Genomic DNA, 223694 nt, shown 5'->3' on the forward strand with positions numbered 1-223694 from the left:
ACGTGAACATCCAGCTACTTCCCGCGAGTAGCGCATCCGTGAGTGGCTCCTTCGCGCTTCTCACCCTGCCGCAGGGAGAGCGAGGGGCGTACACCGAGGGGTTCGTCACGGGTAACTACACGGAGGAGCCTACGGACGTCATGCGATTCCAGCGGGTTCACGACCTCCTGCTGCAGGTGGCACTGGGGATCCGGGCGTCACGCGAACTGATGCATGCCATCGCGAAGGAACACGCAGCCTGACACCTCCCCGAACTGGCACAAGAGCAGGTACAGCGGCAACGACAACGACGCCTGCATCGAAGTGGCCGACAACCTCCCCCGTATCCACGTCCGGGACACGAAGGACCACTCCCAGGGCGAGCTCACGGCCACGCCGACCGCCTGGGCCGCGTTCACCGCGTTCGCGCGCGCCGACGCGCACTGACCCGCCCCCCCCCCGGCGAACCTCCGGCCCCTGCCCTACGGCGGGGGCCGCCGTCATACCGGATTCGCGTCATCCGGTTCCATGGCGACAACTCGCCCTGAAATTCGGCTCTTTGGCTGAAGGGTGACACTAGGGTTGGATCATGATCACATCCAAGTGGGACCTCCTCGATCAGGCGCATGCCGCACTCCGCTCCGTCGTCGACGGCATTCCGGCCGACGGCGGGGACCGGCCGACGCCCTGCGACCAGTGGAACGTCAGCCAGGTGCTCCAGCACGCGGCAGGTGACCAGCTGGCCTACGCGTCGCGCCTCACCGGCGGGCCCGGCCCTGCGGAGGACCCCTTCGCTCCCACCGGCACGGTGAACGGCACCTTCGCGGAGCTGCTGGAGCCGGCCCTCGACGCCGCCGCCGAGGCCTTCGTCGGGGTCGCTCCCGGGACTGCGGAGGTGGCCGTCCCGCTGCCGCCGTTCAGCGTCACCGCCGAGATCGCCGTCGGCGCCGCCGCCCTCGACGCGGCCGTCCACGCCTGGGACATCGCGGTCGCCACCGGCCAGGCCTCCCCGCTGACGCCCGACCTCGCCGCGGCGCTGCGCCCCGCCGCGGACGCCCTGGCCGAGCCTCTCCGCGGCTTCGCCTTCGCGGCGGCCCTCACTCCGGCCCCGGACCCGGCCACCGACCCGGCGGCCTCGCTCCTCGCGTACCTGGGCCGCGACGCCGACTGGACCCCGCCCACTGCGTGAGGGCGGCACCCGAGCGGTTCGGCTCGCCCGCCCGAAGGGCCTCGGTCCAGCGGATTCGCGGGCGTGCGCGCAGGAGACCGATTGACATCGAGAGTGTGTCAATCTTAGTGATCTCGGTGTTGGCCCTCGCGCGCCGGGCGATGCAAAGCTGAAGCCCCGCCCCACCCAACCCCCCCTCCTCGCCCAGGCGCTCCGGCATCACGAGAGGCAGCCCTCATCTCCATGGACACCTTCAAGACGAAGAACGGTTCGGTCCGTGGGTTTCGGCCCTCTGCCGATGTCGTCGCCGTCCTCGGCATCCCCTATGCCGCTCCGCCGTTCGGTGCCAACCGGTTCCGCGAACCCCTCCCGGCACCCGCGTGGTCCGGCGTGCGCGACTGTACGGAGTTCGGCCCGATCGCCCCGCAGTCGGCGCAGCTGCCCGGCGCACCCGTGTGGTCCCCCGGCGACGAGGACATCCTCAGCGTCAACGTATGGACCCCGGCCGGCGACGGTGGCGGCCTGCCCGTTCTGGTCTGGATCCACGGCGGCGCCTACACCCTCGGATCCTCGGCCCAGCCCGACTTCGACGGCACAGCGCTCGCCCGCGCCGGTCTTGTCGTCGTCACCCTCAACTACCGCATCGGCTTCGAGGGCTTCGGGCACGTCCCGGGCGGCGACGTCACCGGTCACCCCGACAATCGGGGCCTGCTCGACCAGGTCGCGGCCCTGCGCTGGGTAAGGGACAACATCGCCGCCTTCGGTGGCGATCCGGGCAACGTCACCGTCGCCGGCCAGTCCTCCGGCGCCGCCTCGGTCGCCTGCCTGATGGTGATGGACCGCGCCCGCGGCCTGTTCCACCGGGCCATCGCCCACAGCGCCGCCAGCCCGTACTACACGCGCGACATCGCCGCGGCGACCACCGGCGAGATCGCCGCAGCGGCGGGCTGCCCCACCACCCCCGAGGGTCTGGCCTCCATGACTCCGCAGGCCCTGGTCACCGCCTCCGACCAGGTCGTCGACGACTACCGGCGCGACCCCGCCTCCGGATCCCGCCACTACGACCCCTCGCTCTACGCCCCGGTCCTCGACGGCGACGTCCTGCCCGCCGACCCCCTCACGGGGATGGCCGCCGGCGCGACGCGCGGGGTGGACCTGCTGGTCTGCCACACCACGGAGGAGTACTGGCTGCTCGACGCCGTCGACAGCTGCGCGAAGATCACCACCGACGAGCAACTCGGCCTCTTCGCCATGGACTTCGGTCTCCCCGGTGGCCTGGTGGACGGCTATCGCGCCGCGATGCCCGATGCCCCGGTGCTCGACGTCTACCTCGCGGTCTTCGGCGACCTGCTGTTCGGCGAGTACAGCAACCGGCTCGCCGAGGTTCACGCCCGAGCCGGCGGCCGGGCGTTCCTGTCCCGCTTCGACCGTCGGCGCACCGGGCCGGGCGGGGTCGTACGGGCCTGGCACTGCGCGGACATCCCCTTCGCCTTCGGCAACGAGGGCGACGACTCCATGGCCTTCCTCATCGGCGGTACGCCCACCCCCGCCGACCACGAACTGGGCCGCCGCATGGTGCGCGCCTGGGTCGACTTCGCCACCACCGGGAACCCTGGCTGGATGCCGGTCGACAACTCCGGCAGCCAGGCCGCCGCCGTATGGAGCACGGACGACAGCTGCGTCGAGGACGGGTCGAGCACCCTCGGCGGGCTCCCTGCCCTCCCTGCCCTCCGTGCGCTCCCTGCCCTCCGTGCTCTGTGGGCCGAGGTCGGGTTTCCGGTCCTGCGTCCATGAACTGGGGGATCACCCCCAGTTCATGATCAGGGGTCGGGGCAGGGGCCGGTAAGGGTCCGATCAGGGTGATCACCGATGGGCTACGGCCGCTGTACGGAGCAGAGTTGAGGGTGTCAGCAGGCCCCGTCAGCACCGCTCCGGAGGAAACTCGATGCGCACGCGTCTCGCCGCCACCAGCCTCGCCCTGGCCGCCGCTCTCACCGCCGGCGTGGCGGTGCCCGCAGCCTTCGCGGCGACGGGGGCCGGCACCGCCCCGGCCGAGACCCCGGTGGCCACGAGCACCACCGTCAAGGACATCCTCGGCCGCCTGCCCGATGGCGTCATCGCGGGTGCGGTCATCAGACACGACGGGAAGGGGGCGGCCGCCGGACCGGTCACCGCCGACGCTCATTTCCGGATCGGCAGTGTCACCAAGACGTTCACCAACACCGTCGTCCTCCAACTCGTCGCCGAGCACCGGATAGCACTCGACGCCCCCGCGCGCAGATACCTCCCCGAGCTGCTCCCCGAGGCGTACGACGGGGTCACCGTGCGCCAGCTCCTCGACCACACCAGCGGGTTTCCCAGGCCGGCCCGGACCCCGGGCCCGTACGACGGGCCCGGGTGGCAGTTCAAGTCCGTGAAGCCCGAGGACTCCCTGCGGGAGTCGTTCGCCGCGGCCGCCGCGGCGAACGTGCCGCCGCCCGCTCCCGGCTCGGAGCAGCAGTACAACGGGCTCAACTCCCTCGCCCTCGGGCTGCTCGTCGAGAAGGTCACCGGCCGTTCCTTCGCCGGCGAGCTGGAGCGGAGGATCATCCGGCCGCTGCACCTCCGCCGCACCAGCCTGCCCGCCGCCGACGACCTGAGAATTCCCTCGCCCCACGCGACGGTGTACGCCGCCGGGCAGGACGTCACGGAGCAGAGCCCCTACCCGTGGGCGGAGGGCGGCATGATCTCCACCGCCGCCGACCTGGACCGGTTCTTCACCGCGTTGTTCCGGGGACGTCTGCTCCCGCCCGCCCAGCAGAAGCTGGTCTTCGACGTGCCGAACGTGAAGAGCTCCGCCGACAACAGGAACTGCCTCGGCGGGCCCGCCTGCTTCAGCGTCGGCGGACTCATGCGCTACAAGCTCAACGAGAAGGAGTCCGCCTGGGGCAAGACGGGGTCCCGCCCCGGCTGGGACAACGGCTTCTTCGCCACGAAGGACCTCCGGCACCGTGTCGTGTACTCGCTGAACACGACGGGGAGCGGTGACGTCCTCAAGCGCATCCAGGACATAGTCGGCGCCGCACTCACCGACTGACCTCGCATCCCGCACTCCGCGCCCCGCAACCGGGCGTCTCAGGCGAACGGGCCGTCCAGGGCCGCCCATTGCAGGAGCAGGATGGTCTTGCCGTCGGTGATGCGGCCGTCGCGGGTCATGGCGAGGGCCTCGGTGAAGGGCAGTTCGAGGACCTCGATGTCCTCGCCGTCCTCTTCGAGTCCGCCGCCGGTCCCGGTGCGGTCGGCCGGAGTGTAGGGGGCGGCGAAGAAGTGGAGGCGCTCGGTGACGGAGCCGGGGCTCATGTAGGCGTCGAGGACATGGGTGAGGGGGCCGAGGGTGACGCCGAGTTCCTCGGCGCTCTCGCGGCGGACCGCGGTGAGCGGGTCGTCGGCGTCGAGCAGCCCGGCCGCCGCTTCGACGAGCATGCCGTCGGGGTGGTCGTTCACGTAGGCCGGGTAGCGGAACTGGCGGGTGAGCAGCACGGTGCGGCGTGCGGTGTCGTACGGCAGGACGACGGCGCCGTTGCCCCGGTCGTAGGTCTCGCGCTGCTCCATGACCCAACGTCCGTCGCGGCGGCGGTAGTCGAAGGTGGTCCGCCGCAGGACGTGCCAGCCCTGGGAGGTCAGCTCGACGTCACGGATCACGACGCCGGGGTTCCGGTCGAGGGCACGCCCGGCCTGGTCGAGTCCGGTCCGGCCGCGGTGGTCGGGGACGCCGACGCCGGGTCGGTCGCGAGGGTCGGGGACTTCGGCGCCGGGTCGGTCGCGGTGGTCGGGGGCGTCGGCGCCGGGTCGGTCGCTCGGGTGTCCCTTCGCGGGGGTGGTGCTCAGGCCGCCCCTCGTGCGGTCGGCGTTCATGCCTTCGTCTCCCTCTCCCCGTGCGGCGTGCGGCGGGGGATCTCCGCCACGTCGCTGTAGACCGGCAGGCCGCGTCGGCGGGCGGTGGCGACGTCCTGGTCGGCGCCGGTGGAGTCGCCGGGCAGGCGCAGTACGGCGTCGCAGTGGGCGAGCAGGCGGTCGGCGGCCGGGTAGAGCACCTGGTCGGCGAGGGGGTCGGTGGGGCCCGCGCCGGCCGAGTGCAGGACGGGCAGGGCGATCCATTCGCCGATCACCGGGAGGTGACCCGCGGCGAAGATCGGCCAGGCCGCTGCTTCGAGGCGGGCGAGGTTGGCGGCCATGGCCTGCGGGTCGCCGTCGGTGCCGGAGCGGTAGGGACCGGCGATGAGGATGAGCATCGGCTTGTCACGCGTCGGGATCTCGGTCATGGCGCGCTACGATACATGCAGAAACGTGCAAGAACAGGAGAGAACGCGAATGCTGGCTGCCGAACGGCGCGACCACCTGCTGGAACTGCTCGCCCGTGAGGGCAAGATCGTCGCCAAGGATGTCGCCGCCGAGCTGGGGATCTCCGAGGACAGCGTGCGGCGTGACCTGCGCGACCTCGCGAGCGAGGGACTGTGCCAGCGGGTGTACGGCGGGGCGTTGCCCGTTTCGCCGGCCGTGGCGGACTACCGGTCCCGGCAGTCCGTCGCCCCGGACGGCAAGCGGAAGGTGGCCGAGGTGGCCGCCGGTCTGGTGCGGCCGGGCGGTGCGCTGATCCTCGACGGCGGCACCACCGCCCTGGCCGTCGTCCACGCGCTCCCGCAGGATCTGGCCTGCACGGTGATCACGCACAGTCCGACGATCGCCGCCGCCCTGATCGACCATCCACAGGTGGAGGTCTTCCTCATCGGCGGCCGCATCTACAAGCACTCGGCGGTCGCCTGCGGCGCGGCCGCCGTCGAGGCCGCGCAGAACGTCTCCGCCGACCTCTGCTTCCTCGGTGTCACCGGGGTTCACCCCGACGCGGGACTGACCACCGGCGACGCCGAGGAGGCCGCGATGAAGCGGGCCCTGGCGGCCCGGGCGGCGGACACCTACGTCCTCGCCTCCTCCGAGAAGATCGGCACCGCTTCGCGGTTCCGCGTCCTGCCCTGGGAAGAGATCAGCGGACTGATCACCGACGCCGACCCGCGGGACTCGGTGGTCGAGCAGCTCACAGCGCGGGGTGTGGAGGTCCTCCCCGCGGGCTGACGACCGCGTAGCTCGTTCGGGGCGTGTTGCGGTGCGGGGTGCCCTGCTCGCTGGTGTGCTGGTCGGGATCCCCCCCGACCCTCATCCCCATCCCCGTACAGGAGCAGCGACATGGCTGTCATCGTCACCGTCGAGATCCCCGGCGGCACCCAGGAGCAGTACGAGGAGACCACGCGGCTCCTGAAGGCCGCCGAGTGGTTTCCGCCGGCCGGGTTCATCGCGCACGCCGCCGGGCCCGACGGGAGCGGGGGATGGCGGATCGTGGACTTCTGGGACTCCGAGGACGCGTTCCTCGCCTTCGTGGAGAAGGCCAAGCCGATCTTCGACCAGGGTGGTCTCCGCACGATCCTGCCCACCGTGCAGGAGGCCGTGAGCGTCATCCTCAAGTGAGGGGACGAATCCTCTGATCGCCCCCCGAACGTCCGCCGGGGCCGACGGGAGTGAAAACCCTTTGCGGGGTGGGGTCGGTGGCCGTCAGGCTTCTCCGCCATGACCAGTCATCCTTCCCGACCCGTCGCGGACCTGTTCTCCGCCGACGGGCGCCTCAAGGCGATCCCGCGTAGGCCCGCCCGCCGCGAGGCCCTCCTCGCCCACCTCGCCGAGACCCTCTTCGAGGCCGGTCGGGACTACCGCGAGCCCGAGGTCAACCAGGCCCTGCTCACCGTCCACGAGGACTTCTCCGCCCTGCGGCGCTATCTCGTGATCGGCGGCTTCCTCGCCCGGACCAAGGACGGCTCGGCCTACCGCCGACAGCAGCAGCCCGGCTCCCCCGAAGGCGCGATCCCCGCCGTCGCGTGACCGCCGCAGTGGTGGCCGGCCTGCTCGCCGGCTACGGAATCGCGATCCCGGTCGGCGCGGTCGGCGCCTACCTCGTGGCCGTCACGGCCCGTACCGGCTGGCGTACGGGCGGGGGCGCGGCTCTGGGCGTCGCCACGGCGGACGGGGTGTACGCACTCCTCGCGGTGGCGGGCGGCTCCGCGCTGGTGCCGCTGCTGACCCCGGTGATGACCCCGCTCCGGTGGGCCTCGGCCGTGGTGCTCGTGGTGCTCGCCGTACGGGCGGCGCACGTGGCTCTCGCCGCGTACCGGACGGGCGGGCTCGCCTCCCGCGACGACGGGACGGAACTCACCCCGGCCCGCGCGTATCTCACCTTCCTGGGGATCACGATCCTCAACCCCATGACGGTGATCTACTTCGCCGCGCTCATCCTCGCGACGGGCCCCTCGGCGCCCGCCACCCTCCCCGACCGCATCGCGTTCGTCGTCGCGGCCGCCGTCGCCTCCGCGAGTTGGCAGCTCCTCCTCGCCCTGGGCGGGACGCTGCTCGGCCGGACCCTGACGGGGAGCCGGGGCCGGCTGGCCACGGTGCTCGCGTCGAGCACGCTGATCGTGGTCCTCGCGGTACGGCTCGTGGCCCGCTCCTGATTCCTCCACGTCCACGGCTTGACTCTCGGGTTACCGGAGACGGCACAGTCTCCTCTCGTGGACAGGACGAATCTGCTGCCGATCGGGCAGTTCGCGCAGGCCAGTGGCCTTTCGGTCACCGCGCTGCGGCACTACGACGCAAGCGGTGTCCTGACACCGGCCTTCGTCGATCCGGACACCGGCTACCGCTACTTCCGGCGTGACCAGCTCCGCGGCGCACAGCTCGTCCGTGCGCTGCGGCAGCTGGACATGCCGGTCGAGCGGGTGCGCGCCCTGCTCGCGGGCGGCGACGGCGGCGGCGATGCCGCCGACCTCGAACGGGCTCTCCGAGCACACCTCGGGGCCGCCGAGCGTCGGCTCGACGTCCAGCGCTCCGTCGTCCACAGCCTGTTGACGAGACTGGCCGGACCGAGCGGACCGAGCGGACCGAGTGGTCCGACCGGATCGACCGGACCGACCGGACCGACCGAAGGAGCCGAGATGAACCACCGTGTCACCCTCCGCCAGAGCACCCCCGAGCGCGTTCTCGTGGTCGGCGCGACGGTGAACCACCACGGCCTGGACCCGTTCCTCCGTACCGCCTACGAGGAGCTCTACGCGGTCGCGGGCCGGGGGCCGCTCACGTTCACCGGGCCCGCGTTCGTCCGGTACCACGGGATCTGCGACGAGGAGAACGAAACCCTGGTCGAGGCGTGCCTGCCGTTCTGGGAGTCGGGCGCGCAGCCGGGGGAGTTGGGCGAGGGGATGTCCGTACGGGACGACCCGGAGTGCACGTACGCCTGCACCATGGTGGAGGGCGCGGCGACGGCCTTCCCCGAGATCCTCACCGCGTACGACGCCGTCGCGAACTGGATCGCCGAGCACGGCTTCGCCTTCGCGGGCCCGGTCCGCTCGACCTTCCTCCGCTGGACCGGTACTCCGAACGACCCGGACAACCGGATGGAAATAGCGTGGCCGGTGGCCGAGCCGGGCGCCGCCTGACTCGGAGGTTTCCGATGCCGCGCGTGAGCAACCACCCCCCCGCCCGAGGTGCAACCGTACAGTTGCGGCTGGGAGGTGCATGTGCAACTCTGGGGTTGCAGTCACTTTCAGGTGGCGCTTCCTACGCGAAGAAGGAGTCCCCCATGAGCGAGGACCGGATCGAGCGCGAAACCCTCATCGACGCACCTCTGGAGCGCGTCTGGACCCTGGTCGCCCAGCCCGGTTTCTGGGTGGCCGACGAAGGGAGCCTGGCCGGGACCACGGCCCGCGAGGGGGAGTCGATGGTCGCGAAGAACTCCGCGCACGGCACCTTCCCCGTACGCGTCGAGAAGGTCGAGCCGCCGACCTACGTCGCGTACCGCTGGGCCAGTGCCTTCTCCGGGAAGGAGCTGACCGACGACAACACCACCCTCGTCGAGTTCACCCTCACCGAGGAGGACGGCGGCACCCGGCTCCGCGTCGTCGAGAGCGGCTTCGCCGCGCTCCCGGGCTCGGAGGAGCTGCGCACCCAGGCCGTACGGAACAACACCGATGGCTGGCCCCAGGTGCTCGACGCGTTCAAGAAGCGTGCCGAGCAGGCCCCGTCGTCGTGACGCGGGAACTCCCCGAAGGGCCGGGGGCGGCCGAGTCCTCCACCGACAGTGTGCTCGGCGCCCTCGCCGACCCCACCCGGCGTCGGCTGCTCGACCTCCTCGCCGAGCAGGGGGAGGCCACCGCGACCGCTCTCGCCGCCCGTCTGCCTGTCTCGCGCCAGGCGATCGTCAAGCACCTGACCGTGCTCGACACCGCCGGGCTCGTCTCCTCCGCCCGCGTCGGCCGGGAGGTCCGCTACGCGGTCCGCCCGGCCGCGCTCGACGCGACGGCCCGCTGGATGGCCGCCCTCGCCGCCGACTGGGACCGACGCCTCGCGGACATCAAGCGGATCGCGGAAGACGGCTGACGACGACTCACGGCGACGACTCACGGCGACGACTCGCGGCGGCCGGCGACGGTTCCGAGGGGCGTCCCGGGACGTCTCGGCGTCTCATGTCCTGAACCGGCTTGCTCTCCGGGGCGATGATCAGCCAAGCTCCTCCGCTGGTCGTCTGTAATTCGGGGGGAATCATGACAGGGCGGGTACTCGGCGCCGGTCTGCGGCAACGGCATCTGGCCATGATCGCGCTGGGCGGCGCGATCGGCGCCGGGCTCTTCGTCGGTTCGGGGTTCGGGATCGCTGCCGCCGGGCCCGGCATCCTCGTCTCGTACGTGCTCGCCGGCGCCCTGACCGTCCTGGTGATGCGGATGCTCGGCGAGATGTCGGTGGCCGACCCGGTCACCGGCTCGTTCGCCGAGCACGCACGCCGGGCGTTCGGGCCGTGGGCGGGACTGCTCGCCGGGTGGATGTACTGGGCGCTGCTCGTCGTGAGCGTCGCCGCCGAGGCCGTCGGGGCCGCGCACATCGTCGGCGGCTGGGTGCCGGCCGTGCCCGGCTGGGCGTGGGTGGCCGTCTTCATGAGCGTGTTCACCGTGAGCAACCTGGCGGGCGTACGGCACTTCGGCGAGCTGGAGTTCTGGTTCGCCGGCCTCAAGATCGCCGCGATCTTCGGCTTCCTCGTGCTCGGTGCCGTCGTCCTCGCCGGCCTGCTGCCCGGCCACCCGTCCCCCGGAACCGCCCATCTCCTCGGCGACGGCGGCTTCCTGCCGCACGGCTGGCACGGCGTCGCCGTCGGCATGGTGGCGGCCGTCTTCGCGTTCGGCGGCCTGGAGACCGTGACCATCGCCGCGGCCGAGTGCGACGACCCGGTCCGGGCGGTGCGCACGGGCGTACGGGCCGTCATGTGGCGGGTCGCGGTCTGTTATCTCGGCTCGATGGCCGTCATCGTCACCCTGGTCCCGTGGAACGCCCCGGGCGTCGCCGAAGGCCCGTACGCCGCCGTGGTCGCGAGCATCGGCGTCCCCGGCGCGGCCGACCTGATGAAGGCGGTCGTCCTCGTCGCGCTCCTGTCGGCGATGAACGCCAACATCTACGGCTCCTCGCGCATGCTGTACGCCCTGGTCGGACGCGGCGACGCACCCCGCTCCCTCGGCAAGGTGCGCACCGGGGCCGGCGTCCCGTACACAGCCGTTCTCGCCTCCGCCGCGTTCGGCTTCGTCTCGGTCGTCCTCAGCCTGCTCTGGCCGCGTACGGTCTTCCCGTTCCTGCTCAACTCCATCGGCGCCGCGATCCTCCTCGTCTGGGCGCTGATCGCCGCCTCCCACCTGCGCCTGCACGGTCCTTCCGTACGCGCGGTGCTCGCGCTCGCGGGGATCGGCGGGGTGCTGCTCTTCATGCTGGGCGACGCGGCGAGCCGCACCCAGCTCCTCACGACGGGGGCGTGGGCGGCGGCCCTGCTCGTATGGGCGTGGGGGAGGAAGATGAGGAACGTCAGGGACGGGCGGCGTACCGAGCCAGGAACAGATCCACTCCCGAGCTGATCACGCGCGTCAGCTCGGCGTCGTCGATCTCGGCGTCGGGCGAGAAGGTACGGACGAGCTGCGGCACCCCCACGGTGGCGGCGACCAACTGCTGCACGGCGAGCGCCGGATCGGGCGCGTCCAGGGCGCCGCGCGCGTTCAGCTCGGTGAAGGCCTCGACGAGCGGGCCGTTGTTCATGTCGTAGCTGACCCGGTACCAGAGCTGGCCCAGCTGCGGGAAACGGTCTATCTCGCCGATCACCAGGCGCCGCAGCGACATGATGTCCGGGCGCAGCAGGATGCGGGCCCAGTCGGTGGTGAGCCGGACGAGGGCGGCGCGCAGGTCGGGGGCGTCGGCGAGGGTGGAGTTGGAGGGCTCCAGGTCCGCGTACGTCTTCGGGAGCACGCCGCCGATGACGGCGAGGAACAGGCGTTCCTTGCTGCCGAAGTGCTTGTAGATCGTCGCCTTGGAGACGCCCGAGCCGCGGGTGATGGCGTCCATCGAGGCCGCCGAGTAGCCCTCGGCGAGGAACTCGGCGAGGGCGGCGTCGATGATCGCCTGGCGCTTGCGCGAGGCGGCGTCGGCGGGGTCCGGGATGATCGGGATGCCGTACTCGTCGGTCGCGTCGGTCGAGTCGGACTGGCGTTCGGCTCCGGCGCCCATGGGGTGTTCCTTAGGTGTGGTGGCGGGACCGCCAGTATATGAACTGAACGGTTTGGTCTGCAAAGCTGTAGAGGTGCCTACAGGGACGCCGCCAGGGCCGGGCCGGCCGCGACGCCGATCAGGAAGGCCAGGTTGAACAGGCCGATGGCGAGGCCGTGCCGGGCCGCCGGAAGCCCCTCCGCCGCGGCGCCCGTGAGCAGCCCCTGACCTCCGGCCGTGGCCAGCGCGCTCGTCCCCGAGGCGAGGAGTACGGCCACCGGCCAGGGTGCGCTCACCGCGAGGACGGCGGCGCCGAGCGAGCCGAGGGCGAGGACGAGACGGACGCGGCGGGGCCCGAGTGTCGGCGCCGCGCGGACGAGGAGCCAGGACAGCAGGGCGCCGGCGAGCGCGGCCAGCGAGGCGACGGCACCGGTCTCCACGGAGCTCCAGCCGGTGAGCGCGGCGACGCGGCGCGGAGCTGCGTACAGCAGGCCGAAGTTGACGGTGGAGACGGCCAGCATGAGCCCGGCGGCGGTGCGGAATCCCCGGTCGCGGAGGATGTCGAGGGGGAGAACGGACCGGCGTCCGGTGGTACGGGTCTCGTCGGCACCCTCGTCCCCGACCGTCTCCGGCCCGCTGCCCGCCGACCTCCGCGCCTGCAGCACGACGAGCAGGCTCAGTAGCGGCAGGACCAGGGCCGCGCGCCAGCCGGCCGCCCCCGCCACCGCGGCCCCGGCGAACAGGCCCGCCGTGCCGCCGGCCGCGCTGCCGATCGCGACCAGGCCGGGGGTGCGGCCCGAGCGGTCGCGGCCGGCCATCTGGAAGGCCGCGACGTTGAGGCCGGCCGCTCCCGCCGCCTCCAGGGCACGCCCGGCGACCGCCAGGGGCAGGCCGGGGGCGAGGAGGACGAGGGCCGCGCCGAGGGTGACGAGGACGGCGCCCGCCCCGATGACCCCGGCGGGGCCGTGCCGCCGCCCCGCCGTGGCGGTGAGCAGCGGGGTGCCGACCGCCATGCCGACCCCGAAGGCGGTCATCAGCCAGGCCGCGGAGGCGGGGGAGACGGTCAGCTCGCGGGCGGCATCCGGCAGGGCGAGGCTCGCCCCGGACACCCCCATCGCGGCGGGCGCGGCGAGTGCGGCGAGCAGCAGACCGGTCCGGGTCGGTGTCGGGGTCGGGCCCCGGGTCGGCCTCCGGGTCGGGGTCCCGGCCCCGTTCGCCGCCGTGGGATCGCGCCTGAAGTCCTCTTCGGAGCTGGTGGTGGCCATGGGTCGAATGAACTACACCATTCAGTTCACTGTCAAGACTGAACTGTTTGGTTGACAGACTGAACCGATCGGTTTAGCTTTCTGGTCGTCGGAGCCCGGAACTCGCCGGCTCCACCCGATCAGCCAGGGGGCATCCCATGACCGCGTCCAAGATCCTCGCCATCTCCGGCTCGCTCCGCGCCGACTCGCACAACACGCAACTGCTGCGCGCCGCCCAGAAGTTCAACCCCGGTGGCCTGGAGATCGAGATCTACGAGGGGCTGCGCGAGATCCCGCCGTACGACCTCGACCTCGACACCCCCGAGCGGCGCTCCGACGCCGTGAACGAGCTCCGCCGCCGCGTCACGGAGGCGGACGGAGTGCTCATCGCCACCCCGGAGTTCAACTACTCCATCCCGGGCGTCCTCAAGAACGCGATCGACTGGCTCAGCACCGACTGGACCCGTTCCGAGGGCGTGCCCCTGCGCCGCAAGCCCACCGCGATCCTCGGCGCCGGACCCGGTGCCTTCGGCACGGTCCGTGCGCAGCTCGCGCTCCGTCAGATCTTCGTCTGCGTCGACGCCGACGTCGTCGTGAAGCCCGAGGTGCACGTCTTCAACTCGTACGAGCGCTTCGACGCCGCCGGCAACCTCGTCGACGAGGCCACCATCGAACTCCTCCAGGGCCTCCTGGGCGCCCTCAAGGTCAAGATCGACGCGGTGTGACCGAACCCGCGGCCGTCACCGCTCCCGCCACCGTCAGGGTCACCGCTCCCGCGACGGCGAGCACCGCTCCCGCCGCGAGGACGCCCCTGCGTGAGCGCCAGGAGAGGACGGACCAGCACGACTGGGCGGAGAGCAGGGAACCCACGCTCGCCCAGGAACCCACCGAGCCGGCCGACAGCGCGGAACCGACCGAGCCGACGGACAGGAACGAGCCGACCGAGCCGATCGAGAGCGTCGACCCGACCGAGCCGATGGACAGGAACGAGTCCCGCGACCAGAGCGACAGCGACGAACCGCAGCGAGCAGTCATACCTCGATCCTAGGCGTGTCGTGGATCCTGGGCGTGTCGTGCCGAACGGGCGGGCTCGTGACGCCTGCCGCCGTCGGTCCCGGGCGTCTCAGCCTCCGCAGGCCGGCAGGAACTCCAGGCCCTCCGGGGAGCCGAAGCGCACCACCGCGAGATACGCCTCCGGGTAGTCGCAGCCCACCTCCGTCCACTGGAGCGCGAAGACGGTCCAGACGACGAAGACGGCCAGGAAGAACCAACGCCAGCTCGTTGACATGCACGCCAGGTACCCGCCGGACCGCGGAGGAACCGCTTCCTTTCCGCCCGTCGTAAGGAATGCCGCCCCATGAGCACACAGCACCCCACCCCCACGCCCACCCCTTTCCTCTTCCCCACCGTCGCGGTCATCGGCGCGTACGGGCACACCGCCGCCTTCGTCCTCGGCGAGCTGAGCCGACGCGGCGGCTTCGGCCTCCTCCTCGTCGGCCGCGACCCCATCAGGCTCGACGCCGTGGCCCGGGCCCATCCCGGGGCCGAGGCGCGGGTCGCGGACCTGGCCGACCCCGCGGCCCTGGACCGCGCACTCGCGGGCGCCGCCGTGGTCGTCAACTGCGCGGGTCCCTTCGCCGCCACCGCGCCCCTCGTGATCGACGCGGCCCTGCGCGCCGGCATCCCCTACCTGGACGTCGCCGCCGAACAGTCCGCCGTCCTGGCCACGTTCGAGCGGTACGCCGACCGGGCCCGTGAGGCGGGAGTGGCGGTCGTGCCGGCGATGGCGTTCTACGGCGGGCTCGGCGACCTGCTCGTCGGCGCGGCGAAGGGGGACTGGGAGGAGGCCGACGAGATCACGATCGCGATCGCCCTCGACAGCTGGCTGCCGACCGAGGGGACCCGCAGAACGGGACGGAGCAACGCCGGTGGGCACGCGGTCTACAAGGGTGGCCGCTTCGTCCCGCCGGCCGCCGAACCGGCTTCGTTCGTATGGGAGTTCCCGGGCGCCTTCGGCGAGCAGAAGGTCGTCGAGTACACGACCGCCGACCAGGTCACCGTCTCCCGCCACGTGCGCGTCCCGGACATTCGCGTCCTCATCAACGAGACGCCCCTGCGCGACCTGCGCGACCCCGGGACGCCGCCGCCGACGGCGGTCGACGCCCACGGGCGCTCGGCGCAGACCTTCGTCGTCGACGTGGTCGTCCGCAGGGGCGGCGAGGAGCGCCGCGCGAGCGCGTCCGGGCAGGACATCTACGCGGTGACCGCACCCCTGGTGGTGGAGGCGGCCACCCGCATCCTCGACGGCCGAGCGACCGGGCCCGGTGCGCTGGCCCCCGCGAGCCTCTTCGACGCGACGGACTTCCTGCACGCGCTGGACCCGGCGCACCTGACGTTCCGCCCGCACGTCCCGTCGTAGGCGTCGTCGGCGTGGCTCACTGGACCAATCCGTCCGCTCGCGCGCATCGGTCCAGTACGCGCGCACCTTCACTGGATGCGCCACGCAACGACCACGCAAATTGGTCTAGTCCATGTTTTGTTCAAGCGTCGCCCAAGTCATTGACGTGGCTGGGGCGGCGGGGTTTCCGTAGGTCAAAAGCCGTGCGCCCCAACGGTGTTGGCGCACACCCCCGCCCCCCACAGTCATTGGATTGCCATGATGAGACGCGTACGGTCCCTCCGCTCCGCCCTCACGGCCGCGGCGACCGCCGTGGCCGCCCTGGGCCTCGCGGCGACCGCCACCGCCCCCGCCCAGGCGGCGACGCCGCTTCCCGAGCACGTCTTCGCCCCGTACTTCGAGGCCTGGACCGGGGAGAGCCCGGCCGCCCTCAGCGCCCAGTCGGGGGCCAAGCACCTGACGATGGCGTTCCTCCAGACGGCGGCGAAGGGCTCGTGCACCGCGTACTGGAACGGCGACACCGGGACACCGATCGCCCCGGCCTCGTTCGGCGCCGACATCAAGACCATCCAGTCCCGCGGCGGCGACGTCATCCCCTCCTTCGGCGGGTACGCGGCCGACACCACCGGCACCGAGATCGCCGACAGCTGCACCGACGTCAGCCAGATCGCGGCCGTCTACGAGAAGGTCATCACGACCTACGACGTCACCCGGCTCGACATGGACATCGAGGTCGACGCGCTCGACAACACCGCCGGCATCGACCGCCGCAACAAGGCCATCAAGCTCGTCCAGGACTGGGCCGCCGCCAACGGACGCCAGATCCAGATCTCGTACACCCTCCCGACGACCACCCACGGCCTCGCCGCCAGCGGGCTCGCCGTGCTCAAGAACGCCGTGACCAACGGCGCGCGGGTCGACGTCGTCAACCTCATGACCTTCGACTACTACGACAACGCCGCCCACGACATGGCCGCGGACACCAAGACCGCCGCCCAGGGCCTCTACGGCCAGCTCGCCAAGCTCTACCCCACCAAGACCCCCGCCCAGCTCTGGGGCATGATCGGCATCACCGAGATGGTCGGCGTCGACGACTTCGGTCCCGCCGAGACCTTCACCCTCGCCAACGCCCGTACGGTCTACGACTGGGCGGTCTCCAAGGGCATCAACATGCTCTCCTTCTGGGCGCTCCAGCGGGACAACGGAAGCTGCCCCGGCGGGGCCGCCGCGGACAACTGCTCCGGCATCCAGCAGAACACCTGGGACTTCTCGCACGCCTTCGCGCCGTTCACCAGCGGCACCACCGCTCCGGCCGACGACTTCTCGGTGACCGCATCGCCGGCCTCCGCCACCGTCACGGCGGGCTCCTCCACCACGGCCACGGTGAAGACCGCGGTCACCGCCGGTTCGGCCCAGACGGTGAACCTCACGGTCAGCGGACTGCCCGCCGGCGTCACCGCCTCGCTCAGCCCCACCTCGGTGACGACCGGAGGCTCCTCGACCCTCACGGTGAACACCACGACCGCCGCGGTCTCCGGCACGTACCAGATCGTCGTCAACGGAGCGAGCCCCTCGGCGGGCCACGCGGCGGTGCTCACGCTGACCGTCACCGGCGGCACCACTGCGTGCACGGCGGCCCCGTGGGTCACCTCGACCGTCTACACCGGCGGCCAGCAGGTCTCGCACAAGGGCCACACCTGGAAGGCCAAGTGGTGGACGACGGGCGAGGAGCCCGGCACCACCGGCCAGTGGGGCGTCTGGCAGGACCTCGGCGCCTGCTGACCACCGCGTCATGGTGGGCGTCTCCTGACCGCAGCGCCCGCCGAGCCCGGTGTCCGTCGCCCCAGCGGCGCGGCGCCGGGCCGCCCGGCCGGGTTCCGCCGACACGGCGGAACCCGGCCGGTGCCGTTCCTGCCCCGCCGGCTCCCTCCGCTCAGTCGATGTGCACGATCTGGAACGCCTCCGCCATCCGGCCCGGCGGCAGTCCGCCCGCCGTGGCGTGCTCGCCCAGCCAGGTGCGCAGGAGGCCGGCGAGGTCGTCGAAGTGAGCCGTCTGGGAGGTGTGGATGCGCAGGGCCTCGACCTTGCGGTCGAAGACGGAGGTGACGTCCACGTACTGGTTCGGGGTGGGCCCGGTCATCAGCCACAGTTCGTGGACGGTCCACGGCTCCAGGCCCTCCTCCTTCAGCAGGGAGGCGTGGGCGAAGGGGTTGCGGGCCTCGGGGTAGACCGCGCGCAGACAGGCGTCGCCGACCGCGCGGTGGTCGGGGTGGAGGTCGGCGACCCGCGCCCAGTTGATCTCGGGGGAGGGGATGATCGCGCGCTGCGGGCGTACTTCGCGGATGACCCGGCACAGGTCGCGGCGGAGTTCCACGGAGGCTTCCACGAAGCTGTCGGGGTAGCCGAGGAAGCGGACGTCGGCGACGCCGCTGAGCTTGGCGGAGTGGACCTGTTCGGCGCGGCGCAGATCCGCCATCGCCTGGCGGGGGAGCTGTTCGTCGTAACCACCGGCGCCGCCGTCCGTGACGATGCAGTACGTGACACGGGTGCCGCGCTCGATCCATTGCATGACGGTGCCGCTCACGCAGAACTCGATGTCATCGGGGTGCGCGGCCACGACGAGCAGTGACGCCGGGGCGGTGCGGTCGGTGCGGTCGGTGTCGTCGAAGTCCTCCATGTGGTCAGCCTGTTGGGGTGGCAGGGGCGTCGCAAGGCCACGCCGTGGCGTGAACTGGACATGGCACTTACGCGCCATTCAAAAACTTGGTAGATTCAAATCATTGGATGTGACGGGTAACGCGCTTGGAGGGTGACCGGCATGTGCAGGATTCTCGGCTCCTTCGCCGCCGGGGCGGACCGCCCCGAGCCGGCCCAGCTCGCGGCGGTGTCCGCCCGCCAGCGCCACGGCGGACCCGACGAACACCACGTGCTCAGCGGGCCCGGCTGGTCCCTCGGCTGCGACCGACTCGCCGTCACCGACCCCTGCGGCGGCCAACAGCCCTACCGGCTGCCCCACCTCCCCGGCATCCTCGCCGTCCTCAACGGCGAGATCTACAACCACGCCGAGCTCCGCCGGACCCTCGCCGCCCGCGGCCACCGCTTCCCCGACCGCTGCGACGGCACCCTGCTGCCCGCGCTGTACGCCGAGTACGGCCCCGGCTTCGCCGAGCACCTCGACGGCATGTTCGCCGTCGCGATCCTCGACCTGCGCCCCGGCAGGTCCCAACTCCTGCTCGCAGTCGACGACATGGGCATGAAGCCGATCCACCTGCACCACGACCCGTACGACGGCTCCACCCGCTTCGCCTCCGAGATCCCCGCCCTCCTCGCCTTCGAAGGAGTACGGATCTCCCCGCGCGACGACTCCCTCGACACCGTCCTCGCCACCCGTACCTCCTTCTCCACGCACACCGCGCTCGAAGGCGTCAGCGTCCTGCCGCCCGGCGCCACCGCCCTCGTACGACCCGGCACCGCACCCGTCGTACGCCGCCGCGGCCCCCACCGGACCACCCCCGTCGGCGACACCCAGGACGTCCTGCGCCACGAGGTGCGCCGGCTCGCCCAGGCCGAGGTGCCCGTCTGCGCCATCACCAGCGGCGGCCTCGACTCCGGACTCGTCACCGCGCTCGCCGCCGAACACGCCCGCGAGACCGACGCACCGCCGCTGCACACCTTCCACCTCACCTACCGGGGCCGGTGGCCCGACTCCGAGGCCGCGTACGCCCGTTCCGTCGCCCGCCGGACCCGGACCGTGCACCACGAGGTCACCGTCGACCCCGACGAACTCGGCTCCCTCCTCACCCGCACCGTCCGCCACCTCGGTCAGCCCAACGCCGACCCCATCACGCTCTCCACCTACGCACTCTTCCGCGCCGTCCGCGAGAAGGGCTTCACCGTCGCCCTCACCGGCGACGGCGCCGACGAACTCTTCGGCGGGTACGACCGCATGCGCGCCGCGCTCACCGCCCCGGCGGGCACGGACTGGGCCGGGAGCGACTGGGCGGGCGCCTACGCCGACGCCCTCTCCGCCGCGCCCCGACTCCTCCGCGAATACCTCTACACCGCCAACTACCGCGCCCACATCGCCGATCAGGGCTCGGCGGCCGACCGCATCGAACAGGAGCTGCGCTCGGCGGAGGCGGTCGGCGCGGACCGGCTCACCGCGATGACCGCGTTCGAGACGCGCTGGCGGCTGCCCGCGTACCACCTGCGGCGCGTCGACCACCTCTCGATGGCGTGGGCGGTCGAAGCGCGGATGCCGTTCTGCCAGCCGTCGGTCGTGACACACGCCCGCTCGCTGCCGACGGCGGCGCGGACGGGGAAGCGGGCGCTGTACGAGGCGGGCGCGGAGCTGCTCCCCGCGGCGGTCCTGCGCCGCCCGAAGCAGCCCTTCACCCTGCCGGTCGCGGCGATGCTCGCGCCGGGCAGCCCGCTCCTGGACACCGTCCGGGAACTCCTCTCCCCAGCCCGCCTGGTCCTCGGCGGAAAGGTCCGAGCGGACCGCGTCCAGAAACTCCTGGCCCGCCACCTGCAACGCCCCTCCCGGCACGACGCCCAGGCCCTCTGGGCCCTGGCGGTCCACGAGTTGTGGACGGAGGTGGTCCAGGGCATGAGAATCCCGCTCGGCTGTGCGGCCTGACCCCTCGGGACCTCACCGTCCCGAACCCGCGTCCGCCACCGCCGCGCACCCCGTTGCGGGCCGTCCCTTCGCCCCTGTGCCCACCCTCCCCCCGGCTTCGTCCGGGGGCACCCCCACCGCCCCTGCGGAACCTGTGCCCACAACGGGAGCCACCGTGGTGCGGGCACATGACGCCCCCGGACCCACCCTCGTCCTCCGGCTCGATCAGTTGCCCCTCGGGGCCCTCGCGCTCGGCGGGGAGCTGGCGCGGCTGCGCCACGCGCTTGCCGGCACGCCCTACGCCGGGCTGAACAAGATCGCCCTGTACGGGAGGTCGGCCCACCCCGGGGCCGACCTCGACCACCGCTTCGTCCAGGCCCTCCCCGGCGGCGGTTTCGACTTCCGAACCGGCTGCGGCCACTCCCTCCTCGCCTGCGTCGTCGCCGACGGACGCCCTGGGACCGGGCCCGTCACCGTCCGGGCCGTGACCACCGGCGACACCGTGCTGTGCGAACCCCACGCGGACGGGGACGCGTACACACTCAGCTTCCTCAAGGCTCCGGACGCCCCCGGCACCCTCCTCACCGGCCGCCCCCTCGACCTCCTCGACGGCATCCCCGTCTCCCTTGTCCGGTACGGCAACCCGTACGTCTTCGTCGACGCCCGGCACCTGCCCGGCGAGGCGCTCCAGGACCGGCTCCTCTCCCTCCGGGCCCGCGCCGCACGGCTGCTCGGGTATCCGCCCCACTCCGCCCTCCCCAAGATCGCCGCCTTCACCACCCGTCCCGACGGCCGTCTCTCCGTCCGTGCCCTCACCGTCGGCGGCTGGCACCCCCGGCTCGCCCTCACCGGCGCCGCCGCCCTCGCCGCCGCCGGGGCGCTCGACGGCACCGTCGTCCCGCCCGTGGACGGCGAGGTCCGGACGCCCGGCGGTACCGTCACCGTCTCCACCGCGCCCGACCGCGTCCGCGTCCACCACAAGCGCGCCGAGGTGCTGGAAAGGCTCGTACTGCCGTGGCGTATCCACGCAACGGCGTGAACGCGCACCCTTCTCACCAGGCCCGGAGTCCCTTTCCTCTGCCACGCTGAAATGGACCGGCAATCGGTATCCGTGGGGAGAGCAGACACACATGAAATTCGAGAATCTGCGTGTCGTCGTGACCGGAGCGTCCCGCTATTTCGGTCGCGCGCTCGCCGTCGGATTCGCCCATCTCGGCGCCGAGGTCTATGTCTCGGCGCGGACCGTCGAGGCCGCCGAACGCACCCGTACCGAAGTCATGGGATCGGCCCGTGACCGTATCCACGCGTTCGGCTGCGACCTCAGCAGGCCGGCCGAGATCCGGGAGTTCGCCGCCCGGGTCGGCGAACACACCGACCGGGTCGACCTGTTGGTGAACAACGGCGCCCGCTGGCTCGACGGCATGGACCTGGAGGCGGCCAGCGACGCCGAGATCGTGGAGACGATCGAGTCGACAGCCGGCGGCACGGTCCTCATGGTGAAGCACTTCCTGCCGCTGCTGCGCGGCTCGCTGCGGCCCGACATCGTCAACATGGTCGCCGTCCGCGACGCCGAGGGCGCCTCCGCCGCGACCGCCGGCGTCGCCCACGAGGCCTTCTGGGCGGCGAAGAGCGCCCAGGCCGGATTCGCCGACATCCTCTCGCGCCGGCTGCGGCCCTCCGGGGTCCGCGTCTTCTCCCTCTTCCCGCCCGACTTCTCGACCTCCGATCCGCGTTTCGCGGAATGGGACGGATCGAATCCGGACGGAATAGCACCCGACGAGAAGCTGACCACCCAGGCGCTTTTCGAATGCATCGTCTACGCCGTCGAGCAGCCGCGCGACTGCTTCATCCGTTCCTTCCACTTCGAGCCCCGCTGACCGCCCTGCGTCGACAGCGCTCCGCCGATCGCGACCGCTGAAGCCCACCGCACCACAGCGTCAAGGAGGTCCCATGAGCACCCCTGTCTGGATCACCGCGACCCCTCCCGCCACCCACGGCGAACTCCACATCGGCCATCTCGCCGGGCCGTACGTCGCCGCCGACGTCCTCACCCGCTATCTGCGGGCCGAGGGAGAGGCGGTCCGGTTCACCACCGGTACCGCCGATCACGCCAGTTCCGTCGAGGTCCGGGCGCTGCGCCACCACCGCAAGCCCGAGGAGGTCGCGGAGGGCTACCGTGCCGCGATCACCGCGGACTGGCTGCGTTCGGGCGTGGAGTTCGACCACATCGTGCGCCCGCGCCGCGACAAGGGATACGGACGCTGGGTGCAGGACCTCTTCGGGCGGCTCTTCGCGCAGGGCGTCATCGCCCCGCGCACCCGCCTCCTCCCGTACTGCGAGCCGTGCGACCGCTGGCTGTACGGAGCGCACGCGACCGGCAGCTGCCCGCACTGCGGTGCGGTCAGCGACGGTGGGATGTGCCACGAGTGCGCCCGTCCCAACGACGGCGGCGACCTCATCGGCGCCCGCTGCGCGCTCTGCGACACCCCGGCGGTGGCCCGCCGCTGCCGCCGGCTCTACGTACCCCTGGAGCCGTTCCGGGAGACGCTGGCCGACTACTGGGCGACGGCCGGCCTGCCGCCGCGCCTCGCCGCGCTGTGCGAGTCCCTCGTCGAGGACGGCCTGCCGGACATCGCGGTCGGCCACCCCGCCGAGTGGGGCCTCCAGGTGCCCGTCGAGGGCTTCCCCGACCACCGGATCGACGGCTGCTTCGAGGCTGCCGCGATGCACCTCTTCGGCTACGACGTGAAGGGCCCGCTGCCCCGCCGCGCGATCCACTTCTGCGGCTTCGGGCACGCCTTCTGCCACGCCGTGCTGCTGCCGGTGCTGCTGCTCGCGCAGGACATCAAGCTGCCGCAGGACTTCAACGTCAACGAGTCGTACGTCATCGAGGAGGGCGTCCAGGAGGGCAACGTCTGGGCGCTCGACCTGCTCACCGAGTACGGCTCCGACACCCTGCGCCGCCATGTCCTCCAGGCCCGTCCGCTCGGCCGCCGCACGGTCTTCCAGCGGGAGCGGCTCGCCGCGGCCCGGCGCGAGCTGGACGAGAACTGGAACAGCTGGCTGTCCCGGCTCTTCGCCGCCGTACGGGAGGAGTGCGGCGGCCGCGCCCCGCAGGCGCTGCCCGGCGGCACCGGCTGGGAGATCCTGGAACGGCGGCTGCACCGGGGGGTCGACGACCTGCGCGAGGCGTACGGCCCCGATGCCTTCGACCCGCGCCGGGCGGTCGCCGTCCTGGACGAGATGGTCCGTTCGGCGGCCGACTTCGGTCACGTCAACGCCCACGAGCGGTGCCGTCCCAGCACCTCCTGCCGTCATCTCCCGGCGCTCGCCGCCCAGTTGGCGGTGGCCTCCGCCCTGTCGGCGTGGTCGCGGCCGGTGATGCCGGAGGGCGCCGACCGGCTCGCGGCGGCGCTCCAGGTGGCGCCGGGACGTCCGATCGACTGGCAGGCCCTGACGGGTCCGCTGCCGGGGACCAGGCTGGCACCACCGTCGGGCCCGGTCTTCGGATTCTGATCCCCATAACTACTAAGCAACTAAGTACTTCAGTACGAGCAGTGTCCAACCCCCACCCTGCCGCGTGACCGTGCGCGCGCGAGCCACGCGCAGGGGCACGTGGCTTCCCTCCCCCTCAGGAGCCCCTCGTGTCCCTGCGCGTCGCCATGCTCAGCGTCCACACCTCCCCGCTCCACCAGCCCGGGACGGGGGACGCCGGCGGGATGAACGTCTACATGGTCGAGCTGTCCCGTGCCCTCGCCGAACAGGGCGCGGAGGTCGACCTGTTCACCCGCTGCCGGGGCGAGGGTCTGCCGCCGCTCGTCGAACTCGCCCCCGGTGTGCGGGTCCGGCATCTGCACGCGGGGCCGCGCGAGGCGCTGCCGAAGGAGGCCATGCCGGATCTGGTGGTGCCGTTCTCGCTGGCCCTGCTCAAGGAGGAACGGCGCTACGACCTGGTCCACTCGCACTACTGGCTCTCCGGGCAGGCGGGCCGGATCGCCTCGGTGGGCTGGCGGATCCCGCTGGTGCACACCGCGCACACGCTGGCCCGGGTGAAGAACGCCTCGCTCGCCGCCGGTGACACCCCCGAGCCGGAGCTGCGGGTGCGGGGCGAGTACCAGGTGGTGGGCGCCGCCGACCGGCTGATCGCGAACACGGCCGACGAGGCGGAGGCGCTGCGCTCGCTGTACGGGGCGGAGGGGGAGCGGACCGAGGTCGTACGCCCCGGGGTCGATCTGCGGACCTTCCACCCGGGGGACGGGCGGGCGGCGGCGCGGGCCCGGCTGGGGCTTCCGGCGGACGCGTTCGTGCCGCTGTACGCGGGCCGCATACAGCCGTTGAAGGGCCCGGACGTGCTCGTTCGGGCGATCGCCGAGCTGCTGCGGGACTCCCCTGACCTGCGCCGCCGGCTCCTGGTGCCGGTGGTGGGCGGGCATTCCGGCGCGACCCGCGAGGGGACGGCCTGGCAGCTCGCCGGGGAGCTGGGGGTGACCGATGTGCTGCGGTCCTGCCCGCCCGTGCCGCAGGAGCGGCTCGCGGACTGGTTCCGGGCGGCGGACGTCCTGGTGGTGCCCTCGCGCAGTGAGTCCTTCGGTCTGGTGGCGCTTGAGGCGCAGGCCTGTGGGACTCCGGTGCTCGCGGCGGCGGTCGGCGGGCTTCCGACGGCGGTGTGGGACGGGGTGACGGGGCTGCTGGTGCACGGTCACGATCCGCTGGAGTACGCGCGGCGGCTGCGCTGGCTCGCGGCGCACCCGGAGGCGGTGGAGACGATGGGGGAGGCGGCGGTGCGCCATGCGCACGGGATGAGCTGGCGTGCGTCGGCCGAGCGGACCGTCGAGGTGTACCGGGGGGCGCTGGCGGAGACGCGCCGGCCGGTGCTCTTCGGTGGGGATCGGGTGGTGGGGCAGGGGCGGCGGCACGCCCCTGCCCCGACGGCCCCTCTCTCCTGGAGGAACGAGAAGGCCGTAGCACAAGTCTAGCACCTCTTTTGGTTCGACCAAAGATATGGGGGGCTCCGGATGCCCCAATTCCGTTGTATGGACGGCGGATTGACGCATCCACGCCATGGCGGGTCCACGCAGAGACGATCCCTGGATTCGTTTCGGGGGTGGGGACAGAATGGAGATGTCTTCAGGGAACGCCCGGCGGCACGGGCCCCCGGAAGGCGGAATTCACATTCCAAGTCCTGGAGGAATCATGTCCGTTGCGCAGACCGTCGGCATCCGCAAGACCATCCGTCAGCTCCTGGTCGCGGTGGCGGCCTGTACCGCCGTCGCGGGCGGCGCCACCTTCGCCATCGGCTCCGACGCCGACCACCCGGTCGCCCCCCAGACCGTCGCCGGCGTCGCCGAGGACAACGGCTGGCCGGTCATCCCCCCGAAGCCGACCCCGACCAACTGACATCACCTTTCGGGAAATTCATCCCGCGGATTCCCCTGGGGCCCGCCCCGGAATTCTTGAGCCGTCAGGCCCCGCAATCGCTGCCACGATTGTGGGGCCCCGGTATTTCCCCCGCGCCCCGGCGGCTCGTGAATGAGGTGGTCAGTCCAGCCAGCCGAGCCGCACCGCACGTGCCCCCGCCTCGAAACGGCTCGTCGCGCCCAGCTCCTGCATCAGCTCCGAAATCATCCGGCTGACCGTCCGCAGCGACACCCCGAGCGTCCGCGCGATCCGCTCGTCCTTCATCCCCGAGGCCAGCATGAGCAGCGCCGCCCGCTGCTGCTCCGAGAGGCCGTCGCCCCCCGCCTCCGCCGTCGCCTCGTTGCCGTACGGCGTCGCCGTGTGCCAGCAGTGCTCGTACAGGCTCAGATACGGCCGCACGAGCGCGCTGCCCCGTGCCAGGATCGCGCCCTCGCCCGGCTCCTCGGGGCGGATCGGCACCAGCGCGAACTGCTGGTCGGCGATGATCAGGTTCATCGGGACGACGGGGGCCAGGCGGATCTCCACGCCCAGCTCCGCCCGCTGCCCCAGGAACTTCTCCATCTCCGGGTCCGTGGCCTCCTGCCGGCCGTAGATGGCCCGCACCCGCACCCCGTTGGCGATCTGCCGCCGGTCCCGGTCGAGCATCCGGTCCGGGTTCTGCCGCCCCGGCATCCCCGGGTGCAGCGCGGCCGAACTCTCCTGCATCACGTCGGTGATGTCCTCGATGGCCTGCTGGATCCTGCGGTAGTCGGTCAGCGCCTCGACGTGCGCCTCCGCCCGGGTGAGCGCCTCGGCCCGCAGATAGGAACCCGCGAGGATCTCCAGCGTGCTGTACGCCTCGTCCGCCTCCGCCAGGTGCTCCCGCAGCCGCTCACGCTCACGCTCCAGGAGCCGCAGCAGCGCGATCTCCGGGTCGATCGCCGCGACCGTGTCCGTCTCGGAGCGCCAACTGCCGTCCTGCACCGCGGCGATGGTGGCGTGCGCCTGCCCGGTCGGCACGATCAGGCCCAGGGTGAGGAGTTCGCCGCGACATCGCTCGTACTCCTCCGGCGCGAGCCCGAGTTCCCTGCGGACCTCCTCGAAGTCCGAGACGCCCCGGCGGCGCAGCTCCTGGTACACGGCAAGGAGGACTTCGGTCGTGTCCTCCCCGATGCCGTCGCCCGCAGTGACCATGGCGAAGTGACCCCCTCATCCTCCGAGTCGCCCCGCCCTCACCTTGTCATACGGCTCGGCGGGAGTCCGTCGTGCAATGCCCGTACCCGTACCTGCACCTACCGTGTCGCACAGGAACTCCTTGGACTAGACCCCCTGTTCGGATCCCTCGCCGTCGAGCAGGCCGAGCCGGGCCGCCTTCACCCCGGCCTCGAAGCGGCTCGCCGCCCCCAGTTCCTGCATGACCTCCGAGAGGAGCCGGCTGACCGTCCGGAGCGAGACCCCGAGGCTCCGTGCGATCTGTTCGTCCTTGATCCCGGAGGCCAGCATGTGCAGCGCGGCCCGCTGCTGGTCGGACAACCCGTCGCCACCGCTCTCGCGGGGCTCCTCGCCGTACCGGGCGGCCGCCTGCCAGCAGTACTCGTAGAGCGCGAGGTAGGAGCGGACGAGGCCGGGGCCGCGGGCCAGGATGGTGGGCGAGTCCGGGTCGTGCGGGTCGGTCGGCAGCAGGGCGAAGTTCTCGTCGGCGAGGACCATGTTCATCGGGACGACGGGGGAGAGGCGCAGCTCCACCCCGAGCGCGGCCCGGTCGGCCAGGTGCTGGGTCATCTCGGGTACGGTGCCGACCCGCCGGCTGTACATGGCGCGGACCCGCACGCCCCGGTCGGCCCGGCGGCGGTCCCGGTCCAGCTCGGCGGCCATGTCCTCACGCCGCACGGACCCGGTGTGCATGACGTGCACGGCGGTACGGACGGACTCCGTGAGCTCCGTCAGCTCGCGCAGCACCCGCTGCGGGTCGGTGACGATCTCCACCTCGACCTCGGAGCGGGGGGCGGCCCCGGCACGCAGGAACGGTCCGGCGAGCGCTTCGAGGGCGGTGTGCGCGCGGCTGGTCGCGGCCAGCCGGTCCTGGAGCCGGTCACGCTCCCGGCGCAGCAGCCGCAGCAGGGCGACGTCGGGGTCGACGACGGTGGGGACGAGGGAGCGGGCGCGTGTCTCCGGGCCCCGGGGGGTCCCCGGTCCCGAAGCGTCCTGAGGGGCGTCCGGTTCCGAAGGGTCCTGAGGGGCGGTGAGTCCCAAGGAGGCGAGTTCCTCGCGACATCGCTCCCGCTCTTCGGCGGTGAGCTCCAGGCGGTCCGCGGCCTCGTCGAAGGCGGTGCCGGGGCGGGCGCGGAGTTCCTGGTAGACGGCGAGGGCCTGCTCGCTGCCCACGCGGGACACGGCGGCGTTTCTGGACACGGCGCAGCAGACTCCCCTCGGATCCGGTGGACCCTGTTGAATCGCCCCGCTAGACCCTGCCACAAAATCGAACGACACGCACGGAGTTGACCGGCGACCCGGTCCGCGGACGGGCGTCGGCTCGCACGGTCCTGACTGCGGCTCAGGCGGCGGGGGCGCTCGCCCGGCAGTCGGGGCACAGGCCCTTGAAGACGACCTCCGCGTCCTCCACCCGCCACTTCGGCAGGGCGCCCTTGGGCGGGGCGGGCGCGGCCGCCGCGACGTTCTCCACGCGGCCGCACACCGTGCACAGCGCGTGCTGGTGCGCCGGTCCGGAGATCTCGAAGACCGCGGGCAGGCCGGGCCGGTCGAACTTGCTGACCAGGCCCGTCTCCTGGAAGTGCCGCAGCATCTCGTACACGGCCTGGCTGGTCAGCGTGCCGAGCCGCTCGCGGGCGGTCGTGGTGATCGCCTCGACGTCGAGATGGCCGCCGGCGGCGAGCACCGTGAGCACCTCCAGGCGCGGGCCCGTGACCCGCAGCCCGACGTCGCGCAGGCGCTGGATCACCGCCTCGCGGCCCGTCAGCTCTTCCACGACTGCCATCTTCTCCGCCCGCCACCTGGTCGGCTCAAACTTTTGTGGGCATCGTACCTCTTGCTCGTCAACCTCGTCAGGTGTGCTTGTCGACCTCGTCAGGTGCTTCCGGCCGTCCGTTCAGTCGTCCGTCCTGCACACGAGCAGGACGGACTCGGTGCGGTCGTCGATCCGGTGCCGCCGCCGGCCCTCGATGTGCAGCCCCGCCGAGTGCAGCTCGGCCGCGAGCCGCTCGGGGTCCACGATCCACTTGTCGGTGGTCAGCACGACCCGCTCCGTGGACAGCTTCCCGGTCCTGACCGCGTAGTACGTGATCCGCTCGCTCATCGACGGCAGGTCGAAGACCTGCCGGGCCACCACCCACTCGTCGATGCCGTCGAAGCGCGGCACCTGGAACGCCCAGGTCCGCTGCGGCTCCGCGATCAGCCCCGGGAGCTGGTGCGCCGTGTAGTCGAGGGCGAGCGCCCCGCCCGTCTCCAGGTGGGACGCCACCTCCCGCAGCAGCTCCGGCCGCCGTGCCGGGGGCACGGCGGCGACCATCGCACCCGCGAGCAGCGCGAGCCGGTAGCTGCCTTCGAGCCGCAGCTCCGTGAGGTCCGTCCGGTGGGTGACGACCAGACCGGCCACCTGCGGACCGATCCGGCGGGCCCAGCTGTCGAGGCGCTCAAGGGCCGAGGCGTCCCGGTCCACGGCTTCCACGGCGAAGCCGTGCCGGGCGAACGGGACGGCGAGCCGCCCGGCGCCGGAGCCGAGGTCCAGAACGGGTCCGCCGGTGGAGCGGGCGAGGCTGAGGTACCGGACGATGTCCGCGCTGTGCGGGCCGAGCAGAGCGTCGTGCAGCCAGACGGAACTCTCGTCGGCGGAGGACACGGATTCGAGCCCGGGAAGGGTGTCCGAGGTGACCCGGACGCCGGCCCCGGGAGCGGGCTCGTGCTCCCGGCCGTATCGGGACGGCAGGACCGGAGCGAGCGCTGCGGGCACGACGGGCAGGGAAGTGCCGCTCGGTGTGTGCATCGCTCCTCCAGGGGCTCGCTCGGTCCATGCCGTCCGGACGAGGTGCCCGTGCCGCCGGGGACCGCGCCGCTGGACCCATCGTGACCTGGGGAGGGAACCCCGATCCACCGAATCGGGCTGCGTGAACACGCGATGGCGTGGATCTGCCACGCCCAGAGGTGCGACTCTCGCTAGAGCGTGCGGCTCCAGCGAGTGGCGGACAGGGCGGTGAAGCCGAGGTGGCTGTAGAACGGCAGCGCCGGGTCCGTCTCCGCGGGGAGTTCCACCCGCTGGTCCCGGGCCCCGAAGCTCCGCATCCGGTCCGTGGCCGCCGCCAGCAGGGCCGTACCCACGCCCCGGCGGCGGGAGCCGGACGCCACGGCCAGGGCGTACACCTCGCCCTCGCCCGGGACCGGGACGCCGCCCGCGGCGGCGCCGACGACCGTGCCCTCCGCGTCGGTGGCGACGAGCCAGCCGAGCCAGCCGGGCGCGCCCCCTGGAATTTCAATTTCCGCTCGTATGCGGGGGAGTGCGCATTGTGCGGAGATCAGTCGCCGCATCGGGATTTCGTCCAGTATTCCCGCGTAGCTGCTCCGAATGACGTCGGCAAGCAGCCTGGATATCGTCGTCGCATCGCCGGCCGCGGCCGTCCGAACGCCAGCCAGCTGCATTGGTTTTGTACCCTTCGACGTGCCGAGCCCGATCCCCAACATACCCACAATAGCGGGGAATTCAGTTGTTCGTGACCGATGCGAAATCTACGAATTCGCTTAGTAAATAGGGCTGTTCGGCATGTCGGACGGGTGCTGAACCGAGTCAATTATCCGGGGAAGGAACAGCAGGCGACGATCAAGGGGGTCATCGCGAGCCCTGCGGCCGCGATGGTCAACAGGCCGTGCAGAACGGGATGTCCGGCGCTGTGCGGAGTGAGGATGCGCCGCATCCGCAGCGCCGCCGAGGGCCCGCCCGCGGCGAAAGCGGACTTGGGCGCCCGCCCCGACGCGAGCGCGTACAGCGCCGTGGCCAGCGCGTCCCGCGTGCATCGGCGCAACGCCCGGTCGTCCGCGGCCATTTCGAGCAGTAGCGGTACGGAACCCCCGCCGTGCCGGGCGAGGGGGAGGTGCGGGAAGACGGCCGCGAAGGCCTCCGACGCGGCGACGAGGAGATGGTGCCGCCCCGCGATGTGCGCCCGCTCGTGCGCGAGCGCCGCCGCGAGCTGGGCCGGGGTGAGGGTGTCCACCGCGCCGGAGGAGACCACGACCCGGCGCGAACGGCCCGGCAGGCAGTACACGGCGGGCCGGGCGTCGTCGAGGACGGTGGCCCGCAGGGCGGGGTCGTACCGTCCGACGAGCCGCAGCACCCCCGCGTGCCGCACCCGCACCCGGCGGGCCCTGACCAGCCGGCGCACGAACGCGGCGGCCGGTACCGACAGGACGGCGAGGGAGAGCGAGAAGGCGAACCGCTCGCGCCCGTCGAGGTTCAGGAGCTCCTCGACCGTGGGCAGCTGGAAGGCGAACATCATGTCCGCCAGACGGTGGCTGCTCTCGCCCGACAGGACCAGCTGGGCGGGCAGCAGGGCGGTCGCGACGGCGAAGGCGGCGCCGCACGCGGCCCACACGCCGAGCGCGAGCCGGGGCGCCTGCTGGGCCCAGCGCGCCCGGACGAGCAGCCAGGGCACGAGGAATCCGGTGAGTACGGCGAGCCCGAGGGGGACGAGGACGTGGTGGTTCACGTTCACGTGCCGCTCCCGCCGGGCTGGGGTTCGTGGTCGCCGCGGGCGGCGCGCAGGGCCGCGTCGAGGGCGTCCATGTCCTCGTCGGAGATGACCTCCACGAACCGCAGGAGGGCGGCGGGGCGGTCCTGGCTGTCGCCGAGCGCGTCCCGCATCAGGCCCGCGGTGTACTCCTCGCGGCTGCGGACGGGCTCGTACAGCCAGGCCCGGCCGGCCTTCTCGCGGCGGAGCCAGCCCTTGCGGTGCAGGATGTCGGCGACCGTCATCACGGTCGTGTAGGCGACGCGTCGTCCCCGATTGATGTCGTCGACGACCTCGCGGACCGTGGCGGGCCGCTGCCAGGCCCACAGTCGGTCCATGATCTCGGCCTCCAGCTCTCCCAGCCGGCGCACGTGCATCCCCTCCCCCTACGGGCGGCTCATCGTACGGGCCGCTCCCCTCGCCGAGGTATACCCCCCAGGGGTACGGTGGCGGGATGTCGACCCTCATGAAGACCCTTACGCGAAACCGCCCCTGCGCGAAGGTCTGCGACTCCGGTCTGCCCGGATCGGTGGAGCTGGTGCTCCTCCGGCAGCTGCTCGGCCTCTGTCTCCGGCTGAGTCTCACGCTGTCCGCCGACTGTCCTTCACGCAAGGGCGGTTGATACCGGCCCACCGGTCCTTCGCCGGGCACGGCCTAGTCCGTCATGTCCGGATCAGCCGGGCGATCGCCTTCGACGCCTCGCCCACCTTCTCCTTCGCCTGGTCCCCGCCCTGCGCGATGGCCTCCGTGACGCAGCAGCTCAGGTGCTCGTCGAGCAGGGCCACCGCACAGGACTGGAGGGCCGCGTTGATCGCGGAGACCTGGGTGAGGACGTCGATGCAGTAGACGTCCTCGTCGACCATCCGCTGCACCCCCCTGACCTGGCCCTCGATCCGGCGCAGGCGTCTGATGATGTCTTCCTTGTGCTGTCCGTAACCGGCCACGGCGGGCTCCTCGGGGATTCGGCGGGGAAGGTGGGGTCCGGGTCAGCGGTCGGCGGCCTGGAAGCCCCGCAGGCGCAGGCTGTTGCCGACCACGAAGACCGAGGAGAAGGCCATGGCCGCGCCCGCGATCATCGGGTTGAGCAGTCCGGCCGCGGCGAGCGGCAGGGCCGCCACGTTGTAGGCGAAGGCCCAGAACAGGTTCGAGCGGATCGTCCCGAGCGTCTTGCGGGAGAGCCGGATGGCGTCGGCCGCGGCCCGCAGGTCTCCGCGTACCAGGGTCAGGTCGCCGGCCTCGATGGCGGCGTCCGTACCGGTGCCCATGGCCAGACCGAGGTCGGCCTGGGCGAGCGCGGCGGCGTCGTTGACCCCGTCGCCGACCATGGCGACCGAACGGCCCTCCGCCTGCAGCTTCTTGACGACGTCGACCTTGTCCTGCGGCATGACCTCCGCGATGACCTCGTCGATGCCGACCTCGGCGGCGACGGCCTCCGCGACCGCCTTGTTGTCACCGGTCAGCAGGATCGGCGTCAGACCGAGCGCGCGCAGCCGCTTGATGGCCTCGGCGCTGGTCTCCTTCACCGCGTCGGCGACCTCCAGGACCGCGCGGGCCTCGCCGTCCCAGGCCACCGCGATCGCGGTCCTGCCGGCCTTCTCGGCGGTGTCCTTCGCGGACTTGAGGCCCGCCGGGAGCGCCATGGCCCACTCGTCGAGGAGCTTCTCGCGGCCGACGAGGACGGCGTGGCCGTCGACGATGCCCTGGACGCCGAGCCCGGGGATGTTGGCGAAGTCCTCGGGGGCGGGCAGCTTCCCCACCTTGGCGGCGGCGCCGGTGGCGACGGCCTGGGCGATCGGGTGCTCGGAGGAGTGCTCCAGGGCGCCCGCGAGCCGCAGGACGTCCATCTCGCCGACGCCCTCGGCGGTGTGGACCTTGATGAGGGTCATCCGGCCGGTGGTGACGGTGCCGGTCTTGTCGAGGACGATCGTGTCGACCTTGCGGGTGGTCTCCAGGACCTCGGGTCCCTTGATGAGGATGCCGAGCTGCGCGCCGCGGCCGGTGCCGACCATGAGGGCGGTCGGGGTGGCCAGGCCGAGGGCGCAGGGGCAGGCGATGATCAGTACGGCGACGGCGGCGGTGAAGGCCGCGGTCAGCCCCTGCCCCGTACCCAGCCAGAAGCCGAGGGTGCCGAGCGCGAGCGCGATGACGATCGGGACGAAGACGGCCGAGATCCGGTCGGCGAGGCGCTGGGCGGCGGCCTTGCCGTTCTGCGCGTCCTCGACGAGCTTGGCCATGCGGGCGAGCTGGGTGTCGGACCCGACGCGGGTGGCCTCGACGACGAGGCGGCCGCCGGCGTTCAGGGTGGCGCCGGTGACGGAGTCGCCGACGGAGACCTCGACCGGCACGGACTCGCCGGTGAGCATGGAGGCGTCGACGGCGGAGGAGCCCTCGACGACGGTGCCGTCGGTGGCGATCTTCTCGCCCGGACGGACCAGGAAGCGGTCGCCGACCTGGAGATCGGCCGTCGGTACGGTGACCTCCTGGCCGCCGCGCAGAACGGTGACCTCCTTGGCGCCCAGCTGCATCAGCGCCTTGAGTGCGGCGCCGGCCTTCCGCTTCGAGCGGGCCTCGAAGTACCGGCCGGCGAGGATGAAGGAGGTGACGCCGGCCGCGGCCTCCAGGTAGATGTTCCCGGCGCCGTCGGTGCGGGCGATCGTGAACTCGAACGGGTGGGTCATCCCCGGCGTACCGGCGGTCCCGAAGAACAGCGCCCACAGGGACCAGAGGAACGCGGCGATGGTGCCGACCGAGATCAGCGTGTCCATGGTGGCGGCGCCGTGCTTGGCGTTGGTCCAGGCGGCGCGGTGGAACGGCCAGGCCGCGTACACGACGACCGGCGCGGCGAGCGTGAGGCTCAGCCACTGCCAGTACTCGATCTGGAGCGCCGGGATCATCGCCATGGCGATGACCGGCACGGCGAGCGAGACGGCGGTGACCAGGCGCTGCTTGAGGGGAAGCAGCGCCGCGTCGGCCTTCTCCTCGTCGGAGGGGCCCTCCGACGCGCCGGGGGCCTCGGACTCGGGGGGCGCGGGCTCGGCGGCGGTGTAGCCGGTGGCCTCGACGGTGGCGATCAGCGCGGCGACGTCGATGTCGGCGTCGAAGGTGACCTTCGCCTTCTCGGTCGCGTAGTTGACGGTGGCCTCGACCCCGTCCATCCGGTTGAGCTTCTTCTCGATACGGGCCGCACACGAGGCGCAGGTCATGCCGCCGATGGCGAGCTCGACCTGGGCGGTGCCCGGTGTCGTCGTTGTCATAGCTCCTGCTCCTCGTAAGTGCGGGTTCGGGGGCCGGGGCCCGGGTGGGACGGGGCGGGCCCCGGCGGCCGAGGGAAGGCCCTGAGAGGGCTGTCGGTCAGGCGCGGCCGGTGAGCTCGTAGCCCGCGTCGTCGACCGCCGCGGTGATCGCCGCGTCGTCGGGCTCGCCGCCCGTGGTCACGGTCACCAGACCGCCGGCGACGTCGACGTCCACCGAGATGACGCCGTCGAGCGCGCTGACGGACTTGGTGATCGCGGACTTGCAGTGGCCGCAGGTCATGCCGGAGACGGCGTAGACCGTGACGGTGCTGTCGGCGACCGCGACGGCGGTGGCCTCCGTGGTCGAGCAGCTGTTGTCGGGGGTGCAGCAGGAGCCCATGGCTTCTCCTCGGTCGAATCCGGTGCAGTGGATACCCTCGGGGGGTATCTGCTTCTGATTCCATGTATACCCCCCTGTGGTATCCGACGCAAGCGGATCCCCGACTTGACTTGATACCCCCCAGGGGTATGGTGAAGTGCATCGAACGGCCACCGCCGGCCGCCACCACCCACGTACGGGAGAGCAGCCATGAACACCGGAGTGAAGATCACTGCCTATGCCGCCGCGCTCGCCGCGACCTTCGGGGCCGCGTACGGGGTGGGCAAGGGTGTCGGCCCCGTCGAGGAGCCGGCGAAGGCCGCGCACGGGGAGCACGCGGCCGCGTCGCCCACCCCCTCGAAGAGCGCGGCGGCGGACGGGCACGCCGGACACGAGGAGGGCGCCGCCGACGGCACGGCCGCCGCCCCCGCCGCCGACACCCCCGGCGGCCTCCAGGTCTCCGAGGGCGGCTACACCCTGGCGATGGAGACCCCCGTCCCCGCCGCGGGCAAGAGCACCCTGAAGTTCTCGATCAAGGACGCGGCCGGCAAGAAGGTCACCGCGTTCACCACCGAGCACGGCAAGGAACTGCACTTCATCGTCGCCTCGCGCGACCTCAACACCTTCCGCCACCTGCACCCCGTGAAGGCGGCCGACGGCACCTGGTCGGTGGCCGCCGACCTGCCCGCCGCGGGCGGCTACAAGGCCTTCGCCGACTTCAAGCCCGCCGCGCCCGGCGCCAAGGGCATCACGCTCGGCGTCGACCTCTCCGTACCGGGGGCGTACGCGCCGAAGCCGCTGCCCGCCGTCGCCCCGACGTCCACCGTCGACGGCTACCAGGTCCGCCTCGGCGGCACCCTGGACCCCGGCAAGGCCGGCGAACTCCGGCTCACCGTCACCAAGGCGGGGAAGCCCGTCACCGACCTGGAGCCCTACCTCGGGGCGTACGGACACCTCGTCGCCCTGCGCGACGGCGACCTCGCCTACCTCCACGTGCACCCGAACGAGGGCGGCCCCGGCCCGGACGTCTCCTTCACGGCGACGGCGCCCAGCGCGGGCACGTACCGTCTGTTCCTCGACTTCCAGCACGAGGGCAAGGTGCGGACGGCGGCCTTCACCGTCACCACGGGTGGCGGCAGGGCACCCCTTCCCGCAGCCGGTGAGGCCACGCACGATGCGGGAGGGCACGCGCACGGCTAGGCTGGTCATTGGACTAGACCTATATAGCCGTCATTCATGGAGGAATGGGCTCGATGAGCAACCGTGCAGTCCTTGAGGTGATCGCCCTCGACGAGGAAGACGCGGTCGCTGCCCAGACCGGTGGAGCCGACCGGCTCGAACTCGTCACCGACATGGCGGCGGACGGACTCACCCCGTCCCTGGTCGGTTTCGCCGCCATCCGCGCCGCCGTCGACATCCCGCTGCGCGTGATGCTCCGCCTCACCGACGGCTTCGCGGCCGGGGGCCCCCGGGGAATCGACGCACTGGTCGGGCGCGCCCTGGAGCTGCGCGCGGCGGGCGCCGACGAGTTCGTCCTCGGCTTCCTCACCCCTGACGGCGAGCCCGACCTGGTGGCCGTCGAGCGGCTCATCGCCGTCCTCGACGGCGCCCGCTGGACCTTCCACCGGGCGATCGACCGCGCCGCCGACCGCGACGGACTGCGCAAGCGGCTCGCCGACCTGCCCGGCCTCGACACCTATCTGACGGCCGGCGCCGCCACCGGCGTCGACGACGGCCTGGCCACCCTCAAGGCCGAGACCGCCCGCGCGGGCGAGCCGGGCTACGAGGCCCAGATCCTCGTCGGCGGCGGCCTCCGCCTCGACCACCTCCCCGGACTGCGCGCGTCCGGCCTCGACGCCTTCCACATCGGCGGCGCCGCCCGCCCCCAGGGCTGGGCGGCCCCGGTCTCGGCGGACGCGGTACGGACGTGGCGCGAGGCACTGGACGCGTAGGACCCCCGGCAGCGGTCCCGCAACTACGGTCGCGGGCGCGGGAAGTACCCCGCGCGGGAAGTACCCCGCGCGGGCAGGCGCCCGGGAGGGCGCCGGCCCGGGAAAGCGACCGGGGTGGGAAGCACCCGGCCCGGGGTGCGCCCCTCCCGGGATGCGCCCCGCGCGGGCAGGCTCCCGGGCGCGCGCCCGCCCGGGAAAACGCCTGGCCTCGGGCGTGGCCCGGTCGTTAGCCTCTCCGCATGGCAGCCACGACGACCACGACCGCGCACTCCGACGAGCCGCCCGCCGTCGACAGCGAGCTCGTCGCCCGGCTCGTCGCCGGGCGGTTCCCCGAGTGGGCCGGCCTTCCGGTCCGGGCCGTGCGATCGGCCGGCACGGACAACGTCATGTTCCGGCTCGGGGACGAGCTCGTCGTCCGGCTGCCCCGGGCCCCCTACGCCGCGCGCCACGTCGAGAAGGAACAGCGCTGGCTGCCCCTGCTCGCCCCGCACCTGCCGCTGGACATCCCGGTCCCGGTGGGGCGGGCCGAGGCGAGCGCCGCGTTCCCGAGGCCCTGGTCGGTCTACCGCTGGCTCGACGGGGACGACACGTACAACACCCCGCTCACCGACCTCGCCCACGCGGCCGTCGAGCTGGGCCGCTTCGGCGCCGCCCTGCGCACCGTCGACGCGAGCGAAGGGCCCGCGTCCTTCCGGGGCGGTCACGTCACCGCGTGGGAGGACGGCCACCTGCCGGGCGCGATCCGCGACCTCGGCGCCGACGGCCTCATCGACCCGGAGCTCGCGACCGCCGCATGGGAGGCCGTCCTGCGGCTCCCGCAGTGGGAGGGCGCGCCCGTCTGGATCCACAGCGACCTGCTGCCGGGCAACCTGCTCGGCCACGAGGGCCGGCTCAGCGCCGTCATCGACTTCGGCGGCGTCGGTACGGGCGATCCGGCCTGCGACACGATGCCCGCATGGACCCTGTTCACCGCCGACACCCGCCCGCTCTTCCGCGAGGCGGCCCGCGTCGACGACGCGACCTGGGCACGCGGCCGAGGCTGGGCCCTGGCCTGGGGCCTGGTGACCGAGCACTACTACCGCGACACGAACCCCGTGCTCGCGGCCGTCGCCCGCCGCACCCGCATCGAGGCCCTGGCGGAGTACGCGGAGTCGATCACGCCCTAGCGGACGACGTCGAACACGTTCTTCTGGATGCCGTTGGAGTACGCCTCGTGCTCGACGAGCTTCAGCTTCTGCGTGTCCTTGTCCGTCTCGCTGAACAACCGCTTGCCCGCCCCGAGCAGCAGCGGGAAGACGAGCAGGTTGTACCGGTCGATCAGACCGGCGTCCGACAGCGCCCGGTTCAGCGAGGCGCTGCCGTGCATGATGATCGGGCCGCCCTCGGTCTCCTTCAGTGCGGCGACCTCGTCGAGCGAGCGCAGGATCGTGATCTCGCCCCAGTTGTCCACCAGGTCGTCCTCGGTGAGGGTCGTGGACACCACGTACTTCGGCAGCGTCTTGTAGCGGGCGAAGTCCGCCATGTCCGGCCAGACGGCGCTGAACGCCTCGTAGCTCGCCCGGCCGAGCAGCATCGCACCGGCCTCCTCCTGCTCCTGGCCCTTGAGTGCGTACGCCTCCGGGACGAAGTCCACCTCCTTGAAGGTCCAGCCCGAGTTCCGGTAGCCGGGCTCGCCGCCGGGGGCCTCCACGACACCGTCGAGCGAGACGAAGGCAGTGCTGATGAGAGTGCGCATCCGGGTTCTCCCGTGAGGTTCTTGACGGCTGCTCAGCCTCGGTGCTCAGCAGCGAATACAACCTATAGACCGGGGCCCGCGAAGAAACTCATCGCTCGTCGGGATCTTTCTTCGTGGCGGCGACGAGCTCCACCTCGAACCCGTCGGCGTTCTCCAGGTAGGCCGCGTAGACGCCCTCGCCTCCCGCGTACGGATGCCGGTCGGCGAACAGCAGCCGCCAGCCGTGCGCCGGCGCCTCGGTGACGAGGGCGTCGACGGCGGCCCGGTCACCGGCGTGGAAGGCCAGGTGGTTCAGGCCCGGCCGGAGCCGGTCGTGCCGGTCCGACGTGCGGGCCGGGGACTGCTCGACGACGAGGTAGAAGGAGTCGAGCGCCCAGCTGCGGCCGCCCTCCCAGCACTGGAAGGGCTCGTACCCGAGGGCGCCGAGGAGCCAGCCGAAGCTCGCCTCGGCGACGGCGAGATCGCCCACCCACACCTCGACGTGATGCAGGGCCCCGGCGCGGGTCACGCCGGTTCCAACTGGTGGGGAACGGGAGCCGAGTGAAGAATCGTCAGCCCGGAAACGGCGCGGGTCAGCGCCACGTACAGCCGTCGCAGGCCGGTCCGCTCGTCGGGCTCGCCGTCGACGACCGCCGCCGGCTCGTCCAGGACGACGTAGTCGTACTCCAGACCCTTCGCGAGCGAGGCCGGGACCAGCGTCAGCCGGGACTCGGCCGTGGTCTCCTCGCCGGGGGAGAGATACGCGAGACCGGCCGCCGTCAGCGCCTCCGCCAGCGGCGCGATCCGCGCGTCGGCGGCGATCAGCCCGATGGAGCCCTCGTGGGCGAGCGTCTCGACACAGGCCGCGACGACGTCCCGGTCCAGCGCGTCCGTGGGGCGTACGTCGAGCGAACCGGGATTCTCACGCACCGACTCCACCGCCGCGAGCCCCGGCGACATGTGCGGCAGGAGCCGCGAGGCGTAGGCGATCACCTCACGCGGCACGCGGAAACCGGCGGTCAGCTCCTCCACCACCGCCTCAGGCTTCCCCAGGTGCCCGAGCGCCTCCGCCCAGCTCGCCGTCGCCCACGGGGTGGTCCCCTGGGCCAGGTCGCCGAGGATCGTCGCCGAGCCGGTCGTGCAGCGTCGGCCCACCGCCCGGTACTGCATCGGGGACAGGTCCTGCGCCTCGTCGAGGACGACATGGCCCAGCGAGTGCGTCCGCTCCACCAGGTCCTGTGCCTCGTCGACGAGGACCGCGTCCGCCGCCGACCACTTCGCCGTCTTCACGCTCCGGGCGGGCTTCGCCCACAGCAGCAGCTTCTGCTCGTCCTCGGTGAACAGCCCCTCGGCGTGCTCCGCGAGGAACTCCGCGTCGCCGAGCAGCCGGAGCACCAGCTTCGCGGGCTCCACCAGCGGCCAGCACTCCTTCACGACGGCCTTCACCGCCGTGTTCCGCGCGACCGCGTTCTGCACCCGGTCGTCGGGCGCCTCGCCCGCCTGCTCCATCCGGACCAGGACCGCGTGCGCGATGCGCTGCGGCAGCGCCTCACGGGCGGCCCCGTACCGAATGTCGCGGTCCATCAACTCCTGGACGATCTCCTCCAGTTCGTACGCGGGCACCCGCCAGCGGCGCGAGCCGCGCACCACCATCAGGGGCTCCTTCGGCAGCGCCGCGTGCGAACGCACCGCGCGCCGCAGCAGCTCCGCCATCCGGGCGTCACCCTTGACGACGGCGGTCGCGGCCTCGTCCGTGCCGCGCACCTCGACCCGGCCGCCGACGAGATCGTCGACGGTGGCCTGCTTCACCTCCAACTCGCCGAGCGCGGGAAGGACTTGCTCGATGTAGTGGAGGAAGGACCGGTTGGGCCCGATGACGAGCGTCCCGGTACGGGCGAGCCGCTCCCGGTGCGCGTACAGCAGATAGGCGACACGGTGCAGACCGACGGCCGTCTTACCGGTCCCGGGCCCTCCCTGCACGCACACGGTCCCGGAGAGATCCGACCGGACGATCCCGTCCTGCTCGGGCTGGATCGTGGCGACGATGTCCCGCATCGGACCGACACGCGGCCGCTCGATCTCCGCCTGGAGCAGCCGGCTGGTCTGCTCCAGCTCCTCCGGGTCGGAGAGGTGCTCGTCCTCGTACGCGGTGAGCTCGCCGCCCGTGTAGCCGAAGCGCCGGCGCAGTCCGACGTCCTGCGGGTTCTTCTTCGAGGCCTGGTAGTACGGCTGCGACACCGGCGCACGCCAGTCGATCACCATCGGATCGCCGTCGGCGTCGTGGACGTGCCGCCGCCCGATGTAGAACCGCTGCCCCTCCTGCGTGGTGTGCAGGTAGTCGAGCCGCCCGAAGAACAGCGGTGTGTGGGACAGGTCGGCCAGCGCCTTGATGCGGTCCTCGATCTGCCGCCCGAGCACCACCGCGTTGACCCAGTTCGCGGTGACGTCCTTGATGTCGAGCGCCTCCACGTCCTCGCGCATCGCGCGCAGGGCGGCGCGGGACGAGCTCAGATGGGCGCGCTCGCGGGCCAGGGGATCGTCGGACACGGGCACGGACACGGACACGGACACGGCGGAGCCTCCGGGGCGAATGCGCGGATACACGGACACGTCGAGGTGGCCGCCGGTTACCGACCGGGCGGCGGCTCTCCACGAAGGGAGGCGGGGAAGCTGGCGAGTGTAACTCCTGAGCAGGGCCGGGAGCGAACCGTTTTCCCCCATCTCCACCCCGTAGGGGACGGGGTCCGTCTCACGTCGGATCCGACCGCCGCCCCGGTTCACCCCCCAGAGCGATGTGTTCGGTATGTCCGGATTCCATCATGGAGACATGACCGCGACGACCTTCACCCTCGTGACCACCGTGACCCGCCCCCGAGTCCACCCCCTCCACACGGCCTTGCGCGCGATACGCACCTTCGGCGGCGCGGCGGCCGGCGTCGTCCTCCTGGGCGACTACGGCCCGCCCGAGGCCGGCATCAGGAACCCGCGACCTGAGTACGCGCCGGGCCCCGACTGAGTACGAGAACGCCTGTCGGTACGGGACCGGCCCCTGATGTGATCGACCCATGACGACGCCGACCGACCTCACCGACCGCCCCCACGGCACCGACCTCACCGACCCCTACGCCCCGAGCCCCCGCGCCCTGCGCGTCATCGCCGGCTGCGGATTCCTCCTCCTGGCGGCCTGCTTCGTCGCCACCTTCATAGCGGTGCTCAGCGACGCCATCCAGGGGGACGGCGCCGCCAAGGGGTTCGTCACGGCGGCGTTCTGGACCCTGGTCGTGGGAGCCCTCACGGGAGTGGCGGCGCTGATCGCCCCCCGCAAGGGCCTGGTGATCGCCCAATACGTCCTGGCGATCACGGCCCCCGTGCTGGCGCTCATGGACTAGGGGGTGTTTCGAAAGTCCCGCACAGCACCCGTGGCGCCCGGCACGCCGAGGGCACGCACCGGACACCGCGGGCACCGCACAGGACTTTCGAAACACCCCCTAGCCGACCGCTCTGCGGGATCGCTCTACGGCGCGAGCAACTCGTCCGCGTCGACGATCCGGTAGGCGTACCCCTGCTCGGCGAGGAACCGCTGCCGGTGGGCGGCGAAGTCCTGGTCGATGGTGTCGCGGGCGACCACCGAGTAGAAGTGCGCCTGGTGGCCGTCGGCCTTCGGCCGGAGCACCCGGCCGAGGCGCTGCGCCTCCTCCTGACGGGAGCCGAAGGTGCCGGACACCTGGATGGCGACGGTCGCCTCGGGCAGGTCGATGGAGAAGTTGGCGACCTTCGACACGACGAGCACGCTGATCTCGCCGTTACGGAAGGCGTCGAAGAGCTTCTCGCGCTGGGCGTTGGGGGTCTCGCCCTTGATGACGGGCGCGTCCAGGTGCTCGCCGAGCTCGTCGAGCTGGTCGATGTACTGCCCGATGACGAGGATCTGCTGCCCCTCGAACTTCTTCACCAGCGCCTCGGTGACCTTCCGCTTCGTCGCGGTCGTGGCGCAGAAGCGGTACTTCTCCTCGGCCTCGGCCGTGGCGTAGGCGAGCCGCTCGGAATCGGTCAGATTGACGCGGACCTCGACGCAGTCGGCGGGCGCGATGTAACCCTGCGCCTCGATCTCCTTCCAGGGCGCGTCGAACCGCTTGGGCCCGATGAGCGAGAAGACGTCGGACTCGCGCCCGTCCTCCCGCACGAGGGTGGCGGTGAGCCCGAGCCGCCGTCGGGCCTGCAGGTCGGCGGTGAACTTGAAGACGGGCGCGGGCAGCAGGTGGACCTCGTCGTAGACGATGAGTCCCCAGTCCCGGGAGTCGAACAGCTCAAGGTGCGGATAGACGCCCTTCCGCCTGGTGGTGAGCACCTGGTACGTGGCGATGGTGACCGGCCGGATCTCCTTCTTCGTACCGCTGTACTCGCCGATCTCGTCCTCGGTGAGCGAGGTCCGCTTCACCAGCTCGTGCTTCCACTGACGGGCGGACACGGTGTTGGTCACGAGGATCAGCGTGGTCGCCTTGGCCTGAGCCATCGCACCGGCTCCGACCAGCGTCTTTCCGGCACCACAGGGCAGTACGACGACCCCGGACCCACCGTGCCAGAAGCCCTCGACGGCCTGCTTCTGGTAGGGCCGCAGAGACCAGCCGTCCTCGGCGAGATCGATCCGGTGGGCCTCGCCGTCGACGTACCCGGCGAGGTCCTCCGCGGGCCACCCCAGCTTCAGCAGCGTCTGCTTGATCTGCCCGCGCTCCGAGGGATGAACGACGACGGTGTCGGCGTCGATCCGCTCCCCGACGAGCGGCTGCACCTTCCGCGACCGCAGGATCTCCTCAAGGACGGGCCGGTCGGTGCTGGTGAGCACGAGCCCGTGCGTCGGATGCTTGGACAGCGTGAGGCGCCCGTAACGGGCCATGGTCTCGGCGATGTCGACGAGCAGCGCGTGCGGGACGGGATAGCGCGAGTACTCGACGAGCGCGTCGACGACCTGCTCGGCGTCGTGCCCGGCGGCCCGCGCGTTCCACAGGCCGAGCGGCGTCAGCCGGTACGTGTGAATGTGCTCGGGCGCCCGCTCCAGCTCGGCGAACGGTGCGATGGCCCGCCGACAGGCGTCGGCGAGCTCGTGGTCGACCTCCAGGAGCAGCGTCTTGTCACTCTGGACGATAAGAGGTCCGTTCACGTGATCAGGTCCTTCCGACACCGTGCCGTTCCCGTAACGGCCAATCCTCCAGTGTGCCTGACCCGCGCGCCGGGTGCCGGTGTGTGCCGTGATGAGTACCGGGCCCGCGCCGGATGAGTACGCGCGCGCTGGGGCCGGACCGGCCGGGGCGGTGGGATGGGGGCATGACTTCGAACCTCGGCCCGACCGCATGGAGCCCCGGCCAGCAGCAGCCGGTGGTGTCGGGTGACGTGCCCGACGCGCACTGGTGGGTCGCGCCGCTCGTCGGCAGTCTCGTCTCGCCGCTGCTCTTGATGGCCACCGCGTCCGGGAGCATGTGGGGCTCCGCCTGGTTCATGCTGGTCGGGAGCCTCGTCTGCGCGTCCGCGTTCCTGGTGCCCAGCTGGTGCCTCGTCCGGACGCGGCGGCGCCGCCCCGCCCGGATCATCCTCGCGGCCATCGGCGCCGCTGCCCCCGTGCTCTTCCCCTCCCTCGTCGGCGCCATCGGCTGGATCGCCTTCCTCGTCATGCTCCTGACGGGGAACATCCAGGGCTGATGTGCCCGCGCCCCGCTACACCTGGTCGTCCGCCAGTTCCGCCACGCCCGTGATGCGGTGCAGGGGGTACGTGCGGACCTCGTCGGCCGTGTGGTCGTAGCCCGTCACGAAGCCGCCCTCCACCCTGACCGGGGCGATCACCCGCTGGCTCGCCGCACCATCCGCGTTGACATAGCCGATCCAGACCGCCGAGCCGGTCATCGCCGCCGCCTGGACCGTCGCCAGGGTCTCCGCCGCCGACGTGCGCGGGAGGGCGCCCGCCGCCGTCGGGGCGGCCGGCTCCCTGCGTACCGCCGTCGCCGCCCGGTCGCCCGCCCGGATCGCCTTGACCGCCGCGCCGAGCAGCGTCGTGTCCGGGGTCGGCGGGCCGTCCGGTACCGGCACCGGGGCCGTACGCGCGGACGTGCGGTACGCGTCCGCGCGGGTGATCAGGACGTCGCCCGTCGTCGACTCGGCCGCCGGTGCGTACCCCATCGACCGCAGCCCGTCGAGCAGCGACGCCGGGTCCGCCTGCGCCGCGAGCACCGTCGGCGCGAGCCGCCGGAGGCCGAGGGAAGCGGAGCGGCGGTCCGCCAGGATCTCGCCGAGGACCGTGTCGTCGTCGCAGCGCACGTACGCGGACGCCGCCCCGACCCGCAGATGGCCGTGCCGTCGCGCCACGTCGTCGATGAGGTACGCGAGCGGCTGCGGGACCGGCGTCCGGGAGTGTGCCTTGAGGAATTCGTGCAGGTCGGTGGCGGTCTGCCCGGAGTCGAGCGCTCGCCGTACGGACCCGGGCGTGAACCGGTAGACCGTCGCCCCACCCTTCGATTCCACGTCCGCGAGGACCGCGAGGGCATCCGCCAGCGGGCGCCGCAGCGGCCCCGGCGCGACCGCCGTCAGGTCCGCCTGCAGGAGGACGTGGTCGACGGCCTCCGGTAGGAGCGGGGCAAGCAGCGTCGCCGCCCTTCCCGCCGCCACCGACAGTTCCACACCCCCGCCCAGCTCTCCGGCGGACGCGGCCTCCGCCAGCGGGAGGTTGAGCAGTGCCCGCGCCGGCCCCGACAGGGCACCCCGCCCGGTCAGCCCGAGGAGTTCCGCCTCCGCGAGCGTCCAGCGGGCCAGGCTCGACCGCAGGTCGCCGCGCTCTCCCGAGGACGCCGCTCCCCTCAGCGGCCGCTCCCACCGCAGCCGCGCGAACAGCGACTCCGGCTCCGCCGCCGAACCCGGCGGCAGCGTCGCGAGCAGCCCGAGCACCCGGTGCCGGACCTCCGGCGCCGGCGACCGGTCCAGATCCGGACCGAGCACCGACAACGTCCGGCCCTTGGCGTCCTGGCCGCCGACCAGACCCGACGTACGGGTCGCCGTCAGCCACGGCGTGACGAGCAGCGCCCAGCGCTCCGCCGGCGGCAGATCGAGCCAGTCGTCGTACGCGGGCGTCGGCGCGTACCGCTCGTCCGCCTCCCCGTCCGACGCGAGCAGCCCCGCCCCGTAACAGAGCTCCAGCCAGAACGCCGTCGTCTCCTCCGAGACGTCGAGCGCCGCCGCCGTCCGCTTGAGGTCCCGCACGGACAGACCGCCCGCCCGCAAAACCTGCGGCCCGCCCCGGTCCCAGGACTTCAGCAGCTCCTCGACCGTCGCGAGCGCCAGCTGCGCCTGCCCGGCCGCCGCAAGGTCCACAACCTGTGGACGGTACTCGCGCTGTACCACCGGCTTCGGTGCCAGCGGCTCCGGCGCCCGGTGCGCCCGCCCGCCCCGCAGATGCAGCGCCACCTCACGCGGCAGCACCATCGTCCGCGGCGACACCGGCAGCAGCAGCCCCCGGTCGCGCAGCCACTGCACCGGAGCCGCCGGCTTCGCCGTCACCTCGCCGTACGGAGGACCCCACACAAGCCGGTCCAGGACGGACAGCGCGTCCGGCGACGCCGTGTCGAGCAGCGAACCCATCCGGTCCCGGTCCGTGAACAGCGCCGTCAGCACCGCCACCGCCGACACCGGATCATGCGTCCCCGGCAGCCCGGCAGCCGCGATGATCTCCTGCACCCGGCCCGGCGACATCCCCGACGTCGCCTCGGCCACCGTCGGCCCGAGCCCCGTCGGCGACGGATGCTGCGCCGACGGCGCCAGCAGCTCCCGCGCCGTCCGTACGAGCCTCAGCCGGTCGTCCTCGCCCCACACCAGCGCCTGCTCGCGCAGCAGCGCCACCGCACCCGGCAGCGCCGCCTCGATCTCCGGATCACCCTCGTCGCCGGTGAGCAGCTCCAGGAGCACGGGGTACGGGGCCGGGTCCGGAGCCACCGCCAGCGCTTCGGCGGTCTGGAGGGCGAACCGGTCGAGCCGCTCCAAGGCCCGCACCACCGAACCCCGCGTCCCGGCGCGCGTCGCCAGCTGCGTCAGATCGTTCGGCACGGGACTCACCAGGTCGGGCCGTGCCCGCAGCAGCGCGGCGAGCCCCTCGTCGCCCCGCGCGCGCAGCGCCTCCGCGAGTGTGCGGGGCGCCGCGGCGGCGCCAGTTACCTCGGGCACGTGCGCCTCCCGGTCGAGCTCACCGATCCCCATCCGGACCACGTTAGCCGCTGCGCAGGCGCTAACGTCGGGCCGTACCGGGCGAACCGGCCGTGGAGGGGCACCGTGGGGATCGAGAGCGACCAGTTGGTCTACGACTATCTGAGCCGGGTCGGCGATCTGGCCCAGCAGCGACAACTGCCGGCGAGCGACCGGATGCGGCTGGTGTCCACCCTCCGCAACGAGATCGACCGCCGCCGCGCCACGCACGGCGAGGAGAGCCCGGCGGCGGTACGGGGCATCCTCGGCGCGCTGGGCACCCCGGACGAGGTGGTGGAACGCGCGGAGGGCCCGGGCGCGGCGCCCACACCGACACCCTCACCGACAGGGGGAGCGGAGTCCGCGCCGAAGCCGGTGCCGAAGCCGCGCAAGGAGGACCGGGCGGGGAAGCGCATCGGGTGGGTGCCGCGGAGCCGCCGGTCCCGCGACGGAGCGGCGCCGGCCGCGGCGACGAAGACGGACACCACCCGCTCCGCCGACATCCCGGACGGCGGTGGCAGCGGTGAGGCCGGCCTCGTCGACATGGCCGGCGGAGACGCCGACTGGTGGCGGGTCGACGCCGCCGCGGACCTGCCGGGTTTCGTCGGCGGGGTCGAACGCCCGGACCTCTTCACGGAGCCCGTCCCCGACGAGGAGGACGAGGACGAGGCGGAAGGCGACGAGCTCGCGCCGGGGAAGCGCCGCCGCCTCGCCCGTATCCTCCTGCGCCGCAAGCCCCGGGCCCCCGAAACGGAACCGGAGATCGAGGCCGGGCCCGAGGCGGCCTCCGTCTCCCGTCTCCGCCTCGCGAACCCGTTCGTCCTGCTCGCCGCCCTCCTCCTGCTCGGCGGTGCGGTCTTCGGCTCGCTCGTCGCCCTGGCCGCGGGCTGGCTCATCGCGTACGCCTCGCGCCGCCTGACCCCCGGCGAGGTCAAGGGCGCGGTCCTGGTGATCCCGGGCCTCGCCGCCGCGTCGGGCATCGCCTGGCTGTGGGGCCGTGTGGAGGGCCGCTGGGGCGCCCCGGTGGCGGCGGGCGGCGAGGCGATGGGCGCGGCGATCTCGGAGACCTGGCCGTGGGTCCTGAGAGGAGCGGCCGTCGCCTCGGCCCTGTTCCTGCTCTGGCGGGCCCGGAGGCGCTGACGGGGGCGGGCCTCAGCTCACCCCGCCGAGATCTCCGCGTCCACCGCGGTATCCGTGTCGTCCGCGTGCCACGGCGCCCCCGGCACCACCAGCGGCGACCCGGTCACCGGGTCCGGGACCACGACCGACGCCAGCCCGAAGACGTCCCGTACGAGCTCCTCCGTCACGATCTCGTCCGGCGGCCCCTCCGCGACCACCCGGCCCGCCTTCATCGCGATCAGGTGGTCGGCGTACCGGGCCGCCTGGTTCAGGTCGTGGAGGACGAGGACGACCGTGCGGCCGCGCAGCCGGTTGAGACGGCGGACCAGGTCGAGGACCTCCACCTGGTGGGAGATGTCCAGGTAGGTGGTGGGCTCGTCGAGGAGCAGGAGGTCCGTCTCCTGGGCGAGTGCCATCGCGATCCACACCCGCTGCCGCTGCCCGCCCGACAGCTCGTCGACGGAGCGGTCGGCGAGCGCGGCGACGTCCGTGCGGTCCATGGCCTCGACGACGGCCCGCTCGTCCTCCTCCGACCACTGCTTCCACCAGGCCTGGTGGGGCTGGCGGCCCCGCGAGACGAGGTCGGCGACGGTGATCGCCTCCGGTGCGACGGGGGTCTGGGGAAGCAGCCCGATCGACCGGGCGATCCGCTTGGTCGGGAGCTTCGCCAACTCCTCCCCGTCGAGGAGGACCGCGCCGCCCGCCGGCTTGAGGAGCCGGCCGAGCGCCCGGAGGGTGGTGGATTTGCCGCAGGCGTTGGGACCGACGATCACGGTCACCTTGCCGTCGGGGATCGCCAGGTCCAGCTCGTGGACGACGGTGCGGTCCTCGTAGGCGAGCGTCAGCTCGCGCGCGGTCAGCCTGCTCACGCCTTGCCTCCTGCGGATGCTGCGGTACGGCTCCGGACGATGAGCCAGATCAGATACGGGGCTCCGACGGCCGCCGTGAGGACGCCCACCGGAAGCTCGATCGGCGACAGGAGCCGCCGGCCCAGCAGGTCGGCGAGCACGACCACCGCCGCGCCGGTCAGCGCCGAGGCGAGCAGCGGGATCTGCGCGGTACGGGTCATCCGGCGGGCGATCTGCGGCGCGAGCAGCGCCACGAAGTCGACCGGGCCGGCGACCCCCGTCGCCACGGACGCGAGCACGACACCCACTGCGACGAGCCCGAGCCGGACCCGCCCGAGCCGTACGCCGAGTGCCGTCGCCGTGTCGTCGTCGAGGGAGACGGTCCGCTGGGCGCGGGCCGCCCACAGCACGGCGGGCAGCATGAGCAGCAGCGTCCAGCGGATCGGCGCGGACTCGTCCCAGCCGCGCCCGTTGAGCGAGCCGGTCATCCAGATCTGGGCCTGCTGGGCGACGAGGAAGTCGCCCTTGGTCATGAAGAGGGTGGTGAGCGACCGCAGCGCGATCGCGAACCCGATGCCGATGAGGACGAACCGGGTCGCGTGCAGCCCGCCGCGCCACGCGAACACGTACACGAGCGCCGCGGCGACGACACCGCCGGCGATCGAGAGGTACGGCAGCACGGTGTACGAGCTCAGGCCGAAGGTCATCGCGGCGACGGTGACCGCCCCGGCGCCCTGGCTGATGCCGATGATGTCGGGGCTGGCCAGCGGGTTGCGGGCCACGGTCTGGATCAGGGCGCCCGCGACGCCGAACGCGGCGCCGACGGCGAGGGCGACGACGAGCCGGGGCTCCCGCAGCTCCTCCACGACGAACGTCGAGGGCGACGCGTGCCCGAGGAGGATCCGTACGACCTCGGAGGGGTCGACGAACCGCTCACCGACGCAGAGGTACGCGACGGAGGACGCCGCCAGGAGCAGCAACAGGCCCACGGTGACGGCGGCGGACCGCCGGTGGAGCAGGAAGGAGGCGCCTCCGGCGCGCACGAGCCCGTACCCGGCGGGCCGGACGCCCGCGGACTTCACGGGGTGCTCGTCGAGAGAGGTGGTCATGCCGCCACCGCCTTCCGGCGGACGAGCGTGACCAGGAACGGCACCCCGATCAGCGCCGTCATCACCCCGGCAGGGACCTCGCCCGGCGGGAACACGATCCGTCCGGCGACGTCCGCCACCAGCAGCATCACCGGACCGATGACGGCGGCCATCGGCATCACCCACCGGTGGTCGGAGCCGACGACGGCCCGCGCGATGTGCGGGACGGCGAGGCCGACGAAGGCGACGGGCCCGGCGGCGGCCACGGCCGCGCCGGTGAGGACGGTCGCGCCGATGCCGCCGACGATCCGCACGGTCGCGACCCGCTGCCCGAGGCCCTTGGCGACGTCCTCGCCGAGCGCGAGCGCGTCGAGTCCGCGCGCCACGGAGACGACGAGGACCGTGCCGAGCAGCAGGAAGGGCCAGATCTGGCCGACGATCTGGGCGTCGCGCCCGTCGAGGGAGCCGATCTGCCAGAACCGGAACTCGTCGAGCGCCGAGGCCTTGGTGGTGAGGATGCCGGTGGTGACGGAGAGCAGCAGCGCGTTGATCGCCGCCCCGCCGAGCGCCAGCTTCACGGGCGTCGCCCCGCCGCGCCCGCCGGAGGCGATGGCGTGGACGGCGACCGCGGCGAGCGCGGCGCCGGCGAACGCGAACCACACGTATCCGGTGAGCGTGTGCACCCCGAAGAAGGCGATGGCGAGGACGACGCCGACCGAGGAGCCCTGGCTGATGCCGAGGATGCCGGGGTCGGCGATCGGGTTGCGGGTGATGCCCTGGAGGGCCGTCCCGGCGAGCGCGAGCGCCGCGCCGACCATCAGCCCGATGAGGGTGCGGGGGACGCGGAGCTGCCGTACGACCTCGGCGTCGGGACTCGTACCGCCGTGCAGCAGGGCGTCGAGGACCGTGGACGGGGCGATGGCGCGGGCGCCGACGGCGAGGCTGAGGAGCACGGCGAGGAGCAGGGCGACGAGCGCCGCCGAGGTCGCGAGGACCCGTCTGGAACGGAAAGCGGCTGGCATCAGGACCCATCGGGTGGTGCGGGGTGTGGGGCGTGCGGGGTTTGGTAAGGCTTGGCTCAGTGTAAGCAGCAGCCATATTCGAACACCTGGGCCGGAGGTCCCCCAGAATGGCTCTTATGACGACCTCCGCCACCACACCCGCGCCGACCGTCGGTTTCGACCTCGACCTGACGCTGATCGACTCCCGCCCCGGCATCAAGGCCGCCTGGGAGGCCTTCTCCGCCGAGTCCGGCGTCCCCGTCGACGCGGACCTCGTCGTCAGCCGCCTCGGCCCGCCGCTGGAGCAGGAGATGGCGTACTGGGTCCCCGAGGAGCAGGTGACGGAGATGGTGGCCCGCTACCGCGCGCTCTACCCGGCGTACGCCATCGAGCCCTCGCCGCCGATGCCGGGCGCGAGGGACGCGATCGCCGCCGTACGCGAGGCGGGCGGCCGCACCATCGTCGTCACCGCGAAGAACGGCCCGCACGCCGAGCTGCACCTCGCGCACCTCGGCATCGAGCCGGACGCGGTCGTCGGCGGCCTGTGGGCCGAGGGCAAGGCGGAGGCCCTGCGCGCCCACGGCGCCCAGGTGTACGTCGGTGACCACATCGGCGACGTCCGCGGCGCCGCCACGGCCGGTGCCCTCTCGGTGGCCGTCGCCACCGGCCCCTGCGCCCCCGAGGAGCTTCAGGAGGCGGGCGCGGACGTCGTCCTTGCTGACCTGACGGACTTCCGAGCCTGGTGGGAGGGCTACCTGGCCTGAACCGGTGCGGCCGGAACGCTGCGCGCCTGCCGCCGCTGGGCCGCGATCCCGCGCAGCACACCGGCGCCGGCGACGAGGAATCCGACCCCCATCAGCATGGAGATCGTGTACGCGACCGTGGGAAACGGGTCCGTGCCGAGGAACAGCGGAGCCACGGTGACCAGCGTCGCCACCGCGCCGATGGCGAAGAGGATGACACCGGCCTTGACGAGGCCGTCACCCGGAGCGCTGTCGTTCACCGGTGCGGCAGGGGTTTCACTACGCATCCGGCCAGGGTAGTTCCCAGGCCGAAGGAACACATCGGCGACGTCTTGTCACCGGCCTCCGGACCACTAGCCTGGTGCCGGCGGGCCGGTCGGCCCGCTGTTTGCCATCCCCATCGACGAGGACGAGGACGAGGACAGACGTGCCTACCGGCAAGGTCAAATGGTTCAACAGCGAGAAGGGCTTCGGCTTTCTCTCCCGCGACGACGGCGGCGACGTCTTCGTCCACTCGTCGGTGCTCCCTGCCGGAGTCGACGCCTTGAAGCCGGGACAACGGGTCGAGTTCGGGGTCGTCGCCGGCCAGCGCGGCGACCAGGCACTGTCCGTCACGATCCTCGACCCGACCCCGTCCGTCGCCGCGGCACAGCGCCGTAAGCCCGACGAACTGGCGTCCATCGTGCAGGACCTGACGACGCTCCTGGAGAACATCACGCCGATGCTGGAGCGCGGCCGCTACCCCGACAAGGCGCAGGGCGCCAAGATCGCGGGCCTGCTGCGCGCGGTCGCGGACCAGCTGGACGTCTGAGCCGGGCAGCCCCGGCTACGGGAAAGCGAGCGAGTCCGGGCCGAGGGGCGGTACGAGCCCCTCGGCCGCGGCTCGGGTGAGCAGCCCGCGGACCGCCGCGTAACCGTGCTCGCCGAGGTCGGCCGTGAACTCGTTGACGTAGAGACCGATGTGCTGGTCGGCGACCTTCGGGTCCATCTCCTGCGCGTGCTCCAGGACGTACGGGCGGGAGGCCACCGGGTCGTCCCAGGCCATCCGCACGGACGTACGGGCCGCGTCGGCGAGCCGCCGCAGGGTCTCGGCGCCGAGGGAGCGGCGGGCGACGATCGCACCGAGGGGGATCGGCAGACCGGTCGTGGACTCCCAGTGCTCGCCCATGTCGGCGAGGCAGTGCAGACCGTAGTTCTGGTACGTGAAGCGGGCCTCGTGGATGACGAGCCCCGCGTCGACCTTGCCGTCGCGCACGGCGGGCATGATCTCGTGGAACGGCATCACGACGACGTTCCCGACCCCGCCCGGCACCTTCTCGGCCGCCCAGAGCCGGAACAGCAGATACGCGGTGGAGCGCTCGCTCGGCACCGCGACGGTCTTCCCGGCGAGGTCGGCGCCGGTCGCGGTGTCCCGGGTGAGGACCAGCGGGCCACAGCCCCGGCCGAGGGCGCCGCCGCAGGGCAGCAGCGCGTACTCGTCGAGGATCCACGGCAGCACGGCGTACGACACCTTCAGGACGTCGTGGGTGTCGGTGCCGCTCTCGGCCCAGCCGTTGGTGACGTCGATGTCGGCGAAGGTCACGTCGAGGCGCGGGGCGCCGGGGACGCGGCCGTGGGCCCAGGCGTCGAAGACGAACGTGTCGTTCGGGCAGGGCGAGTAGGCGATCTTCAGCTTGGTCACGACGGCTCCAGCTCCACGAAGACGGTCTTGCTGAGCAGCTCGAAGGCGTGCCGGAGGGCGTCCAGGGCCTCGCCGATGCGCCAGGCGGCGCGGTCGCGGGGGCCGACGGCGTTCGACACGGCCCGGATCTCGACGACGGGCACGCCGTACGCGGCGGCGGCCTCGGCGACCCCGAAGCCCTCCATCGCCTCGGCGGCGGCCCCGGGATGGCGCCCGGCCAGCTCGGCGGCGCGGCCGGCGGTGCCGGTGACGGTGGAGACGGTGAGCACCGGCGCGACGGTGTACGGCCGGCCCCCGGAGTCCAGGGCGGCGGCGACACGGCCGGTCAGGGCCTCGGGCACGGGGTGGACGGACCGCCCGAAGCCGAGCTCGTCGACGGCGAGGTACCCGTCGGGGGTCTCCGCGCCGAGGTCGGCCGCGACGACGGCCGAGGAGACGACGACGGATCCGAGGGGCGCGAGCGGCCGGAACCCGCCGGCGATCCCGGCGGAGACGACGAGGCCGTAGGGGCTCTCGCCGTAGGGGTTCTCGGTACGGGGGTTCTCCGTGCCGGTGAGCGAGGCGTACGCCAGCGCGGTCCCGGTCGAGGCGGCGACGGCGGCGGGTCCGACCCCACCGACGAGCACGTCGACCCGGACACGGCCGCCGGGTGCGTCCGTGTGGCGGCGCAGGACGAGACCCCCCGGCAGCGGGAGCAGCTCGGGGCCGCCGAGGCCGAGGCCGGCGGAGACGGAGTCCGCCTCCGCCGCCACGGCCGTCACGATCAGGATCCGGTGGACCACCGGAGGATCAGGATTCCTTCTTCAGCTGGAAGTGCCAGACACCGGTCAGCTTCTTGCCGGTGTTCTCGACGATGGTCACCTGGGTCTTGTCGGTGGCCTCGCCGGTCTGGCTGGAGAAGAAGGCGCTGGCCGGAATGGTCCGGTACGTCTTCTTGTACGGCTCGGGCTCGGCCTGCTGGCCGCCGAGGAAGATGGTCCAGCCGTTGTCCGCGATCTCGGGGTCGACCCCGAAGCGGATCTTGTCGTCCATCGCCACGGTGATGGACTTCTCGGCCTTCTTGTTGAGGCACTGCTGGATCTGCGACTCCTTGATGGCGTCGCCGTCGTTGTAGCAGGCGGCCTCGGAGTGGATCGAGTCGGACCCGACCGTGACAGTCGCGATCGGAGTCGGCTTGTCGCAGGCGGAGAGTACGAGGAGCCCGGCGGAGACGGCCCCGAGGGCGACGGCGGCCCGGCGGCGCGAGCCGGAGAAGAACGCAACGGTCATGAGCCGAAGGCTATCGGGCCGCCGCGCCCGCGCCACGCGGGGGTACGGCGTGCCGCCCTCGGGTACCGGAACGAGGGCCCTTCCCGGTCCCCGCTCCCCGCCCCGGACTACGCCACTCGCGTCTTCGAACGCCCCTTCGGCCCCGGCCGCTGCCGGGCCGCCGCGAGCAGGCCCCGTACGGAGAGGAGTGCGCCCGTCGCCAGGATTCCGGCCGCCACCGCCATGCCCAGGGTCCCGTTCAGGGGCAGGGCGATGCCGATCCCACCGCCCACCACCCACGCCATCTGCAGTGCCGTCTCGGAACGCGCGAACGCCGAGGTCCGTACGACCTCCGGCACGTCCCGCTGGATCAGCGCGTCCAGCGACAGCTTCGACAGGGCCTGGGTGAGACCCGCGACCGCGCCCAGGACGGCCACCATCGCCCCGCTGAAGAAGATCGCCGTACAGATCGCCGTGGCGCAGGCCACGCTGACCATGGTGGCGATGATCACCTCGGGCCCGTGCCCCCGGTCCCGTAGCAGCGAGCCCATCGCCGTACCGCACGCGTTGCCCACGCCCGCCGCGACGCCCACGATCCCCAGCGACACGGCGGCACTCTGCCCCGACAGCGGGTGCTCGCGCAGCAGGAACGCCAGGAAGAAGATCAGGAAACCCGACAGCATCCGCTGCGCCGCGTTCGCCTCAAGACCGTGCAGGACCGAAGGCCCCACCGTCCGCAGACTCGGCTTCCGCTCGCCGTGCGTCAGCAGATGCGCCCGCCGCTCACCCTTCGCCGAGTCCACCTTGGGCGGCATCCGCAGCGCCCAGAACGCCCCGAGCAGGAACAGTGCGCACGCCCCGTACAGCGGATACGGGGGTCCGAGCACCTGCAGCCCCGCCCCGATGGGCGCGGCGATGCCCGTCGCGAGCAGCCCGGCCAGGGTGACCCGCGAGTTCGCCTTCACGAGCGAGAAGTTCGGTGGCAGGAGCCGCGGCACGACCGCACTGCGCACCACCCCGTACGCCTTCGAGGCCACCAGGACCCCGAGCGCCGCCGGGTACAGCTCGATGCCGCCGGTGGCGACCGCCGCCGACATCATGATCGCGAGGACCGCCCGGGTCAGCATCGCGCCGGCCATCGCGGCCCGCCGCCCGTGCGGGATGCGGTCGAGGAGCGGGCCGATCACCGGAGCGAGGAGGGTGAAGGGCGCCATGGTGACGGCGAGGTAGAGGGCGACGCGCCCGCGGGCCTCGTCGGTCGGCACGGAGAAGAAGACGGTGGAGGCGAGGGCGACGGTGATCATGACGTCCCCGGCACCGTTCACGGCGTGCAGCTCGATCAGTTTCCCGAGCCCCGACTCGCCCGCGCCGTGCGCGTGGGTGGCCTTGCGGATGCCCTTCGCCGTGCCAGTGAACGGCAGGTGCAGGGCGCGGCCGACCTTCCGGCCCGCTCGGCGGAGCGGTCCGGCATGATCTTCGGATCGTGCGGGGGACCGTGCGGCTGCCACTCCGTCATAGTGCCCCACCAGCGCGCCGGACGAACCGTGGCGCGGCGGGACACGGCCTCATCGGACCGAGGTGGACCGCGGCGGACCGCAGTGGACCGGCGCGGACAGGCATCGGCACGAGCACCGGGACGAACGTCGGGACGAACATCGGCACAAACCTCGGGACAAACCTCGGGACAAACCTCGGCGACCTCCTTCCGGCCGGTCCTCGGGTCGCCGTCCGGACCGCCTTCCGGACCGCCCCGGGCGTCCGCGATCCGGGCCACTTGGGGCGGGCATGTGGGCTGAGGCCCGCGAACGGGGTAGCGTGCGTAGCGCGTCACCGGCGGAAGCTCTCGGCCGCGCGCCTCTTCGGCATCCCGCAGAATGGATGGCGATAGGTGTGCCCGAGACACGCGAGACAGGTCGGGTGCGCGGACGTCGATGCGGCCCACAGGTCCGCTCCGCCCGCCGCCCGTGGCTTCGCTCCCGCCCCTCGGCCGGCGCACCCGTGAGACGGCGTAGGAGAGAAGCGAGACCTGTGAGTGCTGCGACGACGCGAAGCGGTACCCCGCGTACCCCGCGAGCCACGCGTACCCCCGACCGCCTGTGCGCTGAGGCCGTAGACCTCGCGCGGGAGGCCGCCGAGGAGGCGGCCGCCCCCGGGATCGTCGGCGCACACGTCGAAGTGGTCGCCGAGGGTGACCGGGTCGTCACCCACTACTTCGAGTCCAAGGAACCCGGCTACCGGGGCTGGCGCTGGGCGGTGACGGTCACCCGGGCCTCCCGCGCCAAGAACATCACCCTCGACGAAACCGTCCTGCTTCCCGGCTCCGACGCCCTCCTCGCCCCCGAGTGGGTGCCGTGGAGCGAGCGGCTGCGCCCCGGCGACATGGGCCCCGGCGACCTGCTGCCGACCGAGCAGGACGACCTGCGCCTGGAGCCCGGCTACTCGGGCGAGGACGCACCGCCGCCGAACTCCGTGGTGTCGGAGGAACTGGCGGACCACCTCGACGTCGAGGACGCCGAAATCGTCACCCGCACCCCCTCGCGGGGTGCGATCGCCGCGGTCGCCGAAGAGCTCGGCATGCGCCGGGCCCGGGTCCTCTCCCGGTACGGCCTCCACATGGCCGCCGACCGCTGGGAGGAGTCCTTCGGCGCACGGACGCCGATGGCCCAGGCCGCGCCGGCCACCTGCGAGTCCTGCGCCTTCCTGGTGCCGCTCGCCGGCTCCCTGAAGCAGACCTTCGGCATCTGCGCCAACGAGTTCGCCCCCGCCGACGGCCGGGTCGTCTCCCTCTCGTACGGCTGCGGCGGGCACTCGGAGGCCGCGATCATGCCGAAGCCGCCGCGGCCGGCGCCGCCGGTCCTGGACTCGATGGGCGCGGACGCCTTCCCCCTCCGCCCGGCCAAGGACTCCGGCTCGACCACAGAACCCGACGCCACCTCGGAAGACCTGGGTCACTCGTAGCCGATTCCGCGCCGCGCCCGTATGTCGCGGTCGGGGCGCAGGGAAGGGCGGACCACCACCCGTGGGGTCCGCCCTCTTCCGCGGGGCGCCGACGTGGGTCGGGCCGCTGACGTCAGCCGATGCGGCCGACCTGGATGACCACGACCGTCACGGTGGTCTCGGTGATCTCGTACAGCACCCGGTAGCGGCCTACGTGCATGCGGCGCAGGTCGGGCGAGCCGTACTCGGCGCTGCCCTCCGGTCGGGGTTGCCCGGCGAGCAGGTCGACCGCGTCCATCAGTTGCCGCAGTCCGTCCGGGTCGTCCTTGAGGAAGCGCGTGGCCGCATCGATCGCGGCCTCGTCCCAGACGATCTCGTACGTCACCCTCGCTCCAGGCCGAGGCGGGCACGGACGTCGTCATGCGGCACACCGCCGTTCTTCCCCGAGCTCTGACGCTCGCGGTACAGCGCCAGAGCCAGGGCGTCCTCCAGGTCGGCGAGTTCCTGAGGGTTGATGAGCACGGCCGCCGGCTGGCCGTGATCGGTGATCGTGATGCGCTCACGAGCATGGGACGCGCGGCGCACCAGCGACCCGAACCGGGCCCGCGCTTCGGTGATCGGGAGAGTCTCACTCATGTACAGAACTGTACACTTCACGCCTTTTCCTGTGAGTGATTCCGCGCGCCCCGGCCCCGGACGTGCCCCGGCGGCGGGGGAGGGGCGGGGCGCGGTACCTTCGGGCCCCGGTGTCACCATCCCGGCCCGGCACTATCACCGCCCCGCAGAGTGGAGTCAGACGTGAGCGTCAGCGTCCGGACGACGACCGACGGAACCGATCCCTTCGGCACCGCACGGCTGCGGCGGGGTGTGCTCGACGCCTGGGGCGCGTCCCCCGCCCGGTTCCGGGAGGACGCCAACGCCGAGGAGGACCTCGCCCTCGGCGGCTACCGCGACCGCCTCGTCGTCGAACTCGCCCAGAACGCCGCCGACGCCGCCCACCGCGCCGGCGTCACCGGCCGCCTCCGCCTCACCCTGCACCCGGCCGACCACGAGGGCCCCGCGATCCTCGCCGCCGCCAACACCGGCGCACCGCTGGACGCCTCCGGCGTCGAGTCGCTGTCCACGCTCCGGGCCTCGGCCAAGCGCGAGCAGACCCACGGCGCCGTCGGCCGCTTCGGCGTCGGCTTCGCCGCCGTCCTCGCCGTCACCGACGAGCCCGCCGTCCTCGGCCGTCACGGCGGCGTCCGCTGGTCCCTCGCGGAGGCCCGCGAACTCGCCGCCGAGTCCGCCAAGTACAGCCCCGGCCTCGGTGACGAACTCCGCCGCCGCGACGGCCACGTACCCCTCCTGCGGCTTCCGCTGCCCGCCGAGGGCACCGCCCCCGACGGCTACGACACCGTCGTCGTCCTCCCGTTGCGCGACACCGCCGCCCGCGACCTCGCCGAACGGCTCCTCGCCTCCGTCGACGACGCCCTCCTCCTCACCCTCCCGGGGCTCGCCGAGATCGTCGTGGAGACCCCCGAAGGGGTACGGACCATCCACCGCTCCGATGACGACGGATACGTCGTCATCGAGGACACCGCCACCGGCACCCACCGCTGGCGGACCGTCTCCCACGGCGGCCCCCTCGACGCCGAACTCCTCAAGGACCGCCCGGTCGAGGAGCGCCTGCGCCCCCACTGGTCGGTCACCTGGGCCGTACCCGTGGACACCGACGGAGCCCCGCGCTACCCGCGGACGACCCCGGTCGTGCACGCCCCCACGCCCACCGACGAGCCCCTCGGCATCCCCGCGCTGCTCATCGCCTCCCTGCCGCTGGACACCGCGCGGCGGCACCCGGCGCCCGGCCGGCTCACCGACTTCCTGGTGCAGCGCGCGGCCGACGCGTACGCCGAACTCCTCGCCGAGTGGCAGCCGGTGACGACCGCCACGCTCGACCTCGTCCCCGGCCCGCTCGGCAAGGGCCCCCTCGACGGGGCACTGCGCGAGGCGATCCTGGACCGGCTGCCGAGGGTCGCGTTCCTGGCCCCCGCCGCCCCCACCGAGGAACTCCCCGCACTCCGCCCGATCGAGGCCGAGGTCGCGGAAGGCGCGGGCACGGACACGGTGGACGTCCTCGCCGAGGTGTTCCCGACGCTCCTCCCGGCCGGCCTGGAGCGCCGTCCGGAGCTCCGGACCCTCGGCGTCGGCCGCGTCCCCTTCACCGAGGCGATCGACCGCCTCGCCGGGGTGGACAGGCCGCCGACGTGGTGGTGGCGCCTGTACGACTCCCTCGCGGGCATCGACCCGGACCGCCTCTCGGGCCTCCCGGTGCCGCTGGCGGAGACCGCCGAAGGCGCCCGTATCCGTACGGCGATCGGCCCCCGCCAGGTCCTCCTGCCCCAGGAGCGGACCCCGGCCGAACTGACCCGGCTCGGCCTGAAGGTCGCCCACCCCGAGGCCGCCCACCCCATCCTGGAGAAGCTGGGAGCCCTGCCCGCCACGCCCCGCGCGGTCCTGACGACCCCGCAGGTACGGGCGGCGGTCGCGGCCTCCCTCGACGCGGGCGAGATCTGGGACGAGGACGCGGACGCCCTGGACGCGGACGAACTCGTCGAGACGGTCCTCGGCCTGGTCCGCGACGCGGAACTCGACCCGGGCGAGGAGCCCTGGCTGGGCGCCCTGGCCCTCCCCGACGAGGACGGCGAACTCTCCCCGGCGGGAGAGCTGGTGATGCCCGGCTCGGCGTTCGCCGCAGTCATGCGCGAGGACGAACTGGCCTACGTGGACGCCGAACTGGCCGCCCGCTGGGGCGAACAGCCGCTGGCCGCCTGTGGAGTTCTCGCGACCTTCGCACTGGTCCGCGCCACCGACCTGCTCCTCGACCCGGACGAGGTCGAACCCCGCGAGGGCGACTACCCGGAGCCGGACGACGCCGGACTCCTGGACGCGGTCGACGTGTGGTGCGAGGACGTCCTGGACCGGCTGCCGGAGTCGCCCGTACCGCCGGTGGCGACGGAGATCGTGGCCGTACGGGACCTGGACCTGGTCGACGACGACGCCTGGCCGCAGGCCCTCGCGCTCCTCGCGCAGCCGCCGCTGCGGGACGCCCTGACCCAGCCCGTACGGGTGCTGCTTCCGGACGGCACGACGGAGACGGTCCGCTCGTACACGGCGTGGTGGCTCCGCGACCACCCGGTCCTGGACGGCCGCCGCCCGGCGGGCCTGCGAGCGGCGGGCACGGACCCGCTGCTGATCGGCCTGTACGACTCCGCCGACGCGACGGGCTTCGACGACGAGCAGGTCCTGAGGGCGCTGGGCGTCCGTACGTCGGTGGCGGCGCTCCTGGACGAACCGGGAGGCGCGGCGGAACTCCTGACGCGCCTGGCGGATGCGGAGAGGGAGGTCACGGACGCCCAACTCCACGCCCTGTACACGGCCCTGGCGGACCTGGACCCGGAGCAGGTGACGCTGCCGGACGAGCTGCGCGCGGTGGTGGACGGCGAGGTGGTCGTGGTGGACGCGGCGGAGGCGATGGTGGCGGACGCCCCGGACCTGCTGCCGCTGGCGGGCGGGGTGCCGCTGCTGCCGGTGGCACCGTCGCGGGCGGCGGACCTGGCGGAACTGTTCCAGGTCAGGCGCCTGAGCGAGGCGGTGGAGGCGGAGGTGGCGACGGTCGGCGAGGAACACGAGGTGCCGGAGTCGGTCCGGATCCTCCTGGGCGCGACGACCCCCACGGCCTACATCGAACACGAGGAACTCCGGGCGGCGGACACGGAACTCGACTGGCGCCGCACCCCGGACGGCGTGGTCCACGCGTCCACCCTGGAAGGCGTGGCGGCAGGCCTGGCCTGGGCAGCCGGCCAATGGCCCCGCCGCTTCGAGGTGGCGGCCCTCCTGGAGGACCCGTCGAGGACGGCGGAGCTGGAGAGGGACCGCTGGTTCGACTGAGGCCGGTGGAGGGCGAGGTCAGCGGAGGGCGGGATCGGCGAGGTCGAGGGTCAGCAGGTTGCGCCAGTCGTTGGTGAAGACGGCCCGGCTGCCCTCGTAGCGCACGCCGAGGAACGGGTTGGAGCTCTCCATGAAGGCGACCCACCGCAAGGAGCGGTCGCCGTCGAGACGGGCGAGATGACCGATGTTGCCCATCCCGCCGCCTCCGCCGAGAACCCACCCCGACCCGTCGGGCAGCGGGCTCTCGAACCAGACGTCCATCTCGCAGGTGCCGTACTCCGCGACGACCTCGGCCACGTCGAACGGCTCCCCGATCCGGAAGGGAATCGGGGACCCGGCGTCGGGGTGGTACGCCCCGGGCCCGTCGACGTGCAACTCCCGGCTGCTGCCGTCCGCCCGGTAGAGCCCGTCGCAGTACGGCACTTCGCCGCGGTTCCAGAGCTGCTCGACGAATCCCATGGCCCTACCTTGCCCGACGGGAGGGGTACCAGGGGTGGGGGTTTCTGGTGGGGTGCGGGTGCGGGCGCCCTCTTTCCGGGTGTGGCGGCCTCCACCACCGCGTCAAGGGCGCAACGACCGCGCACCCCGAACCCACGGCAAGAGACCCGCCCATCCCGGCCATGACCAAGCCCCCACCCATCGACGAGCCCGACGCCCGGTTCCGTACCCCAGGCTTGAGGTTGCTGTTCAACCTGTGGCGGCTCCGTACTCGGCTGTGCGCAACGGACGCGTGTTGACGCCACGTTGATGGGCCGTTGATGCCCCGGAATACCGTGATCACGACGCGTTCGGAGGCCACTCCGGGCGCACGATGGCATTGACTGAACAAGGGGGCACCTTCCGTATGTCCAAGAACTTCGCCACACGCGCCGCCGTGGCCGCCGGCACCCTCGCCCTGGCCGCCACCGGAGTCCTCACGGGCGCGGGCGCGGCCTCCGCCGGCACCAACGGGCAGCAGATCTCCTACACGGACCACTACTCGCCCGGCTACCGGCATTCGATCGAGATCTACGGCTACAACCAGAACGGCGAGGAGAGCCTCGGCTGCTTCAACATCAACTCGGGCGGCACCACCAACATCTCCGGCTGGTGGTGGCGGGGCGACGTCACGATCAAGGCGTACAACACCTACAACTGCCAGAACGGTTACAACTGGGGGGAGCACTTCTCCGTGCCGTACTCCCAGAGCGACGACTGGACCTACGTCACCGGCTACTGAGGCAGGTGCGGCCTGACCGCGGGGGACGTGGATCAAGCCTGATCCACGGGTAGGGCAGCGCGGACTCGCACCATACGGTCCTGCCGGGATCGCGCCGGCCACCCCCGCTCGTCACAGAGCGCCGCCACGAGAAGCAACCCGCGCCCGCCCTCGTCCTCGACCTGAGGACAGGGGGCGGGCGTCGGCACTATGTCACCGCTCGAATGGCGGAAGACCTTCCTGAGCCGAGGCGCATCCCGAGCGGGGTTCTGGGGTGGTTCGGCTTTGTGGGTGCGGGTGCGGCCGCCCTCTTTCCGAGTGTGGCGGCCGGGCCGGTGGGTGGGGCGAGGCCGGGCATCGGTTGCGGTGAGCGTGGCTGTGCCGGTGAGTGGGTGGGGGCTTGGTTAGCGGCGGGGGTTGGTGGGTTCGGGGTGCGCGGCAGTTGCATGGGGCAGCCGGGCTCGGCTTAGCGGGTTGCGGCCGTCGGTTGGCGGGGATTCGGGCCCCGCTGGTCTGTGTTCGTGGGTGGTGGGCGCTGGCGGCGAGAGTTTCGTGCAGTTTCTCCGCGCGGAAAGGGTGATTAGACCCCTTTGAGGCCTAATCCGGGGCCTGTTACTCGGAGAAATGCAGGGTTATCCACCCCGCTCACCCACCGGGAGGGACCAGCGGGGCCTGAAGCTCGACCACGAAGGACCGTCGGCCGCCAAGCCGAGCCCCACTGCCCCACTCAACGGCAGCGCACCCCCACCCCACCGAACTTCACCCACCAACCCCCGCCGCTAACCAAGCCCCTGTTCTGGCGGGGGCCGACTTGTCATATGCCGCTATTGGCGCTGACCGTAGGGCCTAGTAACCAGGAAGTAGCGCTTCCCAATGACTTACCCGCAGTCTAACGCGGCCCTGTCCGCGCGCCCCGTACCGTTCGAGATTCCCCTCGACGCCCCTCGCTCCGGGGTCATTCACGTACGGCACCGGCACACCGACCGGTTCACCGTCGTCGGGAACCACCTCGCCCAGCATCCGCGCCTCTCGGCCGCCGCGATCGGGCTCTGCGTCTACATCCAGTCCCTGCCCGACGGCGCCGATGTCACGGTCAAGACGCTCACCCTTCGGTTCCGGGAGGGCGAGATCACCATCCGGCGGGCCCTCAACGAGCTCGTCGCGGCCGGGTACGTCGAGCGGCGGCGGGTCGCCCTCGGCGGCGGGCGGTTCGCCACGCGGACGCTGTCGTACGACAAGCCCGGGTGCGGGACGCGGAGCCGGCGGTCGCCCGCCGCCCCCGAGGCCGTACAGGCCGAGTCGGCCGAGTCGGAGGCGGAACCCGTGCCGGTCGTCGCACCGGATCCCGGGCCTCGCCCCGTACCGCCGCAGTCGTCCGCCCTCCGCGGGCCCGCCGCCGACATCCTCGCTCGGCTTCGGACCGTCGACTCCCGGCTGTCGCTTTCCTGGCGGGAGGTCCTGCGGCTCGCCCCCGGCGTCGAGGAGTGGCTGGCCAGAGCGGCGAGCCCGGAGCAGGTGCTCCGTACGCTCACGGCCGCCCTCCCGCCCGCGCACGTGCCCATCCACCATCCGGGCCGCTTCGTCGAGTTCCGGCTCTCCGCGCTCCAGCCGCCTCCGCTGGCCGCCGTACCGCCGCCGTCGGTGACCGACGGACCCGCGCCGCTCGTGAACTGCGACGGGTGCGACCGTGCCTTCCGTAGCCACGACCCGGACGCCGACTGTGGCGACTGCCGGGCCGCCGCCTGACCGGCCCGGCAGCCCTACGCCGGGAACTTCCGGTCCACCCACCGCCACGCGACCTCAAGCAGCAGGCCGCCGGCCGCCGCGATGAAGACCGCCGCCCACGGCATCGTCGTGCCCACCAGCTTCAGGGCGAAGAAGTCCTGGAGCCAGGGCACGACCAGGACCAGGAGGAAGGCGCCTCCCATCGTGGCGACCAGGGTGAGGCGCCACCAGGTGTACGGGCGGGCGATGATCGCCAGGACCCACATCGAGACCAGGAAGAGCGTCAGCGTCGCCGCGCTGGTCTCCGCCTCCAGGGCGCCTTCGCCGCTGTAGTGGTGGCGGGCCAGGAGGTACGTCGTGAAGGTGGCCGCCGCCGCGATGACGCCGCCGGGGATCGCGTACCGCATGACCCGCCGTACGAAGTTCGGCTTCGCCCGTTCCTTGTTCGGCGCGAGCGCGAGGAAGAACGCCGGGACGCCGATCGTCAGCGTCGACAGCAGTGTCAGGTGGCGGGGGAGGAACGGGTACTCGACCTGCGAGCAGACCACCAGGACCGCGAGCAGGACCGAGTACACCGTCTTCGTCAGGAACAGGGTGGCCACCCGGGTGATGTTGCCGATGACCCTCCGGCCTTCCGCCACCACCGACGGGAGCGTCGCGAAGCTGTTGTTCAGGAGCACGATCTGGGCCACCGCCCTCGTCGCCTCCGACCCCGAGCCCATCGACACGCCGATGTCGGCGTCCTTCAGCGCCAGCACGTCGTTCACGCCGTCGCCCGTCATCGCGACGGTGTGCCCGTGGGACTGGAGCGCCGCCACCATGTCCCGCTTCTGCTGAGGCGTGACCCGGCCGAAGACCGCGTTCTCGTCGAGGGCCTTCGCCATCTCCTCCCGGTCGGTGGGCAGCTGCCGGGCGTCGATGGTGTTCGCGGCGCCGGGCATGTCGAGCTTTCCGGCGACCGCGCCGACCGAGACGGCGTTGTCGCCGGAGATGACCTTCGTGGCGACGCCCTGGTCGGCGAAGTAGGCGAGCGTGTCGGCGGCGTCGGGCCGCAGCCGCTGCTCCAGGACGACGAGCGCGGTCGGGTGGGCGCCGGTGGCGACGTCCGGGGAGTCGAGTTCCTGTGCGGTACGGGCGAGGAGCAGGACCCGCAGGCCCTGTTCGTTGAGGTGGTCGATCTCCGTCAGCGTCGTGTCACCGGCGGGCAGCAGCACGTCCGGCGCGCCGAGAAGCCACGTCGAGTCCTCGCCGTTCCCCTCGCTGAACGCCGCCCCGCTGTACTTCCGCGCCGACGAGAACGGCAGCGCCTCCGTGCACCGCCACTCCACCGTGTCCGGGTAGGCGTCGATGATCGCCTGGAGGGACGCGTTCGGGCGCGGGTCCGATTCGCCGAGGGCGCCCAGTACCCTCCGTACGTACGTCTCGTCCGAGCCGTTCAGCGGGCGCAGCTCCGTGACGTCCATCCCGCCCTCGGTCAGCGTGCCCGTCTTGTCCAGGCACACGACGTCCACGCGTGCGAGGCCCTCGATGGCGGGCAGCTCCTGCACGAGGCACTGCTTGCGGCCAAGGCGTACGACTCCGATCGCGAAGGCGACCGAGGTGAGCAGGACGAGGCCCTCGGGGATCATCGGGACGATGCCGCCGACCGTACGGGCGACCGCGTCCCTGAAGTTGTTGTCCTTGACGACGAGCTGGCTGATCACGAGCCCGATCGCGGTCGGGATCATCATCCACGTCACGTACTTGAGGATCGTGGAGATGCCCGTGCGCAGTTCGGAGTGGACGAGCGTGAAGCGGGAGGCCTCTTCGGCGAGCTGCGCCGCGTAGGCCTCGCGGCCGACCTTGGTGGTGGTGAAGGCGCCGCCGCCGGCGACGACGAACGAGCCCGACATCATCCGGTCGCCGGGCTTCTTCACCACAGGGTCGGCCTCGCCGGTGAGCAGTGACTCGTCGATCTCCAGGCTGTCGGCCTCGGCGACGACGCCGTCGACGACGACCTTGTCACCGGGGCCGAGTTCGATGAGGTCGCCGAGGACGATCTCGGAGGTGGAGACTTCGGCGGCCACGCCGTCGCGCCGGACGGTGGGTTTCGCCTCGCCGATGACGGCGAGTCCGTCGAGCGTCTTCTTGGCGCGGAGTTCCTGGATGATGCCGATGCCGGTGTTGGCGATGATGACGAAGCCGAAGAGGCTGTCCTGGATCGGCGCGACGAGGAGCATGATCGCCCACAGCACGCCGATGATCGCGTTGAAGCGGGTGAGGAGGTTCGCGCGGACGATGTCCGTGACCGAGCGGGAGCTGCGTACGGGTACGTCGTTGACCTCGCCGCGTGCGACGCGTTCGGCGACCTCGGCCGAGGTGAGTCCGGCGGGACGGTGGACGACGGGCGGCTCCACCGCCCCGGTCTCGCTGCCGTCCGTGTCGATCTTCGCCCGCTGAGTCATGTTTTCGACGGTACGACCGGAACCGACCGTTCACCTGCTGAGCAGGGCGAAGATCCGACCGGGGGAGGAGGCGAATCGTCCCCCGGTGCTACGTGTGAGGGCGCGCCTCGGGGTCCTGCGCCGCATCCGCCCCGGCCGCCTCGGCCGTCTGCGCCGCCTCGTGCCGCTTGATCGCCGCGTCGCGCTTCCGTACGTACCAGATGCCGATCAGGCCGAGGCCCGCTCCGGCCAGGCAGGTCCACACCCACCAGGTCAGGTCCCGGTCGTCGAACCAGCCGTAGAACGGGACCTGGACGAGGAAGAGGACGAACCAGAGGATCGTTCCGCCGGTGATGGTGGCGACGACGGGCCCTTCGAGGGGCTCGGGTGCCTCGTGCTTCGGTGTCCACTTCGCCATGGGGGTCAGTCTAGGTGGCGGGAAATCGTATCTACGCGCGGAGATAGACGCTCGCTCGTTCATGTGTTCATACTGAAACGGTTTGCCTCTGGCGGGTTTCCTTCGTATGAACCGCCAAACGGACGTCTCCCGAAGAGGAACCCCACCCCATGAGCACCACGGCCACCGCCAAGGCCATGTCCCCCGAGCCTTCCGCTCCCCAGGAGCCGACCTCGGGTCTCGACCGCTACTTCAAGATCTCGGAGCGCGGCTCGACCGTCGCCCGCGAGGTCCGCGGCGGCTTCGCCACCTTCTTCGCGATGGCCTACATCATCGTGCTGAACCCGATCATCCTCGGCAGCGCCAAGGACATGTACGGGCACCAGCTCGACGGTGGCCAGCTCGTCACCGCCACCGTCCTCACGGCGGCGTTCTCGACGCTCCTCATGGGTGTCATCGGCAACGTCCCGATCGCCCTCGCCGCCGGCCTCGGCGTCAACACGGTCGTGGCGCTCCAGCTCGCGCCGAAGATGTCCTGGCCCGACGCCATGGGCATGGTCGTCCTCGCGGGCGTCGTCGTGATGCTGCTCGTCGCGACCGGTCTGCGCGAGCGCGTGATGAACGCGGTCCCGGTCGGCCTGCGCAAGGGCATCGCGATCGGTATCGGCCTGTTCATCATGCTCATCGGCCTCGTCGACTCGGGCTTCGTCTCCCGCATCCCCGACGCCGCGCACACCACCGTCCCGCTCCAGCTGGGCGGCGACGGTCACCTCACCGGCTGGCCGGTCCTGGTCTTCATCCTGGGCACGCTCCTCACCCTCGCGCTGATCATCCGCAAGGTGCCGGGCGCGATCCTCATCTCCATCGTCGTCATGACGATCGTGGCGATGGTGATCAACGCGGTCGCGACCGTCCCGTCCTGGGGTCTGACCACCCCGGAGTGGCCGGGCAACCCGGTCGCCTCGCCCGACTTCGGGCTGGTCGGCGAGGTCAGCCTCTTCGGCGGCTTCGAGAAGGTCGGTCTGCTGACCGGCGTCCTCTTCGTCTTCACCGTGCTGCTGTCCTGCTTCTTCGACGCGATGGGCACGATCCTCGGCGTCGGCGACGAGGCCAAGCTGATGGACAAGGACGGCAACTTCCCCGGCATCAACAAGGTCCTGCTCGTCGACGGCCTGGCGGTCGCGGCCGGCGGCGGCACCTCCTCCTCGGCCAACACCTGCTTCGTGGAGTCCACGGCGGGCGTCGGCGAGGGTGCGCGCACGGGTCTGGCCTCGGTGGTGACCGGCGGTCTGTTCTCGGTGGCGCTGTTCCTCACACCGCTGGCCACGATGGTCCCGTCGCAGGCGGCGACGCCCGCGCTGCTCGCGGTCGGCTTCCTGATCCTGGCCGGTTCGGTCAAGGACATCGACTGGAGCGACTTCACCATCGCGGTGCCGGCGTTCCTGGCCATGGTGATGATGCCGTTCACGTACTCGATCACGAACGGCATCGGCATCGGCTTCATCGCGTTCAGCGTGCTGCGCCTGGCGACCGGCCGGGGCCGTGAGGTCCCGGCGGCCATGTACGTCGTGTCCGCGGTCTTCGTCTTCTACTACGCGATGCCGGCGCTCGGCCTCACGTGATCGCGGGGGGCGTCGGTCGCCGCGACGGCCGCCCCGGTCGCCGCTCCGGCCGCCGCCCCGTCGGCCGGAGTCGAGAGCGGCTCCGCACCGTAGAACTTCTCCGTCTCGTCGACGGCGGTCTTGAACCGCTCGTCGAAATCCTCGCGAATGAGCGTCCGGGCCACATAGTCCTGGACGCTCATTCCTCTTTTCGCGGCGTGACTTCTGAGCCGGTCGAGCAGCTCACCGTCGATGCGCAGGCTGAGCACTGTCGATCCCATGCCGTTCAGGGTCGGGGCTGCCCGGGCCTCTTTGCGTCACTTTCCGGATCCGACTCACTCGTTTGGGTGATACATGGATGCCGAAGCGTGATCTGTGTGCGTCCGGTTCACGCGGGGGTGCAGGCGTACGGGTGTGATCCACGCGACGTCGGCGTGTTCCCGTTGGTATTTAGGCAGAGTAATGAGTTAGGCTAACAAACATGCCTGACCTGTCCCACGGCACAGCCGACGACGCCGCGGCCGTGAACGCGCTCCGCTCCTCCGTCATGCGACTGGGCCGACGCCTCAAGCACCAGCGCGTCGACGAGTCGCTGAGCCCCACCGAGATGTCGGTGCTCGGCACCCTCGCGCTCTGCGGCTCCGCCACCCCCGGCGAGCTGGCCCGCAAGGAGCACGTCCAGCCGCCGTCGATGACCCGCATCGTCGCGCTGCTCGAAGCCAAGGGACTGGTCCGGCTGGAGCCGCACCCCGACGACCGCCGACAGAAGGTCGTCAGCCAGACCGAGCAGGCCGAAGCCATGCTCGAAGAGTCCCGCCGCAAGCGGAACGCCTGGCTGGCCACCCTCGCCGAAGGCCTGGACGAGGACGAATGGGCCAAGCTGCGCGCGGCCGCCCCGGTCCTGGAGAAGCTCGCCCACCTGTAGTCCATGCGCCAAGGAGGCGACGCACTTTGAGTACGGGACCCGGAGCAGACTCCGCACCCGTCCACAAACCCACCCTCAAGACCCGTGGGCGGGGGGAAACCTTCTCCTCGCTCCGTATCCGCAACTACCGGCTGTTCTTCACCGGAGCGATCGTCTCCAACACCGGTACGTGGATGGCCCGTATCACCCAGGACTGGCTGGTCCTGAGCCTCACCGGCTCGGCCGCCGCCGTCGGCATCACGACGGCCCTGCAGTTCCTGCCGATGCTGCTCTTCGGCCTCTACGGCGGAGTCATAGCCGACCGCTACCCGAAGCGGCTCCTGCTCCTCTTCAGCCAGGCGGCCCTCGGCCTCTGCGGCCTCGCACTCGCCGTCCTCACGCTCTCCGGCAGCATCCAGGTCTGGCACGTCTACCTGATCGCCTTCCTCCTCGGCATGGTGACGGTCGTCGACAACCCGGCCCGGCAGTCCTTCGTCTCCGAGATGGTCGGCCCCGACCACCTCCGCAACGCCGTCTCCCTGAACTCGGCGAACTTCCAGTCCGCGCGGCTCATCGGCCCCGCCGTCGCCGGTGTCCTCATCGCCGGAGTCGGCAGCGGCTGGGCGTTCCTCCTCAACGGCCTCTTCTTCCTCGCGCCCCTCACGAGCCTCCTGCTCATGCGGACGAGCGAACTCCACAAGGTGGAACGCGCCCCGCGCGGAAAGGGCCAGCTGCGAGAGGGCCTGCGGTACGTGGCAGGGCGGCCGGACCTGATCTGGCCGATCGTCCTCGTCGGCTTCATCGGCACGTTCGGGTTCAACTTCCCGATCTGGCTCACCGCCTTCTCCAGCGACGTCTTCCACGTCGGCGCCGGCACGTACGGCTTCCTCAACACCCTCATGGCGGCCGGCTCCCTGGTGGGCGCCCTCGCGGCGGCCCGCCGCGGCTCGACCCGGCTGCGGATGCTGGTGGTCGCGGCGGCGGTCTTCGGAGTCCTGGAGATCGCGGCGGCCCTGTCACCCGCGTTCTGGCTGTTCGCGCTGCTGCTGGTACCGATCGGCATGATCGGCCTCACGGTCAACATCACCGCGAACTCGGCCGTCCAGATGGCCACGGACCCGGCCATGCGGGGCCGGGTGATGAGCCTCTACATGATGGTCTTCGCCGGCGGTACGCCGATCGGCGCGCCGCTCCTCGGCTGGGTCACCGACACGTACGGCGCCCGCGTCGGCTTCGCGACGGGCGGCGTCATCTCCCTGACGGCGGCGATCGTCGTCGGCCTGGTCCTGGCCCGCGTGGGCGGTCTCAAGATCGCCTGGGCGTGGCACCACGGCCACCCGCAGGTACGGTTCGTGGCGCGCGAGCGGCTGGCGACGGCGGCCTGACCTTCCGGGGCGGGGGCGGACGTTCTGCCTCCGCCCCGGCCCTCCGGCAACCCCCTGAATCTTCCCCCGACCCCTCGCTTCCCTGTGCGAAGATCGCGGCACCGTGCAGGTGAAGATCTTGAAAGGGGGGCTTGCACGCCCATGACCATGCGTTCCGCCCACATACCGGGCCACGGCTCACCGAAGGCTCCGGCGGCCACCGCCGCACCGTCGCAGCGACGGAACGGAGCTGTTCCGCCATGCCGCTGACCCGCCGTACCCTCCTGACCGCGATGGCCGCCACTCCGGTCCTCGCCCCCGTCGGAGCCGCCCAGGCGGCCGTCCCGCAGGCCGGACCCGCGGCCGCGTCCGTCGCCGAAGGCCTGCCGCCCGGCAGCCTGCCCGCGGGGCACAGGTTCGACCTGCGGGCCGAGCCCGTCGACCTGTTCGGCAAGGAGATCCCCCTCACCCAGACCAGGGTGCACCAGCAGGTCGCCTTCGATCCGGTGACCGGCCTGGCCTACGCCGTACAGCTCATGAGCGGCGGCCGTCGGCTCCCGGACGAGGTCACTCCCACTCCCCTGACCCGCGACGACCGCGACCGTCGGGGCGATCTGTGCGTCAACCAGCTCGCGCCCGACGGCACCGTCCTCGCCGTCATGTACCTGAGGGGCTTCGGTCACGGCGGCGGACTCGGGGTCGAGCACGTCGACGGCACTTCCTGGCTCTGGCTGGAGACCGACGCGGACCGCGTCACCAGCGGCTTCGCCTACGGCAAGCACATCGGCCGGATCGCGTTCAAGCCCGACGCCGTCGTCGACGCCGGGAGCGCGCTCGTCGAGGTGTTCGACCCCGTCCCCGGAGCCTCGCAGATCACCCCGTCCCTGGACGTCGACCACGGCCGCATCGCGGTACGCCATGTGTCGTCCGGCACCGCGGAGTACCGCGTCTACGGCCTCGACGCCTTCAAGAGCCGTGCCTTCACCCCGGAGCGCAGTTTCCCGGCGAAGTACCGCACCCAGTCCTGGTGCCTGTACGGGAACCTCGTCCACCAGAACGAGGGCAATGCCTACGGCGACGACAACCCGAGTCCGGGCAACTCCTGGTGGAACGTCTACGACGTCACCACCGGCGAGGTGGTCGAGCGGACCTTCAACACCACCGCTCTCCACCTGGACCACCGCGAGACCGAAGCCATCACCGTCCGCCGAACCCCCGACGGGCCGCAGCTCGTGTTCGGCTTCGCCACCCAGGAAGACCGACGCATGGCCCTCTATGGCATCACCAGCACCACCGACGGCACCGGCGACCACGTCCCGTGGACCGAACTGGAGTACGACAAGACCGTCTACACCGCCACCAGCAACTACCTCCCGCAGTACCGCCAGTCGGGCAACCGCATCGACCTGCACCTCCGGGTGACCCGCGCCGACGGCGCCGCGTGGACCAGCGGCGAAACGATCCTCACGCTTCCGCCGCACATCCGCCCCCGCCGCACCCAGGGCATGGTGGGCCAGACCACCGGCGCCGGGGTCACCGGCCCCCTCACCATCCGCTGGGAGGTCACCGCCGACGGCTCGCTGCGCATCTACGACGAGCGCGGGTTCAAGGGCTGGATCGGGCTGGACGCCGGGTACTTCACCAGCTGACCGTGCCCACGGAGCGGCGGGTCCTCAGACCCGCCGCTCCAGTACCTGGCCCGCCCAGTCCCCGACCAGGAACGTGTCCGTCGGGGTGAAGTGCTGGCTCTCGTAGTACGCGACGAGCCGGCCCTCGCTGCCCGCGAAGCAGTCCACCCGCAGCAGCGACACGCCCTGCCGCCGCGTCTCCTCCGCCGCGTGGGCGAGCAGCGCCGCGCCCACCCCCAGGCCGTGGAACCGCGCGTCGGTCGCGAGCAGCCGTACGTACACCTCGGGCTCGTCCGCCGGCGCGATGTGCTGCCCGGGGAACGGCGTCAGCGTCATCGTCCCCGCCGGTACGCCGTCGACCTCGGCGATCCACGGATCACCGGCGCCCATCGTGTCCTGCACCTGCTTCACCGCCTTGGGCCGCGCGGAGAACGGCTCGGTGCCCCACTGGGCGGTGATCCCCTTGCCGTTGAGCCAGACCACGGCACTGTCCAGCACGTCGAGTATCGCGGGGAGGTCCTCCGCCCCGCCCTTCCTGATGGCGATCTTCATGCCGCAGAGGCTAACCGCTGCCACACTCGCCTCATGAGGCTCTTCGCCGCCGTCCTGCCGCCCGCCGCGCGCCTGGACGAGCTCGGACACGTCGTCGACCGTCTGCACCGGCTCCCCGGGGCCGACGGGCTCCGCTGGACCTCGCGGCCCGGCTGGCACCTCACGCTCGCCTTCATGGGGGAGGTCGACGAGGAGCTGCTGCCCGAGCTCCGCGTCCGGCTCGCCCGGGCCGCGCACCGCACGCCGCCGTTCCCGCTGCGGCTGCACGGCGGCGGGCACTTCGGGCGGCGCGCCCTGTGGACGGGGGTCGCCGGCGACCTGGACGACCTGCGGCTGCTCGCCGAGCGCGCCGACGCCGCCGCGCGCAGGGCCGGGGTCCCGATGGACGAGCACCGCCGCTACCAGGCGCATCTGACGCTCGCCCGCGCCCGTACGGACGAGGTGGACCTGCACCCCTTCCTCGACGAGTTCGGCACCTTCGAGGGCGCCCGCTGGGAGGTGGGGGAGCTGGCCCTGGTGCGCTCGAACCTGCCGGTGAGCGGGGTGCGGGGCGAGCAGCCCCGGTACGAGCAGATCGGCGGCTGGCCGCTGGAGGGGCGGGGTGAGGGTGCGGGGTGAGGGGCGCGGCGGACGGCCGGGTAACCTCGAAGCGTGGATCCGAAGACCCGAAACCGAATCATGGCCGGCGTGCTCGTTCTGATGTTCGCGATCATCGCGGTGGCGTCGGTGTCCAGCCAGTAGCCCCGACCCACCCCGTGGGAACCCCCTTGCTTCGAGCGCACTCGAAGCAGTTGGCTTGGCGCCCATGGAGTACACGCAGCTCGGACGCACCGGACTCAAGGTCAGCCGACTCGTCCTCGGGACGATGAACTTCGGACCCCAGACGGACGAAGCCACCAGCCACGCCATCATGGACACGGCGCTGGACGCGGGGCTCAACTTCTTCGACACCGCCAACGTGTACGGCTGGGGTGAGAACAAGGGCCGGACCGAGGAGATCCTCGGCTCCTGGTTCGCGAAGGGCGAGGGTCGCCGCGACCGGACCGTCCTCGCCACCAAGGTGTACGGGAACATGGCCGCCGACGGCGACGCCTGGCCCAACCACGACAAGCTCTCGGCGGTGAACATCCGCCGCGCGGTCGACGCCAGCCTCAAGCGGCTCGGCACGGACTACATCGACGTCTACCAGTTCCACCACGTCGACCGCTCGACGCCCTTCGAGGAGATCTGGCAGGCGGTCGACGTCCTGATCCAGCAGGGCAAGGTCCTCTACGCCGGCTCCTCGAACTTCCCCGGCTACAAGATCGCCCAGGCCAACGAGACCGCCGCCCGGCGCGGCTCGGTCGGCCTGGTCAGCGAGCAGTGCCTCTACAACCTCTTCGAGCGGCGCGCGGAGATGGAGGTCATCCCGGCCGCGCAGGAGTACGGCCTCGGGGTCATCCCCTGGTCGCCGCTGCACGGCGGCCTGCTCGGCGGTGTCCTGAGGAAGGAGGCCGAGGGCAAGCGGCGTACGGAGGGCCGCGCGGCGGCCACCCTCGCCGACCCGGTGTCCCGCGCGCAGCTCCAGGCCTACGAGGACCTGCTCGACAAGCACGGCCTGGAGCCGGGAGAGGCGGCCCTCGCGTGGCTGCTCACCCGGCCGGGTGTGACGGGCCCGATCGTCGGCCCGCGCACCCCGGAGCAGCTGACGAGTGCGCTGCGCGCCCTGGAGGTGGAGCTGAGCGAGGAGGTCCTGGCCGGTCTCGACGAGATCTTCCCGGGCCCGGGGCCGTCGCCGGAGGCTTTTGCCTGGTAGGCGCGCCTCCAGGTGGCGGATGCCTTCCAGGTGGTGGATGTCTCAGGGGGTGCCGAGCCAGCTGGTGGCGTCCAGGCGGAACGCCGTCTCCGCGGGGACGACGTTCCGTAGGGCCGCCTCCAGGTCCCGGACGCGGTCCGCGCCGAGGGTCGCGGCCCATTCCGCCCGTAGTTCGTCGAAGATCGCGGCGGAGCGGGCCAGGGCCTCGTACCCCCGTGGGGTGAGGTGGACGAGTTTGCGGCGGGCGTCGGCGGGGTCGTCGGCGCGCTCGGCGTAGCCGAGGGCGAGCAGTCGGTCGACGGTCTTCCCGGCGGCCTGCTTGGAGACGCCGAGGCGCCGCCCGATCTCGCTGGCGGTGGCGCCCCGGGCGCCGATGGCCTGCATGGCGAAGCCGTGGGCGGGGCGCAGGTCGGGGTGGCCCTCGGTGGCGAGGCGGGCGTGGAGCCGGTCGATGAGGGTGCGGAAGCCGCCGAAGAGGAGCAGGGGGAGCTCGTAGCCCCGGCCGCCGCCGCTTTCTGCGGTGCCGTTCTCACCGTCGGCGTTTTCACCGTTGCCATTATCGACAACCTGGTTTACGTTTTCCCTCGACACATGGTCAACCATGTTGTCGATTCTACCCGCCCGAGCCTGGAGACGCCTCCGTGGACATGTCCGCCCGTACCGCCAACGCCGTCGCCCTCCTCAAGGAGTCGCCCGAGACCCTCGACGGCTTCCTGAAGCTCAGTCAGACCTTCGAGTCCACCACCCTCGACCCGCACTCCCGCGAGACGGTCATCCTCACCGTTGCCGCACGCAACCAGTGCCACCTCTGCGTCGACATGCACGAGGCCAAGATGGCCGCGCTCGGTCCGGCGCCCGACCCCGAACGCCTCGCCGCCGTACGCCTCTTCACCCTCCGGGTCCTCGCCTCGTCGGGCGCGGTGGCCGACGAGGAACTGGCCGCCTTCCAGGCCGCCGGCTACACCCGCCGCAACGCCCTGGAGGTCGTCCTCGGCATCGGCGCGTACACCCTCTCCACCTTCGCCAACCGCCTCACGCGCGCGGCCTGAGGAATCGCCGAAAGACCTTATGAATCAGGCGAGTTGAGCCCTACCCTGATCCTCCGTCACGCGGGGGTCACCAGGGGGAGCGAACCATGCAAGCGGAACGCGTACTGCCACGTGAGTACCGGATCAGACCCGGCAGGCTGGCCGCCGTCTACATCGCGGTGGGCGTCGGACTGCCCACGGCGGGGCTGCCGATCTGGACCGAGGAGGGCATCCCCGGCTGGGGCAAGGCACTCGGCACCCTGCTGCTGCTCGCCCTCCTCGGCTGGCTCGTCCTCGCGGCCCGGAGCAGCTCCACGTCCGCCGATCTCAAGGGCATCCGGGTCCGCGGCATGGTCAAGAACCGGCAGCTCGCCTGGGAGGACATCCACGACCTCAGGGCCGTACCCAACCCGAGCGCGGGCATGGGCCAGGGACAGCCGCGGATCATCTCGTACATGTACGGGCGCGACGGGCGCCGCGTCCAGCTCATGTACCTGGACGACAACCACGTCGCCGTCGACCGCGAGATCGCCGCGCTCCGGGTCGCCTGGGAGAGGCACCGCGGGGAGGACTGGTCGCCGAACGCCGCGGCCGACCGGAGGATCGACGGGCGGTCCCGCCGCGAGGGCTCGCTCCTCCTCGCGTTGTCCTGGGCCCTCATGTCGGTCCTCGTCGCCGTCGTCCTCTTCCTCGTCCTGCTGTTCACGGACAGCGACGCCATGAGCCCCGAGTGGATCCTGATCACCCCGGTGGTGATCTTCCTGGTCGTCTGGATCGGCTCCAGCCTCCGCAACCGGAGCCAGTAGCGGCACGGGCCGCCCCGCAACCGGAGTCAGGAGCGGTACGAGCCGCCGAGGCCCCACGCCTGGTGCATCGCGTCGGCGAAGGCCGCGGCCAGTTTGTGCTCGCCCGTGGGGCCCGGGTGGGTGCCGTCGTAGGTGTCCGCGTCGAGGTCGTACGACTCCGAGATCGCGGCCAGGAGCAGGGGCGAGGCGGCGGTGTCGAGGTCGGCGACCGCCTTCGCGAGCAGCTCGTTGAAGCGCTCGCACTCGGTGGCGAAGGGCGCGTCGTACCCGGCGCGCACATTGGGGATGACCGGCAGGAGGACGGCCCGGACGTGCGGGTTCGCGGCGCGGGCCGCCGCGACGAACGCCCGGACGTTCTCCTCGGTCTGCTCGCTGTTGGTGTAGAAGCCCAGGTCGATCAGGCCGAGCGAGATCAGCAGCACGTCGGCGCCGGTCACCGTGACCGTCTCGCCGATCACTGGCGCCATGTGCAGCCAGCCCTCGCCCCAGCCGGCCAGATGGCGCCGGGCGTGGGCGGGGAAGGCGGGGTCGGCGTACGCCTCCGAGGCCGGGGCGTCGGCGGCGGGGTCGTACAGACCGGTGCGGGGGCCGACGATCTCGTACCCGCCGGGGAGCGTCGACTCCAGGTGCCGCCACATGCGGTACCGCCAGGTCCAGTCGCCGGCGCGTCCGATGGTCATGCTGTCGCCGACGAACAGAAAACGCATGGTCATATCATCGCGGACGGCGTCCCGGGCCTGCGACGTGATCCGGGACACGGGCCGGGGCCTCTCCCCCCGAGGACCTCTACCTCAGGAAGTCACCGACCGTCTCCGTGAACCGCGCCGCGTCGTCGTGCCACGGGAAGTGCCCCGCCCCGTCCAGCACGGCGAAAGCCGCCTTCGGGAACAGCTCCGCGTACGCGGCCGCCGTCGGCACCGGCGTGTTCACGTCCCCCTCCCCGGCCACCACGAGCACCGGCCGCGCGAACTCCGCGAACACCGCACGCGTGGCCTCCGCGTCGAACGCCCCCTCGCCCGCGAAGACACCCCCACCCTCACGGTTCCGCTGCCCCTCCCCGGCGGCGTGCCGCTCCCGCGCGGCCTCGTCCCAGGTCCCGTGGAAGAACGGCGTCACCGCCTGGAAGCTCTCGCCGGTCCCACGCCCCGCCGTGACCTCCTCAAGCGCCGCGTACGCCGGACCGAACCACGGCTCGTCCCGCCGCAGCCGCGCCGCCGCCAGCCGCTCCTCCGGTGCCGTGCCGAGCCCGACGGCCGCCGTGCCCGGGGTGACGAGCACGAGCCGGCCGACGCGCTCCGGGTACCGGGTCACGTACAGCGCGGCGAGGTTCGCGCCCGCCGAATGGCCGAGGACGTCGACCGTGTCGAGGCCGAGGTGCGCGCGCAGCGCCTCCACGTCCTCGACGAGCCGGTCGCAGCGGTACGAGGCCGGGTCGTCCGGTACGGCCGACGCGCCCGTACCCCGCAGGTCGAGCCGGATCAGCTGCCGGTGCGCGGTCAGACCGCCGAGGTCGCCGAGATAGGCGGAGTCCTGGAGCGGACCGCCGGGGAGACAGAGGAGCGGGGCGCCGGAACCGGAGACGTGGAAGGCGAGCGTCGTGCCGTCGGGCGCGGAGAAGGTGGGCATTGCGTGACCCTGACAGCCGCTCCGGGGCAGGTCAAGGAGGTTTCGGGGTCGGCGGACCAGGCCCTCGTCCCCGCGCCGTGGCAGGCTGGGGGACATGCGATCTGCTCTGTGCGCCCTCGGCGCGGCGGCGGCCCTGGTGCTGCTCCCGGCCGGTCATGCCCGTGCCGAAGGGCAGGAGCCGGACCGGGACTTCACCATCGAGGACTCCCGCATCACCGAGTCCAGCGGCCTCGCCGCCAGCCAGGCCCACCCGGGGATCTACTGGACGCACAACGACCAGGACGCGCCCCTGATCTACGGCATCGACTCCCGTACGGGCAAGACGGTCGCGACCCTGACCATGCAGGGCGTGGGCACCCCCCGCGACATGGAGGCGATCGCCGTCGGCCCGGACGGCGACATCTACGTCGGCGACATCGGCGACAACCTCGACGGCACCTGGGACCACGTCTGGGTCTACCGCTTCCCCGAACCGAAGGTCCTCAAGGACCAGAAGGTCGCGGCGAAGCAGTACGTCGTGAAGTACGCCGACGGGGCGCGCAACGCCGAGGCGCTGATGGTCCACCCGAAGACCGGCCGGGTGTACATCGCGAGCAAGAACGAGGACGGCGGCGGCCTGTACGCGGGCCCCGAGCGGCTCTCCTCGTCGGGGACCAACGTCTTCCGGCGCGTCGGGGAAGTCCCCTGGGTGACCGACGGCGCCTTCTCCCCCGACGGCGACCACCTCGTCCTGCGCGGCTATCTCATGGCGCGCGAGTACGGGTGGAAGGACGGCCGCCTCGCCGACGAGGGCACCTCGATCGGGGCCACGTTCCAGGGCCAGGCGGAATCGGTGACGTACACGAGGGACGGCTCGGCGTTCATGCTCGGCGCGGAGGGCGCCGACAGCCGGGTGGTGCGGCTGGACCGGCAGGACGCGGGGCGCCCCGCGGAGAAGCCGGGCGGCTCCCCGGACACCCCGGGCGCACCGCAGGCCCCGCAGTCGCCGGCCGCCGACGGCGAGAAGGGCAACGTCACCGTCGGCTTCCTGGTCCTCGCGGGCGCGTTCGTCCTCGTCTTCGGCGTGAAGCGTCTGCTGCGACGGGACTGAACCGGCGTACGCACGACGAAGGCCCGGCGTCGGATCCGTCCGATGCCGGGCCTTCGCGGGAACCGAGTGCTACAGCTTCTCGATCACGTAGTCGATGCAGGCCGTCAGCGCGCGCACGTCCGCCGGGTCGATCGCCGGGAACATCGCGATCCGCAGCTGGTTGCGGCCCAGCTTGCGGTACGGCTCGGTGTCGACGATGCCGTTCGCGCGCAGCACCTTCGCGACCGCCGCCGCGTCGATCTCGTCCGCGAAGTCGATCGTGCCGATGACCTGCGAGCGCTTCGCCGCGTCCGTGACGAACGGCGTCGCGTACTTGGACTCCTCGGCCCAGCCGTACAGCGCGTCCGAGGACTCCTTCGTCCGGGCCACGGCCCAGTCGAGGCCGCCCTGGCCGTTGATCCACTTCAGCTGCTCGTTCAGCAGGAAGAGGGTCGAGAGCGCCGGGGTGTTGTACGTCTGGTTCTTCAGCGAGTTGTCGATCGCCGTCGTCAGCGAGAAGAACTCGGGGATGTGCCGGCCCGAGTCGTGGATCGTCTGCGCCCGCTCCAGGGCGGCCGGGGAGAACGCCGCCAGCCACAGGCCGCCCTCGGCGGCGAAGGACTTCTGCGGGGCGAAGTAGTAGACGTCCGTCTCGGTGATGTCGACCGGGAGGCCGCCCGCACCGGAGGTCGCGTCGACCAGGACGAGGGAGCCCGCGTCGGCACCGGCGACCCGCTTGATCGGGGCCGCGACACCGGTGGAGGTCTCGTTGTGGGTGTACGCGTAGACGTCGACGCCCGCCTCGGCCACCGGCTCCGGGTGGGTGCCCGGGTCGGAGGAGATCACGGTCGGCTCGGCCAGCCACGGGGCCAGCTTGGCGGCCTTCGCGAACTTGGACGAGAACTCGCCGAAGGTGAGGTGCTGCGACTTGTGCTCGATCAGACCGTGGGTCGCGACGTCCCAGAAGGCGGTGGAGCCGCCGTTGCCCAGGATCACCTCGTAGCCCTCGGGGAGCGAGAAGAGGTCACGGATGCCGGTACGTACCTCGCCGACCAGGTTCTTGACCGGAGCCTGGCGGTGGGACGTGCCGAGGAGAGAGGTGCCGGTGGCGGCCAGGGCGTCCAGCGCCTCCGTACGCACCTTGGAGGGGCCCGCGCCGAAACGGCCGTCGGCGGGCTTGATGTCAGCGGGAATCTGGATATCAGCCACGAGGCGGAGAGTATCGGGTCGAGAAGGGGCCGGTCGCCGGATGTCCGCCCGATGAGACGAGGTCTGAGACATCCTGGGCTTGTGGGAACACACCAGGAACGCGCCGGGGATCTCGCAGGACTCGCCGCCGGGCTGCGCGCGGCCGTCGCCGGAGAGGTCGACTTCTCGACCACAGCCCGCGCCCTGACGACCATGGACGCCTCCAACTACCGCCGGGTGCCTGCCGGTACGGTCGCGCCGCGCGACGCCGACGACGTGGCGGCGGTCCTGGAGGTGTGCCGGGCGCACGGGACGCCGGTCGTCGCGCGCGGCGGCGGCACGTCCATCGGGGGCCAGGCCACCGGCACGGGCGTCGTGCTCGACTTCACACGGCACATGGCGGGGCTGGTGTCCCTGGACCCCGAAGCACGGACGGCGGTCGTCCGACCGGGGCTCGTCCTCGACCGGCTGCGGGAGGCGGCACGCCCGTACGGCCTGACGTTCGGCCCCGACCCGTCCACCCACAGCCGCTGCACCCTCGGCGGCATGATCGGCAACAACGCGTGCGGGGCGCACTCGGTCGCCTGGGGAACGACGGCGGACAACGTGCGCTCACTGGAAGTGATGACGTACGCAGGCGCGACGTTGACGCTGGGGCGGGGTGGGCAAGGCGCCCCCGCCGGACTCCTCGATCTCGTCGACCGTCATCTCGCCCTCCTGCGGACCGGGTACCCGGCCGGTCTGCCGCGCCGTATCTCCGGGTACGCGCTGGACGCGCTGCTCCCGGAACGGGGCGTGGACCTCGCCCGCGCGTTCTGCGGCAGCGAGGGGACGCTGGGAGTGGTGACGGAAGCGACGGTGGCCCTCGTCCCGCTGCCGACCGAGCCGGTCCTCGTGGTCCTCGGATACGCGGACGAGAGCGCGGCGGCGGAGGCGGCGGCAGGACTCCTGCCGTACGAACCGCTCACGGTGGAAGGGATGGCGGCCGATCTCGTACACGGCGCTTCCGGGCTGCCGAAGGGCGGGGCCTGGCTGTTCTGCGAGACGGACGGGGAGGCAGCGGCGCGGCGGCTCGTGCGGGCGGCCGACGCGATCGACTCCGCCGTGGTGAGGGACCCGGCCGGACAGCGGGCCCTGTGGCGGATCCGGGAGGACGCGGCGGGTACGGCGACACGGACCCCTGGGGGCACCTCCCGGACGGAGCCCGGGGGAGGCGGAGAGGCATGGCCGGGGTGGGAGGACTGCGCGGTGCCGCCGGCGAGGCTCGGCGCGTACCTCCGCGAATTCCGTGCGCTGCTGCGGGAGTTCGGGCTGCGCGGGGTGCCGTACGGACACTTCGGCGACGGCTGCGTCCACGTCCGGATCGACTTCGACCTGTGGACGGAGAAGGGAGTACGGGACTTCCGGCGCTTCTCCGAGGCCGTGGCGGACCTCGTCGTCGCCCACGGCGGCTCCCTCTCCGGGGAGCACGGCGACGGGCAGGCGCGCGCCGAGCTGCTGCCGAAGATGTACGGGGAGGAGCTCGTCGCCCTGTTCGGCGCGGTCAAGGACGTGTGGGACCCGGACGGCGGCCTCAACCCGGGGATGCTGGTCCGCCCGCGCCCGCTGGACGAGGGGCTGCGATTCACCGGACTGCCGCTCGTGGGGCTGGGAAGGGAAGCGGCCCGCTGCGTGGGGGTGGCCAAGTGCCGCGTGGAAGGCCCGAGTTCGGGGCCGGGGGTGATGTGCCCCTCCTACCGGGCGACCGGGGAGGAGAAGCACTCCACCCGGGGGCGGGCACGGCTGCTCCACGAGATGGCACTCGGCGAGGTCATCACGGACGGCTGGCGCTCGGAGGAGGTCCGGGAAGCGCTGGACCTGTGCTTGTCCTGCAAGGGCTGCCGCAGCGACTGTCCGGTGGGCGTCGACATGGCCGCGTACAAGGCGGAGTTCCTGGACCGGCACTATGCGGGACCGCTCGGCTTCCTGCGCCGACCGCGCTCCCACTGGACGATGGGGCGGCTGCCGTACTGGCTGGACGTCTTCGGACGGGGTCTGAACACCGGGATGCGGCTGCCGTTCGCGGCGCGCCTGGCGGGGGTGACGCCGGAGCGGGCGATGCCACGCGTCGCGGAACGGACCTTCACCTCCTGGTTCGCCGAACGCGCCTCGGCCCGCCCGCCGGCCGTGACCCTGTGGCCGGACACCTTCACCGACCACCTGGCCCCGGAGGTCGGCCGGGCGGCGGTCCGGGTCCTGGAGGCGGCCGGACTGGGCGTGGCGCTGCCGCAGGGACGGGTGTGCTGCGGGCTCACGTATGTGTCGACGGGGCAGCTGGGGGCGGCGCGGAAGGTGATGCGGCGGGCGCTCGACGCCATGGGGGACAGGGAAGGGCCCGTCGTGGTCCTGGAACCCTCCTGCGCCGCGACCCTCCGCACCGACCTGCCCGAACTGCTGCCGGACGACCCCCGCGCCGGCCGCCTCGCCGCCTCCGTCCGCACCTTCGCCGAAGCCCTGGAGACCCTGGCACCCGACTGGACCCCGCCCCGCCTGGACCGCCCGGTGACCGGCCAGACCCACTGTCACCAGCACGCGGTCCTGGGCGACGCGGCGGACCGCCGCCTACGCGAACGCGCAGGACTGACAGGGGATCTGGCAGGCGGCTGCTGCGGCCTCGCGGGCAACTTCGGCTTCGAGCCTGGCCACTACGAGGTCTCGGTGAAATGCGCGGAGGACCAACTCCTCCCGGCCCTCCGGGGCGCGGCCCCCCACGCAGCCGTCCTGGCGGACGGCTTCTCGTGCCGGACACAGATGGGGGATCTGGCGGGAGTGCGGGCGCGGCACGTGGCGGAACTGCTGGCGGAGGGGGTGGACGTGGGGGAGGGGGTGTAGAGGGGTGGGACTGTGAGGCGTCCGGGGGTGAGCCGGGTGCGTGGGCTGCTGGTGCGGCCCGCGCCAGAAGCTCTCTAGCGGGCGGCGAGTCGCTCCATCAGGGCGGCGCTGCGGGCCAGTACCTCGCGCTCCTCGCCGGTCAGCTCAAGCTCGATGGCCTGGGCCAGCCAGCCCGCCCTGCGTCCGCGCTCCGCCTCCAGGGCGGCCTGTCCTGCGGGGGAGAGCTCCACCAGGGACTTGCGGCCGTCCGTGGGGTGCGCCCGGCGGACGACGAGTCCCTGTTCCATGAGCAGCCCGACCGCGCGGGCCATGGACTGGGGTCGTACGCGCTGGTCCGCCGCCAGGTCGCTGGTGGTCATGGCCCCGTTGCGATCGAGGGTGCCGAGTACGGAGGCCTGGCCGAGCGGGATCCGGTCCTCGTGCTTCACGCGGCGCGTGAGCTTGCCCATCGCTATACGCAGTTCGGTGGCGACGGCGGCGGGTTCCGGGGTGGGCATACGGCACTTTAACCGGTGACCACCGGCGGAGCTCTGCCCCTCAGCTGTGCAGCCGAACTGTGCAGCCGGACTGTACAGCTGAACTGTGCAGGCAAACTGAACAGCTGAACTGAACAGCATTGCTGTAGAGTCAGTGCTGTCGCGGCAGGCGCCAGCGTTGTCGCAGCAGGGTCGCGGCGTGCGTCAACGCAAAGGACCTCCCATGGTTTCCACGGCCGCCGTATCCACCGCCATCCAGTCCGTCACCGCCCGCCGGGTCATCGACAGCCGGGGCAACCCCACCGTCGAGGCCGATGTCCTCCTCACCGACGGATCCCTCGGCCGCGCCGCCGTCCCTTCCGGTGCCTCCACCGGCACACGGGAAGCCGTGGAGCTGCGCGACGGGGACCCCGGGCGCTGGCACGGCAAGGGCGTCGACCGTGCGGTCGCCCACGTCAACGGCGACATCGCCGCCGCGGTCGTCGGGCGCGACGCCGGCGACCAGTCGGGACTCGACGCCGCTCTCGTCGCCCTCGACGGCACGGCCGACAAGTCCCGGCTCGGTGCCAACGCCCTCCTCGGCGTCTCCCTCGCCGCAGCCAAGGCCGCCGCCGCGGCCCACCGCCAGCCGCTCTACCGTTACCTCGGCGGCGCCGACGCCCGTCTCCTCCCGCTGCCGATGATGAACATCGTCAACGGCGGCGCCCACGCCGACAATCCGCTGGACTTCCAGGAGTTCATGATCGCTCCGGTCGGTGCGGAGACCTTCGCGGAAGCCGTCCGCATGGGCTCCGAGGTCTTCCACACGCTCCGTCGCGATCTGCTGTCCGCCGGGCACGCCACGGGCGTCGGCGACGAGGGCGGCTTCGCGCCCTCCCTCCGTACCGCCGAGGAAGCGCTCGACTTCGTGATGGCGGCCATCGAGCGCACCGGATACCGACCCGGCGCGGACATCGGCCTGGTCATGGACCCGGCGTCGTCGGAGTTCTTCCGCGGCGGGGTGTACGACTACACGGGCGAGGGGGTGCGTCGTACGCCCTCCGAGCACGCCGACTACCTGGCCAAGCTGATCGACGCGTACCCGATCGTCTCCATCGAGGACCCGATGGCCGAGGACGACCTGGACGGCTGGCGGGAGCTGACCGCCCGTGTCGGCGACCGCTGCCAGCTCACCGGCGACGACGTGTTCTGCACCAACGAGGGTCTGCTGCGCGAGGGCATCCGTACCGGCGTCGGCAACTCTGTCCTGGTCAAGGTCAACCAGATAGGGACTCTGACCGAAGCCCTCGCCACGGTCGCCACCGCGCACCGCGCGGGCTGGACCGTCGTCATGTCGCACCGCTCCGGCGAGACGGAGGACACCACCATCGCGGACCTGGCGGTGGCGACGGGCTGCGGCCAGATCAAGACCGGCTCGCTGTCCCGGTCCGACCGTACGGCGAAGTACAACCAGCTCATCAGGATCGAAGAGGAGCTGGGTGCCTCCGCGCGGTACGCGGGCGGCGCGGTGCTGGACCGTTCCTGACGGACCGCACTGCCCGACGGCCGTAGGTCGTCTCTTTCGGATCTTGCCTGACCCGAAAGAGACGACCTGGCCCTCGGTGTCGGCCCCGGCCTTCGCTCTCAGTTCCCGCTGACGATCTCCCGCGCCATCGCGACCAGCGCCCCCGTCGCCGGGTGCGGGAACGCGTCCCGCCAGGCCAGGACCACCGGCAGTGGTGGCGCGTCGGGCAGCGGGCGGTAGGTGACGCCCGGGTGTGGGTGCAGGGCCGCCGTGGACGCCGAGGAGACGCCGACGCCCCGGCCCGCCGCGATCGCCGTGAGCCAGTCGTCGGTGTTGGCGACCGTCACGGTCGCCGCCGGGCGCGTGGCGGCCGGCCAGAGTGTGAGGGTGGTCGTACCGGAGACGGTGTTGAGGACGACGGTGCCGCCGGCCAGGTCGTCGAGGGTGAGGGCGGGCCGGTCGGCCAGCGGGCCGTCGGCGGGCACCGCGGCGACGCGCTCCTCGGTCGTGAGCTCCTCGGTGGCCAGGCCCGGCGCGTCGACCGGCCCCCGCAGCAGGGCCGCGTCCACCTCGCCCCGGGTGAGTCCGGCCGTGCGGTCGTCGATGCGGAGGAGTTCGAGGGGGGTCTCGGGGTGCTCGCGCTGCCAGCGCCGGAGCAGGGGCGTGGTGTACGGGCCGAAGGCCGACCAGGCGTGGCCGAGGCGCAGCGGCCGGTGGCGCAGTCTGGCCGGGTCGACGGCGGCCTCGAAGGCGGCGAGTGCCGCGGCGGCCCGGTCCCGGAAGGCGCGGCCCTCGGCGGTGAGGGCGAGGTGGTGGGTGGAGCGGTCGACGAGCCGGGCGCCGAGGTGCTGTTCGAGGGCGGCGAGCGTACGGGAGACGGCGGGCTGGGTGAGGTGGAGCCGGGCGGCCGCCCTGGTGAGGCTGGATTCCTCGGCGATGGCGAGGAAGCAGCGGAGGTGGCGTAGCTCGATGCTCATGCGTCCGGAGCATAACCGCAGCACAATCGGCATTTCCGGCGCCGCGCGGGGGCTCGTAGCGTGGGAGGAGAGGGGGAGGGCTGCAGGAGGGGAGCGGGAGGGGAGCGGGAGGGGGACTTCGGGACGGGCCGCCGGTAGTGCATTATCGTGAACTGGGAGTACAGTTCATTAAACCTTGTTGTGTGGTCTGGTGTGGAGGAGCGGTCGGTGGACAGTCCGGTCAAGGAAGTGACCCCGGCGGCGGTCGCGGCCGGCGTGGAACCGGTGGGCACCGTCCCCGGATCGGTCCGCGCCCGGGGGCCGAAGGGCCTGGCGGGCCACCGCTTCGGGCCCGTCGCGCTCGTCGTCACGGGTGGGCTGTCCGTACAGTTCGGATCGGCTCTCGCCGTCCTCCTCATGCCCCGGGCCGGCGCCCTCGGCATCGTCACCCTGCGGCTCGTGCTCGCCGCGGCGGTCCTGCTGATCATCTGCCGCCCGAAGGTCCGCGGCTACGGCCGCGCGGACTGGGGCACGATCGTCGCGTTCGGTACGGCCATGGCGGGGATGAACATCCTCTTCTACCAGGCCGCCGACCGGATTCCGCTGGGCGCCGCCGTGACCCTGGAGGTCCTCGGCCCGCTGATCCTCTCCGTGGTCGCCTCCCGCCGCCTGATGAACCTGCTGTGGGCGGGCCTCGCCCTCGGCGGCGTCGTCCTGCTCAGCGGCGGCGGCTTCGACCGCCTCGACCCGGTGGGTGCGGCCTTCGCGCTCGCGGCGGGCGCGATGTGGGCCACGTACATCATCTTCAGCGCGCGCACGGGCCGACGCTTCCCGCAGGCGGACGGGCTCGCGCTCGCGATGGCCTTCGGCGCCGTCCTCAGCCTGCCACTGGGCATCGCGGAGGCGGGCGACAAGCTCCTCGTACCGTCGACGATCGGCCTCGGCCTCGCGGTCGCGCTGATGTCCTCCGTCCTGCCGTACACCCTCGAACTCCTCGCCCTGCGCCGCCTGCCCGCCCCCACCTTCGCGATCCTGATGAGCCTGGAACCTGCCATCGCGGCGGCGGCAGGCTTCCTCGTCCTCAGCCAGGCCCTGTCACTCACCGACGCCCTCGCGATCGCCCTGGTGATCGCGGCGAGCATGGGCGCGGTACGGACGCAGGTCCGGGCTGCCAAGTCCGCGGCGGCGACGCTCTAGCCGGCTCGGGTCAGGTCAGGTCAGGGCGGTGCGGGGCAGGCGGGCGAGGCCCGGATCCCGGGAGACGGCTGACCGACTCGGGGTGGGCCCGGCAGGGGGCAAGGGGCAGGTCCTAGGATCCGCGCATGATCGCTGAACTGCAGTGCCTCGTCATCGACTGCCCGGCGCCCGCCGAACTCGCGGTGTTCTACCGCTCGGTGCTCGGCGGCGAGGTCGACCGCCCGGACGGCCGCTGGTCCCTGGGCGAGGCCTGGTCCACCCTCCACACCCCGGCCGGGCTCGTCCTCTGCTTTCAGGGGGTCCCCGACCACCGCCCACCGACCTGGCCGTCCCCGGAACGCCCCCAGCAGTCCCACCTCGACTTCGCCGTCTCGAACCTGGACGAGGCGGAGGAACAGGTCCTGGCCCAGGGCGCGACCCTCCTGGACGGGGGAGAGGGCAAGAGGAGCTGGCGCGTCTACGCGGACCCGGCGGGGCACCCGTTCTGCCTGGTCAGGCACTGAGGGTCTGGTGAGTGGGGTCTCCTGGGCGCGAGGGGTGGGCCGGGAGGATGAGCTTCTGGTGGGACCGCCCTCTTTCCGAGAGTCGCTCCTTCCGGTGGTGCGTCAAGGGCGCTCCCTGCGGTCGCGTCGCTGCGCGATGGCCTTCGGCCACCCTTGACCCACCACCTCCAGGAGCGAAAGACCTCTCGGAGGGCGGTCCGGGGGGCGGGGTCACCGCCGGGCCCCGGGCAGCGGCTAGGGGCGGCGTGCGTCTGCCGGCTGGTGGGTGGGGGCTTGGTTCGCGGTCGGGGCGGGTGGGTGAAGTGCCGCCGGTCGGGGGTGCGCTGCCGTGTGATGGGGTGGCCGGGCTCGGCTTAGAGGCCGACGGCAGACCTCGGTGGGGCTTCAGGCCCCGCTGGTCGCTTCCGGTGGGTGGGGAGGGGTGGATAACCCTGCACTACTTGCGGTAACAGGCCCCGGATTAAGCCCCAAAGGGAATCAATAGCTCTTTTCGGGCGATCAAAGTGCAAGAAACTCTCGCGAGCGGCTCCCGCCACCCACGAACACAGACCAGCGGGGCCTGAAGCCCCACCCCGTCCCGCCGTCAGTCGCTAAGCCGAGCCGGGCCGCCCCATCACACGGCCGCGCACCACGAACCCACCGAAGGTCACCCACCCAGCCCTGCCGCTAACCAAGCCCCCACCCACCGGCCGCCAGACGCAAGCAACCCCCGGACACTGCCCGGGGCTCTGCGTAGGCCGGGTCCCCCGGCCGCCCTCCGAGTGTGAAAAGGCGGCCTCCGCCGCCGGGTCAAGGGTGGGCGCAGCCCATCGCGCAGCGACGCGACCGCAGGGAGCGCCCTTGACGCGGTGGTGGAGGCCGCCACACTCGGAAAGAGGGCGGCCGCACCCGCACCTCACCGGAAACCTCCGCCCCCCCGAGCCAAGCCGGACCTCGCGCGACCCGATCCTGTTGATCATTGGCCCACTGGCTGTTTCGGGGGTGTCGGGGTCGCCTCGACGATGGGGGTGTTGTCCGACGTTCGAGGAGGGGAGCCCGTCGTGGCCCTGGAGATGCGTGAGCAGTGCGAGCGGTGTGAGGTGGCGGTGCTGGTGGTGGACGGGCCCGCACGGATCTGTTCGTACGAGTGCAGCTTCTGCGTGCCGTGTGCCGACGCCATGAGTGATGTCTGCCCCAACTGTGGTGGCGAGCTCGTGCCTCGGCCGCGGCGGATCCTCAAGTAACTGCCTCCAGCCGCCCAGCCGCCCAGCCGAGTTCGTTGCCGACGGGAGCGTCGTCCAGGGGTCTATACATTGCATGTATACGCTCTGCGTATAGTCAGGCCTCATGGCTCCCTCCTTGCCCACCCCCCTCGCCCCGCGGCTCCTGAAAGCCGTGATCGTCTCGCTGCTCGCCGTCGCCGCTTCTCATCTCGTCCTTTCCGACACCCTGTATCTGGCCCTCAGCGGTCAGGCGGCGGCGACGTTGGGTGTGGGGCCCGGCTACTCCGCCGATCAGGCGTTCACCGCCGCGATCATGAACACCGTCCTCCTGATGCCGTTCGTCCTGTGGGCCGGCATGCGCATCACCGGGGAGCGGAGAGTCGGGCCGATGGTCCTCGTGGGCACGGTCGGTTGGGTCGCCGTCGTGGGCAACGGCATCGACGCCATCGATGACGTCCCCGGTGCCCTGCTTCCTCTCCGCTCCCTCGTTCTCGTGGTCGCGGTCACCGCCCTGGCCGCCGTCGTTCAGCGGTGGCCGAGGGAGTAAGGCCAGAAACTAAAGCAAGCACGCTTGATTGTTTCTGGTCCCGCTGTCATGCTCCTCGCGAAGGCCCGTGAACGCCCGTCCCCGAGGGGAGCGCACCGTGTCCGACCCCGTCGTCGTCCTCGACGACCTGCGTGACGAGAGTGACGAACTCGACCGTCTCGTCGGTGAGTTGAGCGAGGAGCGGTGGGGTACGCCCACCCCCGCGCCCGGCTGGACCGTCGCCCATCAGATCGCGCACCTCGCCTGGACCGATCGTGCCGCGCTTCTCGCCGCCACCGACCCCGACGCCTTTGCCGTCGAAGCCGGGAAGGCGCTCGCCGCTCCCGACCGTTTCGTCGACGACGGGGCCGAGGAAGGGGCGGCGCTGCCGGTCGCCGAGCTTCTCGCCCGTTGGCGCGAGGGGCGCGAGCGGCTTCAGGGCGCCCTTCGCGCGGTGCCGTCCGGTGCTCGTTTCCCCTGGTACGGGCCCCCCATGAGCGCCCCCGCCATGGCGACCGCCCGGCTCATGGAGACCTGGGCGCACGGGCAGGACGTCGCCGACGCCCTCGGGGTCGTCCGCGCCCCTACCGACCGCCTCCGGCACGTCGCCTGGATCGGTCACCGTGCCCGTGACTACGCCTTCCTGGTGCGGGGGCTCCCGGCGCCCGCCGAGCCGTTCCGGGTGGAACTCGTATCTCCTGGTGGTGAGTTGTGGACGTACGGGCCCGAGGGTGCCGCCCAGCGGGTCACCGGGACCGCCCTCGACTTCTGTCTGCTCGTGACCCAGCGCGTTCACCGTGACGACACCGCTCTCGTCGCCGCCGGTGCCGACGCCGAGCACTGGCTCACCATCGCCCAGGCCTTCGCCGGACCGGCGGGACCCGGCCGCGCGGCCGGGGCCGGGGAGGCCTGATGGTCCTCCGGATCGGCAACGCCTCCGGCTTCTACGGCGACCGTTTCGACGCCGTCCGCGAGATGCTCACCGGCGGTGGACCCGAGGGCGCGATCGATGTCCTCACCGGCGACTACCTCGCCGAGCTGACGATGCTCATCCTCGGCCGCGACCAGCTCAAGGACCCGTCCGCCGGGTACGCGAAGACCTTCCTGCGCCAGATGGAGGAGGGTCTCGGGCTCGCCCATGAGCGCGGGGTGCGGATCGTCACCAATGCCGGCGGCCTCAACCCCGCCGGTCTCGCCGACGCCCTTCGCGCGCTCGCCGCGAAGCTCGGTCTCCCGATCCGTATCGCGCATGTCGAGGGTGATCGACTCCCGCCCACAAGAGACGCGTTGGCTGCCAACGCCTATCTCGGCGGCGCCGGGATCGCCGCCTGCCTCGCCGCCGGGGCCGATGTCGTCGTCACCGGCCGGGTCACCGACGCCGCCCTCGTCACCGGGCCCGCGCAGTGGCACTTCGGCTGGGGTCCGGAGGAGTACGACAAGCTCGCGGGCGCAGTCGTCGCCGGGCACGTCCTGGAGTGCGGGACCCAGGCCACCGGTGGCAACTACGCCTTCTTCCGGGAGCACGATCCGGCGGTCTTCCGCCGTCCCGGCTTCCCGGTCGCCGAGCTCCACGAGGACGGCAGCGCGGTCATCACCAAGCACCCCGGCACCGGCGGCCTCGTCGACGTCGGTACGGTCACGGCCCAGCTCCTCTACGAGACGGCCGGTGCCCGCTACCCCGGCCCCGACGTGACCGCCCGCCTCGACACCGTCCGGCTCACCCGGGAGGGCCCCGACCGGGTCCGGATCGACGGCGTACGGGGCGAGGCGCCGCCGCCGACGCTCAAGGTCGGGCTCAGTCGGCTCGGCGGCTTCCGCAACGAGGTCGTGTTCGTCCTGACCGGCCTCGACATCGAGGAGAAGGCCGGACTCGTTCGGGCCCAGATCGAGGACGCGCTCGCCAACGGGCGGCCCCGTGAGGTCCGTTGGGAGCTGGTCCGCACCGACCGGCCCGACGCCGGAACGGAGGAGACCGCGAGCGCCCTGCTGCGGCTCGTCGTCCGGGACCCCGGCCCCGAGGCCGTCGGTCGCGCCCTCACCGGCGCCGCCATCGAGCTGGCCCTCGCGAGCTATCCCGGCTTCCACGTCACCGCCCCGCCCGGGAAGGGTGCCCCCTACGGGGTCTTCGAGACGGCGTTCGTCCCCGCCGCCGACGTCCCGCACACGGCCGTGCTGCCGGACGGGACCCGCGTCCCCGTCCCCGTACCGCCGAGGGCCCGCGATCTGGAGCCCGTACCCGAGCCGCCGCTTCCCGAGCCGCTCCCGTCCGGGCCCACCCGGCGCGTCCCCCTCGGCCGGATCGCCGGCGCCCGCAGTGGCGACAAGGGCGGCGACGCCAACATCGGCGTCTGGGTCCGCACGGAGGAGGAGTGGCGCTGGCTGGCCCACACCCTCACCGTGTCGAAGCTGGCCGAACTCCTGCCGGAAACCGTCGACTTGGCCGTCACCCGGCACGTCCTCCCGCATTTGCGCGCCCTCAACTTCACCGTCGCGGGAATCCTCGGCGAGGGCGTCGCCTCCCAGGCCCGTTTCGATCCCCAGGCCAAGGCCCTCGGCGAGTGGCTCCGCTCCCGTGAAACAGACATCCCGGAGGGACTCCTGTGACCGTCCTCGCCTCCGCTCTCGACACCGGCGGATCCGACTACCGGGCCCACCGCGCCGCCATGCTCGACAAGCTCACCACCCTCGACGCCGAGCATGCCAAGGCGCTGGCGGGCGGCGGCGAGAAGTACATCGCGCGGCATCGCAAGCGCGGCAAGATGCTCGCGCGGGAGCGCATCGAGCTGCTCGTCGACCCGGACTCCCCCTTCCTGGAGCTGTCGCCGCTCGCAGCCTGGGGCAGCGACTACGCGGTGGGTGCCTCCCTGATCACCGGTATCGGGGTCGTCGAGGGCGTCGAGTGCCTGATCACGGCCAACGATCCGACCGTGCGCGGTGGCGCCTCCAACCCGTGGACACTGAAGAAGGCCCTGCGCGCCAACGAGATCGCGTTCGCCAACCGCCTGCCCGTCATCTCGCTCGTCGAGTCCGGCGGCGCCGATCTCCCCTCCCAGAAGGAGATCTTCATCCCCGGCGGGGCGCTCTTCCGTGACCTCACGCGTCTCTCCGCCGCCGGTATCCCGACGATCGCGGTCGTCTTCGGCAACTCGACGGCCGGTGGCGCGTACGTCCCCGGCATGTCCGACCACGCCGTGATGATCAAGGAGCGGTCGAAGGTGTTCCTCGGCGGTCCGCCGCTGGTGAAGATGGCGACGGGGGAGGAGAGCGACGACGAGTCCCTCGGCGGCGCGGAGATGCACGCGCGGACGTCCGGGCTCGCCGACCACTACGCCGTCGACGAGGCCGACGCGCTGCGCCAGGCCCGTCGGATCGTGGCCCGGCTGAACCATCGCAAGGCCCACCCGGATCCCCGTGTCGGGGAGCCTCCCCGGTACGACGAGGACGAGCTCCTCGGGATCGTGCCCGGGGACCTCAAGACGCCCTTCGATCCGCGCGAGGTGATCGCCCGGATCGTCGACGGCTCCGACTTCGACGAGTTCAAGCCGCTGTACGGGCCGTCGCTGGTCACCGGGTGGGCGAGCCTGCACGGTTATCCGGTCGGCGTCCTCGCCAACGCGCAGGGCGTCCTCTTCGGCCCGGAGTCGCAGAAGGCCGCGCAGTTCATCCAGCTCGCCAACCAGCGGGACATCCCGCTCGTCTTCCTCCACAACACCACGGGGTACATGGTGGGCAAGGAGTACGAGCAGGGCGGGATCATCAAGCACGGCGCGATGATGATCAACGCCGTGTCGAACTCCCGCGTGCCGCACATGTCCGTGCTCATGGGGGCGAGTTACGGCGCCGGGCACTACGGCATGTGCGGCCGGGCGTACGATCCCCGTTTCCTCTTCGCCTGGCCGAGCGCCAAGTCCGCGGTCATGGGCCCGCAGCAGCTCGCCGGTGTCCTGTCCATCGTGGCGCGGGCGAGCGCCGTCGCGAAGGGGCAGCCGTACGACGAGGAGGCCGACGCCGGTCTCCGGGCGCTCGTCGAGGCGCAGATCGAGTCCGAGTCCCTGCCGATGTTCCTCTCCGGCCGGCTCTACGACGACGGGGTCATCGATCCCCGCGACACCCGCACGGTCCTCGGGCTGTGCCTCTCCGCGATCCACACGGCACCGGTCGAGGGCGCGCGCGGCGGCTTCGGCGTCTTCCGAATGTGAGGCCCCTCGTGATTTCCACCGTCCTTGTGGCGAACCGGGGCGAGATCGCCTGCCGGGTCTTCCGCACCTGCCGTGAGCTCGGCATCTCCACCGTCGCCGTGTACTCCGACGCGGACGCCGACGCCCTGCACGTACGGGAGGCGGACACGGCCGTACGGCTGCCGGGGGCCGCACCCTCGGAGACTTATCTGCGCGGCGACCTGGTGGTGAAGGCGGCGCTCGCGGCAGGCGCGGACGCCGTCCACCCGGGCTACGGCTTCCTGTCCGAGAACGCCGACTTCGCCCGGGCGGTGATCGACGCCGGCCTGGTCTGGATCGGCCCGCCGCCCGAGGCGATCGAGACGATGGGCTCGAAGACCCGCGCGAAGGAGATCCTCGGCATCGCCCCGCTGAGCGACGTCACCGGGGCCGACCTGCCCGTCCTGGTGAAGGCGGCGGCGGGCGGCGGTGGCCGCGGCATGCGGATCGTGCGAGAACTCGACGCGCTGGCAGCTGCGTTGGAGTCGGCGTCGGCGGAGGCGGTGAGTGCCTTCGGGGACGGCGAGGTCTTCGTCGAGCCGTACGTCGAGAACGGCCGGCACGTCGAGGTGCAGCTGCTCTGTGACACCCACGGCACGGTCTGGGCGCTCGGCACCCGGGACTGCTCCCTCCAGCGCCGACACCAGAAGGTCGTCGAGGAGGCCCCGGCGCCCGGCCTGCCCGCCGCGCTCGAAGCGTCCCTCCTGGACACGGCCGTCCGGGCGGCGAAGGCCGTCGGCTATGTCGGCGCGGGCACGGTCGAGTTCCTGGTCGCGGACGGCCGGGCGCACTTCCTGGAGATGAACACCCGCCTCCAGGTCGAACACCCCGTGACGGAGGAGGTGTTCGGGGTCGACCTCGTCGCCCTCCAGCTCGCCGTCGCCGAGGGCCGCGCACTGCCCCCGGAGCCCCCGGCCCCGCAGGGTCACGCGATCGAGGCGCGCCTGTACGCGGAGGACCCGGCGCGGGAGTGGGCGCCGCAGACGGGCGTCCTGCACCGCTTCGAGCCGCCCGAGGGCGCGCGGCTCCGCGTCGACACGGGGTACGTCTCCGGGGACACGGTCGGCGTCCACTACGACCCGATGCTCGCGAAGGTGATCGTCCACGCCCCGACCCGCGCCGAGGCGGTCCGCAAGCTCGCCCATGCCCTGGAGCGGGCCCGGATCCACGGCCCGGTCACCAATCGGGAGCTGTTGGTGGCCTCGCTCCGGCACCCCGAGTACGGGTCCGAGGACCACCTCGACACCGGGTTCTACGACCGGAACCTGGACGCGCTGACCCGTCCCCGGGAGGGCGAGGAGTACGCGGCGGCAGCCGCCGCCCTCGCCGCGGCTGCCGCCGACACCGGCCGCTTCGGCGGTGGTTGGCGGAACCTGCGTTCGCAGGACGAGACGCGGACGTACGGGGACCACGAGGTCCGCTATCGGCCGGCCCGGGGCGGCGGGTACGAGGTCACGGCCCCCGAAGGCGTACGGGTCGTCTCGGCGGCCCCCGATCGGGTACGTCTCGAAGTCGCCGGAGTCGTACGGAACTTCGACGTCACGGCGTACGAGGACGGCACCGTCCACGCCGGTCCGCACCGGCTCACGGCCCGACCCCGCTTCACCGACCCTCGTGAGCAGACGGCCCCCGGGTCCCTGCTCGCCCCCATGCCCGGCACCGTCGTACGGGTCGCGGACGGTCTCGCCGTCGGCGACCGGGTCGCCGCCGGGCAGCCGCTCCTCTGGCTGGAGGCCATGAAGATGGAGCACCGCGTCATCGCCCCCGCCTCCGGCACGCTCACCGCACTCCATGCCGCCCCCGGCCGCCAGGTCGAGGTCGGCGCCCTGCTCGCCGTCGTCTCGGACGACGCCACGACCGAAGCAGCACAGGAGGACCAGACCGTATGAGCACCATGATCGAAAGCGAAGAGCTGACCGCGCTCCGCACCGCGGTCTCCGCGCTCGGCCACCGGCACGGCCCCGGCTTCGACCGGGCCGCGCTGTGGGCGGAGGCGGGCAAGCTCGGCTATCTGGGCGTGAACCTGCCCGAGGAGTACGGCGGCGGGGGCGGCGGCATGGTCGAGCTGTCGATCGTCCTTGAGGAGGCGGGCGCGGCCGGTGCGCCGCTCCTGATGATGGTCGTCTCGCCCGCGATCTGTGGCACGGTCATCGCCCGTTTCGGTACGGAGGAGCAGAAGCGGGCCTGGCTGCCGGGTCTGGCGGACGGTTCGCGGACGATGGCGTTCGGCATCACGGAGCCGGACGCGGGCTCGAACTCGCACCGGATCACGACCACCGCGACCCGTACGGAGGAGGGCTGGGTCCTCAACGGGCGGAAGGTGTTCGTGTCGGGTGTCGACATTGCCGACGCGACGCTGATCGTGGGCCGTACGTCGGATGCCAGGACCGGGAATCTCAAGCCCTGTCTCTTCATCGTGCCGCGTGACGCCCCCGGCTTCCAGCGGCGACACATCGAGATGGAACTCGACGCGAACGAGAAGCAGTTCGAGCTGACGATCGACGACGTCCACCTGCCGGCCGACGCGCTCGTCGGCGACGAGGACGCGGGTCTGCTCCAGCTGTTCGCGGGGCTCAACCCGGAGCGGATCATGACGGCCGCGTTCGCGATCGGCATGGGGCGGTACGCCCTCGCGCAGGCGGTGAGGTACGCGAAGGAGCGCCAGGTCTGGAAGGCGCCGATCGGCGCCCACCAGGCGATCGCGCATCCGCTCGCCCAGGCGCACATCGAGCTGGAACTGGCCCGTCTGATGATGGCGAAGGCGGCGCAGCTCTACGACGCGGGGGACGACATGGGCGCGGGTGAGGCGGCGAACATGGCGAAGTACGCGGCGGCGGAGGCCTGTGTGAAGGCGGTGGACACGTCGGTGCACACCCTGGGTGGCAACGGCCTGACCAAGGAGTTCGGCCTGGCCCGGCTGGTCACGGCGGCGCGGGTGGCCCGGATCGCCCCGGTCAGCCGGGAGATGATCCTCAACTACGTGTCGCACCAGACGCTGGGGCTGCCCAAGTCGTACTGATCCGCGGTGTGGTCCCACGGCGAGGCCGTGGGACCACCGGACGGCCTCAGCTGATGTGCTCGTACTTCCAGCCCGTCGCGATCCGCACGCGCGGGGTGAACGTGGAGGCGCCGCGCAGGCCGGTGGCCGTGTAGCGGTAGACGTCGCCGCCCGGGGTGACGGCGACCAGATCGGCCCGCCCGTCGCCGTTCATGTCGCCCGGCGCGACCAGGTGCTCGTACCCGTCCCAGCCCGCGCCGATGAGGAACCGTGCGGCGAACGGCGCGGTGGGCGAACCGGTGCCCGGGTGGACGTACAGGCGGCCGTCGTACCGGGAGACCAGGTCGGGTCGGCCGTCACCGGTGACGTCCCCGGCGCCTACCAGCTTGTCCACCTTCCAGCCGGTGCCGATCTTCACGGCCGCGCCGACGCGGGTCGGCGTCTCGTACTTCACGCCCGGGTGGAGGAACACGGAGCCCCAGGCGTCCAGGCCGATGACGTCGGTCTTGCCGTCGCCCGTGACGTCCCCGATCGAGATCCGCGCGTAGTAGTCGCGGAAGACCGGGCTGCTGGAGATCATGTTGCCGTCGTCGCCCCACAGGCCGGCGTTGTTGGCGGTCAGCAGGGTGGCCCGGTCGTTGGTGTTCATCGCGTGGACGCTGGACGTGCCCCAGTGGTAGGCGTACTCCCCGGCCGCGCCGAACTGCTTGGGCGCGGTGAAGGTGCCGTTGGAGAGCGTTCCGTACGTGGCGGCGGTGCCGGTGGTGCCGACGACGAACAGGCCGTGCTTGCCGTAGGCCGGTACGCCGCCCTGGCCGAGGTAGTACGAGAGGTTCTGGCCGCCGCCGCCGTAGTACGTCCGCGTCCCGAACTTCCCGCCGCCGACGGAGAGGTACCAGTAGAACGCGCCGCTGGGCGTGCGGGTCAGCAGGTCGGCCCGGCCGTCGTTGTCGAGGTCGTCGGCACCGATGATCTGGTTGTAGGCGTTCCAGCCGCCGCCGATCCTGACGCGGTTCTTGAACGGGGCGGTGGCGGAGCCGGTGCCCTTGTAGAAGTAGAGGTCGCCGGCCGTGGTCCGGGCGACGATGTCGGCGATCGTGTCGCCGTCGACGTCGTTGGTGCCGACGAGCTGGTCGTAGCCCTGCCAGCCCTCGCCGACCTTGACGCGTGACTTGAACGGCCCCCCGTTGTAGACGGTGCCCCGCCCGGAGTACAGGTAGAGCGTGCCGTCCGGGGTACGGGCCAGCAGGTCCTGGAGTCCGTCCTTGGTCAGGTCGCCGGGGGCGAGGACCTTGTTGTAGATGTGCCAGCCGTTCCCCTGCCAGACGAGCCCCAGGTCGGTGGCGGTGGGGCTCTTGGTGGAGTGCAGCCGGAGCGTGCCGTCGGAGTGGATCGTCAGCAGGTCCGGGGCGTCGGTGCCCCACAGGTTGTCCGCGGACAGGATCTCCTGGGCGACGCTGCCGTTGAGGTCGTCGGAGCCGATCGTGAACGGCGCGCTGGTGCCCGTCTTCGACAGGACTATGGACAGCTTGCCGGTGGTGGCCGACCGGTAGACCCGGTCGCTCCGGCCGTCGCCGTCCCGGTCGAAGCGGGGCTTCGCGCGGGCCGTGGTGGCCGCCTCGGCCGTGGTGGGCGTGGGAACGACGGACAGCAGACCCACGCCGAGCGCGAGCGCCGTACAGCCCGCGAGGCGGCGCGTGAGGCGCCGGTGGTGCGTGTGGAGCAAAGCCCCTCCTGGGACGGGTGGTGGAGACGGGGCCCGAAGGCGTCCGGATCCTAAGGTCCGCAGGAAACGGAAAGGAAGATCCTTCGCGTACAACCTTTCACCGGCTCGGCCGTCAGGCTGTCCGGCCGTCTGACCTGGTACGCGCGGTCGGGGCGACCACGGGTAGTACCGGGGTATGACCTCACGTCTGGCTCCCCGGTGCGACGACAGCGGCGCCGTCGTGGCGCGACGGTACGGGCGTCAGCCAGTGAGAGCGAGGATCCCGATGACGACCCTGATCCGCCGCACCGTCCGCACCACGGCCCGCGCCTTCCTGGCCCTCCCGGTGGGCCTGGCAGCGGTCGCGTTGGCCCTGACCGGGCAGCCCGGCCGGGCCGCCCGGGTGCGGGCCCGGCTCACCGACGGCGACGGTGAGGGCGACGGCGGAGAGGGGGTGAAGGGCGGCTGGACGGGCGGCCGGGTGCTCGGCCGTGCCGTGCTCGGACTGCCGCTGGATACGGCGGCCTTCGTACTGGTCGGATACGCGCTGTTCAACTCGGTCCGGAACTTCGGCTACCCGATCTGGTACCTGGACACCGACTACCACCAGGCCTGGGGCGGCCCGACCATGGCCGGCGTCTGGGCGGTGCACGCCGGCGGCTGGCTGCTGGTCCTCGCCGTCCTGCTGCACTGGCCGGTGCGCTGGCTGGCCCGGGGCCAGCGGGCGCTGGACCGACGGATCGGTGCGGGCGCCCGCCCCTGAGGACCGCGACCCCCGCGGCCCCCGCGGCCCGGTCCGCTCAGCTCTCGTCCTCCTCCTCGGCGGCGTGGCTGCCGCCCAGGAGGACGACCTCGCCGATCCAGCGGCGTACCTCCTCGCCGAAGTCCACCCGGCCGACCTCGTGGTGGGCGGCCACGTAGCGCCGGGCGGGCGGCTTGCTCTTCCAGTTCCGTTCCTTGAGGGCGGCCTTGCGGAGGAAGATCTCGCAGCCGACCGCGTTGGTGTGGAAGTGCAGTTCCAGTTCCCGCGGGCGGTCCTGCCCGGCCTGCTCGTCGACCAGCAGGAGGCCCTGCTGCCGGTAGACGTGGTACTCGGTGCGGGGGATGGTCCCGTTGTGGATGCGCGAGGTCTCCAGGGCGTAGCCCTCGGCGGCGAAGGCGTCGAGGACCGCCTCGTGCAGGGGGAGCGCGGTGATGTGTACGAGGTCGTCGTCCGTCTGGGCCTTGATGCCCTCGGCGTCGACCTCGGTGTGCAGGCCCAGGTGGACCCCGAGCTTCTGTCCCTTCACCTCGGTCAGCGGGGTCTCCCACTTGAGCCGGTGGCGGAGGGGAATCCGCCTCTCCTCGCCCTTCTCCAGGGTGAAGTAGCCGCTCACGCTCGGGTAGTCGAAGGTGTCGCCGGTGTAGCCGTCACCGTCGCCCTTGTGGGCCACCGGCGCGTCGGTGACGAGCTTCAGGTAGATCGACTTCACCTCCACGCGGCGATCGGGCGCGCGCAGCACCACTTCCCCGCGCAGAAGGCCACCCGGCAGCGCAGGCTCGGACTGCACGAGGGTGTCGATTTCGAGCGGTATACCGCCCATGCCCAGAAGACGCTTGAAGACCATACGTGCAGGCTAACCGGCTGATGACCTTGCAGGGAGCGGAAGTTCGGGCTCCGGACGGGCCCGGACTCGTGCTCCGGACGGGCCCGGGCCCGGGCGTCGTCGCCTACCCGACGGCGGTGCCCTCCAGCTCGACCAGCTGGCCGGGGATCGCCAGCCGTGTCACCCCGAGCATCGTGGTGGCCGGTGCCACGCGGGCGGCGCCCAACCGCGCCGCGAGCACTCCGTAATGCGGAAAGAGCAGGTCGACGTCGGTCGTGTAGACGTTGAGGCGGACGAGGTCGGCGAGAGTCATGCCGGCCTCACGGAGCACCGCCTCCAGGTTCTCGATGCTCAGGGCCAACTGCGCCGCCATGTCGCCCTCGTGCAGGGGCTTGCCGTCGCCGCTCGTCGCGGTCTGTCCGGAGACGTACAGGGTCCTTGTGTGCCCGGAGACGAGCTCACCCTGGTTGAACCCCAACTCCTGAGACCACGTCACCGGGTTGATCGCCGTTCGCTCCATCGCCACATCAGCTCCATTCGTTTCATGGGTACTTCGTACGTCCGTCGGGCGCGGTGGCGCCCCCTCCGACGTCGTGCCGATGAGCCTTCCAACAAATCACGACACCCTTGGTCATGTATTCCGTTAGCGTTCCCGCATGCGCGCCGACCGGCTGGTCTCCCTGGTGCTCCTGCTGCGCCGGCACGGTCGGCTGACCGCGGACACGCTCGCCCGCGAGCTGGAGGTGTCCACCCGCACCGTGCTGCGGGACATCGAGGCACTCTCCTCGGCGGGCGTCCCGGTGTACGCCGAGCGCGGCCGGCACGGGGGTTTCTCGTTGTTGCCCGGTTTCCGGACCGAGCTCACCGGACTGAACCACGACGAGGCCCTTGCCCTGCTGACGGCCGGATCGGGGCGCGGCGAGCAGGTGCTCGGCCTCGGGTCGGCGCTCGCCTCGGCCGTGCGGAAGGTGGTCGACGCACTGCCCGAGAGTCATCTGGCCACCGCGAGCGACGCGGCCCGGCGCTTTCTCGTCGACCCGGAGACCGACCTCCTCTCCCGTCGGGCGGCCGTGGAGGAGGTGCCTGGCGCCACGATGGCCGAGGTTCGGCGCGCGGTGCTCGCCGGACACAAGCTGCGCATCCGCTACGCGGCCACGGGCCAGACGCCGCAGTGGCGCACGGTGGACCCGATCGGGCTGGTCACCGTTCGGGACCGGGGCTACCTGCTGGCCACGAGAGCCGGTGAGGACCGCACCTACCGGCTGTCGCGGGTGGAGGCCGCCGAGGAACTCCCCGAAGCGGCGGAGAGGCCGAACGGGGTGGATCTGGACCGGATCTGGCGGGAGCGCTCCGCGCGGTTCCTCGCCGACGGTCACATCACCGTGCTGGTGCGGGTGGACCCGGCCCGCCGGGAGGACCTGCTGGACAGCGCGGTGGCCGTCCGCGCGGAGGAGCCCGACGAGGACGGCCGGCTGCGGCTGGAGCTGACCTTCCAGGACGCGTGGCATGCCGAATGGGCGCTGTGGCGGCTCGGTACGGACGTGGAGGCCCTGGCCCCGCGGTCGTTGCGGATCTCGCTGCGCGACCGGGCCGCCGCGATCGTCGCCCGCTACGGAGACGCGCCCTGAGGCGGAGGGAGCGTGTCTGCGACGGCCGCCGCTCCTCCCACGAATCATGCATGCGTGCTTGATTGTTTCGGTGGAGTGCTGACAAGGTCTCCCCAAGTCGTACCGACACGCGCGATCCTGGCGACCACCTTCCACCTCTCCCACCTCCCCAGGGGGCTTGCATGGTGTTCCACAGCGAGTACGAGGCCGTCTCCACCGTCTCCCTGCCGATCCACGACGCGGTGCTCGGCGGCGCCGCGGAGCGGGGTGACACACCCGCGCTGGTCGACGGGGCAGGGGAGTTCACCCTCACGTACGGGCAGGTCGACGCCTTTCATCGGCGGGTCGCCGCCGGGCTCGCCGAGGCCGGGGTGCGGAAGGGGGACGTGCTCGCGCTGCACAGCCCCAACACCGTGCTCTTCCCCGTCGCGTTCTACGCCGCCACGCGGGCGGGTGCCTCCGTCACGACCGTGCATCCGCTCGCCACGCCCGAGGAGTTCGCCAAGCAGCTCCGCGACTCCGCCGCTCGCTGGATCGTCACCGTCTCCCCGCTGCTCCCCTCCGCCCGCGCGGCGGCCGAACTCGCGGGCGGGATCGAGGAGATCTTCGTCTGCGACGAGGCGCAGGACGGCGTCCGCTCCTTGCAGGCCTTCCTCGGGTCCACCGGCCCCGTCCCCGAGATCGACGTCGACCCCGACGAGGACGTCGCCGCGCTCCCGTACTCCTCCGGCACCACCGGCGTCCCCAAGGGCGTGATGCTCACCCATGCGTCGATCGCCACGAACCTCGCCCAGCTGGATCCGGTCATCCCGATGGGGCCCGGCGACCGGATCCTGGCGGTCCTTCCCTTCTTCCACATCTACGGGCTCACCGCCCTCATGAACGCGCCCCTCCGTCAGGGCGCCACCGTCGTCGTCCTCCCCCGCTTCGAGCTCGACACCTTCCTCGGCGCCATCCAGAAGCACCGCATCAACGGCCTCTACGTCGCCCCGCCGATCGTGCTCGCCCTCGCCAAGCACCCGGCCGTCGCCGACTACGACCTGTCCTCCCTGGAGTACATCGTCAGCGCCGCCGCCCCGCTCGACGCGGCCCTCGCCCAGGCCTGTTCGGCGCGGCTCGGGCTGCCGCCGGTCCTCCAGGCGTACGGCATGACCGAGTTGTCCCCGGGGACGCACGTGGTCCCGCTCTCCGCAGAGAACCCTCCGCCCGGCACCGTCGGCAAGCTGCTGCCCTCCACCGAGATGCGGATCCTGTCCCTCGACGACCCCTCGAAGGACGCGGCGCCCGGCGAGGACGGCGAGGTCGCCATCCGGGGGCCGCAGGTCATGAAGGGGTACCTCGGCCGGCCCGACGCCACCGCCGCCATGGTCGACGCCGACGGCTGGGTGCACACCGGCGACATCGGCCGGGTCGACGACGACGGCTGGCTGTACGTCGTCGACCGCGTCAAGGAACTCATCAAGTACAAGGGCTTCCAGGTCGCCCCCGCCGAACTCGAAGCGCTCCTCCTCACCCACGAGGGGGTCGCGGACGCCGCCGTCATCGGCGTCACCGACGCGGACGGCACCGAGATACCCAAGGCCTACGTCGTACGCCAGGCCGCCGCGCCCGGCCTCACCGCCGAGGACGTCATGGCACACGTCGCCGCCCGGGTCTCCCCGTACAAGAAGGTCCGCAGCGTCGAGTTCATCGAAGCCGTGCCCCGGGCAGCGTCCGGGAAGATCCTCCGAAGGGAACTGAGGGACCGCGCATGACGACACTCGTGACATCGGCCGAGGAACGGGGCATCACCACCCTCGCCCTCGACTCCCCGGCCACCCGCAACGCGCTGTCGGCGGCGCTCGTCACCGAGCTCGCCGACGCGCTCACCGCCTGCGGAAAGGACCCCGCGGTCCGGGCGGTGGTGCTCACCCACACCGGCGGCACGTTCAGCGCGGGCGCCGACCTGAAGGCGCCGCCGAGCCCCTACGCCTTCGTGGATCTGCTCCGGCAGATCGTCGAGCTGCCGAAGCCGGTGGTCGGACACGTCACGGGGCACGTACGGGCCGGCGGCCTCGGGCTGCTCGGTGCCTGCGACGTCGTGGTGGCGGCGGAGGCTGCCGACTTCGCCCTCACCGAGGTGCGGATCGGGGTCGCGCCGGCCGTCATCTCCCTCACCCTCCTCCCGAAGCTGGAGCCGCGCGCGGCGGCCCGGTACTACCTGACGGGTGAGCGGTTCGGGGTGGCGGAGGCGACCGCCATGGGACTCGTCACCGACGGCGAGGAGGCCCTACCCGGCATCCTCGACTCCCTCCGGGCCGCCTCCCCGCAGGGCCTGCGCGAGGCGAAGCGCCTGGTCACCGCTAGAGTCCTGGAGACCTTCGAACGCGACGCGGAGGACCTGGTGCAGAGGTCGGCCACGCTCTTCGCCTCCACCGAGGCGCGCGAGGGGATGACGGCCTTCCTCGAACGACGGGACCCCGCATGGCGGCTGTGACCGCACCCAAGCAGGACAGGAGCCGCGCCACCCGGCAGCGGCTCCTGGAGGCGGCCGTGTCCTGCCTGGCCGAGCACGGCTGGGCCGGTTCCACGGTCGCCGTCGTCGCGGAACGGGCCGGCGTCTCCCGGGGCGCCGCCCAGCACCACTTCCCGACCCGTGAGGACCTGTTCACGGCCGCCGTCGAATACGTCGCCGAGGAGCGCTCGCAGGCACTGCGTGCCCTGCCGTCCCGGGACCGCCACGAGGCCGTCGCCGCGCTCGTCGACCTCTACACCGGGCCCCTGTTCCGGGCCGCCCTCCACCTGTGGGTCGCCGCCTCGGGCGAGGAGCAGCTCCGCACGCGCGTGACCGAGCTGGAGGCCCGCGTCGGCCGCGAGTCGCATCGCATCGCCGTCGAGGTCCTGGGCGCCGACGAGTCCCGCCCCGGCGTCCGCGAAACCGTCCAGGGGCTCCTGGACATGGCCCGCGGCCTGGGCCTCGCCACCCTCCTGACGGACGACCGCGCCCGCCGGGAACGGGTGGTCTCCCAGTGGGCGCGGCTGCTGGACGAAGCACTCGCGTAGGTACGACAGGCCTGAGGGGGCAGAAAGGCCCTAGACCCCCGGGATCTCCCGCGCCCGGAAGGCGTCCCGTACGGCGTTCGCCGCCGACGTGCCGTACATCTTCTGTGCCGTCTCGACGGTCTTCCGGGCCGCGTCGCCGAAAGTCGTGTCGGGCGCGAAGCCGAACTGGGCGTTCACGATGATCCGGTCGGCCGTCCGGGCGCCGAGCGAGGTGCGGATGTCGAGGAGGGCGCGGGACCAGATCTCGCCGTCGGCGTGGACCTCGCCCTCAAGGTCGGCGTACGTCTTGGTGCCGTCGATCCGGCGGAGGCAGTGCGGCGCCTCGCTGTAGCCGGTCGCGTCCCAGTCGGCGACGCAGGCCGCGTCCGCCTTCATCGCCCAGCCGTACTTCTGGACGGCGTGGGTGCCGACCTCCACGGCCAGGTAGTCGCCGAAGGCCTCGCCGATCGCGCCGGCCTCCGGGGTCGTCCCGAAGCCGGGGACCTGCGCGTTGTGCACGGCGTGGCCGTACTCGTGCACGATCACCTCGGCGTCCTCGGCGTCGTCCACCCCGCCCTTGCCGAAGCGGATCTCGGCCTTCTTGTCGGTGAAGAAGGAGTTGTCGGCGCCCCACTGGTTGAGCCGGACCGGCTGCACCCGGTCGTTGGCCCCGGGCAGCTCGGTGCCGAAGCCGAGCCCCTGCAGGTACTCCTGTGCCTCGTTGACCCAGAAGTACGCCATGACCTGCTCGAACTGGTCGTCGGAGCGGTTGTAGGCGGCGGCGCCCGCGACGGTGGCGGGCTTGCCCGTCTCGGACCGGACCGCGACCCAGCGGCCGGACAGGCCGCCGCTCGCGTCGAGGTTCCGCAGCGCGACGGTGGCGTACGCGGAGGCGGGGACGTCGCTCGCCGCGTCCTTGTGGTCGGTGAGGGACTGGTCGCCGGTGGCCTGGACCGGGTTCACCATGAAGACGCGGGCCTGGGGGAGCGGGGAGGCCGCCTGGGGGAGGGCGGAGGCGCCGGCGGCGGGCAGCAGCGCGACGGTGGCCGCCGTGGCGGCGGTGGCGACGGCTGCGGCGAGCAGGCCGCGGGACGGGCGGCGGGTCATGGACATCCTCCTGCGTAGGGATGCTGCGACGAGAAGCTTGACGTGCGCGTGACACGTGTGGCGGCGATCTTCGCGTACGGCCGCCTCTTTGAACACCCCTGAGTCCCGGGAGTCAGGACGTGACCCGGGCCACAGTCGATCCACCGCTCCCGCAGTACTCTGGTCGCATGCCTACGCTCGTACGCCGTCGCCACGTGGACTTCGTCCGCGTCACGAGCATGAGCTGTCGCCGCTCCGCCTGACCCCCAAGGGGCACCACCACCGCCCCCATTCGGGTCCCTCGTTCAGAGCCCAAGCCGACCGGCACCCGTGGCCCCCGCCCCACCCTCGGCGGCCGCCCCGGGCACCCGTAGACCCCGCGGACGCACACATGACTCGCAGCTCGTACCCCTCGCAGCTCCCCATCGTCGACCTCTCGGCCGCAGACCGTGACCCCCAGGCCCGGCGCCTGCTCCACGCGCAGCTGCACTCCGCCGCGCACGACGTCGGGTTCTTCCAGCTCATCGGGCACGGTGTGACCGAGGCCGAGACGCGGGCGCTGACGTCCGCGATGCACGCCTTCTTCGCCCTGCCCGAGGCCGACCGGCTGGCCCTCGACAACATCAACTCGCCGCACTTCCGCGGCTACACCCGCATCGGCGACGAGCGCACCGCCGGCGCGCGCGACTGGCGCGACCAGCTCGACATAGGCGCCGAGCGCCCCGCGCGCACCCCCGCGCCCTGGGAAGCCCCGTACTGGTGGCTCGAAGGCCCCAACCAGTGGCCGGAGGTCCTCCCCGAGCTGCGGACCGCCGCCCTGCACTGGATCGATCGGCTCAGCGGGGTCGCCGAGCGGCTGCTGCGCGAGCTGCTCGTCTCGATCGGCGCGCCCGCCGACTTCTACGACGACATCTTCGGGCCGCGCGCCCATCCGCACCTCAAGCTGGTGCGCTACCCGGGCAGCAGCGGCGAGGGCGACGACCAGGGCGTCGGCGCGCACAAGGACTACGGCTTCCTCACCCTGCTCCTGCAGGACCAGGTGGGCGGGCTCCAGGTGCAGCGCGAGGACGGGAACTTCCACGACGTCCCGCCGCTGCCCGGCGCGTTCGTCGTGAACCTCGGCGAGCTGCTCGAAGTGGCGACCAACGGCTATCTGATCGCCACCAACCACCGGGTCGTCTCGCCGCCCGGGGCGACCGAGCGGTACTCGGTGCCGTTCTTCTACAACCCGCGGCTCGACGCCCGGATCACTCCGCTGGCCTTCCCGTACGCGGAGTCCGCGCCCGGCGTCACGGCGGACCCGGCGAACCCGCTGTTCGCCGAGTACGGCCGCAACGAGCTGAAGGGCAAGATGCGGGCCCACCCGCTGGTGGCGGCCCGCCACCACGCGGACCTGCTGCTGCACCCGGAGGCGCAGCCGGCGCTGTCGGCGTAGGCGGTGGGGCGGCCGGGGGCCGCGGCTGCGCCTGCGGCCCGCGGTTTCCACGGCTTTCGCGACCTACGCGACGACGGCCCTGACTGTGCGGGTCGGGCCGTCGCCGTGTGCGTCGCGGAAGGCGGTGGAAGGCGGGCTCAGCCCGCGATGTCCTCGTAACCCTCGATCTCGCGCGGGTTCCGCTGGCCGGGGCCCGTGTAGCGGGCGGACGGGCGGACCAGGCGGCCGGTGCGCTTCTGCTCCAGGATGTGCGCCGACCAGCCGGCCGTACGCGCGCACGTGAACATCGAGGTGAACATGTGCGCCGGGACCTCGGCGAAGTCGAGGACGATGGCCGCCCAGAACTCCACGTTCGTGGCCAGGACGCGGTCGGGGCGCCGGTTGTGCAGCTCCTCCAGCGCGGCCTTCTCCAGTGCGGCGGCCACCTCGTAGCGGGGGGCGTCCAGCTCCTTGGCCGTCCGCCGCAGCACGCGCGCGCGGGGGTCCTCGGCGCGGTAGACGCGGTGGCCGAAGCCCATGAGGCGCTCGCCCTTGTCGAGGGCCTGCTTCACGTACGCGGTGGCGTCGCCGGTCCGCTCGATCTCCTCGATCATGCCGAGGACGCGCGACGGCGCGCCGCCGTGCAGGGGGCCCGACATGGCGCCGACGGCGCCGGAGAGGGAGGCGGCCACGTCGGCGCCGGTGGAGGCGATGACGCGCGCGGTGAACGTGGAGGCGTTCATGCCGTGCTCGGCGGCGGACGTCCAGTAGGCGTCCACGGCCTTGACGTGCTTCGGGTCGGGCTCGCCGCGCCAGCGGATCATGAAGCGCTCGACGACGGACTCGGCCTTGTCGATCTCGCTCTGCGGGACCATGGGGAGGCCCTGGCCGCGGGCGGACTGGGCGACGTACGAGAGCGCCATGACGGCGGCGCGTGCGAGGTCGTCGCGGGCCTGCTCGGCGGAGATGTCGAGGAGCGGTTTGAGGCCCCACACGGGGGCGAGCATCGCGAGCGCGGACTGGACGTCGACGCGGATGTCGCCGGAGTGCACCGGGATCGGGAAGGGCTCGGCGGCCGGCAGGCCCGGGTTGAAGGCGCCGTCGACGAGCAGCCCCCAGACGTTGCCGAACGAGACGTGACCGACCAGGTCCTCGATGTCGACGCCGCGGTAGCGGAGGGCGCCGCCTTCCTTGTCGGGTTCGGCGATCTCCGTCTCGAACGCGACGACTCCCTCAAGCCCGGGTACGAAGTCGGACATCAGGCGGCTCCTCTATCGATGATCGATCAACCGAGTGCTGGTCGATGGGGGGGACGGTGGGGATGCAACAGATGGTGGGGATTCAACAGCAGTCCAGCCCAAGAGTCTGTACGGTTCCGATGATGCGGGGAAGCGTGACATCCGGCACACTGCGCCGATCCGGCGAGTAAGGATTGACGGCACGCGGTGCCGGGCAGACTGGGGCGCTGCGGCAGGATGGCCCCGTGACCGATCCTGTGAACGATGCCCTGGATCCCGCCGACATGCGCGAGCAGTACCGCACCACGGAGCTGTCGGCGTCCGACCTCGCGCCCGAACCGATCGCGCAGTTCGCCCGCTGGTTCAAGGAGACCGCCGCGAACCCGGCGATCCACGAGCCGAACGCGATGATCGTCTCCACGGCCACCCCCGAGGGCCGCCCGTCCTCCCGCACGGTGCTCCTCAAGCACTACGACGGGGCCGGCTTCGTCTTCTTCACCAACTACGACTCCCGCAAGGGCGCGGAGCTGGCGGCCAACCCGTACGCCTCGCTGCTCTTCCCCTGGCACCCGCTGGCCCGCCAGGTCATCGTCACCGGCCGCGCCGAGCGCATCGGCCGCGACGAGACCGTCGCCTACTTCCGCACCCGCCCGCACGGCTCCCAGCTGGGCGCCTGGGCGAGCCGCCAGTCCTCGGTGATCGACTCCCGCGCCGAACTCCTCGCCCGCTACGGGGAACTCGCCGCCCGCTACCCCGAGGACGCCCAGGTCCCGGTCCCGCCGGAGTGGGGCGGCATCCGGGTCGTCCCGGACGCGGTCGAGTTCTGGCAGGGACACGAGAACCGCCTCCACGACCGTCTGCGGTACGCCCGCGAGGGCGACGAGCAGTGGCGCGTGGAGCGCCTGGCGCCCTAGCGGCGCGGCTCGCGCCCCGGCCCGTGGAGCGCCTGGCGCCCTGGCGGCGCGGCCCGCGCCCCCGGGCCGTGGCGTGCGCGCTCCCCGCGGCCGCCCCCGTGGGTTTGCGTGCTCGTCTCCGCCGCGCAACGATTTCGGTGAACCCGATGTGTTCTGGGTCACGTTCCAGTTGAATGGTTTGCACCAGGGGGAGTGCCAGGGTGAGGCCGGGGGGATTGCCGGGATGAGTGCTTTCACGGGGTCCGCGAGCGAGACCGCTTCCGTTCCCGGGGCGGGGGCCGATCTGCTGGCCGCGCTGCTCGACGGGATGGACGCGGCGCTCTGCGCCTTCGACGCGGACGGGACGATCACGCACTGGAACCGCGAGGCCGAGCGGATCCTCGGCTGGTCCGCCGCCGAGGCCGTCGGGCGGCGCGGGTTCGAGGGCTGGGCGGCGCGGAGCGCGGACGCGGAGGAGACCCTGCAGCGGCTGATGGGGGCCATGAAGGGCCCCGGGCGGCAGGTCCACGAGCTGGCGCTGCTCCGCAAGGACGGCGGCCGGGTGCTCGTACGGAGCCAGGCCGCCGGGGTGCGAGGGGCCGATGGCGCTCCGGCGGGGGTGTACTGCGCGTTCAGCGAGGTCCACGTCCAGCTCGACCTGGAGCGTTCGGTGGCGCTCAGCGAGGCCCTGTTCGAGGACGCCTCCTGGGGGGTCGTCCTCGTGGACGCCGATCTGCGCCCCGCCATGGTCAACGGCCACGCGGCCCGCGCCTTCGGAACCGGGCGTACGGCCCTGCTCGGGCGCCCGCTGGGCGATGTCGTCGTGCACGGGGCCGAGGAGCTGGAGGGCGCGCTCCAGCACGTACTCGCGGAGGGCACGCCGCCGGCGCCCGCCGAGGTGTGGGTGACGCTGCGGACGTCGGAGGGGGAGCGGCGCCGGTGCTGGCGCAGCGGCTTCCTGCGGCTGTCCTCGCCGATGGCGGAGGAGCCGGTGCCGCTGGGGGTGGCCTGGCTGTTCCAGGACGTGACGGAGGAGCGGCTCGCGGCGCGGGAGGCGGACCGGCTGCGGTTCCGGTGGAGCCAGCTGCACCGGGCGGGCGCGGCGGCGGCCGAGTGCGAGGACCCGGCGGAGGCGGCGGCGGTGCTGCTCGACTTCGCCCTGGCCGGCTTCGCGGACCACGCCCTGGTCGACCGGGTCGCGGGCGAGCGGCGCCTGACCCGGACCCTGGCCACTCCGGCGGGCGCCCCGGGCCCGGCCTCGCCGGTGGTGGGCGGCGGCATCCCGCTGCGGTACGGCCCGAGGCACCCGGCGCTCCAGGCCTGGGACCGGGCGGGCACGGTACGGGCGAGCGCGGGCCGGACGGCCGAGGTGTGGGCGGAGGCCCATCAGTGGCCCGGCGACGCGGCCCACGCGGTCTGCGTGGCCCTGCGCTCCCGGGGCCGCACGCTGGGCGTGGTGACGTTTCTGCGGGCGGCGTGCCGGCAGCCCTTCGAGCGCGAGGACGTGGTCTTCGCGGAGGCGGTGGTGTCCAGGGTGGCGGCGGCGCTGGACCTCGGGAGGGGCTGAGTCCGCGCGGGGAAATTCCCGGCCGCGGGTCCGGCGCCGTGATGGGATCCGGCCATGACGACTCCGAAGACCCCCACGATTCCCGTGCTTCCCACGCCCTCCGCGGCCCTTCTCGACAAGGCACGGCTGTTCCGCTCCCTGCACGTGCCCGGCCGCCCGGTGGTCCTGCCCAACGCGTGGGACGTCGCCTCGGCGCGCGTCGTCGCGGACGCCGGGGCCCCTGCGGTGGCGACGACCAGCGCGGGCGTCGCGTGGTCGCTCGGCCGCGGCGACGGTGATCACCTGGGCCGGGACGAGGCGCTGGCCGCCGTCGCCCGTGTCGCGGCGTCGGTCGACGTCCCGGTCACCGCCGACGTCGAGCGCGGCTACGCGGACGATCCGGCCGGGGTGGCCGAGACGGTACGGGGCGTCCTCGCGGCGGGTGCCGTCGGCATCAACCTGGAGGACACCCTGCGCCCGGACGCCCTGCGCCCCGTGGCCGAGCAGGCCGCCCGGATCGCGGCGGCGCGCGGGGCGGCGGACGCGGCCGGGGTCCCGCTCTTCGTCAACGCCCGCATCGACACCCACCGGATGCCGCCGGGGGACCGTGCGGCCTGGCTGGACGAGACGCTGTCCCGGGCCGCGGCCTACGCGGCGGCCGGAGCGGACGGGATCTTCGTCCTGGGCGCGCTGGACGCCGCGACGGTCGAGCGCCTGGTGGCCGCGTCGCCGCTGCCGGTGAACGTCGCGGTCGGCCCGGGGACGCTGGCCGTGGCGGAGCTCGCGGCGGCGGGCGTGGCCCGGGTGAGCGCGGGCTCGTCGATCGCGGAGGCGGCGTACGGGCTGGCCGGGCGGGCGGCCCGCGAACTGCTGGAGCGGGGCACGGCGAAGGAACTTGAGGGCGGCGCCGACTACGCCACCCTGAACACCCTGCTCCTGACCGCCACCGACTGACCGCCACCGACTCACTGCCATCGGCTGGCTGCGACCGACTGACCGTCATCGACTGGCTGCCACCGACAGGGCCTGACGGCGATCGGTGCCCGCCGTCCGACGATCGGCGCGTGACCGGTGCGCGATGTCCGACGGACGGCGGGCGACCCGGTCCGGGTGGCCCCGTGAGGATGGTCGTCATGAACCCCGAACTCGAAGTGTTCGCACCGTTCTTGACCCGAACGGACCTCGCCGACCCGATCGAAGGACGTACGCCGTGAAGCTCCGGTCGAAGAAGATCCGACTCGTACTGTGCGCCGGTGTGGCCGCGCTCACGGCCTGCGTGGGTACGGTGGCGGCCGCTCCCGGCCCGGACGCGGCGACGACCGGGCCCGCCCGTGTCGATCCCGCGAAGCTGAGGTCCGCCATGGACGGTGTCCATCGGGCGGGCGTTCCGGGGGTGTTCGGCGAGGTGCGGGACGCCGGCCGGACCTGGCGCGGAGCCTCCGGGGTCGCCGACCTCGCCACCGGCCGGCCCGTCGACCCCGGGATGCGTCAGCGCATCGCCAGTGTCACCAAGACCTTCACCGCGGCCGCCGTCATGCAGCAGGTCGAGCGGGGCCGGATCGAACTGGACGCGCCCGTCGGTGACTACCTGCCGGACCTGGTGCCGGGGGAGCGGGGCAGGCGGATCACGGTCCGGATGCTCCTCAACAACACCAGTGGCATCCCCGACTACGTCCCGTACGCGTTCCCCTCCCTTCAGGAGAACTCGCCCACGAGCCTGGACGACAACCGGTTCCGGGAGTTCCGCCCGGCCGAGCTGATCGCACTGGGCCTCGCGGCGCCGCCCACGGGTGAGCCCGGCGGCCCCGTGGGCGTCTACTCCAACACCAACTGGCTGCTGCTCGGCCAACTCCTGGAGCGGGTGACCGGCACCACCGCCGAGCGCTACATCACCCGCCACGTCATCGAGCGCGCCGGGCTGCGGCACACGGGGTTCCCGGACGGGCCCCGGATCGACGGGCCGCACCCGCGGATGTACGAGGCCATGTTCGGCCTGCTCGATCCGCCGCGTGACTACAGCGTCTACAACATGTCCTGGACGGGGACGGGCGCCGGCCTCGTCGCCACCATGGAGGACCTCAACCGTTTCTACGCCGAGCTGCTCGGCGGCAGGATCGTCGGCCGTGCGTCGCTGGCGGAGATGCAGCGCACGATCCCGGTCCGCGCCCTGGACGGGACGATGATCAATTACGGCCTCGGCCTGCACAAGGTCGTCGTTCCCGGCTGCGGCACCTTCTGGGGCCACGACGGCTCGGTCTGGGGAGCCGGGACCATCTCCCTGATCAGGGCCGACGGCAGGCGTCAGATGTCGATCGCGGTCAACCTGCAGCGGTGGAACGAGCGGGACTCCGAGGGGATCCCGCAGCCCCACCCCATCGACGGCGCCCTGCGGACGCTGTACGGGCGGGCGCTGTGCGGCACGGACACCTTCGAGCCCGTGCCCGTGCCCGTGCCCGTGCCGGGGCCTGCGTCCGAGCCCGCTCCCGCCCTCTAGTGCCGGTAGAAGATCCGGTCGCCGTACTCCGTCATCACGCGGCCGTTCCACTCGTGGCCGCCGTCGACGTTCCCGGACCGCAGCAGCGGCGGCTCGATGCCGCGGCGGACGAGGTCCTCGGCGGCGGCGGCGAGCGTGGCCTGCATGAGGGCGCTGGTGACGACGGTGGACGCGGGTGCGAAGGGGGCCTCGATGCCCTCGTGGGTGAGTTCCGCGTCCCCGACGGCGATCCGGGAGTCGAGGACGATGTCGCAGTGGTCCTTGAGGTAGGTGCCCGAGACGTGCCGGGACTTCGTCTCCGTCGCGTAGGCCACCGACGTGACGCCGATGACGGTGAGGCCGAGCGCGCGGGCGTTCATCGCCATCTCGACGGGCAGGGCGTTGCGCCCGGAGAGGGAGATGATGATCAGGACGTCCCCGGCCTTGGCGGGGGAGGAGTCCAGGACCGCGCCCGCGAGGCCGTCGACCCGTTCGAGGGCGGAGCCGAGCGTCGCGGGCATGACGTCGACGCCGACGACACCCGGGACGACCAGCAGGTTCATGAGGGCGAGGCCGCCCGCCCGGTAGACGACGTCCTGGGCGGCGAGCGAGGAGTGGCCCGCGCCGAAGGCGAAGAGCCGGTTGCCGTTGGCGACGGCCTCGGCGATCGCGGCGCCCGCCTCGGCGATCTCGGCCGAGTCGCCGTCGCGCACCTGCTGGAGCAGGCCGATCGCGGCGTCGAAGAACTGTCCGGCCAGCTTGCTCTCGCCCGCGCTGTCGCCCATTCCAGAAGCTCCTTCTCGTCGCCGTCACGTCGTCGCGTCATGTCGTGGTCGTGCCCCGGTCGCCGATCACGGTGCGGTCTGGACCATTGCTCTGTCAATACCGCCTTCGCCCGGTGAGGCCCGGTTGTCGGCGCGATGCGTCAGAATTGGTGCAGGGCCAGCGCACGACTCATCGAGGGGCACGTATGTCCGGACTGATCGACACAACGGAGATGTATCTCCGCACCATCCTCGAGCTTGAGGAGGAAGGTGTGGTCCCCATGCGTGCCCGGATCGCCGAGCGGCTCGACCAGAGCGGCCCAACGGTGAGCCAGACGGTGGCCCGGATGGAGCGCGACGGCCTGGTGGCCGTCGCCAGCGACCGGCACCTGGAGCTCACGGACGAAGGCCGCCGCCTCGCCACCCGCGTCATGCGCAAGCACCGCCTCGCGGAGTGCCTGCTCGTCGACGTGATCGGCCTGGAGTGGGAGCAGGTGCACGCCGAGGCCTGTCGCTGGGAGCACGTGATGAGCGAGGCCGTGGAGCGGAGGGTCCTGGAGCTGCTGCGTCACCCGACGGAGTCGCCGTACGGGAACCCGATCCCGGGCCTTGAGGAGCTCGGCGAGAAGGCGGAGGCCGAGGCCTTCCTCGACGACTCGATGGTCTCGCTCGCCGAGCTGGACGCGAGCGAGAGCAAGACGGTGGTCGTCCGCCGGATCGGCGAGCCGATCCAGACGGACGCCCAGCTGATGTACACGCTGCGGCGGGCGGGCGTGCAGCCCGGCTCCGTGGTGTCGGTGACGGAGTCCGCGGGCGGCGTTCTCGTGGGCAGCAGCGGCGAGGCGGCCGAGCTGAACGCGGACGTCGCGGCGCACGTGTTCGTCGCGAAGCGCTGAGGCTTCGCAGCTTTCGTACGGAGTGGGGGCGCCCTGTCGGCCGGTGAACGGACCGGTGGGGCGCCCCTTTCGGCTTCCGGGGCAGCGGTTTCCGGTCAGATGTAGGGGGCGAGGACGCCCCACAGGCCGAGGGAGAGGATTCCGAGCGCGAGGGCGCCGCCGGAGGTGTGCTTCAGCACGATCATGAAGACCGTCTCGCGCGCGGCGTGGCGGGCCGGCTTCTCCGGGTCGTAGACGACGTGGATGTTCTCCGTGACGCGGTGGGGGGCGTCCTGGCTGTGCTCGTTGCCGCTGGTGTCGGTGAAGGTGTAGTGGCGGGCCTTCTTCCCGTTCGGGTAGTAGGCCCGCCTGGCCACGACGGTGATGCCCCGCCGGGCGAGGACCGCCTTGTCGATGACGCTCATGACCACGGCGAAGGTGGAGAGCAGGCCGACGAGCAGCGCGAGCAGTCCGGCGAAGGCCGCCAAGCCCATGCCGCCGCCGTGGGCCGCCGCGGTCCACCAGACGTAGCCGACGTAGGCGGCCAGGGCGGCCGCACCGCCCGTCCACGCCTGCCACATCTTGAGGATGAATCCGCCTTCCTCGGTGGTGACCAGGGCGCTGCCGGCCGGGTCCCTCTCCTCGGGCAGGGCGTTGTTCAGGGCGGTCAGGAATGCCGTGGTGGCGTAGGCGTTGCCGCCCTCGATCCGGTGGACCGCCCGGTCCGTGAGCACGATCTCCAGGGCTTTGTCACCGCGGGGGTGGACCTCCTGGACGGCCGCCAGGGGGATGCGCGTGATCAGCCGGTCCCGACTGATGGTGAGCAGGCCGGGGTCGAGGATCGCATCGGTGTCCCCCTTCGTGAGGACCTGTGAGCTGAGCATGACCAACTTGACCCCCTGCAGGGGTCATTGGTTGTACGCGAAGGGGGTGACGACCGCCGTGCGCCCCGTTTTACGCCGGAATGGCTACGCCCGCGCCCTCGCCGTGCCACGCTGGGTCGCAGTGGTCCGATAGCGGGGGTCGGGCGAGGCGATACCGGGGAGGGGTGGGGTGGTGCGGCGAGTGGATACGGTGCGTCGGGTGCCGTCCGTCCGGGTGGCCCGCGGGCCCCGGACAGCAGAGGGCCCCGGCGCCCTTGGGCGCCGGGGCCTGTCCTCCCCTGTGCTGACCTGGAGCCCCGAGCTCTCAAGGTCATCCCCTCGGACCGTTTTTCCCCGAGCGGTCCGCCTCCCGTTCAAGATCTCCCCTCGGCAGCGGTCGTCAATCCTTGAGCCCTGTCACTCGAACGAGGGGTGTTGCGCGGCAGGAGCGCATTTTCGAATGCGAGTTCGATAGTCTGGCGTGGTTCGAAGGCAAGAAGAGGGGGTGCCAGGGATGGCGCGACGACTCGACGTCACCGGGGCCGACGGCGTACGGCTGGCGGCCTGGGACTTCACGCCCGGGACCGCCCCGCAGGCCGGCCCCGGGGTGTTACTCCTCCACGGCCTGATGGGCCACGCCGCCCATTGGGCCCCGGCGATCAGCCGCCTCACGGCAGCGGCCGCCCGCCCTGACACCGGATCCCCCGGCATCGGGCTCCCCGGCCCCGGCGTCCCCGTCCCCGGATCCTCCGGCATCGGGCTCGGCCCCGGCCCCTTCGACACCGGAGTGCCCCGACCCGGCCCCGGCGCCCCCGCCATCACGCTCCCCGCGCCCGGAGCCCCCTCCGTCCTCTCCGCCTCCTCCGTCCCTCGCCGCCCCGGGCCCCACCCCCGCACCATCGCCCTCGACCAGCGCGGCCACGGGCACAGCGAGAAGCCCCCCGGCGGGGTCTTCACCCGCGAGGCGTACGTGGCGGACGCGGCCGCCGCCGTCGAGCAGCTCGGTCTCGGCCCTGTCACCCTGATCGGCCACTCCATGGGCGCCCTCACGGCCTGGCAGCTCGCCGCAGAGCGCCCCGACCTCGTTCACGCCCTGGTCATCTGCGACATGCGTGCCTCGGCGCTCGGCGCGGCCTCGCAGCGCGAGTGGCGGGACTGGTTCCGCCGCTGGCCGGCCCCGTTCCCTTCGCTCGACGCCGCCCGCAGCTGGTTCGGCGAAGAGGACCCGTGGGTGGAGCGGCCCAACCCCGCCCGGGGTGCCTTCTTCGCCGAGGTGATGGCCGAGCACCCGGACGGCTGGCGCCCGGTCTTCGACCCGGAGCAGATGCTGACCTCCCGAGAGACCTGGGTGCACGACGCCCACTGGGAGTCGCTGGCCCAGGTCCGCTGCCCGACGCTGGTCGTCCGCGGCCTGGACGGCGAGCTGGGCCGTGCCGAGGCGCAGGAGATGGTCCGGGTGCTGCCCCGCGGGGCGTATGCGGAGATCCCCGACGCGGGCCACCTCCTCCACTACGAGCACCCGGACGCCTGGCGCGAGGCGGTCGGACCCTTCCTGAACGGCGTCCTCACCTCGTAGACCGCCCTCCTGGGGGGAAGGGCGACCCCCCTCCGGGCGCGAGAGCCCGGCAGGGTACGGTCCCTCTCGCGGCGCGTTCGAGGCCTTCTCCGCGCCGCCTCAGGGAGGAACTGCATGCGCACATCTCTGCTGCGGCGCCTGGCCACGGTGGCCACGGCGCTGGGGCTCAGCTCGGCCGGGCTCCTGGGCGCGGGCGCCGCGCCCGCCCAGGCCGCGATCAGCGACTGCCCGTCGGGCTACTTCTGTGCCTGGAAGACCGACAACGGCACCGGCACGATGTACAAGACGAACACGAGCGTGGCGACGCTCGGCGGCTGGGACAACACGTTCCGGTCGGTCGTGAACCGCACGAACAAGTTCGCCTGCCTGTACGACGACGCCAACCACGGCCTCGAAGGCAACGTCGGCGTCATGGACCCGAACCCCTCGGGCACCGAGTGGGGCGGTCCCGGCAGCAACTCGGTCAGCTCGGTGAAGTTCGTCCCCACCGAGCGCGAGTGCGCCATGGACCCGTACCCGGTCTGGCACGCGGGTGAAGCCACCAAGGCGGCCGGTTTCGGCGACCTGAACGCCGACCGCACGTCGGACATCCTCGTCCGCGACAAGGCGGGCCGCCTCTGGTTCCTGCCCGGCAACGGGACGGGCAAGCTCGTCGGCGCGGGCGGCTGGAACGTCATGAACGCCCTCACCCGCCACGGCGACTTCACCGGCGACGCCCGCGAGGACGTCATCGCCCGCGAGACGGCCACCGGCAAGCTGTGGCTCTACCCCGGCACCGGCACCGGCAGCCTCGGCGCCCGCAAGCTCATCGGCAGCGGCGGCTGGAACGTCATGAACAGCATCACCGCCTTCGGTGACCTGTCGGGCGACGGCCGCTCGGACGTCCTCGCCGTCGAGAAGTCCACGGGCAAGCTGTGGCTCTACCCGGGCACGTCCACGGGCACCCTCGGCGCGCGCAAGCTGATCGGTGCGGGTGGCTGGAACGTCATGAACACCCTGGCGGCGCCGGGCGACATGAACGGCGACGGCAAGGCCGACCTGATCGCCCGCGAGGCGGCCACGGGCAAGCTCTGGCTCTACCCGGGCAAGACCGGGGCCCTCGGGGCCCGCGTCCTGATCGGCGCCGGCGGCTGGAACGTCATGGCCTCCCTCCTCGCCGTCGGCGACTTCGAGGGCGACGGTCACAACGACCTGGCCGCGATCTCCGGCAGCAGCTACTCCTCCAACGTGTTCCGCGGCGAGGGCGCCCTGGTGCTCTACTCGGGCACCGGCACGGGCAAGCTCGAAGCGGGCTTCCCGGAGACCGACAGCTGGTGGAACCTGAACGGCGCGTTCTGATCCGCCGCGTCTGACGATGGAAGGCCCCCATCCCCGAACTCGGGGGTGGGGGCCTTCGCCGTGGGAGGAGTCAGCCCCGGCCTTCGCCCCAACCCGGGCTGACGTCCGGGGTCGGGGATCGGCCGCTCAGTCCAGGCAGAACTCGTTGCCCTCGGGGTCGGCCATCGCGATCATCGACTCGTCCATGGCGTTGGCCTCGAACCGGTACAGCTCCTTCGCTCCCAGCGCCTCCAGCCTGAGGGCCTCCTCGGCCAGCGCGGCCATCCGCTCGTCCCCGGTCAGTCCGGGCGCGGCGCGCACGTCGAGGTGCACGCGGTTCTTCACCGTCTTGCCCTCCGGGACCTTCTGGAAGTACAGGCGAGGGCCCTTGCCCGCCGGATCCGTGATGGCGGCCCGGAGGTTCTGGAGCTCGGGAGGTACGCCCTGCGCCGTCAGCGCGGACGGCCAGTCGGCGAAGCCCTCGGGCGGCGGCTGGGTGCGATAGCCCAGCGCCGCGGCCCAGAACTCCGCCTGGGCGCGCGGATCGGCGCAGTCGTACGTCACTTGGATGTCCCTGGCCATGCTGCCGCCTCCGACCGCTCGTCACTGCACGCGATCTTGCCCTGGTCGACCCCAGGGGCAAACTCAGCTGCGCTCGTCGCCCATCCCTTCCTCGGTCGGGTCGGGTGAGGAAGTGAGCACCAGCGCCGTCCGGGGCGCACGGCCGTTAATTGCCCGACGTCCTCCAGCTCCTGCTGCTACGGTCGCACGCATGTGTTCCGTCATCCACAACTGGCAGGCCCTGCGCGGTCGGTCGACGCGCTGACCGCGATGCCGGCCGCCGCCGGCACGGGGTCCCACGCCCAGGTTCACCGCTCACACTTCGCCTCAGGATGACGAGGATCTTCACCATGCGCGCAGACTCGCGCCCCGTTTTCGTATGCGTTCACGGCGGCTCCAGCAACGCACGGGCCTGGGGCCCGCTGCAGAACGAGCTGGCCCTGCTCGGTTATCGTTCGCACGCCGTCGACCTGCCCGGTCACGGCGACCTCGCCGACACCCCTGCCGCCTACTACCGGCAACCCCAGGACGTCACGGCCCTCGCCGCCGCGCCCTCCGCGCTGCGCGGGGTCACGCTGAAGGACAACGTGCGCCACGTGGTGGACACCCTGCGGCGGCTCGCCGCGTCGGGGCCGATCGTCCTGGTCGGCAACAGCCTCGGCGGCCTGACGATCAGCGCCGTCGCCAACACCGCACCGGAGCTGCTCGACCGGGTGGTCTACCTCTCCGCGCTCTGCCTCAGCGATCCGGCCATGCTCACCGAGCCGTGGGACGTCGTCGACGACAACCTCCTGGACGCCGCAGTGGCCCGGATCGCCGTGCCGGGCGTAGGCGATCCGGGCGTCGTCCGGCTGAACTGGCGGGCCGCCCACTCCGATCCGGACGTGTTCGCGGCGCTGAAGGCCGCCGTCATGGCCGACTCGACCGACCACCAGTTCCGGCTGCTGCTCGACTCCCTGGACCCGGACGAGACCTACTCGGCGATGGAACCGGGGGCGCTGGTCCGGGCCGACACGTGGGGGCGGGTGCCGCACACGTACGTCCGGCTCACCGCCGACCGGAGCCTGCCCCTGGCGGTCCAGGACCACATGATCCGCACGGCGGACGCGCTGACCCCGCACCACCCCTTCGACGTGCACACCCTCACGGCCTCGCACGTAGGCTACTTCAGCCGTCCACGCATCTTCGCGGACCTCCTGACGAACCTCGTCTGAAGCGTCCCTCTCCTCACGGCCGGTGGTTCGGCGCGAGCTGTACGCCGGTAGGGACAAGGTCCCTGCCCGTCACCATGAGGCCGGCGATCAGGGCCGCGAGGAGGGTGCAGAGGACCGCCCACCAGGGAGGTGCGCCGACACTGCCGACCAGCGCCGCGCCGAGGCCGCCGCCCACCGCCTGAGCGGTGAGGAGGGCGGCCGAGGCGCCGCCCGAGTGGCGGTGGAGCCCGGTGGCGGTCCCGGCGGCCGTCACGGTGGCGAAGATCGGCATGAAGGCCAGGCCGGCACCTAGGCCCGCGAGGGTCATGGACAGTTGCAGCCCCATTCTTCCGACGCCGCTCTCGATGCCGACGATGCCCAGGGCCACCCCGAGCGGTGTGATCACCAAGCCCGCGACGATGAGGACGCGGGGCGCCACGGAGCGGTTCAGCAGACGGGGGGCGATCAGGGAGGCGCTGATGGCGATCGCGGCGACCATGGGCAACATGGCCAGCCCGGCCCCGGACACGGAGTGGTCGAGGGACCACATCAGGATGCGGGCCAGGGCCGGGACCAGGGCGAGGACGCCGGCGCCGGCGAGCACCATCGTGAGGAAGCCGCCGAGCCTGTTGCGCTCCTTGAGGACGTACGACGGAAGGAGCGGGTTCGACGCGACGCTCTGCCGCCACAGGAACGCCGCGCAGAGGAGGAGACCCACCACGAGCGGGCCCACGACCAGGGCGTTGTTCCAGTTCGGCGAGGCGTTGGCGAAGCCGTAGCCGAGGGCGGCGACCCCGAGGGCGCTGAGCAGGACGCCCGGTACGTCGAACCGGGTACCAGTGCGGTCCAGGCGGTCCGTGAGGTCGTGCGGCAGGACGCGCGTGGCGGCCAGGGCGATCAGGGCGAGGACCGTGACGACGGCCAGGTCCACGCCCAGGCCCGTCGATCCGGTCGTGACCATCTGGAGCACCGGCCCGCCGAGGCTGACCGTGGCGTAGACCCCGAACGCCTTCCTCCGTTCCTTCGGTTCGGGGAAGGCGGTGGTCACCAGGGCGAGCGCCGCCGCCGTCACCAGCGCGCCGAAGCCGCCCTGCAGGGCGCGGGCCGTGATCAGCACGGCGGGGTAGTCGGCGCCGCCCGTGCCGCCGAGCACCGCGGCCGCCGCGAGTCCCGAAAGCCCGATGACCAACGTCCGTCTGCCGCCCACGCGGTCGGCGAGGTGCCCGCCGAGGAACAGCAGTGCGGCGAAGGCGACCCCGAAGACGTACGACTCCGGGCTGTCACGCTCGTAGTGGTCCAGATGCGCGGTCGTCGCCCCGAGCAGCGCCGCCAGCTGTGCCAGCACGATCACCGCCAGGGTTCCCCGACGGCGGGGGGACGGAGCGGGTACGCCGTGGGCCGGAGCGGTCGGGGCGGAGGCGGAGAAGGGGGGCGGGGTGGAGGCGGGAGCGGAGACGGGGGTCGGGGTGGACGGGGTGGTCGGGGTGTACGCAGGGGAGGCCGGGGTGCCGGAAGCCGGCTCCGTCGCGGGCGAGGTCGGGGGTGCTTCGGCACGAGCCGCAGGAACGTAGTCCAGCAACTGGGCCGCATGGCGCCCCAGTTGGACCAGCACCTCCCCCGGAAGCCAGACCCCGCCGTCGTCCCCGCCCGTCTGTGCGGCGATCTGCGGAGGAGTGGGCCGCTTGGCCGGGTCCTTCTCCAGGCAGGTACGTACGAGACCGAGGAGGGAATCCGGTACGTCCGTGAGGTCGGGCTCCTCCTCGGCGACCCGGAAGAGGTGCGCGTTCAGGCCGGTGTCGGTGGCGCCGAAGAGGAGACGCCCGGTGGAGGCGTACACGAGGACGGCACCGAGGCAGAACACATCGCTGGCAGGGGTGAGTTCGAGGCCCCGGACCTGCTCCGGCGACATGAAACCGGGCGAGCCGATCAACATGCCGGTGCGGGTGTGCAGGCTGTCGCCGGCCAGGCTGTCCATCGCCCGCGCGATGCCGAAGTCGATGACGCGGGGCCCGTCCACCGTCACCAGGACGTTGGACGGCTTGAGGTCGCGGTGGATCAGGCCCGCGTCGTGCACGACCTGCAGCGCGAGCGCGAGCCGGTTGGCGAGAACGCGCACCGAGTGCTCGGGCAGCGGGCCGAAGTCGCGGGCGACGACGGTGGTCAGGTCGGGCCCGGCGATGTACTGCGTGGCCACCCACGGCACCGCGACCTCGGTGTCCGTGTCCGCGTCGAGGACATCCGCCGTCCAGTTCCCGCCCACCCGCCGGGCCGCCGCCACCTCGCGGGCGAAGCGCCTGCGGAACTCGGGCTGGGCGGCGAACTCGGCCTGTACGACCTTGACCGCGACCGTACGGCCCATGTCGGAGCGACCGAGGTAGACCAGCCCCATACCGCCCGCCCCCAGGCGGGCGATGAGGCGGTACGGGCCCACGTGCGTCGGGTCTTCAGAGGTCAGCGCGTCCACGTCGGAAATCTAGCCGAGGCGTTCGGCGCAGGCTGGTGAACGGATGATCTCGCGGCCTGCGGGGGCCGGGAGGTCTCGCACGGTGTTCAATGCCAAGTCCTCGGTCAGACCGCTCGGTTCGACAGCACGGCAACGGCGCGCAAGGGCGTTTCTCCACCGCCGTTTCGGGTGGCTCGCGCTTCCGTGGGCGGCCATCCGGAGATCATGATGCGGGCATGAAGATTCCTGACCGACGGATCGAACTGTTCACCGGTACCGGCAGCGAGGGCCGGTTCGGCGGCCCCGCGACCGGCGACGAGCGGGCCATGCTCGTCGCGATGCTGGATGCTCAGCGGGCCACCCTGAAGCTGAAGTGCTCAGGACTGGAGGCGGAGTTGGCCCTGCGCTCCGTGTCCCCGTCCTCGCTCTCCCTGCTCGGCCTCGTCCGGCACCTCGCCGACGTGGAGCGCCGCTGGTTCCGGGCCGTCCTCGCCGGCCAGGACATCGAGCTGCGCTTCTCCTCCCCGGAAACCCCCGAGGGCGACTTCGACGGCAGTGGCCCCGAACCCGAGACCGTCGAGGAGTCCTGGGCGGCCTGGCACGACGAAGTCGCCTTCGCGGAAGCCTTCGTGACCGGGGCCGCGCACCTGGACGTCGAGGGCCAGGACGCGTGGCGCGGCACGGTCTCCCTGCGCTGGGTGCTCATTCACATGATCGAGGAGTACGCCCGTCACAACGGGCACGCCGACCTGATCCGGGAACGGATCGACGGAGCCGTCGGAGTCTGATCCCGGCGGCGTCCGGACAGCCTCAACTCACCGCTCCTGTCCAGCGGATCGTGTGAAACGTAGACGCGTACTACGAGCGGCCCGCGGTGCTGGCCCTCGCCGGAGACGTGGCCGGCCGTCGGATCCTGGACGCCGGCTGCGGCTCGGGCCCCCTGTCCGTGGCACTGCGCGACCGAGGCGCCCACGTCACCGGCATCGACTCCAGCGCCGGGATGCTGGAGCTGGCCAGGCGGCGGCTCGGTGCCGACACGGCCCTGCACGTGGTCGACCCGCGATCCAGGACCAGCTACACCCGGCCGCCCGTGAGCTGTTCCCGGACGAGTTCCAGGCCCTCTCGACCAAGATCGGCTTCCTGTTCTTCGTCGCCGAGGCGCCACCGTCGGACACGGCCCGGGGCTAGGGGGTGTGGGACCTGTTGATGAGGGCCGTGAATCCGGCATAGCCTCACGGAATGGTGCAGAGCAAGGCAAGCGATGTCGACGGCTACCTGACCGAGGTCCCTGAAGAACGCAGGACCGCGCTGGCCAAGGTGCGGCAGCTGTGCCGCGAGGAGCTGGTGGGCTTCGACGAGGTCATGGCGTACGGGATGCCCGCATACGAGCGGGACGGCGCCTGCGAGATCGCGTTTGCCAGCCAGAAGCAGTACATCTCGTTCTATCTCATGCGCGGTGACGTCTGTGAGGCGTTCGAGGAACGGCTGACCGGGCAGGACATGGGCAAGGGGTGCCTGCGGTTCCGCAGGCCGGAGAACATCGACTTCGGCCTGCTGCGGGATCTGCTCAAGGCCACCGAGGCCCGGCCCGGCACGATCTGCTGACACCGCCAGGTGCTTCAGCGGGGCCGCCAGGCGTAGCGGACGTCCGGCTCGCGTTCCTCGTTGCGCAGGCCGTCCGTCCACTCCACCGCGACGAAGCCGTGCCGCTCGTAGAACCGCTGCGCCGGGGCGTTGACCTGGAACGTCCACAGGTCCAGCCCCCGCGGCCGCTGCCGCTTGGCCAGGTCCATGAAGCGGTCGCCGAGGCCTCGGCCGCGCCACGACGGGTCGAGGTAGAGCTGTTCCAGGTGCCCACCGTCCTCGCCGCCCTCCTCGTCCCCGCCGTCGAGCACCAGCAGCCCCACCACGCCGGGCTCGGCGACCGCCACCCAGGTCTCGTGGTGCGGCACGACCACGTGGGCGAACCAGCTCCGCACCGCGTCGTCGCCGTGCGCGCGGCGCACGGTCGGCAGCGCGGCGCCGAAGGAACGCAGCCACACGTCGGCCACGGCGGTCGCGTCGGAGGCCTCCGCACGCCGGAGGGCAAGATCATCGGTGTTCATGCTCACGGTGCGCGACGATCGGGCCCCGCGCACGCGAGTTGCGGGCCGCCCGTGCGGCCGGACTGGCGCGACGGCCGGGTCGTTGCCGAAGATCCGGACACGGCCACCCTCGCCGCCCGGGACGTTCGCCGCCTAGCCGCCTCGCCGCTGCGGCGGCCCGTTATCCGGAGTCCCGGACGCGGGAAGGTCCGCGGTAAGGGAGTGTCTGGCTGTAGACGACGCTGGTGGTCGTGCTGCCGAAGCCGGCCAGCTCGTCCATGAGGGTCTCCAGGTGTTCCATGGAGGTCGCGGCCACCTTCAGGGTGTAGCAGTCGTCGCCGGTGGTGCGCAGGCACTCCAGGATCTCCCGGCGCTCGGCGAGCAGCCGCCGCAGCGGCTGGTGGTGGTTGCCCGGGTACTTCAGCCGGACGACGGCGAGTACGGGATAGCCGACCTTGGCCAGGTTCACCACGGCGTGATAGCCGGTGATGACGCCCAACGCCTCCAGGTTCCGCACCCGTTCCGTGGTGGCCGAGGAGCTGAGTTTCACCCGCCTCCCCAACTCGCTCAGGGAGATACGGGCCTCCTGCTGCAGCTGCTCGATGATCGCCCAGTCGACTTCGTCAAGATTCGCGGCCATATCGCGATGCTACCGGCAGAAGCACGGGAGAAGTCCTGCATCACCGGGAGTTTCCAGTTCCGTATCCCGCTGTCGCAGGGATAGCCTCGGGCCATGCAACTAGGCGTCAACGTCCCGAACTTCGGACCCGGGACCGATCCCGGCGTCCTGCGCGAGTGGGCGCGGACCGTGGAGGGACTCGGCTTCGACCTCCTGATGGTGTCGGATCACGTGGCTGTCACCCCGGACGTGGCCGAGCGGTACCCGGAGCCGTTCTACGAGCCGTTCACCACGCTGTCCTGGCTGGCCGGCATCACCACCGGGCTCCGGCTGGGCACCACCGTCCTGGTGCTGCCCTACCGGCATCCGCTCCTGGTGGCACGCATGGCGACCAACCTCCAGCAGCTCAGTGGCGGCCGGTTCGTCCTCGGGGTCGGCGTCGGCTGGGCGCGTCAGGAATTCGAGGCGCTCGGCGTGCCGTTCACCCGGCGAGGCAAGCTCACCGACGCATACCTGGGCACCCTGCGGGACACCTGGCGCGCGCAGGCGGAGACCACCACGACGGCTGCGGTGTCCGCCCCGGTCCACGACCAAGTCCACGACCCAATCCCCGCCCCGGTCCACGACCAAGTCCACGACCCAATCCCCGCATCGGTCCACACCCCGGTCCCCGTCTGGGTCGGCGGCCACAGCGAGGCGGCGATCCGGCGTACCGTCAGGTTCGGCGACGCCTGGCACCCGCTGCGGCTCCCCCTGGCCCGAATGCGCTCGGTCCTGTCGGAGCACTCGCTGCCGGCATTCGCGCCCCGCATCGCCCTTCGCCTGACCGACAAACCGGTCGACGACCCCGAACGGCCCGCCGGTGTCGGCACCGTCGAGCAGATCCTCGACGACCTTGAGCAGCTCCGCCTGCTCGGTGCCGACACGGTCGTGTTCGACCCGTACCACGGAGATCCGGAGGAGACCCGCCGGCCCGACCAGGCCTGGCAGGCGCTCACCGCCGTGGCCACCCGATGGAGGAGTGCATCGTGATCACCACCGCCGACGAGACCCTGCTGCGGCGCGCCATCGGCATCGCGGCCCATGCCGTCACCCTGGGCGACGCACCGTACGGCTCCCTGCTGGCCGGCCCGGACGGCACCGTGCTCGCCGAGGCCCACAACACGGTGCGGCGCGACGACGACATCACCGCCCACCCGGAGCTGAAGCTCGCCCGCTGGGCGGCCCGCGAGCTCGACCCGGAGACGGCCGCACGGGTCACCCTGTACACCAGCTGCCAGCCCTGCGGCATGTGCGCCGGCGGCATCGTCCGCTCCGGGATCGGCCGGGTCGTCCATGCCCTCTCCACCGAGCAACTCGTCGAACTCAACCCGCAGTCGGGCGCCTGGCCGGCGGTGGCGCAGGAGGGCCCGGCACTGTTCGACGAGGCGCGCGCGCCGATCGACGCCTACTACCGGCCGTAGCTCCCGCGGACCGCTCGGACCGCTCGGACCGGTTCGACGGCTGCCCGGTCACCTCCACGGTCGTGGGGACGGCGACGAGCGCGCCCGGCGTCCAGGAGGCGGTGGCGGGCGCCGATCTGACCGGTGCGAAGCCGACCGGCGCGAGCGTCGAGGAAGCGATCGCCACCGGAACCAAGGGGCTGCCCGCCGGAGCCCGTACCCAACGGCCCTCCGGCCAGGGCTGGTTGACCCTGATCCGGCGGCCCGGCAACCGGGGTGACGCGGGTCACATTCCGGGATGTCACATCTCGGCGAGCTCGTTCCGTCCTGGGGGTGTAGTCACCGACCGACGATGGAGGAACCCGCCATGAACGCTCGCCTGAACATGTTCGACAGCCCGGTCGCCGTCAAGGCCTGGAAGCACATCATCGCGGCGGGCAAGGTGCTCGCGGACGCGTCGCTGCCGGCCGCCACCGTGGAGCTGATGAGGATCCGCGCCAGCCAGATCAACGGGTGCGGCTTCTGCCTCGACATGCACACCAAGGACGCCACCGCCGCCGGGGAGACCCCGATACGGCTCCACCTCGTCGCCGCCTGGCGCGAGGCCACCGTCTTCACCGACGCCGAGCGCGCCGCCCTGGAGCTGACGGAACAGGGCACCCGCCTCGCCGACGGCGCCGGCGGCGTCACGGACGAGGCATGGGCCAACGCCGCCAAGTACTTCGACGAGGACCAGCTCGCCGCCCTGGTCTCCCAGATCGCGCTCATCAACGCCTTCAACCGGGCCAACGTCATGATCCAGCAGCCCGCCGGCGGCTACCAGCCCGGCCAGTACGCCTAGCCGCGCCCGCGCCTCCCCCCCCGTAACGGTTGAAGGAGAACTCCATGAACCTCGCCCTGTGGATCGTCACCGGACTGCTCGCGCTCGCCTACCTCGCCGGCGGCGGGTACAAGCTGGTCACCCCGAAGACGAAGATCGCCGCCGCGGGGCCGAGCGGGCAGTGGGTCGAGGACTTCAGCGACGGGGGAGTCAAGGCCATCGGGGCCCTGGAGGCCCTGGCCGCCCTGGGTCTGGTCCTGCCCGCGGTGCTCGGCATCGCACCGGTCCTCGTGCCGCTGGCCGCCGTCGGGCTGCTGCTGGTCATGGTGGGAGCGGTGATCGTCCGGATCCGGCGTCGGGAGCTGAAGCTCGTGGGCGTGGACCTGGCCTACATCGTCCTCATCGGGTTCGTGGTGTGGGGCCGCTTCGGTCCCGAGGCCTTCACCGGTTGACCGACTACGTCGATGGCCCGCCCGGACGGATCCGGGCGGGCCATCGACGTACTGCACGCGCCACCCGGCGCACCTACCCCTTGCTGACCGCCGCCAGGATCTCCGGCAGCCGCCTCGCCGTCCGCGGTGCCGCCACCTTCAGGCCCGCCCAGACGAGGAGCGCGCCGTAGAGCGTGCCGGCCGGGAGCAGGAGCCAGAGCAGGGACTCCTGGTCGGAGAGGTGGAGGTAGATCGTCCCGCCGATCAGCGGGGCGCACAGCAGCGGGGCCGTGAGCATGCCGCCGAGGATCGAGATCCACGCCAGAGCGCCCTGTCCCGGAGCCACGTTCTTGTAGCCGCTGTCCTGCGGGATCGAGTACGGGAAGGTGGCCGAGGCCACCGAGCCCGTCGCCAGCATCGCGCCGAGCAGGGCGAGCGCCAGGCCGACGGCGTCCGGGAGCCGCGACCACTCGCCCAGGACGGCGACCGTGAGGACCGTGACGAAGACCGCGTACGGGAGGGTGACCATGAGCAGGGCCAGGGTCCGCGCCCGGAGTTCGGCGTACGCGTCGGCCGTCGTGGAGATGGTCTGGGCGACCATCCAGAACGCCGAGGTGTCCTGCCCGAACTGGTTGTACATCAGCATGCCGAGCATGCCGGAGGCGAAGCACGCCCAGTAGATCGAGCCCGTGCCCTGGAGCGCGTTGACGAGCGGGACGATCAGGCCGAGCGCGAGCGAGGTCACGGCCCCGGCCTTCGTCTTCGGGTCGCGCCACAGGTAGCGCAGGCTGCGCTCCATGACCGCGCCCGTGCGCCCGTCCGGGAGGATCCGGCCGAGCAGCCCCGTACGGTCGGACTTGGCACGGACGGACGCGTCCGAGGCCGCGCCGATGGTCGAGCCGTCGGGCTCCACCATCAGCCGCACCAGGCTCCGCTGCCACCAGTACCCGAGTCCCGCGAGCGTGGCCGCCGTGAGCAGCAGCCGGACCGCCGCCACCACGTAGTCGCCCTGGCTCGCGGAGTCGACCGCGCCGATCGCGGCGGCCGGCGGCAGCCAGCCGACGACGGCCGTCGCCGGTTCGAGCGACTCCAGGCCGCCGGCCTGGCCCAGGCGCTGGGCGGCGAAGTTCACGACCTGCATGCCGACCGCGATGATCAGACCGCTGAGCAGCGCCAGGTCCCGGCCCTTGCGGGAGGTGAGGAGCCGGACGTTGGCGGCGGCCACGGCCCGGGACAGCGCCACGCACGTGACGGTCACGAGGGGGACGGCGAGGACGGCGACGACCGTGCCGGCCGCGCCGTGCGCGACGGACAGTGCCGCGCCCAGGACCAGGACGAAGGTGAGGACGGGGCCGATACCCACGAGGGAGGCCACGAGCAGCGCCCGGACCAGCGGCCGCGGCCGCAGCGGCAGCATGACGAGTCGCGACGGGTCGAGGGTCTCGTCGCCGCTCGGGATGAACAGCGGCATCACCGTCCAGGAGAGCGCGAGCGCCCCCGTGATGAGGATCGCGATGCTGTCGGCATCGGCGCTGCCCCGCATGAGCACGAAGGACAGCAGCAGGGCCGCGGCGAAGAGCGCTCCGAGGACGATGGACACGATGTACGCGGCCGTACGCCCGCTCGACTGCCGCAGCCCGTTGCGCAGCAGGCTCAACTTGAGCCGCACGAAGACGGAGGTGAGGGAGGGGACGGGACCGGCCGTGGCCGTGGTGCCGGTGGTGGTCGTGGTCGGGAAGGCGTTCATCGCTGCGCCCCGCCGCCCAGCCAGTCCAGCGAGTCGCCCGCCGCCTCGCGTCCGTTCGCGCCGACCAGTTCCAGGAACGCGGCCTGGAGCGAGGGCGCGTCGCCCCGTACCTCGGCGAGCGTGCCCTGTGCGCGGATCCGGCCCGCGGCCATCACGGCGACCCAGTCGCAGAGCGACTCGACCAGCTCCATGACGTGGCTGGAGAAGACGACGGTGGCGCCGGAGGAGGTGTACCGCTCCAGGACCCCGCGGATGGTCTGCGCGGAGACCGGGTCGACGCCCTCGAAGGGCTCGTCGAGGAAGAGCACCTCGGGGTTGTGGAGCAGCGCCGCCGCGAGCCCGATCTTCTTCCGCATACCGGTCGAGTAGTCGACGACCAGCTTGTTCTGCGAGCCGGTCAGGTCGAGCACGTCGAGGAGCTGCGCGGCCCGCTTGTCGACCTCGGCGCCGGGCAGCCCTCGCAGCCGGCCGCTGTACGCGAGGAGTTCACGGCCCGAGAGTCGCTCGAAGAGCCGCAGGCCCTCCGGCAGGATGCCGATCCGGGCCTTGACCTGGGCGACCGACTCCGGATCGGCCCATACGTCGTGTCCGGCGACCTGGATGCGGCCCTGGTCGGGGCGGAGCAGGCCGGTGATCATCGAGAGGGTGGTGGTCTTGCCGGCGCCGTTGGGCCCCACGAGCCCGATGAACTTGCCCGCGGGCAGGACCAGGTCGATCCCGTTCACCGCGATCTGCTGGCCGAATCGTTTCCACAAGCCCTCGACACGCACAGCGGGCACCGCACCGTCCCCCGGTGCGGCGCCCGTCTTGTCGAACGCTCCGTCAAATGCCTGGTCAGGCATGGTCTGTCAGCCCCTCGTTCGTCCCCGTGTGTCTTACGGGCCCCACCCTAAGGGTGGGGCCCGCGGGGACCCAGGGTCAGGACGTCCGGCTCCTCGCCTCCGCCGCTTCCCGGCCACACGCGTAGGCGAGGGCGCTGATCAGTTCCTCCGCGTCGGGGAGCCAGCGGTTCGCCGGGGTGGGGCGCCGGGCCCACTGCACCGCGCCGCTGCCGCCGATGCGGGTGGGCGGGGCCGCCACGTAGTGGCCCTCGCCGCGGGTGGTGAGGTCGATGGCGGCCGGGACCCAGCCGAGCTTGCGGACGAGGTCCGGCACCTTGGTCGCGGCGCCGGGCAGGACGAAGAAGTACATGCGGCGGTCCGGGGTGCAGGTCACCGGGCCGAGCGTCAGCTCCATCCGCTCCATCCGGGCGAGCGCCAGGAACCCGGCGGACTCGGGCACCTCGATCGCGTCGAACGTGCGGCCCGTCGGCAGCAGGATCGACGATTTCGGCTGCTTCGACCACATGCGCCGGGCGCCGACCCCGCTGCCGGTCGCCTGGGTCGACCAGTCGGGCCTGACGGCGTGGGCGCCGGGCACGGCGCACGCGTCCGCGCCGCAGGAGCAGCGCTCCCTGCCCTCGACGGCCTCCAGCCAGGTCCCGGGAAACACGTCCCAGTGCCGCTCTTCCGCGTACCGCACGGCGCTGTCCAGCAGCTGCTCGCCTCGCTGCTTGGGGATCTGTGCGGCTTCCGTGACTCCGATGGTCTCTTCCACGGTGAACACAACTTCCGCCGCCACCTGGGGTTACGGCCAGGGGCCCGAGCGGTGTGAGGCATCGATCCTGCACGCGGGGCGCATCGGTGCACGAGCGGGGGCGCGCGGGGGGCCGGGGAGCGGGGGGTGGGTACGCACAGGTGGGGGCGCCGGCGGCGAAGTCGCGGCCGACGTGTCCGGTTTCGCGTGTTCACATCGGCATTGACCGGATATCCACCGGGCAGTGATCACTCCTCCAGTGATCACCGCACGGCCTCAGGGGGTACTCATGGCAGCCAGGCCACTCGTTCCGCGTCAGCTCAACGAACGGCTCCAGGCGCTCATCCAGGAGGCCGGCTGTTCCAACGCCGGCCTCGCCCGCAGGGTCAACATGGTCGGCGCGGAGCGCGGACTCGACCTGCGGTACGACAAGACGTCGGTGGCGCGCTGGCTGCGCGGGCAGCAGCCGCGCGGGCGCGCCCCGGGCATCATCGCCGAGGCGCTGGGCCGCAAGCTCGGCCGTACGGTCACGATCGACGAGGTCGGCATGGCCAACGGCCGGAACCTCGCGGCCGGCGTGGGGCTCCAGTTCGCGCCGACCGTGCCCGGGGCGATCGAGCAGGTCTGCGAGCTGTGGCGCAGCGACGTGGGCCGCCGCGACTTCCTCTCCGGCTCCACGGTCGCGTCCTCCGCGCTCGTCGAGCCCAGCCGGGACTGGCTGATCACCGGGCCCGACGCGCATGTGGCCCGGATGGCGGGCGCGCGCGTCGGGGTCGCGGACGTGGCGGCCGTACGGGAGATGACGGCGGCGCTCGTCGACCTCGACCGGCGGTTCGGCAGCGGGCACGTGCGGCCGGTGGTCGTCCACTACCTCAACAGCGTGGTGTCGGGGATGCTGTCCGGCTCGTACCGGGAGGCGGTCGGCCGGCAGCTGTTCGCGGCGGTCGCCCGACTGACCGAGCTCGCCGGGTACATGGCGGTGGACACGGGCGAACCGGGCCTTGCCCAGCGGTACTACATCCAGGCGCTGCGGCTCGCGCAGGCGGCCGGTGACCGGGGCTACGGCGGGTACGTCCTCGCCGCCTCGATGAGCCACCTCGCCGCCCAGCTCGGAAACCCCCGGGAGATCGCCCAGTTGGCGCGGGCGGCGCAGGAGGGCGCGCGCGGGAAGGTGCCGCCGCGGGCCGAGGCGATGTTCCTCGCGGCCGAGGCGCGCGGGCACGCGCTGCTCGGGGACGTCAGCGCCTTCGAGACCGCGGCGGGCCGTGCTGTACGGGCCCTGGAGCAGGCCGATCCGGAGTCGGGCGACGACCCGGCGTGGATCGCCCACTTCGACCACGCGTACCTCGCCGACGAACTGGCCCACTGCCACCGGGACCTGGGGAACGCGGCGGAGGCGGCGCGGGCCGCGGAGGAGTCGATCGCCGGGCACCCGGAGACCCGCGCGCGGCGCCGGGCGATCGGCCTGGCCCTGCTCGCCTCGGCGCAGGTCCAGCAGCGGGAGGTCGAGCAGGCCTGCCGGACGGGAACGCGGGCGCTCGAACTGCTCGGCACGCTGCGGTCGTCGAGGGGCGCGGAGTACCTGGACGATCTGCGGGAGCGCCTGGAGCCTTACGCGGGGGAGGCGGTGGTACGGGAGTTCGGGGCACGGATGGAGCTGTATGCCGCTTAGGCCCTGATGGGAGCGGTGCCGTTCGAGAAGGTGGTGTAACCGGGCTCACACGTGTGTGCGGAGCCCCGGGCGCACCCGGTAGCGTGAGCCGACGATTCCGTAGGTCCATCAGTAGGAGTCCCGGTGACGCAGAACGGACAGGGTCCGGAGCCGCAGTACCCGGCGGTGCCCCCCGCGCAGAACGCCCAAGGGGGAGCACAGCCGTACGGTGGCGCCTGGGGTCCCGCCGGCGCAGCGCCGGGCGGGCAGCCGCTGCCGCCCGCGCAGCCCCTGCCTCCGGAGGCGGCGCCGGGCGGCGCCGCCGACATGCAGTCCACCCAGTACCTGCCGCCGATCCCGCCGCAGGGCGCGCCGCAGCCCGGCTACGGCTACCCGGGGCCGGGCGCCCCGGGCGGCGCCGACATGCAGGCGACCCAGCACATAGCGCCGGTCCCGGGCGGAATGCCGCCGGTGGCCCCGGTCCCGGGCGGGATGCCGCAGGCACAGGGTCCGCAGCCCGGCTACGGGTACCCGCAGCAGGCGCCCGGCGGGATGCCGCAGGCCGGTCCGCAGCCCGGGTACGGCTATCCGCCGCCGGCCGGGGACATGCAGGCCACCCAGCACATCGCCCCCGTGCCGCCGCAGCAGGGCGGGGGCGGCCAGACCCAGTTCCTGGGCACCTCGCCGCTCCAGGCGCAGGGCCCCGGGTCCGCGGGTGCCTCCGACGCCACCCAGTACATCGCCCCCGTACCGGCGCAGGAGCCCGGTGAGCGCCAGCCGCCCGCCGAGTTCGACAACCTCTTCCGTACGGAGGCCCCGCGCGCGCCGCAGGCCCCGCAGCAGCCGCACGCGCAGGCCTACCAGCAGCCCACGCCGGCGCCGTACCAGCAGCCCGCGCCGGCCCCGTACCAGCAGCAGCATCAGCCGCCGCAGCACCAGCAGCACCACCAGCCGCCGGCGCCCCCGCAGCAGTACGCCTACCAGGACGCCTACTACGACGACGGCGCCGAGCCGGAGCCCTCGCGCCGCAGGTCGCCGGTCGCGCTGATCGCCGCCGTCGTCGTCGGCTGCGCCGTCGTCGGCCTCGGCGCCGGTGCGCTGCTCAGCGGCGGCGACGAGGACAAGGACCCCAAGAAGGGCCCCCAGAACGTGGCGGAGAGCTCCGCCGCGCCGTCCGGTCAGCCGACGACGCCGCCCACCGAGAAGCCGGCCGACCCGGCGGAGCCGCAGGCGCAGGAGCTGAGCAAGCTCCTCGCGACCAGCAGCAGCAGCCGCGACACGGTGATCAGCTCGGTCGAGTCCATCAAGCAGTGCAAGAACCTGGACAAGGCCGCGAGCGACCTGCGGGGCGCCGCCGAGCAGCGCCGGGGTCTGGTCACCCAGCTCCGGTCGCTGTCGGTCGACAAGATCCCGGACAACCCCGCGCTGACGGCGGCGCTCACCAAGGCCTGGCAGGCCTCGGCGGCCGCGGACGACCGTTACGCGGCCTGGGGCGACCAGATGAAGGCCAAGAAGGCCTGCAAGGGCGGCAAGGCCCGCTCGACCAACCAGCTGGCCGAGGCGAACAAGAAGAGCGGCGAGGCCACCGCCGCGAAGAAGCAGGCGGCCTCGCTGTGGAATCCGACGGCCGCGAAGTACGGCCTGGAGAAGCGGACGTACACCCAGCTGTAGGGAAGGTGCGGCTCAGGGGGCGCTGAGGACGGTCTCGCCGACGTCGACGAAGCCGGGCTTCTGCGCCACCAGCTGCCCCTTGCGGACCACCTGGAACGTCACCTCGTGGTTGACGATCCGGGGGAAGCCGGGGGCGCCGAGCATGTCCTCGTACTTCCAGCGCAGGGTGGGGGTCAGGCCGCCGGTGTCGATCTTCGCGCCCCGGTCGAGGGCGTGGGCGATCCGGCTCGCCGTGATCTCGTCGGAGTCGAGGCCCTTGATGACCTCCGTGAGGACCGTGTAGGCGATCCAGGTGGTCTGGACGCCCGCGTCGGCCGGGTCGACCCGGTTGTCGGCGAAGGCGTGCTCCTGGATGACCTTCCGCATCGGCGCCCAGCTCTTGTCGGCCGCCTCCGGGTACCAGCCGGTGACGAACGCGCCCTCGAAGGGGCTGTGGGCGCCGCCGGTGCGGTCGATCACGGGCTGGCCGACGCTGCCGAGGACGGAGGAGATCCGCACGGCCTCCTTCTTCTTCTCGCCGGAGCCGGAGCCGGAGCCGTCGCCCGAGCCGTCGCCCGAGCCGTCGCCGTTGCCGTTGTCGCCGTTGTCGTCGCCGCCCTCCTGGCCCGGGAGACGGCGGAAGGAGTCGAAGAAGGTCTGGGTGCGCTCGCCGAGCACGGCGGTGACGCAGCCGTCCTTCTCGCCGGCCTTCTCACGGGCCGCGGTGGCCTGTGCGGTGTACTCGGCGGCGTCCTCGACGGCGGGGATGTCGACGGCCCCCCGGTGGCTCGCCTTGCGCAGACCGGAGTTGAGGAGCTCGGGGAGCTTGTCACCGGCGAGGGTGTCGGGCCGGACGAGGGAGACGGTCCGGCAGGCCCCGGCGAGCTGCATGCCGTGACCGGCGATGAGGGCCGCCTGGCCGCCGTTGACGGGGTACGAGAGCGGGCTGGTGAACTCGTCCTCGGAGATGCCGTAGCCGCCGATGTACGGGATCTCGGCGGCCTCCAGGGGCGCCATGAAGGCCCGCCCGTTCTGGCTGTACGAGCCGACGACCGCGACCGCGTTCTCGCGGACGGCCCGGCGGGCGCACTCGGCGGCGCCGGTGGCGGTGTTCTTCTCGTTGCAGGTGAGGATGCGCAGTTCGTGGCCGTCGATGCCGCCCTGGGAGTTGACCCAGCGGGCGTAGGCCTGCGCCATGGCGGGCATTCCGGGCATATTGGTGGCCCGGGTCTGGTCGGGAGCCCATGTCATCACCGTGACGGGCTCCCTGGAACCCCCCGTGGTACCAGGGAGCACGCCACACCCGGTGAGCAACGAAGCTCCGGCTGCAGCGGTCGTGACATACGCGATGAGTGAGGTCAGTCGCCTACCGGTCATGGGCATGCACATTTCCGCCTCATGGGTAACGCGGGAGTGAGGTCGGTTCAACGGTGGGTGACGTGAAGGTGAATTACGGGGGCTGCGAGGGGGCGGCTCCGGTTACCGGACAAGGGAACGTACGATCGAAACGTGTCCAGTCCAGTCTCCGGTTCGGTTAACTCTTCCCGTCGCGGCCGTCGCTCCTCCACCATGGGCGGCATGCCGCTCAACGACATGCCGTGGTGGCGCTGGCGCAGCAACGTGCGCTCGGCGCTGCACATGCTCTCCGACCCCGGGTTCCACGAGACCACCTGGCTGGCCGGCCTGGACGGGTACGGCGACGTCACCGACGCCGTCTACCGCCTGGTCGAGGACACCTGGCTCGACAACTGGTCCGCCGAGAAATACGTCGGCTCGATCTTCCGCGACACCGGCGAGGCCGCCCTCGTCGACGTCGCCGTCCTCCGGGTGCTGCGCATCATGCACCAGGTGGGCCCCGACGCCCCCGTCTCCGCCTATCTGCAGCACCCCGGGTGGCCGGAGGCCGTACGGGCCGCCCGCGAGGCACACGTACGCCTCGCGCAGGCCGACGGGGAGGACCCCGACACGCCTCCGCGCTCCCTGGACGTGCTGCACATCATGACCGGGTCCTGACCCCGCCGTTCCGTCTGTCGGACAGTGGGTCACCCGGTCCGTCCGGGTGTGGCAGGCTGACGGGATGACCGACCAGTACGTCCTCACCCTCTCGTGCCCCGACAAGCAGGGCATCGTGCACGCCGTGTCGAGCTACCTCTTCATCACCGGGTGCAACATCGAGGACAGTCAGCAGTTCGGAGACCGCGACAGCGGACTCTTCTTCATGCGGGTCCACTTCTCGGCCGAGGCGCCGGTGAACGTCGACAAGCTGCGGGCCAGCTTCGCCGCGGTCGGCGACTCCTTCGAGATGGACTGGCAGATCAACCGCGCCGACCAGCGCATGCGGGTCGTCCTCATGGTGTCGAAGTTCGGTCACTGCCTGAACGACCTGCTGTTCCGCTCGCGGATCGGCGCGCTGCCGGTCGAGATCGTCGCCGTCGTCTCCAACCACACCGACTTCGAGGAACTCGTCGGCTCGTACGGGCTGCCCTTCCGGTACATCCCCGTCACCAAGGACACCAAGGCGGAGGCCGAGGCGACGCTCCTGGACCTCGTCCGCGAGGAGAACGTCGAGCTGGTCGTCCTCGCCCGCTACATGCAGGTCCTCTCCGACGACCTCTGCAAGCAGCTCTCCGGGCGGATCATCAACATCCACCACTCCTTCCTCCCCAGCTTCAAGGGCGCCAAGCCCTACCACCAGGCGCACGCGCGCGGTGTGAAGCTGATCGGCGCGACGGCCCACTACGTGACCGCCGACCTCGACGAGGGCCCGATCATCGAGCAGGAGGTCGAGCGGGTCGGCCACGAGGTGACCCCCGACCAGCTGGTCGCGATCGGCCGCGACGTGGAGTGCCAGGCGCTGGCCCGCGCGGTGAAGTGGCACGCGGAACACCGCATCCTCCTGAACGGCCGCCGCACGGTGGTCTTCGCGTAACACCCACACCCACCGGCCCGGTGGACGGTGGGCGGTCGGCCGCCGGCGATCAGCCGTCGGCCATCGGCCATGGGCCGTCAGCCGAGGATCGAGCCGTCCGACTCGGCGGCTTCGTCGGCGCTGGGGACGGTCACCTTCACCGGCTTGCCCAGCTCGGTGAGCGTCAGCGTGTTGACGGAGATCGGCATGCCCTCGATGTTCATCGAGAGACGCATCTTCACGACCCGCTTCCGTCCGTCGACCCACACGTCGGCGGACGCGGGGAGCGGGCCGCCCAGGAGCTTGCGGATCTTGTCCACCAGCGCCCGACGGTCCTCGGCCATCTCCAGGGTGAGGGCCGCGTGCGGGAGGTGGCCGCGGTAGTGCGTGACCGGGGCGCCGTTCAGCTTCTCCTCGCCGACCCGCGTGAACCGCTCACCCAGGGCGACCTGCCGCAGTGTGTACTCGGGGTCGTTGGCGGGCGCCCGGAGGGCGTGGCGGGCCTCGACGTCGGCACGGTCGAGAGAGGACCACGGCATCGTCTCCTCACCGACGGTGCCCCGCAGGTAGATCCGCTTCGCGGTCAGTACCTCCTCGAATTGGGCCACGGTCCCCATGCCCGAACGGAGAGAGCCGAGGTCGCGCGCGAAGTCGTGGGCGCCGCGGGTCGTGATGACGTACGGAGCCGCCGACGGGCTCGTACCGATCTCCGTCCGGTACGAGAACCGGGCGCTGGTCCGGCCGGTCGCCGCGACGGCGTCGCGTACCGCGCGGGTCTGGTCGACGGGGGTCGTCGCGACGGCGGTCGGGGTCGGGGCCGGGGCGGTGGCGCCGGGCTTCGCCTCCACGGTGGCGCAGCCGGCGGTCAGCAGCGCGGCGCAGAGCAGGACGGACGGAAGCGCACGGCGCATGAGGGAGGAACTCCATGTCACGGGGGCGGGTCGTGCCGCCCGGCAACGTGCACGACACAAGTGCTGACCAGCCTATATGCGCCTCCCGAAGGGCTTTCTACAGGCGGCTCAGTGACGCCACTGCCGACAGGACGTCCTTGATCGCTTCGCGATCGCCGTCCTGGCCCGCCGCCGCTTCCTCCGGGGAGATGTGGCCCGCCACCAGCTGGCAGAACTCGACGCCGTCCATCGCGACCTGCGCCACCGCCCGTTCCGGTGAGCCGATCGCCGCCGGGGAGTCGAGCGCGATGTACCAGTGGCCGCCGCCCGCGCCCTCCACCTCCAGATGGAGCGAGCGGCCCGGCGCGCCCGCCGCGACCAGCTGGCGGGCGGGGGACGCGAGGCCCGTGCGGCGGCGGTTCGCCAGGGCCGCCGGGAGCAGACGGGCCGCCAGGTCGATCATGTCGTGCAGATGCGCCCCGCTCGGCGGTGCGTACGGGTACGCCACCGCGTTCGCGATGTCGTCCGCGTGCACCCAGCACTCGAAGGCCCGCTCAAGGAGCGAGTCCCGCAGCGGCAGCGCGAAGTCCTTGTACGTGACCGTCAGGTCCGCGACACCGCGCCCGGCGAACGAGACCGTGCGGATCAGCGTGTGGCTCTGCTCCCGCCACGGCCCTCGGATCGAGCGGTTCGGCGGCCGGTCCAGGCCCGACCAGAACGCCTCCGTCCGCTCCGACGGGGACAGTTCCGGAGTCCCCGTGCCCAGCGGGTCTTCGAGCCCCAGCGCCGACGACACCAGGCCGTCCACCGCGAGGAGATGGCCGATGACTCCCGCGACCGTCGCCTTCCGGCGTACGATCCGGTCCCCCTCGTACCACTTCAGCCGCACCGGCGCGTGCCACTCCGACTCGCCGATGTCCCGCAGGAGCGCGTCGAGCCGCGCGGTCTCCGCGTCGTACGGCGTCACCCATTCCGGCACCGGGATGCGCGCCGGGCGCCGGCCCAGGCAGTTCTCGAGGACCCGGGACCGCAGCAGCGGGTCGAGGTCCAGGTCGCGGTCCTCGTGCAGCAGCGTCACCGCGTCCCGCAGCCGCAGCGCCTCGTCCGCGCACGGCGCGCAGGCCGTGAGGTGGTCCTCGACGGCCTTCGTCTCCCCGGCCGAACACGCCGAGAGCGCCCACGCCCCGAGGAGGGACTTGAGCACCCCGTGGCTGAGGACCGGTACGTCGGGCTCGGGTTCCACCCCGTACTTCTCCTCTTCCGGCGCTGCTTCCGGTGCGGCTTCCGGCGCTGTGCTCGGGTCGGCCGTCAGGTCCGCGTGGTCGTCCGCCGCCCGACGCGGCCCCGGTATCCACGGGGCGCGTGCGACGTCGTTCCCGTCGTCGTCGTTCGCCCCGGTCACAGCGTCCGTCCGTAGCCGGGCGGACCGCCGCCCTCGGACGCGGGCCGGTTCGCGGAGGAGAGCAGCTGCAGCCCGAGGCGGAGGCGCCGTCGAGCCTCGTCCTCGGTGACGCCGAGGTCCACGGCGGTCTGCCGGTAGTCCCGCCGCTGGAAGTACGCCAGTTCGAGCGCGGCCCGGAGGGGTGTCGGCATGGACGTCACGATGTAGTCGGCGCGGGCCGCGACGGAGGCCCGCCGCACCTTCTGCTCCAGCTCCTCCGCCGAGCCCCGGCCCGTCTCCGCGTACGCCGTCGCCTCGGCCTGCCGCAGCCGGTGGACGGCCTGCCGCTGTGTCAGCTTCGCGACCCACGAGCGCAGGTTCCCCTGCTTGGGGTCGTACGCGTCCGGGTTCTCCCAGATGTAGCCGAAGACCTCGCGGGTGATCTGGTCGGCCGCGTCGTCGTCGTCGAGGACCCGGTGGGCGAGGCTGTGCACCAGAGCGGCGAACCGGTCGTACAGCTCGCCGAGCGCGGCCGCCTCGCCGCGCGCCAGCCGCTGCTGCATCCTGCGGTCCCAACGCGGTGGTGTGTCCATCGCCATCCGACCCTCCGCCCCTCCTGTGGCTTCCCGACGGCTCCCGGTTCTCCTCCAAAGTAGTGCGCCGTCCCGACAACGCACGCATGTTTCCCGCAAGTACGCCCTTGACGTCGCCCCGGATGGTAAGGAACGCGTCATCCCTGATTCCGGGGGTTTCGGTTCGCCCCGATGGGGCAGGCGGCGACCGTGACGACGATCGAGGTCGACGAGAACGAGTACGGCTCCTGGACGGTGTTCCACGTGCGGGGCGAAATGGACCTGGTCACCTCCCCCCGGATACGCCGCCGCGTCCACGACGCCGTGGCGGGCGGCCGCCACGACCTGGTGATCGACCTGTCCGCCGTGCGGTTCTGCGATTCCAGCGGGGTCGGGGTGCTGATCGCGTCCCGCCGGCTGCTCCGCTCCTGCGGCGGCAGGCTGCGCCTGATCCTCCCCGAGAACAGGGACGGGCACGTCGGCCGGGTGCTCGCCGCGCTCGGTGTCCGCCGCCTGTTCGAGGTGTACGAGGACGTTCCGGCGGCGATGGCGGACAGACCGGAGCCCCTCAGCGCCTGAGGCCCCGGCACGGTCAGCTGATGGACCGGATGGTGTTCCAGGAGCTCAGCCCGACCGTGGTGCGGGCGCCGTCCACCGGGGTCCCCGTGTCGCCCGTCCCGCCCGCGTAGAAGAGCAGGGTGCCGGTGCCCTCGTTCGTCGTGGCCCACAGGTCGGCCACGCCGTTCCGGTCGGCGTCGGCGCCTCCCGCGAGCAGCGGGCGCGCGGTGACCCCGTATCCGTATCCGTACGGGACGCGGTTGCCGAACGTCCCGTCGTCGGAACCCCGGTAGAGCCAGAGGTCGCCGTTCCCGGTGTCCCGGGCGAGCAGGTCGGCCCGGCCGTCCCGGTCGGCGTCCCCGGGCGAGGTGAGCGTCATGGTGTCCCAGCCGCCGTCGCCGATCAGGCGGGGCGCGGCCACCGCCGGTGCGGAGCCGCGGACCCCGGCGTGGAGCCACAGCCTGTCGTCGTACTGGAGGACCGCGTCGGGGTGTCCGTCGTGGGTGGTGTCGCCGACGCCCACGACCTTGGCGTCGGTGGGCAGTCCGGTCGCGACCGTGACGGGCGCGGCGAGCGCGCCGCCGCCGCGGTTGGCGTAGACGCGCAGTTCACCGCCGACGCGGGCGAGCACGTCCTCCCTGCCGTCCCCGGTCCAGTCCCCGCGGTGCGCCACCGAGGCGCTGTACCAGCCGCCGGTGCCGATGACGTCGTGGGCGCCGGGGATCCCGCCGGTGCCCTCGCCGTGGTAGAGCCGCAGCTTGCCGTCGGCGTCGACGGCGACGAGGTCGGGTGCGCCGTCGCCGGTCATGTCGCCGGGGACGGGGGCGGGGCGGCGGTAGCCGATGACCGGTGCGTGGTCGGAGTATCCGTTCGGGGGCTCCGCGCCGGTCGTCAGGTTGTGCGTGGTGTCCAGGAGGGAGTGGTCGACGACGCAGGACACGAACCGCTGTCCGTCGGGCCGCTGGGTGCCGAAGAGGTGGTCGAGGCGGCTCCAGCGCCGTTCGGTCTTGTCGTTCTCCCAGCGGACGAAGGTGTCGTCGCCGTTCTCGCAGCGGTCCAGGGTGGTGGCGATCGGGGCCAGGGCCGCGGTGGTCTCGCGGTTGTTGAGGTCGCCGCCGAGGACGACGCCGGTGGCGAGCGCGCCCTGGAGGTGGTCGCGGATGGTCTCGCTCTGGCGCTGCGCCACGGTGGCGTCGCTGTCGATGAGGTGCGTGGTGCAGAAGGTGTCGGTGCGGCCGGTGACCCGGGCGCACAGCAGGGGGAGCCGGCGTTCGGAGAGCGCTGCGGGGACGGTCTCGATGCGCTCGACGGGACCGTCGAAGGTTCCCTTGACGGCGAGCAGGACGCCGACCTTGCCGCCGAGGGCGGTGCCCCGGCACTCGGACTCGGCGTTGAGCGGGCCGCTGGTGCCTTGGACGTAGTCCTTCGCCCGGTTGCCGGCCGCGTGCGCGAAGGACCAGCCCGTGCCGAGACGGGTCGCGAGCAGGGCCATGTGGCTGCGTTCGGCTCCGGGCGGGGGCGTGGAGCCCTGGTAGCCGCAGGCCTCCTGGAGCATCACGACGTTCGCCCGGTGCGCGGTGACGAGCTTCGCGACCTCGTCCATCTTGAGGCCCGGGTCGTTGCGGTACGGGCAGTAGCCGAGATCTCCGCGGAGGCCGCCCGCCTCGCCGCAGATGTTCCAGGTGATGACGCGTACTTCGTCGGTGTAGGGCGCGGTGTCCGACGGGATCTGGGCCGCCCGGGGCGTCGCCGCCGCCGTGCCGCCCGTCGGTATGCCGAGCAGCAGGGCCGCGGCGGCCGCCAGGCCTGCCACGAGCGCGATCGGTCTTCTCATGGGTCCCCCCTCAGGATCCGCGATGATCACGCGGATGAGTCCCGGAGATTATAGGGACGGTCCGAATCGCTCCCTGAGCTTGTACTTGAGGACCTTCCGCAATGTCTCGTTGCGGGGGAGTTCGGCCACCAACTCCAGCTGTTCCGGCAGCTTGTGGACCGACAGGCCCGCCTCGCGGAGGAAGGCCGTCACCGCCGGGAGGGTCAGCGGGGCGGCCCCCGGGGGCTGCTCGACGACCGCGCAGACGCGTTCGCCGCGCTCGGCGTCCGGGAGGCCTATGACGGCCGTGTCGCCGATGTCCGGGTGCCGGTGGAGGAGGTCCTCGATCTCCTTGGCCGAGATGTTCTCGCCCTTGCGGATGATGATGTCCTTGATCCGGCCGGTGAGGACGAGGTGCCCGCTCGGGGTGAGGTGTCCGACGTCGCCGGTGATGAGGAAGCCGTCCTCGTCGAAGGCGGCGGCCGACTGCGCCGGGTCCAGATAACCCCGGCAGACGGCCTCCCCGCGGAGCCGTACCTCCCCGGAACCGGTGATCCGTATCTCCATGCCGGCGGGCGGGCGGCCCTCGGTGGTCGCGAGGTTCTCGGGGGTGTCGTCGGGGGCGCCCATGGTGATCATGGGGACCTCGGTCATGCCGTACCCGTGGGTGAGCTGGCAGCCCAGCTCCTTCCGTACGGCGTGGTAGATCTCCGGCGGCTTCGGCGCCCCGCCGCCCGCGAGCAGCCGCAGGGTGGGGATGACCGGCTCGTCCGGCTGTTTGCGCTGCTCGGCGAGGAACATCGCGTAGAAGGCGGTGGATCCGCCGGCCACCGTGACCCCGTGCCGGCGGTACTCGTCCAGGGCGTCCGGCAGCGCGAACTGTTCGAACATGACGGCCGGGAAGCCGTACAGCAGCAGCATCACCGTGTAGTCGGGCCCGGCGATGTGCGCGTACGGGAAGGCCATCGAGCCGACGTCGGACGCGGTGAGACGGAGCGCGTGGGCGAGGCAGGAGCCGCCCGCGAGGAGCGAGCGGTCGGTGTGCAGGACGCCCTTGGGGTCGGAGGTCGTGCCGGACGTCCAGTAGATCCAGCGGACGTCGGTCCCGGAGGACGGCGGCGGGGGAAGGACCGCCGGGTCGCCGTCGGGGAGGGAGTCGGGGCCGTACGCCTCGAAGACGCCGTGCGCGCCGAGCCGCCGGGCCATCTCCGCATGGTCGAATCCGCGCCAAATCCCGGGCACGGCGAAGAACTCTGCCTTGGACTCGCGCAGCGCGAAGCCGACCTCCTTGTCCCGGTAGAAGGGGATCACGGGCGTCTGTACGGCTCCGATGCGGGCGAGCGCGAAGGAGAGCACCGCGGTCTCGATGCGGGTGGGCAGCTGCCAGGCGACGACCGTGCCGGGGCGCACCCCCATGGCGTGGAGCCCGGCGGCGCAGCGCTCGGCGCGCTCGCGCAGGCCCTCGAAGGTGAGGACGCGGTCTCCCTGGAGGAGGACGGGCCGGTCGGGGGTGAGGGCTGCGCGGCGTTCGACGAGCTCCCAGAGCGTGCGGGACTCGCCCAGGGCGTGTGCGGTCTCGGTCATCCGTTACCCCTCTTGGCTGACGTTCCGTCAGATCGTGCGGTGAGCGTAGAGGCCGGGCGCTTGTCGGTCCAGGGGTGCGCGGCTAGCCTGATGCCGTCAGATCTGACGGTCCATCAGAAACGCCATGAGAGACATGGAGGGGTCATGACGGAACTGCCCCGCATCATCAGCGTCGACGACCACGTGATCGAGCCCGCCCACCTCTTCGAGACCTGGCTCCCGAAGAAGTACCGCGACCGCGGCCCCCAGCCCCTCACGGCCGGCATCGGCGAGCTCGCCTACGTCGCCGGCAAGTACCAGATCACGATGGACCCGGACGGACCGCCGACCGACTGGTGGATCTACGAGGACCTCAAGTTCCCGTACAAGCGCAACATCGCCGCCGTCGGCTTCGACCGCGACGACATGACCCTCGAAGGCATCACCCGCGCCGAGATGCGGCGCGGCTGCTGGGACCCCAAGGCCCGCCTCGCCGACATGGACCTCAACCACGTCGAGGCCTCCCTCTGCTTCCCCACCTTCCCCCGCTTCTGCGGCCAGACCTTCGCCGAGGCCCACGACAAGGAGGTCGCCCTCGCCTGCGTACGCGCCTACAACGACTGGATGGTCGACGAGTGGTGCGGCGACAGCGCCGGCCGGCTCATCCCGCTCTGCATCATCCCGCTCTGGGACATCGACCTCGCCGTCGCCGAGATCAGGCGCAACGCCGCCCGCGGCGTCAAGGCCGTCACCTTCTCCGAGATCCCCACCCACCTCGGACTCCCCTCGATCCATTCCGGCTACTGGGACCCCTTCTTCGCCGTCTGCCAGGAGACCGGCACGGTGGTCAACATGCACATCGGCTCCAGCAGCCAGATGCCCGCCGCCTCCCCCGACGCCCCGCCCGCCGTCCAGGCCTCCCTCAGCTTCAACAACGCGATGGCCTCGATGATGGACTTCCTCTTCAGCGGCGTCCTCGTGAAGTTCCCCCGGCTCAAGCTCGCCTACAGCGAGGGCCAGATGGGCTGGATCCCGTACGCCCTCGAACGCGCCGACGACGTGTGGGAGGAGCACCGCGCCTGGGGCGGCGTCCGCGACCTCATCCCCGAGCCCCCGTCCACGTACTACTACCGGCAGATCTTCTGCTGCTTCTTCCGCGACAAGCACGGCATCGCCTCCCTGGACGTGGTGGGGAGGGACAACGCCACCTTCGAGACCGACTACCCGCACGTCGACTCGACCTTCCCGCACACCAAGGAGGTCGCCCTCGACCACGTCCAGGGCCTCGACGACGAGACGATCTACAAGCTGATGCGCGGCAACGCCATCCGGATGCTCGACCTCGACTTCGACCGGGGCGTCGACTTCGGGCGGGGCACCGCCTGATGGACCTCTCCTGCACCGACGAGGAAGAGGAGTTCCGTGCCCGCCTCAAGGCCTGGCTCACCCGGGAACTGCCCGGCCTCCCGCCGAAACCCGACCCGCTGGACTGGCCCGCGCGCCGGGCGTACGACTGCGGCTGGCAGCGCAGGCTGTACGACGCCGGATACGCCGACGTCCACTGGGACGCCTCCCCGACCCAGCGGCTGATCTTCCTGGAGGAGACCGAACTCGCCGGGGCGCCCTACGTCGGCGCCAACTTCGTCGGCCTCCTCCACGCGGGCCCGACCATCGCCGCCGAGGGCACGCCCGAACAGCGCGCCCGCTGGCTGCCGCCGGTCCTGCGCGGCGACGAGGTCTGGTGCCAGGGCTTCAGCGAACCCGGCGCCGGCTCCGACCTCGCCTCGCTCCGCACCCGGGCGGTACGGGACGGGGACGCGTACGTCGTCACCGGCCAGAAGATCTGGACCTCGCACGCCGAGGTCGCCGACTGGTGCGAGCTGCTCGTACGGACGGACCCGGACGCGCCGTCCAAGCACCGGGGCATCACCTGGCTCGCGATGCCCATGGACGCCCCCGGCATCACCGTCCGGCCGCTGCGCACCCTCGCGGGCTCCGCGGAGTTCGCGGAGGTCTTCCTCGACGAGGTGCGCGTGCCCGTCGAGAACCGGGTCGGCGAGGAGAACGACGGGTGGCGCGTCACCATGGTCACCCTCTCCTTCGAACGCGGCACCGCCTTCGTCGGCGAGGTCGTCGCCTGCCGCCGCCTCCTCGGCGAACTCGCCCGTACCGCCCGGAAGAACGGCACCTGGGACGACCCCGTCCTGCGACGCCGCCTCGGCAGGCTCTCCGCCGAGTTCCAGGCCCTCTGGCGGATCGTCCAGGCCAACGTCAGCGAGGCCCAGGCGACCGGAGGAGTGCCCGGCGCGGGCGGCTCCGTCTTCAAACTGCACTACTCGCACGCCCGTCAGGAGCTGTACGAGGCCGCCGCCGCCGTCCTCGGCCCCGACGCGCTCGACCTCGGCCGCGACTGGACCCTGGACCGGCTGTCCTCGCTCTCGTACACGATCGCGGCCGGCACCTCCCAGATCCAGCGCAACATCGTCGCCGAGCGCATCCTCGGCCTGCCGAAGGGCCGGTGACCCCCGCCATGGACTTCCGACTCACCGAGGACCAGCGGGCCCTGCGCCGAGGTGTACGGGACCTCCTCGAAGGCCGCTTCGACCGGGAGGCGCTGCGGGCGGCCGTGGACGCGGGCGGCGCACTGGACCGGGGGCTGTGGCGGGAGCTCGGGGCGGCAGGATTCTTCGCGCTGCGGGTCCCGGAGGAGGACGGCGGCGTGGGGCTCGGCCTCCCCGAGGCGGTGCTCGTGTTCGAGGAGGCGGGACGCGTGCTGCTGCCGGGGCCGCTGGTGGCCACGCACATGGCGGCGGGGGTCGTGCCGGGCGCCGCGGAGGGGGACGTCGTCGTCACCGCGGTGGAGGAGGGGCTGGTCCCTTGGCTGGACGCGGCGGATGTGGTGGTGGGTTCTGTGGAGGGGGCCGTACCGATGCGGTCGGTGGATCCGCTGACCCCGCTGCACCGCGTGCCCGGCAACGCGGGCGCGACCGCTCTTGAGGCCGTTCTGCTCACCGCCGCCGAGCAGGTCGGGAGTGCTGGGCGGACTACCGAGACGGCCGTTTCCCACGCCCGCGAGCGGGAGCAGTTCGGGCAGGTGATCGGAGGGTTCCAGGCCGTCAAGCATCTCTGCGCCGGGATGCTCGTCCGTACCGAACTCGCCCGCGCCGCCGTCCGGGCCGCCTCCCTCACCGTCGACCCCGTCGAGATCGCCGGGGCCAAGCTCCTCGCCGACGAGGCCGCGACCGGCAACGCCCGCGACTGCCTCCAGGTGCACGGGGGCATGGGGTTCACCTGGGAGGCGGACGTCCATCTGCATCTCAAGCGGGCCTGGGTGCGGGCCGAGCTGCGGCTGCCCGCCGCGCGCGCCGAGGAGGCGGTGGCCGCCGGACTGTGACTCCCGGCATCGCTCTTCGCGCCCACCGGGTCACGGAATGTTGATATCTGTCTGTGTCCTTCGGCGGGGCCGTCACGGCCCGGAGTCGGCCTCCGGCTCCGGTACGCTCCGTGGGATGCGAGTGCTCGTTGGCCCGGATCGTCCCGGTGTCGCCCCTGAGGTGACTCCGGGCCCGGGAATGCGCGCCGCTCGCGCCCCGAGGAGGCGCCCCGCGCGCCCCTGTTCGACTCCCCGCAGCGTGCGTCGCACAGTATGGACTACGCGTACTCCTTCGCGCTGGAATATGCCCGAAGCGCTTGTTGCGGTGACTGTACGTCAACCATGCTGTCTCACAAGGGAATCACGTTCCGTAAGGGCGTCGATGGCTGTGAGGCGCGAGGCGATGTGTCCGCCGGTTCGGATGGTGTGAGCGGTGCAGGTGCTTCAGGTTCAGTTGGAGGTCGGGCCGGACCCGGCGGAGGTGGGGCGAGCCCGGAGGTGGGCCCGGTCACGGCTCGCCGGTTCGGGCATAGGGGACGACGAGCCGCTGGCCGAGACGCTGGTGCTGCTCATCTCCGAGCTCGTGACCAACGCCGTGGTGCACACCGGCTGTCCGGCCGTGCTGCGGATGCTGTTCGCGGCGGAGGGCGGGGTGCGGGTCGAGGTGGCCGACGCGAGCGACCGCCCGCCGCAGCCCCGGCACGCCGAGGGCGAGGACACCAACGGGCGCGGCCTGGAGCTGGTCGACGGCCTCGCGGACCGGTGGGGCTGGCAGCCCGAGGGCGTCGGTAAGAGCATCTGGTGCGAGGTGGACCGGGCGGCTCCCGCCGCGCCTTCGCCGGGCCCGGGTCAGGGTGCGCGGCCGGGTCAGGGTCCGACGGCTTCCGTGTCCCCCGGCCGGGTGCGCTGTTGACGTTTCGTGGCGTTTTGCCCACTCTGGTGTGAGCGATTCGTGGCGAGGGGAGCCGAGGGCCGTGTGCCCTCGGCGTGTGCGGGTCGCGGCCGGGTGGCGGCGGCGCCGTGCCGTGCTCGGGGCGCGCGCGAGCGCGCCGCCGCCCGTGAAGTCCGTGAAGTCCGTGAGGCGACCGGCCCCGTGAAGCGCGTGAAGCGCGTGATGTTCCGGCTCAGAGGATGGCGACCGGTGCCACCGGTGTGCCCGTACCGCCCACGAAGGGTTCCGGCATCGCCGAGAGCAGGAACGCGTAGCGCCGCTCTTGTGCACAGGCTGTGGACAGAGATTCCAGATTCCAGTTCTGCCCCTGGAGCATCCCCATCTCGACCAGGTCGAGGGCGTGCACGGGCAGCCACAGGTCCTCGATCTCCGGCGGGAAGATCTCGAAGGTGAGGGTGTCGTTGGCGACGGCCGCGACGTCCCGGGTGTGGAACCACTCCGGTGTACGGATCGAGAGCCCGGGCGACGGGAAGGCGTACCCGTGCCGGTCCCCGGCCGCGTACAGCTGCATCTGACCCGTCCGTACGAGCACGATGTCGCCGGACCGTACGGTCACCCCGCCGAACTCGGCGGCCTCGTCCAGGTCCTCGGGGGTCACGGCGTGGTCGCCCGGCAGCCGGTCCAGGCCCTTGGCGGCGGCCACGTCGAGCAGGACCCCACGGCTCACGATGTGCCGGGCCGTGTGGATGCCGCTGAACTCGGAGCGGCCGTGCGGGGTGATGGTGGCTGCCGGGCGGCCGTTGTAGAGGTGGCCCGAGTGGGAGACGTGGGTCAGGGCGTCCCAGTGGGTGCCGGCCTGGAGGCCGAGGGTCACGGCGTCGTCGCTGGTGGCGACCGTGCCGGGGCCGAAGAGCTCCTGGTTGATCTGGACCATGACATGGAGCGGGTTGACTCGGCCGGGGATCATGCCGGTCTGGACGCCGTCCTGCTTGAGGTCGACGGCGAGGGGGATGCGCAGGCCGGTGCGGACGGTGGCGGCGGCGTCCCGTACGACCTCGTCCGTGACGAGGTTGAGGGTGCCGATTTCGTCGTCCTGGCCCCAACGGCCCCAGTTGTTGACGCGCTTGGCGATCTCGTGGAATGCGGCGGGCAGAGACATCGGGGGCTCCGGGGTCTTGTTTTCCGGTATCTGACGGACCGTAGAATCCTGACGACGAATGAATCTAACGGACCGTCAGAAACTGCGGGAGGGGCCGGGCGTGGGGAACTTCTTGGCTGGCAAGGTCGTCGCCGTGACGGGCGCGGGACGGGGCATCGGCCGCGCCGTGGCCCTCGCGTGCGCGGCGGAGGGCGCGAAGGTCGTCGTCAACGACTACGGGGTGTCGATCGAGGGCGGTGAACCGACCTCGGAAATCGCCCTCTCCGTCGTGAAGGAGATCGAGGCGGCGGGCGGTGCGGCCGTCGCGGTCGCCGACGACATCTCGACGATGGCGGGCGGGCAGCGGATCGTCGACGTCGCCCTCGCGGAGTACGGACGCCTGGACGGGGTCGTCTGCGTGGCGGGCATCCTGCGCGAGCGGATGCTGTTCAACATGTCCGAGGAGGAGTGGGACCCGGTCGTCGCGACCCATCTGAAGGGCACGTTCACGGTCTTCCGGGCGGCCTCGGCGGTCATGCGGCGGCAGGGTACGGGGACCCTCATCGGCTTCACGAGCGGCAACCACCAGGGGTCGGTCGCCCAGGCCAACTACTCGGCCGCCAAGGGCGGGATCATCTCCCTCGTACGGTCGGCGGCGCTCGGCCTCCACAAGTACGGGGTGACGGCGAACGCGGTGGCGCCGGTGGCGCGGACCCGGATGTCGGCGAACGTCCCGATGGAGCTGAAGGAGATCGGGGAGCCGGAGGACGTGGCGGCGCTCGTCGTCTACCTGCTCTCCGAGCGCGCCCGGGAGGAGAAGATCACCGGCCAGGTCTACACGATCGCCGGCCCGAAGATCGCGGTCTGGGCACAGCCCAGGGAGCTGCGGGCCGGGTACGCGGAGGGCGGCGCCTGGACCCCGGAACGGATCGCGGACTTCCTGCCGGGGACGGTGGGCGTGGACCCGATGCCGATGCTGGCGCGCCTGGAGGAGATGGCCCGGGCCGCGGCGGCGGGCGACCGCCCCAACGCGGGCACCGGCCCCGGCACGAGCACCCGTACCGACGCGAGCAAGGAGAACGGCTCATGAGGGGTGTGGTGTTCGACGGGAAGCAGGTCCAGGTCGTCGACGACCTGGAGGTACGGGACCCCGGGGCCGGGGAGGTGCTGGTCGCGATCGCGGCGGCGGGGCTGTGCCACAGCGATCTCTCGGTCGTCGACGGGACGATTCCCTTCCCGCCTCCCGTCGTCCTCGGGCACGAGGGCGCGGGGGTGGTGGAGGCGGTCGGTCCGGGGGTCACGCACGTGGTCCCCGGCGACCACGTGGCCCTCTCGACGCTCGCGAACTGCGGGGCCTGCGCGGACTGCGACCGGGGACGGCCCACCATGTGCCGGAAGGCCATCGGGATGCCGGGTCAGCCGTTCTCGCGGGGCGGCCGGCCGCTCTACCAGTTCGCGTCGAACTCGTCGTTCGCCGAGCGGACCGTCGTGAAGGCGGTCCAGGCGGTGAAGATCCCCCAGGACATCCCCCTCACCTCGGCCGCCCTCATGGGCTGCGGCGTCCTCACCGGCGTCGGAGCCGTACTCAACCGGGCGAAGGTCGACCGGGGTGACACGGTCGTCGTCATCGGCACGGGCGGGATCGGGCTCAACGTCATCCAGGGGGCCCGGATCGCGGGCGCGCGGACGATCGTGGCGGTGGACACGAACCCGGCGAAGGAGGGAGTGGCCCGGCAGTTCGGCGCGAGCCACTTCCTGACGTCGGCGGACGGCGTACGGGACCTCCTGCCCACCGGGGCCGACCACGTCTTCGAGTGCGTCGGACACGTCGGCCTCGTCCGCACGGCCATCGAGCTCCTCGACCGGCGCGGCCAGGCGATCCTCCTCGGCATGACGGCGCCGAAGGCGGAGGCGAGCTTCCTGCCCGCCGCGATGTTCCTGGACAAGTCGATCCTGGGCTGCCGGTACGGCTCCTCCCGCCCACAGCGCGACATCCCGCTCTACGCCGAGCTGTACCTGTCGGGCCGCCTCCTCCTCGACGAACTCGTCACCGCCACGTACCCGGTGGAGGAGTTCGCGAGGGCGGTGGAGGACGCGGAGGCGGGGAAGGTGGCCCGCGGGGTCCTCACTTTCTGAGCGCGCGGTACGCCGCCACCGTCCGGTCCAGTGCCTCCTCGACCGGCGTGGCGACGGCGCCGAGCCGCTCCTTGACGAGCGCGGAGTCGACGACGAACGGCTCCGCGAACTCGTAGCGCATCTCGATCAGTTCGCGCACAGTCCGGTTCACCGTGCCCATCACGTACAGCGCCGCCGTCGGCATCCGGCGCAGGCGGGCGGCGCCGGGGCGGCCGGTGGCACGGTGGGCCAGGTCGACGAGTTCGCGGGTCGTGCGGGTGCGCGGGTCGTTGGGGAGGTGCCAGACGCGGCCCGGGGCGTCGGGGTGCCGGCCGAGGAGGGCGAGCGCCTCCCCGATGTCGGGGATGTAGGTGTAGGTGTGCGGCTGCTCCGGATCGCCCAGGACGGTGGCGGTGCGGCCGGCGAGGAGGGCGGGGACGACCAGGTCGCCGAGGTTGGACTGGGCGCCGCCGCGCGGCCCGAAGTAGTCGGAGGCGCGCCCGATCGCCACCTCCACGCGCCCGGCCCGGTGGGCGGCGAGCAGATCCTGGGCCATCCGGCCCCGGAGGCGGCCCTTGCGGGTGGTCGCGGCGTCGGGGGTCTCCTCGGTGAACGCACGGCCTCCAGGCGGCCCGTAGCTGTAGACGTTGTCCATCGAGACCAACCGGGCACCGCTCGCCTCGGCCGCGGCGAGCACGCCGGCCTGGAGGGCGGGGAACTCCTGCTGCCAGCGGTGATACGGAGGGTTGAGGGCCTGGTAGACGACGGCCGCACCGGCCGCGACGGCGGTGGTGAACGCCGGATCGGCCGCGTCACCGGCCGCCACCTCGACACCGTCGGGGACGTCCGCCCGGCCGGACCGGTTGACGACGCGTACGGACTCCCCCTGACGGACCAGCGCCTCGGCGACGGCCGTACCGACGGCACCGGAGCCGAAGATCACATGGCGGGGGTTGGTGGTGTGCTTCATGCGTCGACCTCGCGTCGGGATGCCCGGGCCGGTGGTCCGGCCGGGGGTGGTGGCGGGCAGGAGTCTGTGGAGCAGGACGCCGGAGAGGGCGGAGAAGGTGAGCGCGCCGGACAACGCGGTGGGGGAACGAGGGGGAAAACGAGGTGGGCCTCACGGGTGTGCGTCGTTACGGTCCTGAGCATGTCCTATCGCGAGCTCGCCATCCGTCCCGTTCTCGCCTGGTCCGCCGTCACCGTCGCCGGCCGGCTGCCCGTCGCCATGGCGCCCCTCGCCCTCGTGTTCCTCGTCCGGGAGCGTCCCGGCGGGTACTCGCTCGGGGCCGTGCTCGCCGCCGCGTACGTCATCGGGGAGATCGTCGCCGCGCCCGTCCTCGGGCTGCGGATGAACGCCGAGCGGGCCCGGCCGCAGCTCGTCGCCGGACTCGCGGTCGGGGCCGCCGGGTTCGCGGGTCTCGGGCTCGTGCCGGGGGCGCATCCCGTCGTGCTCGCCGCCCTCGCCCTGATCGCCGGCGCCGGGCCCGCCGCCGTGCCCGGCGGGCTGCGGGCGCTCCTCACCAGCCTCGTCCCCGAGCGGGCCGTGACCCAGGCGATGAGCATGGAGTCGGTGCTGACCTTCGGCATCTGGGCCGCCGCTCCCGCCCTCGCCACCGGCCTCGCGCTCGGCGTCGACCCCGCCGTACCCCTGCTGCTCATGGGCGTCCTGATGGGGCTGTCCGTCCCCGGCCTGTGGGCGCTCCCGCCCGGCTGGCAGCAGGCGGCCAAGGAGGACGGCACGTCGCTGCGACGGTCGCTGCTGCGGGCCTGGCCGGTGTACGTCCTGGGGGCGGCGAGCCTGACCCTGCTCGCGCTCGCCGAACTGATCCTGCCCGCCCTGCTCGAACAGCGCGGGATCGGCATCGGCTGGGCGGGGCCGCTGCTCGCCGGGTTCTCGATCGGCTCGGCGGTCGGCGCGTTCGTGTACGGCCTGCGGGGGCACTGGCCGGGCCCGCTCGTCGTCCAGTCCCTCGTCCTGGTCCTCGCGGTGGCCTCGGGCGTCGCCCTGGTCGCCCTCCTGCCCTGGGCGGCGGCGATCGCCGTGGCCCTCGTCGTCGCCGGGCTCCTCCAGGCCCCTGCCATGCTCACCCGGAACCTGGCCCTTCGGCAGCTCCTGCCGCCGTCCGCGCTCGCCGCCGGGTACTCGGTGATGTACGCGGCCGTCGGCGCCGGTTACGCGGCGAGCGGCACCCTGGCGGGCGGCCTGCTCAAGGTCGTCGCGCCGTCGACGGCGATCCTCTGCGGGGTCGGTCTGACCGTGCTGCTCACGGCGGCCGGCGCGGTGGGGGAGTGGCGGCTCCTGCGGGAGACGCGGGAATCTCAGGAGGAGGCATCCCAAGCGGCCTCCGAAGCGACCTCCGAGGACGCCGAGGCGGCCGTGCGGAACGTCCGCCGGTAGGACGTCGGTGTCACCCCGATCGCGCTCATCAGGTGCACCCGCAGCGACTGAGCCGTGCCGAAGCCGGCGTCCTGCGCGACCCGGTCGACGGGCAGGCCGGTGGACTCCAGGAGGTGCCGGGCGCGTTCGACCCGCTGCTGGGTGAGCCACTGGCCGGGGCTGATGCCGACCTCGTCACGGAAGCGGCGGGTGAACGTCCGTACGCTCATCGCCTCCTTCTCGGCCAGGTCCCGCAGCTGGATCGGCTCGTGGAGGTGGGCGAGCGCCCAGGCCCGCGCGGTGGTCGTGGTGTGGGTGCCGGCCTCCGGCAGGGGCCGCTCGATGTACTGGGCCTGACCGCCGTCCCGGTGCGGCGGTACGACGGTCCTGCGGGCGACGTCGTTGGCGACCGCCGTGCCGTGGTCGCGGCGCACGATGTGCAGGCACAGGTCGATCCCGGCGGCCACGCCCGCCGAGGTGAGGACGTCGCCGTCGTCGACGAACAGCACGTCCGCGTCGACCCGTACGCGTGGGAAGAGCCGCTGGAAGTGCTCGGCCGAGGACCAGTGGGTGGTGGCCGGGCGTCCGTCGAGGTACCCGGCGGCGGCGAGCACGTACCCGCCGGTGCAGATGGAGACGAGCCGGGTGCCGGGCCGGATGTGGGCGAGCGCGGCGGCCAGTTCGTCGGTGAGCCGGCCCTCGTCGTAGACCGGACCCAGCTCGTACGAGGCCGGTACGACGACGGTGTCGGCGGTGGCGAGGGCCTCCGGGCCGTGCTCGACGTGGATCGAGAAGTCCGCGTCCGTCGGCACCGGGCCGGCGACCGGCGCGCAGGTCACGATCTCGTACAGCAGCCGCCCCTCGGCGTCGTGGGCCCGGCCGAAGATGCGGTGCGGGATGCCCAGTTCGAAGGGGAGCAGACCGGGCAGCGCGAGCACGGCGACGCGGTGCGGGGACGGCACGGTCGGTCTCGGTGACGAGGGCACGGGCGGTGCTCCCTCCGGATATTCACTGGTGGTCCAGACCACACGGGTGATAGGTCAGCTGTCCGTGACGGACAACACGTACAAGTCTGAGGCCGCCGAGCGGATTCCCGCCCCGGCCGAGCCGCCCGCACTGTGGAACCGTAACTTCCGGCTCTTCTTCGTCGCCCGGGGAGTCGCCGTCTTCGGCGAGGGCATGGTCCCGGTCGCCTTCGCCGCGGGACTCCTCGGCGCCGGCCACTCCGGCGCCACCGTCGGCTACGCGCTCGGCGGCTGGACGGCTGCCTTCGCGCTCTTCGTCCTCTTCGGCGGCGTCCTCGCCGACCGCTTCACCGCCCGCCGCATGATGATCCTCGCGGATCTGCTGCGGCTGCCCGGAGCGGCCGTCCTCGCCGTCTCCTTCACCCTCGGCGGCCCACCGCTCTGGGCGGTCTACACCCTCTCCGTCCTCAGCGGCGTCGGCGCCGCCCTCTTCCAGCCCGGTGTCGCCTCCACCATCCCGCGCATCGCCCCCGACGTGCAGCGCGCCAACGCCGTCCTCCGCGTCGTCGAAGCCCTCATGATCATGGCGGGACCCGCGGCGGCGGGCGTGCTCGTCGCCGTGTGGAACGCGGGCGCCGCCTTCGCCGTCAACGGCATGACCTTCGCCGTCAGCGCCCTCTGCCTCGCCCTGATGCGGATCGCCCCGATCCCGTCCGACTCCCTGCGGCGCGACTCCCTCGGCGCCGAACTCGCAGGAGGCTGGCGCGAGTTCAAGGCCCGGAACTGGCTCTGGGGAGTCATCGCCATCTGGACGGTGTACGGGCTCACCGTCGCCGGACCCATGGTGCCGCTCACCGCGAGCCTCGTCACCGAGGGCCACGGCTCGGCCACCTACGGCGTCCTCATGGCCGTCAACGGCGCGGGCAGCGCCGTCGGCGGCCTGCTCGCCCTCCGGCTGCGCCCGCGCCTGCCCCTCGCGGCGGGCGCCGTCGCCCTCCTCGGCCTCCCCGTGAACCTCGCCCTCCTCGGCCTGGGCGCGCCCGTGGCGCTGCTCGGCGCGGGCCAGTTCATCGGCGGGGCGGCCTTCGCCTTCTGGCTGGTGATGTGGTCGACGGCCGTGCAGACCCACGTACCGCAGGAGGCCCTGAACCGGATGCACGCGTACGACGTGGCCGGCTCGCTCCTGATGATGGGCGTCGGCCGCACCCTGTCGGGGCCGGTGGCGGCGGCGGTCGGCACGGAGGCGGTGCTGCTGACGGGGGCGGGGATCGCGGTCCTCGTGGTGGGCGCGCTGCTCGTCGTACGCCCGATCAGGACGCTGCCGAGGGTGTGAGCGGCCTCGTGGGCCTCCGGTCGGTGGCCCGGTCCGTGGCCCGGTCCGTGGCCCGGTAGGTGGCCCGGTCCGTGGCCCGGCCGGGGCCCGACAGCGGCCCGGCGCCGGCCTGGATGTGGCCCGATCCGTTCGAAAGCTGTCGTCCGGGCCAATGGTCGGGCCCGGGGCGGACCGGGATGCTCAATGGCATGGCCCAGACAACCGACACGCCCGCCCGTACGCCCGACGGGCAGACCCCCCGCGTCCCCCGCGTCCCCCGTACGTCCCGAGTCCATCGCGCGTGGTTCGTCGCGGCGGTCACCTTCGTCACGATCATCGGCGCGGCGGCGTTCGCGTCGCTCCCGGGCCTGCTGATCGAGCCGCTGCACGAGGAGTTCGGCTGGTCGCGGGGGACGGTCGGCTTCGCCGTCTCCGTGAACCTCGCCCTCTACGGACTCACGGCCCCCTTCGCCGCCGCCCTCATGGACCGCTTCGGCATCCGCCGGATCGTGGCGGCCGCCCTGTCGGTCATCGCGCTGGGCTCGGTGCTGACGGTGTGGATGACGGCGGCCTGGCAGCTCGTCCTCTTCTGGGGCGTGCTCGTCGGGCTCGGCAGCGGCTCGATGGCCCTCGCCTTCGCGGCGACCGTCACCAACCGCTGGTTCGTGGCCCGCCGTGGACTGGTGACGGGTATCCTCACGGCGGCCGGCGCGTCCGGGCAGCTGGTGTTCCTGCCGCTGCTGTCCTGGCTGGTCGAGCACCACGAATGGCGCCCGGCGGCCGTGACGGTGGCGCTCGCCGCCCTCGCGGTGGTCCCCTTCGTGTGGCTGCTGCTCCGCGACCACCCGGCGGACGTCGGACTCGCACCGTACGGCGGGGAGTACGCGGAGAAGCCCGCGCCCGTCACGGGCGCCGCCCGCCGCGCGGTCACGGTCCTGTTCAAGGCGGCCCGCACCGGCCCGTTCTGGCTCCTGGCGGGCACGTTCGCGATCTGCGGCGCGTCGACGAACGGTCTGGTGAAGACCCACTTCGTGCCGGCGGCCCACGACCACGGGATGCCGGTGACGGCGGCGGCCGGACTGCTCGCGGTCATCGGGGTCTTCGACGTCGTCGGCACGATCGCCTCGGGCTGGTTCACCGACCGCTTCGAGGCCCGCCGTCTCCTCGCGGTCTACTACGCGCTCCGCGGCGTCTCGCTCCTGTTCCTGCCGATACTGCTCGCGCCGTCCGTGCACCCGCCGATGCTGTTCTTCATCGTCTTCTACGGCCTGGACTGGGTGGCCACGGTCCCGCCGACGATCGCCCTGTGCCGCGAGCACTACGGCGAGGACTCGGCGATCGTCTTCGGCTGGGTCCTCGCCTCCCACCAGGTCGGCGCGGCGGTCGTCGCCTTCGCCGGCGGAGTGGCCCGCGACGTCTTCGGCTCGTACGACGTCGTCTGGTACGCCTCGGGCGCGCTGTGCGCCGCGGCGGCGCTGATGGCCCTGGTGATCCGCCGACCCCGGAAGGAGACGTTGTCCCTGGCAGGAGCATGATGATGATCGGTAGGGGGTGATCGCGCATGAGCGGTCGAGACGTGGGCGTGCGTGACGCGGGCGGTCGGGATGCGAGCGGGCGGGACGTGAGCGGGCGGGACTCGGGCAGGCGCGGCGAGGGGCGTACGTACGGCCGGATGCTGTGGGCCTCGGTGCTCGCGCTGGCCCTGGAGGCGGCGCTCGCCCTGATCCTGCTCGTGGTGTTCGGGGACGCCGGGCAGCCGGAGCCGGGTGAGGAGCGCCTCAGCGCGCTGACCCTCCTCGCGCTCCCGTTGCTCACGGTGGTCTGGCTGCTTCCGGCGTTCGCGGTCTCCGCCGCCCTCGTGCTTCCGACCGTGCTCCTCGGCGAGGCCCTGACGCGCCGGGCGGGTGGCCGCCCGACCGGCTGGCAGCTGCTCCTGTCGACCGCCGCCGGGACCCTGCTGTGGCCGCTCGCCGGCGGGCCGGGCTGGCTGGTGGCCACGGTGTGCCTGGCCGTGGCGGTGCTCGTCACGCGCCACGCGCGGCGGGGCTACTTCGTGGCGCTGCTGGTGTGGGGGACGGTCACGGTGCTGACCGTGTTCCTGCTCTGCACCGTCGGCCTGTACACGGGCGTGATCGACGCCTGAGGCCCGCGCCCGGGTCCGGGTCGGGGCCGGGGGCCGTGCACGCGCCAGGGTCCGGGACTACGAGCTCAGCCGTCCGAACCTCCCCCGGTGGAACAGCAGCGGATCCCCGTCGTCCTCCGCGCCCAGCGACTCCACCCTCCCCACCACGATCAGGTGGTCTCCGCCGGTGTGCACGGCGGTGATCGCGCAGTCCAGCCAGGCGGGTGCGCCGGACAGCCGGGGTGAGCCCGTGGTCGGGGCCGGGGTCCAGTCCACGCCGGCGAACTTGTCCGCGCCGCTCACCGCGAACGACCGGCACAGCGGGCCCTGGTCGGCGCCGAGGATGTTGACGCAGAAGGTGCCCGCGCCCGCGATCCTGGGCCAGGTCGTCGACGTACGGGCGACCATGAAGGCGACCAGGGGCGGGTCGAGGGAGAGGGAGGCGAAGGACTGGCAGGCGAAGCCGGCCGGCCCTTCCGGGTCGAGGGCGGTCACGATCGTGACCCCGCTCGCGAAGTGGCCGAGCACACGGCGGAATTCGGCCGGGTCGACGGGTGGTCGCTCGTCCTCCCGTACCGCGCGCAGTACCGGCCGGGGCAGTGGTTCCACGGCCGTCGGCGAACCGGCCGCTCTCAGGTGTCGGACGGCGGTGGCCGCCATCCCCGCGTGTCCCATCACGCCACCCATTGAAACTGACGATGCGTCAGATAGGAAGACCCCGCACGACGAGAGCCCCCGGGGCGACGGCAGGACCGCCGCCCCGGGGGCTCTTCACTCGTACGACCGCGGGATCAGCCGGCGACGGCCCCCGTCGACCGGGTCCAGGCCGTGCCCGAGGTGTGCCCGGTCCGGTGGGCGGTCACCTTGACGGTGATCCGGGTGCCGCGCTGGGCCTTGGTCGGGGTGAACGTGCCACGGGTCGCCCCGCTGATCGCCCGCCCGTTCGCGTACCACTGGTACGCGTACGAGGTCGGCGCCGGCGTCCACGCGCCCCGGTTCAGGGTGAGCGTCCGCCCGACCTTGACCGTGCCGGTGACGTACGGAGCGGTGGTCGCCTTCGGTGCGAGGCCGGTGGCGACCGTGTAACCGGCCGTCGTGGCGGCCCCGCTGAGGTGCCCGGTGCGGTGGGCCGTCACGGTCACCGTGAGCTTCTTGCCGAGGACGGACGCGACGGGCACGTACGAGGACCCCGTCGCACCTGAGATGGCCACGCCGTTCGCCCGCCACTGGTAGGCGTACGAGGTGGGCGCGGGCGACCAGGTGCCGACGACGGCCGACACCTTGCTCCCGACCCGGACGGTGCCGGACACGGAGGGCGCCTTGGTGGCCTTGGGCGCGACACCCTTCACGACCACCGACCCGCTGACCGCGGTGAGCGTCGGGTGCCCGGCCTTCCGCGCGATGACGGCCAGCGACAGCTGCTTGCCCTGGAGCGTGGAGGGGATCGTGTACGTGGAGGCCGTGGCCCCCGCGATCGCGACCCCGTTCGCCCGCCACTGGTACGCGAGCGAGTCCACCGGCAGCGACCACGAACCGGCCTTCGCCGTCACCTTCCCGCCGACGACCGCCGTACCGGAGATCCCGGGCGCGGCGGTGTTGCGGAGGGCGGCGACGACGGTCACCGACGGCTTCATGAACTGCGTGCCGAAGGCGTACACGCTGGTGCTCAGTGGGCCGAGCGGCGCGTTCGTCAGGTCCAGGCCCACCGTCATGCTGCGCCGGTCCGGCGCGACGGAGAGGGTGGTGGACTCGGCACGGAACGACCCGCTCGTCACGACGACCTTGGCGGAGCTGTGCAGCGCCGAGCCGGAGACGGTCATCGAGATCTTCCCCCGGCCGACCGTGGCCGGGCCGACGGTGCCGACGGTGCGCTCGTCGGTGCCGCAGATGTAGCGGTCACACGAGAACTGCGCCTTGACCGGGGTCGAGGCCTGCGCGGGCTTCTCCGGCAGGCCGATCACGAGCGTGGTCGGCTTGGCCGTCTTCGCGGAACCGCTGCCGGACAGACCGCACTTGTAGATCTCGCCCTCGCTCGTGTACCAGCCGCCGCAGAAGTTCACCCGGCTGGTCCGGTCGTACATCCGGGGTCGAGGCATGGTCTCGAAGGTGCCGGCAGGGGTGAACGCCACGTTGAAGTCGTCGCCCTCGCCGGTCGGGAGCGCCCAGCACAGAGTGGAGTGCTGATCGCTGAGGGTGCCCGTGAGCGGACCGAAGCCGTAGGCCACGTTCGCGACCTTGGCGCACTCCGGGGCGGGCCCGGCCGGCGTGCCGATGCGGGCGGCGTCGAGCCGGTAGGCGGCGGTTGCGGTGCCGCCCGCCGGGACCTGGAGGAGCACCTGGTAGGCGGCGGAACCGGTGGCGGCGCAGCCCTTGGCGAAGTAGTCGCAGACCGCGTCGCCCTCGGCGTCGAACGCCATGAGCCGGACGGCGTCGTTCGTGTCCCGCACGTCCAGGTGCAGGGTGTCCCCGGCGGCGGACGTCGTGACCCGGCGGCACTGGAAGGTGCCGGGCGCGGCCGGAACACCCCCGGTGGACGGGCCGCCGGCGGCGACGGCCGGGGTGGTGACGCAGCCGCGCGCGGTGGCGGTGACGTCCTGGCGGGTCAGCACGGTCTCGGCGGCCATGTCACGGCCCTGGACGAGGACCGTGTGGGCGAGGCCCGGGGTCAGGTCGCAGACCGAGAAGGTGCCGTAGTAGGTGCGGATCTCGCAGCTGACCCTGCCGTTCGCGTCCACCACGACGGCCTCGGCGGACGAGCCGCCCGCGCCCTTCGCGATCTGGAACAGCTCGTTGGGGGAGTGGGAGTCGGCGGGGATCGTCAGGCAGTCGGCGAACACGCCGCCACCGGTCTTCACGACCGACCGGGCCGGGGCCGCGCTGAAATCACCGGCGGTGAAGGTCCGGCAGGCGGAGGGCGCGTCGGTCCGGTGGACGACGAGGCCGTAGCCGTCGCCGCCCTCGTACACGTCTTCGTCGACGACGACCGCCCGGTAGGGGGCGGTGCCGCCGAGCACGCAGGTGGCGTCCCACAGGTTCGTGGCGTTGAGGCACTGCTCGACGCCCGTCGCGTCGTACACCTTGATCTCGGTGGAGAGGTCCGACTGGATGGCGACGTGCGCGCCCTGCGGCACCGGAAGGTTCAGGCAGTCGGCCTCACCGGGGGCGGAGAACGTGCCCCGGTACGGCGTGGTGAGGGCGATCCCGTCCACGCAGCCCTCGGCGGAGTCGCCGCCGAAGAACTGGACGGCGTCGTCGGTGAGGACGGTGTACGCCGTGCCCGCGGTGAGCGTGCAGAGCGTTTCGTAGCTCCGGCAGGCGAAGGTGCCGTCCTGCGCGTACACGGAGACGCTGGCGCGGTAGCCCTCCTTGTTCACGGCCCGCACGTCGTAGCGGCCGGACTCGGTGGGCGTGAAGGTCTTGCAGCCGGTCGCGGGCCCGGACCGGTCCGGCGGGGTGCCGTAGACGGACGGGGCGACGGTGACGCAGCCCTCCGGGTCGGACAGACGGCGGACCTTCAGGGTGTAGGGGGCGCGGGTGCCGTCCCCCTCGTCGTCGACGACCCCGTAGACGCGGTAGCCGCTGGAGCCCGCGGGCAGGACACAGCCCTCGGAGTCGTCCTGGTTGCGCTCCACGCAGAGGCGCTTGCCGGTCGCGTCGGAGATCCAGGCGTAGGAATCGCCGTAGGCGACACGCTGCAGCTCCTTCGTGATCCGCTCGCCCGGGGCGGCGGTGAAGGAGTGGCAGACGACGCCCAGCGGGCCGGCGCCCGTGCCGGTCGCCGGTGCCGTGTCGTACCCGGTGCCGGGTACGGCCGGGCAGTCGCCCTGGGCGGTGGCCATGAGCGGGACGAGAGCGACCCGGTTCTGGGCGGCCTGCCAGTTGTGGTTGCCGAGCTTGAGCGTGTACCGGCCGACGGCCAGGTCGCACCAGGCGTTCTTGTAGGACCAGTCCTGGCACGTGACCTGGTCCTCACCCGCGTACAGCTCCGGGTAGGTGTCGTGGCTGCCGTCGATGAGGATGCGGTGCGTGCCGGGCTTCTCCACGGTGACGGTGAAGCAGACGGTGCCGTTCGGCTCGATGGTGACCTGCTTGGCCGCGTCACCGGGCTCGCCCAGCGGGGCGAGCGGCAGGGCGGGGCAGGTGTCGGCGGTGGGCTCCGTGCTGGGCGTCGGCTCGACGGTCGGCTTGTCCGTCGGTTCCGTCGGTTTCGTCGGGTTCGGCGACGGTTCGACGGTCGGCGTCGGCGCGGCCGTCGGGTCCGTCGTCGGGGACGGCTCGGGCGCGGGCGCCGTCGGGTCCTGCGCCGGAGTCGCGCTCGCGGACGACGGCGTGGGCGCAGGCGTCGCCGCCAGAGCCGTGCCCGCCGGGAGCATCGGGCTCAGGAGCGCCGTCAGCAGGGCCGGGACGAGCAGAAGTGATCTACGGGACCTACGGGATCTTCCGGATCTTTCAGAACCTTCGGACCCCTCGCGCGAGCGCGCGGAGTTGGGCATTCCGTTCCCCCCGGAGCGGCAGTGTGTGGCATATGCGGCTCACACGATAAAGCCCCGGTGAGACAGCCTCCGCTACCGCCCCTCGTACCGCGCCTCCCGCCGCTCCACGAAGCTCGCCACCCCCTCCTGCGCGTCCCGCGTCGTCATGTTCACCTCCTGCGCCGTCGCCTCCGCCGCGAACGCGACGGAACGGTCCACATCCAGCGACGCGTTCACGAGCTGCTTCGTCAGGGCGAGCGCCCGCGTCGGCCCCTGGGCCAGCCGCTCCGCCCACTCCCGGGCCGTCTTCTCCAGGTCCTCCGCCGGGACGACCCGGTTCACCAGACCCATGCCGTACGCCTCCGCCGCCGGCACCGCGTCCCCGAAGAACATCAGTTCTTTCGCCCGCTGCGGCCCGATCAGCCGCGGCAGCAGATACGCCCCGCCCCCGTCGGGGACGAGCCCACGCCGCACGAACACCTCGATGAACTTCGCCGACTCCGACGCCAGGACCAGGTCGCAGGCGAAGGCGAGGTGCGCGCCGATCCCCGCCGCCGTCCCGTTCACCGCCGCGATCACCGGCTTCTCGCAGTCCAGTACGGCCCCGATGAAGCGCTGCGCCCCGAGCCGGATCATCCGGGCCACGTCCCCCGCCACCCTTTCCCCTGCGGCCGGCGCACCCCGCAGGTCCGCGCCCGCGCAGAAGCCGCGCCCGGTCGCGGTGAGGACCACCGCCCGGACGCCCGGGTCCGCGGAGGCCTCGGCGAGCAGGGCGATGATCCTCTCCCGCTGGTCCCAGGTGACCGCGTTCATCGCCTCGGGGCGGTTGAGGGTGATCCACGAGACGCCGTTCTCGACGGCGTGCAGTACATCGGCCATGACCGGTCTCCTCGGGCGGACTCAGCGGCAGACCGCCAGCGCGTCCAGGGCCACCGCGCCCTGGCCCCGCGGCAGCACCATCAGCGGGTTGATGTCGAGTTCGGCGAGGTCGCCGTCGAGTTCGAGGGCCATCCGCTGCACCCGCAGCACCACCTCGACGAGCGCGTCCACGTCGGCCGGCGGCGCACCCCGTACCCCGTCGAGAAGGGCACGGCCCCGCAGTTCGGCGAGCATCGAGCGGGCCTCGTACTCCCCGAAGGGCGGGACCCGTACGGCCGTGTCGTTGAGGACCTCCACCAGGACCCCGCCGAGGCCGACCGTGACCGTCGGGCCGAACAGGTCGTCGCGGGTCACGCCCACCACCATCTCGACCCCGCGCCCGACCATCTGGCAGACCAGGATCCCGTCGAGGTCGATGGACTCGAAGCGGGCGATGTCGGTGAGCTCGCGGTACGCGTCCCGCACCTGGCTCGCCGAGGTCAGCCCGACCTTCACCAGGCCCAGCTCCGTCTTGTGGGCGAGCTGCGCGCCCGAGGCCTTCATCACGACCGGGTAGCCGACGAGCCCGGCGGCCCGCACGGCCGCCGCCGCGCTGGTGACGAGCTGTTCGCGGGGCACCCGTATCCCGTACGCCCGCAGGAGCTGCTTCGCCGCGTGCTCGCTGAGCCGCCGGCCGGGCCGCATGAGGGCCTGGGCCTTGCGGAAGGAGGGGGAGGGGGTGCGGGGGGCCTCGTCGAAGGGGGAGCGGTAGCCGGTGGTGAAGCGGTGGTGGTCGAGGTAGGCCTTCACGGCGCCGATGCAGTTGGCGAAGGTGCGGAAGGTGGCGACCCGGGAGGAGCCGAGGAGGGTCGTCCGGTAGGCCTCCTCCGTCCCGACCGGGGACCCCCACACCACGCACACCAGCTTGTCCGTCGCCTCTGCGGCGTCGACGAGGTCCTGGGCGAGCTTGTCGCTCATGGGAGGGAAGGGCCCGGTGATCGGACAGATCAGCACCCCGACGGAGGGGTCGGCGAGGATCGCGTCGATGATCTTCCGGCCGCGCCAGTCGCCGACCGGGTGTCCGCCGTTGTCGACGGGGTTGGCGACGGAGAGGTACTCGGGGATCCACTCGTGCAGTTCGTCCTGCTTGGCCTGCGGCAGGGTGGGCAGCTGGAGGCCCGCCTCGGTGGCGAGGTCGGCGAAGTGGGCGCCGGTACCGCCGGAGATCGAGTAGACGACGACGCCGTCGGCCTGCGGGCGGCGGGCGCGGGCGAGCAGGGTCGCGGTGTCCTGGAGCTGGTCGAGGCCGTCGACCCGGATGACTCCGTACTGGCGCATGGCGGCGTCGACGACCTGGTCGGCGCCGGTGAGCTTGCCGGTGTGGGAGGCGGCGGTACGGGCCCCGGTCTCGGTGCGGCCGACCTTCACGGCGACGACGGGGACGCCGTGGCGGGCGGCCCGGTCGGCGGCGAGGAGGAAGGAACGACCGTCCTTGAGGCCCTCGACGTAGCAGGCGATGGCGCCGACCTCGGGCCGTCCGGCGAAGTACGAGATGAAGTCGGAGGTCTCCAGGTCGGCCTCGTTGCCGGTGGGCGCCCAGTGGGAGAGGCGGACGCCGAGCTCCTGGAGGGTGAAGACGGGCCGCCCCTGGTGGCCGGACTGGGTGATGAGGGCGACGGCGGGGCCTTCGAGGTCCTCGCGGAAGCGCTCGAAGGCGTTGAGGTTGGTGTTGGGGCCGAGGAGGCGGAGTCCGGAGCGGCGCACGGCGGCGGCGAGACGTTCCTGCGCGGCGGCGCCGGCCTCACCGGTCTCGGCGAAGCCGGAGGCGAAGGCGACCGCGAACTTCACCTTGGTCTCGGCGAGTTCCTCGATGACGGGCAGCGGGTCGGCGACGAGGAGGACGGCCAGGTCGACGGGTTCGGTGAGCGCGCCGACGGAGGGCACGCAGTCGATCCCGAACACGCTGGTACGGGTCGGGTGCACGGGCACGAGCCGGGCGCCGACCCGCTCGGCCCAGGCGAGCAGCTGCCGGGTGATCCCGGTGTTGGGCCGCCCCTCGGTGTCGGACGCGCCGACGACGGCGACGGACTCGGGCCGGAAGAACCGGTCGAGGTCGGGCACGGGCGCGTGCAGCGGGCGCCCGCTGACGTCCTGGTCGCCGGGGGCGGCGGTGACGCCGTGCACGGTCGTGCGGGGCGACTCCCCGCAGGCGACCACGCGGGCGCGGAGATCGGTGGTGAAGGTGCCGTGAGTCGATCCAAGCATGTGTTCCGCCCGCCCTTCACCCATCCGTATACACCTGACGCTCAGTCAGATTACAGAACTGACGGCCAGTCAGGAATAGGTGTGAGGTGGCGGGTGTGAGGGCGTGGCCGGGTGGGGTGGCCGGTCGGGGTGGCCGGCCGGCCACTTACCCTCGGCGGGTGTGCTCGTCGGGGCCCGGGTCCTCGCCGGTCACCTCGCGATGCGTCGCGCGATCTTCTCCGCGTCGATCGCCAACTCGCGGAGCATCCCGCTGATCGGGTTCGTGAACCCCGTGAAGTACAGACCGGGCGCCTCGCGCGGACAGCGCGCCCCGTGCACCACCGGATGCCCGCGCCCGTCGAGCACGTCCAGGTGCCCGACGAGCGGCTCCAGGGCGCGCCGGTAGCCGGTCGCCGCGATCACCGCGTCCGGGGCGATCCGGGTGCCGTCCGTGAGGACCACCTCGCCGTCCTCGAAGGCCTCGACGGCCGCGACGATCTCGACCTTCCCCGCCCGCACCGCGTCGATCAGGCCCACGTCCTGCACCGGTATCGCGCCCTCCCGCGTGCGCGAGGCGAGGCCCGTGTCCGGCCGGGGCAGCCCGTACTCGGAGAGGTCCGGCATCCCGACCCGGGCGATCAGGGCGCCCAGTCGGTCGACGAGACCGGTCGGCAGGCGGCGCACCAGGATGCCGTTGCGCTGGGCGGGCCAGCCCGCCGTCGTGCGCCGCACGATGTGCGGGACGGTCCGCACCGCGAGCCGTACCCGCTCGGCACCTCCCTCGGCGAGGTCGGCGGCGATCTCGGCCCCGGTGTTGCCGATGCCGACGACGAGGACGTCCTTCCCGGCGTACGGCTCGGGGTTGCGGTAGTCCCGGGCGTGGAGCAGCTCGCCCTTGCCGGCGCCGGCGCCCCCGCTCGCGTACGCGTCCAGGCCGGGCCACTCGGGCAGGCGCGGGGTGTGGTTGTGGCCGGTGGCCACGACGACCGCCCGCCCGACGAGCCGGCGCCCGCCGGTCGCGTGCAGGACCCAGTCCGCGCCGGACCGCTCGACCCGGAAGACCTCGACGCCCGTCACGATCTCCAGCTCGTGCTTCTCGGCGTACTTCTCCAGGTAGCGCACCACGTCGGCGCGGGCGACCCAGCGCCCGAAGGAGCGGGGGATCTTCAGCCCGGGGAGGGCGGAGAGCCGTCGGGTGGTGTGCAGCCGCAGCCGGTCGTAGTGGGCGCGCCAGGAAGCGCCGACGGCGTCGGACTTCTCCAGGACGACCGCCCGGACGCCGCGCCCGCGCAGGGCGGCGGCGACGGCGAGCCCGCCGGGGCCCGCGCCGATGACGTACACGGGGTGGTCAACCTGTGGAGAGAGTGCAAGGGGGGTGGTGGCCATGAATGCTGAGCGTAATGACGTGTACACGCTGTGGGTCTCGGTCAAGAGGGATTTCGGTTGCGAATCGGTCACGTCGACCCCGCGCCGACCGACCCCTTGCGCAGGGCCGGGCCCTGCGCTGAACTGACGTACCGTCAGATTCAGTGGTGTCCCATGAAGGGGAGCGCGCATGCAGACCGTCTGGCTCACCGGCGCCGAATGGCTCGCCGTCCTCCGCATCGGCCTCGGCCTGTGGTGGCTGGAGAGCTGGCGCCACAAGGACAGGAAGGGCTGGTTCGAGCGCGGCACCGGCATAGCCTGGGCCGCCGACGTGGCGGGCAAACACAAGTGGCCGCCGGTCAAGAAGGGCTTCGAGGCGGTCGTCGCACCACGCCCCAAGCTCATGGCGTACGTCGTCGTCTACGCCGAACTGGCCCTCGGACTCGGCCTGGTGGTCGGCTTCCTGACCCCGATCGCCCTGATCGGCGGCCTGCTCCTCAACCTGCTCTACCTCGTCCTCATGATCCACGACTGGGCCGAGCAGGGGCAGAACGCGATGATGGCGCTCATCTCCCTCGTCGCCCTCTTCGCCATGTCCTGGCAGACCTGGTCCCTCGACCACGCGATCGGACTGTTCCTGTGACGGCCACCCCCGACATCGACGCGTTCACCCGCCCCTACTGGGACGCCGCCGCGGAGGGTCACCTCCTCCTGCGCCACTGCGCGACCTGCGACCGGGTCCACCACTACCCGCGCGAGTTCTGCCCGCACTGCTGGAGCGAGGACGTCACCTGGGAGCGGGCGAGCGGCCGCGCGACCCTCTACACCTGGTCGGTCGTCCACCGGAACGACCTTCCCCCCTTCGGGGAGCGGGTGCCGTACGTGGCGGCGGTCGTCGACCTGGCGGAGGGGCCGCGCATGATGACCGAGGTCGTGGACGTGGCGGAGGGCGACCTCCGGATCGGGATGGAACTGAAGGTCGCCTTCCGGGCGGAGGGAGAGGCGACGGTGCCGGTCTTCACGGACGCCGCCGCGTAGGCCGTGGTCGGCGTCCCGTGACTCCCCGTACGCGGGACGCCGCTTCCGCAGGTCGGACGGCCCGGAAGGCCCGGAAGGGTCAGATGGGGGAGACGTTCCTCCAGAGCTGAGTGTTGCTGCCCGGGTTGCAGGTGTACGACATCACGAACGGCGGTCCGGCGACCATGCACTGGCCGCTGTTCATGTTCTTGATGGTCATACCGGCGGACGACTTGGTGTTGATCTTCCACGACTGGGTGCTGGAGCCGTTGCAGGCCTTGGCGGTGAAGCCGGGTGTCCCGCCCGGCTGGAGGCAGTGGCCGGACTGCCTGTTGACCAGCTGGAAGGTGCCGTTCGCGCCGGGCCGGTAGATCCAGGAGTAGGAGATCGTGCCGCCGTTGGACGGGCTGCCGCACGGGGTGGTGTTGGCCAGGACGGCGAACCCACGGTCGTCCTCGGACAAGCACTCCCCGTTGGAGACGCTCTCGATGGAGTACGTCCCCGCGGGTGTCGAGCCGCCGGTGGCCGGCGGGGGCGCGGGCTTCTGGGTGGTCTGCGTCGGCTTGGGGGCGGGAGGCCGGGTCGTGGTGCCGCCGCCGGGGTCGGTGGGGTTGGAGCCACCACCGGACGGGTCGGAGGGGGTGGACCCACCCCCGGAGCCGCTGCCGCTGCCGGAGCCGTTCCCGCCACCACCACCGCCGGGCAGGGTGCCGGTTCCGCCCACGTCACCGCCACCACCGCCGCCGTCGGGCGGGGGAGGCGCGCCGGGGGAGGTGCCCGGCGGCTTCGACGAGGGGGGCTTGGAACCGGGCGGGGTCTTGGAGGACGGCGACCCGGACGCGGACGCCGACGGCTGTACGTTCGCCGGCTGCGAGGCCACGGAGGACGGCGCCGAGGACGAGGGGCTCGGGGCGGCGCCGAGGCGGCCGATCTCGTACGGGCCCAGAGCCACGGTCAGGGTGGTGCCGGTCGCCACGACGACGGGCACGGCGAGCATGACGAACCGGTTGCGCCGCTTCTCGCGCGGGCCGCGAGCGCCGGAACCGGTGACCGAGAGCGGATCGGGCGAGGCGGTCGCGGGCTCCTTCGAGCCCGCCTGCGGGGTGAGTGAAGCGGTGGCGACGTCCTCGGCGGGTTCGGCCTTCGCGAGCTCCGCCAGCTGCTCGGCGGTGGGCGGCTCGGCGGCGAAGTCGGCCCGCTCGGCGATGCGGTCACCGACGACGGCCGGCCAGAGCGCGCCCTCGGCGCGCTCGGTGGTGCGCTCGACGAGCTCGGCCGCCGTGGGGCGGTCCGCAGGGTCCTTGGAGAGGCAGGTTTTGATCAGGTCGGCGAGCTCGGGGTCGGTCTCGGTGAGCCGGCCGAACTCGGGCTCGGCGTGGACGACACGGTAGAGCAGGTCGGGGCCGGAGCCGTCGCCGAAGGGAGGGCGGCCGTTGGCCGCGTAGAGGAGGAGGCTGCCGAGGGCGAAGACGTCGGCGGCGCCTGTCAGTTGGCGGTCGGCGACGGCCTGCTCGGGGGCCATGTAGGCGGGGGTGCCGATGACCATGCCGGTCTTGGTGAGACGGCTCTGGTCGGCGGCTCGGGCCACACCGAAGTCGATGAGGGAGAGGCCGGAGGAGGTGAGCATGACGTTGGACGGCTTGAGGTCGCGGTGCACCATGTCGGCGCCGTGGACGACGCCGAGCCCGACGGCGGCCTCGCGGAGGAGCCGCCAGAGGGCTTCGCCGGGAAGCGGGCCGCCGTTCAGACGGATGGCCTCGTTGAGGGTGATGCCCGGGATGTACTCGGTCGCGAACCACGGAGGCTTGGCCGTCCGGTCGCTGGCGAGCAGCTTGGTGTTGGCGCCGGCGGGGAGCCGGGCGAGGTTGTCGAGCTCGTGCCCGAAGTGGCTGAGGAAGTCGACGTCTTCGGCGAGCACGGGAAGAACCCGCTTCACCGCCGCGAACTTCCCCGGCACGGCGCCGAGATAGACCCGCCCCATCCCGCCGGACCCGAGGACGCCGAGCAGCCTGAAGGCGCCGATCTGCCGGGGATCACCCGGTTCCAGAGGCATGGCCCCACTGCCGTCCAGACTGCCCAAATTAGAGTTGTTTTCCAATTCCCCCTGCATGGGCCTCAGCGTAGCGGAGGGGGTTTGCGATCTGAATCGAAGCCAAGTGGTTGTTTCCGTACTGTGGTTGAACGGGCGGGGTGCGGGGGTGGGCGTTTCTGGTGGGGTGCGGGTCCCCCGGCCTACGCAGAGCCCCGGTCAGTGTCCGGGGACGGTGTGCGTCTGCTGCACGGTGGGTGGGGGCTTGGTTAGCGGCAGGGCTGGGTGGGTGACCTTCGGTGGGTTCGTGGTGCGCGGCCGTGCGATGGGGCGGCCCGGCTCGGCTTAGCGACGGACGGCGGGACGGGGTGGGGCTTCAGGCCCCGCTGGTCTGTGTTCGTGGGTGGTGGGAGTTGCTGGGGCCATGCCCCGGAACGTGACTTGAACATGTTCAAAGTCCGTGCCAGGGTACGGCGTGGGTTCCTGAGTCCACCGGCCGCGCGGGCGGCCTGCGGAACGCGCTAGGGGTGAAGTGTGTTGAGTTACCGTCGTGCTGCGTTGATCTCGGCCGCCATGGCCTTTGCTCTGACGGCCTGCGGCAGGCTCACCGTCATGCCGCCGCCCGAAGGCGAGCCGGTCATTCTGAAGCCGGCCGAACTTGTGACCACGTGGACCGATGCCGACGGCGGTACCCTCACGCTGAAGCAGGACGGGACGTTCGTCGCCGACAAGATCTGCATCGCCGTCGCCTGGTACGAGGAGCTGGCCTGGTCCGGGACGGGCACCTGGAAGCACGGCTCCAACAAGGAGCAAAGCTTCCTTGATGTGTCCTTCGACGCCGATCACCCCGAAGTGCGCGGTCGGGAGTCCGACGCCTACTCCGCCTTGAAGCAAGGCAAGGCCCTGAAGCTCTGGGCCGCCATCGGCGACCCTGACAACGACTATCCGAACTGCGTCCTGACCAGCCAGGCGAGCTGACCCGGCTGCCGCGCGGCCGAGTGACCTGCGCATGGCCCGGCGAGGGTTTCCTGCAGTTTCTCCGCCTGGAATGGGCGAAGTGCCCCCTTTGGGACTTAATCCGGGGCCTGTTACCGCAAGTAGTGCAGGGTTTCCACCTCTCCCACCCACCGGGAGTGACCAGCGGGGCCTGAAGCCCCACCGAGGTCTTCCGTCGGCCGCTAAGCCGGAGCCCGGCTGCCCCATCGCGCGGCAGCGCACCCCCGACCAGCGGGACTTCGCCCACTCAGCCCCGCCACTAACCAAGCCCCCACCCACCCGCCTGCAGACGCACGCCGTCCCTAGCCGCTGCCCGGGGCCCGGCGGTGACCCCGCCCCCCGGACCGCCCTCCGAGAGGTCTTTCGCTCCTGGAGGTGGTGGGTCAAGGGTGGCCGAAGGCCATCGCGCAGCGACGCGACCGCAGGGAGCGCCCTTGACGCACCACCGGAAGGAGCGACTCTCGGAAAGAGGGCGGTCCCACCCGACACTCACACGCCCGGCCCACCCCGCGCGCCCAGGAGACCCTCGCCGACCGAGCCGAGCCGACCCACCCCGACCCACCCCGCCCCGCCCCGCCCGCTACTCCGACAGAGCCCAAGGCGCGGCGAGCAGATCGGCGACGCTGCGCCGGTCGCGGCTCTCCAGCGGCTCGTCGGCCGCCTTCCCCAGGGCGACCATGGAGACGATCTCCCATCCCGGGTTCGGGCTCAGCTCCTTGGTGAGGCCCTCCAGGTCGAAGGCCCGGAACTGGTGGGAGGCCAGCCCCATCGCCTCGGCCTGGACGGTCATGTGGGCGATGGCCTGGCCGAGGTCGTAGTCCGCGAACTCGGAGTAGAGCAGCTCCGAGTCGTCCACACGGCGGCGCGTCAGAGTGACGACGAGCAGCCCCGCGTTCGTCGCCCACCGGGCCGAGCTGGGCGCGAGGTGGCGGACCACCCGCTCGTGGTCCGGCTCGCCGGGCCGGCCTGTGAGGAAGCCCCATGGCTGGGAGTTCCCGGCGGACGGTGCCCACCGCGCGGCTTCCAGCAACAGGCCCAGGGAGTGGTCGTCGACGGTGGCCGTCGGGTCGAACCGATAGGGGCTGAACCGTCCCGCAAGCAGGGGATGTATGCCGCCGGACGGCTCCAGGTCGCGTCGCACGTCCCGCTCCAACCGACCACCGCGGAGATGTATTCCACCCGGCCCAGGCCCCGGCCGCCGTTTGCTACCTGAGAACGGCCTCGGCGACGGCGCCCAGGATGTGCGGCGCGGCCTCCGCGAGGGTCGGGAAGTGGCGGTGGGCGTCCGGGTGCGGGGCCTCTGTGTTGACCGTCCAGACCGTCATCCCGGCCGCCAGGCCGGAGCGGACGCCGGACGGCGCGTCCTCGATCACCAGGCAGTCCGCCGGGTCCGCGCCCAGCTTCTCGGCGGCGAGCAGGTACGGGACCGGGGACGGCTTCCCCTCGGCCACCGAGGCCGCGTCCACGACGAGCCCGGGCATCGGGAGCCCGGTGCGCTCGAACCGTCCCCGCACCCGGTGCTCGTAGTTCGACGTCACCAGCGCCCACCGGCCTTCCGGCAGGGCCCCGAGCAGCTCGGTGGCCCCGTCGAAAGCCGCGTACGTCCCCGTACGGACGTCCTCGTCCTCCAGCGCGTGCAGCAGAGCGAGGCACTTGCCCGGGTCCTGCCCCGGGACCACGGCCGCGAACGTCTCGACCGGCCGCGTCCGGAGCGCGACGGCATACACCTCGTCCCCGTCGAGCCCGTACCGCGCGGCCCATTCGTGCCAGACGCGGCGCTGGTTGGCGACGGCGTCCATGAGGGTGCCGTCAACGTCGAAGAGAACGAATCTGCTGGTCATGCACCGGATGCTAGGCGCCGGTCGTCCCGTCGAGCAGCTCGCGCAGGATGTCCAGGTGGCCGTTGTGACGGGCCGTCTCCTCGACGAGGTGGAGGATGATCCACCGGAGGTCGACGTGGCGGCCGTCGCGGATGGGCCGGACGGCTTGGGTGTCCAAGTCTGTCTCGGCGACCAACTCACGGTATCGGGCGCTCTGTTCGGCGTATTCGCCGAGGAGCTGCGGGAGCGGGAAGTCGACGGCGACACGCATCTCGCCGTCGGGGTCCTCCTCGCTCCAGGGACCCTGGTCCTCCTCACCGAGGAGGACCACCTGGAACCAGTAGTACTCGACCCAGCGGAGGTGGTTGATCAGTCCGCTCATGGTCATCAGGGGCGAACCCGGCAGAGGCGCCTTGCGGGCGTTCTCGCCGGAGACGCCCTCGCACTTGGCGCGGGCGGTGTCACGTGCGTAGTCGAGGAACGTGGTGAGCTGAGTGCGCTCGTCCCACGCGGGAGGCGTGTCGCTGATTCTGGTCATCGCACGAAGAGTCCCCGATCACCGCGACCGTGTCGAGGCGTTTATCGGCGGCCCGGTCAGCCGGGCCGGACGGCAAGCCGCCCGGCCGATGGCGGGGTGTGGGTCAGGCGCCCGATGCGACGACCACGAAGGCGGCCCAGGCCGTCGGGGCGACGGCGAGCCGAGGCCCGTGGGGGTTCTTGGAGTCACGGACGTGGACCTGCGACGCACCCCCGGCCGGAACCTCGACGAGGGACCGGGTGTTTCGTCTGTGGTTCGCGGCTCTGCTCTCTCGGTCCGCCGCGGTCAGACTCTCTCGGTCCGCAGCTGTCAGAGCAGCGGCATGTTCGTGAGTTCCAGGGGCGTGTTGACGACCGCCCGGCTCGTGAAGGGCGCGCGCCAGTCGCCGGTGCCCCGGTAGAAGCTGAGGCTCTCGCTCCCGCCGCCCACGCTGTCGTTGGCCATGAGGTCGGGGCGGCCGTCGCGGTCGGCGTCGCCGATGGCGACGATCTCGTCGAACCGGTTCCAGCCGGAGCCGATCTTGGTGCGGGCGGCGAAGGTGCCGTCGCCCTTGCCGAGGTAGAGCCAGAGGACTCCGGCGGTGTCGCGGGCGACGAGGTCTCCGGCGGGGCCGCCGGCGAGGTTCCCGCCGGCGACGAGCTTGTTGTAGACGCCCCAGCCGCCGCCGACCTTCACGCGCGTCGTGAAGGGGGTGGTGGTGGAGCCGGTGCCCTTGTAGAGCCAGAGGGTGCCGGCCGTGTCGGTGGCGAGGAGGTCGGAACGGCCGTCGCCGGTGACGTCGCTGCCGCCCGCGAACTCCTTGTAGATGCCCCAGCCGCCGCCGACCCTGGTGCGCGTCGCGAAGGGTTCGGCGGCCTTGCCGGTGCCCGCGTAGGACCAGAGCACGCCGGTCTTGTCCCGGCCGATCAGGTCGGCGTGCGGGGTGCCGCCGATGTTGCCGGGCGTGACGATCCGGTCGTACGTGTCCCAGCCGCCTCCGATGACCGCCTCCGCCAGCGTCTCCTCCTGGACGGAGTCGAGCCCCTGGCCGGAGGCGAACACCTGGCGGGCGTCGTAGAAGGAGAGGTGGCCGCCGCTGCGGTAGACCAGGTCCGGCGAGCTGCTGTCCGTGAAGTCGTGCGGCGCCTGCTTGCCGGCGACCTTGAGGACGCCCGTCCTCTCGACCGACGGGCCGATGCCGTTCCTGGGCACCGCCGTCATGCGCCAGGTGTAGTCGCCGTTGTGCGCGGCCCTGAGGTCGCCGAACGTGCCGTCCCACCACACGTTGGCCCGTCCCTGCTGGTTCAGGGTGGTGGTGAGGATCCGCTTCTTCCCGGTCGCGGTGTGCTTCAGCTCGACGGTCAGCGCCGCGTCGGCGGGGCCGGCGAACTGCCAGATCAGGTTCGCGTCGCGGGTGCCGAAGTCGATGGTGGCGGGGACGATCTGGTCGGCCGCTTCGAGGACGATGGGGCGGCCGGTGCTCGCCACGAGGGTGGCGGTCGGGGTGGCGCCGTCCTGGCCGGGGGTGATCCGGTAGAGGCCCTCGCCGTGCTCGATCGTGCCGCCCTGCACGAGGAGGCCGCCGTCGACGTCGCTGTGGATCTGGCTCACGGTGTCGAGGAGCTTCACTGTCCGGTCCCCGGTCAGGGAGCGGACGGTCAGGGAGTGGAGGGGGTTCGGGGAAGGGGCCCGCGTCCCTCCGGACACGGCGTACGCCAGCCAGTCCTCGCCCAGGAAGCCGACCGAGAGCGGCCCCGTCCCGAGGGGGAGGCGCGTCGTCCCTTCCTGGCCCCGCCGGGCCACCTGGAGGGTCGCGCGCTCGGCGCTGTCGTACTCCGCCCAGGCCAGGTGCGTGGCGGACGCGGTCACCTTGGTGTCGTAGTTGCCCGCCGTGAGGACCCGGTCCTCCACGACGTCGGCGGTGGCGATGTCGACCAGGGCCACGTTCAGGGTGCTCGACCAGGACGCGCCGTGGCGGATGATCAGGGTGCCGGGCGACGGCCGGTCGTACCAGCGGACGGCGGCGGTCGTGGGCAGCCCGGAGACCGTGTGGTCCACGAGGGTGTCGCCGGGCTTGGAGACGAGGTGGACGTCGGTGCCTCCGCCGGCTCGCGGGGCCTCCATGACGAGGGTGGAGCCGGCCGGCTGCACGAACGTGGCGGACGTGCCCAGGGAGCTGGTGTCGATCACGACGGGGTCGGCGCCGGTGCCCATGTCGTACAGCTTGTACGTGGCCCCCTCGGCCTTCACGATCACGTCCGACTGGGCGCTGCCCGTGTACTTGCCCGCGGGGAGGACGGTGGTGACGCCGTCCGCGTACCGCGTCCAGCGGTACACGTCCCCCGTGTCGTAGCTGTCGCGGTGGCGCGTCAGGAAGCCCGTCGGGCCGTTGCCGAGGACGGCGGAGTCGGGCAGGAGCGCGATGGTGTCCTGCTGTGCGGCGGTGGCGGCAGCCGTCCCGGCGGCGGTCGCGGTGGTCGCCAGTGCCGGGCCGGCCGTCAGCGTGCCCAGGGTGACGGCGAGTGCGACGGTGACGGCGGCAGCAAGACGGGTCCGGTAGGTGCGCTCAACGGACAACGTGTGTTTCCCCCAGAGGTGTGGACGTGGCGTGATCACCACGTCCACATGACTCATGAAGGGGTCGAACGGTTGTGCAACGACGTCAGGAGACGGAGGTGAACTTGGTGCCCTCGCCCGGGTACAGGTTGGTCGTCATCCGGCTGAAGGGAGTCGTGGCCGAGCCCGTGGACCGGTAGACGTACGTGCCGCCCGCCCCGTACGCGATCAGATCCGGGCGCCCGTCGTTGTCGACGTCGCCGGCGCCGACGAGCTGGGAGAAGGCGCCCCAGCCGCTGCCGATCCTCACGCGGGTGGTGAAGCCGCCGGTGCCGTTGCCCTGGTAGAGCCAGAGGACGCCGGCGGTGTCGCGGGCGACGAGGTCCCCGGCGGCCGTCCCGGCGATGTTCCCGACGGCGGTGAGCTGGTTGTAGCCGCCCCAGCCGGCGCCGACGCGCACACGGGTGGCGAACGGGGCCGTGGAGCTGCCCGTGCCCTTGTAGAGCCACAGCACGCCCGCGGCGTCCGTGGCGAGGAGGTCGGCGCGGCCGTCACCGGTCAGATCGGAGCCGCCGGCGAGCTTGTTGTAGCCGCCCCAGCCGCTGCCGACCTTGGCGCGGGTCGCGAAGGTGCCGTCGCCCTTGCCGAGGTAGTGCCAGAGGTAGCCGGCGCCGTCGAGGGCGATCAGATCGCCGTGCGCGCTGCCCGCGATGTTGCCGACGGACTCGATCTGCTTGTACGTCTGCCAGCCGGTGCCGACCTTCGTACGCCGGGCGGTGGTGATCTGGGCGGACACCGGCCAGTCGAAGAGGTCGTCCCGCCACAGGACGCCCGAGGCGTCGCGGGCGAGGACGTCCGTCGAGCCGTTGTCGTTGAAGTCGTGCGGGTTGGCCTTCCGGACGACGCGGAGGTTCCCGGCGTCGTACCCGGCGGCGCCGATGCCGTTGAGCGGCTTGGCGGTGACCGTCCACGTGTAGTCGCCGTTCGGGGCGCTGATGCCGTCCAGGAGCCCGTTCCAGGTGATGAGGGCGGGGGAGGACGGCTGGGTCAGACGCTGGGTGAACTTCTTGCCGGTCGGGCCGTGCGTGAGGGTGAAGTCCACGACCACGTTGGTGCGGGACAGGCTCCAACGCATCGGGACCGTGGTGCCGTTCCTGTCGAGGTCCACCACCGTCGGGACGTTGTCGACGGTCACCCGGACGGACGTCGGCTGCCCGGTCGTCGCGACCTGGGTGATGTACGGTTCGCCGCCGAATTCGGTGATCCGGTACAGGCCCTCGCCCTCGGTGGCGGAACCGCCGCGCACGAGCACGCTGCCGTCGGGCGCGACGGCGGAGGAGGTGATGTGGTCGAGGAGCTTGACCTTGGCGGTGCCCGTGAGGGAGCGGGCGGTGAGGGCGTGCAGCGGGTTCGGCGAGGTCGCCGTGGCGCCGCCGGGCAGTCCGTAGAGGAGCCAGTCGCCGACGGTGCCGGCGACGGTGACGTTCTCGTCGGTGCCCAGGGGGAAGCGTGTCGTGGTGTACGCCGTGCGGTTGTACACGGAGGCTTCGGTCGTGCCGTTCGCGCGCTCGGTCCACGCCTGGTACGCCGGGGACACGCTGCCGGTCGCGTTGGCCGCCCACGCGCCCACGGGCTTCGTGTAGTCGTAGAGGCCGAACGGACCGGTGCCGTTCAGCTTGTACGTCGTGGAGAAGTAGCTCGTCGACATCCCGTCGTGCGCCGAGCCGAGGATGAACACCTCGTTGCCGCCGGAACCGAGGATCTTGAAGCCGGTGTTCTGGCTACCGTACGAGATCTTCTGCTTGACGACGGAGTCGTACGGCTTGCTGACCCGGTACAGGTCGAGCTTGCCGCGGGCGTCCGGCTTCGTCGCGAACAGCATCGTGCCGGACGCGCCGACGAAGACGGCGTCCTCGCCGAGGGCGGTCTTCAGGTCGATGCTCGTGTGGAACGAGCCCGCCCCGTTCATGTCGCGCAGCATGTACGCACGGCCGTCGCCGGTGACGGCGGTGTCCGAGCCGGTGTCGTAGCCGAACTGGCCGGGCAGCGGGGTGACGGTCCCGTCGGCGATGTTCGTCCAGGCGAAGGTCTTGCCGCCGGAGCCGTCGGGCCGGGCGGTCAGGAAGCCGTTGGTGCCGGCGCTCACGATCTCGGCGTCCGCCGGGAGCGAGAGCGAGGCCTCGGTCCCGGCCGTGACGTCGGCGGGCGCGACGGCCGGCGCGAGGGCCGGGGCGGCGAGGGCAGGGGCCGTGACGAGCGTGCCGGCGACAGCGGTGACGGTGGTGACGGTGAGGATGGCGGCGGCCAGACGGCGGCCGGAGATCAGGTGGGTCAAAGGTCTTCCCTTGCGGTGATCCGGTGATCCGGTGATCGAGGTGATCGAGGTGGTCGGGTAGTCCGGAGATTCGGCGGACCGGAGATTCGGTGATTCAGCGGTTCGGTTGACGAGGGCGATCAGAAGACCGAGTTGAACCGGGCGGCGTCGGAGTGCACGGACGTGAAGACGCCCGGCCTGAAGGGGTTCGTCGCGTCGCCGGTGCCCGTGTAGAGGCGGGAGCCGGAGGGCCCGGCGGCGTAGAGGTCCACCCGGCCGTCGCGGTCGGCGTCGCCGGCCGCCACGAGGTGGGTGAAGCCGCCCCAGCCCGTGCCGATCTTCACGCGGGTGGTGAACTTGCCGCTGCCGTCGCCCTGGTAGAGCCACAGGACGCCGTAGGTGTCGCGCGCGACGAGGTCGCCCGCGGCCGAGCCGACGAGGTTTCCGACGGCCGTGATCTGGTTGTAGATCCCCCAGCCGCCGCCGAGCCGGACGCGGGTGGCGAAGGGGGCCTTCCAGTCGCCGGTGCCCCGGTAGTACCAGAGGCTCCCGGAGGTGTCGGTGGCGAGGAGGTCGGACTTCCCGTCGCCGTCGAGGTCGCTGCCACCGGTGATCTTGTCGTACGCGTTCCAGCCGGAGCCGATCTTCGTGCGGGGTGCGAACGTGCCGTCGCCCTTGCCCAGGTACTGCCACAGGACGCCGTCCCTGTCGCGCGCGACCAGGTCGCCGGCCGCACCGCCCGCGAGGTTCCCGACGGCCTCCAGCTGGTTGTAGATCTGCCAGCCGGTGCCGATCTGAGAGCGCCCGACCGAGTAGACCTCCGAAGAGGCCCAGGTCTTGACGGTGTCGTCGCGGAACAGCCGGCCCGAGGCGTCGCGTGCGAGGAGATCGGGGCTGCCGTTGTTCGTGTAGTCGTGCGGACCCGCCTTGCGGGCGACCTTGAAGGTGCCGGTCCGTGCGAGGTCCGGGCCGATGCCGTTGAGCGGCTTGGCCGTCAGCTCCCAGACGTAGTCACCGCCGGGCGCGAAAGCGGCCAGGTCGCCGGAGTTCGGGGCGACCAGACCGTCCCAGTCGAAGGTGACCTTGCCGCCCGAGAGGCGGAACGAGTAGTCGTGGCCGGAGAAGGACCGCTGCGTCTTCTTGCCGGTGGCGACGTGGCGCAGGGTGACGGTTCCCTCTGCGTTGTACCGGGACAGGGTCCAGCTGAGGGCGGCCCTGCCGCCGTTCGCGTCGAGGTCGACCACCGGCGGAACGGAGGCGGACGCGAGGTCGAGTTCCGTCTTCCTGCCGGTGGTGGCGACGCGGGTGGCGACCGGCGTTCCGTCCTCGCCGGGGGCGATCTTGTAGACGCCCTCGCCGCCGTCGGCGAGGGAGCCGCCGCGCACGAGGACCGAGCCGTCGGGCGCTGCGGTCATCGAGTCGACGTGGTCCAGGAGCGTGACGGTGCTGCCGGGGGCGGTCAGGGAGCGGGCGACCAGCGGGTGCTGCGCGGACGGGTACTCGGCGAGACCGCCGCCCTTCTGCACGGTGATCGCCCAGCCGCCGGCGGGGGCGGCGTCGAGACCGGCTCCCGTGAGCGTCGTGCCCAGCGGGAAGGACGACCGGTCGCCGCCACCGCCGCGCGCGACGGTGACGAGCCGGGCGGCGGTGCCGGTCGGGTTGTCGACCCAGGCGAAGTGGGAGTCCGTGAGGAAGACGCCGGTCCTGGGGGCGCTGGTGCCCACGGCGACGGTCTCGGCGATCCGGCCGGTGGCCAGGTCGACGGCGGCGAGGTGGTGCTCGGTCTCGTCGCCGGTACCCCGGGCGTACGCGATCAGCGCCGTGTCCAGGGTGGCGGCCTGGGCGCGGAGGATCCGCGCGTCGGTGGGAAGGGGCACGTCGAGGGTGATCGTCGAGCCGGTCCCCGTGTTCAGCCTCTTCAGTACGACGTCGACCTCGCCGCTGCTTTCGCGCCGCGTCATGACCAGCGTCCGCCCGGCGACCCCGGCGAGGGTGTAGCCGCTGCCGCTGATGCCGTACAGGTAGGAGGTGGGGTTGGCCATGTCGCGTACGTAGTAGGTGTCCTGGGTCGCCTTGCGCAGGAAGACGACGTCCGAACCACCGCCGAAGTACGCGGTGTCGGCGTCGAGGATCTTCGTGCTGCCGTCCGCGTAACTCGTCCAGCGGTACTCGGAGTTCTCGTTGACGGTCCTGCGGCTCAGGAAGCCGGTGGTGCCGGCGCTGAGGACCTGGATGTCGTTGTCGACGGTGATCGAGGCGGTGACCCCGGTCTTCTGCGCGGCGGCCCGGACGGCCACGGTGGCGGCGGTCGCCGGGGTGACCGTCACGGCCGCACCCGCGGTGACGGCGAGGGCGGCCGGACCGGCCGCCAGGGTGCCGGCGGTGACCGCGAGGACAGCGGTGACGGCGGCGACGAGACGACGGGTGGACGAAGGATGCTGCACGGTGGATTCCCCCCCAGGACAACCGGGCGTGGCAGACGCCACGCCCGGTTGGACTCATGATCGACAGCAGTGGTTGTACGCATGCCTCGAACAAGTGAGCCGATGGGTCGAACTGGCCGGTCAGCCCGGCAGGTTGAACACGGGTGCGTCGAGCCGGCCGTGCGCGGGTGCGTCGAGCCGTACCCCTGCCCGCGCCCCCGTCTCCCCGGCGCCGCTACCGCCGCTCCACCGCACCCCGTACGAACGCCGCCTGCCCCGCGTGCTGGAGGTCGTCCGCGATCACCGACACCAGCCGGACGCCGAGGGTGACCGGCGGGTCCCAGGCGGCGTCGACGACCCGCTCCAGGTCCGCGTTGGTCACCGGCCGCACCAGGTCGAGGGTGCGTGCGTGCACCGCGTCGTAGTAGCCGAGCAGCAGCTCCGCCGGGACGCGCACCTTGCCCACCTGGGCGCTCGTCTGGCCGTAACCGGTCGCCCGCTTTCCGAAGGGCAGCCCGAAGCGGTCCCGCCAGCCGTCCGTGTCCCACAGCTGGTCCGTGTCGAAGGCGCCCGCGAGGTGATCGTCCTGGATCCGGGTGAGGTGCCAGACCAGCCAGGCGATCGAGTTGGCGTCCGGATCGATCCGGGCGGCGAGCTCGTCCTCGGTGAGGCCCTCCACGGCCTCGTGGACGACCTCCTGGACCCGGCCGAACGAGTCGGCCAGCAGACCGGCGCTGTTCATGGGGGACATGAGGGGCTCCTCTCGACGGCGAGTGAGCAGGGGTTACGCGCTCCGCTCCGCCCGCCACCGCTCGACCGTCGCCTCGACGTCGAACGGCTTCAGGTTCAGCGGGGGACCGGCCGGCGGGCGCAGCAGGGCCTCGGCGATCCTGGTGTTGATCTCCCCGAGGATCCGGCGGACCTGGCTCTCCGAGACCGCCGCGGCCACCGCCTCCTCCGCGTCCTCGGCCGCCTTGCGCAGGGCCAGCGACGGCGGCAGCACGGACGCGCCCTCGCGGTGCATCTTGCCCTTGATCCACCACAGTTCGTCATACGGGGCCGAGTCGTCGGGGAGCGGCTTTCCGAATCCGGACAGACTGCTGAACTCACCACGCTCCGACGCCTCGCGGATCTGCTTGTCCACGAACGATTCGAAGCTGACTCCGGGCGGCTTGCGTTCGGTCATGTGTCCAGACTACGTAAGCCCGGCCGTACGGGTGTGGTTTCGGCCGTCTACTACGAGACGCGATCTTCCGGCACGCTGTGGTCCGTTCCACCGCAGTCAACGCGCGTCGACCCTTGTCCCCAGGCCACCGAACCCCCACGTACCGGAGGACGCATGCGTGCCCGGATCACCCCCCTCGGCACCCTGCTCGCGCTCGTCGCGGGCCTGCTCACCGCGCTCGTCACCACCACCCCCGCCCAGGCCGCGCCGCTCTTCAAGGCGCCCTTCCCCTGCGGTCAGACCTGGACCTACAGCCACCACTCGGCCGAGGTCCGCCAGGCCCTCGACTTCATCCGCTCCGACGGCGGTACGACCGCCGGCACCCCGGTCCTCGCCTCGGCGTCCGGCACCGCCTACCGCTACTCCCAGCCCTCCGGCGCGGGCAACTACATCGTGGTCGAGCACGGCGGCGGCTGGAAGACGTACTACTTCCACCTGAACGCCTACTCCGTCGCCAACGGCGCCCCGGTCGCCCAGGGTCAGCAGATCGGCACCACCGGCAGCACGGGCAACAGCTCCGGCGCCCACATCCACTACGAGCAGCTCTACAACGGCGTCGGCCAGCCGATCGTGATCAACGGCGCCTCGCTCGCGCCCTACCCGGGCTCGTACGGCTCCAAGTCCCTGACCAGCGACAACGGCTGCTCGGGCGGGGGAGGCGGAAAGTACTGGGTCGACACCTTCGCCAACGCCACCGGCTACGCCCAGGCGAACACCGCCTCCCCGCAGGGCGTGCTGAACGCCGGCACCAACTACGTCTACTGCAAGGTCTGGGGCCAGGAGATCCGGGACGGCTCCGGGAACTACAACCACTGGTGGCTGAAGACCGACCTCGACACCGTGTACGCCGGGAAGAACGGTCACGGGGCGTACGTGTCCGCGTATTACCTGTCGCGCTGGGGCAACGACGAGGCCCGCGACAACAACGGGACCGTCATCCCGAACTGCTGAGACGCCGCCGACAGGCAGGCGAAAGGCAGGGCGAGAAGGCAGGAGCCCCGCTCGTGCCGAGGCACGGAGCGGGGCTCCTTGGGTACTGCTCTAGTCGTGCTTCGCCGACCCAGGCACCTTAGGCCGGGGAGACGTTCTCCGCCTGCGGGCCCTTCGGGCCCTGCGTGACGTCGAAGGTCACGAGCTGGTTCTCCTCGAGCGAACGGAAGCCGTTCGCGTTGATCGCGGAGTAGTGGACGAAGACATCCGGGCCGCCGCCGTCCTGGGCGATGAAGCCGAAGCCCTTTTCAGCGTTGAACCACTTCACGGTTCCGGTAGCCATGAGCCCTCCTATGGGCCAAAGGGTCGCCCTGCTCCAGAACCTGCAAACAAGTCTGAAAACTACAAAAGCCTGCGGGTCACATGCTCCGCAGGCTCTGTACTGCAAGGGAAACCAAACTGCAACTTGCGTCGAGCCTAGCACGCAGGTCGCCCGGGACGGTAGAGGGAAAGATCACGTCACTCGCATGTTTGATCTCGCTCCGTGTGCTGACGGGCGTGCCCCGGCGATGCCCACGGTACGAGACGGGTCTAGCCTCACGATGTGGACAATGCAACCGACGACCAGCAGCGCAGCCGGCCCCGCGTCGGGCACATCCAGTTCCTGAACTGCCTCCCCCTGTACTGGGGCCTGGCCAGGACCGGAACGCTCCTCGACCTGGAGTTGACCAAGGACACCCCGGAGAAGCTCAGCGAGCGGCTGGTGCGGGGCGATCTGGACATCGGCCCCATCACCCTCGTCGAGTACCTGCGTAACGCGTCGGACCTCGTCGCGCTCCCCGACATCGCCGTCGGCTGCGACGGGCCCGTCATGTCCTGCGTGATCGTCTCGCAGCGGCCCCTGGAGGAGCTGGACGGCGCCCGCGTCGCCCTCGGCTCCACCTCCCGCACCTCCGTACGCCTCGCCCAGCTGCTGCTCACCGAGCGGTACGGGGTGACGCCGGACTACTACACCTGCCCCCCTGACCTGGGCCTGATGATGCAGGAGGCCGAAGCGGCCGTCCTCATCGGCGACGCCGCGCTCCGTGCCTCGCTGCACGACGCACCCCGGCTCGGACTCCAGGTCCACGACCTCGGCCTCATGTGGAAGGACTGGACGGGCCTCCCGTTCGTCTTCGCCGTGTGGGCGGCGCGCAAGGACTACCTGGCGCGCGAGCCGGAGACCGTCCACGAGGTGCACCAGGCGTTCCTGGCCTCCCGCGACCTCTCCCTGGAAGAGGTCGCCAAGGTCGCCGAGCAGGCCGCCCGCTGGGAGACCTTCGACGCCGAGCTCCTGGAGCGGTACTTCCGTACGCTCGACTTCCGCTTCGGCCCCGAGCAGCTCGCCGGGGTCCGCGAGTTCGCCCGCCGCACCGGCCCCACGACCGGCTTCCCGGCCGACGTCGCCGTCGAACTGCTTCCGCCCGCGCGGGATTAGCGGGACGCGCGCGTTCCGGGTTCCCCATTCGGCTTCCCGCCGGTGTTCCCGCCGGTCTTCCGGCCGGTCTCCCGTCGATCTCCCGGAGGCCTTCCGTCGGCTTCCCGGAATTCGCCGTCGCGTCCCCGTTCGGTAATTCACCCCTTTATCCGTGTCCGGACCGTCCCTATTAACGCCGCGCCCCCGCACGCCACCCGACGGAGGGGCTGAGGAGCGCTGGCGTAGGCTGGTTCGGACAGTCAGAACCCCTCCGAAAGGGACACACCCGGTGACCGAGAAGGCCGAACTCCAGTCTGTTCTCGACCGCGCTGCCGCGGGTGGCCGGATCACCCCCGAGGAGGCGCTCGACCTCTACCGCTCGGCGCCCCTGCACGCCCTCGGCTCCGCCGCCGACGCCGTGCGCCGCCGCCGGTACGCGGGGACCGAGCACATCGCGACGTACATCATCGAGCGGAACATCAACTACACGAACGTCTGCGTGACGGCGTGCAAGTTCTGCGCCTTCTACGCCGCCCCCAAGGACACGAAGAAGGGCTGGAGCCGCGACCTCGACGACATCCTGCGCCGCTGCGCGGAGACCGTGGAGCTCGGCGGCACCCAGATCATGTTCCAGGGCGGCCACCACCCGGACTACGGCGTCGAGTACTACGAGAAGCACTTCGCCGCCATCAAGAAGGACTTCCCGCAGCTGGTCATCCACTCCCTCGGCGCGTCCGAGGTCGAGCACATGGCCCGGATCAGCGGCGTCTCCGTCGAGGAGGCCATCACCCGCATCCACGCGGCCGGCCTCGACTCCTTCGCGGGCGCCGGCGCCGAACTGCTCCCGGAGCGGCCGCGCAAGGCCATCGCCCCGCTCAAGGAGAGCGGCGAGCGCTGGCTGGAGATCATGGAGATCGCCCACGGCCTCGGCGTCGAGTCCACCTCCACCATGCTGATGGGCACCGGCGAGACCAACGCCGAGCGGATCGAGCACCTGCGCATGATCCGTGACGTGCAGGACCGGACGGGCGGCTTCCGGGCCTTCATCCCGTACACGTACCAGCCCGAGAACAACCACCTCAAGGGACGCACGCAGGCCACGCTCCTGGAGTACCTGCGGATGATCGCCATCAGCCGGCTGTTCCTCGACAACGTCGCCCACATCCAGGGCTCGTGGCTCACCACGGGCAAGGAGATCGGCCAGCTCACCCTGCACTACGGCGCGGACGACCTCGGCTCGATCATGCTGGAGGAGAACGTCGTCTCCTCGGCCGGTGCCAAGCACCGCTCCAACCTGCGCGAGATGATCGACATGATCCGCACCGCGGACCGCGTCCCGGCGCAGCGCAGCACCACGTACGAGCACCTCGTCGTCCACACCGACCCGGCGAACGACCCGGTCGACGAGCGCGTCGCCTCGCACATCTCGTCCACGGCGATCGAGGGCGGCACGGCGCACCCCGAGCTCAAGCTCCTCGACGCCAACTGACCCGCCCGTGCTGACGATCCACGTCGCCGAGGCGACGCCCGAGACGGCCGTCCTGGTCGACGGCGACCGCATCGCCGCCGTCGGCCCGTACGAGGACCTGACCGCCGTCCGCCCCGAGGTACGGGTGCGCCGGTGGCCCGGCATCCTCACGCCCGGACTCCTCAACCCGTACGGCCCCGAACTGCTCGAAGGCATGTACCACCCGGACCCCCGGGAGGCCGAGGGGTTCGGCACCGAGCCGATCACCGGCGAGCGGGCGCAGCGGATCTTCCGCATGGACGCCTCGCGGCGCGGTGCCTCCGCACGCCGCGGCGTGCAGCGGCTCCTCGCCCACGGGACGGTCGCCGTCGCCGGCGAACTGCGCGACCGGGCCGCCGTGGACGCGGTGCGCCGGGCCGGTCTCGCCGTCGGCCGCCGTCCGGAGAGGCTCGCCGGCGGCCCGTCCTTCTCGCCGGCGCCGATGGTGCTCCTGCCCGGCCTGATCCCGGGCGGCCCGGCCCGTTTCGCCGTCTTCGACGTCCCCGACCGGGCCGCTCTGGTCCGCCTCGGTCCTTCGACCTGCGTCGCCACCGTCATCGGCGGGCGGCTGGTCTACCGCGCCCGCTGACGGTCGACGCGGATCAGCCGGCCGGGATCGCGGGCGGCGCCTTCGTCTCGACCGGGTTCTCGTCCATGTCCCGCACCAGGTCGAGGAAGCGCGGGTCCTCGGCGACGTCCAGCAGCTGTCGCGGTGTCACCGGCGCCGACACGCTCTCGGGCTCGACGGAGAGCCGGACGCGACTCCCGTCGTACAGGAAGGTCACGTACGACCCCAGCGTCTCCGATGTGTTGACCGGCATCGAGACCAGATGCGCCTCACGGTTCCCGTCGAAGGTCACGGTGTCGCACGTGACCTTCCTGGTCGGCTCGGACCTGCAGGGTTCGAGGGTGCGGTCGTCGGTCGGCCGTATCGACACCGTCGTGTGGAAGGTCTCGCCGCCCGAGGTGATCCGGTACCAGCGCACGTTGTCCTTCACCGGCCGGATCTCGGTCACGGTCGTGGGCAGCAGGTCGTCGAGCAGCGCCGCCACCCGCTGCTGGTGGGCCGCGAGGCGTTCCCGCTCGGGCCCGGACAGGCCGTCGGGGTTGTCGGGCGGCGTGACGCCCGGGGTCTCCTCGACGACGACGGAGGGGTAGCTGCTCGGGGCCGCGCTCGGGGTCGCGCCGGTCGACGTCGGCACGACGGCGGGCATCGCGACCCCCGTGTTCGCCCCCGGCAGCAGGGTGAGGCCGAGTGCCCCCGCCGTGACCGCGCCGAACGCGGTCGTGACGATCGCGAGCCGGACCCGCGTCCGCCGCCTGCGGCCCTCGCGCACCGCGAGCGGGGCGAGGTCGGGGAGCGGGGGAAGGCCGTCGGTCGTCCGGTCCATGGTGTCGCGGAGCAGGGAGATTTCCTGGGTGTCCACGGTGGGCCTCAGCTTCCTGTGGTGTAGAGCCCGGCATCACCCAGGCGTACGCGGAGTCGGGCGAGCGAACGTGAGCACTGGCTCTTGACGGTGGCCTCGCTGCAGCGCAGCAGCGAGGCGACGGCGGTCACGCTCTGGTCGTCCCAGTAGCGCAGGACGACCATCGCGCGGGCCCGTGGCGGCAGCTCGGCGAGCGCCGCGAGCAGGGTGACGCGCAGATCGGTGTGGTCGGCGGCGGGTGCCGGGGCCATGCCGCCGGTCCGGGTGAACGCGAGCAGGTCGCGCAGCCCGCGCCGTCGCTCGCTCAGGAAGGTGCGGGTCAGCACCGTCTTGGCGTACGCGTGCGGATGATCTGCGGCGCCCGCGCGCCGCCAGTGCTGGTACAGCTTGGCCAGCGTGGTCTGGGTCAGGTCGCGGGCGGTCTCGGGGTTTCCGCAGAGCAGGTACGCCGTGCGGTACAGCCGCTGCTGCGCGACACGCGCGAACTCCTCGAATCCTGCGACCGTCGCGTCGGCCGTCCCGGTGACCGTGCTGCGGACCGGTCCGTCGACCGCACCGTCGGCCGGTCCGGGACTCGCTTCCGCCGCCGGCCCGGTCGTCGGCCCGGGTCTCATTTCGGTCGGTATCGCCATCGCACCCCTGCCTTCCCCGCCGGCGTGCGCCGGCCGCTGTCGTGCACTCACCCCTCCTTGAGAGCGGCCGGGCCCAAAAGGTTGAAGCGGTTCGAGGAGGGATTCCGGCGGCTGCCACAATGGCCGGGTGACCCGAGCTTCCCTGGACAAGCAGCCGCACGAAGTCGCCTCGATGTTCGACGACGTGGCGGAGAACTACGACCTCACCAACGACGTGCTCTCCCTGGGCCAGGACCGGCGCTGGCGCAAGGAGGTCGCCAAGGCGGTCGACGCCCGCCCCGCGCAGAAGATCCTCGACCTGGCCGCCGGTACGGCCACCTCTTCGCAGCCCTTCGCCCGAGCGGGCGCGTACGTCGTGCCCTGCGACTTCTCGCTGGGGATGCTCCGGGTCGGCAAGAAGAACCACCCGTGGATGCCGTTCACGGCGGGCGACGGCACGAAGCTGCCGTTCCGTGACGACGTCTTCGACGCCGTCACCATCTCCTTCGGCCTGCGGAACATCCAGGACACGGACCAGGCGCTGCGCGAGCTGTACCGGGTGACGAAGCCCGGCGGCCGGGTGGTCATCAGCGAGTTCTCGCACGCCACCTGGGCGCCGTTCCGCACGGTGTACGAGGAGTACCTGATGCGCGCGCTGCCGCCGGTGGCCCGTGCGGTGTCCTCGAACCCGGACGCGTACGTGTACCTGGCCGAGTCCATCCGGTCCTGGCCGGACCAGCCGACCCTGGCGGGAATGCTCCAGAAGGCCGGCTGGTCGAAGGTGGCCTGGCGGAACCTGACCGGTGGGATCGTGGCGCTCCACCGGGGGTTCAAGGCCCCGTAGGCCCTGTCCTGGCCGCTACGGCTTCGCTATGGCTTCGGTACCGGCTTCGCGTACATCCCGTAGCCGCTGACGCCCGCGTACACGCTGTCGGCGACGTTCCGGTGGACGTACTTGCCGCCCACCCGGTCCGTCGGCGGGGTGTGCGTCGTCGTGCCGGTCATCAGCGTCGCCGAGCCGCCGCCGTCCAGGTTGAGCGCCTCGATCAGGCCGAGCTCCTCGGAGTCCACGAGCTTCGCGAAGGTCTGGAGCGACGCGCCGTCCTCATGGGTGCTGGTGTCGACGTCGTCCGCCTGGTCCTGGCCCGTCAGGGTGACGAACACCGTGTGGCCGCGCACATTGGTGCCGAGGGCCACCCGTGAGTCGGTGCAGAGGCCGGTCTCGGTGGACGTCTGGCCGCAGGTGTCGGGGAGAGCGGTCGGGATCTTGCTGTCGCGGAGCAGCACGTGGAAGGAGCTCACGACGTCGACCGACGGGTCAAGGACGATCTCGCGGCCGAGACGGGTGTCGGTGAGCTTCTGGCCGACCGTGAGGACGGTGTCCTTGACGGCGTGGGTCCGCAGCCAGACGGCGCCCTTGCCGACGCCCTGGAGGATCCGGCCGCCGGCCGGCACCTCGACCTGATCGGTGGCCTTCTCGCCGCCGCGGCCCTCGCGCGCGGCCGTGACCTTGCCCGTGGAGTCGAGGACGACCTCGAAGCCGGGGTCGTCCTCGGTCGTGATCAGGGGGTCGAGGTCCGGCTTCGGCACCGGGAAGCGGTAGTCGTCGGTGAAGAGGACGATCTCGTCGGAGTCCCTGAAGACGCCCTTCTCCGGGGTGACCTCCTTGGGGACGAGCTTGTCCTCGTTGTCCCTGGCGCAGCCGCGGGCGCGCCCCGGGTCCCGGTTGATGTCGTCGAAGCGGGTCTCGGCCCCGTCGGCCGCGGTGAGGTTGAGCGTGGTGAGGAGCGTGGTGATGTACGGGACGCCGTACTGGATCACGGCGCCCGCGGTGCCCGTGCCGCCGCCCCAGCAGCTGGAGCTGTGGAGGACGCCGTCAGTGACGGAGACGCCCATGGGCTGGAGGGTGGTGGGCTCGGCGCCGACGGGCGTGACGTGGTCGGGATGCTTCGGCTCCGACTTGAACAGGCTGCCGTTGACCCCGGCCACGGGGTGCCGGGCGACCACCGTGGTGACCCCGGCGAGCTGTTCGGCGAGCGTCTCGGCCTGGCCGGCGGCCTTGCCGACCGTGCCGTCCAGGCTGATGGGGGCGGCGGTGGGGTCGAGTTCGACGACCTGGAGAAGACGGGGTCTCGTCCCGGCGGGGAGGTTCTTCTCGGTCCAGGTGGTGCGGGTGACGCCGGGGATGCTCGTGTCGGTCTCGGCGGCCTGCTGCCAGTTGAGGGCGAGCGGGCTCGGCGGATTCTCCGCCGCGGGGGCGGCGGCGGCCGAGGTGGTCAGGGCGAGGGCCGCGGTGAGCGCGGCGGCGACGGCGAGGGCCGGGCGCGGGGGCGTGGTCACTGGCACTCCTGCGTGGACGTGACGAGCTCGTGGGAGCGGAAGGTGCCCGCGAGGGCGGCGGGGACGGTGATGTTGTCGCCGTGGAGGACGACGTACGCGCCGTAGGTCTTCGTGCCCTCGGTCCAGGTGCCGGTGTAGTCGGGCTTGAGGTAGAAGCACAGGTGCTTGGCGGTCCGGTTCCACACGGACTTGGGGGCGACCTCGGCGCCGTAGCTGTTGCCGAGGTTCTGGGTGGCGGGGTCGACGGCCGGGACGTGCACGGTCATGGCGCCGCGTCCGTTGCGCTCGGCGAAGGTGCAGACCTCGCCGTTCTCGCAGCGCTCGTAGCCGGTGAAGCAGAGGGCGCGGGTGGGGACGAGCTTGTACGAGGCGACGACCCAGCGGGTGCCGCCGGTGTCGTACTTGTCGGTGTTGCCCGGCATGACGGTCTGGAGGCTGCCGCCGTACCGGCTGGTGGAGTAGACGCAGGCCCACATGCGGGTGTTGTTCTTCACGGCCAGGGCGGTGCCGGTGTACTGCTCGTCGTTGCCTCCCTCGGCGACGTCCAGGCGGGTGCCGGTGCCGCCGGTGCCGTCGTAGAGGCAGAACATGCCCTGGTCGCAGCCCTCGAAGGGGACGGGGTCGGCGTTCGCGGGCAGGATGAGGAACGCCGAGCAGATGAGGGCGAGGACTGCTGTGATCAGCGAGCCCCGCCGTAGGTCGGTACGAATAGTGGTCACGACCGGCGATCATGACACCGTCGCACGGATGTGCGAATTCCGGTTGCGTTCCATCTCGCCGGGCGTTCCTCCGCAGGGCCCTCCGGGTGGCCCTCCGGACAGCCCGCGACCCGCCCCCATAGACTGCCCCGGTACGTCCGTACCCCCCCACCGTCGAGTCTTCGGGAGACCCCGCCGTGACCGAGCAGCCCCTCTCCGAGCACACCGCAGATGTGATCGTCGTCGGGGCGGGCCCGGCCGGCTCGACCACCGCGTACTACCTCGCCAAGGCCGGGCTCGACGTCCTCCTCCTGGAGAAGACCGCGTTCCCCCGCGAGAAGGTCTGCGGCGACGGCCTCACCCCCCGCGCCACCAAGCAGCTCGTCTCCATGGGCATCGACATCTCCGAAGAGGCCGGCTGGCTGCGGAACAGGGGCCTGCGGATCATCGGCGGCGGCGTCCGCCTGGAGCTCGACTGGCCGGAGCTCGCCTCCTACCCGGACTACGGGCTCGTCCGCAAGCGCGACGACTTCGACGAGCAGCTCGCCCGGCAGGCGCAGAAGGCCGGTGCCCGGCTCTACGAGCGCTGCAACGTCGGCGCCCCGATCATCGACGACCGCACGGGCCGGATCACCGGCGTCCACGCCAAGCTCGGCGAGGACAAGCGCGAGGTCACCTTCCACGCCCCACTCGTCGTCGCCGCCGACGGCAACTCCACCCGGATCTCCCTGGCGATGGGCCTGCACCGCCGCGAGGACCGCCCCATGGGCGTCGCCGTCCGCACCTACTTCACCTCGCCCCGGCACGACGACGACTACCTGGAGTCCTGGCTGGAGCTGTGGGACCGCCGCGGCCCCCAGGACCGGCTGCTGCCCGGCTACGGCTGGATCTTCCCGATGGGCGACGGCACCTCCAACGTCGGCCTCGGCATCCTCAACTCCTCCAAGGCCTTCCGCGAGCTGGACTGGCGCGAGGTCCTCAAGGCCTGGTGCGCCTCCATGCCGGAGGACTGGGGCTACACCCCGGAGAACATGACGCAGCCGATCCGCGGCGCCGCCCTCCCGATGGCCTTCAACCGCCAGCCGCACTACACCAAGGGCCTGCTGCTCGTCGGTGACGCCGGCGGCCTCGTCAACCCGTTCAACGGCGAGGGCATCGCGTACGCCATGGAGTCCGGCCAGATCGCGGCGGACGTCATCGTCCAGGCCCATGCCCGCACCACCCCCGCCCAGCGCGAACTGGCCCTGAACAACTACCCGCAGGTCCTCAAGGACACCTACGGCGGCTACTACACGCTCGGCCGCGCCTTCGTGAAGCTCATCGGCAACCCGAAGGTCATGAAGATCGCGACCCAGCGCGGTCTGACCCACCCGATGCTCATGAAGTTCACGCTGAAGATGCTGGCCAACCTCACCGACCCGACGGGCGGCGACGCCATGGACCGCATCATCAACGGCCTCTCGAAGGTGGCCCCGAAGGCCTGAACGTCTGCCGGTACCCCGACGGGGACACCCCGACGGCACGAGTGAAATGGCGGCGCAGATTGGCCGCCGAACCCAGCCCGCTGTGGTCGCCGACCAGCTCCACCGGCAGGTCGGTCGACTCCAGGAGGGTCTGGGCGCGGGCCACCCGCTGCTGGAGCAGCCACTGCAGCGGGGTGGTCCCGTACTCCTCCCGCACCCGCCGGTGGAAGGTGCGCGGGCTCATCCGGGCCCGCCGCGCCAGCTCCTCCACGGTCAGCGGCTCCGACAGGTGCTCGGTCGCCCACTGAAGTACGGGCCCCAGGCTGTCGTCGTCGCTCGGCGGCAGCGGCGCCTCGATGAACTGCGCCTGGCCGCCGGGACGGTGGGCCGGGACGACGAGCCGGCGGGCGAGCTGCCCGGCGACCGTCGCCCCGAGGTCGGTGCGCACCAGGTGCAGGCAGAGGTCGAGCGCGGCGGTGGCCCCGGCGCTGGTCAGCACCGATCCCTCGTCCGTGTAGAGCACCGAGTCGTCCACGATCACCTCGGGGTGCCGGGCGGCCAGTTGCGCGGTGTGCTGCCAGTGCGCGGTCGCCCGGCGGCCGTCGAGGATCCCGGCGGCGGCGAGCGCGAAGGCGCCGGTGCACAGCGACACCATCCGGGCGCCGGAGGCCGCGGCCGCGCGCAGCGCCTCGACGAGTTCGGCCGGCACCTCCTCGCCGTCCTCCACGACCGCGTCGGGCACGGACGGCACGATGACGGTGTCCGCGCCCACGAGACCGTCGAGGCCGTGGTCGGTCCGCAGCGAGAAGACCCCGCCCTGCCCGGCGTCCCCGCACAGCCGCAGCTCGTACCAGGGGTCGGCCAGGTCGGGATGGGGGATGCCGAAGACCCCGCACGCCAGGGAGAGTTCGTACAGCTCCCACATCGACGTGCCGATCCGCCGGTCCGGCACGACGGCGATGGCGACAACCCCTGCGTTCATGCCGTCGACCGTACGGCAGGAATCGTGCGGTCGCCGTCGGTCCTGCCACTGTCGTCCGGAATCCGCCGCTGCGAGCGTGGATCCCATGAACGCACAGAGCATCACGGTCATCGGGCTCGGCCAGATGGGCTCCGCCCTCGCCGACGCCTTCCTCACCGCCGGCCACCGCACCACCGTCTGGAACCGCACCCCCGCGAAGGCCGACGCCCTCGTCGCCCGCGGCGCCCTGCGCGCCGCCACCGTCACCGAGGCCGTCGCCGCGAGCGAGCTCGTCGTGGTCTGCGTCCTCGACTACCCGGCCGTACGCGAACTCCTCGCCCCCGTGGCCGAGTCACTGCGGGGCCGGGTCCTCGTCAACCTCACCACCGGTACGCCCGAGCAGGCCCGCGAGGAGGCGGAGCGGGCCGCCGAGCACGGCATCGGCTACCTCGACGGCGCCGTCATGACGACCCCGCCGGGCGTCGGCGACAGCGCCAACATGATCCTGTACGCGGGCGCTCCCGAGCTCCTCGCCGAGCACCACGCAGCACTCGCCGTCCTCGGCGACCCCGTGGACCTGGGCGCGGACGCGGGCCGTGCCTCGCTCTACGACGCGGGGCTCCTCGGCCTCATGTGGTCCGTCTTCGGCGGCTGGCTGCACGCGACCGCCCTCGCGGGCGCGGACGAGGTACCGGCCCGCGACTTCACGGCGGTGGCCACCCGCTGGCTGAGGACGGTCTCCTGGTTCATGACCGGGTACGCCGAGCAGATCGACGCGGGGGAGTACCCGGGTGAGGACGCCACCATCGACGTCCAGACGGTCGCCATCAGCCACCTCCTGCACGCGGCGGAGGCCCGCGGAATCGACAACCGGCTGCCGGAGCTGCACCTGGAACTGATGCGCGCCGCGGTCGAGGCGGGCCACGGCGGGGACAGCTACGCGCGCATCATCGAGGCGTTCCGCAAGTGACGGCCGAGGCCGGCCGGTCGGTGCCCCTCAGCTGCCGTTGACCGAGGCCGCCTTCTTGATCCGCTCGTCCGTCTCCTTCTTGACCTGCTTCAGGGTCTCGGCGTGCTTCTCCATGAGCTCCTTCTGGAACCCGACCTCGGCCGTGTACCAGAGGGCGACCAGATCGGTCCGCTTCTTGCAGGCCACGTCGTGCTTCGCGATGGTGATCGCCTTGGCGCTGCCGAGGTCGTCGGGTGACTCGGGATTCAGCCCGAGGGAGGCGGACGATTCCATCGGGTCGGAGACGCGGTACCCCTTCTCCGCCATACAGGCCGACCACGCCTTGACGGCCGCGGCGACCTTCGGGGACTTCTGGGCCCGGGTGAACGCCTCGGACTCCATCCCGAAGACGAACAGCAGGTCCTCGGGGTTCTTCTTCTCCGCGTAGAGCCGGAGGTGCCCCTCCCGGCCGCAGCCGCCGACCGGCACCTTCTGCCCGTTGAGCGTCCGGCCGCTGTCGGTCCTCCGCGACTCCTCCAGGGTGAGCGGGGGCAGGACGAGACCGCCCCCCGGTTTGGTCTTGAGCGGCGGACCGCTCAGCGCCAGTTGCTCGGCCGGGGGGAGCGGCTTCGTGTCCGGCTCCGGTTCGGCGGGTACACCGGGCCTGGTGTACCCGTACCGGGCCACTGTCGCCGCGTCCGTGACCCCGTACCGCGACGACGTGCTCCTGGTCCGCGGCGCGGGCCGGACCGGCGGCCGGTACGTGAACCCGAACCGCTTCATGCAGTCCGCCGTCAGCAGGTCCTGCGCCTTCTCCAGGCTGCGGATCTGCTCGGCCGTCGTCTTGTACGGATCCAAGGGGTACACCAGCTGCGCGGCGGGCACCGTGAGCGGATCGGACAGTGGCTTCGGATCGGCGGAGACGGCCGGCTCGCCCGCCGAGCAGGCGGTGAGCAGGAGTCCCGCGCTCATCAGGAGTACGGCGGCCGGACGGAAGAGGCGGGGATGCATGAAGGACTCCGGGTGGGACTGCCTGAGGAACTGGTCTAGTTGGCGTCGTTGTTGTAGATCGACGAGACCTGGTTCTTGAAGGTGGTGGAGAAATTGCCCATGAGGTCTGCGGGAATCCAGCCTTCGACACCCTTTGCTTCCGCGCCGGTGTAGACGTACCAGGTCCTGCTTCCGAAGTTGAAGTACGACTCGGCGTTGTTGTCCACGACCGCCCCGGAGCCGGGGCCGGGCGTGACGAAGCGGTCGTTGTTCAGGAGGGACTCGTCGTACTGGAAGTCGGTCCAGGCCCCGCCCTGGGTGTCTTCCCAGTTCAGCGAGAACTCGTTGTAGTCCAGGTGGCCGTCCTTGCTCGCCGCTGAGGCGGGAGCGGCGGTCACCAGAACGCCCGCGCCGAGGGCGCCGAGAGCGACGAAGGTGCCGAGGGTGCGGCGGAGAGCGGTGTTCTTCAAGGTTCTTGCCTTTCGATGCGAAGGGAGAACTGGGTGAGAACCGGGCTGAGCCGAGGGCGAATTCCACGTGATCACAGGGTGGTTGGTCAACCACTACGCACGGTGGTCATGAACTGGCCGTGCGGTTCCGGGCCGTTCACCAGGGATCCTGTCCGTACCGCCGGATTCGGTGGTGCGACCGAATATGTCAAGTGCGGCGGAGCCGACCGCTCTTTATCGGCCGCAGGTGAACAAGGGGCTTGAATTGCATGACAGTTGGGAAGTGACGACCTCTTCTCTCTGTGATTAGAGTGGCGCCGTCCGGACACGCGTACGACGTGCCCGGCCCGTTCCGCGCCGAGCCGTGAGGCGCCCCGCGCCGCCGGTTTCGAGCGCCGCGCTCCATCACCGGGACCGCCTCCCCGCAGAAGGCAGAAGGACGTGCACCGATGAGACGCTTACTGGCCATCCCCCTGCTCCTCGCCGGACTCGCGCTCGTCGGCTGCACCGCCGGCCCGGAGGACTCCCAGGCCACCCCGGTCGATCCGGTCGACGCCGCCTACGCCGCGCACACCGCATGCCTCGGTGAGCACGGCGTGAAGCTCAAGGAGAAGAGTCCCGGTGTCAGGGTGGTGGACAAGGACGCCGTGGACCGCAAGGTGATGGTCGACGCCCAGGAGAAGTGCAAGAGCCTTCTGCCCTTCGAACTCCCTGTAGATCAAGCCGCGTTGAAGAGGGCGCAGGGCATCGCGGAGTGCTACCGGCGCAACGGGTTCCCCGACTGGCCCGACCCGGACCCGAAGACCGGCGAGTTCCCCGAGGGGTCGGACATGAACGACTCCGCCGTCATGCGCAAGTGCACCCCCGTCGTCCCTGAGGACAACCTGGGCACCGCGCCCGTCTCCGGCTGAGGCCGAAGGCATGGACATGGACTCAGAGAGGGACAAGGGCATCGCCACGGACACCACCCCGGAGCGCCGCGCCCGGCGTGGTCGGCTCTGGGTCGGGGGGCTCGTCGTCGGGGCCGTCGCGCTGACCGCCGCCGGCGCCTTCGCCGGGACGGTGATCAAGTCGCCCGCGCAGGTCGCGGCGGACGCCGCTCCGCCGCCGCCCGACGTCCTCACCGCTCCCGTCGAGCGCCGCGTCCTGCACGAGACGGTCGTGCTGCGCGGCACCGTCGTCGCCGGGCAGACCGTCCCGGTGGCGCCCGTCGTATCGGGCGGGGACGGCGGGACGCCCGTCGTCACCAAGACACCGGTCACCGTGGGTGCGGCGGTGCGCAAGGGGCAGGTCGTCCTGGAGATATCGGGCCGCCCGCTCTTCGTCCTCCCGGGCCGTCTCCCCGTCTACCGGGACCTCAAGCCGGGCGCGACGGGCGACGACGTGGCCCAGCTCCAGACCGCGCTGGCCGGGCTCGGCTTCGACCGGGGCGGCGACCCGAAGGGCACGTTCGGCGAGGGGACGAAGGCCGCCGTGGAAGGGTTCTACGCCGCCGCCGGCTACGACCCGCGCCCGGCCGTGGACGACGAAGGCGCGGGGGTGGACGCCGCGAGTGACGCCGTGACGGCCGCCGAACGGGCCGTCGACGACGCCCGGGACGCGCTCGCCGAGAACAAGGACGAGGACCGGAGGAAGAGCCTGCGCAAGGCCCGGGACCGGGCCGCCGAGGACCTGGTGGAAGCCCGTACCGCGCTCGGCAAGGTGTGGGCCACCGCCGGGCCGATGGTCCCGGCCGGGGAGGTCGTCTTCGTGGAGCGCTTCCCCGCCCGGATCGCGTCCACCGCCGTGGCCCCCGGGTCACCGGTCTCCGGCACCCTGCTGACCCTGTCCTCCGGCAGGCTCCTCGCCCAGGGCCACCTCCAGGACCACCAGAAGGGCATGGTCCGGCCCGGCCAGAGGGTCCGCGTCCTCGACGAGGTGACCGGAGCCGAACTCACCGCCGAGGTCGGGACCGTCGCCTCGACACGTACGGTCGCCGACGCCAAACAGGGCGGCGGCCAGGGCGCAGGCCAGGGCCAGGACGGCGCTCCGCCCGCGAACGGCCCCACCGGCTTCCTCTTCACCGCCGTGCCCGAGAAGGACATCCCGCCCGCCCTCGCCGGACAGGACGTACGGCTGACGATCGAGGCGGCCTCCACCGACGGCGAGGCCCTCGTCGTCCCCGTCACCGCCGTGTCGGCGAGCGCGGACGGCCGGACCGTGGTCACCGTCGTCGACGGGAACGGGCGCCGGACCCCCGTCGAGGTCCGGACCGGCACCCTCGGGGACGGCTACGTCGAGGTCGTCCCGCTCACCGCGGGAAGCCTCGCGGAGGGCGCCGAGGTCATGACCGGGGTGGCCGCCACCGGCGCCGCTCTTGACGGCCGGGGGCAGGAGTGACCCCACTCGTACGACGCTGGCGGGACCGACACCACGGCCCGCAGCCCGCCCCGACCGGTCCGGACGCCCCGGTCATGGAGTTCCGGCGGGTCGGCCTCACCTACCCGGGCCCGCCGCCCGTCCAGGCCCTGCACCCCTGCGAACTCGCCGTCCAGCACGGCGAGTTCGTCGCCGTCGTCGGCCCCTCCGGCTCCGGCAAGTCCACGTTCCTGAACGTCGCCGGGCTCCTCGACGCACCAACCGAGGGCACCTACCTCCTCGACGGGATCGACACGGCCGCCCTCTCCGACGGCGACCGGACCGCCCTGCGCGGCCGTCGCATCGGCTTCGTCTTCCAGGCGTTCCACCTCATGCCGCACCGCAGCGCCACGGAGAACGTGATGCTCTCGACGGTGTACTCGGCGGTGCCCCGCGCCGAGCGGCGCGCCCGCGCCCGCGACGCCCTGGAACGGGTCGGGCTCGCCCACCGGGTCGACGCGCTCCCGGGACGGCTGTCCGGCGGCGAGCGCCAGCGGGTCGCCATCGCCCGCGCGCTCGCCGGCCGCCCGTCGCTGCTGCTCTGCGACGAGCCCACGGGAAACCTCGACTCCGGCAACGCGGAGACCGTCCTGGCACTCCTCGGCGAACTCCACGCCTCCGGCATGACGGTCGTCGTCATCACCCACGACAGCGAGGTCGCCGCACGCGCGGGGCGCACGGTCACGATCCGCGACGGATTCCTGAGCGAACGGCCCGGGAACGGCGCACCCCGTGCGGAACGGACTTCCGCATGAGAAGCCGCCGCCCCCGGCCCGGCCGGGTCGTCGAACCCTCCCGCCTCACCCCCCGCGACGCGCTCTCCGAGGCCGTCGCCGGCATGCTCCAACGCCCCGGCCGGTCGGTGCTCACCGCTCTCGGCACGGTCCTCGGCGTCGGTACCTTCGTCGCGATCCTCGGCCTGACGGCGACCACGTCCTCCCAGATCGACTCCCGGTTCGACCTGCTCACCGCCACCGAGGTCACCGTCGAGGACATCGCCCGGGAACAGGACGAGTTCGCCGGACCCGGCTTCCCCGCCGACGCGGACGCCCGGATCGGACGGCTCGGCGGCGTCCGGGACGCCGGGGTCTACTGGACGGTCCGGCTCGGCCCCGACGTCACCGTGCGCGCCGCGCCCGTGGGCGACGGCGCGGACGGCGTACCGGTCGACGTGGTCGCCGCCTCGCCCGGCGCCCTCCGGGCCGCCGTCCCCCGTCTCGCGCAGGGCCGGCTCTACGACGAGTTCGCCTCGGCGAAGGCGCAGCCGGTCGCGGTCATCGGGGCGGCCGTCGCGGCCCGGCTCGGCATCACCACCCTGGAGACCCGGCCCGCGGTGTTCATCGGGGACGATCCGTTCGTGGTGGCCGGCATCGTCGACGACGTCGAACGCCGGCCGGACGTGCTGATGTCGGTGAGCGTGCCCCGTACGACCGCCGAGCGGATGTGGGGGCCGCCCGGGGCCGGGGAGGCGAGGATGCTGGTCGCCACGGAGACCGGGGCCGCCCGCCAGATCGCGGACGAGGCACCGGTCGCGCTGCGCCCGGACCACCCGGAGTATCTGAAGGCCGTTCCGCCGCCGGACCCGAGGACGCTGCGGGCGGGCGTCACCGGCGACCTCGACCAGCTGTTCCTGCTGCTCGCCGGGATCTGTCTGGTGATCGGCGCGGTCGGCATCGCCAACACCACCCTGGTCGCGGTCCTGGAGCGGACCGGCGAGATCGGCCTGCGGCGCGCCCTGGGCGCCCGGGGGCGACACATCACCGTCCAGTTCCTCACGGAGTCCGGGGCCCTGGGCGCGGTCGGCGGGCTCGTCGGGACGGCGCTGGGCGTGTGCACGGTGATCGGGGTGGCGCTCGTCCGGGACTGGACCCCGGTCGTGCATCCCGCGACCGTCGTCGCGGCCCCGTTGATCGGTCTGGTCACCGGGGTGGTGGCCGGTCTCTACCCGGCCTGGCGGGCCTCCCGGATCGAACCGGCCGAGGCGCTGCGGCGCTGACCCGAGCCGGAAGCCGTACGGGTACCCGGCCCCGTACATGCCGAAAAGCCGTCACTCCCCCGAGGAGCGACGGCTTTTCGCGTACGACGACGTGCGGGCGATCAGAGGATGCGGACCGCGCCCGACGGCATGTCCCAGTCCAGGGAGCGCTCGACGACACCGGTCGACGAGTTCTGCGCGCCGACGTACTTGCCGCCGCCGACGTAGATGGCGACGTGGTACGAGCCGCTGCGGCTGCCCCAGTACAGGACGTCGCCCGGCTGGAGGTTGCTCAGGGAGACGGAGGTGCCCATGCTCGACTGGTCGTACGAGATGCGCGGCAGGTCGATGCCGGCCGAGGCGTAGGCGGCCTGGACGAGGCCGGAGCAGTCCCAGGAGTTGGGGCCGGTGCCGCCGGTGACGTACGCGTCGCCGACCTGGGCGCGCGCGAAGGCCACGATCGCGGCGGCGGAGCCGGAGGGGGCCTGCGTCTGGCTGTCACTGGAGCCGGCGGAGGAGCCCGAGGAGCTGTCGTCGCTCGCGGAGGTGGCGGCGAGCTGGGTGCGCTCGCTGTCACGGGAGGCGCGCGCCTGGGCCTCCTGGCGCTCCTGCTCGGCCTTGGCCTCGGCCTCGGCCTTGAGGCGGGCCTTCTCGGCCTTCTCGGCCGCGGCCTTGCGGTCCGCCTCGGCCTTGGCCTTCTTGGCCTCCTTGGCGGCCTTCTGCAGCGCCAGGTTCTCCTGCGTCTGGAGGCTCTGGTCGAGCGCCTCCTGCTGGGTGGCCTCGGCGGAGGCGGCGACGGCGGAGGCGAGACCGGTGCCGGCCTCGAGGGAGCCCAGGGTGGGCATTTCGATGGTCTCGGTCACCGGCTCGGCATTCGCCGGCCCGGCAGCACCGGCCACCGCGATGGTGCCGAGGACGCCACCGGCAACTCCGGCTCGCAGCGCGAGCTTCGAGGCGCTGCGGCGGGGCTTCCGGTGGCTGGGTATGTGAGCGGTGTGGGACATGAGGACAACCGCTATCAGGGCTTCACGGTTCCCTTCAAGAAACGTGGGTTGCGCCACAGTTACGTTCGGAATCTCCTAATCCGCTTCTGTGACGCCCTTATTGACGCCGTAACGGGCAAAACGGGCACGGCTCATCCGGTGCTTGATCACGGGTTTTCATTGAAACGTCCGAATTGCCCGACGCTTACCACCTCTTGACGCCGATGGCCAAGCCCTGCTTTTTCAGGCCCTCCGGGGTGTGGTGCAGGTCACACTTCAGTCTCGCGAACGCTCGTGAAAGCGCGCACGCGTCCACCGCCGTACGTCGAGCCCCCCGACCGGGCGACGGGCGCATCCTTTATCACCCGGATGCGTCCATCACCAATTTGCCTGTAGTGGCCATCACTTGATAGTGCGACACCCCCTCCGAGCAGCGATTTCCGGTCCGGATGTCACATCTGGTGATCACCTGGGCGCTTCGCGCAACAAGATCACCGCTCATCCGACTTCATGATCCTTCGTCAGGTGGTGGAGATCACAAAGTCGTTGGTGTACCCCGTGTCGCAGATCACAGAGGGGCAGGCATAGGATGCGGGGCAGCCGGGCTTGTGAACTGCCTCACATGGGGGCGATCTTTCACGGTCCGGGGTGCGGTCCAACGGTCAAGGACGACTGGAAGGAGCGAGGAGCGTGAATGCGTACGCGCCCGTCCTCGTGCTCGGTGCCCTGGGTGCGGGGTTTGCGATCTTCTCCGTGGTCATGGCCACGCTTATCGGGCCAAAGCGGTACAACAGGGCAAAGCTTGAGGCGTACGAGTGCGGCATCGAACCGACGCCCACTCCCGTCGGAGGCGGCCGCTTCCCGATCAAGTACTACCTGACGGCGATGCTCTTCATCGTCTTCGACATCGAGATCGTCTTCCTCTACCCCTGGGCGGTCACCTTCGACGCCCTGGGGCTTTTCGGGCTCGTGGAGATGCTGCTCTTCGTGCTCACCGTCTTCGTCGCCTACGCGTATGTGTGGCGTCGTGGCGGCCTGGAATGGGACTGAAGGGCTGAGGGGCACCTATGGGACTCGAAGAGAAACTCCCGAGCGGCTTTCTGCTGACGACGGTCGAACAGGCCGCGGGCTGGGTGCGCAAGGCGTCCGTGTTCCCCGCGACCTTCGGCCTCGCATGCTGCGCCATCGAGATGATGACCACCGGAGCCGGCCGGTACGACCTGGCCCGCTTCGGCATGGAGGTCTTCCGCGGCTCACCGCGCCAGGCCGACCTGATGATCGTCGCCGGCCGGGTCAGCCAGAAGATGGCGCCCGTCCTGAGGCAGGTCTACGACCAGATGCCCAACCCCAAGTGGGTCATCTCCATGGGTGTCTGCGCCTCCTCGGGCGGCATGTTCAACAACTACGCGATCGTCCAGGGCGTCGACCACATCGTGCCGGTCGACATCTACCTGCCCGGCTGCCCGCCGCGCCCGGAGATGCTGCTCGACGCGATCCTCAAGCTCCACCAGAAGATCCAGACCTCCAAGCTCGGCGTGAACGCCGAGGAGGCGGCCCGGGAGGCGGAGGAAGCGGCGCTCAAGGCGCTGCCGACGATTGAACTGAAGGGTCTGCTCCGGTGAGCGACGAGACACCAAACCCCGAGAAGGACCTCAGCGCGCAGAACCTGCCGGGGCAGCGCGGGGAGCACGGCGAGGAGGTCCGCGTCCAGCGCGGGATGTTCGGCGCCAACAACGGCGGCGACACCTCCGGCTACGGCGGACTCGTCCGCTCGATCCGGCTCCCCGGCGCGGCCTCCCGCCCCTACGGCGGCTGGTTCGACGAGGTCGCCGACGAACTCGAGGGCGCGCTGGAGGAGCAGGGCCTGCTCCCCGAGAACGCCATCGGGAGGACGGTCGTCGACCGCGACGAGCTGACCTTCCACATCGAGCGCGAGCACCTCGTCCGCGTCGCCCGCACGCTCCGCGACGACCCGGCGCTCCGCTTCGAGCTGTGCACCGGCGTCTCCGGCGTCCACTACCCGGGGGACAAGGGCCGCGAGCTGCACGCCGTCTACCACCTGCGCTCGCTCACCCACGGCAGGCTGATCCGCCTGGAGGTCTCGGCGCCCGACGCCGACCCGCGCATCCCGTCGCTCGTCGCCGTCTACCCGACGAACGACTGGCACGAGCGCGAGACGTACGACTTCTTCGGCATCGTCTTCGACGGCCACCCCGCCCTCACCCGGATCATGATGCCGGACGACTGGCAGGGCCACCCGCAGCGCAAGGACTACCCCCTCGGCGGCATCGCCGTCGAGTACAAGGGCGCCCAGATCCCGGCTCCGGACCAGCGGAGGTCGTACTCGTGAGCACTTCCCATGCGTCTCCCCGCGAGACGACAGAAGGCGCCGTCTACACGGTGACCGGCGGCGACTGGGAAGAGGTCGTCCAGTCCGCCGCGAAGGCCGACGACGAGCGCATCATCGTCAACATGGGCCCCCAGCACCCGTCCACCCACGGCGTGCTCCGGCTCATCCTGGAGATCGACGGCGAGACCGTCACCGAGGCCCGCTGCGGCATCGGCTACCTCCACACCGGCATCGAGAAGAACCTCGAATACCGGACCTGGACGCAGGGCACCACCTTCGTCACGCGCATGGACTACCTCACCTCGTTCTACAACGAGACGGCGTACTGCCTCGGCGTGGAGAAGCTGCTCGGCATCACCGACCAGATCCCGGACCGGGCCAGCGTCATCCGCGTCCTGCTGATGGAGCTCAACCGGCTCTCCTCCCACCTGGTGTGCATCGCCACCGGCGGCATGGAGCTCGGCGCCACCACGATCATGATCTACGGCTTCCGGGACCGCGAGATGATCCTGGACCTGTACGAGCTGATCACCGGCCTGCGCATGAACCACGCGTTCATCCGCCCCGGCGGCCTCGCCCAGGACCTGCCGCCCGGCGCCGTCGACGCCGTGCGCGAGTTCGTGAAGACCATGAAGAAGAACCTGCCGGAGTACGACAAGCTCGCCACCGGCAACCCCATCTTCAAGGCCCGCATGCAGGACGTCGGCTACCTCGACCTCACCGGCTGCATGGCGCTCGGCGCCACCGGACCGATCCTGCGCTCCGCGGGCCTCCCGCACGACCTGCGCAAGACCGACCCGTACTGCGGCTACGAGAACTACGAGTTCGACGTCCCGACCGCCGACACCTGCGACTCCTACGGACGCTTCCTCGTCCGCCTGGAGGAGATGCGGCAGTCGCTCCGGATCGTCGAGCAGTGCCTCGACCGCCTCGCCCCGGGTCCGGTCATGGTCGGCGACAAGAAGATCGCCTGGCCCGCGCAGCTCGCGCTCGGCCCCGACGGCCTCGGCAACTCCCTCGACCACATCAAGAAGATCATGGGCACCTCCATGGAGGCCCTGATCCACCACTTCAAGCTGGTCACCGAGGGCTTCCGGGTCCCCGCAGGGCAGGCCTACGCGGCCGTCGAGTCGCCCAAGGGCGAGCTCGGCGTGCACGTCGTCTCCGACGGCGGAACCCGCCCCTTCCGGGTCCACTTCCGCGATCCGTCCTTCACCAACCTCCAGGCCATGGCCGCGATGTGCGAGGGCGGCCAGGTCGCCGACGTCATCGTCGCCGTCGCCTCCATCGACCCCGTGATGGGAGGCGTCGACCGATGACGGAGAACGTCAGCCTGGGGATGCCCCAGCTGCCCGCCCCCGCGTATCCGGCCGAGGTCCACGAGCGCCTGACCGAGGACGCGAAGGCGATCATCGCCCGCTACCCGGACTCCCGCTCCGCACTCCTGCCGATGCTGCACCTCGTGCAGTCGGAGGAGGGCCACGTGACCCGTACCGGCATGCGGTTCTGTGCCGAACTCCTCGGCCTGACCACCGCCGAGGTCACCGCAGTCGCCACCTTCTACACGATGTACCGGCGCAAGCCCTCCGGCGACTACCAGGTCGGCGTCTGCACGAACACGCTCTGCGCGGTCATGGGCGGCGACGCCATCTTCGAGGAGCTCAAGGAGCACCTCGCCGTCGGCAACAACGAGACCACCGACGACGGCAAGATCACCCTCGAACACATCGAGTGCAACGCGGCCTGCGACTTCGCCCCCGTGGTGATGGTCAACTGGGAGTTCTTCGACAACCAGACCCCCGAGTCCGCCAAGCAGATGGTCGACGACCTGCGGGCCGGCCGGACCGTCGAACCCACCCGCGGCGCCCCGCTCTGCACCTTCAAGGAGACCGCCCGCATCCTCGCCGGCTTCCCCGACGAGCGTCCCGGCGCCGTCGAGGCCACCGGCGGCGCGGGCCCCGCCTCCCTCGTCGGGCTCCGCCTCGCCAAGGGCGAGCAGCCGCACCACCGAATCGTCCACCCGCGCGGTGAGACCTCCGGTCAGGAGGGGGAGTGATGACCTTGGCCGCCGAGATCAACAACAGCAGCCCCGAGAAGCTCCTGTCGCCCGTCCTCTCCGCCTTCTGGGACCAGCCCGACTCCTGGACCCTGGAGACCTACGAGCGGCACGAGGGATACCAGGGGCTCAGGCGGGCCCTCGCGATGAGCCCCGACGCCCTCATCGCGTACGTCAAGGAATCCGGCCTCCGCGGACGCGGCGGCGCGGGCTTCCCCACCGGCATGAAGTGGCAGTTCATCCCGCAGGGCGACGGCAAACCGCACTACCTCGTCGTCAACGCCGACGAGTCCGAGCCCGGCACCTGCAAGGACATCCCCCTCCTCTTCGCCAACCCGCACTCCCTCATCGAGGGAATGATCATCGCCTGCTACGCGATCCGCTCCGAGCACGCGTTCATCTACCTGCGCGGCGAAGTCGTCCCCGTCCTGCGCCGCCTCCACGAGGCGGTCCGCGAGGCGTACGCCGCCGGCTACCTCGGCCGGGACATCCTCGGCAGCGGACTGAACCTGGACGTCACCGTGCACGCCGGCGCCGGCGCGTACATCTGCGGCGAGGAGACCGCGCTCCTCGACTCGCTCGAAGGGCGCCGCGGCCAGCCCCGGCTGCGCCCGCCCTTCCCCGCGGTCGCCGGTCTGTACGCCTGCCCCACTGTGGTGAACAACGTCGAGTCCATCGCGTCCGTTCCCGCGATCCTCAACCGGGGCAAGGAGTGGTTCACCTCGATGGGCAGCGAGAAGTCCCCGGGCTTCACGCTGTACTCGCTGTCCGGGCACGTCGTCTCGCCCGGCCAGTACGAGGCCCCCCTCGGCATCACCCTGCGCCAGCTCCTCGACATGAGCGGCGGCATGCGCCCCGGCCACCGGCTCAAGTTCTGGACCCCCGGCGGCTCCTCCACCCCCATGTTCACCGACGAGCACCTCGACGTGCCCCTCGACTACGAGGGCGTCGGCGCCGCCGGATCGATGCTCGGCACCAAGGCACTCCAGTGCTTCGACGAGACCACCTGCGTCGTCCGGGCCGTCACCCGCTGGACCGAGTTCTACGCCCACGAGTCCTGCGGCAAGTGCACACCCTGCCGCGAAGGCACCTACTGGCTCGTCCAGCTGCTCCGCGACATCGAGGCCGGCAAGGGCAAGATGTCCGACCTCGACAAGCTCAACGACATCGCCGACAACATCAACGGCAAGTCGTTCTGCGCCCTCGGCGACGGCGCCGCCTCGCCGATCTTCTCCTCGCTCAAGTACTTCCGCGAGGAGTACGAGCAGCACATCACCGGCCGCGGCTGCCCCTTCGACCCGGCCAAGTCGACCGCCTGGGCGGACAACCACAAGGAGGTGACCGCATGACCGTCACCACGCCCCAGCCCGCCGGCGGCGGCAGCCCGGCCGTACCACCGGAAGACCTCGTCTCCCTGACGATCGACGGCATCGAGATCTCCGTCCCCAAGGGGACCCTGGTCATCCGCGCCGCCGAACAGCTCGGCATCGAGATCCCGCGCTTCTGCGACCACCCGCTCCTCGACCCCGCCGGCGCCTGCCGCCAGTGCATCGTCGAGGTCGAGGGCCAGCGCAAGCCGATGGCCTCCTGCACCATCACCTGCACCGACGGCATGGTGGTGAAGTCGCAGCTGACCAGCCCCGTCGCCGAGAAGGCCCAGCACGGTGTGATGGAGCTGCTGCTCGTCAACCACCCGCTGGACTGCCCCGTCTGCGACAAGGGCGGCGAGTGCCCCCTGCAGAACCAGGCCATGTCCCACGGACAGGCCGAGTCCCGCTTCGAGGGCGTCAAGCGCACCTACGAGAAGCCCGTAGCGATCTCCACCCAGGTGCTCCTCGACCGCGAGCGCTGCGTCCTGTGCGCCCGCTGCACCCGCTTCTCCAACCAGGTCGCCGGCGACCCGATGATCGAACTCATCGAGCGCGGCGCCCTCCAGCAGGTCGGCACCGGCGAGGGCGACCCCTTCGAGTCGTACTTCTCCGGCAACACCATCCAGATCTGCCCGGTCGGCGCCCTCACCTCGGCCGCCTACCGCTTCCGCTCCCGACCCTTCGACCTCGTCTCCTCGCCGTCGGTGTGCGAGCAGTGCGCCGGCGGCTGCGCCACCCGCACCGACCACCGGCGCGGCAAGGTCATGCGGCGGCTCGCCGCCGACGACCCGGAGGTCAACGAGGAGTGGATCTGCGACAAGGGCCGCTTCGGCTTCCGGTACGCCCAGCAGCGCGACCGGCTCACCACCCCGCTCGTCCGCAACCCCGGAACCGGTGAACTGGAGCCCGCCTCCTGGCCCGAGGCCCTGGAAGCGGCCGCCCTCGGACTCGTCCGCGGCCGTACCGGCGTCCTCACCGGCGGCAGGCTGACCGTCGAGGACTCCTACGCGTACGCCAAGTTCGCGCGGGTCGCCCTCGACACCCACGACATCGACTTCCGGGCCCGGATCCACTCCGGCGAGGAGGCCGACTTCCTGGCCTCCGCCGTCGCCGGACGCGGCCGCGACCTGGACGGCACGGGCGTCACGTACACCTCGCTCGAAGCCGCCCCGGCCGTCCTCCTCGTCGGCCTGGAGTCCGAGGAGGAAGCCCCCGGCGTCTTCCTGCGGCTCCGCAAGGCCTGGCGCAAGCACGGCCAGAAGACCTACGCGGTCGCCGCCTTCGCCACCCGCGGCCTGGAGAAGGCGGGCGGCACCCTGCTGCCCGCCGCCCCCGGCACCGAGACCGAGTGGCTCGACGCGCTCACCTCCCGGGTCGGCCTCGAAGGCGACGGACTCGCCGCCGCCGAGGCCCTCCGCACGGAAGGCGCCGTCCTCGTCGTCGGCGAACGCCTCGCCGGAGTCCCCGGCGCCCTGACCGCCGCCCTGCGCACCGCCGCCGCCACCGGCGCCCTGCTCGTGTGGATCCCGCGCCGCTCCGGCGAACGCGGAGCGGTCGAGGCCGGAGCGCTCCCGGCGCTGCTGCCCGGCGGCCGGCCCGCGACCCACCCCCGCGCGCGTGAGGAGGTCGCCGCCGTCTGGGGCGTCCGCGAACTCCCGCACGGCTACGGCCGCGACACCGGCCAGATCCTGGAGGCCGCCGCCACCGGCGAACTCGCCGCCCTGCTCGTCGGCGGGGTCGAGGTCTCCGACCTCCCGGACCCGGCACGCGCGCGTGAAGCGCTCGACGCGGCCTTCGTCGTCTCCCTGGAACTGCGGCCCAGCGAGGTCACCGACCGCGCCGACGTCGTCCTCCCGGTCGCCGCCGTCGCCGAGAAGCCCGGCACCTTCCTCAACTGGGAAGGCCGGGCCCGGATGTTCGAGGCCGCGCTCAAGCCCGAGCAGATGACCCGGCCCCTGGCCCCGTCGGACACGCGCGTCCTCCACATGCTCGCCGACGCCCTCGACGCCCACCTGGGCCTGCCCGACCTCAGGGCCGTACGCCGGGAACTCGACCGCCTCGCCGGCTGGACCGAGGAGCGGGCCTCCGAGCCCGTCGAACCCGGTCAGGCCGCGGCCCGGCCCGGCGACGGCGAGGCCGTCCTCGCCGGGCACCGGATGCTGCTCGACCTCGGCCGGCTCCAGGAGGGCGACACCGCACTCGCCGGCACCCGGCACGCGGCGGTCGCCCGGCTCTCCGCCGCCACCGCCGCCGACACCGGCGTCAAGGACGGCGACACGCTCGAAGTCACCGGCCCCGCGGGCTCCGTCGCCTTCCCGCTGCAGGTCACCGAGATGCCCGACCGCGTCGTCTGGCTCCCGCTGAACTCCGCCGGCCGCGGCGTCCTCTCCGACACCGGCGCCCACCCCGGCGACCTGGTCCGCATCGGCCCGGCGACCCCGAGCCCCGTCGATGTCACGGAGGTGCAGGCATGACCACGCCGCTCGCCGCAGAAGACCTGTCCATGTTCGGCACGGACCCCTGGTGGCTCGTCCTGATCAAGGCCGTCTTCTGCTTCGCCTTCCTGATGATCACCGTGCTCTTCTCCATCGTGTGGGAGCGCAAGGTCGTCGCCTGGATGCAGCTGCGCGTCGGCCCCAACCGGCACGGCCCCTGGGGCCTCCTCCAGTCCCTCGCGGACGGCGTCAAGCTGATGCTCAAGGAGGACGTGATCGTCAAGAAGGCCGACAAGGTCGTCTACGTCCTCGCCCCGATCATCGCCGCCATCCCGGCGTTCATGGCGATCGCCGTGATCCCCTTCGGACCGGCCGGCAACGAGGTCTCGATCTTCGGCCACCGCACCTCGATGCAGCTCACCGACCTGCCGATCGCGATGCTGTACGTCCTCGCGGTCGCCTCCGTCGGCATCTACGGCATCGTCCTCGCCGGCTGGTCCTCCGGTTCCACCTACCCGCTCCTCGGCGGTCTGCGCTCCTGCGCGCAGATGATCTCGTACGAGATCGCCATGGGCGCGGCCTTCGCCTCCGTCTTCCTCTACTCCGGGTCGATGTCGACCTCGGCGATCGTCGAGGCGCAGGCGGACCGCTGGTTCGTGATCCTGCTGCCGGTCTCGTTCATCATCTACATCGTCACGATGGTCGGCGAGACCAACCGCGCTCCCTTCGACATGCCGGAGTCCGAGGGCGACCTCGTCGGCGGCTTCAACACCGAGTACTCGTCCATCAAGTTCGCGCTGTTCATGCTCGCCGAGTACGTGAACATGGTGACGGTCTCGGCCGTGTCGGTGACCCTCTTCCTGGGCGGCTGGCGGGCCCCGTACCCGATCTCCACCTTCTGGGAGGGCGCGAACCACGGCTGGTGGCCGATGCTCTGGTTCGTCATCAAGGTGCAACTGCTCCTCTTCTTCTTCATCTGGCTCCGCGGCACCCTGCCCCGCGTCCGCTACGACCAGCTGATGAAGCTCGGCTGGAAGGTCCTCATCCCGGTCTCCGTGGTCTGGCTGATGCTGGTCGCCACCGTCCGTGCGCTGCGGAACGAGAACATCGCCTTCGGCAACATCGTCCTGTACGTCGCCGGAGCCGTCCTCGGACTGCTGCTGCTCTCCTTCGTGGTCGACGTGTTCCGCGACCGGAAGGCGAAGGCCGCCGCACCCGCACCCGAGGACACCCGCTCCTTCGACCCGATGGCCGGAGGCTTCCCCGTACCGCCCAAGCCCGGACAGTCCCTGCCGCCCGTGCCCCGGCGCAGGCCGCGGCACGACCGGGACCTCGTTGTCAGTGGCGCCCCCGATACTGCTACTGCGAGTGATGGAAAGGAGACGGACGGTGTCTGATTTCCAGAATCCGGTGGCCGGCTTCGGCGTGACCTTCAAGGCCATGTTCAAGAAGCGGCTGACCGAGCAGTACCCGGAGCAGGAGAAGACGACGGCGCCCCGCTTCCACGGCCGGCACCAGCTCAACCGTCACCCCGACGGTCTGGAGAAGTGCATCGGCTGCGAGCTGTGCGCCTGGGCCTGTCCCGCCGACGCCATCTACGTCGAGGGCGCGGACAACACGGAGGAGGAGCGCTACTCCCCCGGCGAGCGGTACGGCCGCGTCTACCAGATCAACTACGCCCGCTGCATCCTCTGCGGACTCTGCATCGAGGCCTGCCCCACCCGGGCGCTGACGATGACCAACGAGTTCGAACTGGCCGACTCCTCCCGCGAGAACCTGATCTACACCAAGGAGCAGCTCCTCGCGGGCCTTGAGGACACCATGGTCGACAGCCCGCACGCGATCTTCCCGGGCATGACCGAGCAGGACTACTACCGGGGGCTCGTCGAAGGAGCCGCACCCGGGACCGTCCGCCAGGTCGCCGTGTCCAAGGGGGAGAACGGCTCACCGGAAGAGGTGGACGCATGAGCGCGAACCTCGCGGCCTACGCGACGTCCTCCGGCGAGGCCTTCCAGTTCTGGGTCCTCGGCACCGTCGCCGTCGTCGGCGCCCTCGCCACGATCCTGATGAAGAAAGCCATGCACAGCGCCCTGTCGCTGGCCGGCACGATGATCATCCTGGCGGTCTTCTACCTCGCCAACGGCGCGTACTTCCTCGGCATCGTCCAGATCGTCGTCTACACCGGCGCGATCATGATGCTCTTCCTCTTCATCGTCATGCTGGTCGGTGTCACGGCCGCGGACTCGCTGAAGGAGACCATCAAGGGCCAGCGCTGGTGGGCCGCCATCTGCGGTCTCGGCTTCGGCGTCCTGCTCGCCGCCGGCATCGGCAACGCCTCGCTCACGGAGTTCGCCGGACTCGGCGCCGCCAACAGCGCCCGCGGCGGAAACGTCGAGGGCCTCGCCGCCCTCATCTTCACCAAGTACGTCTTCGCCTTCGAGATCACCGGCGCCCTCCTCATCACCGCCGCCGTCGGCGCGATGGTGCTCACCCACCGCGAGCGCACCGAGCGGGCCGCCACCCAGCGCGAACTCTCCGAGCAGCGCGTACGCGAGGGCACGCACGTGCCGCCGCTGCCCGCGCCCGGCGTCTACGCCCGGCACAACGCCGTGGACATCGCCGGTCTGCTGCCCGACGGCACCCCGGCGGAGCTCACCGTCATGCAGACCCTGCGCAAGCGGGGCCAGATCCGGGACGTGTCCACCGAGGCGCTCGCCGACCTCAAGGCCCTGGAGCAGCGCTCCGAGGAGCGCCTCGGCCGGGACCGGGACGAAGAGGAGGCCACCCGGTGAACCCCGTCAACTACCTGTACCTCGCCGCCCTGCTGTTCACCATCGGTGCGGTCGGGGTGCTGATCCGGCGCAACGCGATCGTGGTCTTCATGTGCGTCGAGCTGATGCTCAACGCCTGCAACCTCGCGTTCGTCACCTTCTCCCGCATGCACGGAAACCTCGACGGCCAGATCATCGCCTTCTTCACGATGGTCGTCGCCGCCGCGGAGGTCGTCGTCGGGCTCGCGATCATCGTGTCCGTCTTCCGTGCCCGCCACTCGGCCTCGGTCGACGACGCCAGCCTGATGAAGCTGTGAGGGGCTGACCGTGGAAAATCTCATTGCGCTGCTCATCGGGGCACCCCTGCTCGGCGCGGCCGTCCTGCTGTGCGGCGGACGGCGCCTCGACAAGGTCGGACACTGGATCGGCACGCTCCTCGCGGCCGCCTCCTTCGCCATCGGCCTGGCGCTCTTCGCCGACATGCTCGGCAAGAGCGCCGACGACCGGGCCCTGCACCAGCGGCTCTACACCTGGATCCCCGTCGAGGGCTTCCAGGCGGACATGGCCTTCCAGCTCGACCAGCTGTCGATGACCTTCGTCCTGCTGATCAGCGGGGTCGGCACGCTCATCCACGTCTACTCCATCGGATACATGGAGCACGACGAGCGCCGCCGCCGCTTCTTCGGCTACCTCAACCTGTTCGTCGCGGCGATGCTCCTGCTCGTCCTCGCCGACAACTACCTGCTCCTGTACTTCGGCTGGGAGGGCGTCGGCCTCGCCTCGTACCTCCTGATCGGCTTCTGGCAGCACAAGCCCACCGCGGCCACCGCCGCGAAGAAGGCCTTCCTGGTCAACCGGGTCGGCGACATGGGCCTCTCCATCGCCATCATGATCATGTTCACCACCTTCGGCACCTTCGCCTTCGGGCCGGTGCTCGGGGCGACCGGCGAGACCAGCGAGGGCAAGCTGACCGCGATCGGTCTGATGCTGCTCCTCGCCGCCTGCGGCAAGTCGGCCCAGGTGCCGCTGCAGTCCTGGCTCGGGGACGCGATGGAGGGCCCGACCCCGGTCTCGGCCCTCATCCACGCGGCCACGATGGTGACCGCCGGTGTCTATCTGATCGTCCGCTCCGCCGACATCTTCAACGCCGCCCCGGACGCCCAGCTCGTCGTCACCGTGGTCGGCGCCGTCACGCTCCTCTTCGGTGCGATCGTCGGTTGCGCGAAGGACGACATCAAGAAGGCCCTCGCCGGCTCGACGATGTCGCAGATCGGCTACATGATCCTGGCCGCCGGCCTCGGCCCCATCGGCTACGTCTTCGCGATCATGCACCTGGTGACCCACGGCTTCTTCAAGGCCGGGCTCTTCCTCGGCGCCGGTTCGGTCATGCACGGCATGAACGACGAGGTCGACATGCGGAAGTACGGCGGCCTGCGAAAGTACATGCCGGTCACCTTCGTCACCTTCGGCCTCGGCTACCTCGCGATCATCGGCTTCCCCGGCCTGTCCGGCTTCTTCTCCAAGGACAAGATCATCGAGGCGGCCTTCGCCAAGGGCGGCACCGAGGGCTGGATCCTCGGCTCGGTCACCCTGCTCGGCGCGGCCATCACCGCGTACTACATGACCCGCGTGATGCTGATGACCTTCTTCGGCGAGAAGCGCTGGCAGCCCGACGCGGACGGCAATCCGCCGCACCCGCACGAGTCGCCCAAGTCCATGGTCATCCCCATGGTCCTGCTCGCCGTCGGCTCGGTCGCCGCAGGTGCCTTCTTCGAGTTCGCCGGCTTCGTCGAGTGGCTGGAGCCGGTCACCGGCTTCGCCCACGGCCACTCGCCGCTCAGCGCCGCCACCGTCACCACCGCCACCGTCGCCGTCATGGTGATCGGCGTCGGCCTCGCGTACGTCCAGTACGGGCGCAAGCCCGTCCCGGTCGTCGCCCCGCGCGGCTCGCTCCTCACCCGGGCCGCCCGCCGCGACCTCCTCCAGGACGACTTCAACCACGCCGTCTTCGTCCGCGGCGGCACCCACCTGACCCGCTCGCTCGTCTACGTCGACCACTCCCTGGTCGACGGCGTGGTCAACGGCACCGCGGCATCCGTCGGCGGACTCTCCGGTCGGCTGCGCAAGCTCCAGAACGGCTACGTCCGCTCGTACGCGGTCTCCATGTTCGGAGGTACGGCGGTGCTGATCGCCGCGACCCTGCTGATGAGGGCGGTGTAACTTCCATGTCCTTCCCGCTCCTTACGGTGACGGCAGCGGTTCCGGCGGTCGGTGCGATCCTCACCGCCGCCGTCCCCGCCGCCCGCCGCACCGCCGCCAAATGGCTGGCGCTGCTGGTCTCGCTCGCCACGCTCGTGCTCGCCGCCGTCGTCTGGGCACAGTTCGAGCCCGGCGGCGACCGGTACCAGCTGACCGAGTCCCACTCCTGGATCAAGGACTTCGGCGTCCGCTACGAGCTCGGGGTCGACGGCATCGGGGTGGCGCTCATCGCGCTCACCGCCCTGCTGATCCCGTTCATCGTGCTCGCCGGCTGGCACGACGCCGACCCGCTGGAGACCTCCTCCAAGCGGTGGCGCCCGACCCAGGGCTTCTTCGCCCTGATCCTCATGGTCGAGGCGATGGTGATCCTCTCCTTCGAGGCCACCGACGTCTTCCTCTTCTACATCCTGTTCGAAGCCATGCTCATCCCGATGTACTTCCTCATCGGCGGCTTCGGCGACCGCGCCCACGCGGGCTCCGACGAGAACGCGGCGGCCCAGCGTTCGTACGCGGCCGTCAAGTTCCTCCTCTACAACCTGGTCGGCGGCCTCATCATGCTGGCCGCCGTCATCGGGCTCTACGTGGTCGCGGGGAACTTCTCGCTCACCGAGATCGCCGAGGCGCGCGCCAACGGCTCGCTGGAGATGGCGACCAGCACCGAGCGGTGGCTGTTCCTCGGCTTCTTCTTCGCCTTCGCGGTGAAGGCACCGCTCTGGCCGCTGCACACCTGGCTGCCGAACGCGATGGGAGAGGCGACCGCCCCGGTCGCCGTCCTCATCACCGCCGTCGTCGACAAGGTCGGCACCTTCGCGATGCTCCGCTTCTGCCTCGGACTCTTCCCCGAGGCCAGCAAGTGGGCCACCCCGGCGATCGTCGTCCTCGCCCTCATCAGCATCGTCTACGGGGCGCTGCTCGCCGTCGGCCAGCGGGACATCAAGCGCCTGGTCGCCTACGCGTCGATCTCGCACTTCGGCTTCATCATCCTGGGCATCTTCGCGATGACCACCCAGGGCCAGTCCGGTGCCACGCTCTACATGGTCAACCACGGCATCTCGACGGCCGCCCTGATGCTCGTCGCCGGCTTCCTGATCTCCCGGCGCGGCTCGCGGCTCATCGCCGACTACGGCGGTGTGCAGAAGGTCGCCCCGGTGCTCGCCGGCACCTTCCTCATCGGCGGTCTGGCGACCCTGTCGCTGCCCGGACTCGCGCCGTTCGTCAGCGAGTTCCTGGTCCTGGTCGGCACGTACGCCCGCTACCCGGTGGCCGGCGTCATCGCCACCACCGGCATCGTCCTCGCCGCGCTCTACACCCTCGTCCTGTACCAGCGGACGATGACCGGGCCGGTGAAGGAGGAGGTACGGGAGCTGCCCGACCTGCGGGTGCGTGAACTCGCGGTGGTCGTCCCGCTGATCGCCGTCCTGATCTTCCTCGGGGTCTTCCCGAAGCCGCTGACGGACGTGGTCAACCCGGCCGTGCAGCACACCATGTCCGACGTCCAGCAGAAGGACCCCCAGCCAGAAGTGGAGGCGGCCAAGTGAGTGCATCCGCCGTCGCATCCTCTGTCCACAGCCTGTGGACGACTGCTGCCGAGCCGCTGGACAAGATCCCGGCACCCCACATCGAGTACGTCCAGCTCTCGCCCGTACTCATCGTGCTCGGCGCCGCGATCATCAGCGTCCTCGTCGAGGCCTTCGTGCCCCGCAAGGGCCGCTACCACAGCCAGCTCTTCCTCAGCGTCGTGGCACTCGTTGCCGCCTTCGCCGCCATCGTCGGCCTCGCGGCCGGCGGGTACGGCTCCACCAAGGCCCACATCGCGGCCATGGGCGCCATCGCCGTCGACGGACCCGCCCTCTTCCTCCAGGGCACCATTCTCCTCGCCTCCGTCGTCGCGATCTTCACCTTCGCCGAGCGCAGGCTCGACCCGGCCGACCACGGCCACAAGGTCGACTCCTTCGCCGCCGAGGCCGCCGCCGTCCCCGGCAGCGACCACGAGAAGGCCGCGATCAAGGCCGGGTTCACCACCACCGAGGTCTTCCCGCTCGCCCTCTTCGCCATCGCCGGCATGCTCGTCTTCCCGGCCGCCAACGACCTCCTGACGCTCTTCGTCGCCCTGGAGGTCTTCTCCCTCCCGCTGTACCTGCTCTGCGCCGTCGCCCGCCGCAAGCGGCTGATGTCGCAGGAGGCGGCCGTCAAGTACTTCCTGCTCGGCGCCTTCTCCTCGGCCTTCCTGCTCTTCGGGATCGCCCTGCTCTACGGCTACGCGGGCTCCGTCTCGTACGCCACCATCGCCCAGGTCGTCGACGGCTCGATCGGCTCCGTGAACCCGGCGCTCGCCGACACCATGGGCAACGACGCACTGCTCCTCATCGGCTTCGCGATGGTCCTCGCCGGGCTCCTCTTCAAGGTCGGCGCCGTGCCGTTCCACATGTGGACCCCGGACGTCTACCAGGGCGCCCCGACCCCGGTCACCGGCTTCATGGCCGCCGCGACCAAGGTCGCCGCGTTCGGCGCGATGCTCCGCCTGCTGTACGTGGTGCTGCCGGGCCTCACCTGGGACTGGCGGCCGGTCATGTGGGGCGTCGCCATCGTCACCATGCTGGGCGGTGCGATCGTCGCCATCACCCAGACCGACATCAAGCGGCTCCTGGCGTACTCGTCGATCGCGCACGCGGGCTTCCTGCTCGCGGGTGTCATCGCGGCCACGCCGAGCGGGATCTCGTCCGTCCTCTTCTACCTGGGTGCCTACTCCTTCGTGACGATCGGCGCCTTCGCCGTCGTCACCCTGGTCAGGGACGCGGGCGGCGAGGCCACTCACCTCTCCAAGTGGGCCGGGCTCGGACGCCGTTCGCCGCTCGTCGCGGCGGTCTTCGCGGTCTTCCTGCTCGCCTTCGCCGGCATCCCGCTGACCTCCGGGTTCTCGGGCAAGTTCGCGGTCTTCAAGGCGGCGGCGGAGGGCGGCGCGGGCGCGCTCGTCGTGGTCGGTGTGATCTCCTCGGCGATCGCCGCGTTCTTCTACATCCGGGTGATCGTGCTCATGTTCTTCAGCGAGCCGAAGGCGGACGGCCCCACGGTCGCCGTGCCCTCGGCCCTGACGACGGTCACGATCACGGCGGGTGTGGCGGTCACGCTGGTCCTCGGCCTGGCGCCGCAGTACTTCCTGGACCTGGCGAACCAGGCGAGCGTGTTCGTCCGGTAGCTCCGGCCGTACGCGAGAAGGGCCCGGCTCGGGGGCGAGCCGGGCCCTTCGGCGTACGCGGGGGTGACCCGTCGGAGGTGTCCGTGCCATCGTGTGAGCCACCCCAATGGTCTGTACCAGTCGCCCGTACCAGTCGAGGAGAGGGGAGCCGCGCCATGAGCGGCACGACCGCCTTACCAGGGACCCCGTGCACCGCCCCCAGAGCCGGCGACCCGCCCATGCACCGCCTGCAGGTCCGGCTCCCCGACCAGGTTCCCTTCGCCGCCGGGACTTTCGACACCATCGGCCCCATGTCCCGCGCGGCCTTCCCGCACCGGCACACCTTCTACGAGATCGTCCACGTCACCGCCGGCACCGGCACCCATGTCGTGGACCTCGCCCGCTGGGCACTCCACCCGCCCCACCTGGGCCTGATCCTCCCCGGACAGCTGCACCACTGGGAGGACGCCGACGGCCTCGACGGCAGCGTCGTCCTCTTCACCGAGGACTTCCTCCTCGACCACCCCGGCGACCGGGACCTCCTGCGCCGCCTCGGCGAACACCCCTGGCTCACCCTCGACGGGCCCACGCACGCGCGTACCGGCCGCCTGATGGCCGAACTCATCGAGGAGTACGGGCACGGCGCCGACGGCTTCGCGACCGTCCTGCGCTCCCTGCTGCACGTCCTCCTGATCCGTACGGCCCGGCTCGGCGGCCCCGGCACCCACGCGCCACCGCCCGGCAGGCCCGCCGCCGTCGCCGAGGAGTTCGCCGGGCTGCTCGCCCGTACCGGAGCGGAGGGCCGGACCGTACGGGAGTGCGCCGAGCTGATCGGAGTCACCCCGGGCTATCTCGCCGAGGCCGTCAGGGCCGCCACCGGCAGAACCCCCGGCGCCCTGCTGCGCGAGGCCCGCGCCCGGGAGGCCCAACGCCTGCTGCTGGGCACGGGGCTGTCGATCCGTCAGGTGGCGGCCCGTGTCGGATTCGACGACCCCGCGTACTTCTGCCGCTTCTTCCGCCGCGAGACGGGCCGGAGCCCCGGAGACTTCCGGAAGCACCACGGAGAACATCACGACAAGCGCCACAGTGAAGACCACGACAAACACCACGACCGCCGCGATGAGTCCATCGAAGGCGGCGCCCGGTCCGCCTAGGTTCAATGCCGATCCCCCCAGCCCCCCACACGAGGAGCAGGCAGGCATGGAGAACGAGACCACGACCGGACACATCACCCGCAAGGCGGTACTGCGGGCCGCGCTCGCGGCCGGGATGGCGGCGCCCGCGGTCCTCATGGGCGTACCGGCACTGGCCCGTACCCTCACCGCCGGCGAGGCGGCACCCGCGCTCACGCCGGAGTGCGACGACGGCGACGACCCCACCCCGCAGCAGACCGAAGGCCCCTATTTCAAGCCCAACTCACCGCTGAGGGCAAGCCTGTTGGAGGTCGGCACGGTAGGCGTCCGGCTGACCGTCAGCGGTTATGTCTTCGGGCTCGCCTGCCGGCCCATAGCGGGCGTCCTGCTCGACTTCTGGCAGGCCGACACCAACGGCGCCTACGACAACACCGGCTTCCGGTTCCGCGGGCACCAATTCACCGACACGCAGGGCGCGTTCAAGCTCAGCACGATCGTCCCCGGCCTCTACCCGGGCCGCACCCGGCACATCCATGTCAAGGTGCAGGCCCCCGGGCGCCCGGTGCTCACCACCCAGTTGTACTTCCCGGGCGAGCCCCGCAACAACACCGACAGCATCTTCGACTCCCGGCTCCTCATGAGCGTGCGGGACGCGGGCGCCGCCAAGGAGGCGGCCTTCGACTTCGTCCTGAACGTGCCGCAGGACCCCGGTCCGAGCCCCACCCCGACGGCCACCGCGACCACCGCGCCGCCCGGCGGCGGCTGGGCCGCCGGAACCGCCTACCGGGCGGGGGACAGGGTCACGTACGGCGGCCCGGCCTATGTGTGCCTGCAGGCACACACGGGCCAGACCGGCTGGGAGCCGCCGAACGTCCCCGCGCTCTGGCGGCTCCTGTAGTCACGCGGAAGGAGCGATCCGGCCCCGGACCTCGCCCAGCGCCACCCGAGTGCCGTCCGGGCCCGGAGCCCAGGCCGTCATGACGACCTCGTCGCCGTCCTCCAGGAACGTCCGCTTACCACCGGCGAGTTCGATCGCGTCGCGGCCGTTCCAGGTGAGCTCCAGGAGCGAGCCGCGCTGGTTCACCTCGGGCCCGGAGACCGTCCCGGAGCCGTACAGGTCACCCGTGCGCAGCGAGGCGCCGTTCACCGTCATGTGGGCGAGCTGCTGGGCGGCCGTCCAGTACATGGTGGAGAACGGCGGCTCGGCCACGACCTCGCCGTTGATCTCCACCGAGATCCGGACGTCGAAGCCCCCCGGCTCCTCCTCGGCCGCGTCGTCCAGGTACGGGAGCAGCGGGAAGTCCCGTGCGGGCGGGGCGGTCCGGGCGGCGTCCAGCGCCTCCAGGGGCGTCACCCACGCCGACACCGAGGTCTGGAACGACTTGCCGAGGAACGGGCCCAGCGGCACGTACTCCCAGGCCTGCACGTCCCGCGCCGACCAGTCGTTGAGCAGCGTCAGACCGAAGACGTGCTCCCGGAAGTCGTTGAGCGCGACCGGCTTCCCCAGCTCCGAGGGGGTGCCGACCAGGAAGCCGACCTCCGCCTCGATGTCCAGCTTGACGGAGGGACCGAAGACCGGGGCCGGGTCCGTCGGGGCCTTGCGCTGTCCCGAAGGGCGTACGACATCGGTGCCGGAGACCACGACCGTGCCCGCGCGGCCGTGGTAACCGATCGGCAGGTGCTTCCAGTTGGGGGTGAGCGCGTCGCCGTCGGGGCGGAAGATCCGGCCCACGTTCGTCGCGTGGTGCTCGCTCGCGTAGAAGTCGACGTAGTCCGCGACCTCGTACGGCAGGTGCAGCGTCACCTCGTCCAGCGGGTGCAGCAGCGGCTCGATGTCCGCCCGGTGCGCGGGCACCGTCACCCAGGCGGTGAGCGCCCGACGGACGTCACGCCAGGCGGTCCGTCCGGCCGCGAGCAGCGGGTTGAGGCTCGACCGGTCCAGAAGTGCCGCGTACGGGGAGCCGAGCGCGTGCGCCGCGGCACCCGCGTCCAGCACGTGCCCGCCGATCCGGACGCCGAGGCGGCGCCGGTCGGGCTCGTCGGCGGTCGAGAAGACGCCGTACGGGAGGTTGTGCGGGCCGAAGGGATCGCCCTCGGCCAGGTCGAGCGGGCTGTGCTCGGACATCGGTGCTTGCCTCGCTTTCCACGGGTGTGGGGGACACGTTACGGGGCGGGTCGCCGGGCGCGGATGACATGGATCACACAGAAAGTGCGGCCTCCGTGGGCAACTGTCGGGCTTTGCCTGCTTTACGTGGCCGAAGGGCGCCGGGCCCCGCTCCGAGCTGCGAAAACAGCTCTCCCGAACGGCCGTTCCTGGCCATACGATCACGGTGGTATCGCGCCGCGTGAGGTTGCCGCAGGCGCGCGCCCCGCATTTCTTTCTTCCTTACCCTGACCAGGAAAAGGGTCCCGCACTGTGAAGATTCGTCGCATTCTCGCGACCGCCGTGGCCGCCGCTGTGACCACCCCGGTCGTGTTCCTCTCGGCCGCGCCCGCCTTCGCCGACACGAAGCCGACGCCCGCGTCGACGCAAAAGACCACGCCGGGTGACGAGGACGAAGACCCCGACTTCGCCGAGTACGAGAAGCTTCTCGCCGCCGTCACGAAGGCGGAGGAGAAGGTGAAGGCGCTCAAGGCCGAGCGCGATGCGCTGGTCGACGACATCCTGGCGCACAACGTCTCTCCCGCCGTGAAGGCCGAGTACGACGCCGCGAAGAAGGCCGTCGAGGACGCCGAGGCCGCCAAGACCACCGCCGACACCGCGCTCGCCGCCGCCAAGGACGCCCTGGCGAAGCTGGAGGCCGACCCGGCCGCCACCCCCGAGCAGAAGACCGCCGCGACCGAGGCCGTCACGGCGGCGGAGTCGAAGGTCGCCGAGGCCGTCACGGCCAAGGTCGCCGCCGACGCCCGCCTGGCGAAGGCCGACACCGCTCGTGACGACGAGCTGGTCGACATGACCCGGAAGACCGAGCTCCTCAAGGGCCAGATCAAGGTGGCCGAGCAGGAGCTCGCCGCCGCCGAGAAGGCCTTGGAGGAGTTCGAGGAGGGCGGCTTCGGCGAGTGCGACGAGGAGGACACCCTCAAGTCCCTCAGGGTCGCGCTGAGCGGCCCGAAGACGGTCACCGCCGGCCAGAGCGCCTCCTTCTCGCTGCGCGTGAGCAACACCTCCGATCGGACCCTGGAGGAGGTCAACGCCTCCGTCAACGCCATGCGTCTCCCCGAGCCCGGCGAGGTCATCGACGACGAGACGGACTTCGCCAAGAGGGTCATCCCCGTCGAGTGGTCCTCCGCCGACAACCTGGAGTGGACCTCTCTCACCGACGTGCTCGACTCCATCGAGGTCGGCAAGCTCGTCAAGGGCGGCCACTACGACGTGAAGCTCCGCCTCACGGTCGCCGCCGACGCCCCCGCGGGCAAGGGTGCGGCCTTCAGCTTCGGCTCGTACGAGAAGTTCGACGGTGACTGCGGCGGCAGCGAGCAGTTCGCGCAGACCGAGTTCGACATCCTCGCGGCCAAGACCGACAAGCCGAAGCCGACCCCGTCGGAGACCACCGCGACGCCCACCCCGGCGCCGACCGTCACCTCCGGTGGCAACGACAACACCACCCAGCAGGGCGGTTCCTCGAACACCCCGGTGAAGGGCAACCTGGCCGCCACCGGTGCGAACGAGAACCTCACCCAGCTCGGCCTCGCGGCCGCCGCGACCGTCGCCCTCGGCGCCGGCGCGCTGGTGATCGCCCGCCGCCGCAAGGCCGGCACGAACGCGTAACCGGTCGCAGCCTTCCCCGATCCCCCGTACGGCGTGCCCTCAGCCCGCCGTACGGGGGATCGTCTTCTCCCACGTCCGGTGGAAGACGACCTCCCCGCCCTCCTTGCACACCACCTCGTTCGTCGTGAAGAACGCGTCCGCGTCGCAGGTGATCTCCGAGCGGGTGTCGACCGTGACGTCCCAGGCCATCTCCGGGCGGTGCAGCCTGATCGCCCACTCCGAGCTCGTCCGGGCGGACAGGGGACCGCTCTCGTCGATCGTGTACGTCTCCACCG

General features: G+C 72.0%; 214 protein-coding genes and 1 pseudogene (2 of these 215 running past the window's edge). 123 read left to right on the forward strand and 92 right to left on the reverse strand.

The genetic code is table 11. The features are described 5' to 3' along the window. The 5 genes from OG514_RS15270 to OG514_RS15290 form a co-directional block, all read left to right on the forward strand. On the forward strand, nucleotides 1-242 hold the end of the coding sequence (locus tag OG514_RS15270) for a helix-turn-helix transcriptional regulator (RefSeq protein WP_266894865.1). It extends 616 nt beyond the left edge of the window; only the last 242 of its 858 coding nucleotides appear in the window; the start codon falls outside the window, past its left edge; it ends in the stop codon at nucleotides 240-242. After that, nucleotides 214-426, forward strand: coding sequence for a DUF397 domain-containing protein (locus tag OG514_RS15275; RefSeq protein WP_266894867.1), 213 nt, complete (start codon nucleotides 214-216; stop codon nucleotides 424-426). The genes OG514_RS15270 and OG514_RS15275 overlap by 29 nt, the downstream gene beginning before the upstream one ends. Nucleotides 427-568: 142 nt before the next feature. Then, the gene (locus tag OG514_RS15280) at nucleotides 569-1168 is read left to right on the forward strand and encodes a TIGR03086 family metal-binding protein (protein WP_266894869.1); all 600 of its coding nucleotides are present in this window, start codon (nucleotides 569-571) and stop codon (nucleotides 1166-1168) included. 222 nt (nucleotides 1169-1390) lie between these two features. Continuing rightward, entirely contained in the window at nucleotides 1391-2941 is a 1551-nt protein-coding gene (locus OG514_RS15285; protein ID WP_266894871.1) for a carboxylesterase/lipase family protein, read from the forward strand. A 151-nt stretch (nucleotides 2942-3092) separates the two neighbouring features. Then, a complete protein-coding gene (locus OG514_RS15290; RefSeq protein ID WP_266894873.1) occupies nucleotides 3093-4223 on the forward strand; it encodes a serine hydrolase in 1131 nt (376 codons plus the stop codon). 38 nt (nucleotides 4224-4261) lie between these two features. Here OG514_RS15290 and OG514_RS15295 read toward each other — a convergent pair whose 3' ends face one another. Both OG514_RS15295 and OG514_RS15300 read right to left on the reverse strand, forming a co-directional pair. Continuing rightward, the gene (locus OG514_RS15295) at nucleotides 4262-5041 is read right to left on the reverse strand and encodes an NUDIX domain-containing protein (RefSeq protein WP_266894875.1); all 780 of its coding nucleotides are present in this window, start codon (nucleotides 5039-5041) and stop codon (nucleotides 4262-4264) included. Continuing rightward, nucleotides 5038-5418, reverse strand: coding sequence for a DUF4406 domain-containing protein (locus tag OG514_RS15300; RefSeq protein ID WP_266900855.1), 381 nt, complete (start codon nucleotides 5416-5418; stop codon nucleotides 5038-5040). Before OG514_RS15300 ends, OG514_RS15295 begins: the two co-directional genes overlap by 4 nt. Before the next feature lie 79 nt (nucleotides 5419-5497). Here OG514_RS15300 and OG514_RS15305 point away from each other — a divergent pair, with 79 nt between their 5' ends. From OG514_RS15305 to OG514_RS15340, 8 genes are all read left to right on the forward strand, one after another. Further along, entirely contained in the window at nucleotides 5498-6256 is a 759-nt protein-coding gene (locus OG514_RS15305; RefSeq protein ID WP_266894877.1) for a DeoR/GlpR family DNA-binding transcription regulator, read from the forward strand. A 111-nt stretch (nucleotides 6257-6367) separates the two neighbouring features. Next, nucleotides 6368-6646: an antibiotic biosynthesis monooxygenase gene (locus tag OG514_RS15310; protein WP_266894879.1), complete on the forward strand. Its 279-nt coding sequence runs from the start codon at nucleotides 6368-6370 to the stop codon at nucleotides 6644-6646. Between the two features lie 99 nt (nucleotides 6647-6745). Continuing rightward, a complete protein-coding gene (locus tag OG514_RS15315; RefSeq protein ID WP_266894881.1) occupies nucleotides 6746-7054 on the forward strand; it encodes a DUF2087 domain-containing protein in 309 nt (102 codons plus the stop codon). Continuing rightward, complete coding sequence (locus OG514_RS15320) at nucleotides 7051-7680, forward strand: LysE family transporter (protein WP_266894883.1); 630 nt, start codon at nucleotides 7051-7053, stop codon at nucleotides 7678-7680. The genes OG514_RS15315 and OG514_RS15320 overlap by 4 nt, the downstream gene beginning before the upstream one ends. A 57-nt stretch (nucleotides 7681-7737) precedes the next feature. Next, nucleotides 7738-8661 carry a MerR family transcriptional regulator gene (locus OG514_RS15325; protein ID WP_266894885.1) on the forward strand — a complete coding sequence of 308 codons (924 nt, stop codon included), beginning with the start codon at nucleotides 7738-7740 and terminating at the stop codon, nucleotides 8659-8661. A gap of 143 nt (nucleotides 8662-8804) precedes the next feature. After that, nucleotides 8805-9254, forward strand: a complete 450-nt coding sequence (locus tag OG514_RS15330) for an SRPBCC domain-containing protein (protein ID WP_266894887.1) — start codon at nucleotides 8805-8807, stop codon at nucleotides 9252-9254. After that, nucleotides 9251-9601: a helix-turn-helix transcriptional regulator gene (locus tag OG514_RS15335; protein ID WP_266894889.1), complete on the forward strand. Its 351-nt coding sequence runs from the start codon at nucleotides 9251-9253 to the stop codon at nucleotides 9599-9601. The genes OG514_RS15330 and OG514_RS15335 overlap by 4 nt, the downstream gene beginning before the upstream one ends. Nucleotides 9602-9765: 164 nt before the next feature. Then, entirely contained in the window at nucleotides 9766-11115 is a 1350-nt protein-coding gene (locus OG514_RS15340; RefSeq protein WP_266894891.1) for an amino acid permease, read from the forward strand. Here the strand turns inward: OG514_RS15340 and OG514_RS15345 are convergent. Together OG514_RS15345 and OG514_RS15350 are read right to left on the reverse strand one after the other, a co-directional pair. After that, the gene (locus OG514_RS15345; protein WP_266894893.1) at nucleotides 11066-11758 is read right to left on the reverse strand and encodes a TetR/AcrR family transcriptional regulator; all 693 of its coding nucleotides are present in this window, start codon (nucleotides 11756-11758) and stop codon (nucleotides 11066-11068) included. The genes OG514_RS15340 and OG514_RS15345 overlap by 50 nt on opposite strands. Before the next feature lie 77 nt (nucleotides 11759-11835). Continuing rightward, a complete protein-coding gene (locus tag OG514_RS15350; protein WP_266894895.1) occupies nucleotides 11836-13002 on the reverse strand; it encodes an MFS transporter in 1167 nt (388 codons plus the stop codon). Between the two features lie 137 nt (nucleotides 13003-13139). Here OG514_RS15350 and OG514_RS15355 point away from each other — a divergent pair, with 137 nt between their 5' ends. After that, nucleotides 13140-13706, forward strand: a complete 567-nt coding sequence (locus tag OG514_RS15355; RefSeq protein ID WP_266894897.1) for an NADPH-dependent FMN reductase — start codon at nucleotides 13140-13142, stop codon at nucleotides 13704-13706. On the opposite strand, the gene OG514_RS15360 is transcribed toward OG514_RS15355, so the two are convergent. Together OG514_RS15360 and OG514_RS15365 are read right to left on the reverse strand one after the other, a co-directional pair. Next, nucleotides 13687-14016 (reverse strand): hypothetical protein, encoded by a 330-nt coding sequence (locus tag OG514_RS15360; protein ID WP_266894899.1) that lies wholly within the window; start codon nucleotides 14014-14016, stop codon nucleotides 13687-13689. The two genes, OG514_RS15355 and OG514_RS15360, sit on opposite strands and share 20 nt — an antisense overlap. A gap of 88 nt (nucleotides 14017-14104) precedes the next feature. Then, entirely contained in the window at nucleotides 14105-14269 is a 165-nt protein-coding gene (locus tag OG514_RS15365; RefSeq protein ID WP_266894901.1) for a hypothetical protein, read from the reverse strand. A 69-nt stretch (nucleotides 14270-14338) separates the two neighbouring features. On the opposite strand from OG514_RS15365, the gene OG514_RS15370 reads away from it, so the two are divergent. After that, entirely contained in the window at nucleotides 14339-15400 is a 1062-nt protein-coding gene (locus OG514_RS15370) for a trans-acting enoyl reductase family protein (protein ID WP_266894903.1), read from the forward strand. Between the two features lie 240 nt (nucleotides 15401-15640). Beyond that, nucleotides 15641-17161: a chitinase gene (locus tag OG514_RS15375; RefSeq protein ID WP_266894905.1), complete on the forward strand. Its 1521-nt coding sequence runs from the start codon at nucleotides 15641-15643 to the stop codon at nucleotides 17159-17161. A gap of 151 nt (nucleotides 17162-17312) precedes the next feature. On the opposite strand, the gene OG514_RS15380 is transcribed toward OG514_RS15375, so the two are convergent. Then, complete coding sequence (locus OG514_RS15380; protein WP_266894907.1) at nucleotides 17313-18056, reverse strand: PIG-L deacetylase family protein; 744 nt, start codon at nucleotides 18054-18056, stop codon at nucleotides 17313-17315. A gap of 141 nt (nucleotides 18057-18197) precedes the next feature. Between OG514_RS15380 and asnB the strand changes: the two genes are divergently transcribed. From asnB to OG514_RS15410, 6 genes are all read left to right on the forward strand, one after another. Continuing rightward, a complete protein-coding gene (gene asnB, locus OG514_RS15385) occupies nucleotides 18198-20018 on the forward strand; it encodes an asparagine synthase (glutamine-hydrolyzing) (protein WP_266894909.1) in 1821 nt (606 codons plus the stop codon). Nucleotides 20019-20172: 154 nt separating this feature from the next. Further along, nucleotides 20173-21036, forward strand: coding sequence for a hypothetical protein (locus OG514_RS15390; protein ID WP_266894911.1), 864 nt, complete (start codon nucleotides 20173-20175; stop codon nucleotides 21034-21036). Between the two features lie 91 nt (nucleotides 21037-21127). Then, on the forward strand, nucleotides 21128-21874 hold the full coding sequence (locus OG514_RS15395) for an SDR family oxidoreductase (protein ID WP_266894913.1): 747 nt from the start codon (nucleotides 21128-21130) through the stop codon (nucleotides 21872-21874). Nucleotides 21875-21947: 73 nt separating this feature from the next. Next, on the forward strand, nucleotides 21948-23513 hold the full coding sequence (locus OG514_RS15400) for a class I tRNA ligase family protein (RefSeq protein ID WP_266894915.1): 1566 nt from the start codon (nucleotides 21948-21950) through the stop codon (nucleotides 23511-23513). Nucleotides 23514-23659: 146 nt separating this feature from the next. Beyond that, a complete protein-coding gene (mshA, locus tag OG514_RS15405) occupies nucleotides 23660-24973 on the forward strand; it encodes a D-inositol-3-phosphate glycosyltransferase (protein ID WP_266900856.1) in 1314 nt (437 codons plus the stop codon). Nucleotides 24974-25190: 217 nt separating this feature from the next. Beyond that, nucleotides 25191-25394 carry a hypothetical protein gene (locus OG514_RS15410; protein ID WP_266894917.1) on the forward strand — a complete coding sequence of 68 codons (204 nt, stop codon included), beginning with the start codon at nucleotides 25191-25193 and terminating at the stop codon, nucleotides 25392-25394. Nucleotides 25395-25535: 141 nt separating this feature from the next. Here OG514_RS15410 and OG514_RS15415 read toward each other — a convergent pair whose 3' ends face one another. The 7 genes from OG514_RS15415 to OG514_RS15445 all read right to left on the reverse strand — a co-directional run bounded on the left by OG514_RS15415 (nucleotide 25536) and on the right by OG514_RS15445 (nucleotide 31497). Further along, nucleotides 25536-26588, reverse strand: coding sequence for a helix-turn-helix transcriptional regulator (locus tag OG514_RS15415; RefSeq protein WP_266894919.1), 1053 nt, complete (start codon nucleotides 26586-26588; stop codon nucleotides 25536-25538). 126 nt (nucleotides 26589-26714) lie between these two features. After that, entirely contained in the window at nucleotides 26715-27806 is a 1092-nt protein-coding gene (locus OG514_RS15420) for a helix-turn-helix domain-containing protein (protein ID WP_266894920.1), read from the reverse strand. Between the two features lie 142 nt (nucleotides 27807-27948). After that, the gene (locus OG514_RS15425) at nucleotides 27949-28389 is read right to left on the reverse strand and encodes a Fur family transcriptional regulator (protein ID WP_266894922.1); all 441 of its coding nucleotides are present in this window, start codon (nucleotides 28387-28389) and stop codon (nucleotides 27949-27951) included. A gap of 111 nt (nucleotides 28390-28500) precedes the next feature. Further along, nucleotides 28501-29394 carry a cyclopropane-fatty-acyl-phospholipid synthase family protein gene (locus tag OG514_RS15430; protein ID WP_266894924.1) on the reverse strand — a complete coding sequence of 298 codons (894 nt, stop codon included), beginning with the start codon at nucleotides 29392-29394 and terminating at the stop codon, nucleotides 28501-28503. Nucleotides 29395-29564: 170 nt separating this feature from the next. Continuing rightward, nucleotides 29565-29933 (reverse strand): N-acetyltransferase, encoded by a 369-nt coding sequence (locus OG514_RS15435; RefSeq protein ID WP_266894926.1) that lies wholly within the window; start codon nucleotides 29931-29933, stop codon nucleotides 29565-29567. A gap of 260 nt (nucleotides 29934-30193) precedes the next feature. After that, nucleotides 30194-31111, reverse strand: coding sequence for a M56 family metallopeptidase (locus tag OG514_RS15440; RefSeq protein WP_266894928.1), 918 nt, complete (start codon nucleotides 31109-31111; stop codon nucleotides 30194-30196). Then, complete coding sequence (locus OG514_RS15445) at nucleotides 31108-31497, reverse strand: BlaI/MecI/CopY family transcriptional regulator (protein ID WP_266894930.1); 390 nt, start codon at nucleotides 31495-31497, stop codon at nucleotides 31108-31110. Before OG514_RS15445 ends, OG514_RS15440 begins: the two co-directional genes overlap by 4 nt. An 83-nt stretch (nucleotides 31498-31580) precedes the next feature. Between OG514_RS15445 and OG514_RS15450 the strand changes: the two genes are divergently transcribed. Further along, entirely contained in the window at nucleotides 31581-31748 is a 168-nt protein-coding gene (locus OG514_RS15450) for a hypothetical protein (protein WP_266894932.1), read from the forward strand. A gap of 40 nt (nucleotides 31749-31788) precedes the next feature. Here OG514_RS15450 and OG514_RS15455 read toward each other — a convergent pair whose 3' ends face one another. From OG514_RS15455 to OG514_RS15465, 3 genes are all read right to left on the reverse strand, one after another. After that, on the reverse strand, nucleotides 31789-32070 hold the full coding sequence (locus tag OG514_RS15455) for a metal-sensitive transcriptional regulator (protein ID WP_189834861.1): 282 nt from the start codon (nucleotides 32068-32070) through the stop codon (nucleotides 31789-31791). Between the two features lie 42 nt (nucleotides 32071-32112). After that, the gene (locus tag OG514_RS15460) at nucleotides 32113-34380 is read right to left on the reverse strand and encodes a cation-translocating P-type ATPase (RefSeq protein ID WP_266894938.1); all 2268 of its coding nucleotides are present in this window, start codon (nucleotides 34378-34380) and stop codon (nucleotides 32113-32115) included. Between the two features lie 97 nt (nucleotides 34381-34477). After that, nucleotides 34478-34759 (reverse strand): heavy-metal-associated domain-containing protein, encoded by a 282-nt coding sequence (locus OG514_RS15465; RefSeq protein WP_116159589.1) that lies wholly within the window; start codon nucleotides 34757-34759, stop codon nucleotides 34478-34480. A gap of 189 nt (nucleotides 34760-34948) precedes the next feature. On the opposite strand from OG514_RS15465, the gene OG514_RS15470 reads away from it, so the two are divergent. The 3 genes from OG514_RS15470 (at nucleotide 34949) to OG514_RS15480 (ending at nucleotide 37856) form a co-directional block, all read left to right on the forward strand. Further along, complete coding sequence (locus tag OG514_RS15470) at nucleotides 34949-35938, forward strand: hypothetical protein (protein ID WP_266894943.1); 990 nt, start codon at nucleotides 34949-34951, stop codon at nucleotides 35936-35938. A gap of 53 nt (nucleotides 35939-35991) precedes the next feature. After that, nucleotides 35992-36690 (forward strand): copper homeostasis protein CutC, encoded by a 699-nt coding sequence (locus tag OG514_RS15475; RefSeq protein ID WP_266894945.1) that lies wholly within the window; start codon nucleotides 35992-35994, stop codon nucleotides 36688-36690. A gap of 239 nt (nucleotides 36691-36929) precedes the next feature. Then, a complete protein-coding gene (locus OG514_RS15480; RefSeq protein ID WP_266894947.1) occupies nucleotides 36930-37856 on the forward strand; it encodes an aminoglycoside phosphotransferase family protein in 927 nt (308 codons plus the stop codon). Here the strand turns inward: OG514_RS15480 and OG514_RS15485 are convergent. The 3 genes from OG514_RS15485 to OG514_RS15495 form a co-directional block, all read right to left on the reverse strand. Next, nucleotides 37853-38425, reverse strand: a complete 573-nt coding sequence (locus OG514_RS15485) for a dihydrofolate reductase family protein (protein ID WP_266894949.1) — start codon at nucleotides 38423-38425, stop codon at nucleotides 37853-37855. The genes OG514_RS15480 and OG514_RS15485 overlap by 4 nt on opposite strands. 88 nt (nucleotides 38426-38513) lie before the next feature. Continuing rightward, on the reverse strand, nucleotides 38514-38933 hold the full coding sequence (locus OG514_RS15490; protein ID WP_266894951.1) for a VOC family protein: 420 nt from the start codon (nucleotides 38931-38933) through the stop codon (nucleotides 38514-38516). Then, the gene (locus tag OG514_RS15495; RefSeq protein ID WP_266900857.1) at nucleotides 38930-40957 is read right to left on the reverse strand and encodes an ATP-binding domain-containing protein; all 2028 of its coding nucleotides are present in this window, start codon (nucleotides 40955-40957) and stop codon (nucleotides 38930-38932) included. The genes OG514_RS15490 and OG514_RS15495 overlap by 4 nt, the downstream gene beginning before the upstream one ends. A gap of 274 nt (nucleotides 40958-41231) precedes the next feature. On the opposite strand from OG514_RS15495, the gene OG514_RS15500 reads away from it, so the two are divergent. Next, nucleotides 41232-41420, forward strand: coding sequence for a hypothetical protein (locus OG514_RS15500; protein WP_266894953.1), 189 nt, complete (start codon nucleotides 41232-41234; stop codon nucleotides 41418-41420). Between the two features lie 49 nt (nucleotides 41421-41469). Further along, on the forward strand, nucleotides 41470-41793 hold the full coding sequence (locus tag OG514_RS15505) for a hypothetical protein (RefSeq protein ID WP_266894955.1): 324 nt from the start codon (nucleotides 41470-41472) through the stop codon (nucleotides 41791-41793). A gap of 125 nt (nucleotides 41794-41918) precedes the next feature. On the opposite strand, the gene OG514_RS15510 is transcribed toward OG514_RS15505, so the two are convergent. Further along, nucleotides 41919-43559 (reverse strand): DNA repair helicase XPB, encoded by a 1641-nt coding sequence (locus OG514_RS15510; protein ID WP_266894957.1) that lies wholly within the window; start codon nucleotides 43557-43559, stop codon nucleotides 41919-41921. A gap of 164 nt (nucleotides 43560-43723) precedes the next feature. On the opposite strand from OG514_RS15510, the gene OG514_RS15515 reads away from it, so the two are divergent. Then, on the forward strand, nucleotides 43724-44095 hold the full coding sequence (locus OG514_RS15515) for a hypothetical protein (protein ID WP_266894959.1): 372 nt from the start codon (nucleotides 43724-43726) through the stop codon (nucleotides 44093-44095). 15 nt (nucleotides 44096-44110) lie between these two features. Here the strand turns inward: OG514_RS15515 and OG514_RS15520 are convergent, their stop codons facing one another. Continuing rightward, entirely contained in the window at nucleotides 44111-46633 is a 2523-nt protein-coding gene (locus OG514_RS15520; RefSeq protein ID WP_266894961.1) for a helicase C-terminal domain-containing protein, read from the reverse strand. A gap of 72 nt (nucleotides 46634-46705) precedes the next feature. On the opposite strand from OG514_RS15520, the gene OG514_RS15525 reads away from it, so the two are divergent. Further along, nucleotides 46706-47758, forward strand: a complete 1053-nt coding sequence (locus OG514_RS15525) for a hypothetical protein (RefSeq protein ID WP_266894963.1) — start codon at nucleotides 46706-46708, stop codon at nucleotides 47756-47758. A 17-nt stretch (nucleotides 47759-47775) separates the two neighbouring features. Here OG514_RS15525 and OG514_RS15530 read toward each other — a convergent pair whose 3' ends face one another. Genes OG514_RS15530 through OG514_RS15540 form a run of 3 tightly spaced genes read right to left on the reverse strand, consistent with a single transcriptional unit; the run spans nucleotide 47776 to nucleotide 50695 of the window. Continuing rightward, a complete protein-coding gene (locus OG514_RS15530) occupies nucleotides 47776-48606 on the reverse strand; it encodes an ABC transporter ATP-binding protein (RefSeq protein ID WP_266894965.1) in 831 nt (276 codons plus the stop codon). Next, complete coding sequence (locus OG514_RS15535) at nucleotides 48603-49694, reverse strand: iron chelate uptake ABC transporter family permease subunit (RefSeq protein ID WP_266894967.1); 1092 nt, start codon at nucleotides 49692-49694, stop codon at nucleotides 48603-48605. Before OG514_RS15535 ends, OG514_RS15530 begins: the two co-directional genes overlap by 4 nt. Beyond that, nucleotides 49691-50695 carry an iron ABC transporter permease gene (locus OG514_RS15540; protein WP_266894969.1) on the reverse strand — a complete coding sequence of 335 codons (1005 nt, stop codon included), beginning with the start codon at nucleotides 50693-50695 and terminating at the stop codon, nucleotides 49691-49693. The genes OG514_RS15535 and OG514_RS15540 overlap by 4 nt, the downstream gene beginning before the upstream one ends. Nucleotides 50696-50811: 116 nt before the next feature. Between OG514_RS15540 and OG514_RS15545 the strand changes: the two genes are divergently transcribed. Then, nucleotides 50812-51438: an HAD family hydrolase gene (locus tag OG514_RS15545; protein WP_266894971.1), complete on the forward strand. Its 627-nt coding sequence runs from the start codon at nucleotides 50812-50814 to the stop codon at nucleotides 51436-51438. Here the strand turns inward: OG514_RS15545 and OG514_RS15550 are convergent. Beyond that, complete coding sequence (locus tag OG514_RS15550) at nucleotides 51426-51704, reverse strand: hypothetical protein (protein WP_266894973.1); 279 nt, start codon at nucleotides 51702-51704, stop codon at nucleotides 51426-51428. The genes OG514_RS15545 and OG514_RS15550 overlap by 13 nt on opposite strands. A gap of 140 nt (nucleotides 51705-51844) precedes the next feature. Here OG514_RS15550 and OG514_RS39360 point away from each other — a divergent pair, with 140 nt between their 5' ends. Continuing rightward, a complete protein-coding gene (locus tag OG514_RS39360) occupies nucleotides 51845-52228 on the forward strand; it encodes a cold-shock protein (protein ID WP_015035334.1) in 384 nt (127 codons plus the stop codon). A gap of 15 nt (nucleotides 52229-52243) precedes the next feature. Here OG514_RS39360 and OG514_RS15560 read toward each other — a convergent pair whose 3' ends face one another. The 4 genes from OG514_RS15560 to OG514_RS15575 form a co-directional block, all read right to left on the reverse strand. After that, a complete protein-coding gene (locus OG514_RS15560) occupies nucleotides 52244-53098 on the reverse strand; it encodes a 1,4-dihydroxy-6-naphthoate synthase (protein ID WP_266894975.1) in 855 nt (284 codons plus the stop codon). After that, on the reverse strand, nucleotides 53095-53880 hold the full coding sequence (locus OG514_RS15565; protein ID WP_266894977.1) for a futalosine hydrolase: 786 nt from the start codon (nucleotides 53878-53880) through the stop codon (nucleotides 53095-53097). The genes OG514_RS15560 and OG514_RS15565 overlap by 4 nt, the downstream gene beginning before the upstream one ends. 7 nt (nucleotides 53881-53887) lie before the next feature. Beyond that, nucleotides 53888-54367: a DUF2771 domain-containing protein gene (locus OG514_RS15570; RefSeq protein ID WP_266894979.1), complete on the reverse strand. Its 480-nt coding sequence runs from the start codon at nucleotides 54365-54367 to the stop codon at nucleotides 53888-53890. 107 nt (nucleotides 54368-54474) lie between these two features. Beyond that, a complete protein-coding gene (locus OG514_RS15575) occupies nucleotides 54475-55854 on the reverse strand; it encodes an MFS transporter (RefSeq protein ID WP_266894981.1) in 1380 nt (459 codons plus the stop codon). Between the two features lie 520 nt (nucleotides 55855-56374). On the opposite strand from OG514_RS15575, the gene OG514_RS15580 reads away from it, so the two are divergent. After that, entirely contained in the window at nucleotides 56375-57304 is a 930-nt protein-coding gene (locus OG514_RS15580; protein ID WP_266894983.1) for a DUF3027 domain-containing protein, read from the forward strand. Nucleotides 57305-57416: 112 nt separating this feature from the next. Here the strand turns inward: OG514_RS15580 and OG514_RS15585 are convergent, their stop codons facing one another. Both OG514_RS15585 and OG514_RS15590 read right to left on the reverse strand, forming a co-directional pair. Further along, nucleotides 57417-57668: a type II toxin-antitoxin system RelE/ParE family toxin gene (locus tag OG514_RS15585; protein ID WP_266894985.1), complete on the reverse strand. Its 252-nt coding sequence runs from the start codon at nucleotides 57666-57668 to the stop codon at nucleotides 57417-57419. Continuing rightward, nucleotides 57665-57919, reverse strand: a complete 255-nt coding sequence (locus tag OG514_RS15590; RefSeq protein ID WP_266894987.1) for a type II toxin-antitoxin system Phd/YefM family antitoxin — start codon at nucleotides 57917-57919, stop codon at nucleotides 57665-57667. Before OG514_RS15590 ends, OG514_RS15585 begins: the two co-directional genes overlap by 4 nt. Before the next feature lie 150 nt (nucleotides 57920-58069). Here OG514_RS15590 and OG514_RS15595 point away from each other — a divergent pair, with 150 nt between their 5' ends. Next, on the forward strand, nucleotides 58070-61213 hold the full coding sequence (locus tag OG514_RS15595) for a sacsin N-terminal ATP-binding-like domain-containing protein (protein ID WP_266894989.1): 3144 nt from the start codon (nucleotides 58070-58072) through the stop codon (nucleotides 61211-61213). Between the two features lie 18 nt (nucleotides 61214-61231). Here the strand turns inward: OG514_RS15595 and OG514_RS15600 are convergent, their stop codons facing one another. After that, nucleotides 61232-61672 carry a hypothetical protein gene (locus OG514_RS15600; RefSeq protein ID WP_266894991.1) on the reverse strand — a complete coding sequence of 147 codons (441 nt, stop codon included), beginning with the start codon at nucleotides 61670-61672 and terminating at the stop codon, nucleotides 61232-61234. Between the two features lie 385 nt (nucleotides 61673-62057). Here OG514_RS15600 and OG514_RS15605 point away from each other — a divergent pair, with 385 nt between their 5' ends. After that, nucleotides 62058-62432, forward strand: a complete 375-nt coding sequence (locus tag OG514_RS15605; protein ID WP_266894993.1) for a hypothetical protein — start codon at nucleotides 62058-62060, stop codon at nucleotides 62430-62432. Between the two features lie 852 nt (nucleotides 62433-63284). Next, nucleotides 63285-64157: a hypothetical protein gene (locus OG514_RS15615; protein ID WP_266894995.1), complete on the forward strand. Its 873-nt coding sequence runs from the start codon at nucleotides 63285-63287 to the stop codon at nucleotides 64155-64157. A 14-nt stretch (nucleotides 64158-64171) separates the two neighbouring features. Here the strand turns inward: OG514_RS15615 and OG514_RS15620 are convergent, their stop codons facing one another. Continuing rightward, complete coding sequence (locus tag OG514_RS15620) at nucleotides 64172-66580, reverse strand: cation-translocating P-type ATPase (protein WP_266894997.1); 2409 nt, start codon at nucleotides 66578-66580, stop codon at nucleotides 64172-64174. An 88-nt stretch (nucleotides 66581-66668) separates the two neighbouring features. After that, the gene (locus tag OG514_RS15625; RefSeq protein ID WP_266894999.1) at nucleotides 66669-66977 is read right to left on the reverse strand and encodes a DUF2530 domain-containing protein; all 309 of its coding nucleotides are present in this window, start codon (nucleotides 66975-66977) and stop codon (nucleotides 66669-66671) included. Between the two features lie 149 nt (nucleotides 66978-67126). On the opposite strand from OG514_RS15625, the gene OG514_RS15630 reads away from it, so the two are divergent. Further along, complete coding sequence (locus OG514_RS15630) at nucleotides 67127-68578, forward strand: NCS2 family permease (protein ID WP_266895001.1); 1452 nt, start codon at nucleotides 67127-67129, stop codon at nucleotides 68576-68578. On the opposite strand, the gene OG514_RS15635 is transcribed toward OG514_RS15630, so the two are convergent. Beyond that, complete coding sequence (locus tag OG514_RS15635) at nucleotides 68548-68826, reverse strand: hypothetical protein (RefSeq protein ID WP_266900858.1); 279 nt, start codon at nucleotides 68824-68826, stop codon at nucleotides 68548-68550. The two genes, OG514_RS15630 and OG514_RS15635, sit on opposite strands and share 31 nt — an antisense overlap. 212 nt (nucleotides 68827-69038) lie before the next feature. Between OG514_RS15635 and OG514_RS15640 the strand changes: the two genes are divergently transcribed. The 3 genes from OG514_RS15640 (at nucleotide 69039) to OG514_RS15650 (ending at nucleotide 72474) form a co-directional block, all read left to right on the forward strand. Then, nucleotides 69039-69482: a MarR family winged helix-turn-helix transcriptional regulator gene (locus OG514_RS15640; RefSeq protein ID WP_015035348.1), complete on the forward strand. Its 444-nt coding sequence runs from the start codon at nucleotides 69039-69041 to the stop codon at nucleotides 69480-69482. A 26-nt stretch (nucleotides 69483-69508) separates the two neighbouring features. Then, on the forward strand, nucleotides 69509-70846 hold the full coding sequence (locus tag OG514_RS15645; protein ID WP_266895006.1) for an MFS transporter: 1338 nt from the start codon (nucleotides 69509-69511) through the stop codon (nucleotides 70844-70846). A 239-nt stretch (nucleotides 70847-71085) separates the two neighbouring features. Beyond that, the gene (locus OG514_RS15650) at nucleotides 71086-72474 is read left to right on the forward strand and encodes a signaling protein (RefSeq protein ID WP_266895008.1); all 1389 of its coding nucleotides are present in this window, start codon (nucleotides 71086-71088) and stop codon (nucleotides 72472-72474) included. Between the two features lie 24 nt (nucleotides 72475-72498). On the opposite strand, the gene OG514_RS15655 is transcribed toward OG514_RS15650, so the two are convergent. Beyond that, nucleotides 72499-73005: a GNAT family N-acetyltransferase gene (locus OG514_RS15655; protein WP_266895010.1), complete on the reverse strand. Its 507-nt coding sequence runs from the start codon at nucleotides 73003-73005 to the stop codon at nucleotides 72499-72501. A 33-nt stretch (nucleotides 73006-73038) separates the two neighbouring features. Between OG514_RS15655 and thpR the strand changes: the two genes are divergently transcribed. Beyond that, nucleotides 73039-73623, forward strand: a complete 585-nt coding sequence (thpR, locus tag OG514_RS15660; RefSeq protein WP_266895011.1) for an RNA 2',3'-cyclic phosphodiesterase — start codon at nucleotides 73039-73041, stop codon at nucleotides 73621-73623. Nucleotides 73624-73810: 187 nt separating this feature from the next. Further along, a complete protein-coding gene (locus OG514_RS15665; protein WP_266895013.1) occupies nucleotides 73811-74800 on the forward strand; it encodes an aldo/keto reductase in 990 nt (329 codons plus the stop codon). A 42-nt stretch (nucleotides 74801-74842) separates the two neighbouring features. Here OG514_RS15665 and OG514_RS15670 read toward each other — a convergent pair whose 3' ends face one another. After that, entirely contained in the window at nucleotides 74843-75403 is a 561-nt protein-coding gene (locus OG514_RS15670) for a MarR family winged helix-turn-helix transcriptional regulator (protein ID WP_266895015.1), read from the reverse strand. Nucleotides 75404-75447: 44 nt separating this feature from the next. On the opposite strand from OG514_RS15670, the gene OG514_RS15675 reads away from it, so the two are divergent. Together OG514_RS15675 and OG514_RS15680 are read left to right on the forward strand one after the other, a co-directional pair. Continuing rightward, nucleotides 75448-75849 carry a carboxymuconolactone decarboxylase family protein gene (locus tag OG514_RS15675; protein ID WP_266900859.1) on the forward strand — a complete coding sequence of 134 codons (402 nt, stop codon included), beginning with the start codon at nucleotides 75448-75450 and terminating at the stop codon, nucleotides 75847-75849. Nucleotides 75850-75935: 86 nt separating this feature from the next. Beyond that, nucleotides 75936-76634: a hypothetical protein gene (locus OG514_RS15680; RefSeq protein WP_266895017.1), complete on the forward strand. Its 699-nt coding sequence runs from the start codon at nucleotides 75936-75938 to the stop codon at nucleotides 76632-76634. A gap of 26 nt (nucleotides 76635-76660) precedes the next feature. On the opposite strand, the gene OG514_RS15685 is transcribed toward OG514_RS15680, so the two are convergent. Both OG514_RS15685 and OG514_RS15690 read right to left on the reverse strand, forming a co-directional pair. Further along, a complete protein-coding gene (locus OG514_RS15685; RefSeq protein ID WP_266895019.1) occupies nucleotides 76661-77341 on the reverse strand; it encodes a GDSL-type esterase/lipase family protein in 681 nt (226 codons plus the stop codon). A gap of 79 nt (nucleotides 77342-77420) precedes the next feature. Next, nucleotides 77421-78260: an alpha/beta fold hydrolase gene (locus OG514_RS15690; protein ID WP_266895021.1), complete on the reverse strand. Its 840-nt coding sequence runs from the start codon at nucleotides 78258-78260 to the stop codon at nucleotides 77421-77423. 94 nt (nucleotides 78261-78354) lie between these two features. Between OG514_RS15690 and OG514_RS15695 the strand changes: the two genes are divergently transcribed. Beyond that, a complete protein-coding gene (locus OG514_RS15695; RefSeq protein WP_266895023.1) occupies nucleotides 78355-79350 on the forward strand; it encodes a WD40 repeat domain-containing protein in 996 nt (331 codons plus the stop codon). A gap of 69 nt (nucleotides 79351-79419) precedes the next feature. Here the strand turns inward: OG514_RS15695 and serC are convergent, their stop codons facing one another. Next, nucleotides 79420-80538 (reverse strand): phosphoserine transaminase, encoded by a 1119-nt coding sequence (gene serC, locus OG514_RS15700; protein WP_266895025.1) that lies wholly within the window; start codon nucleotides 80536-80538, stop codon nucleotides 79420-79422. Between the two features lie 51 nt (nucleotides 80539-80589). On the opposite strand from serC, the gene OG514_RS15705 reads away from it, so the two are divergent. After that, entirely contained in the window at nucleotides 80590-83388 is a 2799-nt protein-coding gene (locus tag OG514_RS15705) for an FAD-binding and (Fe-S)-binding domain-containing protein (RefSeq protein ID WP_266895027.1), read from the forward strand. A gap of 74 nt (nucleotides 83389-83462) precedes the next feature. Here OG514_RS15705 and OG514_RS15710 read toward each other — a convergent pair whose 3' ends face one another. Next, nucleotides 83463-83885 (reverse strand): MarR family winged helix-turn-helix transcriptional regulator, encoded by a 423-nt coding sequence (locus OG514_RS15710; RefSeq protein WP_266895029.1) that lies wholly within the window; start codon nucleotides 83883-83885, stop codon nucleotides 83463-83465. 202 nt (nucleotides 83886-84087) lie between these two features. On the opposite strand from OG514_RS15710, the gene eno reads away from it, so the two are divergent. Further along, nucleotides 84088-85389 (forward strand): phosphopyruvate hydratase, encoded by a 1302-nt coding sequence (gene eno, locus OG514_RS15715; protein WP_266895031.1) that lies wholly within the window; start codon nucleotides 84088-84090, stop codon nucleotides 85387-85389. 98 nt (nucleotides 85390-85487) lie between these two features. Here eno and OG514_RS15720 read toward each other — a convergent pair whose 3' ends face one another. Continuing rightward, entirely contained in the window at nucleotides 85488-86345 is an 858-nt protein-coding gene (locus OG514_RS15720) for a LysR family transcriptional regulator (RefSeq protein ID WP_266895033.1), read from the reverse strand. Nucleotides 86346-86654: 309 nt separating this feature from the next. Between OG514_RS15720 and OG514_RS15725 the strand changes: the two genes are divergently transcribed. The 9 genes from OG514_RS15725 (at nucleotide 86655) to OG514_RS15765 (ending at nucleotide 96988) form a co-directional block, all read left to right on the forward strand. Continuing rightward, complete coding sequence (locus OG514_RS15725) at nucleotides 86655-87521, forward strand: DMT family transporter (RefSeq protein ID WP_266900860.1); 867 nt, start codon at nucleotides 86655-86657, stop codon at nucleotides 87519-87521. A gap of 125 nt (nucleotides 87522-87646) precedes the next feature. Further along, nucleotides 87647-88024 carry a VOC family protein gene (locus OG514_RS15730; RefSeq protein WP_266895035.1) on the forward strand — a complete coding sequence of 126 codons (378 nt, stop codon included), beginning with the start codon at nucleotides 87647-87649 and terminating at the stop codon, nucleotides 88022-88024. A 1040-nt stretch (nucleotides 88025-89064) separates the two neighbouring features. After that, on the forward strand, nucleotides 89065-89247 hold the full coding sequence (locus OG514_RS15735) for a DUF1272 domain-containing protein (protein ID WP_266900861.1): 183 nt from the start codon (nucleotides 89065-89067) through the stop codon (nucleotides 89245-89247). 103 nt (nucleotides 89248-89350) lie between these two features. After that, nucleotides 89351-89773: a hypothetical protein gene (locus OG514_RS15740; protein ID WP_266895036.1), complete on the forward strand. Its 423-nt coding sequence runs from the start codon at nucleotides 89351-89353 to the stop codon at nucleotides 89771-89773. 97 nt (nucleotides 89774-89870) lie between these two features. Further along, nucleotides 89871-90665 (forward strand): TIGR03084 family metal-binding protein, encoded by a 795-nt coding sequence (locus OG514_RS15745; protein ID WP_266895038.1) that lies wholly within the window; start codon nucleotides 89871-89873, stop codon nucleotides 90663-90665. Then, on the forward strand, nucleotides 90665-92356 hold the full coding sequence (locus OG514_RS15750; RefSeq protein WP_266895039.1) for an acyclic terpene utilization AtuA family protein: 1692 nt from the start codon (nucleotides 90665-90667) through the stop codon (nucleotides 92354-92356). The genes OG514_RS15745 and OG514_RS15750 overlap by 1 nt, the downstream gene beginning before the upstream one ends. Beyond that, on the forward strand, nucleotides 92353-93951 hold the full coding sequence (locus tag OG514_RS15755) for an acyl-CoA carboxylase subunit beta (RefSeq protein ID WP_266895040.1): 1599 nt from the start codon (nucleotides 92353-92355) through the stop codon (nucleotides 93949-93951). The genes OG514_RS15750 and OG514_RS15755 overlap by 4 nt, the downstream gene beginning before the upstream one ends. Nucleotides 93952-93959: 8 nt before the next feature. After that, nucleotides 93960-95858 (forward strand): biotin carboxylase N-terminal domain-containing protein, encoded by a 1899-nt coding sequence (locus OG514_RS15760; protein WP_266895042.1) that lies wholly within the window; start codon nucleotides 93960-93962, stop codon nucleotides 95856-95858. Further along, nucleotides 95855-96988, forward strand: a complete 1134-nt coding sequence (locus tag OG514_RS15765) for an acyl-CoA dehydrogenase family protein (protein WP_266895044.1) — start codon at nucleotides 95855-95857, stop codon at nucleotides 96986-96988. The genes OG514_RS15760 and OG514_RS15765 overlap by 4 nt, the downstream gene beginning before the upstream one ends. Before the next feature lie 46 nt (nucleotides 96989-97034). Here the strand turns inward: OG514_RS15765 and OG514_RS15770 are convergent, their stop codons facing one another. Continuing rightward, complete coding sequence (locus OG514_RS15770) at nucleotides 97035-98693, reverse strand: VCBS repeat-containing protein (RefSeq protein WP_266895046.1); 1659 nt, start codon at nucleotides 98691-98693, stop codon at nucleotides 97035-97037. A 265-nt stretch (nucleotides 98694-98958) separates the two neighbouring features. On the opposite strand from OG514_RS15770, the gene OG514_RS15775 reads away from it, so the two are divergent. Then, nucleotides 98959-99435: a hypothetical protein gene (locus OG514_RS15775; protein WP_266895048.1), complete on the forward strand. Its 477-nt coding sequence runs from the start codon at nucleotides 98959-98961 to the stop codon at nucleotides 99433-99435. A gap of 37 nt (nucleotides 99436-99472) precedes the next feature. On the opposite strand, the gene OG514_RS15780 is transcribed toward OG514_RS15775, so the two are convergent. Together OG514_RS15780 and OG514_RS15785 are read right to left on the reverse strand one after the other, a co-directional pair. After that, nucleotides 99473-100279: a sporulation protein gene (locus tag OG514_RS15780; RefSeq protein ID WP_266895050.1), complete on the reverse strand. Its 807-nt coding sequence runs from the start codon at nucleotides 100277-100279 to the stop codon at nucleotides 99473-99475. Nucleotides 100280-100382: 103 nt separating this feature from the next. Next, entirely contained in the window at nucleotides 100383-100778 is a 396-nt protein-coding gene (locus tag OG514_RS15785; RefSeq protein ID WP_266900862.1) for a RidA family protein, read from the reverse strand. Between the two features lie 136 nt (nucleotides 100779-100914). Between OG514_RS15785 and OG514_RS15790 the strand changes: the two genes are divergently transcribed. The 4 genes from OG514_RS15790 to OG514_RS15805 all read left to right on the forward strand — a co-directional run bounded on the left by OG514_RS15790 (nucleotide 100915) and on the right by OG514_RS15805 (nucleotide 104907). Further along, the gene (locus OG514_RS15790) at nucleotides 100915-101886 is read left to right on the forward strand and encodes a YafY family protein (RefSeq protein ID WP_266895052.1); all 972 of its coding nucleotides are present in this window, start codon (nucleotides 100915-100917) and stop codon (nucleotides 101884-101886) included. 161 nt (nucleotides 101887-102047) lie between these two features. Continuing rightward, nucleotides 102048-103619 (forward strand): AMP-binding protein, encoded by a 1572-nt coding sequence (locus OG514_RS15795; RefSeq protein ID WP_266895054.1) that lies wholly within the window; start codon nucleotides 102048-102050, stop codon nucleotides 103617-103619. Beyond that, a complete protein-coding gene (locus OG514_RS15800; protein ID WP_266895056.1) occupies nucleotides 103616-104341 on the forward strand; it encodes an enoyl-CoA hydratase family protein in 726 nt (241 codons plus the stop codon). The genes OG514_RS15795 and OG514_RS15800 overlap by 4 nt, the downstream gene beginning before the upstream one ends. Beyond that, nucleotides 104329-104907, forward strand: a complete 579-nt coding sequence (locus tag OG514_RS15805) for a TetR/AcrR family transcriptional regulator (protein WP_266895058.1) — start codon at nucleotides 104329-104331, stop codon at nucleotides 104905-104907. Before OG514_RS15800 ends, OG514_RS15805 begins: the two co-directional genes overlap by 13 nt. 30 nt (nucleotides 104908-104937) lie before the next feature. On the opposite strand, the gene OG514_RS15810 is transcribed toward OG514_RS15805, so the two are convergent. Next, complete coding sequence (locus OG514_RS15810) at nucleotides 104938-105993, reverse strand: M4 family metallopeptidase (RefSeq protein WP_266895060.1); 1056 nt, start codon at nucleotides 105991-105993, stop codon at nucleotides 104938-104940. 370 nt (nucleotides 105994-106363) lie between these two features. Here OG514_RS15810 and OG514_RS15815 point away from each other — a divergent pair, with 370 nt between their 5' ends. Next, nucleotides 106364-107407 (forward strand): isopenicillin N synthase family oxygenase, encoded by a 1044-nt coding sequence (locus OG514_RS15815; protein WP_266895062.1) that lies wholly within the window; start codon nucleotides 106364-106366, stop codon nucleotides 107405-107407. Nucleotides 107408-107544: 137 nt separating this feature from the next. Here OG514_RS15815 and OG514_RS15820 read toward each other — a convergent pair whose 3' ends face one another. Continuing rightward, on the reverse strand, nucleotides 107545-108645 hold the full coding sequence (locus OG514_RS15820; RefSeq protein ID WP_266895064.1) for a citrate synthase 2: 1101 nt from the start codon (nucleotides 108643-108645) through the stop codon (nucleotides 107545-107547). A 263-nt stretch (nucleotides 108646-108908) separates the two neighbouring features. Here OG514_RS15820 and pdxH point away from each other — a divergent pair, with 263 nt between their 5' ends. The 4 genes from pdxH (at nucleotide 108909) to OG514_RS15840 (ending at nucleotide 113557) form a co-directional block, all read left to right on the forward strand. Then, the gene (gene pdxH, locus OG514_RS15825) at nucleotides 108909-109538 is read left to right on the forward strand and encodes a pyridoxamine 5'-phosphate oxidase (protein ID WP_266900863.1); all 630 of its coding nucleotides are present in this window, start codon (nucleotides 108909-108911) and stop codon (nucleotides 109536-109538) included. Between the two features lie 223 nt (nucleotides 109539-109761). After that, the gene (locus tag OG514_RS15830) at nucleotides 109762-111084 is read left to right on the forward strand and encodes a PAS domain-containing protein (protein WP_266895066.1); all 1323 of its coding nucleotides are present in this window, start codon (nucleotides 109762-109764) and stop codon (nucleotides 111082-111084) included. Between the two features lie 54 nt (nucleotides 111085-111138). Further along, the gene (locus tag OG514_RS15835) at nucleotides 111139-112017 is read left to right on the forward strand and encodes an isocitrate lyase/phosphoenolpyruvate mutase family protein (RefSeq protein ID WP_266895068.1); all 879 of its coding nucleotides are present in this window, start codon (nucleotides 111139-111141) and stop codon (nucleotides 112015-112017) included. A 256-nt stretch (nucleotides 112018-112273) separates the two neighbouring features. Beyond that, on the forward strand, nucleotides 112274-113557 hold the full coding sequence (locus OG514_RS15840; protein ID WP_266895070.1) for a serine hydrolase: 1284 nt from the start codon (nucleotides 112274-112276) through the stop codon (nucleotides 113555-113557). Here OG514_RS15840 and OG514_RS15845 read toward each other — a convergent pair. Then, nucleotides 113554-114321, reverse strand: coding sequence for an SIS domain-containing protein (locus OG514_RS15845; RefSeq protein WP_266895072.1), 768 nt, complete (start codon nucleotides 114319-114321; stop codon nucleotides 113554-113556). The two genes, OG514_RS15840 and OG514_RS15845, sit on opposite strands and share 4 nt — an antisense overlap. A 185-nt stretch (nucleotides 114322-114506) precedes the next feature. Here OG514_RS15845 and OG514_RS15850 point away from each other — a divergent pair, with 185 nt between their 5' ends. Beyond that, on the forward strand, nucleotides 114507-115196 hold the full coding sequence (locus OG514_RS15850) for a metal-dependent transcriptional regulator (protein WP_266895074.1): 690 nt from the start codon (nucleotides 114507-114509) through the stop codon (nucleotides 115194-115196). A gap of 95 nt (nucleotides 115197-115291) precedes the next feature. On the opposite strand, the gene OG514_RS15855 is transcribed toward OG514_RS15850, so the two are convergent. After that, nucleotides 115292-116059, reverse strand: a complete 768-nt coding sequence (locus OG514_RS15855) for a hypothetical protein (RefSeq protein WP_266895076.1) — start codon at nucleotides 116057-116059, stop codon at nucleotides 115292-115294. A 493-nt stretch (nucleotides 116060-116552) separates the two neighbouring features. On the opposite strand from OG514_RS15855, the gene OG514_RS15860 reads away from it, so the two are divergent. Beyond that, the gene (locus OG514_RS15860) at nucleotides 116553-117614 is read left to right on the forward strand and encodes an alpha/beta fold hydrolase (protein ID WP_266895078.1); all 1062 of its coding nucleotides are present in this window, start codon (nucleotides 116553-116555) and stop codon (nucleotides 117612-117614) included. Nucleotides 117615-117728: 114 nt separating this feature from the next. After that, entirely contained in the window at nucleotides 117729-118952 is a 1224-nt protein-coding gene (locus tag OG514_RS15865) for an FG-GAP-like repeat-containing protein (RefSeq protein WP_266895080.1), read from the forward strand. A gap of 126 nt (nucleotides 118953-119078) precedes the next feature. On the opposite strand, the gene OG514_RS15870 is transcribed toward OG514_RS15865, so the two are convergent. After that, on the reverse strand, nucleotides 119079-119513 hold the full coding sequence (locus OG514_RS15870; RefSeq protein WP_266895082.1) for a VOC family protein: 435 nt from the start codon (nucleotides 119511-119513) through the stop codon (nucleotides 119079-119081). Nucleotides 119514-119842: 329 nt separating this feature from the next. On the opposite strand from OG514_RS15870, the gene OG514_RS15875 reads away from it, so the two are divergent. Further along, complete coding sequence (locus OG514_RS15875; protein WP_266895084.1) at nucleotides 119843-120706, forward strand: alpha/beta hydrolase; 864 nt, start codon at nucleotides 119843-119845, stop codon at nucleotides 120704-120706. 13 nt (nucleotides 120707-120719) lie between these two features. Here OG514_RS15875 and OG514_RS39365 read toward each other — a convergent pair whose 3' ends face one another. Continuing rightward, complete coding sequence (locus OG514_RS39365) at nucleotides 120720-123149, reverse strand: MFS transporter (RefSeq protein ID WP_323181547.1); 2430 nt, start codon at nucleotides 123147-123149, stop codon at nucleotides 120720-120722. 215 nt (nucleotides 123150-123364) lie between these two features. On the opposite strand from OG514_RS39365, the gene OG514_RS15890 reads away from it, so the two are divergent. The 3 genes and pseudogenes from OG514_RS15890 to OG514_RS15900 all read left to right on the forward strand — a co-directional run bounded on the left by OG514_RS15890 (nucleotide 123365) and on the right by OG514_RS15900 (nucleotide 124733). After that, nucleotides 123365-123916 (forward strand): DinB family protein, encoded by a 552-nt coding sequence (locus OG514_RS15890; protein WP_266895086.1) that lies wholly within the window; start codon nucleotides 123365-123367, stop codon nucleotides 123914-123916. Between the two features lie 59 nt (nucleotides 123917-123975). After that, nucleotides 123976-124316, forward strand: a pseudogene (locus OG514_RS15895) (class I SAM-dependent methyltransferase); the annotation flags it as partial. A 51-nt stretch (nucleotides 124317-124367) separates the two neighbouring features. After that, nucleotides 124368-124733, forward strand: a complete 366-nt coding sequence (locus OG514_RS15900; RefSeq protein WP_266895088.1) for an iron chaperone — start codon at nucleotides 124368-124370, stop codon at nucleotides 124731-124733. 14 nt (nucleotides 124734-124747) lie between these two features. Here the strand turns inward: OG514_RS15900 and OG514_RS15905 are convergent, their stop codons facing one another. Both OG514_RS15905 and OG514_RS15910 read right to left on the reverse strand, forming a co-directional pair. Next, nucleotides 124748-125233: a GNAT family N-acetyltransferase gene (locus tag OG514_RS15905; protein ID WP_266900865.1), complete on the reverse strand. Its 486-nt coding sequence runs from the start codon at nucleotides 125231-125233 to the stop codon at nucleotides 124748-124750. 160 nt (nucleotides 125234-125393) lie between these two features. After that, a complete protein-coding gene (locus OG514_RS15910) occupies nucleotides 125394-125852 on the reverse strand; it encodes an Lrp/AsnC family transcriptional regulator (protein ID WP_266895090.1) in 459 nt (152 codons plus the stop codon). A gap of 93 nt (nucleotides 125853-125945) precedes the next feature. Here OG514_RS15910 and OG514_RS15915 point away from each other — a divergent pair, with 93 nt between their 5' ends. The 4 genes from OG514_RS15915 (at nucleotide 125946) to OG514_RS15930 (ending at nucleotide 128545) form a co-directional block, all read left to right on the forward strand. Next, nucleotides 125946-126863 carry a TIGR03619 family F420-dependent LLM class oxidoreductase gene (locus OG514_RS15915; protein WP_266895092.1) on the forward strand — a complete coding sequence of 306 codons (918 nt, stop codon included), beginning with the start codon at nucleotides 125946-125948 and terminating at the stop codon, nucleotides 126861-126863. Continuing rightward, nucleotides 126860-127294 carry a nucleoside deaminase gene (locus tag OG514_RS15920; protein WP_266895094.1) on the forward strand — a complete coding sequence of 145 codons (435 nt, stop codon included), beginning with the start codon at nucleotides 126860-126862 and terminating at the stop codon, nucleotides 127292-127294. The genes OG514_RS15915 and OG514_RS15920 overlap by 4 nt, the downstream gene beginning before the upstream one ends. A gap of 346 nt (nucleotides 127295-127640) precedes the next feature. Next, nucleotides 127641-128114 (forward strand): carboxymuconolactone decarboxylase family protein, encoded by a 474-nt coding sequence (locus tag OG514_RS15925; protein ID WP_266895096.1) that lies wholly within the window; start codon nucleotides 127641-127643, stop codon nucleotides 128112-128114. A 44-nt stretch (nucleotides 128115-128158) separates the two neighbouring features. Then, a complete protein-coding gene (locus OG514_RS15930; protein WP_266895098.1) occupies nucleotides 128159-128545 on the forward strand; it encodes a DoxX family protein in 387 nt (128 codons plus the stop codon). A gap of 73 nt (nucleotides 128546-128618) precedes the next feature. Here the strand turns inward: OG514_RS15930 and OG514_RS15935 are convergent, their stop codons facing one another. The 3 genes from OG514_RS15935 to OG514_RS15945 all read right to left on the reverse strand — a co-directional run bounded on the left by OG514_RS15935 (nucleotide 128619) and on the right by OG514_RS15945 (nucleotide 131876). Beyond that, complete coding sequence (locus OG514_RS15935) at nucleotides 128619-130271, reverse strand: transporter (protein ID WP_266895100.1); 1653 nt, start codon at nucleotides 130269-130271, stop codon at nucleotides 128619-128621. Then, nucleotides 130268-131113, reverse strand: coding sequence for an ABC transporter ATP-binding protein (locus OG514_RS15940; RefSeq protein ID WP_266895102.1), 846 nt, complete (start codon nucleotides 131111-131113; stop codon nucleotides 130268-130270). The genes OG514_RS15935 and OG514_RS15940 overlap by 4 nt, the downstream gene beginning before the upstream one ends. A gap of 76 nt (nucleotides 131114-131189) precedes the next feature. After that, the gene (locus OG514_RS15945; RefSeq protein WP_266895104.1) at nucleotides 131190-131876 is read right to left on the reverse strand and encodes a bifunctional DNA primase/polymerase; all 687 of its coding nucleotides are present in this window, start codon (nucleotides 131874-131876) and stop codon (nucleotides 131190-131192) included. A 259-nt stretch (nucleotides 131877-132135) separates the two neighbouring features. Here OG514_RS15945 and OG514_RS15950 point away from each other — a divergent pair, with 259 nt between their 5' ends. Continuing rightward, nucleotides 132136-133518 carry a transcriptional regulator gene (locus OG514_RS15950; protein WP_266895106.1) on the forward strand — a complete coding sequence of 461 codons (1383 nt, stop codon included), beginning with the start codon at nucleotides 132136-132138 and terminating at the stop codon, nucleotides 133516-133518. Nucleotides 133519-133641: 123 nt separating this feature from the next. Further along, nucleotides 133642-135168 carry a hypothetical protein gene (locus tag OG514_RS15955; RefSeq protein WP_266895108.1) on the forward strand — a complete coding sequence of 509 codons (1527 nt, stop codon included), beginning with the start codon at nucleotides 133642-133644 and terminating at the stop codon, nucleotides 135166-135168. A 12-nt stretch (nucleotides 135169-135180) separates the two neighbouring features. On the opposite strand, the gene OG514_RS15960 is transcribed toward OG514_RS15955, so the two are convergent. Then, complete coding sequence (locus OG514_RS15960; RefSeq protein WP_266895110.1) at nucleotides 135181-136536, reverse strand: ABC transporter substrate-binding protein; 1356 nt, start codon at nucleotides 136534-136536, stop codon at nucleotides 135181-135183. 180 nt (nucleotides 136537-136716) lie between these two features. Between OG514_RS15960 and OG514_RS15965 the strand changes: the two genes are divergently transcribed. Continuing rightward, nucleotides 136717-137160: a hypothetical protein gene (locus tag OG514_RS15965; RefSeq protein ID WP_266900866.1), complete on the forward strand. Its 444-nt coding sequence runs from the start codon at nucleotides 136717-136719 to the stop codon at nucleotides 137158-137160. A 64-nt stretch (nucleotides 137161-137224) separates the two neighbouring features. Beyond that, complete coding sequence (purU, locus tag OG514_RS15970; protein ID WP_266895112.1) at nucleotides 137225-138076, forward strand: formyltetrahydrofolate deformylase; 852 nt, start codon at nucleotides 137225-137227, stop codon at nucleotides 138074-138076. 77 nt (nucleotides 138077-138153) lie between these two features. Here the strand turns inward: purU and OG514_RS15975 are convergent, their stop codons facing one another. The 3 genes from OG514_RS15975 to OG514_RS15985 form a co-directional block, all read right to left on the reverse strand. Further along, complete coding sequence (locus OG514_RS15975; RefSeq protein ID WP_266895114.1) at nucleotides 138154-138966, reverse strand: hypothetical protein; 813 nt, start codon at nucleotides 138964-138966, stop codon at nucleotides 138154-138156. Between the two features lie 97 nt (nucleotides 138967-139063). Beyond that, nucleotides 139064-140347: a maleylpyruvate isomerase N-terminal domain-containing protein gene (locus OG514_RS15980; protein ID WP_266895116.1), complete on the reverse strand. Its 1284-nt coding sequence runs from the start codon at nucleotides 140345-140347 to the stop codon at nucleotides 139064-139066. Beyond that, nucleotides 140344-140925, reverse strand: a complete 582-nt coding sequence (locus tag OG514_RS15985) for a sigma-70 family RNA polymerase sigma factor (RefSeq protein ID WP_266895118.1) — start codon at nucleotides 140923-140925, stop codon at nucleotides 140344-140346. Before OG514_RS15985 ends, OG514_RS15980 begins: the two co-directional genes overlap by 4 nt. 165 nt (nucleotides 140926-141090) lie before the next feature. On the opposite strand from OG514_RS15985, the gene OG514_RS15990 reads away from it, so the two are divergent. Continuing rightward, complete coding sequence (locus tag OG514_RS15990; RefSeq protein WP_266895120.1) at nucleotides 141091-141477, forward strand: STAS domain-containing protein; 387 nt, start codon at nucleotides 141091-141093, stop codon at nucleotides 141475-141477. 13 nt (nucleotides 141478-141490) lie between these two features. Here the strand turns inward: OG514_RS15990 and OG514_RS15995 are convergent, their stop codons facing one another. Next, nucleotides 141491-143290 carry an FG-GAP-like repeat-containing protein gene (locus OG514_RS15995; RefSeq protein ID WP_266895122.1) on the reverse strand — a complete coding sequence of 600 codons (1800 nt, stop codon included), beginning with the start codon at nucleotides 143288-143290 and terminating at the stop codon, nucleotides 141491-141493. Between the two features lie 48 nt (nucleotides 143291-143338). Next, nucleotides 143339-144853: a class I adenylate-forming enzyme family protein gene (locus tag OG514_RS16000; protein ID WP_266895124.1), complete on the reverse strand. Its 1515-nt coding sequence runs from the start codon at nucleotides 144851-144853 to the stop codon at nucleotides 143339-143341. 144 nt (nucleotides 144854-144997) lie between these two features. Between OG514_RS16000 and OG514_RS16005 the strand changes: the two genes are divergently transcribed. From OG514_RS16005 to OG514_RS16020, 4 genes are all read left to right on the forward strand, one after another. After that, nucleotides 144998-146218: an amidohydrolase family protein gene (locus tag OG514_RS16005; RefSeq protein WP_266895126.1), complete on the forward strand. Its 1221-nt coding sequence runs from the start codon at nucleotides 144998-145000 to the stop codon at nucleotides 146216-146218. Further along, nucleotides 146218-147354, forward strand: a complete 1137-nt coding sequence (locus OG514_RS16010; protein ID WP_266895128.1) for an acyl-CoA dehydrogenase — start codon at nucleotides 146218-146220, stop codon at nucleotides 147352-147354. Before OG514_RS16005 ends, OG514_RS16010 begins: the two co-directional genes overlap by 1 nt. 8 nt (nucleotides 147355-147362) lie before the next feature. After that, a complete protein-coding gene (locus OG514_RS16015) occupies nucleotides 147363-148226 on the forward strand; it encodes an acyl-CoA dehydrogenase family protein (RefSeq protein WP_266895130.1) in 864 nt (287 codons plus the stop codon). A 412-nt stretch (nucleotides 148227-148638) separates the two neighbouring features. Next, on the forward strand, nucleotides 148639-149118 hold the full coding sequence (locus tag OG514_RS16020) for an ATP-binding protein (protein WP_266895132.1): 480 nt from the start codon (nucleotides 148639-148641) through the stop codon (nucleotides 149116-149118). Between the two features lie 211 nt (nucleotides 149119-149329). Here OG514_RS16020 and OG514_RS16025 read toward each other — a convergent pair whose 3' ends face one another. Continuing rightward, complete coding sequence (locus OG514_RS16025; protein WP_266895134.1) at nucleotides 149330-150256, reverse strand: cyclase family protein; 927 nt, start codon at nucleotides 150254-150256, stop codon at nucleotides 149330-149332. A gap of 100 nt (nucleotides 150257-150356) precedes the next feature. Here OG514_RS16025 and OG514_RS16030 point away from each other — a divergent pair, with 100 nt between their 5' ends. Further along, a complete protein-coding gene (locus OG514_RS16030) occupies nucleotides 150357-151325 on the forward strand; it encodes an SDR family oxidoreductase (RefSeq protein WP_266895136.1) in 969 nt (322 codons plus the stop codon). Beyond that, nucleotides 151322-152371, forward strand: a complete 1050-nt coding sequence (locus tag OG514_RS16035; RefSeq protein WP_266895138.1) for a Zn-dependent alcohol dehydrogenase — start codon at nucleotides 151322-151324, stop codon at nucleotides 152369-152371. Before OG514_RS16030 ends, OG514_RS16035 begins: the two co-directional genes overlap by 4 nt. Here OG514_RS16035 and OG514_RS16040 read toward each other — a convergent pair. Beyond that, a complete protein-coding gene (locus OG514_RS16040; RefSeq protein ID WP_266895140.1) occupies nucleotides 152361-153434 on the reverse strand; it encodes an NAD-dependent epimerase/dehydratase family protein in 1074 nt (357 codons plus the stop codon). The two genes, OG514_RS16035 and OG514_RS16040, sit on opposite strands and share 11 nt — an antisense overlap. 66 nt (nucleotides 153435-153500) lie before the next feature. Here OG514_RS16040 and OG514_RS16045 point away from each other — a divergent pair, with 66 nt between their 5' ends. Beyond that, nucleotides 153501-154751, forward strand: coding sequence for an MFS transporter (locus tag OG514_RS16045; protein WP_266895142.1), 1251 nt, complete (start codon nucleotides 153501-153503; stop codon nucleotides 154749-154751). Here OG514_RS16045 and OG514_RS16050 read toward each other — a convergent pair. Beyond that, nucleotides 154673-155716 carry a GlxA family transcriptional regulator gene (locus OG514_RS16050; protein WP_266895144.1) on the reverse strand — a complete coding sequence of 348 codons (1044 nt, stop codon included), beginning with the start codon at nucleotides 155714-155716 and terminating at the stop codon, nucleotides 154673-154675. The genes OG514_RS16045 and OG514_RS16050 overlap by 79 nt on opposite strands. Before the next feature lie 103 nt (nucleotides 155717-155819). Here OG514_RS16050 and OG514_RS16055 point away from each other — a divergent pair, with 103 nt between their 5' ends. The 3 genes from OG514_RS16055 (at nucleotide 155820) to OG514_RS16065 (ending at nucleotide 159150) form a co-directional block, all read left to right on the forward strand. Further along, nucleotides 155820-157028: an MFS transporter gene (locus OG514_RS16055; protein ID WP_266900867.1), complete on the forward strand. Its 1209-nt coding sequence runs from the start codon at nucleotides 155820-155822 to the stop codon at nucleotides 157026-157028. A gap of 176 nt (nucleotides 157029-157204) precedes the next feature. Then, entirely contained in the window at nucleotides 157205-158542 is a 1338-nt protein-coding gene (locus OG514_RS16060) for an MFS transporter (protein ID WP_266895146.1), read from the forward strand. Between the two features lie 26 nt (nucleotides 158543-158568). Then, complete coding sequence (locus OG514_RS16065; protein ID WP_266895148.1) at nucleotides 158569-159150, forward strand: hypothetical protein; 582 nt, start codon at nucleotides 158569-158571, stop codon at nucleotides 159148-159150. A 57-nt stretch (nucleotides 159151-159207) separates the two neighbouring features. On the opposite strand, the gene OG514_RS16070 is transcribed toward OG514_RS16065, so the two are convergent. The 5 genes from OG514_RS16070 to OG514_RS16090 form a co-directional block, all read right to left on the reverse strand. Next, nucleotides 159208-159816 carry a flavin reductase family protein gene (locus tag OG514_RS16070; RefSeq protein WP_266895149.1) on the reverse strand — a complete coding sequence of 203 codons (609 nt, stop codon included), beginning with the start codon at nucleotides 159814-159816 and terminating at the stop codon, nucleotides 159208-159210. A 104-nt stretch (nucleotides 159817-159920) separates the two neighbouring features. Next, nucleotides 159921-163502: a hypothetical protein gene (locus OG514_RS16075; protein ID WP_266895150.1), complete on the reverse strand. Its 3582-nt coding sequence runs from the start codon at nucleotides 163500-163502 to the stop codon at nucleotides 159921-159923. Nucleotides 163503-163694: 192 nt separating this feature from the next. Further along, nucleotides 163695-164480: an enoyl-CoA hydratase/isomerase family protein gene (locus OG514_RS16080; protein WP_266895152.1), complete on the reverse strand. Its 786-nt coding sequence runs from the start codon at nucleotides 164478-164480 to the stop codon at nucleotides 163695-163697. Nucleotides 164481-164501: 21 nt separating this feature from the next. Next, the gene (locus OG514_RS16085) at nucleotides 164502-166724 is read right to left on the reverse strand and encodes an acetate--CoA ligase family protein (protein WP_266895154.1); all 2223 of its coding nucleotides are present in this window, start codon (nucleotides 166722-166724) and stop codon (nucleotides 164502-164504) included. Nucleotides 166725-166913: 189 nt separating this feature from the next. Next, complete coding sequence (locus OG514_RS16090) at nucleotides 166914-168089, reverse strand: NAD(P)/FAD-dependent oxidoreductase (RefSeq protein ID WP_266895156.1); 1176 nt, start codon at nucleotides 168087-168089, stop codon at nucleotides 166914-166916. A gap of 169 nt (nucleotides 168090-168258) precedes the next feature. Between OG514_RS16090 and OG514_RS16095 the strand changes: the two genes are divergently transcribed. Both OG514_RS16095 and OG514_RS16100 read left to right on the forward strand, forming a co-directional pair. Then, complete coding sequence (locus OG514_RS16095) at nucleotides 168259-168711, forward strand: DoxX family membrane protein (protein ID WP_266895158.1); 453 nt, start codon at nucleotides 168259-168261, stop codon at nucleotides 168709-168711. Continuing rightward, nucleotides 168708-169106, forward strand: coding sequence for a Zn-ribbon domain-containing OB-fold protein (locus OG514_RS16100; RefSeq protein ID WP_266895160.1), 399 nt, complete (start codon nucleotides 168708-168710; stop codon nucleotides 169104-169106). The genes OG514_RS16095 and OG514_RS16100 overlap by 4 nt, the downstream gene beginning before the upstream one ends. A gap of 79 nt (nucleotides 169107-169185) precedes the next feature. Here OG514_RS16100 and OG514_RS16105 read toward each other — a convergent pair whose 3' ends face one another. Beyond that, nucleotides 169186-171138, reverse strand: coding sequence for a serine/threonine-protein kinase (locus tag OG514_RS16105; protein WP_266895162.1), 1953 nt, complete (start codon nucleotides 171136-171138; stop codon nucleotides 169186-169188). A 510-nt stretch (nucleotides 171139-171648) separates the two neighbouring features. Here OG514_RS16105 and OG514_RS16110 point away from each other — a divergent pair. Beyond that, nucleotides 171649-172092: a hypothetical protein gene (locus OG514_RS16110; protein ID WP_266895164.1), complete on the forward strand. Its 444-nt coding sequence runs from the start codon at nucleotides 171649-171651 to the stop codon at nucleotides 172090-172092. 598 nt (nucleotides 172093-172690) lie between these two features. On the opposite strand, the gene OG514_RS16115 is transcribed toward OG514_RS16110, so the two are convergent. The 9 genes from OG514_RS16115 to OG514_RS16155 all read right to left on the reverse strand — a co-directional run bounded on the left by OG514_RS16115 (nucleotide 172691) and on the right by OG514_RS16155 (nucleotide 182926). Then, nucleotides 172691-173251: a nitroreductase family protein gene (locus tag OG514_RS16115; protein WP_266895166.1), complete on the reverse strand. Its 561-nt coding sequence runs from the start codon at nucleotides 173249-173251 to the stop codon at nucleotides 172691-172693. 64 nt (nucleotides 173252-173315) lie between these two features. Continuing rightward, nucleotides 173316-173951: an HAD family phosphatase gene (locus OG514_RS16120; RefSeq protein WP_266895168.1), complete on the reverse strand. Its 636-nt coding sequence runs from the start codon at nucleotides 173949-173951 to the stop codon at nucleotides 173316-173318. 10 nt (nucleotides 173952-173961) lie between these two features. Beyond that, the gene (locus OG514_RS16125; RefSeq protein ID WP_266895170.1) at nucleotides 173962-174468 is read right to left on the reverse strand and encodes a DinB family protein; all 507 of its coding nucleotides are present in this window, start codon (nucleotides 174466-174468) and stop codon (nucleotides 173962-173964) included. Nucleotides 174469-174571: 103 nt separating this feature from the next. Then, complete coding sequence (locus tag OG514_RS16130) at nucleotides 174572-174757, reverse strand: DUF397 domain-containing protein (RefSeq protein WP_266900868.1); 186 nt, start codon at nucleotides 174755-174757, stop codon at nucleotides 174572-174574. Between the two features lie 20 nt (nucleotides 174758-174777). Further along, entirely contained in the window at nucleotides 174778-177024 is a 2247-nt protein-coding gene (locus OG514_RS16135) for a VCBS repeat-containing protein (RefSeq protein WP_266895172.1), read from the reverse strand. Nucleotides 177025-177109: 85 nt separating this feature from the next. Beyond that, nucleotides 177110-179338, reverse strand: coding sequence for a VCBS repeat-containing protein (locus OG514_RS16140; protein WP_266895174.1), 2229 nt, complete (start codon nucleotides 179336-179338; stop codon nucleotides 177110-177112). A gap of 119 nt (nucleotides 179339-179457) precedes the next feature. Then, complete coding sequence (locus tag OG514_RS16145; RefSeq protein WP_266895176.1) at nucleotides 179458-181761, reverse strand: VCBS repeat-containing protein; 2304 nt, start codon at nucleotides 181759-181761, stop codon at nucleotides 179458-179460. Between the two features lie 214 nt (nucleotides 181762-181975). Then, complete coding sequence (locus OG514_RS16150) at nucleotides 181976-182482, reverse strand: DUF664 domain-containing protein (protein ID WP_266900869.1); 507 nt, start codon at nucleotides 182480-182482, stop codon at nucleotides 181976-181978. A 42-nt stretch (nucleotides 182483-182524) separates the two neighbouring features. Continuing rightward, the gene (locus OG514_RS16155) at nucleotides 182525-182926 is read right to left on the reverse strand and encodes a DUF1992 domain-containing protein (RefSeq protein ID WP_266895178.1); all 402 of its coding nucleotides are present in this window, start codon (nucleotides 182924-182926) and stop codon (nucleotides 182525-182527) included. 153 nt (nucleotides 182927-183079) lie between these two features. On the opposite strand from OG514_RS16155, the gene OG514_RS16160 reads away from it, so the two are divergent. Beyond that, complete coding sequence (locus OG514_RS16160; protein WP_266895180.1) at nucleotides 183080-183916, forward strand: M23 family metallopeptidase; 837 nt, start codon at nucleotides 183080-183082, stop codon at nucleotides 183914-183916. A gap of 118 nt (nucleotides 183917-184034) precedes the next feature. On the opposite strand, the gene OG514_RS16165 is transcribed toward OG514_RS16160, so the two are convergent. Continuing rightward, nucleotides 184035-184238 (reverse strand): cold-shock protein, encoded by a 204-nt coding sequence (locus tag OG514_RS16165; protein WP_015035453.1) that lies wholly within the window; start codon nucleotides 184236-184238, stop codon nucleotides 184035-184037. Between the two features lie 261 nt (nucleotides 184239-184499). Between OG514_RS16165 and OG514_RS16170 the strand changes: the two genes are divergently transcribed. From OG514_RS16170 to OG514_RS16180, 3 genes are all read left to right on the forward strand, one after another. Next, on the forward strand, nucleotides 184500-185372 hold the full coding sequence (locus OG514_RS16170; protein ID WP_266895184.1) for a menaquinone biosynthetic enzyme MqnA/MqnD family protein: 873 nt from the start codon (nucleotides 184500-184502) through the stop codon (nucleotides 185370-185372). Nucleotides 185373-185640: 268 nt separating this feature from the next. Then, the gene (gene mqnC / locus OG514_RS16175) at nucleotides 185641-186840 is read left to right on the forward strand and encodes a cyclic dehypoxanthinyl futalosine synthase (RefSeq protein ID WP_266895186.1); all 1200 of its coding nucleotides are present in this window, start codon (nucleotides 185641-185643) and stop codon (nucleotides 186838-186840) included. Nucleotides 186841-186847: 7 nt separating this feature from the next. Continuing rightward, complete coding sequence (locus OG514_RS16180) at nucleotides 186848-187447, forward strand: hypothetical protein (RefSeq protein WP_266895188.1); 600 nt, start codon at nucleotides 186848-186850, stop codon at nucleotides 187445-187447. 13 nt (nucleotides 187448-187460) lie between these two features. On the opposite strand, the gene OG514_RS16185 is transcribed toward OG514_RS16180, so the two are convergent. Beyond that, nucleotides 187461-188285 carry a hypothetical protein gene (locus OG514_RS16185; protein ID WP_266895189.1) on the reverse strand — a complete coding sequence of 275 codons (825 nt, stop codon included), beginning with the start codon at nucleotides 188283-188285 and terminating at the stop codon, nucleotides 187461-187463. 8 nt (nucleotides 188286-188293) lie between these two features. Then, entirely contained in the window at nucleotides 188294-188899 is a 606-nt protein-coding gene (locus OG514_RS16190) for a SigE family RNA polymerase sigma factor (protein ID WP_266895190.1), read from the reverse strand. A 145-nt stretch (nucleotides 188900-189044) separates the two neighbouring features. Here OG514_RS16190 and OG514_RS16195 point away from each other — a divergent pair, with 145 nt between their 5' ends. Further along, complete coding sequence (locus OG514_RS16195; RefSeq protein ID WP_266895192.1) at nucleotides 189045-189740, forward strand: demethylmenaquinone methyltransferase; 696 nt, start codon at nucleotides 189045-189047, stop codon at nucleotides 189738-189740. A gap of 26 nt (nucleotides 189741-189766) precedes the next feature. Here the strand turns inward: OG514_RS16195 and OG514_RS16200 are convergent, their stop codons facing one another. Both OG514_RS16200 and OG514_RS16205 read right to left on the reverse strand, forming a co-directional pair. Continuing rightward, entirely contained in the window at nucleotides 189767-191236 is a 1470-nt protein-coding gene (locus tag OG514_RS16200; RefSeq protein ID WP_266895194.1) for a phosphodiester glycosidase family protein, read from the reverse strand. Then, the gene (locus tag OG514_RS16205) at nucleotides 191233-191955 is read right to left on the reverse strand and encodes a peptidase inhibitor family I36 protein (RefSeq protein WP_266895196.1); all 723 of its coding nucleotides are present in this window, start codon (nucleotides 191953-191955) and stop codon (nucleotides 191233-191235) included. Before OG514_RS16205 ends, OG514_RS16200 begins: the two co-directional genes overlap by 4 nt. 176 nt (nucleotides 191956-192131) lie before the next feature. Between OG514_RS16205 and OG514_RS16210 the strand changes: the two genes are divergently transcribed. Next, on the forward strand, nucleotides 192132-193418 hold the full coding sequence (locus OG514_RS16210) for a geranylgeranyl reductase family protein (RefSeq protein WP_266895197.1): 1287 nt from the start codon (nucleotides 192132-192134) through the stop codon (nucleotides 193416-193418). On the opposite strand, the gene OG514_RS16215 is transcribed toward OG514_RS16210, so the two are convergent. Next, nucleotides 193384-194379 (reverse strand): GlxA family transcriptional regulator, encoded by a 996-nt coding sequence (locus OG514_RS16215; RefSeq protein ID WP_266895199.1) that lies wholly within the window; start codon nucleotides 194377-194379, stop codon nucleotides 193384-193386. The two genes, OG514_RS16210 and OG514_RS16215, sit on opposite strands and share 35 nt — an antisense overlap. Nucleotides 194380-194455: 76 nt before the next feature. Here OG514_RS16215 and OG514_RS16220 point away from each other — a divergent pair, with 76 nt between their 5' ends. After that, nucleotides 194456-195328, forward strand: coding sequence for an NAD(P)-dependent oxidoreductase (locus OG514_RS16220; RefSeq protein ID WP_266895201.1), 873 nt, complete (start codon nucleotides 194456-194458; stop codon nucleotides 195326-195328). Nucleotides 195329-195355: 27 nt separating this feature from the next. Here the strand turns inward: OG514_RS16220 and OG514_RS16225 are convergent, their stop codons facing one another. After that, nucleotides 195356-196318, reverse strand: a complete 963-nt coding sequence (locus OG514_RS16225; protein WP_266895204.1) for a hypothetical protein — start codon at nucleotides 196316-196318, stop codon at nucleotides 195356-195358. Between the two features lie 35 nt (nucleotides 196319-196353). Next, nucleotides 196354-196767: a hypothetical protein gene (locus OG514_RS16230; RefSeq protein ID WP_266895206.1), complete on the reverse strand. Its 414-nt coding sequence runs from the start codon at nucleotides 196765-196767 to the stop codon at nucleotides 196354-196356. Between the two features lie 428 nt (nucleotides 196768-197195). On the opposite strand from OG514_RS16230, the gene OG514_RS16235 reads away from it, so the two are divergent. From OG514_RS16235 to OG514_RS16250, 4 genes are all read left to right on the forward strand, one after another. Continuing rightward, nucleotides 197196-197657, forward strand: coding sequence for a hypothetical protein (locus OG514_RS16235; protein ID WP_266895208.1), 462 nt, complete (start codon nucleotides 197196-197198; stop codon nucleotides 197655-197657). A 16-nt stretch (nucleotides 197658-197673) separates the two neighbouring features. Further along, nucleotides 197674-199125: a peptidoglycan-binding domain-containing protein gene (locus OG514_RS16240; RefSeq protein WP_266895210.1), complete on the forward strand. Its 1452-nt coding sequence runs from the start codon at nucleotides 197674-197676 to the stop codon at nucleotides 199123-199125. A gap of 74 nt (nucleotides 199126-199199) precedes the next feature. Next, nucleotides 199200-199898: an ABC transporter ATP-binding protein gene (locus OG514_RS16245; protein ID WP_266900870.1), complete on the forward strand. Its 699-nt coding sequence runs from the start codon at nucleotides 199200-199202 to the stop codon at nucleotides 199896-199898. Next, nucleotides 199895-201139, forward strand: coding sequence for an ABC transporter permease (locus tag OG514_RS16250; protein ID WP_266895212.1), 1245 nt, complete (start codon nucleotides 199895-199897; stop codon nucleotides 201137-201139). Before OG514_RS16245 ends, OG514_RS16250 begins: the two co-directional genes overlap by 4 nt. 101 nt (nucleotides 201140-201240) lie before the next feature. Here OG514_RS16250 and OG514_RS16255 read toward each other — a convergent pair whose 3' ends face one another. After that, nucleotides 201241-202122, reverse strand: coding sequence for a C40 family peptidase (locus OG514_RS16255; protein WP_266895214.1), 882 nt, complete (start codon nucleotides 202120-202122; stop codon nucleotides 201241-201243). Nucleotides 202123-202791: 669 nt separating this feature from the next. Between OG514_RS16255 and OG514_RS16260 the strand changes: the two genes are divergently transcribed. The 16 genes from OG514_RS16260 to OG514_RS16335 all read left to right on the forward strand — a co-directional run bounded on the left by OG514_RS16260 (nucleotide 202792) and on the right by OG514_RS16335 (nucleotide 220548). Continuing rightward, a complete protein-coding gene (locus OG514_RS16260; protein WP_266895216.1) occupies nucleotides 202792-203151 on the forward strand; it encodes an NADH-quinone oxidoreductase subunit A in 360 nt (119 codons plus the stop codon). A gap of 17 nt (nucleotides 203152-203168) precedes the next feature. Continuing rightward, the gene (locus OG514_RS16265) at nucleotides 203169-203723 is read left to right on the forward strand and encodes an NADH-quinone oxidoreductase subunit B family protein (RefSeq protein ID WP_024756031.1); all 555 of its coding nucleotides are present in this window, start codon (nucleotides 203169-203171) and stop codon (nucleotides 203721-203723) included. Then, nucleotides 203720-204451, forward strand: coding sequence for an NADH-quinone oxidoreductase subunit C (locus OG514_RS16270; RefSeq protein WP_266895220.1), 732 nt, complete (start codon nucleotides 203720-203722; stop codon nucleotides 204449-204451). Before OG514_RS16265 ends, OG514_RS16270 begins: the two co-directional genes overlap by 4 nt. Beyond that, nucleotides 204448-205770 (forward strand): NADH-quinone oxidoreductase subunit D, encoded by a 1323-nt coding sequence (locus tag OG514_RS16275; protein WP_266895222.1) that lies wholly within the window; start codon nucleotides 204448-204450, stop codon nucleotides 205768-205770. Before OG514_RS16270 ends, OG514_RS16275 begins: the two co-directional genes overlap by 4 nt. Further along, nucleotides 205767-206507: an NADH-quinone oxidoreductase subunit NuoE gene (gene nuoE / locus OG514_RS16280; protein ID WP_266895224.1), complete on the forward strand. Its 741-nt coding sequence runs from the start codon at nucleotides 205767-205769 to the stop codon at nucleotides 206505-206507. The genes OG514_RS16275 and nuoE overlap by 4 nt, the downstream gene beginning before the upstream one ends. Then, nucleotides 206504-207856 carry an NADH-quinone oxidoreductase subunit NuoF gene (gene nuoF / locus OG514_RS16285; protein ID WP_266895225.1) on the forward strand — a complete coding sequence of 451 codons (1353 nt, stop codon included), beginning with the start codon at nucleotides 206504-206506 and terminating at the stop codon, nucleotides 207854-207856. Before nuoE ends, nuoF begins: the two co-directional genes overlap by 4 nt. Next, nucleotides 207853-210351, forward strand: a complete 2499-nt coding sequence (locus OG514_RS16290; RefSeq protein WP_266895226.1) for an NADH-quinone oxidoreductase subunit G — start codon at nucleotides 207853-207855, stop codon at nucleotides 210349-210351. The genes nuoF and OG514_RS16290 overlap by 4 nt, the downstream gene beginning before the upstream one ends. Beyond that, nucleotides 210348-211709, forward strand: coding sequence for an NADH-quinone oxidoreductase subunit NuoH (nuoH, locus tag OG514_RS16295; RefSeq protein ID WP_266895228.1), 1362 nt, complete (start codon nucleotides 210348-210350; stop codon nucleotides 211707-211709). Before OG514_RS16290 ends, nuoH begins: the two co-directional genes overlap by 4 nt. Next, the gene (nuoI, locus tag OG514_RS16300; protein ID WP_266895229.1) at nucleotides 211684-212280 is read left to right on the forward strand and encodes an NADH-quinone oxidoreductase subunit NuoI; all 597 of its coding nucleotides are present in this window, start codon (nucleotides 211684-211686) and stop codon (nucleotides 212278-212280) included. Before nuoH ends, nuoI begins: the two co-directional genes overlap by 26 nt. Beyond that, the gene (locus OG514_RS16305; protein WP_266895230.1) at nucleotides 212277-213104 is read left to right on the forward strand and encodes an NADH-quinone oxidoreductase subunit J; all 828 of its coding nucleotides are present in this window, start codon (nucleotides 212277-212279) and stop codon (nucleotides 213102-213104) included. Before nuoI ends, OG514_RS16305 begins: the two co-directional genes overlap by 4 nt. Then, complete coding sequence (gene nuoK, locus OG514_RS16310) at nucleotides 213101-213400, forward strand: NADH-quinone oxidoreductase subunit NuoK (RefSeq protein ID WP_189800457.1); 300 nt, start codon at nucleotides 213101-213103, stop codon at nucleotides 213398-213400. The genes OG514_RS16305 and nuoK overlap by 4 nt, the downstream gene beginning before the upstream one ends. A gap of 10 nt (nucleotides 213401-213410) precedes the next feature. Next, entirely contained in the window at nucleotides 213411-215303 is a 1893-nt protein-coding gene (gene nuoL, locus OG514_RS16315; protein WP_266895235.1) for an NADH-quinone oxidoreductase subunit L, read from the forward strand. Between the two features lie 5 nt (nucleotides 215304-215308). Continuing rightward, nucleotides 215309-216880: an NADH-quinone oxidoreductase subunit M gene (locus OG514_RS16320; protein WP_266895237.1), complete on the forward strand. Its 1572-nt coding sequence runs from the start codon at nucleotides 215309-215311 to the stop codon at nucleotides 216878-216880. After that, a complete protein-coding gene (gene nuoN, locus OG514_RS16325) occupies nucleotides 216877-218538 on the forward strand; it encodes an NADH-quinone oxidoreductase subunit NuoN (RefSeq protein ID WP_266895239.1) in 1662 nt (553 codons plus the stop codon). Before OG514_RS16320 ends, nuoN begins: the two co-directional genes overlap by 4 nt. A gap of 155 nt (nucleotides 218539-218693) precedes the next feature. Further along, on the forward strand, nucleotides 218694-219671 hold the full coding sequence (locus tag OG514_RS16330; RefSeq protein WP_266895241.1) for a helix-turn-helix domain-containing protein: 978 nt from the start codon (nucleotides 218694-218696) through the stop codon (nucleotides 219669-219671). A gap of 46 nt (nucleotides 219672-219717) precedes the next feature. After that, nucleotides 219718-220548: a carbohydrate-binding protein gene (locus tag OG514_RS16335; RefSeq protein ID WP_266895243.1), complete on the forward strand. Its 831-nt coding sequence runs from the start codon at nucleotides 219718-219720 to the stop codon at nucleotides 220546-220548. On the opposite strand, the gene fahA is transcribed toward OG514_RS16335, so the two are convergent. Then, on the reverse strand, nucleotides 220549-221775 hold the full coding sequence (gene fahA / locus OG514_RS16340) for a fumarylacetoacetase (protein WP_266895245.1): 1227 nt from the start codon (nucleotides 221773-221775) through the stop codon (nucleotides 220549-220551). A gap of 291 nt (nucleotides 221776-222066) precedes the next feature. Between fahA and OG514_RS16345 the strand changes: the two genes are divergently transcribed. After that, nucleotides 222067-223419, forward strand: coding sequence for a hypothetical protein (locus tag OG514_RS16345; RefSeq protein WP_266895247.1), 1353 nt, complete (start codon nucleotides 222067-222069; stop codon nucleotides 223417-223419). Between the two features lie 39 nt (nucleotides 223420-223458). On the opposite strand, the gene OG514_RS16350 is transcribed toward OG514_RS16345, so the two are convergent. Next, nucleotides 223459-223694: the 3' portion of a CocE/NonD family hydrolase gene (locus OG514_RS16350; protein ID WP_266895249.1), read on the reverse strand. Its footprint extends 1762 nt past the window's final position; the window shows 236 of its 1998 coding nt (coding positions 1763-1998); its start codon lies beyond the right edge, outside the window — the gene reads right to left on this strand; the stop codon is at nucleotides 223459-223461.

The sequence above is a fragment of the Streptomyces sp. NBC_00572 genome (assembly GCF_026341815.1).
In the GTDB taxonomy this organism is placed as follows: domain Bacteria; phylum Actinomycetota; class Actinomycetes; order Streptomycetales; family Streptomycetaceae; genus Streptomyces.

Excerpts from the sequence above, each read along its gene's own strand:
- OG514_RS15915 (WP_266895092.1), top strand. The coding sequence starts at position 125,946 with ATGCAACTAGGCGTCAACGTCCCGAACTTCGGACCCGGGACCGATCCC.
- OG514_RS15485 (WP_266894949.1), bottom strand. The coding sequence starts at position 38,425 with ATGCGCACTCTCATCAGCACTGCCTTCGTCTCGCTCGACGGTGTCGTG.
- OG514_RS15810 (WP_266895060.1), bottom strand. The coding sequence starts at position 105,993 with ATGACCCGCCGCCCGTCCCGCGGCCTGCTCGCCGCAGCCGTCGCCACC.
- OG514_RS15640 (WP_015035348.1), top strand. The coding sequence starts at position 69,039 with ATGCCTGACCTGTCCCACGGCACAGCCGACGACGCCGCGGCCGTGAAC.
- OG514_RS15620 (WP_266894997.1), bottom strand. The coding sequence starts at position 66,580 with ATGACTCAGCGGGCGAAGATCGACACGGACGGCAGCGAGACCGGGGCG.
- OG514_RS16305 (WP_266895230.1), top strand. The coding sequence starts at position 212,277 with ATGAGCGCGAACCTCGCGGCCTACGCGACGTCCTCCGGCGAGGCCTTC.
- eno (WP_266895031.1), top strand. The coding sequence starts at position 84,088 with ATGGTTTCCACGGCCGCCGTATCCACCGCCATCCAGTCCGTCACCGCC.
- OG514_RS15475 (WP_266894945.1), top strand. The coding sequence starts at position 35,992 with ATGAGCAACCGTGCAGTCCTTGAGGTGATCGCCCTCGACGAGGAAGAC.
- OG514_RS15720 (WP_266895033.1), bottom strand. The coding sequence starts at position 86,345 with ATGAGCATCGAGCTACGCCACCTCCGCTGCTTCCTCGCCATCGCCGAG.
- mshA (WP_266900856.1), top strand. The coding sequence starts at position 23,660 with ATGCTCAGCGTCCACACCTCCCCGCTCCACCAGCCCGGGACGGGGGAC.
- OG514_RS15275 (WP_266894867.1), top strand. The coding sequence starts at position 214 with ATGCCATCGCGAAGGAACACGCAGCCTGACACCTCCCCGAACTGGCAC.
- OG514_RS15985 (WP_266895118.1), bottom strand. The coding sequence starts at position 140,925 with ATGGCGATGGACACACCACCGCGTTGGGACCGCAGGATGCAGCAGCGG.
- OG514_RS15830 (WP_266895066.1), top strand. The coding sequence starts at position 109,762 with ATGAGTGCTTTCACGGGGTCCGCGAGCGAGACCGCTTCCGTTCCCGGG.
- OG514_RS16105 (WP_266895162.1), bottom strand. The coding sequence starts at position 171,138 with ATGCCTCTGGAACCGGGTGATCCCCGGCAGATCGGCGCCTTCAGGCTG.
- OG514_RS15375 (WP_266894905.1), top strand. The coding sequence starts at position 15,641 with ATGAGACGCGTACGGTCCCTCCGCTCCGCCCTCACGGCCGCGGCGACC.
- OG514_RS15805 (WP_266895058.1), top strand. The coding sequence starts at position 104,329 with ATGGCGGCTGTGACCGCACCCAAGCAGGACAGGAGCCGCGCCACCCGG.
- OG514_RS15395 (WP_266894913.1), top strand. The coding sequence starts at position 21,128 with ATGAAATTCGAGAATCTGCGTGTCGTCGTGACCGGAGCGTCCCGCTAT.
- OG514_RS16060 (WP_266895146.1), top strand. The coding sequence starts at position 157,205 with ATGCTCAATGGCATGGCCCAGACAACCGACACGCCCGCCCGTACGCCC.
- OG514_RS15655 (WP_266895010.1), bottom strand. The coding sequence starts at position 73,005 with ATGAAGATCGCCATCAGGAAGGGCGGGGCGGAGGACCTCCCCGCGATA.
- OG514_RS15505 (WP_266894955.1), top strand. The coding sequence starts at position 41,470 with ATGACGACGCCGACCGACCTCACCGACCGCCCCCACGGCACCGACCTC.
- OG514_RS16120 (WP_266895168.1), bottom strand. The coding sequence starts at position 173,951 with ATGACCAGCAGATTCGTTCTCTTCGACGTTGACGGCACCCTCATGGAC.
- OG514_RS15345 (WP_266894893.1), bottom strand. The coding sequence starts at position 11,758 with ATGGGCGCCGGAGCCGAACGCCAGTCCGACTCGACCGACGCGACCGAC.
- OG514_RS15785 (WP_266900862.1), bottom strand. The coding sequence starts at position 100,778 with ATGGAGCGAACGGCGATCAACCCGGTGACGTGGTCTCAGGAGTTGGGG.
- OG514_RS15600 (WP_266894991.1), bottom strand. The coding sequence starts at position 61,672 with ATGGGATTCGTCGAGCAGCTCTGGAACCGCGGCGAAGTGCCGTACTGC.
- OG514_RS15305 (WP_266894877.1), top strand. The coding sequence starts at position 5,498 with ATGCTGGCTGCCGAACGGCGCGACCACCTGCTGGAACTGCTCGCCCGT.
- OG514_RS15950 (WP_266895106.1), top strand. The coding sequence starts at position 132,136 with ATGGCAGCCAGGCCACTCGTTCCGCGTCAGCTCAACGAACGGCTCCAG.
- OG514_RS15465 (WP_116159589.1), bottom strand. The coding sequence starts at position 34,759 with ATGGGCTCCTGCTGCACCCCCGACAACAGCTGCTCGACCACGGAGGCC.
- OG514_RS15935 (WP_266895100.1), bottom strand. The coding sequence starts at position 130,271 with ATGAACGCCTTCCCGACCACGACCACCACCGGCACCACGGCCACGGCC.
- OG514_RS15875 (WP_266895084.1), top strand. The coding sequence starts at position 119,843 with ATGCGCGCAGACTCGCGCCCCGTTTTCGTATGCGTTCACGGCGGCTCC.
- OG514_RS16070 (WP_266895149.1), bottom strand. The coding sequence starts at position 159,816 with ATGGGTGGCGTGATGGGACACGCGGGGATGGCGGCCACCGCCGTCCGA.
- OG514_RS15590 (WP_266894987.1), bottom strand. The coding sequence starts at position 57,919 with ATGAGTGAGACTCTCCCGATCACCGAAGCGCGGGCCCGGTTCGGGTCG.
- OG514_RS15570 (WP_266894979.1), bottom strand. The coding sequence starts at position 54,367 with ATGACCGTTGCGTTCTTCTCCGGCTCGCGCCGCCGGGCCGCCGTCGCC.
- OG514_RS15800 (WP_266895056.1), top strand. The coding sequence starts at position 103,616 with ATGACGACACTCGTGACATCGGCCGAGGAACGGGGCATCACCACCCTC.
- nuoE (WP_266895224.1), top strand. The coding sequence starts at position 205,767 with ATGACGGAGAACGTCAGCCTGGGGATGCCCCAGCTGCCCGCCCCCGCG.
- OG514_RS16240 (WP_266895210.1), top strand. The coding sequence starts at position 197,674 with ATGGACTCAGAGAGGGACAAGGGCATCGCCACGGACACCACCCCGGAG.
- OG514_RS16250 (WP_266895212.1), top strand. The coding sequence starts at position 199,895 with ATGAGAAGCCGCCGCCCCCGGCCCGGCCGGGTCGTCGAACCCTCCCGC.
- OG514_RS15815 (WP_266895062.1), top strand. The coding sequence starts at position 106,364 with ATGACTCGCAGCTCGTACCCCTCGCAGCTCCCCATCGTCGACCTCTCG.
- OG514_RS15365 (WP_266894901.1), bottom strand. The coding sequence starts at position 14,269 with ATGTCAACGAGCTGGCGTTGGTTCTTCCTGGCCGTCTTCGTCGTCTGG.
- OG514_RS15795 (WP_266895054.1), top strand. The coding sequence starts at position 102,048 with ATGGTGTTCCACAGCGAGTACGAGGCCGTCTCCACCGTCTCCCTGCCG.
- OG514_RS15675 (WP_266900859.1), top strand. The coding sequence starts at position 75,448 with ATGTCCGCCCGTACCGCCAACGCCGTCGCCCTCCTCAAGGAGTCGCCC.
- OG514_RS15535 (WP_266894967.1), bottom strand. The coding sequence starts at position 49,694 with ATGACCACCTCTCTCGACGAGCACCCCGTGAAGTCCGCGGGCGTCCGG.
- OG514_RS15925 (WP_266895096.1), top strand. The coding sequence starts at position 127,641 with ATGAACGCTCGCCTGAACATGTTCGACAGCCCGGTCGCCGTCAAGGCC.
- OG514_RS16000 (WP_266895124.1), bottom strand. The coding sequence starts at position 144,853 with ATGACCGAGACCGCACACGCCCTGGGCGAGTCCCGCACGCTCTGGGAG.
- OG514_RS15425 (WP_266894922.1), bottom strand. The coding sequence starts at position 28,389 with ATGGCAGTCGTGGAAGAGCTGACGGGCCGCGAGGCGGTGATCCAGCGC.
- OG514_RS16005 (WP_266895126.1), top strand. The coding sequence starts at position 144,998 with ATGACGGAACTGCCCCGCATCATCAGCGTCGACGACCACGTGATCGAG.
- OG514_RS15685 (WP_266895019.1), bottom strand. The coding sequence starts at position 77,341 with ATGCGTTTTCTGTTCGTCGGCGACAGCATGACCATCGGACGCGCCGGC.
- OG514_RS15350 (WP_266894895.1), bottom strand. The coding sequence starts at position 13,002 with ATGGCCACCACCAGCTCCGAAGAGGACTTCAGGCGCGATCCCACGGCG.
- OG514_RS15515 (WP_266894959.1), top strand. The coding sequence starts at position 43,724 with ATGACTTCGAACCTCGGCCCGACCGCATGGAGCCCCGGCCAGCAGCAG.
- OG514_RS15990 (WP_266895120.1), top strand. The coding sequence starts at position 141,091 with ATGGGGCAGGCGGCGACCGTGACGACGATCGAGGTCGACGAGAACGAG.
- OG514_RS16320 (WP_266895237.1), top strand. The coding sequence starts at position 215,309 with ATGTCCTTCCCGCTCCTTACGGTGACGGCAGCGGTTCCGGCGGTCGGT.
- OG514_RS15665 (WP_266895013.1), top strand. The coding sequence starts at position 73,811 with ATGGAGTACACGCAGCTCGGACGCACCGGACTCAAGGTCAGCCGACTC.
- OG514_RS16080 (WP_266895152.1), bottom strand. The coding sequence starts at position 164,480 with ATGGCCGATGTACTGCACGCCGTCGAGAACGGCGTCTCGTGGATCACC.
- OG514_RS16225 (WP_266895204.1), bottom strand. The coding sequence starts at position 196,318 with ATGCATCCCCGCCTCTTCCGTCCGGCCGCCGTACTCCTGATGAGCGCG.
- OG514_RS15870 (WP_266895082.1), bottom strand. The coding sequence starts at position 119,513 with ATGGCCAGGGACATCCAAGTGACGTACGACTGCGCCGATCCGCGCGCC.
- OG514_RS16090 (WP_266895156.1), bottom strand. The coding sequence starts at position 168,089 with ATGGCCACCACCCCCCTTGCACTCTCTCCACAGGTTGACCACCCCGTG.
- OG514_RS15545 (WP_266894971.1), top strand. The coding sequence starts at position 50,812 with ATGACGACCTCCGCCACCACACCCGCGCCGACCGTCGGTTTCGACCTC.
- OG514_RS15670 (WP_266895015.1), bottom strand. The coding sequence starts at position 75,403 with ATGGTTGACCATGTGTCGAGGGAAAACGTAAACCAGGTTGTCGATAAT.
- OG514_RS15470 (WP_266894943.1), top strand. The coding sequence starts at position 34,949 with ATGAACACCGGAGTGAAGATCACTGCCTATGCCGCCGCGCTCGCCGCG.
- OG514_RS15540 (WP_266894969.1), bottom strand. The coding sequence starts at position 50,695 with ATGCCAGCCGCTTTCCGTTCCAGACGGGTCCTCGCGACCTCGGCGGCG.
- OG514_RS15630 (WP_266895001.1), top strand. The coding sequence starts at position 67,127 with ATGAGCACCACGGCCACCGCCAAGGCCATGTCCCCCGAGCCTTCCGCT.
- OG514_RS15605 (WP_266894993.1), top strand. The coding sequence starts at position 62,058 with ATGTCCAAGAACTTCGCCACACGCGCCGCCGTGGCCGCCGGCACCCTC.
- OG514_RS15290 (WP_266894873.1), top strand. The coding sequence starts at position 3,093 with ATGCGCACGCGTCTCGCCGCCACCAGCCTCGCCCTGGCCGCCGCTCTC.
- OG514_RS15355 (WP_266894897.1), top strand. The coding sequence starts at position 13,140 with ATGACCGCGTCCAAGATCCTCGCCATCTCCGGCTCGCTCCGCGCCGAC.
- OG514_RS15410 (WP_266894917.1), top strand. The coding sequence starts at position 25,191 with ATGTCCGTTGCGCAGACCGTCGGCATCCGCAAGACCATCCGTCAGCTC.
- OG514_RS15860 (WP_266895078.1), top strand. The coding sequence starts at position 116,553 with ATGGCGCGACGACTCGACGTCACCGGGGCCGACGGCGTACGGCTGGCG.
- OG514_RS15850 (WP_266895074.1), top strand. The coding sequence starts at position 114,507 with ATGTCCGGACTGATCGACACAACGGAGATGTATCTCCGCACCATCCTC.
- OG514_RS15380 (WP_266894907.1), bottom strand. The coding sequence starts at position 18,056 with ATGGAGGACTTCGACGACACCGACCGCACCGACCGCACCGCCCCGGCG.
- OG514_RS16035 (WP_266895138.1), top strand. The coding sequence starts at position 151,322 with ATGAGGGGTGTGGTGTTCGACGGGAAGCAGGTCCAGGTCGTCGACGAC.
- OG514_RS15960 (WP_266895110.1), bottom strand. The coding sequence starts at position 136,536 with ATGTGCATGCCCATGACCGGTAGGCGACTGACCTCACTCATCGCGTAT.
- OG514_RS15370 (WP_266894903.1), top strand. The coding sequence starts at position 14,339 with ATGAGCACACAGCACCCCACCCCCACGCCCACCCCTTTCCTCTTCCCC.
- OG514_RS16235 (WP_266895208.1), top strand. The coding sequence starts at position 197,196 with ATGAGACGCTTACTGGCCATCCCCCTGCTCCTCGCCGGACTCGCGCTC.
- asnB (WP_266894909.1), top strand. The coding sequence starts at position 18,198 with ATGTGCAGGATTCTCGGCTCCTTCGCCGCCGGGGCGGACCGCCCCGAG.
- OG514_RS15765 (WP_266895044.1), top strand. The coding sequence starts at position 95,855 with ATGAGCACCATGATCGAAAGCGAAGAGCTGACCGCGCTCCGCACCGCG.
- OG514_RS15435 (WP_266894926.1), bottom strand. The coding sequence starts at position 29,933 with ATGCGGCGACTGATCTCCGCACAATGCGCACTCCCCCGCATACGAGCG.
- OG514_RS15940 (WP_266895102.1), bottom strand. The coding sequence starts at position 131,113 with ATGCCTGACCAGGCATTTGACGGAGCGTTCGACAAGACGGGCGCCGCA.
- OG514_RS15975 (WP_266895114.1), bottom strand. The coding sequence starts at position 138,966 with ATGCGCCGTGCGCTTCCGTCCGTCCTGCTCTGCGCCGCGCTGCTGACC.
- OG514_RS16215 (WP_266895199.1), bottom strand. The coding sequence starts at position 194,379 with ATGAACGCAGGGGTTGTCGCCATCGCCGTCGTGCCGGACCGGCGGATC.
- pdxH (WP_266900863.1), top strand. The coding sequence starts at position 108,909 with ATGCGCGAGCAGTACCGCACCACGGAGCTGTCGGCGTCCGACCTCGCG.
- OG514_RS15650 (WP_266895008.1), top strand. The coding sequence starts at position 71,086 with ATGCCGCTGACCCGCCGTACCCTCCTGACCGCGATGGCCGCCACTCCG.
- OG514_RS16085 (WP_266895154.1), bottom strand. The coding sequence starts at position 166,724 with ATGCTTGGATCGACTCACGGCACCTTCACCACCGATCTCCGCGCCCGC.
- OG514_RS15845 (WP_266895072.1), bottom strand. The coding sequence starts at position 114,321 with ATGGGCGACAGCGCGGGCGAGAGCAAGCTGGCCGGACAGTTCTTCGAC.
- OG514_RS15460 (WP_266894938.1), bottom strand. The coding sequence starts at position 34,380 with ATGACAACGACGACACCGGGCACCGCCCAGGTCGAGCTCGCCATCGGC.
- OG514_RS16125 (WP_266895170.1), bottom strand. The coding sequence starts at position 174,468 with ATGACCAGAATCAGCGACACGCCTCCCGCGTGGGACGAGCGCACTCAG.
- OG514_RS15855 (WP_266895076.1), bottom strand. The coding sequence starts at position 116,059 with ATGCTCAGCTCACAGGTCCTCACGAAGGGGGACACCGATGCGATCCTC.
- OG514_RS15330 (WP_266894887.1), top strand. The coding sequence starts at position 8,805 with ATGAGCGAGGACCGGATCGAGCGCGAAACCCTCATCGACGCACCTCTG.
- OG514_RS16025 (WP_266895134.1), bottom strand. The coding sequence starts at position 150,256 with ATGTCTCTGCCCGCCGCATTCCACGAGATCGCCAAGCGCGTCAACAAC.
- OG514_RS15625 (WP_266894999.1), bottom strand. The coding sequence starts at position 66,977 with ATGGCGAAGTGGACACCGAAGCACGAGGCACCCGAGCCCCTCGAAGGG.
- OG514_RS15910 (WP_266895090.1), bottom strand. The coding sequence starts at position 125,852 with ATGGCCGCGAATCTTGACGAAGTCGACTGGGCGATCATCGAGCAGCTG.
- OG514_RS15315 (WP_266894881.1), top strand. The coding sequence starts at position 6,746 with ATGACCAGTCATCCTTCCCGACCCGTCGCGGACCTGTTCTCCGCCGAC.
- OG514_RS15750 (WP_266895039.1), top strand. The coding sequence starts at position 90,665 with ATGGTCCTCCGGATCGGCAACGCCTCCGGCTTCTACGGCGACCGTTTC.
- OG514_RS16010 (WP_266895128.1), top strand. The coding sequence starts at position 146,218 with ATGGACCTCTCCTGCACCGACGAGGAAGAGGAGTTCCGTGCCCGCCTC.
- OG514_RS15890 (WP_266895086.1), top strand. The coding sequence starts at position 123,365 with ATGAAGATTCCTGACCGACGGATCGAACTGTTCACCGGTACCGGCAGC.
- OG514_RS15400 (WP_266894915.1), top strand. The coding sequence starts at position 21,948 with ATGAGCACCCCTGTCTGGATCACCGCGACCCCTCCCGCCACCCACGGC.
- OG514_RS15865 (WP_266895080.1), top strand. The coding sequence starts at position 117,729 with ATGCGCACATCTCTGCTGCGGCGCCTGGCCACGGTGGCCACGGCGCTG.
- OG514_RS16245 (WP_266900870.1), top strand. The coding sequence starts at position 199,200 with ATGGAGTTCCGGCGGGTCGGCCTCACCTACCCGGGCCCGCCGCCCGTC.
- OG514_RS15300 (WP_266900855.1), bottom strand. The coding sequence starts at position 5,418 with ATGCTCATCCTCATCGCCGGTCCCTACCGCTCCGGCACCGACGGCGAC.
- OG514_RS15995 (WP_266895122.1), bottom strand. The coding sequence starts at position 143,290 with ATGAGAAGACCGATCGCGCTCGTGGCAGGCCTGGCGGCCGCCGCGGCC.
- OG514_RS15730 (WP_266895035.1), top strand. The coding sequence starts at position 87,647 with ATGATCGCTGAACTGCAGTGCCTCGTCATCGACTGCCCGGCGCCCGCC.
- OG514_RS15780 (WP_266895050.1), bottom strand. The coding sequence starts at position 100,279 with ATGGTCTTCAAGCGTCTTCTGGGCATGGGCGGTATACCGCTCGAAATC.
- OG514_RS16290 (WP_266895226.1), top strand. The coding sequence starts at position 207,853 with ATGACCGTCACCACGCCCCAGCCCGCCGGCGGCGGCAGCCCGGCCGTA.
- OG514_RS15430 (WP_266894924.1), bottom strand. The coding sequence starts at position 29,394 with ATGCACACACCGAGCGGCACTTCCCTGCCCGTCGTGCCCGCAGCGCTC.
- OG514_RS16155 (WP_266895178.1), bottom strand. The coding sequence starts at position 182,926 with ATGACCGAACGCAAGCCGCCCGGAGTCAGCTTCGAATCGTTCGTGGAC.
- OG514_RS15520 (WP_266894961.1), bottom strand. The coding sequence starts at position 46,633 with ATGGGGATCGGTGAGCTCGACCGGGAGGCGCACGTGCCCGAGGTAACT.
- OG514_RS16150 (WP_266900869.1), bottom strand. The coding sequence starts at position 182,482 with ATGAACAGCGCCGGTCTGCTGGCCGACTCGTTCGGCCGGGTCCAGGAG.
- fahA (WP_266895245.1), bottom strand. The coding sequence starts at position 221,775 with ATGTCCGAGCACAGCCCGCTCGACCTGGCCGAGGGCGATCCCTTCGGC.
- OG514_RS15740 (WP_266895036.1), top strand. The coding sequence starts at position 89,351 with ATGGCTCCCTCCTTGCCCACCCCCCTCGCCCCGCGGCTCCTGAAAGCC.
- OG514_RS15310 (WP_266894879.1), top strand. The coding sequence starts at position 6,368 with ATGGCTGTCATCGTCACCGTCGAGATCCCCGGCGGCACCCAGGAGCAG.
- OG514_RS15695 (WP_266895023.1), top strand. The coding sequence starts at position 78,355 with ATGCGATCTGCTCTGTGCGCCCTCGGCGCGGCGGCGGCCCTGGTGCTG.
- OG514_RS15690 (WP_266895021.1), bottom strand. The coding sequence starts at position 78,260 with ATGCCCACCTTCTCCGCGCCCGACGGCACGACGCTCGCCTTCCACGTC.
- OG514_RS16045 (WP_266895142.1), top strand. The coding sequence starts at position 153,501 with ATGTCCTATCGCGAGCTCGCCATCCGTCCCGTTCTCGCCTGGTCCGCC.
- OG514_RS15295 (WP_266894875.1), bottom strand. The coding sequence starts at position 5,041 with ATGAACGCCGACCGCACGAGGGGCGGCCTGAGCACCACCCCCGCGAAG.
- OG514_RS15930 (WP_266895098.1), top strand. The coding sequence starts at position 128,159 with ATGAACCTCGCCCTGTGGATCGTCACCGGACTGCTCGCGCTCGCCTAC.
- OG514_RS16335 (WP_266895243.1), top strand. The coding sequence starts at position 219,718 with ATGGAGAACGAGACCACGACCGGACACATCACCCGCAAGGCGGTACTG.
- OG514_RS16255 (WP_266895214.1), bottom strand. The coding sequence starts at position 202,122 with ATGTCCCACACCGCTCACATACCCAGCCACCGGAAGCCCCGCCGCAGC.
- purU (WP_266895112.1), top strand. The coding sequence starts at position 137,225 with ATGACCGACCAGTACGTCCTCACCCTCTCGTGCCCCGACAAGCAGGGC.
- OG514_RS16190 (WP_266895190.1), bottom strand. The coding sequence starts at position 188,899 with ATGAGACCCGGGCCGACGACCGGGCCGGCGGCGGAAGCGAGTCCCGGA.
- OG514_RS16075 (WP_266895150.1), bottom strand. The coding sequence starts at position 163,502 with ATGCTCCCGGCGGGCACGGCTCTGGCGGCGACGCCTGCGCCCACGCCG.
- thpR (WP_266895011.1), top strand. The coding sequence starts at position 73,039 with ATGAGGCTCTTCGCCGCCGTCCTGCCGCCCGCCGCGCGCCTGGACGAG.
- OG514_RS16095 (WP_266895158.1), top strand. The coding sequence starts at position 168,259 with ATGCAGACCGTCTGGCTCACCGGCGCCGAATGGCTCGCCGTCCTCCGC.
- OG514_RS16015 (WP_266895130.1), top strand. The coding sequence starts at position 147,363 with ATGGACTTCCGACTCACCGAGGACCAGCGGGCCCTGCGCCGAGGTGTA.
- OG514_RS15480 (WP_266894947.1), top strand. The coding sequence starts at position 36,930 with ATGGCAGCCACGACGACCACGACCGCGCACTCCGACGAGCCGCCCGCC.
- OG514_RS15835 (WP_266895068.1), top strand. The coding sequence starts at position 111,139 with ATGACGACTCCGAAGACCCCCACGATTCCCGTGCTTCCCACGCCCTCC.
- OG514_RS15500 (WP_266894953.1), top strand. The coding sequence starts at position 41,232 with ATGACCGCGACGACCTTCACCCTCGTGACCACCGTGACCCGCCCCCGA.
- OG514_RS15550 (WP_266894973.1), bottom strand. The coding sequence starts at position 51,704 with ATGCGTAGTGAAACCCCTGCCGCACCGGTGAACGACAGCGCTCCGGGT.
- OG514_RS15965 (WP_266900866.1), top strand. The coding sequence starts at position 136,717 with ATGGGCGGCATGCCGCTCAACGACATGCCGTGGTGGCGCTGGCGCAGC.
- OG514_RS15710 (WP_266895029.1), bottom strand. The coding sequence starts at position 83,885 with ATGCCCACCCCGGAACCCGCCGCCGTCGCCACCGAACTGCGTATAGCG.
- OG514_RS16165 (WP_015035453.1), bottom strand. The coding sequence starts at position 184,238 with ATGGCTACCGGAACCGTGAAGTGGTTCAACGCTGAAAAGGGCTTCGGC.
- OG514_RS15680 (WP_266895017.1), top strand. The coding sequence starts at position 75,936 with ATGCAAGCGGAACGCGTACTGCCACGTGAGTACCGGATCAGACCCGGC.
- OG514_RS15285 (WP_266894871.1), top strand. The coding sequence starts at position 1,391 with ATGGACACCTTCAAGACGAAGAACGGTTCGGTCCGTGGGTTTCGGCCC.
- OG514_RS15820 (WP_266895064.1), bottom strand. The coding sequence starts at position 108,645 with ATGTCCGACTTCGTACCCGGGCTTGAGGGAGTCGTCGCGTTCGAGACG.
- OG514_RS15615 (WP_266894995.1), top strand. The coding sequence starts at position 63,285 with ATGACTTACCCGCAGTCTAACGCGGCCCTGTCCGCGCGCCCCGTACCG.
- OG514_RS15905 (WP_266900865.1), bottom strand. The coding sequence starts at position 125,233 with ATGAACACCGATGATCTTGCCCTCCGGCGTGCGGAGGCCTCCGACGCG.
- OG514_RS16160 (WP_266895180.1), top strand. The coding sequence starts at position 183,080 with ATGCGTGCCCGGATCACCCCCCTCGGCACCCTGCTCGCGCTCGTCGCG.
- OG514_RS15360 (WP_266894899.1), bottom strand. The coding sequence starts at position 14,016 with ATGACTGCTCGCTGCGGTTCGTCGCTGTCGCTCTGGTCGCGGGACTCG.
- nuoH (WP_266895228.1), top strand. The coding sequence starts at position 210,348 with ATGACCACGCCGCTCGCCGCAGAAGACCTGTCCATGTTCGGCACGGAC.
- OG514_RS15775 (WP_266895048.1), top strand. The coding sequence starts at position 98,959 with ATGACGACCCTGATCCGCCGCACCGTCCGCACCACGGCCCGCGCCTTC.
- nuoI (WP_266895229.1), top strand. The coding sequence starts at position 211,684 with ATGGAAAGGAGACGGACGGTGTCTGATTTCCAGAATCCGGTGGCCGGC.
- OG514_RS15415 (WP_266894919.1), bottom strand. The coding sequence starts at position 26,588 with ATGGTCACTGCGGGCGACGGCATCGGGGAGGACACGACCGAAGTCCTC.
- OG514_RS15280 (WP_266894869.1), top strand. The coding sequence starts at position 569 with ATGATCACATCCAAGTGGGACCTCCTCGATCAGGCGCATGCCGCACTC.
- OG514_RS15900 (WP_266895088.1), top strand. The coding sequence starts at position 124,368 with ATGGTGCAGAGCAAGGCAAGCGATGTCGACGGCTACCTGACCGAGGTC.
- OG514_RS16065 (WP_266895148.1), top strand. The coding sequence starts at position 158,569 with ATGAGCGGTCGAGACGTGGGCGTGCGTGACGCGGGCGGTCGGGATGCG.
- OG514_RS15705 (WP_266895027.1), top strand. The coding sequence starts at position 80,590 with ATGAGACGAGGTCTGAGACATCCTGGGCTTGTGGGAACACACCAGGAA.
- OG514_RS15450 (WP_266894932.1), top strand. The coding sequence starts at position 31,581 with ATGTCGACCCTCATGAAGACCCTTACGCGAAACCGCCCCTGCGCGAAG.
- OG514_RS16330 (WP_266895241.1), top strand. The coding sequence starts at position 218,694 with ATGAGCGGCACGACCGCCTTACCAGGGACCCCGTGCACCGCCCCCAGA.
- OG514_RS16265 (WP_024756031.1), top strand. The coding sequence starts at position 203,169 with ATGGGACTCGAAGAGAAACTCCCGAGCGGCTTTCTGCTGACGACGGTC.
- OG514_RS15790 (WP_266895052.1), top strand. The coding sequence starts at position 100,915 with ATGCGCGCCGACCGGCTGGTCTCCCTGGTGCTCCTGCTGCGCCGGCAC.
- OG514_RS15340 (WP_266894891.1), top strand. The coding sequence starts at position 9,766 with ATGACAGGGCGGGTACTCGGCGCCGGTCTGCGGCAACGGCATCTGGCC.